At 33.3% G+C, this 230,686-nt stretch carries 198 protein-coding genes and 1 riboswitch (2 of these 199 only partly in view); of the genes, 112 read left to right on the top strand and 86 right to left on the bottom strand.

Annotated elements, in window-relative coordinates:
• The 13 genes from ABW637_RS08600 to ABW637_RS08540 all read left to right on the top strand — a co-directional run.
• Positions 1 to 1,648: the 3' portion of a polysaccharide lyase 6 family protein gene (locus ABW637_RS08600; RefSeq protein WP_367584249.1), read on the top strand. The gene continues 608 nt to the left of window position 1, outside the view; only the last 1,648 of its 2,256 coding nucleotides appear in the window; its start codon lies off the left edge, out of view; its stop codon occupies positions 1,646 to 1,648.
• Between the two features lie 2 nt (positions 1,649 to 1,650).
• Positions 1,651 to 3,924: a heparinase II/III domain-containing protein gene (locus ABW637_RS08595; protein ID WP_367584248.1), complete on the top strand. Its 2,274-nt coding sequence runs from the start codon at positions 1,651 to 1,653 to the stop codon at positions 3,922 to 3,924.
• 23 nt (positions 3,925 to 3,947) lie between these two features.
• Complete coding sequence (locus ABW637_RS08590) at positions 3,948 to 4,295, top strand: cupin domain-containing protein (protein ID WP_367584247.1); 348 nt, start codon at positions 3,948 to 3,950, stop codon at positions 4,293 to 4,295.
• A 477-nt stretch (positions 4,296 to 4,772) separates the two neighbouring features.
• Entirely contained in the window at positions 4,773 to 7,976 is a 3,204-nt protein-coding gene (locus ABW637_RS08585) for a carboxypeptidase-like regulatory domain-containing protein (RefSeq protein WP_367584246.1), read from the top strand.
• 12 nt (positions 7,977 to 7,988) lie between these two features.
• Positions 7,989 to 9,431 (top strand): RagB/SusD family nutrient uptake outer membrane protein, encoded by a 1,443-nt coding sequence (locus tag ABW637_RS08580; protein ID WP_367584245.1) that lies wholly within the window; start codon positions 7,989 to 7,991, stop codon positions 9,429 to 9,431.
• A 51-nt stretch (positions 9,432 to 9,482) separates the two neighbouring features.
• Positions 9,483 to 10,520, top strand: coding sequence for a PKD domain-containing protein (locus ABW637_RS08575; protein ID WP_367584244.1), 1,038 nt, complete (start codon positions 9,483 to 9,485; stop codon positions 10,518 to 10,520).
• 8 nt (positions 10,521 to 10,528) lie between these two features.
• Positions 10,529 to 11,428, top strand: coding sequence for a polysaccharide lyase family 7 protein (locus ABW637_RS08570; protein WP_367584243.1), 900 nt, complete (start codon positions 10,529 to 10,531; stop codon positions 11,426 to 11,428).
• An 87-nt stretch (positions 11,429 to 11,515) separates the two neighbouring features.
• Entirely contained in the window at positions 11,516 to 12,403 is an 888-nt protein-coding gene (locus ABW637_RS08565; protein ID WP_367584242.1) for a polysaccharide lyase family 7 protein, read from the top strand.
• 252 nt (positions 12,404 to 12,655) lie between these two features.
• Complete coding sequence (locus ABW637_RS08560; RefSeq protein WP_367584241.1) at positions 12,656 to 13,363, top strand: FadR/GntR family transcriptional regulator; 708 nt, start codon at positions 12,656 to 12,658, stop codon at positions 13,361 to 13,363.
• Positions 13,364 to 13,601: 238 nt separating this feature from the next.
• Positions 13,602 to 14,870, top strand: a complete 1,269-nt coding sequence (locus ABW637_RS08555) for an MFS transporter (protein WP_367584240.1) — start codon at positions 13,602 to 13,604, stop codon at positions 14,868 to 14,870.
• 20 nt (positions 14,871 to 14,890) lie between these two features.
• Positions 14,891 to 15,652, top strand: coding sequence for an SDR family NAD(P)-dependent oxidoreductase (locus ABW637_RS08550; RefSeq protein ID WP_367584239.1), 762 nt, complete (start codon positions 14,891 to 14,893; stop codon positions 15,650 to 15,652).
• 138 nt (positions 15,653 to 15,790) lie between these two features.
• The gene (locus tag ABW637_RS08545; protein ID WP_367584238.1) at positions 15,791 to 16,795 is read left to right on the top strand and encodes a sugar kinase; all 1,005 of its coding nucleotides are present in this window, start codon (positions 15,791 to 15,793) and stop codon (positions 16,793 to 16,795) included.
• A complete protein-coding gene (locus ABW637_RS08540; RefSeq protein ID WP_367584237.1) occupies positions 16,796 to 17,473 on the top strand; it encodes a bifunctional 4-hydroxy-2-oxoglutarate aldolase/2-dehydro-3-deoxy-phosphogluconate aldolase in 678 nt (225 codons plus the stop codon).
• Between the two features lie 197 nt (positions 17,474 to 17,670).
• Here ABW637_RS08540 and ABW637_RS08535 read toward each other — a convergent pair whose 3' ends face one another.
• From ABW637_RS08535 to ABW637_RS08475, 13 genes are all read right to left on the bottom strand, one after another.
• Entirely contained in the window at positions 17,671 to 18,225 is a 555-nt protein-coding gene (locus tag ABW637_RS08535) for a hypothetical protein (RefSeq protein ID WP_367584236.1), read from the bottom strand.
• A 180-nt stretch (positions 18,226 to 18,405) separates the two neighbouring features.
• Positions 18,406 to 19,671, bottom strand: coding sequence for a threonine ammonia-lyase IlvA (gene ilvA, locus ABW637_RS08530; protein WP_367584234.1), 1,266 nt, complete (start codon positions 19,669 to 19,671; stop codon positions 18,406 to 18,408).
• A gap of 228 nt (positions 19,672 to 19,899) precedes the next feature.
• The gene (gene ilvC / locus ABW637_RS08525) at positions 19,900 to 21,375 is read right to left on the bottom strand and encodes a ketol-acid reductoisomerase (protein WP_367584232.1); all 1,476 of its coding nucleotides are present in this window, start codon (positions 21,373 to 21,375) and stop codon (positions 19,900 to 19,902) included.
• Between the two features lie 237 nt (positions 21,376 to 21,612).
• Positions 21,613 to 22,146: an acetolactate synthase small subunit gene (gene ilvN / locus ABW637_RS08520; protein ID WP_367584231.1), complete on the bottom strand. Its 534-nt coding sequence runs from the start codon at positions 22,144 to 22,146 to the stop codon at positions 21,613 to 21,615.
• Positions 22,147 to 22,152: 6 nt separating this feature from the next.
• A complete protein-coding gene (gene ilvB / locus ABW637_RS08515) occupies positions 22,153 to 23,886 on the bottom strand; it encodes a biosynthetic-type acetolactate synthase large subunit (RefSeq protein WP_367584230.1) in 1,734 nt (577 codons plus the stop codon).
• A 105-nt stretch (positions 23,887 to 23,991) separates the two neighbouring features.
• Positions 23,992 to 25,668 (bottom strand): dihydroxy-acid dehydratase, encoded by a 1,677-nt coding sequence (gene ilvD, locus ABW637_RS08510; protein ID WP_367584229.1) that lies wholly within the window; start codon positions 25,666 to 25,668, stop codon positions 23,992 to 23,994.
• Between the two features lie 580 nt (positions 25,669 to 26,248).
• Entirely contained in the window at positions 26,249 to 26,896 is a 648-nt protein-coding gene (locus ABW637_RS08505; protein ID WP_367584228.1) for a response regulator, read from the bottom strand.
• Between the two features lie 25 nt (positions 26,897 to 26,921).
• Positions 26,922 to 27,698, bottom strand: coding sequence for a sensor histidine kinase (locus ABW637_RS08500; protein ID WP_367584227.1), 777 nt, complete (start codon positions 27,696 to 27,698; stop codon positions 26,922 to 26,924).
• A 679-nt stretch (positions 27,699 to 28,377) separates the two neighbouring features.
• Positions 28,378 to 28,773, bottom strand: coding sequence for a hypothetical protein (locus tag ABW637_RS08495; RefSeq protein WP_367584226.1), 396 nt, complete (start codon positions 28,771 to 28,773; stop codon positions 28,378 to 28,380).
• A gap of 232 nt (positions 28,774 to 29,005) precedes the next feature.
• A complete protein-coding gene (locus ABW637_RS08490) occupies positions 29,006 to 29,866 on the bottom strand; it encodes a 5-oxoprolinase subunit C family protein (RefSeq protein ID WP_367584225.1) in 861 nt (286 codons plus the stop codon).
• Positions 29,863 to 30,588 (bottom strand): 5-oxoprolinase subunit PxpB, encoded by a 726-nt coding sequence (gene pxpB, locus ABW637_RS08485; RefSeq protein WP_367584224.1) that lies wholly within the window; start codon positions 30,586 to 30,588, stop codon positions 29,863 to 29,865. Before pxpB ends, ABW637_RS08490 begins: the two co-directional genes overlap by 4 nt.
• A 9-nt stretch (positions 30,589 to 30,597) precedes the next feature.
• Positions 30,598 to 31,326: a 5-oxoprolinase subunit PxpA gene (gene pxpA, locus ABW637_RS08480; protein ID WP_367584223.1), complete on the bottom strand. Its 729-nt coding sequence runs from the start codon at positions 31,324 to 31,326 to the stop codon at positions 30,598 to 30,600.
• Positions 31,327 to 31,344: 18 nt separating this feature from the next.
• Positions 31,345 to 32,565 carry an Nramp family divalent metal transporter gene (locus ABW637_RS08475; protein ID WP_367584222.1) on the bottom strand — a complete coding sequence of 407 codons (1,221 nt, stop codon included), beginning with the start codon at positions 32,563 to 32,565 and terminating at the stop codon, positions 31,345 to 31,347.
• A gap of 85 nt (positions 32,566 to 32,650) precedes the next feature.
• Between ABW637_RS08475 and ABW637_RS08470 the strand changes: the two genes are divergently transcribed.
• The 4 genes from ABW637_RS08470 to ABW637_RS08455 all read left to right on the top strand — a co-directional run bounded on the left by ABW637_RS08470 (position 32,651) and on the right by ABW637_RS08455 (position 37,560).
• The gene (locus ABW637_RS08470; protein ID WP_367584465.1) at positions 32,651 to 32,857 is read left to right on the top strand and encodes a helix-turn-helix domain-containing protein; all 207 of its coding nucleotides are present in this window, start codon (positions 32,651 to 32,653) and stop codon (positions 32,855 to 32,857) included.
• A gap of 366 nt (positions 32,858 to 33,223) precedes the next feature.
• The gene (locus ABW637_RS08465) at positions 33,224 to 33,415 is read left to right on the top strand and encodes a hypothetical protein (protein WP_367584221.1); all 192 of its coding nucleotides are present in this window, start codon (positions 33,224 to 33,226) and stop codon (positions 33,413 to 33,415) included.
• A 119-nt stretch (positions 33,416 to 33,534) separates the two neighbouring features.
• Complete coding sequence (locus tag ABW637_RS08460; protein WP_367584220.1) at positions 33,535 to 34,692, top strand: lanthionine synthetase LanC family protein; 1,158 nt, start codon at positions 33,535 to 33,537, stop codon at positions 34,690 to 34,692.
• A gap of 3 nt (positions 34,693 to 34,695) precedes the next feature.
• Positions 34,696 to 37,560, top strand: coding sequence for a lantibiotic dehydratase (locus ABW637_RS08455; protein WP_367584219.1), 2,865 nt, complete (start codon positions 34,696 to 34,698; stop codon positions 37,558 to 37,560).
• 220 nt (positions 37,561 to 37,780) lie between these two features.
• On the opposite strand, the gene ABW637_RS08450 is transcribed toward ABW637_RS08455, so the two are convergent.
• Both ABW637_RS08450 and ABW637_RS08445 read right to left on the bottom strand, forming a co-directional pair.
• The gene (locus tag ABW637_RS08450) at positions 37,781 to 39,319 is read right to left on the bottom strand and encodes a YifB family Mg chelatase-like AAA ATPase (protein ID WP_367584218.1); all 1,539 of its coding nucleotides are present in this window, start codon (positions 39,317 to 39,319) and stop codon (positions 37,781 to 37,783) included.
• A 217-nt stretch (positions 39,320 to 39,536) separates the two neighbouring features.
• The gene (locus tag ABW637_RS08445; protein ID WP_367584217.1) at positions 39,537 to 40,871 is read right to left on the bottom strand and encodes an aspartate kinase; all 1,335 of its coding nucleotides are present in this window, start codon (positions 40,869 to 40,871) and stop codon (positions 39,537 to 39,539) included.
• A 112-nt stretch (positions 40,872 to 40,983) separates the two neighbouring features.
• Here ABW637_RS08445 and ABW637_RS08440 point away from each other — a divergent pair, with 112 nt between their 5' ends.
• Positions 40,984 to 41,628: a hypothetical protein gene (locus ABW637_RS08440; RefSeq protein ID WP_367584216.1), complete on the top strand. Its 645-nt coding sequence runs from the start codon at positions 40,984 to 40,986 to the stop codon at positions 41,626 to 41,628.
• A gap of 55 nt (positions 41,629 to 41,683) precedes the next feature.
• On the opposite strand, the gene ABW637_RS08435 is transcribed toward ABW637_RS08440, so the two are convergent.
• The 3 genes from ABW637_RS08435 to ABW637_RS08425 all read right to left on the bottom strand — a co-directional run bounded on the left by ABW637_RS08435 (position 41,684) and on the right by ABW637_RS08425 (position 44,873).
• A complete protein-coding gene (locus ABW637_RS08435) occupies positions 41,684 to 43,759 on the bottom strand; it encodes a M13 family metallopeptidase (protein ID WP_367584215.1) in 2,076 nt (691 codons plus the stop codon).
• 206 nt (positions 43,760 to 43,965) lie between these two features.
• Positions 43,966 to 44,421, bottom strand: a complete 456-nt coding sequence (locus tag ABW637_RS08430; protein WP_367584214.1) for an RES family NAD+ phosphorylase — start codon at positions 44,419 to 44,421, stop codon at positions 43,966 to 43,968.
• Positions 44,421 to 44,873, bottom strand: coding sequence for an Xre family toxin-antitoxin system antitoxin (locus tag ABW637_RS08425; RefSeq protein WP_367584213.1), 453 nt, complete (start codon positions 44,871 to 44,873; stop codon positions 44,421 to 44,423). Before ABW637_RS08425 ends, ABW637_RS08430 begins: the two co-directional genes overlap by 1 nt.
• A gap of 567 nt (positions 44,874 to 45,440) precedes the next feature.
• Between ABW637_RS08425 and ABW637_RS08420 the strand changes: the two genes are divergently transcribed.
• From ABW637_RS08420 to ABW637_RS08405, 4 genes are all read left to right on the top strand, one after another.
• Positions 45,441 to 45,974 (top strand): hypothetical protein, encoded by a 534-nt coding sequence (locus tag ABW637_RS08420; protein WP_367584212.1) that lies wholly within the window; start codon positions 45,441 to 45,443, stop codon positions 45,972 to 45,974.
• A gap of 223 nt (positions 45,975 to 46,197) precedes the next feature.
• Positions 46,198 to 47,601 carry an ATP-binding protein gene (locus ABW637_RS08415; RefSeq protein ID WP_367584211.1) on the top strand — a complete coding sequence of 468 codons (1,404 nt, stop codon included), beginning with the start codon at positions 46,198 to 46,200 and terminating at the stop codon, positions 47,599 to 47,601.
• A 116-nt stretch (positions 47,602 to 47,717) separates the two neighbouring features.
• Entirely contained in the window at positions 47,718 to 49,007 is a 1,290-nt protein-coding gene (locus ABW637_RS08410) for a carboxypeptidase-like regulatory domain-containing protein (RefSeq protein WP_367584210.1), read from the top strand.
• A 194-nt stretch (positions 49,008 to 49,201) separates the two neighbouring features.
• A complete protein-coding gene (locus tag ABW637_RS08405; protein WP_367584209.1) occupies positions 49,202 to 50,656 on the top strand; it encodes a S41 family peptidase in 1,455 nt (484 codons plus the stop codon).
• A 35-nt stretch (positions 50,657 to 50,691) separates the two neighbouring features.
• Here ABW637_RS08405 and ABW637_RS08400 read toward each other — a convergent pair whose 3' ends face one another.
• The gene (locus ABW637_RS08400; RefSeq protein ID WP_367584208.1) at positions 50,692 to 50,880 is read right to left on the bottom strand and encodes a hypothetical protein; all 189 of its coding nucleotides are present in this window, start codon (positions 50,878 to 50,880) and stop codon (positions 50,692 to 50,694) included.
• 151 nt (positions 50,881 to 51,031) lie between these two features.
• On the opposite strand from ABW637_RS08400, the gene ABW637_RS08395 reads away from it, so the two are divergent.
• The gene (locus ABW637_RS08395) at positions 51,032 to 51,544 is read left to right on the top strand and encodes a lipocalin family protein (protein ID WP_367584207.1); all 513 of its coding nucleotides are present in this window, start codon (positions 51,032 to 51,034) and stop codon (positions 51,542 to 51,544) included.
• A 9-nt stretch (positions 51,545 to 51,553) separates the two neighbouring features.
• Here the strand turns inward: ABW637_RS08395 and ABW637_RS08390 are convergent, their stop codons facing one another.
• The 7 genes from ABW637_RS08390 to ABW637_RS08360 form a co-directional block, all read right to left on the bottom strand.
• The gene (locus ABW637_RS08390) at positions 51,554 to 52,135 is read right to left on the bottom strand and encodes a TetR/AcrR family transcriptional regulator (protein ID WP_367584205.1); all 582 of its coding nucleotides are present in this window, start codon (positions 52,133 to 52,135) and stop codon (positions 51,554 to 51,556) included.
• Positions 52,136 to 52,284: 149 nt separating this feature from the next.
• Complete coding sequence (locus tag ABW637_RS08385; RefSeq protein WP_367584204.1) at positions 52,285 to 52,746, bottom strand: antibiotic biosynthesis monooxygenase family protein; 462 nt, start codon at positions 52,744 to 52,746, stop codon at positions 52,285 to 52,287.
• Positions 52,747 to 52,957: 211 nt separating this feature from the next.
• Positions 52,958 to 53,281 (bottom strand): hypothetical protein, encoded by a 324-nt coding sequence (locus ABW637_RS08380; protein WP_367584203.1) that lies wholly within the window; start codon positions 53,279 to 53,281, stop codon positions 52,958 to 52,960.
• A 107-nt stretch (positions 53,282 to 53,388) separates the two neighbouring features.
• The gene (locus ABW637_RS08375; protein ID WP_367584202.1) at positions 53,389 to 54,831 is read right to left on the bottom strand and encodes a rubredoxin; all 1,443 of its coding nucleotides are present in this window, start codon (positions 54,829 to 54,831) and stop codon (positions 53,389 to 53,391) included.
• A gap of 2 nt (positions 54,832 to 54,833) precedes the next feature.
• Complete coding sequence (locus ABW637_RS08370; protein WP_367584201.1) at positions 54,834 to 58,355, bottom strand: molybdopterin-dependent oxidoreductase; 3,522 nt, start codon at positions 58,353 to 58,355, stop codon at positions 54,834 to 54,836.
• Positions 58,356 to 58,918: 563 nt separating this feature from the next.
• Positions 58,919 to 60,340, bottom strand: a complete 1,422-nt coding sequence (locus tag ABW637_RS08365) for an MFS transporter (RefSeq protein ID WP_367584200.1) — start codon at positions 60,338 to 60,340, stop codon at positions 58,919 to 58,921.
• Positions 60,341 to 60,543: 203 nt separating this feature from the next.
• A complete protein-coding gene (locus ABW637_RS08360) occupies positions 60,544 to 61,221 on the bottom strand; it encodes a response regulator transcription factor (RefSeq protein WP_367584199.1) in 678 nt (225 codons plus the stop codon).
• Between the two features lie 208 nt (positions 61,222 to 61,429).
• Here ABW637_RS08360 and ABW637_RS08355 point away from each other — a divergent pair, with 208 nt between their 5' ends.
• The 6 genes from ABW637_RS08355 (at position 61,430) to ABW637_RS08330 (ending at position 68,475) form a co-directional block, all read left to right on the top strand.
• Positions 61,430 to 62,749 carry an alginate export family protein gene (locus tag ABW637_RS08355; RefSeq protein WP_367584197.1) on the top strand — a complete coding sequence of 440 codons (1,320 nt, stop codon included), beginning with the start codon at positions 61,430 to 61,432 and terminating at the stop codon, positions 62,747 to 62,749.
• 163 nt (positions 62,750 to 62,912) lie between these two features.
• Positions 62,913 to 65,429, top strand: coding sequence for a nitrite reductase large subunit NirB (nirB, locus tag ABW637_RS08350; protein ID WP_367584196.1), 2,517 nt, complete (start codon positions 62,913 to 62,915; stop codon positions 65,427 to 65,429).
• A 79-nt stretch (positions 65,430 to 65,508) separates the two neighbouring features.
• Positions 65,509 to 65,886 (top strand): nitrite reductase small subunit NirD, encoded by a 378-nt coding sequence (nirD, locus tag ABW637_RS08345; RefSeq protein WP_367584195.1) that lies wholly within the window; start codon positions 65,509 to 65,511, stop codon positions 65,884 to 65,886.
• A 241-nt stretch (positions 65,887 to 66,127) separates the two neighbouring features.
• Positions 66,128 to 66,304, top strand: a complete 177-nt coding sequence (locus ABW637_RS08340; RefSeq protein WP_367584194.1) for a hypothetical protein — start codon at positions 66,128 to 66,130, stop codon at positions 66,302 to 66,304.
• A gap of 224 nt (positions 66,305 to 66,528) precedes the next feature.
• Positions 66,529 to 67,116 (top strand): DUF4202 domain-containing protein, encoded by a 588-nt coding sequence (locus tag ABW637_RS08335; RefSeq protein WP_367584193.1) that lies wholly within the window; start codon positions 66,529 to 66,531, stop codon positions 67,114 to 67,116.
• 24 nt (positions 67,117 to 67,140) lie between these two features.
• A complete protein-coding gene (locus ABW637_RS08330) occupies positions 67,141 to 68,475 on the top strand; it encodes a sensor histidine kinase (RefSeq protein WP_367584192.1) in 1,335 nt (444 codons plus the stop codon).
• 3 nt (positions 68,476 to 68,478) lie between these two features.
• On the opposite strand, the gene ABW637_RS08325 is transcribed toward ABW637_RS08330, so the two are convergent.
• The 9 genes from ABW637_RS08325 to ABW637_RS08285 form a co-directional block, all read right to left on the bottom strand.
• Complete coding sequence (locus ABW637_RS08325; RefSeq protein ID WP_367584191.1) at positions 68,479 to 69,351, bottom strand: BadF/BadG/BcrA/BcrD ATPase family protein; 873 nt, start codon at positions 69,349 to 69,351, stop codon at positions 68,479 to 68,481.
• A 162-nt stretch (positions 69,352 to 69,513) separates the two neighbouring features.
• Complete coding sequence (gene gap / locus ABW637_RS08320; protein WP_367584190.1) at positions 69,514 to 70,515, bottom strand: type I glyceraldehyde-3-phosphate dehydrogenase; 1,002 nt, start codon at positions 70,513 to 70,515, stop codon at positions 69,514 to 69,516.
• Between the two features lie 50 nt (positions 70,516 to 70,565).
• Positions 70,566 to 71,552 (bottom strand): 6-phosphofructokinase, encoded by a 987-nt coding sequence (gene pfkA / locus ABW637_RS08315; protein WP_367584189.1) that lies wholly within the window; start codon positions 71,550 to 71,552, stop codon positions 70,566 to 70,568.
• 251 nt (positions 71,553 to 71,803) lie between these two features.
• On the bottom strand, positions 71,804 to 73,183 hold the full coding sequence (locus ABW637_RS08310) for an alpha-amylase family glycosyl hydrolase (RefSeq protein WP_367584188.1): 1,380 nt from the start codon (positions 73,181 to 73,183) through the stop codon (positions 71,804 to 71,806).
• Between the two features lie 27 nt (positions 73,184 to 73,210).
• Positions 73,211 to 75,067, bottom strand: coding sequence for a glycoside hydrolase family 13 protein (locus ABW637_RS08305; protein WP_367584186.1), 1,857 nt, complete (start codon positions 75,065 to 75,067; stop codon positions 73,211 to 73,213).
• Between the two features lie 106 nt (positions 75,068 to 75,173).
• The gene (gene mdxK, locus ABW637_RS08300; protein WP_367584185.1) at positions 75,174 to 77,480 is read right to left on the bottom strand and encodes a maltose phosphorylase MdxK; all 2,307 of its coding nucleotides are present in this window, start codon (positions 77,478 to 77,480) and stop codon (positions 75,174 to 75,176) included.
• A 6-nt stretch (positions 77,481 to 77,486) separates the two neighbouring features.
• Complete coding sequence (gene pgmB, locus ABW637_RS08295) at positions 77,487 to 78,149, bottom strand: beta-phosphoglucomutase (protein WP_445012717.1); 663 nt, start codon at positions 78,147 to 78,149, stop codon at positions 77,487 to 77,489.
• The gene (locus ABW637_RS08290; protein WP_367584184.1) at positions 78,149 to 79,531 is read right to left on the bottom strand and encodes an MFS transporter; all 1,383 of its coding nucleotides are present in this window, start codon (positions 79,529 to 79,531) and stop codon (positions 78,149 to 78,151) included. The genes pgmB and ABW637_RS08290 overlap by 1 nt, the downstream gene beginning before the upstream one ends.
• Before the next feature lie 121 nt (positions 79,532 to 79,652).
• Positions 79,653 to 80,684: a LacI family DNA-binding transcriptional regulator gene (locus ABW637_RS08285; RefSeq protein WP_367584183.1), complete on the bottom strand. Its 1,032-nt coding sequence runs from the start codon at positions 80,682 to 80,684 to the stop codon at positions 79,653 to 79,655.
• A 363-nt stretch (positions 80,685 to 81,047) separates the two neighbouring features.
• On the opposite strand from ABW637_RS08285, the gene ABW637_RS08280 reads away from it, so the two are divergent.
• From ABW637_RS08280 to ABW637_RS08235, 10 genes are all read left to right on the top strand, one after another.
• Entirely contained in the window at positions 81,048 to 83,975 is a 2,928-nt protein-coding gene (locus ABW637_RS08280) for a SusC/RagA family TonB-linked outer membrane protein (protein ID WP_367584182.1), read from the top strand.
• An 11-nt stretch (positions 83,976 to 83,986) separates the two neighbouring features.
• Positions 83,987 to 85,651: a RagB/SusD family nutrient uptake outer membrane protein gene (locus tag ABW637_RS08275; protein ID WP_367584181.1), complete on the top strand. Its 1,665-nt coding sequence runs from the start codon at positions 83,987 to 83,989 to the stop codon at positions 85,649 to 85,651.
• Between the two features lie 30 nt (positions 85,652 to 85,681).
• Positions 85,682 to 86,857: a SusE domain-containing protein gene (locus ABW637_RS08270; RefSeq protein ID WP_367584180.1), complete on the top strand. Its 1,176-nt coding sequence runs from the start codon at positions 85,682 to 85,684 to the stop codon at positions 86,855 to 86,857.
• A gap of 26 nt (positions 86,858 to 86,883) precedes the next feature.
• Complete coding sequence (locus ABW637_RS08265; protein ID WP_367584179.1) at positions 86,884 to 88,338, top strand: alpha-amylase; 1,455 nt, start codon at positions 86,884 to 86,886, stop codon at positions 88,336 to 88,338.
• A 452-nt stretch (positions 88,339 to 88,790) separates the two neighbouring features.
• Positions 88,791 to 88,982, top strand: coding sequence for a hypothetical protein (locus ABW637_RS08260; RefSeq protein ID WP_367584178.1), 192 nt, complete (start codon positions 88,791 to 88,793; stop codon positions 88,980 to 88,982).
• 78 nt (positions 88,983 to 89,060) lie between these two features.
• Positions 89,061 to 90,341 (top strand): DUF6734 family protein, encoded by a 1,281-nt coding sequence (locus tag ABW637_RS08255; RefSeq protein WP_367584177.1) that lies wholly within the window; start codon positions 89,061 to 89,063, stop codon positions 90,339 to 90,341.
• Positions 90,342 to 90,351: 10 nt separating this feature from the next.
• A complete protein-coding gene (locus ABW637_RS08250; protein WP_367584176.1) occupies positions 90,352 to 91,932 on the top strand; it encodes a vitamin K epoxide reductase family protein in 1,581 nt (526 codons plus the stop codon).
• A gap of 45 nt (positions 91,933 to 91,977) precedes the next feature.
• Positions 91,978 to 94,182 carry a peptidase domain-containing ABC transporter gene (locus tag ABW637_RS08245; protein WP_367584175.1) on the top strand — a complete coding sequence of 735 codons (2,205 nt, stop codon included), beginning with the start codon at positions 91,978 to 91,980 and terminating at the stop codon, positions 94,180 to 94,182.
• Positions 94,183 to 94,232: 50 nt separating this feature from the next.
• Positions 94,233 to 94,574: a four helix bundle protein gene (locus tag ABW637_RS08240; protein ID WP_367584463.1), complete on the top strand. Its 342-nt coding sequence runs from the start codon at positions 94,233 to 94,235 to the stop codon at positions 94,572 to 94,574.
• Between the two features lie 34 nt (positions 94,575 to 94,608).
• On the top strand, positions 94,609 to 95,901 hold the full coding sequence (locus ABW637_RS08235; RefSeq protein ID WP_367584174.1) for an HlyD family secretion protein: 1,293 nt from the start codon (positions 94,609 to 94,611) through the stop codon (positions 95,899 to 95,901).
• A 47-nt stretch (positions 95,902 to 95,948) separates the two neighbouring features.
• On the opposite strand, the gene ABW637_RS08230 is transcribed toward ABW637_RS08235, so the two are convergent.
• The 8 genes from ABW637_RS08230 to tilS form a co-directional block, all read right to left on the bottom strand.
• Positions 95,949 to 97,925, bottom strand: a complete 1,977-nt coding sequence (locus tag ABW637_RS08230; protein WP_367584173.1) for an ATP-binding protein — start codon at positions 97,923 to 97,925, stop codon at positions 95,949 to 95,951.
• A gap of 205 nt (positions 97,926 to 98,130) precedes the next feature.
• Positions 98,131 to 100,005 carry a DUF885 domain-containing protein gene (locus ABW637_RS08225; RefSeq protein WP_367584172.1) on the bottom strand — a complete coding sequence of 625 codons (1,875 nt, stop codon included), beginning with the start codon at positions 100,003 to 100,005 and terminating at the stop codon, positions 98,131 to 98,133.
• A 31-nt stretch (positions 100,006 to 100,036) separates the two neighbouring features.
• Positions 100,037 to 101,887: a CocE/NonD family hydrolase gene (locus tag ABW637_RS08220; RefSeq protein WP_367584171.1), complete on the bottom strand. Its 1,851-nt coding sequence runs from the start codon at positions 101,885 to 101,887 to the stop codon at positions 100,037 to 100,039.
• A gap of 144 nt (positions 101,888 to 102,031) precedes the next feature.
• Complete coding sequence (locus ABW637_RS08215) at positions 102,032 to 102,811, bottom strand: SDR family NAD(P)-dependent oxidoreductase (RefSeq protein WP_367584170.1); 780 nt, start codon at positions 102,809 to 102,811, stop codon at positions 102,032 to 102,034.
• A 48-nt stretch (positions 102,812 to 102,859) separates the two neighbouring features.
• Positions 102,860 to 103,435: a TetR/AcrR family transcriptional regulator gene (locus tag ABW637_RS08210; protein ID WP_367584169.1), complete on the bottom strand. Its 576-nt coding sequence runs from the start codon at positions 103,433 to 103,435 to the stop codon at positions 102,860 to 102,862.
• A 147-nt stretch (positions 103,436 to 103,582) separates the two neighbouring features.
• A complete protein-coding gene (locus tag ABW637_RS08205) occupies positions 103,583 to 104,164 on the bottom strand; it encodes a lamin tail domain-containing protein (RefSeq protein WP_367584168.1) in 582 nt (193 codons plus the stop codon).
• Positions 104,165 to 104,449: 285 nt separating this feature from the next.
• The gene (locus tag ABW637_RS08200) at positions 104,450 to 106,429 is read right to left on the bottom strand and encodes a protein-disulfide reductase DsbD family protein (RefSeq protein ID WP_367584167.1); all 1,980 of its coding nucleotides are present in this window, start codon (positions 106,427 to 106,429) and stop codon (positions 104,450 to 104,452) included.
• Complete coding sequence (gene tilS / locus ABW637_RS08195) at positions 106,429 to 107,742, bottom strand: tRNA lysidine(34) synthetase TilS (protein ID WP_367584166.1); 1,314 nt, start codon at positions 107,740 to 107,742, stop codon at positions 106,429 to 106,431. Before tilS ends, ABW637_RS08200 begins: the two co-directional genes overlap by 1 nt.
• A gap of 160 nt (positions 107,743 to 107,902) precedes the next feature.
• On the opposite strand from tilS, the gene ABW637_RS08190 reads away from it, so the two are divergent.
• Entirely contained in the window at positions 107,903 to 108,604 is a 702-nt protein-coding gene (locus ABW637_RS08190) for a hypothetical protein (RefSeq protein ID WP_367584165.1), read from the top strand.
• A 70-nt stretch (positions 108,605 to 108,674) separates the two neighbouring features.
• Here ABW637_RS08190 and pabB read toward each other — a convergent pair whose 3' ends face one another.
• Both pabB and ABW637_RS08180 read right to left on the bottom strand, forming a co-directional pair.
• On the bottom strand, positions 108,675 to 109,997 hold the full coding sequence (pabB, locus tag ABW637_RS08185) for an aminodeoxychorismate synthase component I (protein ID WP_367584164.1): 1,323 nt from the start codon (positions 109,995 to 109,997) through the stop codon (positions 108,675 to 108,677).
• 4 nt (positions 109,998 to 110,001) lie between these two features.
• Positions 110,002 to 110,538, bottom strand: coding sequence for an NADPH-dependent FMN reductase (locus ABW637_RS08180; RefSeq protein ID WP_367584163.1), 537 nt, complete (start codon positions 110,536 to 110,538; stop codon positions 110,002 to 110,004).
• 85 nt (positions 110,539 to 110,623) lie between these two features.
• Here ABW637_RS08180 and ABW637_RS08175 point away from each other — a divergent pair, with 85 nt between their 5' ends.
• The 15 genes from ABW637_RS08175 to ABW637_RS08105 all read left to right on the top strand — a co-directional run bounded on the left by ABW637_RS08175 (position 110,624) and on the right by ABW637_RS08105 (position 124,214).
• Positions 110,624 to 111,979 carry a DEAD/DEAH box helicase gene (locus tag ABW637_RS08175; protein WP_367584162.1) on the top strand — a complete coding sequence of 452 codons (1,356 nt, stop codon included), beginning with the start codon at positions 110,624 to 110,626 and terminating at the stop codon, positions 111,977 to 111,979.
• 2 nt (positions 111,980 to 111,981) lie between these two features.
• Positions 111,982 to 112,479 (top strand): YybH family protein, encoded by a 498-nt coding sequence (locus ABW637_RS08170; protein ID WP_367584161.1) that lies wholly within the window; start codon positions 111,982 to 111,984, stop codon positions 112,477 to 112,479.
• 5 nt (positions 112,480 to 112,484) lie between these two features.
• Entirely contained in the window at positions 112,485 to 113,246 is a 762-nt protein-coding gene (locus tag ABW637_RS08165; protein WP_367584160.1) for an NYN domain-containing protein, read from the top strand.
• A 33-nt stretch (positions 113,247 to 113,279) separates the two neighbouring features.
• A complete protein-coding gene (locus ABW637_RS08160) occupies positions 113,280 to 113,846 on the top strand; it encodes a metal-dependent hydrolase (RefSeq protein WP_367584159.1) in 567 nt (188 codons plus the stop codon).
• On the top strand, positions 113,827 to 114,579 hold the full coding sequence (gene bla, locus ABW637_RS08155) for a subclass B1 metallo-beta-lactamase (protein WP_367584158.1): 753 nt from the start codon (positions 113,827 to 113,829) through the stop codon (positions 114,577 to 114,579). Before ABW637_RS08160 ends, bla begins: the two co-directional genes overlap by 20 nt.
• A 2-nt stretch (positions 114,580 to 114,581) precedes the next feature.
• The gene (locus tag ABW637_RS08150; RefSeq protein WP_367584157.1) at positions 114,582 to 116,357 is read left to right on the top strand and encodes an ABC transporter ATP-binding protein; all 1,776 of its coding nucleotides are present in this window, start codon (positions 114,582 to 114,584) and stop codon (positions 116,355 to 116,357) included.
• Positions 116,358 to 116,577: 220 nt separating this feature from the next.
• The gene (locus tag ABW637_RS08145; RefSeq protein WP_367584156.1) at positions 116,578 to 116,997 is read left to right on the top strand and encodes a hypothetical protein; all 420 of its coding nucleotides are present in this window, start codon (positions 116,578 to 116,580) and stop codon (positions 116,995 to 116,997) included.
• Positions 116,998 to 117,196: 199 nt separating this feature from the next.
• Positions 117,197 to 117,679, top strand: coding sequence for a hypothetical protein (locus ABW637_RS08140; RefSeq protein WP_367584155.1), 483 nt, complete (start codon positions 117,197 to 117,199; stop codon positions 117,677 to 117,679).
• Between the two features lie 189 nt (positions 117,680 to 117,868).
• A complete protein-coding gene (locus tag ABW637_RS08135; protein WP_367584154.1) occupies positions 117,869 to 118,567 on the top strand; it encodes a hypothetical protein in 699 nt (232 codons plus the stop codon).
• A 314-nt stretch (positions 118,568 to 118,881) separates the two neighbouring features.
• Positions 118,882 to 119,445, top strand: coding sequence for a Crp/Fnr family transcriptional regulator (locus ABW637_RS08130; RefSeq protein ID WP_367584153.1), 564 nt, complete (start codon positions 118,882 to 118,884; stop codon positions 119,443 to 119,445).
• A gap of 171 nt (positions 119,446 to 119,616) precedes the next feature.
• Positions 119,617 to 120,006, top strand: a complete 390-nt coding sequence (locus ABW637_RS08125; RefSeq protein WP_367584462.1) for a RidA family protein — start codon at positions 119,617 to 119,619, stop codon at positions 120,004 to 120,006.
• Between the two features lie 256 nt (positions 120,007 to 120,262).
• Entirely contained in the window at positions 120,263 to 120,865 is a 603-nt protein-coding gene (locus ABW637_RS08120; RefSeq protein ID WP_367584152.1) for a class I SAM-dependent methyltransferase, read from the top strand.
• A gap of 291 nt (positions 120,866 to 121,156) precedes the next feature.
• Positions 121,157 to 122,146 carry an alpha/beta fold hydrolase gene (locus ABW637_RS08115; protein WP_367584151.1) on the top strand — a complete coding sequence of 330 codons (990 nt, stop codon included), beginning with the start codon at positions 121,157 to 121,159 and terminating at the stop codon, positions 122,144 to 122,146.
• A gap of 176 nt (positions 122,147 to 122,322) precedes the next feature.
• Positions 122,323 to 122,697, top strand: coding sequence for a DUF2200 domain-containing protein (locus ABW637_RS08110; RefSeq protein WP_367584150.1), 375 nt, complete (start codon positions 122,323 to 122,325; stop codon positions 122,695 to 122,697).
• Positions 122,698 to 122,840: 143 nt separating this feature from the next.
• Positions 122,841 to 124,214: a DUF3179 domain-containing protein gene (locus ABW637_RS08105; RefSeq protein WP_367584149.1), complete on the top strand. Its 1,374-nt coding sequence runs from the start codon at positions 122,841 to 122,843 to the stop codon at positions 124,212 to 124,214.
• An 87-nt stretch (positions 124,215 to 124,301) separates the two neighbouring features.
• On the opposite strand, the gene metE is transcribed toward ABW637_RS08105, so the two are convergent.
• On the bottom strand, positions 124,302 to 126,620 hold the full coding sequence (gene metE, locus ABW637_RS08100; RefSeq protein ID WP_367584148.1) for a 5-methyltetrahydropteroyltriglutamate--homocysteine S-methyltransferase: 2,319 nt from the start codon (positions 126,618 to 126,620) through the stop codon (positions 124,302 to 124,304).
• 175 nt (positions 126,621 to 126,795) lie between these two features.
• A riboswitch (cobalamin riboswitch) is annotated at positions 126,796 to 126,988 on the bottom strand.
• Between the two features lie 254 nt (positions 126,989 to 127,242).
• On the opposite strand from metE, the gene ABW637_RS08095 reads away from it, so the two are divergent.
• Complete coding sequence (locus ABW637_RS08095) at positions 127,243 to 127,482, top strand: CDGSH iron-sulfur domain-containing protein (RefSeq protein WP_367584147.1); 240 nt, start codon at positions 127,243 to 127,245, stop codon at positions 127,480 to 127,482.
• Between the two features lie 62 nt (positions 127,483 to 127,544).
• On the opposite strand, the gene lpdA is transcribed toward ABW637_RS08095, so the two are convergent.
• Positions 127,545 to 128,951, bottom strand: a complete 1,407-nt coding sequence (lpdA, locus tag ABW637_RS08090) for a dihydrolipoyl dehydrogenase (RefSeq protein ID WP_367584146.1) — start codon at positions 128,949 to 128,951, stop codon at positions 127,545 to 127,547.
• A gap of 368 nt (positions 128,952 to 129,319) precedes the next feature.
• Between lpdA and ABW637_RS08085 the strand changes: the two genes are divergently transcribed.
• The 5 genes from ABW637_RS08085 to ABW637_RS08065 are packed head-to-tail and all read left to right on the top strand — an operon-like array spanning position 129,320 to position 133,145.
• Positions 129,320 to 130,867 carry a hypothetical protein gene (locus ABW637_RS08085; RefSeq protein WP_367584145.1) on the top strand — a complete coding sequence of 516 codons (1,548 nt, stop codon included), beginning with the start codon at positions 129,320 to 129,322 and terminating at the stop codon, positions 130,865 to 130,867.
• A gap of 20 nt (positions 130,868 to 130,887) precedes the next feature.
• Positions 130,888 to 131,427: a GNAT family N-acetyltransferase gene (locus tag ABW637_RS08080; RefSeq protein ID WP_367584144.1), complete on the top strand. Its 540-nt coding sequence runs from the start codon at positions 130,888 to 130,890 to the stop codon at positions 131,425 to 131,427.
• A gap of 49 nt (positions 131,428 to 131,476) precedes the next feature.
• Complete coding sequence (locus tag ABW637_RS08075) at positions 131,477 to 131,965, top strand: hypothetical protein (RefSeq protein ID WP_367584143.1); 489 nt, start codon at positions 131,477 to 131,479, stop codon at positions 131,963 to 131,965.
• 57 nt (positions 131,966 to 132,022) lie between these two features.
• Positions 132,023 to 132,553 (top strand): signal peptidase II, encoded by a 531-nt coding sequence (lspA, locus tag ABW637_RS08070; RefSeq protein WP_367584142.1) that lies wholly within the window; start codon positions 132,023 to 132,025, stop codon positions 132,551 to 132,553.
• A complete protein-coding gene (locus ABW637_RS08065; protein ID WP_367584141.1) occupies positions 132,540 to 133,145 on the top strand; it encodes a carboxymuconolactone decarboxylase family protein in 606 nt (201 codons plus the stop codon). Before lspA ends, ABW637_RS08065 begins: the two co-directional genes overlap by 14 nt.
• 68 nt (positions 133,146 to 133,213) lie before the next feature.
• Here ABW637_RS08065 and glyA read toward each other — a convergent pair whose 3' ends face one another.
• Positions 133,214 to 134,488 (bottom strand): serine hydroxymethyltransferase, encoded by a 1,275-nt coding sequence (gene glyA, locus ABW637_RS08060; RefSeq protein WP_367584140.1) that lies wholly within the window; start codon positions 134,486 to 134,488, stop codon positions 133,214 to 133,216.
• 542 nt (positions 134,489 to 135,030) lie between these two features.
• Here glyA and fahA point away from each other — a divergent pair.
• Both fahA and ABW637_RS08050 read left to right on the top strand, forming a co-directional pair.
• On the top strand, positions 135,031 to 136,311 hold the full coding sequence (fahA, locus tag ABW637_RS08055; protein WP_367584139.1) for a fumarylacetoacetase: 1,281 nt from the start codon (positions 135,031 to 135,033) through the stop codon (positions 136,309 to 136,311).
• Between the two features lie 108 nt (positions 136,312 to 136,419).
• A complete protein-coding gene (locus tag ABW637_RS08050; protein ID WP_367584138.1) occupies positions 136,420 to 137,607 on the top strand; it encodes a hypothetical protein in 1,188 nt (395 codons plus the stop codon).
• 427 nt (positions 137,608 to 138,034) lie between these two features.
• Here ABW637_RS08050 and ABW637_RS08045 read toward each other — a convergent pair whose 3' ends face one another.
• A complete protein-coding gene (locus ABW637_RS08045; RefSeq protein ID WP_367584137.1) occupies positions 138,035 to 138,613 on the bottom strand; it encodes an RNA polymerase sigma factor in 579 nt (192 codons plus the stop codon).
• A 121-nt stretch (positions 138,614 to 138,734) separates the two neighbouring features.
• On the opposite strand from ABW637_RS08045, the gene ABW637_RS08040 reads away from it, so the two are divergent.
• The 3 genes from ABW637_RS08040 to ABW637_RS08030 all read left to right on the top strand — a co-directional run bounded on the left by ABW637_RS08040 (position 138,735) and on the right by ABW637_RS08030 (position 144,405).
• The gene (locus tag ABW637_RS08040) at positions 138,735 to 139,895 is read left to right on the top strand and encodes a FecR family protein (protein ID WP_367584136.1); all 1,161 of its coding nucleotides are present in this window, start codon (positions 138,735 to 138,737) and stop codon (positions 139,893 to 139,895) included.
• Positions 139,896 to 140,080: 185 nt separating this feature from the next.
• Positions 140,081 to 142,963 carry a TonB-dependent receptor domain-containing protein gene (locus tag ABW637_RS08035; RefSeq protein ID WP_367584135.1) on the top strand — a complete coding sequence of 961 codons (2,883 nt, stop codon included), beginning with the start codon at positions 140,081 to 140,083 and terminating at the stop codon, positions 142,961 to 142,963.
• Positions 142,964 to 143,130: 167 nt separating this feature from the next.
• Positions 143,131 to 144,405, top strand: a complete 1,275-nt coding sequence (locus ABW637_RS08030; protein ID WP_367584134.1) for an Nramp family divalent metal transporter — start codon at positions 143,131 to 143,133, stop codon at positions 144,403 to 144,405.
• Positions 144,406 to 144,447: 42 nt separating this feature from the next.
• On the opposite strand, the gene ytxJ is transcribed toward ABW637_RS08030, so the two are convergent.
• A complete protein-coding gene (gene ytxJ, locus ABW637_RS08025; RefSeq protein WP_367584133.1) occupies positions 144,448 to 144,843 on the bottom strand; it encodes a bacillithiol system redox-active protein YtxJ in 396 nt (131 codons plus the stop codon).
• Between the two features lie 202 nt (positions 144,844 to 145,045).
• Between ytxJ and clpB the strand changes: the two genes are divergently transcribed.
• From clpB to ABW637_RS08005, 4 genes are all read left to right on the top strand, one after another.
• Positions 145,046 to 147,646: an ATP-dependent chaperone ClpB gene (gene clpB, locus ABW637_RS08020; protein WP_367584132.1), complete on the top strand. Its 2,601-nt coding sequence runs from the start codon at positions 145,046 to 145,048 to the stop codon at positions 147,644 to 147,646.
• A gap of 126 nt (positions 147,647 to 147,772) precedes the next feature.
• The gene (locus tag ABW637_RS08015; protein ID WP_367584131.1) at positions 147,773 to 148,369 is read left to right on the top strand and encodes a TetR/AcrR family transcriptional regulator; all 597 of its coding nucleotides are present in this window, start codon (positions 147,773 to 147,775) and stop codon (positions 148,367 to 148,369) included.
• Between the two features lie 51 nt (positions 148,370 to 148,420).
• Positions 148,421 to 148,903 carry an acyl-CoA thioesterase gene (locus ABW637_RS08010; RefSeq protein WP_367584130.1) on the top strand — a complete coding sequence of 161 codons (483 nt, stop codon included), beginning with the start codon at positions 148,421 to 148,423 and terminating at the stop codon, positions 148,901 to 148,903.
• A gap of 251 nt (positions 148,904 to 149,154) precedes the next feature.
• Positions 149,155 to 149,661, top strand: coding sequence for a SixA phosphatase family protein (locus ABW637_RS08005; protein WP_367584129.1), 507 nt, complete (start codon positions 149,155 to 149,157; stop codon positions 149,659 to 149,661).
• Here the strand turns inward: ABW637_RS08005 and ABW637_RS08000 are convergent.
• The gene (locus ABW637_RS08000) at positions 149,658 to 150,410 is read right to left on the bottom strand and encodes a DUF6503 family protein (RefSeq protein ID WP_367584128.1); all 753 of its coding nucleotides are present in this window, start codon (positions 150,408 to 150,410) and stop codon (positions 149,658 to 149,660) included. The genes ABW637_RS08005 and ABW637_RS08000 overlap by 4 nt on opposite strands.
• 213 nt (positions 150,411 to 150,623) lie before the next feature.
• Between ABW637_RS08000 and ABW637_RS07995 the strand changes: the two genes are divergently transcribed.
• From ABW637_RS07995 to ABW637_RS07945, 11 genes are all read left to right on the top strand, one after another.
• On the top strand, positions 150,624 to 150,980 hold the full coding sequence (locus ABW637_RS07995) for a DUF3887 domain-containing protein (protein WP_367584127.1): 357 nt from the start codon (positions 150,624 to 150,626) through the stop codon (positions 150,978 to 150,980).
• An 87-nt stretch (positions 150,981 to 151,067) separates the two neighbouring features.
• Positions 151,068 to 151,526 carry an SsrA-binding protein SmpB gene (smpB, locus tag ABW637_RS07990; RefSeq protein WP_367584126.1) on the top strand — a complete coding sequence of 153 codons (459 nt, stop codon included), beginning with the start codon at positions 151,068 to 151,070 and terminating at the stop codon, positions 151,524 to 151,526.
• A gap of 415 nt (positions 151,527 to 151,941) precedes the next feature.
• On the top strand, positions 151,942 to 153,204 hold the full coding sequence (locus ABW637_RS07985) for an MBOAT family O-acyltransferase (RefSeq protein ID WP_367584125.1): 1,263 nt from the start codon (positions 151,942 to 151,944) through the stop codon (positions 153,202 to 153,204).
• 108 nt (positions 153,205 to 153,312) lie between these two features.
• Positions 153,313 to 154,263: an alginate O-acetyltransferase AlgX-related protein gene (locus ABW637_RS07980; protein WP_367584124.1), complete on the top strand. Its 951-nt coding sequence runs from the start codon at positions 153,313 to 153,315 to the stop codon at positions 154,261 to 154,263.
• Entirely contained in the window at positions 154,220 to 155,050 is an 831-nt protein-coding gene (locus tag ABW637_RS07975) for an FkbM family methyltransferase (RefSeq protein ID WP_367584123.1), read from the top strand. Before ABW637_RS07980 ends, ABW637_RS07975 begins: the two co-directional genes overlap by 44 nt.
• Positions 155,051 to 155,290: 240 nt before the next feature.
• Positions 155,291 to 155,866: a hypothetical protein gene (locus ABW637_RS07970; RefSeq protein WP_367584122.1), complete on the top strand. Its 576-nt coding sequence runs from the start codon at positions 155,291 to 155,293 to the stop codon at positions 155,864 to 155,866.
• Positions 155,867 to 156,115: 249 nt separating this feature from the next.
• Entirely contained in the window at positions 156,116 to 157,192 is a 1,077-nt protein-coding gene (locus tag ABW637_RS07965; protein WP_367584121.1) for an alginate O-acetyltransferase AlgX-related protein, read from the top strand.
• A gap of 36 nt (positions 157,193 to 157,228) precedes the next feature.
• Positions 157,229 to 158,275 carry a glycosyltransferase family 2 protein gene (locus ABW637_RS07960; RefSeq protein WP_367584120.1) on the top strand — a complete coding sequence of 349 codons (1,047 nt, stop codon included), beginning with the start codon at positions 157,229 to 157,231 and terminating at the stop codon, positions 158,273 to 158,275.
• Between the two features lie 4 nt (positions 158,276 to 158,279).
• A complete protein-coding gene (locus ABW637_RS07955) occupies positions 158,280 to 159,197 on the top strand; it encodes a glycosyltransferase family 2 protein (protein WP_367584119.1) in 918 nt (305 codons plus the stop codon).
• A gap of 333 nt (positions 159,198 to 159,530) precedes the next feature.
• The gene (locus tag ABW637_RS07950) at positions 159,531 to 160,511 is read left to right on the top strand and encodes a WaaS/CpsH family glycosyltransferase (protein WP_367584118.1); all 981 of its coding nucleotides are present in this window, start codon (positions 159,531 to 159,533) and stop codon (positions 160,509 to 160,511) included.
• A gap of 2 nt (positions 160,512 to 160,513) precedes the next feature.
• On the top strand, positions 160,514 to 161,299 hold the full coding sequence (locus ABW637_RS07945) for a glycosyltransferase family 2 protein (protein ID WP_367584117.1): 786 nt from the start codon (positions 160,514 to 160,516) through the stop codon (positions 161,297 to 161,299).
• Here the strand turns inward: ABW637_RS07945 and ABW637_RS07940 are convergent.
• Positions 161,294 to 163,117: an ABC transporter ATP-binding protein gene (locus ABW637_RS07940; protein ID WP_367584115.1), complete on the bottom strand. Its 1,824-nt coding sequence runs from the start codon at positions 163,115 to 163,117 to the stop codon at positions 161,294 to 161,296. The two genes, ABW637_RS07945 and ABW637_RS07940, sit on opposite strands and share 6 nt — an antisense overlap.
• Positions 163,118 to 163,366: 249 nt before the next feature.
• The gene (locus ABW637_RS07935; RefSeq protein WP_367584114.1) at positions 163,367 to 164,008 is read right to left on the bottom strand and encodes a protein-L-isoaspartate(D-aspartate) O-methyltransferase; all 642 of its coding nucleotides are present in this window, start codon (positions 164,006 to 164,008) and stop codon (positions 163,367 to 163,369) included.
• 153 nt (positions 164,009 to 164,161) lie between these two features.
• Between ABW637_RS07935 and ABW637_RS07930 the strand changes: the two genes are divergently transcribed.
• The 8 genes from ABW637_RS07930 to miaA all read left to right on the top strand — a co-directional run bounded on the left by ABW637_RS07930 (position 164,162) and on the right by miaA (position 173,326).
• A complete protein-coding gene (locus ABW637_RS07930; protein ID WP_367584113.1) occupies positions 164,162 to 165,127 on the top strand; it encodes a Gfo/Idh/MocA family protein in 966 nt (321 codons plus the stop codon).
• Between the two features lie 26 nt (positions 165,128 to 165,153).
• A complete protein-coding gene (locus ABW637_RS07925; protein ID WP_367584112.1) occupies positions 165,154 to 166,041 on the top strand; it encodes a 3-hydroxybutyryl-CoA dehydrogenase in 888 nt (295 codons plus the stop codon).
• Between the two features lie 56 nt (positions 166,042 to 166,097).
• The gene (locus ABW637_RS07920) at positions 166,098 to 167,336 is read left to right on the top strand and encodes a DUF1015 domain-containing protein (RefSeq protein WP_367584111.1); all 1,239 of its coding nucleotides are present in this window, start codon (positions 166,098 to 166,100) and stop codon (positions 167,334 to 167,336) included.
• A 75-nt stretch (positions 167,337 to 167,411) separates the two neighbouring features.
• Positions 167,412 to 168,068, top strand: a complete 657-nt coding sequence (locus ABW637_RS07915) for a YggS family pyridoxal phosphate-dependent enzyme (protein ID WP_367584110.1) — start codon at positions 167,412 to 167,414, stop codon at positions 168,066 to 168,068.
• Between the two features lie 153 nt (positions 168,069 to 168,221).
• The gene (locus tag ABW637_RS07910) at positions 168,222 to 169,595 is read left to right on the top strand and encodes an exonuclease domain-containing protein (protein WP_367584109.1); all 1,374 of its coding nucleotides are present in this window, start codon (positions 168,222 to 168,224) and stop codon (positions 169,593 to 169,595) included.
• Entirely contained in the window at positions 169,588 to 171,570 is a 1,983-nt protein-coding gene (locus ABW637_RS07905; protein ID WP_367584108.1) for a DUF3858 domain-containing protein, read from the top strand. The genes ABW637_RS07910 and ABW637_RS07905 overlap by 8 nt, the downstream gene beginning before the upstream one ends.
• A 24-nt stretch (positions 171,571 to 171,594) precedes the next feature.
• Positions 171,595 to 172,428 (top strand): ion transporter, encoded by an 834-nt coding sequence (locus ABW637_RS07900; protein ID WP_367584107.1) that lies wholly within the window; start codon positions 171,595 to 171,597, stop codon positions 172,426 to 172,428.
• Positions 172,421 to 173,326, top strand: coding sequence for a tRNA (adenosine(37)-N6)-dimethylallyltransferase MiaA (gene miaA / locus ABW637_RS07895; protein ID WP_367584106.1), 906 nt, complete (start codon positions 172,421 to 172,423; stop codon positions 173,324 to 173,326). The genes ABW637_RS07900 and miaA overlap by 8 nt, the downstream gene beginning before the upstream one ends.
• Before the next feature lie 46 nt (positions 173,327 to 173,372).
• Here the strand turns inward: miaA and ABW637_RS07890 are convergent, their stop codons facing one another.
• From ABW637_RS07890 to ABW637_RS07775, 24 genes are all read right to left on the bottom strand, one after another.
• Positions 173,373 to 174,086 (bottom strand): response regulator transcription factor, encoded by a 714-nt coding sequence (locus ABW637_RS07890; protein WP_367584105.1) that lies wholly within the window; start codon positions 174,084 to 174,086, stop codon positions 173,373 to 173,375.
• A gap of 3 nt (positions 174,087 to 174,089) precedes the next feature.
• Entirely contained in the window at positions 174,090 to 175,655 is a 1,566-nt protein-coding gene (locus tag ABW637_RS07885) for a sensor histidine kinase (RefSeq protein ID WP_445012716.1), read from the bottom strand.
• An 84-nt stretch (positions 175,656 to 175,739) separates the two neighbouring features.
• On the bottom strand, positions 175,740 to 176,318 hold the full coding sequence (gene coaE / locus ABW637_RS07880) for a dephospho-CoA kinase (RefSeq protein WP_367584103.1): 579 nt from the start codon (positions 176,316 to 176,318) through the stop codon (positions 175,740 to 175,742).
• 5 nt (positions 176,319 to 176,323) lie between these two features.
• Positions 176,324 to 177,283, bottom strand: a complete 960-nt coding sequence (locus ABW637_RS07875; protein ID WP_367584102.1) for a YbbR-like domain-containing protein — start codon at positions 177,281 to 177,283, stop codon at positions 176,324 to 176,326.
• 5 nt (positions 177,284 to 177,288) lie between these two features.
• Positions 177,289 to 178,323, bottom strand: a complete 1,035-nt coding sequence (locus ABW637_RS07870; RefSeq protein ID WP_367584101.1) for a glycosyltransferase family 2 protein — start codon at positions 178,321 to 178,323, stop codon at positions 177,289 to 177,291.
• Between the two features lie 54 nt (positions 178,324 to 178,377).
• Positions 178,378 to 179,196 carry an enoyl-ACP reductase FabI gene (locus ABW637_RS07865; RefSeq protein ID WP_367584100.1) on the bottom strand — a complete coding sequence of 273 codons (819 nt, stop codon included), beginning with the start codon at positions 179,194 to 179,196 and terminating at the stop codon, positions 178,378 to 178,380.
• An 86-nt stretch (positions 179,197 to 179,282) separates the two neighbouring features.
• Positions 179,283 to 180,938: a DNA repair protein RecN gene (recN, locus tag ABW637_RS07860; RefSeq protein WP_367584099.1), complete on the bottom strand. Its 1,656-nt coding sequence runs from the start codon at positions 180,936 to 180,938 to the stop codon at positions 179,283 to 179,285.
• An 81-nt stretch (positions 180,939 to 181,019) separates the two neighbouring features.
• Positions 181,020 to 181,907, bottom strand: a complete 888-nt coding sequence (gene porD / locus ABW637_RS07855; protein WP_367584098.1) for a type IX secretion system protein PorD — start codon at positions 181,905 to 181,907, stop codon at positions 181,020 to 181,022.
• Entirely contained in the window at positions 181,900 to 183,111 is a 1,212-nt protein-coding gene (gene coaBC, locus ABW637_RS07850; protein ID WP_367584097.1) for a bifunctional phosphopantothenoylcysteine decarboxylase/phosphopantothenate--cysteine ligase CoaBC, read from the bottom strand. Before coaBC ends, porD begins: the two co-directional genes overlap by 8 nt.
• A gap of 4 nt (positions 183,112 to 183,115) precedes the next feature.
• Complete coding sequence (locus ABW637_RS07845; protein WP_210198875.1) at positions 183,116 to 183,448, bottom strand: DNA-directed RNA polymerase subunit omega; 333 nt, start codon at positions 183,446 to 183,448, stop codon at positions 183,116 to 183,118.
• 3 nt (positions 183,449 to 183,451) lie between these two features.
• The gene (locus ABW637_RS07840) at positions 183,452 to 184,255 is read right to left on the bottom strand and encodes an outer membrane protein assembly factor BamD (RefSeq protein ID WP_367584096.1); all 804 of its coding nucleotides are present in this window, start codon (positions 184,253 to 184,255) and stop codon (positions 183,452 to 183,454) included.
• Positions 184,256 to 184,469: 214 nt separating this feature from the next.
• Entirely contained in the window at positions 184,470 to 185,402 is a 933-nt protein-coding gene (locus tag ABW637_RS07835; RefSeq protein WP_367584095.1) for an ion channel, read from the bottom strand.
• A 15-nt stretch (positions 185,403 to 185,417) separates the two neighbouring features.
• Positions 185,418 to 186,290, bottom strand: coding sequence for a 4-hydroxy-tetrahydrodipicolinate synthase (gene dapA, locus ABW637_RS07830; protein WP_367584094.1), 873 nt, complete (start codon positions 186,288 to 186,290; stop codon positions 185,418 to 185,420).
• Between the two features lies 1 nt (position 186,291).
• The gene (locus tag ABW637_RS07825; protein ID WP_367584093.1) at positions 186,292 to 186,813 is read right to left on the bottom strand and encodes a DUF6913 domain-containing protein; all 522 of its coding nucleotides are present in this window, start codon (positions 186,811 to 186,813) and stop codon (positions 186,292 to 186,294) included.
• 64 nt (positions 186,814 to 186,877) lie between these two features.
• On the bottom strand, positions 186,878 to 189,631 hold the full coding sequence (locus ABW637_RS07820) for a DEAD/DEAH box helicase (protein WP_367584092.1): 2,754 nt from the start codon (positions 189,629 to 189,631) through the stop codon (positions 186,878 to 186,880).
• A gap of 311 nt (positions 189,632 to 189,942) precedes the next feature.
• Positions 189,943 to 190,518 (bottom strand): hypothetical protein, encoded by a 576-nt coding sequence (locus ABW637_RS07815; RefSeq protein WP_367584091.1) that lies wholly within the window; start codon positions 190,516 to 190,518, stop codon positions 189,943 to 189,945.
• Between the two features lie 194 nt (positions 190,519 to 190,712).
• Positions 190,713 to 191,240: a hypothetical protein gene (locus ABW637_RS07810; RefSeq protein ID WP_367584090.1), complete on the bottom strand. Its 528-nt coding sequence runs from the start codon at positions 191,238 to 191,240 to the stop codon at positions 190,713 to 190,715.
• 245 nt (positions 191,241 to 191,485) lie between these two features.
• Complete coding sequence (locus tag ABW637_RS07805) at positions 191,486 to 192,181, bottom strand: hypothetical protein (protein ID WP_367584089.1); 696 nt, start codon at positions 192,179 to 192,181, stop codon at positions 191,486 to 191,488.
• Positions 192,182 to 192,195: 14 nt separating this feature from the next.
• Positions 192,196 to 192,891: a hypothetical protein gene (locus tag ABW637_RS07800; protein WP_367584088.1), complete on the bottom strand. Its 696-nt coding sequence runs from the start codon at positions 192,889 to 192,891 to the stop codon at positions 192,196 to 192,198.
• Positions 192,892 to 193,020: 129 nt separating this feature from the next.
• Positions 193,021 to 193,707: a lysoplasmalogenase family protein gene (locus ABW637_RS07795; protein WP_367584087.1), complete on the bottom strand. Its 687-nt coding sequence runs from the start codon at positions 193,705 to 193,707 to the stop codon at positions 193,021 to 193,023.
• Complete coding sequence (gene ligA, locus ABW637_RS07790) at positions 193,704 to 195,698, bottom strand: NAD-dependent DNA ligase LigA (protein ID WP_367584086.1); 1,995 nt, start codon at positions 195,696 to 195,698, stop codon at positions 193,704 to 193,706. Before ligA ends, ABW637_RS07795 begins: the two co-directional genes overlap by 4 nt.
• Before the next feature lie 145 nt (positions 195,699 to 195,843).
• Positions 195,844 to 196,434, bottom strand: coding sequence for an LOG family protein (locus ABW637_RS07785; RefSeq protein ID WP_367584085.1), 591 nt, complete (start codon positions 196,432 to 196,434; stop codon positions 195,844 to 195,846).
• A gap of 10 nt (positions 196,435 to 196,444) precedes the next feature.
• Entirely contained in the window at positions 196,445 to 197,296 is an 852-nt protein-coding gene (prmC, locus tag ABW637_RS07780) for a peptide chain release factor N(5)-glutamine methyltransferase (RefSeq protein WP_367584084.1), read from the bottom strand.
• A gap of 18 nt (positions 197,297 to 197,314) precedes the next feature.
• The gene (locus ABW637_RS07775) at positions 197,315 to 197,800 is read right to left on the bottom strand and encodes a GNAT family N-acetyltransferase (protein ID WP_367584083.1); all 486 of its coding nucleotides are present in this window, start codon (positions 197,798 to 197,800) and stop codon (positions 197,315 to 197,317) included.
• A 128-nt stretch (positions 197,801 to 197,928) separates the two neighbouring features.
• Here ABW637_RS07775 and ABW637_RS07770 point away from each other — a divergent pair, with 128 nt between their 5' ends.
• Genes ABW637_RS07770 through ABW637_RS07750 form a run of 5 tightly spaced genes read left to right on the top strand, consistent with a single transcriptional unit; the run spans position 197,929 to position 201,527 of the window.
• Positions 197,929 to 198,390, top strand: a complete 462-nt coding sequence (locus ABW637_RS07770) for a hypothetical protein (RefSeq protein ID WP_367584082.1) — start codon at positions 197,929 to 197,931, stop codon at positions 198,388 to 198,390.
• A 1-nt stretch (position 198,391) separates the two neighbouring features.
• On the top strand, positions 198,392 to 199,435 hold the full coding sequence (gene ribD, locus ABW637_RS07765; RefSeq protein WP_367584081.1) for a bifunctional diaminohydroxyphosphoribosylaminopyrimidine deaminase/5-amino-6-(5-phosphoribosylamino)uracil reductase RibD: 1,044 nt from the start codon (positions 198,392 to 198,394) through the stop codon (positions 199,433 to 199,435).
• Entirely contained in the window at positions 199,428 to 200,036 is a 609-nt protein-coding gene (locus ABW637_RS07760; RefSeq protein WP_367584080.1) for an HAD family hydrolase, read from the top strand. Before ribD ends, ABW637_RS07760 begins: the two co-directional genes overlap by 8 nt.
• Positions 200,033 to 200,902, top strand: a complete 870-nt coding sequence (locus tag ABW637_RS07755) for an EamA family transporter (RefSeq protein ID WP_367584079.1) — start codon at positions 200,033 to 200,035, stop codon at positions 200,900 to 200,902. Before ABW637_RS07760 ends, ABW637_RS07755 begins: the two co-directional genes overlap by 4 nt.
• A gap of 10 nt (positions 200,903 to 200,912) precedes the next feature.
• Positions 200,913 to 201,527 carry an IMPACT family protein gene (locus tag ABW637_RS07750; protein WP_367584078.1) on the top strand — a complete coding sequence of 205 codons (615 nt, stop codon included), beginning with the start codon at positions 200,913 to 200,915 and terminating at the stop codon, positions 201,525 to 201,527.
• Here the strand turns inward: ABW637_RS07750 and ABW637_RS07745 are convergent.
• Positions 201,524 to 201,928 carry an acyl-CoA thioesterase gene (locus ABW637_RS07745; RefSeq protein WP_367584077.1) on the bottom strand — a complete coding sequence of 135 codons (405 nt, stop codon included), beginning with the start codon at positions 201,926 to 201,928 and terminating at the stop codon, positions 201,524 to 201,526. The two genes, ABW637_RS07750 and ABW637_RS07745, sit on opposite strands and share 4 nt — an antisense overlap.
• A gap of 194 nt (positions 201,929 to 202,122) precedes the next feature.
• On the opposite strand from ABW637_RS07745, the gene dnaA reads away from it, so the two are divergent.
• The 3 genes from dnaA to ABW637_RS07730 all read left to right on the top strand — a co-directional run bounded on the left by dnaA (position 202,123) and on the right by ABW637_RS07730 (position 204,879).
• Positions 202,123 to 203,550 (top strand): chromosomal replication initiator protein DnaA, encoded by a 1,428-nt coding sequence (dnaA, locus tag ABW637_RS07740; protein ID WP_367584076.1) that lies wholly within the window; start codon positions 202,123 to 202,125, stop codon positions 203,548 to 203,550.
• Between the two features lie 11 nt (positions 203,551 to 203,561).
• Positions 203,562 to 204,026 carry a low molecular weight protein-tyrosine-phosphatase gene (locus ABW637_RS07735; protein WP_367584075.1) on the top strand — a complete coding sequence of 155 codons (465 nt, stop codon included), beginning with the start codon at positions 203,562 to 203,564 and terminating at the stop codon, positions 204,024 to 204,026.
• A 118-nt stretch (positions 204,027 to 204,144) separates the two neighbouring features.
• Complete coding sequence (locus ABW637_RS07730) at positions 204,145 to 204,879, top strand: SAM-dependent methyltransferase (protein WP_367584074.1); 735 nt, start codon at positions 204,145 to 204,147, stop codon at positions 204,877 to 204,879.
• Positions 204,880 to 204,883: 4 nt separating this feature from the next.
• Here the strand turns inward: ABW637_RS07730 and ABW637_RS07725 are convergent, their stop codons facing one another.
• The 4 genes from ABW637_RS07725 to dapF all read right to left on the bottom strand — a co-directional run bounded on the left by ABW637_RS07725 (position 204,884) and on the right by dapF (position 208,219).
• On the bottom strand, positions 204,884 to 205,528 hold the full coding sequence (locus tag ABW637_RS07725; RefSeq protein WP_367584073.1) for a peptidoglycan-binding protein LysM: 645 nt from the start codon (positions 205,526 to 205,528) through the stop codon (positions 204,884 to 204,886).
• A gap of 351 nt (positions 205,529 to 205,879) precedes the next feature.
• Positions 205,880 to 206,923: an endolytic transglycosylase MltG gene (mltG, locus tag ABW637_RS07720; protein ID WP_367584072.1), complete on the bottom strand. Its 1,044-nt coding sequence runs from the start codon at positions 206,921 to 206,923 to the stop codon at positions 205,880 to 205,882.
• Positions 206,913 to 207,440: a GNAT family N-acetyltransferase gene (locus ABW637_RS07715; RefSeq protein ID WP_367584071.1), complete on the bottom strand. Its 528-nt coding sequence runs from the start codon at positions 207,438 to 207,440 to the stop codon at positions 206,913 to 206,915. Before ABW637_RS07715 ends, mltG begins: the two co-directional genes overlap by 11 nt.
• Positions 207,434 to 208,219 (bottom strand): diaminopimelate epimerase, encoded by a 786-nt coding sequence (dapF, locus tag ABW637_RS07710; RefSeq protein WP_367584070.1) that lies wholly within the window; start codon positions 208,217 to 208,219, stop codon positions 207,434 to 207,436. Before dapF ends, ABW637_RS07715 begins: the two co-directional genes overlap by 7 nt.
• 167 nt (positions 208,220 to 208,386) lie before the next feature.
• Here dapF and ABW637_RS07705 point away from each other — a divergent pair, with 167 nt between their 5' ends.
• The 14 genes from ABW637_RS07705 to ABW637_RS07640 all read left to right on the top strand — a co-directional run bounded on the left by ABW637_RS07705 (position 208,387) and on the right by ABW637_RS07640 (position 224,580).
• Positions 208,387 to 209,802, top strand: a complete 1,416-nt coding sequence (locus ABW637_RS07705; RefSeq protein WP_367584069.1) for a trypsin-like peptidase domain-containing protein — start codon at positions 208,387 to 208,389, stop codon at positions 209,800 to 209,802.
• Positions 209,803 to 209,943: 141 nt separating this feature from the next.
• Complete coding sequence (locus ABW637_RS07700; RefSeq protein WP_367584068.1) at positions 209,944 to 211,392, top strand: glyceraldehyde-3-phosphate dehydrogenase; 1,449 nt, start codon at positions 209,944 to 209,946, stop codon at positions 211,390 to 211,392.
• A gap of 351 nt (positions 211,393 to 211,743) precedes the next feature.
• Positions 211,744 to 212,361 carry a tRNA (guanine-N1)-methyltransferase gene (locus ABW637_RS07695; RefSeq protein WP_367584067.1) on the top strand — a complete coding sequence of 206 codons (618 nt, stop codon included), beginning with the start codon at positions 211,744 to 211,746 and terminating at the stop codon, positions 212,359 to 212,361.
• A 70-nt stretch (positions 212,362 to 212,431) separates the two neighbouring features.
• Positions 212,432 to 213,109, top strand: coding sequence for a tRNA (guanosine(37)-N1)-methyltransferase TrmD (gene trmD / locus ABW637_RS07690; protein WP_367584066.1), 678 nt, complete (start codon positions 212,432 to 212,434; stop codon positions 213,107 to 213,109).
• Between the two features lie 133 nt (positions 213,110 to 213,242).
• Positions 213,243 to 213,593 (top strand): 50S ribosomal protein L19, encoded by a 351-nt coding sequence (rplS, locus tag ABW637_RS07685; protein ID WP_367584461.1) that lies wholly within the window; start codon positions 213,243 to 213,245, stop codon positions 213,591 to 213,593.
• A gap of 984 nt (positions 213,594 to 214,577) precedes the next feature.
• A complete protein-coding gene (locus tag ABW637_RS07680) occupies positions 214,578 to 216,803 on the top strand; it encodes an NADP-dependent isocitrate dehydrogenase (RefSeq protein ID WP_367584065.1) in 2,226 nt (741 codons plus the stop codon).
• A 186-nt stretch (positions 216,804 to 216,989) separates the two neighbouring features.
• On the top strand, positions 216,990 to 217,529 hold the full coding sequence (locus tag ABW637_RS07675) for an RNA polymerase sigma factor (RefSeq protein ID WP_367584064.1): 540 nt from the start codon (positions 216,990 to 216,992) through the stop codon (positions 217,527 to 217,529).
• Positions 217,530 to 217,533: 4 nt separating this feature from the next.
• Positions 217,534 to 218,073, top strand: a complete 540-nt coding sequence (locus tag ABW637_RS07670; RefSeq protein WP_367584063.1) for a hypothetical protein — start codon at positions 217,534 to 217,536, stop codon at positions 218,071 to 218,073.
• A complete protein-coding gene (locus tag ABW637_RS07665; protein ID WP_367584062.1) occupies positions 218,054 to 219,145 on the top strand; it encodes a DUF4097 family beta strand repeat-containing protein in 1,092 nt (363 codons plus the stop codon). Before ABW637_RS07670 ends, ABW637_RS07665 begins: the two co-directional genes overlap by 20 nt.
• Positions 219,146 to 219,198: 53 nt before the next feature.
• Entirely contained in the window at positions 219,199 to 219,891 is a 693-nt protein-coding gene (locus ABW637_RS07660; RefSeq protein WP_367584061.1) for a hypothetical protein, read from the top strand.
• 390 nt (positions 219,892 to 220,281) lie between these two features.
• Entirely contained in the window at positions 220,282 to 222,660 is a 2,379-nt protein-coding gene (locus ABW637_RS07655) for a TonB-dependent receptor (protein WP_367584060.1), read from the top strand.
• Positions 222,661 to 222,665: 5 nt separating this feature from the next.
• Positions 222,666 to 223,484 carry a DUF4249 family protein gene (locus tag ABW637_RS07650; RefSeq protein ID WP_367584059.1) on the top strand — a complete coding sequence of 273 codons (819 nt, stop codon included), beginning with the start codon at positions 222,666 to 222,668 and terminating at the stop codon, positions 223,482 to 223,484.
• Positions 223,485 to 223,544: 60 nt separating this feature from the next.
• Complete coding sequence (murQ, locus tag ABW637_RS07645; RefSeq protein ID WP_367584058.1) at positions 223,545 to 224,360, top strand: N-acetylmuramic acid 6-phosphate etherase; 816 nt, start codon at positions 223,545 to 223,547, stop codon at positions 224,358 to 224,360.
• Positions 224,347 to 224,580 carry a DUF6095 family protein gene (locus ABW637_RS07640; protein WP_367584057.1) on the top strand — a complete coding sequence of 78 codons (234 nt, stop codon included), beginning with the start codon at positions 224,347 to 224,349 and terminating at the stop codon, positions 224,578 to 224,580. Before murQ ends, ABW637_RS07640 begins: the two co-directional genes overlap by 14 nt.
• Before the next feature lie 24 nt (positions 224,581 to 224,604).
• On the opposite strand, the gene ABW637_RS07635 is transcribed toward ABW637_RS07640, so the two are convergent.
• A complete protein-coding gene (locus ABW637_RS07635; protein ID WP_367584056.1) occupies positions 224,605 to 225,114 on the bottom strand; it encodes a DinB family protein in 510 nt (169 codons plus the stop codon).
• 290 nt (positions 225,115 to 225,404) lie between these two features.
• On the opposite strand from ABW637_RS07635, the gene ABW637_RS07630 reads away from it, so the two are divergent.
• Positions 225,405 to 226,217, top strand: coding sequence for a hypothetical protein (locus tag ABW637_RS07630; RefSeq protein WP_367584055.1), 813 nt, complete (start codon positions 225,405 to 225,407; stop codon positions 226,215 to 226,217).
• A 138-nt stretch (positions 226,218 to 226,355) separates the two neighbouring features.
• Here the strand turns inward: ABW637_RS07630 and ABW637_RS07625 are convergent, their stop codons facing one another.
• The 3 genes in view from ABW637_RS07625 to ABW637_RS07615 are tightly spaced (at most 26 nt apart) and all read right to left on the bottom strand, a layout consistent with a single transcriptional unit that may run on beyond the window.
• Positions 226,356 to 229,379 carry a DNA polymerase III subunit alpha gene (locus ABW637_RS07625; protein WP_367584054.1) on the bottom strand — a complete coding sequence of 1,008 codons (3,024 nt, stop codon included), beginning with the start codon at positions 229,377 to 229,379 and terminating at the stop codon, positions 226,356 to 226,358.
• Between the two features lie 26 nt (positions 229,380 to 229,405).
• Positions 229,406 to 230,626, bottom strand: a complete 1,221-nt coding sequence (dinB, locus tag ABW637_RS07620; RefSeq protein ID WP_367584053.1) for a DNA polymerase IV — start codon at positions 230,624 to 230,626, stop codon at positions 229,406 to 229,408.
• A gap of 11 nt (positions 230,627 to 230,637) precedes the next feature.
• Positions 230,638 to 230,686, bottom strand: partial view of an exonuclease domain-containing protein gene (locus tag ABW637_RS07615; protein WP_367584052.1) — the final stretch only. The gene runs 1,331 nt beyond the window's last position; the window shows 49 of its 1,380 coding nt (coding positions 1,332-1,380); its start codon lies off the right edge, out of view — the gene reads right to left on this strand; its stop codon occupies positions 230,638 to 230,640.

Here is a 230,686-nt window from a genome sequence, read left to right as displayed (position 1 = left end):
CTACTTTGATCGTTGTGGAGGAGAATTAGAAATTATTTCGAATAAATCGTGCCAAAACACATTTCGTAACAATGTATTTTACGAATGTAGAGGTACACTAACCATGCGTCATGGTAATGAAACTAATGTAAACAACAATATATTTATTGGTAATGGGGTCCCCAGCACTGGTGGTATTCGTGTTATTAATGGAAAACAGACTGTAGAAAACAATTATGCTATAGGACTTACCGGATACCGTTTTGGAGGTGCGTTAGTCGTAATGAACGGAGTTCCTAACTCACCTCTTAATCGTTATTTCCAAGTATCAGATGCAAAAATTAAGAATAATACGTTTATTAACTGTGATTATATACAATTGTGTGCAGGAAGCGATGCCGAAAGAAGTGCAACTCCGATAAACTCTGTGATGCAAAACAATGTTTTTTACAATGAATACAATGATAATTCATTTACAGTATATGATGATATTAATGGAATACATTTCAGTAACAATATTATAAGCCCAAATACAAAGCCCATTGCTGACAAAGGTTTTGTTACTAAAAAACTAAATTTCAAAAAAGAAGCAAATGGGTTATTAACTACAAATGAGGCAATACACGCTGGCGCTTTTATTAAAGGTGAAATTCCTACTAAAGAATCAACAGGTGCTTTTTGGTATGCAAAGAAAGATAAAGCCATTGCATTTAACTCTGGTAAAACAATACAGATAGCTCCTGGAATCAATACTTTGTTCAATGCTATAAAAAATTCGGCTCCTGGTGATATTATAGAGTTAACATCTCCCCATGGATATTTGGTAACTAAAAGTATAAACATCAACCACCCAGTAACTATTAGATCTTTTGCAGAAAAATCTACAATTACTTTCGAAAAGAAATCTCTTTTTGATATTCAAAACGGTGGTAGCTTACAACTAAGCGGATTAATTTTTGATGGAAAAGAAGCACCTGATTATTCTGGAAATGCAGTGATTAGAACGAGTAAATATTCTATGAATAAAAATTATAAATTACTAATAGATAATTGTGATTTTGTAAACTTAGATATTAACCACTCTTACGATGTGATCAAGGTATTCAAAAATACAATGGCCGATATGATTCGAATAGAAAATTCGACCTTTAAAAATATATCTGGTAATGTACTTGCATTAGATAAAGAAATTGGAGAGAATGGAATCTTTAATGCAGAATTTGTAATCTTAAAAAACAATACCTTTTCGGATATTGAGGGAGCAATACTAAATTTAGTGAGAGATGGTCGTGATGAAAGCACATTTGGGCCGTTCTTAACTTTTGACCATAATGTTGTAGACCATGTGGGTTACGGAAAAAGAAACAAGAATAAAAAAGCTATTACTTTGATAGGTGTTCAAAACGCCGTAATTAAGAATAGTATTTTTAACAATAGTAAGGGTATCCAAATGCATCTTGTCGTAGGTGGACCTATAGCCAAAATACATAATAACAACTTCTTCGAGTCAGAAAAAATAACTGTTACCGGAGACCAAAAATATGAAATAGACCGCCTTTGGTCTTTTGACCCTAAATTCAAGAATACCAATACATATCAGCTTACCGAAGATTCTCCTTTGCACAAAAAAGGAGATGATAATCTAAACTTAGGAGTAATCAATAAATAATTATGTTCATCAAGGTAAGGTTAACGTTTATCAACGTATTGAAACAAGTACTCATTGTATCAATACTAACTCTTTGTTCAAAAGGTTTTACACAGGGTCATCCCAATCTAATTTTAACCAAAAAAGGAGTTGATAATATTCGAAAACAATTAGGAAAGATACCCGTTTTTGATAACACTCTGGCAGAAACGAAAAAAGAAATTGATTCAGAAATTGCCAGCGGAATTCATGTACCCATACCAAAGGATATGGCCGGAGGTTATACACACGATCGGCATAAAAAGAATGGGGTAATACTACAGAAATCGGGAGTACTTTATCAACTTTTGGAAGAAGAAAAATATGCAGATTATGTCCATGATGTTTTAAAGGCCTATGCAGAAATGTACCCAAAACTTCCTATGCACCCTCAAACCAGATCTTATGCCCGAGGGAAGATATTTTGGCAATGCTTAAATGATGCAAATTGGCTGGTATATGTAAGTCAGGCTTACGATTGTATTTATGAATATTTATCCAAAAAAGATCGAGATTATTTAGAAAAAAATCTATTCCTTCCTTATGCACATTTCCTTTCAGAAGAAAGCCCTCAATTTTTTAATCGTATTCACAATCATAGTACATGGGGTAATGTAGCGGTAGGTATGATTGGACTGGTTATGAAGAATGAAGAATTAATCAATCGAGCACTATACGGATTAAAAAATGACAATATCAACCCTACTCTAAAAGATAATGATGGGGGCTTTATTAAACCAAAAGGCCAAAAAGCTGGATTCTTTGCTAATCTTGATGAACCTTTTTCGCCAGATGGATATTATACCGAAGGGCCATATTATCAACGATATGCGATGTATCCTTTTATGGTGTTTGCGGAAGCATTACAGAATGTAAAACCAGAGCTAAAAATATTTGAATACAAAGACGGTGTGTTAATTAAGGCTGTGTATGCTTTATTAAACCTAACAGATTCAAATGGGGAGTTTTTCCCTCTTAATGATGGCCAGAAAGGAATGTCATACTACTCTGGAGAATTAATTTCTGCAGTAAATATTGCCTATCATTTTGGTGGAAATGATACATCTCTACTAAGTATTACCAAACAGCAGGACAAAGTACAATTAGACGATACGGGATTAGCAGTTGCTTTAGGTTTACAACACAATAAAGCAACTCCGTTTATAAAAAAATCAATTGAACTAAAAGATGGTTCTGATGGTTCTAAAGGTGCTGTGGGCATCTTACGTTCTAAAGATTCGGGTTTATGTTTAGTAATGAAATACGCTGCGCAAGGTTTAAGTCATGGGCATTATGATAAACTATCTTTTTCTTATTACAATAATTGCACTGAAATATTGCAAGATTATGGCCTAGCGAGGTTTGTAAATATTGAACAAAAAAATGGAGGTGGTTATCTTAAAGAAAATAAGACATGGGCTAAACAAAGTATTGCTCATAACACCATCATTCAGGATGAAGGTTCTCACTTCAACGGTGATTTTAAAACCGGAAGTAATCATCATTCAGAAAAATACCTCTTTAACACTTCAAATACTAAATTTCAAATAGTAAGTGCAAAAGAAAACAACGCTTATCCCAATACAAAACTTCATAGAACGATGATTATGCTTGAAGATGAGGATTTCCAAAATCCAATATTAATTGATGTTATGCAATTTAACTCTGACACCATACACCAATTTGATCTTCCATTTTATTATCACGGACAAATAATAAGTACTAATTTCGAGTACGATAGTCCCAACACCCTTTCTACGCTTGGAAACAAAAACGGATATCAACATTTGTGGTTAGAAGGTAAAGGTGTATTACAAAATAATAGGACTGTGCAGGCAACATGGCTATTAAGTAACACTTTTTATACATTATCTACACACGCTAGAACTAATGATGAATTTCTATTTGCTCGTATTGGAGCAAATGATCCCAATTTTAATCTTCGAAGAGATCCTTCTTTTATATTACGAAAGCCCAGGGCCAAAAATGAAGCATTTATAAGTGTAATCGAAACACATGGATCTTATGATGCGGTGACAGAAATTGCCAACAATACACAGAGCAGCATCAAAGAAATAAAAAGATTATCTACTAAAGACAATACTTATATTGCTTGGTCAATCACAACCAAAAAAAACAAAGTACATACGTTTATTTTATATACCACAAATGCAGATAACAAAATTGGGCATAAAATAAATTTGGAAGGAAAGATATATAAGTGGTCTGGCCCCTACTCGTATACCAAAGAAAATTAATTTTTATTTTTAATAATTATCACATGAAAAGTTTTGGATCAAGTAAAGAGTTTATAATCGGTAAGGAAATCGAATGGGAAACCGTTGGCGATGGAGTTAAACGCCAAATTATGGGGTATGATGACAAGGTTATGTTAGTTAATGTAAAATTTGACAAGGGCGGTATTGGCATCATGCATCAACACTACCATTCTCAAGTAACCTATGTGATTAGCGGTGAGTTTGATGTTACCATCGGTGAAGATACAAAAACATTAAAAGGAGGAGATTCTTTTTATATTCCTCCAAATGTAATGCATGGCGCTATTTGTAAGGAATCTGGTTTTTTGATCGATGTGTTTAGCCCTATTCGGGAAGATTTTATGGAGTAACATCTAGTACATTTTGCTTTTCAAACGCAAAAAACTGAAGATCTTTTAATGTTCAACCCCTAAAAACTAAGGGTGTTCAAAATTTTAACATTTAAAATTAGAATTATTTTTTTATTAACATTAAAATAACATATATTTGGTAAACCAATTTGGTTATCCAATTTGGTTTACCAAAAAAACACATTAATTACTTCTAACAAAAAATTAAACTCAGTCATTATGAAACAAACTAATTACTAGAAAACAAAAAAAGGACAGGTGCACGCCTATCCTTTTTAAAAAATTACTTCTTTCATAGGGAAGTAATACTTAAACAAGCATGCACTTTACAAATCACATGCTAAGCAAAAATACGAAAATTTGTTAAAACCGTATAGTTATGTGATTAATAAAGAATGGGGAATAAAGAAAAAATATTCTTCATGAAGACACCTTTTAGGGGGTCAAACAAAATTGTAGGAACATAACACAATCAAAATGAATTTTAAAGTTAAACTAATTTTTATTGTCCTTATCTTATTTCAAATTCCTTTGCTGGCACAGGACGGCTCTTATACAGTAACAGGAACAATCGTAGATGCAAGAGACAAAACACCACTTCCGGGTGTAAACATACTTGTTAAAGGTACTTCTAATGGTACCTCAAGCGACTTTGATGGTAATTATTCTATAAAAACTAAGCAAGGAGATATTCTTGAGTTTTTATATGTAGGATTTAAAACACAAACTGTAATCATAACTAATCAAACCGCCATAGACATTGTATTAGAAGAAGACGCTGCAGAACTTGAACAAGTTGTGGTCATTGGATATGGTACACAATCCAAAAAAAACCTAACTGGATCTGTTGCAAAAGTATCTGGAGAATTAATTCAAAACAGAGCGGTTGCTCGTCTTGATGATGCAATTGTAGGTAAAGTTGCCGGAATCCGAATCCAAGCCACAAATCCAGAAGCTGGTGGGGCACCAAAAATTACAGTTCGAGGTCCTGGGTCTATTTCGGGCGACTCAAGTCCTTTAATAGTAGTTGACGGTGTAGCACTGGGTACTGATCCTGATTTATTAGGTAGTATTGATTCTAACAACATTCAGTCTATCGAGGTATTAAAAGATGCTTCATCAGTTGCTATTTTTGGATCTCGAGGGGCTAATGGAGTTATTATAGTATCCCTGAAAGAAGGTAAAAGCGGTGATACAAAATTTGCTTACAACACCTATACAGGGTTCAAGTTTGCGCCAAAAAATGATCAGTACACCTCATCTGTAGCCCGTTGGCAACAATATATTAATGGGGTTCAATCTGGCCTGGATCCAAACTCTACCGAGGGGCAAAGATTTCAAGAAAATTTGGATAAAGGCAATGCAACATTAACAGTTGCCAGCATAATTGCTGCAGCAAATGGTGGAGAAACGGACTGGCAAGACATCATGATAGATGGTGGGACTATTCAAAGTCACTCTTTCTCTGCTACAGGAGGTACGCCTAAAACCAAATTCAATGCCTCACTGGGTTATGTTCATGATGAAGGTATATTACTCACCGATGATTTTAAAAGGTATAATGCCAGAGTTAAGATCAACTCAAAATCCAAAAACAATAAAATCAGGTTTGGGTTAAACCTAAACGGGCAAAATACTCTACAAAGAAGGTTTCCTGTGGGTATTGAAACCGCCCTTAGACAATCTCCATGGGTACCAACCAGGTTAAACGATGCTACTTTGGGCCTAGTGAATACAGCAGATAGCCGTGGGGCAGTTATTTTTTCTGACGCCATAGCTGGCGACTATGCGCTTGAGAGAATGTTTGATCATGTTTATACACAAGATGGTGGAGGTATACTTAGAGATGCTTTAGGAAATCCTGTTCTAGATTTTACGAGAACAAGTGGAGGAATTAGCCTAAGTACTACAGGTGATGCCAATGCACTAGCAAAAGTATTAGAAAGAAAAAGAACGAAAGGAGAAACCAAAATCCTCGGAAGTTCTTTCTTAGAATTTAAATTAGCTGAAGGACTTAAGTTTAAACAAACAATTTATGGTGATTTTAGATTCACCAGAGATTACGATAAAAGAGGTATTCTTCATCACCAAAATAGATCTGGACGTACTCAAAGAGATGAAAGAGTAAGAACTGTAACTCACTATGGTGTAGAATCCTTAGTAACGTATAAAAAAGACTTGGGAGGCCACACTATTGACGCCGTAGGTGGTTTTTCTTTTGATGATTTTGACTTTACAGAGCAATCTACACGAGGTTTAGGGTTTACCGATGATATTACGGATAATATTCCGGCAGCAAATGTAGGTGAGCAAGGAAGTTTTACTCGTTTGGGGAACGAAAAACTAATCTCTTATTTTGGACGTGTTAATTATGATTTTGATGACAAATATCTACTTTCGATTAGTGCAAGAACTGATGGGAGTTCAAGATTTGGAGAAAATACAAAATTTGGATTTTTCCCTGCTGCTTCAGTAGGATGGAGAATCTCTGGCGAACGTTTCCTTCAGGACAGTAATATAATTACAGATCTTAAAATAAGAGCTAGTTATGGGGTTTCAGGGTCTAATGCCATAGATCGTAATATTTTTAGTTCTTTATACAGATCATTAAGCACCCTGTCTCCTGTTGTTTTTGATGGACAACCAGGATTAAAACCTACCGTTATCGCCAATCCGGATCTTGGATGGGAACGACTAATTGAATTTAATCCAGGAATTGATTTAGAAATAGCAAACGGTGCATTTGGCCTGTCTGCTGATTACTATACGAGATCTAGTGATGATCTTATTCTATTTTTACCAATACCATCTGTTACAGGAGCAAGAGGTTTTTTACAAAACTCTGGAGAAGTTAAAAATGAAGGAATAGAAATTGAAGCACGTTCTAATATTATTTCAGGACAAAACTTTAAATGGAATGTTTCTGCTCAATTCACAAAAAACACTAATGAATTGGTAGATTTTGGCAAAAATGATGGATTAATTTCCTCTATTGAAGATGATAAAAGAGCTACTCAATTTATCGCAAACGAAGGACAACCCATCACTTCTTTTTATGGTTTTGTAATGGACAGAGAAGTTCCTTTTCAATACCTTAACAATCCCTTCTACCCTATCAATGCACAATCTCAAGATGTATACGTAAAAGATTTAAATGGTGATGGTATTATTGATGATGAGGATAGAACCGAATTAGGAAATCCTTATCCCGACTTTGAATGGGGATTCTCTAGTAACTTCAATTTTTACGGTGTAGATTTAAGTTTCTCATTACAAGGTTCTCATGGAGCCGAAGTTCGTGTTTCGGATTTAGAATATCAAAGAAACGAATTTAGCTCAAATCAGGATGTTACCAGTGATGTACCTGATAGAGAATTTTTAAGAAAACGAATCTTTACAGACGATCATATTCAAGATGCTTCTTTTATAGCATTACGAAATATAGGAATCGGTTATACATTACCCACGGATATAACTAAAAAAATGAATATCGATAAATTAAGAGTATACCTAAACGGTGAAAATTTAATTTATATAACAGCCGATGACTATTTTGGATTTAATCCTGAAGGTGCAAATTATAATACCAGAGGAGCAAATTTAGCGACAACCTTTGGATATCAAAGAGGGGCACCGCCAATTCCTAGAGTAGTTTCTATGGGTCTTAATCTTCAATTTTAAACATACAAAGGCATGAAAACTAATTTTTTAAAAATATTATATACAACAGCCGTTGTTTCTTTGATGCTAACTAGCTGTTCTGTTGATGAACTAACCATAAGCAATCCAAACGAACCTGATAAAGCTCCAACTCTTAATGATCCTTCTGGTTTTGTTTCGATTCTAAATGGAATGTATGATGGATACCAAAAAATTCCGGCAGGTGAGTTTCTTATTACCGAACTTAGATCAGATAATGGCGTATCTGCAAATGGAGATGGAGATTTTGGAGACATCGAGTCTTTTAGTATGACCGCAGACCTGGGAGAAGCAGCCAATTACTGGACCAACAATTATAAAGTAATATTATCGGCAAACATTATTCTTGATAATCAAGATAGAATCCAAAATAGCAATAAAGACCAAATTATCGGAGAAGCCTATTTTATGAGGGGTTTATCCCATTTTAATTTAGCAAGAGCGTTTGGAGACGTACCTTTTGTAGATAGAGAAATTACTCCAGAGGATTTTGAAGAATATCCAAGACTACCCTTAAGTGAGGTATATCAAAAAATAGTGAGTGACTTCAATAATGCAATTTCCAATTTAGAAAGTTTTAGTGCAAAAGCAAATAGAGGAACCGCCGGAGCAGCAAAATCATTGCTTGCTAAAGTATACTTAAGCGCTCCTACTCCTAACTATGCACAGGCAAAAATAGTACTAGACGAACTTGTTGACGAAAATAACCCTTACGGATATCAACTCTTAGATTCGTTTGAAAGTGTCTTTGCCTTTGACAATGAGTTAAATGAAGAAATCATATTTGCGGTTTCTTATGAATCATTAAGTACTCCACCCATAACTTCTGATGCCAGAGATAATAGTGATGCACAAGTGCAAGGAGACTCTCAGCGATTCAGTATTGATATGACGGCTGCTGGTCGTGCGCAAGGAGTTAACCTGGCTACACCAGAGCTTCAGGCATTAATTACAGCAGCAAACGAACCAATACGATTTCCTGTAAGTTTCTTAAGTTCTACTGTTGGTAGCAACAGAGTTGAAAACAATAAATTTCAACCTGATGCCGATCAAAATTCGGGTAGAGATTGGATAGTACTACGTTATTCTGATGTTTTACTAATGCATGCCGAAGCAATTATGGGAGAATTTTTAGAAACCTCTGATGCAGATGCAATAGCTTCTTATAACCGAGTACGAGAAAGAGCTGGAGTAGCGCCTATTGCAGGTGGGGATGTTCTTACAAAAGAAGATTTATTAAACGAAAGAAGAGTCGAACTAGCTTTTGAAAATCATAGGTTATACGATCTAATACGATTTAATCAAGCCGTGCCAATACTTACTCAGTTTTCTAATGATAATGGATATAATTTTTCTGCGAATGACCTCTTGCTACCTATTCCGCAAAGAGAGCGAGATGTAACAGATAACTTCTATCCACAAAACCCAGGCTATTAACACTATATTCTTTCCTGAATTTCAGGAAGTAAATAATTAAAATATTTAAAAATGAAGACAAAGCTGAAATATCTAAAAACATATACTTGGTTATTTATAACGGGTATAGCAGTCTTGATATCTTGTCAGGATGATGACCTTCCAGAAGTTGGAGACTTACCTGATTTAACCCCTCCTTCTGCAAACTTTGTAGCGATTCAAAAAGAAGGAACAAATTTAGAAGAAGACTTTAAAGTTTATTTTATAACAAATCAGTCTGTAAGCTCTACTGATTATCAATGGGAAATCCCTGAGAATGTCATATTATTAGATCTGGATACAGAAGATGACATTACTCCTACACTTGCTTCAGAAAACATCAATCTAGAATTTCCTGGAGAAGGTACATTTGAGGTGACCTTAACATCATCAGACAAATTGGGAAAGACGAGCACAATTACTAAAAGTATTGAAGTAATTGAGCCCCCAAAACCAGATGTTCCTGACCCTGTTTTGGTTAACGCTGATTTTGACAAACTTCCAAAATCTTCAGGTTCTGATTGTACGTGCTCTGGTTGGATTAACAAGAGTATTGGTGACCAAGGAGAATCTAGTTCTGGTAATGGAGGTTCTGATAACGTTGTTAAATTTGATAATAACGAGCCAGATCATCTATATCAAGAGTTTGAAGTTGTGCCAGATTCAGATTATACAGTAGAAATAGTTACATCTTTTAAAAGTCCCGCAGGTGGTTCATTTCCTAGTATGCTCGAATTAAGAGTTCTAGCAGGTTCTGGTTATACAGGTGGTTACACTCCCACGTATTATACAGATACTGTAGACTTTCCCCAGGATGGTTTTGGGTATTCTTCAATTTCACAGGTTGAAGAGGCTGCAAATAACCTTTTAATTCAGACACAAGCTAACCCTAATGATGATGGTTATATTACGTATACATATTCATTTAATTCAGGTGCTAATAACAGTGTTGCTCTTTTTATAAGAGGAATTGGAGGCCCAGCTACTGGTGGTGGCGGTGGAGACTTCGGATATAACAGTGGAGATGAAGAAATACGAGCTGATTCTGTAACGATTACAGCTACTAATTAATCTGTAAAATGAAAAACATTCAAAAAAATATATTACCATTTTTAGTAATAATATTTCTATCTGTCAGCACTACTTGTCAATCCCAGACAAGCAGTGTTGCAGATTCGAATGTTAAAAAAGAATGGGAGAAAAGGAAAGAAGAAAATCAATCGCCCAAAATAGATTTAAGCCATTGGAAAGTAACATTACCTATTGGTAGTCCAAAGCCAATTAATGTTAGTCCACCTGAAATTTTGGATTATGCAAACAACCCTACATTACAAAAGTATATGTATGATGATCCAGAAGATGGAGCCTTAGTATTTTATGCAACACCAGGAGCAACAACCACAAACACTAAATACTCTAGATGTGAACTTAGAGAGCAAATGGTACCTGGTAAGAATAATGTCAATTGGACGTTTAAAGAAGGGGGACGCATGAAAGCCACTATTGCAATTGATGAAATTTCAAAAAACGAAAAAGGCAAATATGATAAGGTGATAGTGCTACAAATCCATGGGAGATTATCTAATGAACAACGTGATTTAATTGGTAAAAGCGATAATGATGCCCCTCCAATTATGAAAGTATATTGGAATAACGGTAGAATACGATTAAAGTCAAAGTTTCTTAAAGATCAATATGTCTCGGATAAAGAAATCTTAAAAAAATCCACTTGGAAAGATGATGAAGGATACAATTTTCCCAAAAAAGTTGGTTTTGAAAAATTCACTATAGAGATAATCGCCTCAGAAGGTAAAATGAAGGTAATTCTAAATGATAAACAAGCAAAAGTATACAAAGGAATCGATATGAAGAGATGGGGAATCTTTGAAAATTATTTTAAAGCCGGTAATTATTTAGCTTCAAAAAATAAAAAAGCATTTGCTAAAGTAAAATTTTATGATTTAACCGTTAGTCACTAAGCTATGATGTCTTCAAAAAACATAATCACATATATACAAACTACTTTAATGAACAAGTTTAGCTGTATACTAGTAATAGTATCAACCATGCTTTTTTTACTATGTACAAGCTGTCAAAGTGATAATGAGAAGCAAAATAATAGTTTAGAAGAAGAAATAAACAGTACCGACCAAGACGATGATATTACTAACGACGAAAACCCAAACACACAAAATTATACATTACCAAATATTGACCTGAGTCATTGGAAAGTCACATTACCAATCGGAAACCCAACTGAGGTTAAACCTCCAGAAATTTTAAACTATGCTACAAACGAAGTAGTAAAACCCTTTATGTACAATGACTCTACAGCTGGTGCTTTAGTTTTTTACACCTATCCAGGTTCATCTACGGCAAATTCGTCATATTCAAGAACAGAACTTAGAGAACAAATGGATCCGGGAAGCAATACAACCAACTGGACCTTTAAACAAGGTGGAACCATGAAGGGGACTTTGGCTATGAACGAGATCACAAAAGATGATAATGGTAAATATCATAGAACCATTATCATGCAAATTCATGGAAGACTTACTGATCAACAAAGAGATTTGATTGGACAAAGGGACAATAACGCACCACCTATTTTAAAAATATACTGGGCTCATGGTAAAGTAAGAGTGAAAACAAAAGTACTGAAGGATATACATGCAAGTGACACAGAGCTATTAAGAACCGATGCCTGGGGAGATGATGAAGGATATACGTTTCCTGACTATGTTGGTTTTGAAAAATTCACACTAGAAGTTAAAGCCTCAGAAGGAAAGATGGAAATCATTTTAAATGATGAAACTTCGGTGGTATATGACGATATCAATATTCAAAAATGGGGTGTTTTTGAAAACTATTTCAAAGCTGGTAATTATTTAGTTACACGCGATGAAGGTGCCTTTGCAAAAGTTAAATATTTCGAGCTAGAAATACATCATTGATTTAAAATATAATATATAATTATTTGAACTATAAATTAAGGATAATATGAACAAAATGAATAAGATAGAATTGAGTTAGCCTTGTTATCGAGTTTGTTATCTCGACCCAAAGAGGTAACAAACTCTATTGATAATCAATAGACTAAGCCAAGTAAAATTATAAATACCTATATCCTTTTATTGTTACAAATAATTTTTTAATTTTGGAAAACCAATCTGGTTAACCAATTTATTTAACATACACTAATGACTATGAAATTAGAAATACTAACAAAGAATGAAAACCGCGAAATTCAGAAAAAAATTATTTCTCAAATACGGGATTTAATCAATTATAAAAATTTAGAACCAGGTGATAAGTTACCTTCAGAAAGAACTTTATCAGAAAAATTTGAAGTTAGTAGAGGAAACATTAGAGAGGCCATTCAGAAATTAGAGTTTTACGGACTTTTACAGTCCATCCCCCAAAGTGGCACTTTTGTAGCGAACATTGGAGTTATTGCGATGAATGGTATGATTGAAGACATTTTACGTCTGGAGGAACCTGAATTTAAATCTTTAGTTGAAACCAGAATATTACTAGAATTAAAAACAGCCCGGTTAGCTGCTTTACGAAGAACCGATGATGATTTAAAACTTATTAAAGAAGCTCTTGACGCATATGCAGATAAAGTTATCAAAGGTGAAGATGCAGTGCAAGAAGATTTGTTATTTCATTTGGCAATTGCCAAAGCAAGTGGTAATAGTACTATGAATACATTCATGCTTATTATTACCCCCGGAATCATTACCAATTTTGAAAAATACCATGTATGTGACACTAACCAGGCATTTTTGGGAATCCAAGAGCATACAGATATCTATGAAGCCATTAAAACCCAAAACCCGAAGCTAGCTAAGCAAAAAATGAAAGCTCACTTCAAAATGTTATATCAATACTGTTACAACCAAAAAGATTAAATAAAAGCATAGAAAATAAAATTGCACGTTTTTATTTTCTTATTAAAAATATATAGAGGGATTCATACTTAGACCATTTCACAAAAAAGTATTTAGATAGTTAAGATATATTTAGATCTATCTAGAACTTCAGTGACTTCTCAGTAAACTGAAATAATACCAGGCCTGCCTTACATCTTTATAGAAGGTAAAGCTCTTGAATACTTTTCAGAGAATTCTCTTTAACTAAACAAAAAATATGAAAGTTAAAGGATTAAGATGGTGGATCATAGGGCTTGTATGCCTTGCAACAATAATTAATTATATTGATAGATCTGCTCTGGGTATCATGTGGCCAGAAATGAAAAAAGATTTAGGGCTAACAGAAGAAGATTATGCCTGGATTATCAACATTTTTACTATCACTTATGCAGCCGGTAAATTTATCTCTGGTTGGGTATATGATAAGGTAGGTACCAAGATTGGGTTTGTACTATCTATCTTTTTCTGGTCGTTAGCGTCTTTACTTCATTTCTTTGCCAAAGGGCTGGCTTCCTTGGGGCTCTATAGGGGTATATTAGGAGTTTCGGAAGCTGGAAACTGGCCTGGGGCTGTAAAAAATAATGCAGAATGGTTTCCCATAAAAGAAAGAGCAGTTGCACAAGGAATATTTAATGCTGGTGCCGCTATTGGTTCAATAGTTGCCGCCCCAACGATTGCAGAGTTATTTGAAGGATATGGATGGAGATGGACTTTTATCATCATTGGTGTGATTGGGTTTTTATGGATCATTCCATGGTTAATTTTCAATAAAAAACAACCCAAAGAGCATCCATGGATAACTAATGAAGAAAAAGAATATATCTTATCTGATCAAGAACAAAACAATGAAGACAATAATCAAGAGAAAGCTTTGCCGCTCTTAAAAATACTGAAATTTAAAGAAGCTTGGGGAATATTAGCCGCTCGATTCTTTATTGAACCTATCTGGTGGTTATTTGTATTCTGGATGCCCATTTATCTTAATAAAGAATATGGATTCAACGTAAAAGAGATTGGTCTTTATGCCTGGTTCCCTTATGTAGGAGCTGCTATAGGCAGTATTGCAGGAGGTTGGTATGTGCAGAGATTAATGAAATCGCATAGTCTAGACAAAGCCAGAAAAAGAGTTATCGCTCTTGGAGGAGCCATTATTTTTATATCTATTATAGGTGCTATCCTGTTCGCAGACACGCCTATCAAGTTCGTATCTTTTGTATTTATCGTGCTCTTTGGGTTTCAATTCTCTATTAGCAATATACAAACCTTATCTAGTGACCTCTTAAAAAGTAAATCGGTAGGAGCCCTAGCTGGACTTGCCGGTACTATTGGGGCTATTTCGGTAGCAATAATGAACTTTATTATCCCTAAAATAACAACCGTTTCCTATACTCCGGCATTTATCATTCTGGCAGTATTGGCACCGCTATCGGTACTATCGATTTTTGTACTGATTAAAGAAATAAAACCATTAAAAGAAAAAAATTAACCTAATAATTATTTAAAAAAATGAATTTAAAAGAAAAAGTTGCCATAGTAACCGGGGCTACCGGTGGTATTGGTTTCGAAGTTGCAAAAAGATTAGGCAACGATGGATATACAGTAATTTTAAACGGTATAGAAGATGATAAAGGAGCTCAAAGAGTAGAAGAGCTTACCGCTCAAGGAATAACTGCCGAATACTATGGATTTGACGTTACAAACGAAGATGCTGTAACTTCAAACATAAATACAATTGGAGAAAAGTACGGTAAAATTGATGTACTGGTAAATAATGCCGGTGGTTTAGGTGGAAGATCCCGATTTGAAGGAATGACAACAGAATTTTACAGATCTGTAATGGCATTAAACCTTGACTCCACTTTTTTTGCTTCAAGAGCCGCTATTCCATTCCTTAAAAAAGGAGAAAACGCTTCTATCATTAACTACACATCAAATGCAGGGTGGACTGCAGGGGGGCCTGGAGCAGGAATTTACGGAACCTCTAAAGCAGCAGTGAATGCAATAACCAGAGCATTAGCAAAAGACCTAGCGGAGTATGGAATTAGAGTAAATGCGGTATCTCCTGGTACTATTGACACTCCATTCCACGCGCAAATTAAATCAACAAAGCCAGAAGTTTTTGCTTCCTGGAAAAATAATATCTTATTAGGAAGACTAGGTCAACCAGAAGATGTAGCGTCTGTTGTTTCTTTCTTAGCTAGTGATAATGCCGCTTTTATAACGGCCGAAACTATTCAAATTGGTGGAGGACAAGCCTTAGGAATTTGAAAATAAAGCATTATATGAATTTAAATAATTGCTAATTTAGCTAGTGATTAATCATCTTTATTTATAGGGAATAATGTTAAAATAAATGGAAGTTTAACCAAAAGGTATACTTCTAAACACAATAAATCAAAGTTGAAAATGAATAAAGTAGTAACCTTTGGAGAAGTTTTAATGCGTATAGCTCCTCTTGGAAATAAAAAATTAAAGCAATCCAATCAACTAGAATATTACTTTGGTGGAACAGAAGCCAATGTGGCTATTTCATTATCTCAATTTGGCACTAAAACCCAGCATGTTAGTGCAGTGTCTAAAGATTTTATTGGTGATGCTGCCAAAAGTTATCTCAAAAAGTTTGGGGTCGATACAGAAGCAATTATTGATACAGACCATCCTTTGGGGGTATACTTTCTGGAGGTCGGTGCAGTCATGAGATCAAGCGTTATATCTTACAATAGATCTCATTCTGCATTTAGTAATATCGATCCCAAAGAAATAGACTGGCATACAATTCTTGAAGATTGCACATGGTTTCATTGGACGGGTATTACTCCTGCCCTATCCTATAACGCCTATCAAGCACTTAAAGAAGGGCTAATAATTGCCAAAGAGAAAGGAATAACAATATCGACAGATCCAGCATATAGAAGCAATTTATGGAATTACGAAAAAAATGCTATCGATATCCTAAATGAGTTGATCCATATGTCGAACATTTTTATTGGCGGGCCAAATGAAATTAATGAACTGTTAAGCACTACCTTTGCACATACTAAAGAAGGATTTGTAGCGGGTAGTAAATTATTAATCAATGAGTATCCGAGCATAGAAAAAATATTTGATAAAACAAGAATATCTATTAATGCAAACTGGCATAAAATAAAAGCCCGAATGTGGAACGGAAAAGAGTTTTTAGAAACTAATGAATTAGAAATTACTCATGTAATTGATAGAATTGGCACTGGTGATGCCTACGCAGCTGGATTAATTCATGGACTATTACACTATGACGACCTAATGGCTTTAGAATTTGCTAATGCAGCTTGCGGATTAAAGCATACGATAGAAGGAGATGCTAATTTAGTTACTGAAGATGAGGTATTGCACATTATTAGGGGTAACGTAACAGGAAGAATAAGCAGGTAAATGGCACAGTATACAAGAATAGAAGTCGCACAGATAATGAAAGATACGGGGATCGTACCTCTCTTCTATCATCGAGATATCGACATAGTAAAAAAGGTAATCACAGCTTGTTATAATGGAGGAGCAAGGATATTTGAATTCACAAATAGAGGAGATTATGCTCAGGACATCTTTTCAGAGCTTTCAAAATGGGTCATTGATGCCCTTCCGGGGATGATTCTTGGTATTGGATCCATTGTAGACTCTGGGACTGCTTCATTATTCATTCAAAAAGGAGCAAACTTTATTGTTTCTCCTATTTTAAACGCAGATATAGCAAAAGTTTGTAATAGGCGAAAAATATCTTGGTTACCTGGGTGCGCTACTCTTACTGAAATTAATTATGCAGAAGAATTAGGCGCAGAGATTGTGAAAATATTTCCTGCTGCACCCATTGGCGGTCCAGATTTTATCAAAAGTATCTTAGCACCATGCCCCTGGTCTAGTATCATGCCAAGTGGTGGAGTTACTCCAGAAAAAGAAAACCTTACGAACTGGTTTAATGCAGGAGCCTATTGTGTAGGCATGGGATCAAAACTTATCGTTAAAGATAGTAATGATGATTTTGACTATAAAAAGATTGAGAAATTAACCAGGAAATCAATTCAAATAGTACATGAATTAAGAAAAGAAGATTGATCTCATGTTTTGTGTTTTTGTTATGTAGTGAACCAAAACTGAAATTAGATTACTCTTGGCAGTCTGTTTTCACAATTGTCAGAAAGACCCTTGCAAAATGCTGTAAGGGTTTCTTTTATATATGAAATTCAATGTAGAAAAATAAATAAGACCATCCTATTGGATGGTCTTATTAAAATATATCAATAATGGTTTAATTACTTTCCTCCAAAAGTAAATAAAAGACCAAGGTTTATTCCGAAATCGCTTACGGAGGTATCACCCACTTTACCTGCACTTAAATAGGAAAAATTCATATTAAGAACACCATATTTAAAACCTAGTGCTGGACGAATAGCAAAATTAGATGTGCTTGCCCCTACTTCAACATTAGTCCCAGCAGATACTGATTCTAATTCTATTGCACCAACAGATGTTATACCTAATCCAAGACTACCGTATGGTCTAAATCCTTCTTTTGTAAAATAGTAACGACCATTTACCATATAACTTCCTAAGGCAATAGCTCCATAAGATATTCCTCCTTCTCCATTAGCACCAATTAAAAAATCTCCTTGGTAAAGGAAAGATACATCGATATCTTCTGTAACACCATAACCAAGTTCAAAATGTCCAGAAACACCACCATCAGTAAAATCAGCGATATCTCCAGTAGGCATTGCATAACCAAGACCAAAACCAAGTTTAACCTGTGCATTTGTAGCTGTAAATCCTAATAAAGCTACAGCTGTAAAAAGTAATAATTTTTTCATAATAGATTTAAGTTTTTATCGTTTAAAGGAGCGAATATATCGATAAAAAACATTAATTAACAATTTTTTAAGATAAATTGTTAATTTAAAAACCATAATCCACTGACATATAGACAATTATAAATAATAACATCTAATTCGAAAAAATAAAGGCTTCAATACCCTACTTATTGTTTCAAATCATACCAGGAACTGAAATAGATCAGGTTTATCGTTTAGGTAATCCCCGAAGAAATTAAGTTCTTTCATTCTTGTGATAAGCGGCTCAAGATCATTCTTGTTTTTTAACTCAATCCCAACCACAGCAGGACCATTTTCTCTGCTTGACTTTTTAGAATATTCGAAATGTGTAATGTCATCATTTGGCCCTAATACTTCACCTACAAACTGTTTTAATGCACCAGCACGTTGAGGAAATCGTACAATAAAGTAATGCTTCAGGTCTGCATACAACAATGCTCTTTCTTTGATCTCTGCAGTACGGGTAATATCATTATTGCTACCACTTACAATGCAAACCACATTTTTACCCTTGATTTTATCTTTATAAAATTCTAAAGCTGCTAGCGTAAGGGCACCCGCTGGTTCGACTACTATTGCATCTCTATTGTATAAATCTAATATGGTTTGACATACCATCCCTTCGGGGACTGTAAACATATCGGATAGATATTCCTTGCAAATTTCAAAATTTAGATCACCCACCTTTTGTACAGCGGCACCATCAATAAACTTATCAATTTCAGGAATCTTTGTATTCTTATTGTTTTGAATAGATGTTAACATCGAAGGAGCTCCATCTGGTTCTACTCCAATAATTTTAGTTTTAGGAGACAATGCTTTTAACGCTCCACATAATCCAGAAGCTAATCCGCCTCCACCTATTGCTACAAAAACATAGTCGATTGGTACATCTGTTTGCTTAAATATTTCAAGCCCTATGGTTCCTTGACCTTCTATAGTTTTGGGGTCTTCAAAAGGATGTACAAAAGTTTTTTCTTCTAACTCACAGGCCTTCATCGCAGCCTTTGAGGAGTCATCAAAAGTATCTCCTTCAAGAACTATTTTTACATACTCTCCTCCAAACATTTTTGTTTGTGCAACTTTTTGTTTCGGAGTAACCGATGGCATATAAATTGTTCCTTCAATTTTTAAATGATGACAAGCAAAAGCAACTCCTTGCGCGTGATTCCCTGCACTAGCACAAACCACACCTTTATTTAATGCTTCTTTAGTGAGCGAGCTTATTTTATTAAAAGCACCTCTTATTTTATAGGATCGTACACGTTGAAGGTCCTCTCGTTTTAATAAAACATTAGCATCGTATCTCCTTGAGTACCGAATACTATTCATCAAAGGAGTAACCATTGCAACTTCCTTAATCACTGAAGCCGCTTTTTGGATATCCTCTAAATCAGGAAAATAGGTAGTAGTCGTTGTACTCATAATTTTTACTTTATTTTTTGTCAGCCTGGATCCATCAAAGATTACACAATACACATCTCAAAAAACTTTAACAGACCCGGCTAGACAAATACATTATTTGAAGCGTCATTTCGAGTGATTTTTCGTAATAAAATGAAGAAAAATTGCATCGAAAAAAGCTTCAACTATTCAAAATCTTATTCTCGATACACTTCTCCTCATGTCGAAGTACTCGAATCGACGATTTTTTTACACTATAGGCTTCATTGCAGTCATCGAAGCTCTTAATCTAGCTCCAATAACTTCGATAGGGTGATTTCTTAATGCAGCATTCACTTCAATCAATTTTGCATTATCTACACCGTTGTTTTTGCCTTGATCATATGATGTACCAATTACATTGGTATCGATATTCTTCATAAAATCAGTTAATAATGGTTTACAAGCATGATCAAACAAATAACAACCATACTCTGCAGTATCAGAAATTACACGATTCATCTCAAATAACTTCTTACGTGCAATGGTATTTGCAATTAATGGAGTTTCATGCAAAGACTCATAATATGCAGACTCTTCAATAATTCCAGAATCAGTCATTGCTTCAAAAGCCAATTCTACCCCAGCTCTTACTAAAGCTACCATGAGTACTCCATGATCATAAAATTCTTGCTCAGAAATCTCAACATTTCCTGCCGGTGTTTTCTCAAAAGCAGTTTCACCAGTGGCGGCTCTCCAGGATAATAAATTCTTATCGTCATTTGCCCAGTCTTCCATCATTGTTTTCGAAAAATGTCCGCCAATAATATCATCCATATGTTTCTGAAATAAAGGGCGCATGATATCTTTTAATTCTTCAGATAATTCGAATGCTTTTAACTTTGATGGGTTTGATAATCGGTCCATCATATTAGTGATGCCTCCATATTTCAATCCTTCGGTGATCGTTTCCCAACCATACTGAATTAATTTAGAAGCATATCCCGCATCAATTCCTTTCTCTATCATTTTATCAAAACACAAAATAGATCCTGTTTGCAACAACCCACAAAGAATTGTTTGTTCGCCCATCAAATCCGATTTTACTTCGGCAACAAATGAAGATTCTAATACTCCTGCTCTATTACCTCCGGTTGCTACCGCATATGCCTTGGCTTGATCCAAACCATGGCCTTGTGGATCATTTTCTGGATGAACAGCAATTAATGTTGGTACACCAAATCCTCTTTTATACTCTTCTCTTACCTCGGATCCCGGGCATTTTGGTGCCACCATAATTACGGTAAGATCTTCTCTAACCTGCATTCCTTCTTCTACAATATTAAACCCATGAGAATAAGATAAGGTAGCTCCTTTTTTCATCAGTGGCATCACTGTGGTAACCACTTGCGTATGTTGCTTATCTGGTGTAAGATTAATTACAACATCTGCATTAGGAATCAATTCTTCATAAGTTCCTACGTTGAATCCGTTATCACTAGCATTTTTAAACGATTGTCTTTTTTCCTTAATCGCTGCTTCTCTAAGTGCATAAGAGATATCCAATCCCGAATCTCTCATATTTAATCCTTGGTTAAGGCCTTGTGCACCGCATCCAACAATAACAATTTTTTTTCCTTTTAAGATATCAACTCCTGCCGAAAATTCTTCAGCATCCATAAACCTACATTTTCCTAATTGCGTTAATTGATCTCTTAATGATAGCGTATTAAAATAATTTGCCATTTCCTTCTTAATTAGTTGTTTTTTCCTGTTACGGAATATTGATTTTAATTTTGATTTACAGTTGTTTATTTTTTTAGTGTATCCCTTCGACTGCACTTCGATAAACTCAGTGCGAGAACTCAGGGTCGGGCTATACGCTTTATCTTTTTTATTTTTCTTACCCTTCGACAGCACTTCGATAAACTCAGCGTAGCAGCTCAGGGTGCGAAAAATAAAAAAGGATGTCGCTGCTATCCCTTACACAGCTTCTTCAGTAAAATTTTCCAGTATTTTAGAAATATGCATTTTATCTTTAGTCACTGCAATTCTTCCAGACCTCACAAATTGCATCAATCCATAAGGTTCTAACTTATGATATAATGCTTCTACTTCTCTTCTTCTTCCAGTTTTTTCGATGACAAAAAATTCTGGAGTGACGGTAACAATATTCGAATTACTATTCTTAATTACATTTTGGATTTGTCGTTCTTCGAATAACAATTTTGAGTCCACTTTAAACAAAGCCGTTTCCTGATAAATAGTTTCTTCTTCTGTATGATAAAAAGCTTTTATTACTTCTATTTGCTTTTCGATCTGTCCGACAAGTTTTTTAACCTGTTCTTCAGTTAACTTTGCAACTATAGTAAACCGAAACACATCTTTAATCTCAGATTGCGAAGCTGTCATGCTATCCAAATTGATATGACGTTTCATAAAGATGGCCGATATCCTATTAAGTAGTCCTATATTATTTTCGGTATATACCGATATTGTATAATTTTCTTTCTTCATATCTATCTATTCTAACCTTATATCCGAAACCGATGCTCCTGTAGGTATCATCGGAAAAACATTATTTTCTTTTTCTACGCATACTTCTAAAAAGTACGGTTCTTTTGAAGCAATCATTTCTTTGATAGCGTCCTGTAAGTTTTCTCTTTTCGTTACTCTTTTAGCCTCAATGTGATATCCTTTTGCAATAGTTACAAAATCAGGATTTACCATTTCTGTAGAAGCATATCGTTTATCAAAGAATAGTTGTTGCCATTGACGTACCATTCCTAAAAAATCATTGTTTAGGACCACTATTTTTACCGGCACTCTGGTTTGAAAAATTGTACCTAATTCTTGTATGGTCATTTGATAACCACCATCTCCTATAATAGCTACAACTTCTCTTTCTGGAGCTCCCATTTTTGCACCAATTGCTGCAGGTAACGCAAACCCCATCGTTCCTAAACCACCAGAGGTAACATTACTTTTGGTTTTAGTAAACTCGGCATAACGACAAGCGATCATTTGATGTTGCCCTACATCAGACACAATTACGGCATCTCCTTTGGTTTCTTCATTGATCCCTCTAAGTACTTCACCCATAGAAAGGCCATCTTTAGACGGGTGTAGTTCTTCTTTGATTACCTTATCATACTCAATGGTATCATAATCTTTAAACTCTTGTACCCAAGAATCATACGTATTAGGTTGTATCAAAGGAAGCACTTGCGCCAATGTATTTTTAACATTACCCATAACTGCTACATCAGCCTTTACATTTTTATTTACCTCTGCCGGATCAATTTCGAAATGAATTATTTTGGCTTGTTTGGCATAAGTTTCCAGGTTTCCGGTTACACGATCATCAAAACGCATTCCTATGGCTAATAACAAATCACATTCGTTGGTTAGCTTATTTGGCCCATAATTACCATGCATACCCACCATACCTACATTTAAAGGGTGAGCGGTTGGCAATGCAGATAATCCCAAGATGGTCCAAGCCGATGGAATTCCGGATTTTTCTATAAAATTTTTCAATTCTTCTTCGGCCTCACCTAAGATAACCCCTTGGCCAAAAACAATCATAGGTTTCTTAGCTTCATTAATCAACTTCGAAGCTTCTTCTATACTTTTAGGATCTGTTTTGGGAACTGGTTTATAACTTCGTACACCTTTACACTTTTCGTAAGCAAAATCTAATTCTCCAAATTGCGCGTCTTTAGTAATATCAACAAGAACTGGACCTGGCCGTCCTGATTTAGCAATATAAAATGCTTTAGCCAAAATTGCAGGTATATCTTCGGCTTTGGTTACTTGATGATTCCACTTAGTAATGGGGGTTGAGATTCCAATAATATCAGTTTCCTGAAAAGCATCAGAACCTAACAAATGAGACCCTACCTGACCTGTTATGCATACCATAGGTGTAGAATCAATCTGAGCATCGGCTATACCCGTAACAAAATTGGTGGCCCCTGGGCCCGAAGTTGCTATGGCAACACCAACCTTACCGCTAGTTCTGGCATAGCCTTGCGCTGCATGTGTAGCGCCCTGTTCGTGTCTGGTCAAAACATGATGCAACTGATCTTGATACTTGTATAATTCATCGTAAACGGGCATTATCGCTCCGCCTGGATATCCATAAATCAAATCTACTCCTTCTGCCAAAAGACATCGTATAACAGCTTCTGCACCAGTCATTTTTTCGGTCTCCACTTTAGTTTCTTTTTTTATGGTTTGCGTTTGTGTTTCCATACGCGATTTTTATTTTAAGACTAGCCTCTTAGAGACTAGACTATTCTTACTTTCTTAAGTTCCCGTTTTCACGAGATGATACTTCAATTAAATACTACAAGAGTATTAGAATTCATCGGTTACACATCCCTGTGATGCCGATGAAACCGTATTTGCATATTTATACAATACCCCCTTGCTAAACTTTAACTCAGGTTGTACCCATGCTTTTTTTCTTTTATCAATTTCGGCTTGGTCAACAGCTACAGTAATCGAATTAGTTTCGGCATCAATGGTAATGATATCACCATCTTCTACCAACCCTATCATACCTCCCTCTTGTGCTTCTGGAGTAATATGGCCCACTACAAATCCATGGGTACCTCCAGAAAATCTTCCATCGGTAATTAATGCTACATCTTTACCAAGACCAGCTCCCATAATTGCAGCAGTAGGTTTTAGCATTTCTGGCATTCCTGGGCCACCTTTGGGTCCTTCGTACCTAATGACGACTACATCACCTTTTTCAACTTTACCATCTCGGATACCATCATTTGCATCATATTCTCCATTAAATACTTTTGCTTTTCCTTGAAAACGTAACCCTTCTTTACCTGTTATCTTGGCCACACATCCATCTTCTGCAAGATTTCCAAACATAATTCTAAGATGTCCGGTTTTCTTTATAGGATTCTCCAAAGGTTTGATAACATCCTGGCCTTCGGTTAAATCAGGAACATCCAGTAAATTTTCTGCTAATGTTTTTCCGGTAACGGTTAAACAATCTCCGTGAAGCAACCCTTTCTTTAATAGATATTTAAGCACTGCAGGAATCCCTCCTACTTCATGAACATCTTCCATAAGGTATTTTCCGCTCGGTTTTAAATCGGCCAAAAACGGGGTCTCATCACTAATTCTCTGAAAATCTGCTAAGGTAAATTCTACATCGGCAGCTCGAGCTATGGCCAAAAAGTGTAACACTGCATTCGTGGATCCGCCAAGTATCGTAACCAAGCGAATTGCATTTTCGAGCGATTTTTTAGTTACAATATCTTTTGGTTTAATATCTTTTTCTAATAATAAACGCATAGCGCGACCAGCGGCAACACTCTCTTCTTCTTTATTTTTGCTTATTGCGGGATTTGATGAATTATAAGGCAATGACATGCCTAATGCCTCTATTGCCGAAGCCATTGTATTTGCGGTATACATTCCTCCGCAAGCACCAGCTCCAGGACAGGCTTTTTCTATGACACTTTTATATTCTGTTTGACTTATAGTCCCGGCAACTTTTTCTCCCCAAGCTTCAAAAGCCGAAACTACATCTAGTTTTTTACCCTCGTGACAGCCTGAAGCTATTGTTCCCCCATAGACTAGTATCGCAGGGCGGTTTAACCTAAGCATTGCCATTAATGCACCTGGCATATTTTTATCACATCCTACTACAGTTACCATACCATCATATGACATGGCCTGCACAACAGTTTCCATAGAATCAGCAATCACATCTCTCGAAGGAAGTGAAAAACGCATTCCGGGAGTTCCCATAGAAATCCCATCACTTACACCGATGGTATTAAATATTAATCCAACCACATCTTCTTCTATGGTACCTTTTTTTACCAATTTAGCCAGATCATTTAGGTGCATATTGCAAGGATTTCCTTCATATCCAGTACTTGCAATACCCACTAATGGCTTTTTAAAATCGTCATCGGTTAAACCAATAGCATGAAGCATCGCCTGAGCTGCTGGTTGTGTGTCATCTTGAGTGACTTGTTTACTATACTTATTGATACTCATTCTTCTTTTTGTGATTTTTTTGAGAATTATTTAAAATTTTAACTAAAAAAATAAGATATACATACCTTAATAAATAAACCACAGTATAAAATTATTTCGTTGTGGCTAAACCATTGCATATTATTCAATACCCTTACAACATCCAATAGCTACAATACATGTATTAATCATTGATAATCAAGTAATTAGATATAAAATATTTACAATCACTATTTGTTAATTTTTATTAAACATCTATTTTAATTCATAAAAAAACTCCCTTCAAAAATTGAAGGGAGTCCTATCGTTTTTTTCAAAAACAAAATCCCTTCATGGTGAGTGAATCACCACGATGATAATGACAATACTAATTATGTATTTTGATATATTCATTTTAAAATTTTTATCCATAAAAAAATCCCTTTACAATAAAGGGATTCATTATATATTTAATACTATAAACATCCCTTATCAAGGTGAAATAATCACCTGAATAGTAATGACATTTACAATATTGATGTTGTTTGTTTTCATATATGATGATAAATATAGATATTTTTTATATAAAAATAACCTTTGCAGTACTATAAAATAAAATCATCTATATTTTGAATAGATTATTCTTGATACAATAGATCACTAACCCAACCCTGGTTTTAACTTCTAGCTTTCTAAAAACGGCTTCTCTATAATTTTCTATCGTTTTTGGACTTAACCCCATCTCTGCGGCAATATCTCTATAGGTAAGTTCTGAACATGCATATTTTAAAAACCCTCTTTCTTTATCGGTTAATCTTTCCTGAAGATCTATAACAGGCTCAAATCCTTCTGATTGTTTTAATGCACTTTCAACTCTTCCTGAATAATAAAAACCTTGTTCGATTACCATTTTCATGGCAAACTCAAAATTCTCTGGGTGGATATCTTTTAGCAAATACCCTTTTGCGCCAGCTCTAAGCATTTTGATAATTGTTTCTTCATCATCTTCCATTGTTAAGGCCAGTACTTTTTGATCAGGTCGATTTTTTTTAAGCCATAACATGGTTTGCACCCCATCCATTACGGGCATTTTTACATCTAAAAGAATAAGATCAGGGATTTTTCTTTTGTGAAGATAATATTGCGTGAGTTCTTTACCGTTTTTAAGAATTGCCAAAACCTCATACTCTTCAAGCTTAGAAATCAAACTCTCTAGAGATTGCGCAAACAGAAGATGGTCATCAACAATTACTATAGTCTTTTTTTTCATGTTTAGTACGCTTTTTATTCAATCCTTATTCCTTTGTAGGATACGATAATAAAAGTGACACTCCTTTCCCGGGTGCCGATCTATAATCAAAACTTGCCTTTACCAAGGCCGCCCGACTCTTCATATTTAACAATCCAGAACTAGCCTGAACAGATTTCATATCAAAGCCTATTCCGTCCTCCTCGATCTTAATCATTAAACTTTTTGAAGTATACTCTAATGCTACTTTTAGATTAGAAGCCTCTGCATATTTTATAGTATTAGAAAAAAACTCCTGAATGATACGATACAAAATAATCTCATCTTTTGGATCAATATGAAACTCTTCTCCGGTTACTGTAAGTTCTGTTTTGAGAAAGCGAAGTTTTTCGAATCGATCCAGTTCTACATGTATAGATTTTTCCAATCCTATATTATGGATTACTTCATTATTTAATGTTTTGGATAAGTTACGTATTTCTTGAAGACTATCTCCTACTAATTTACGCACATCTTGCAGAGAATCTGCCGACTTAGCATCTATGGCTGTCCCCATAATATTAATTTGCATGACTGCCGTAGATAATAACTGACCAATATTATCATGAAGCTCCCAGCTTACATTTTTTAAGGCTTGTTCCTGGATTTCTATACGAGATTTAAAAATCTCATCCTCAAAACGTTGTTCTGCTTTAAATTTATCGAGAAGGAGTTTATTTTTTCTACGCTGGAAAGCCACAAAGAAAATGATACCGAAAACTATAAAAAATAGAATAATTACGGTAAAATATATTATAAGTAAGATTTGTTCTTTTTCGAGCATACTATAAAACCAATAGCGTAACAAGTATACATAAAAATATTAGTCAAGGTAAGAGTAATTAAATAAACCTTAACAAAAAGTGGATTATCTTCTTCAATAAAATATATACTATAAATTACTAACGGTGCAACACAAAGATGAAACACCAAAGCCCCAATCGCTACATAAAAAGAAAATGAGCTCCTAAAATTTATTATTTCATCATCATATAAAACTTCATAAAAGTAATAAAGTACCGCTAATAAAAGAAGTATTGTTCCGAAAACAAATGAATATGCCGAAAAAGTGGTAAAAAAGACATTTGTTAGTAACAAATTTAAAACTGCGCTAATTAAATAAAAAATTGACGCAGATTTAAAGAACAACCTCATTTTTAATGATTTCATATTATGCAAAAAAAACAAAGTATAAAAAAGGAAGTTAATTATTAGATAAGGATTATAAATCCAAAAATTCTTTTCAAATTTAGTACCAATTAAAAAAGACAAATAACCATACTTATAAAGAGAAGTATAATGTCCCAAGAATTCAACAAAAAAAACAAAACAAAGAAAAAAAACAAAATACCGAGAAAAGTCATCTCGGCATTTTTTAAATTTTAATATTCCAGTTAGAGCTGCCAAAAACTCAACTAAAAATATCGTCTCCTTGAAATATAATATACTAATCGAATCCAATTCTAATATTCATTTGGTGGATGTCCTCCTTGTCCTATATTCATTGGTCTTATTTCATAATTATTGGAAGCAGTATCTCCTCCTTTACCCAAACCTCCTGCGGGTGCTCCTGTTGGCGCAATAAACATTGTAGCATACCCTCTATTCATCTTACACTTTTCTTTGGGATACGCTCCAAAATACATCCTAACTCCCGGATTATCAATTCCCTGTTTTTTGGATTGTTTTTTTACATATTTAAGATATTCTTGTAGTTCTTCTACACTCCACCAAAATTCTCTGGTATCCTGAAATCCAATACATTTATCTATCTCTGGGGTTCGAGTATCGCACCATCCTTTTTGTAATTCTTTTGCTTCGTCTACTGTAATACAGTTTTTAGGTACTTTTTTTGCCATTACCTTACTTTTTTAGGGTTAGTAATTGCTAATATATCTAAAAAACAACCTCTTAAGCAAACATCTTAGCCCTTTTTCAGAATGTACGAACACATCAAACCCTGCTAATACAATATATATTAGCCTTTTATGAAAATAATCTCAGAACAAGAAAAATACAAGTAGGGGATTTTCCCCCTAATGCAAACAGGGGGTTTTACCCCCTTTATTTTACGCTTATTAAGATTTTAGTCTACTTCTCTTCAAGCAGCTTAAATTGAATCTTTTCTCCGACCCTTTTCTGTGCCATGGTATTTATTGATGTTTGGTTTAATTGCAAAACTCTAGGATACCCGCCTGTAGTTTGGCAGTCTCTCATTAATACAATCAAACCGCCCGATGGTGTGAGCTGGATGGTACCTGGTAATACTGGAGAGGTTAGCATAGAAGGTAAATCATTAGGCAGTTTTTCTACTAATTGCATTGCCATTCTGCTAACAGTATTAGAAATGGTAAAATCAATGCTTAACAACATTGATTTTTGTTCTTGGGATAGCAAAGCATATTCAGGTCCTGTATATACTTCTACTATATTAGAATTATCTAACCACAAAGGTTTAGAAATATTAGAAAACTGATCATTATGCATCTCATTTATCATGTATGGTAATTCATCTCCCTTTTTCAATACAGACTCTTTAGTAATTGGGGCATAGAACGATCTACTTTTTAGCACAACGGGCGTTAAAAACCCACCTTCTATTCCCAAATAGGTATACATACCCGTCTTATCGTATTTAAACTCAAGCACATCATTTTTACACACTTTAATTCTTCGATACATATCTTTCTTTCTACCATTTAAAGAAATATGCATAGCTGCTCCTGTAATTACAATCACAGTATCCTCGGAAAACTCTACAACTAAATCCTGAAAAGCAAACTCAATACATGCATCATTCTCTTCATTATCCAATAATAAATTGGCCATTGCAAATGAAAGCTGATCCATTGCACCACTTTTTGGAACGCCATATTTCGAAAATCCGAATCGCCCTTTATCTTGAACGGTTGCAAAGAAACCAGGTTTCACTATAGTAACTTTTCCCATCATACAACAACAGGATCTAGTTGATATTTATTTTGAATAATCTTTGAACGTATAGCGTTATATTCGAGATTATCAATAGGCTTAAACTTTATCAAATCACCAGGCTCAAAAAAACAAGGTTTTTTTAAAGTAGGGTCAAAAAAATCCAAGGGACATATCCCGATTACATGCCACCCTCCTGGACTATCTGAAGGATATATTCCGGTTTGATTTCCACCAATAGCAACAGCCCCTTTTTTTACTGTTAAGGAAGGGGTTGCTTTTCTTGATAGATGTAACTTTTTAGGCAGACCACCCAAATACAAAAACCCAGGTAGAAAGCCTATAAAATAAATTGTGTATATTGGTGTAGAATGTAAAGATATTACCTCATCAATTGTAAGCGATTTCTTTGAGGAAAACGATTTTAAATCTGGTGCCAATGCAGTAGAATAACACACAGGGATTTCCCAGAGTCTCTTTTTTGCATTTGTACATTCAAAATTGGTAGAATAATGAGATTTTAAGATCGAAATCTCGCTATAGACATTCTCTATAGTGTACTTATAACAAACTAACAATGAGCTATATGCGGAGATTACCTCAACAATTAGTTCATTAGTACTCTTTTCTAGGAAATTTTTGTATGAAAGAAGATCATTTAGTACTTCTTCACTAATCTCGGGTGGCCATTCTATTAAAATAGCACTTTCAGAATACCTCTTATATTGCAGTTCAAACTTCATGAATTTTATTTAAAAAACAAAATTTAAATCAGAAAATCTTTTATGCAGGTATTCCAAAATTTCGACTGATTTTGGATTATCTCCATGTACACATACTGTGTCAAAAAAGACAGGCTTCTCCTCTCCTTTTGTTGTTTTGATTTTCCCCTGAGAAACCATTCTAAGCACATGATCAAAAACCTCTTCCGGATTCGTAATAATAGCATCATTTTCTGCCCGTGATACCAAAGTCAAATCATTATTATAATTACGATCCGCAAAGGCTTCATATTTTACATCAAGAACTCCGGCACATTGATGAGCTAACTCTGAATCTTTTGACGTAACTACAAACAACCTTCTGTCGACATTTTTTACTGCATCAATAATTGCAGAAGCCACTATTTTATTTTTCAAAGCATCATTATAAAGTGCTCCATGTGGTTTTACATGATATAGTTTTGTTCCTGCTTCTTCTGCATATGACTTCACTTTTAGAATCTGACGAGTCACAGTTTCGACTAAATCATCATATGGGATTCTCATACTAAGCCTTCCAAAATTTTCTCTATCAGGATATGAAGGATGGGCACCGATTTTCACATTGTATTTAACTGCTAATGCTATTGTTTTTTGAATCACCTCATCACTCCCTGCATGTGCTCCACATGAAATATTGCACCAAGATACATAAGGCATGATTTTTTCATCAAAACCAGATTCCTCACCAACATCGGCATTAAGAATTATTCTTTTCATATTCTTATAAAAAACATACTACAAGCTAGCGATAACTTTCCAAATACTTCTGAATCCCAGAAAAATTGCGATGATTAGAATCAAAATTCCCATTACATTTTGTTTCCAACTATTGGTATATTTTCCTAAAAGTACTTTTCTATTCATTACCCATAACAAAAACCCTGCTATTATTGGCAATAAAAGTCCATTAGCAAATTGAGCAAACTGTATAATTTCTATGGATTTTATTCCTAAGGAAGAAAATAACACTCCCAAAAAGAGAATAAACATCCAAACCGACCTAAACTTTCTACTTTTTAATCCGCCTTTCCAACCCAAACACCCTTTAACCACATAGGCAGCAGCCAAAGGAGCTGTAATAGCCGAAGTTACTCCGGCTGCAAAAAGCCCCAGAGAAAGCACATATTTTGCTGCAGATCCAAAAACTGGCTCCAAACCTTTTGCAAGGTCTGCTGCATTCTGCACTTCGGTATTTTGTATTGCAGCTCCAGAAATAATAATTGCCATAGACATGATACCACCAACTATAATTGCGACAATTGTATCCTTTCTCGCCAGAGGTAAGTCTGATGGGGTTTTCCACTTTTCTTTTACCAAAGAAGCATGTAAAAACAAGTTATACGGCACCACTGTGGTACCTATTAAACCAATAATGGTAATGAGCTTTTCTGAAGAAAAATCCGGCACAAATCCTTTAAAAACTGAAGAAAGATTAGGCTTAGTAACCATCGCTGCAATTACAAAAGCTAAACTCATCCCTAGTACTAATACAATCAAACTACGCTCGAGTACTTTATAATTCCCAATATACAAAAGAATAAAAGCCAGCACCCCAATAACGAAGCTTGCATAATTAAACGCATAGCCTCCTATGTTAATAATTGGGCTTCCTAAGATAGTTGACAACCCCAATACTCCCCCACTAATGTTTCCGGCTTCATAGGCCGCATTACCAATAAAAATTGCAGATATGATAATCCCTATGAGCACCCATCTTACTATCTTATTATCAAATTGAGATTTTAAGACTTCGCTTAGTCCGTTCTGGGTTATAATCCCCAATCTCGCAGCCATTTCCTGTAAAACGATACATGCAATAATCGACAATGCTAATGCCCACAATAGTGTGTATCCAAATTTGACTCCGGCCAAAGTACACACTGTTACGGTCCCTGGACCAATAAATGCTGCGGTGACCAAGGTACCAGGACCAATATTAGCAAGCCATTTTTTCATAAATATGTATTGAATATTCTTAAAAATATTGATTTTCCGAGGTATGGTGATTCAATTGTTAATAAGAACCGAAAATAGTTTATAAATTCTGAAAGGAATTTTATCAAAGTACTACCCTAACCACCAATTACGCATAGAGGAAGCTAAAATAAAACTTACCAATATTTCATATAATAATTATACTATTTATACTATTGCTTTAGAATGTGACTTTAAATCTAAATCTAATTTTTATACTATATTTAAAAAACATACTTCTCAAACTCCCAATCAATTCAAAAAAAGCATCTAAATGAGTTCTGGATCTTTAACAAGTTGAAGATCCAGAACTTTCTAAAAATTATATTATATAATATTGTACAATTAGGGAAACAGCCTAATGAAAGCTGTGAAATGCAATATTTTTAAAAATTACATCTCAAATAAATTTAAGGGTAAAAAATTAAATAATTTAAATTTCATCAAAGCATTAGGTTGTGTAACAGGTTCTAACCATGGTTAAACTTTAAAAATTTGATATCAAATTTTTAAAGTTACAGCAGAATGTTTTTGGTTTAAATACTTGTAAAAATAATAGGATATAACATTCTAGATTAAAGTTAAGGAGGCATCTGAAAATCCTATAAAACAGAGTAAGAACAATTAAAATAAGTTTAAAATGAAAAAATTGGAATTAAAAAATTTGAAAATTAAAGCGTTATCTTCAGGTGCTAAGACTAAAATTCTTGGAGGAAGTACAATGAGTAATAGTGCAGATTGTAATGCAGATTCGTCATTGAATTATATTCCTCAAGACCCAGGAGGCATGTGCCCAGTTGGAGGTTCAGATGACCCTACGGTAATACGATAACCTAACTAGTAATTAGATATAGACTTTATCAATAAGAAATTAAAGTCTATATCTAAATAATCATACAAATAACAATAATGAGCAAGAGGGGTTTTTATGCGAATTAATTACAATATTATTTGGAAAGATCTGAAATTTTAAAGATTGAAAATCGAGTTTGGAATTCGGTTAAAAATGAAAATAGCATAGGGCTTTTAAAAGGCCTTTCAGGCATTGCATTATTTTATTCTAAACTATTCGAAGTATATGAAGACGAAAAATATGTCACTCGGTTATTGGAAGTAGTTGAACGTATTGATGAATTGGTTTCTAAAAATACGCCATCATATACTTTTTACTCTGGTTTAGCCGGTTATGGATGGATGCTACTAAATTTAAAAAAAAATATAGTTGCTGTTAGTGAAACATATTTTGAAACCCTCGACAGCATATTAGAAGAAGCCTTACTTTCTTTTTCTAATAAAAATAATTATGATTTTCTTCATGGCGCAACAGGAGTTGCAATGTACTTTATTGAGCGGTTAAAAGCAGAAAAAAATAATGCAAATGTACTGACCATACTAACTCATTTTTCTAAAGATTTTTTAGATAAACTTATTCACGATTTGGATAAAGTCATTGTATCTATAGAAAATGAAGGAAAAAAGAAAGTTATTTATTTTGGTCTGGCGCATGGCATAAGTAGTTTTATTAATTTTCTTTTTTATTTAAGTAAGTACATTCAATCATTAGAGCCTGAAATAAAACAAGCACTTATTAAACTAATAAACTTCTTAAAATCTAAAAAGTCATTTAATACGATTTCTCAACAATACTATCCTAACTATATTGATAACCATGGTACTGTTAGTGTTTCTAGACTAGGTTGGTGTCAAGGAGATTTAGGTATTGGTCTTTCTTTATACAATGCCGGTATACTTTTAAACGACAACACTATAAAAAAAGAGGCGATAGAATTGATTACTTCTACAGAAAAAGTCTCTTTAAAAGCTTCTGCAGTATATGATTGTGTATTGTGTCATGGAAGCGCAGGTTTAGTTGTACAATATTATTTGGCTCAAAAAAAGGGTGCTTTAGATACTAAAGAAATTCAAAAAAGGTGGTATCGCGAATTAGAAAAACAAACAGGTAATTTCACCACATTTAAAACTTATGTATACCCCGATTTTATTGAGAATTCTAATATTCTTACAGGAGTTACAGGAATCGTACTTATGCTATTAACCTTAGATGGTAAGATCGAAAGCGACTGGTTAAGATCTTTAAACCTACACTAAATAATGAAATTTTTCAATACAACTGTTTCAAGAACCGCCTCTTTTTCGGTTGAATCTTTTGATAGACACAAAAATGATATTATTTCCTTTTTTGAAAAAAACACACTATTTCAATTATCCATATCAATTGCGTCTCAAGATTTATATAAAGATTTAAAAAAAAATAAAAAGGATAAGGTAAAGACAGCATTAGAAAATTACTTCAAACGCGCTCATTTTAATGCCGTTCCTTTTGGCACTTTTAGCAAAGTAGGCACCTTACAATGGGGTGTGTCGAATAAAATACATAAATCTAATATTGCTTTTATAACAATAACTGCAGATAACTCTGTTTTCACAAAAGAATTGTCGAAAGCCTTACAAACACATTGGATGAAGTATTTGTATTATACGAATCCTACAATCCATTTTTTATCACAAAATAGATTGAGCTACTATAAAACTAATGTTACTTCTGATGGAAATTTTAAAACAGAATATGCTGAGTTAGATTTTGATGAGAATATAGAGTGGGTAATTAATCAATTTAAAAAAGGAGCTAAAATTCAAGAAATCACAAATCTATTAGAGAACGATGGTTTCGAAATAAGTGAAATAAACAACTATTTAACTACAATTATTGAGGCAGGGCTTATTATAAATTCGTGCTTGTTTCCTCCTCGAAACACTTCCAAATTATTAACCATCGATACTTTAGAATCTCTACTCGTAAAAGAAAAGATTCATACTATTAATTCTAAAAAATTAATGAATTCTCTTGTGAATCGTTTAACCGAAGAACAAGATAAATTAGGTAAAGAAAATGCACACAAAAACCTATATATGGTTACTGGGTATGACCAAATGGAAGGACATATTCACAATAGTACTAAAGAAAAAATAAAGGATTATATCAATTTTACTCTAGCTTTTAATCATCATCATAAACCAATTACTGAAAAATTATTAGAATTTGGAAGAGAATTTTATCATCATTTTAATGATGATTTTGTGCCTCTAAGTAAAGTTTTTAACCCTAAATGCGGTCTACAATACAATTCTAAAAACAAGGGTGTATCTAGTGCCTTGCCTAAACCTATTTTTAAAAAAATAATCACATCTAACAACCAACCCATTTACATGGATATGCCTGATGTTAAGGTAGATCATTTGCTTAAGAAATTGGACCCAACCTTTAGCGTAATATATGAGTTGTTAAAATGTAAAAAAACAGGCAAAGAAATCATATATTTTAAATCTGCAGGAGGAGGGTCTGCCCTAAAAATGTTAGGGCGTTTTACTAATGTGACCGAAGCGCTTTGTAAGGAGATCGCGTCCTACGAAGAAAGCCGCTATAGCGAACAAATTGTAGCAGAGATTAACATGCTAATAAAACCCAGGTTATTGAATGTTTTTGCCGAAAAAAGATACTACAAACATGTAATTCCATTAAATACGGTTTTTGATGAAGATGCGTCTCCCATATATCTTGAGGATTTGTATTTAAAATTTGATGGATATCGATTTATATTAATTTCAAAGGAAAAACAAAAAGAGGTAATTCCTTCCCTCACCTCTGCTGTGAATTATCACCTAAGTAATTCAGATCTATACCGGTTTCTTTGCGATCTGCAATATCAGAATAGAGAATTGACTCCTGTAAATTTTAATATGAATTCTTATGATAGTGTTGGCGTGCCCTATATTCCTAGAATTTATCTCAAAGATGATATCCTTCTACGTCCAGCACAACTTTTATTAGTGAATAACAATTTGAATCTAGGAGACTTTAAAGTCTATGTATCTAAATTGATGGAATTGTATTCTTTTCCGAATAAAATTTGTGTTTCTGATAAAAAAGGTACAATAACCCTGGATTTTGAAAATGAAGAAACCTTTTTGATACTTCATAAAAAAATACTAAAACTAAATTCATTTTATATTTCAGAATCTCTATATAGTTCGTTTACCCCTCAAATAAAACAAGATTCAGAACATTTTGCGCATGAGTTATATAGCAGCATAAAGAATATTGATTTTGAGCCTCCTCAACCCCTATCCAATATTACAATTAACGTTAACGAAGAACATCAAAATACACCAATTCTTTCAGAATGGTTATACCTAGAATTGTACTGTAATACGTATGGCGAAAATGAAATAATAAATGCCATTATGGAATTCCTTCCTAGTACAATAGAACTCTTCTTTTTTGTACGTTATAATTACCCGAAAAATCATCTTAGAGTTCGTTTTAAAACACAATCTATAGAAGCAAAATCTATACTATTAACAAAAATAGAAGACTTAAAACGAAACAATTTGGTTTTAGAATATCTTATAAAGCCATACCATCAAGAATTAGGGCGATATGGTGGGGAAAAATTAATGATGCTATCAGAAAAAATATTCCATTTGGATAGCTTAGATACTTTTAATCAAATTATCAAACATGATACTTTAGATCAAGAGTCAATATTTTTGCAGGCAATTTTTAAAATAAAATATTATTTTGATTTTTTTAGTCTAACATTAGATGAAATGATATTGCAGTGTGAGTTAAGCGTTGCGGCATTATCCAAAGAGTTTCCTTTAGATAAAGTATTACGAAAATCTTTTAATAAACGTAGTAAAAACATATTGGTAAAAATAAATGAAAAACAGTATCATGGATTTCTAGAAATCCCCTCTCTTAAATCTGAAATTACTTTACATCTTCAAAAAAGAACTTATAAAAAAAAACAATATATTTCTGATGTTATTCATATGAGTATGAATCGTTTATTTAATGATAAACCAAGATTCAACGAGTTTCAATCTTATTATTTAACACTTAACTATTTAAAAAAATTGAAATTTACAGAAAAGACTATCAACACAAATGATTAAACGTTTCCCTTTTTATAAACAATTAGATTCTAAAGTTTGTGAGGCAACATGCTTAAAAATAATTGCAAAGTATCACAAAAAACTCATTACTTCCTATAATAAAGAAATAGATTTTAAACAGGAAATGTGAGGTGTTCCCGAAATTATTACTGAAGATTTACGTTTAATTGAACGTTTCTCTTATCAGCTTAAAGAACTAATAAAACGTTAATTAACACATCTACCCCAACCACCCATCACGATCCAGGCTTCTGTATTGAATGGCTTCAGAGATGTGATCGCCTTTGATGTTATCCACCCCTTCGAGATCGGCGATAGTTCGAGAGACTTTTAGGATTCGGTCATAAGCTCTGGCCGAAAGGTTTAGTCTTTCCATAGCTGTTTTTAGTAATTCTTTTGAAGCATTATCCAACTCACAAAATTCTCGTATTTGTTTCACCCCCATTTGCGCGTTATAGTGAATACTTAACATATCTGCATATCTTTTGGTTTGAATATCTCTTGCTTTGATGACACGTTTTCGTATATCGATACTGGATTCACCGTTGCTTTCTTCACTAAGCTTATCAAAAGGTACCGGAGTGACTTCAATATGAATATCAATTCTATCCAGCAAGGGACCAGAGATTTTACTGAGGTACCGTTGCATTTCGGCTGGTGACGACGTTACTGGGGCATCGGGATCATTAAAATATCCTCCGGGGCTTGGATTCATACTTGCCACTAACATAAAGCTAGAAGGGTACGTAACTGTAAATTTGGCCCTGGATATTGTCACTTCCCTATCTTCGAGAGGTTGACGCATCACTTCTAAAACTTCTCTTTTAAATTCAGGAAGCTCATCTAAAAACAAAACCCCATTATGCGACAAGGAGATTTCTCCCGGTTGAGGATAGCTACCTCCACCGACTAAAGCCACATTTGATATGGTGTGATGAGGACTACGAAAAGGCCGTTGAGCCATTAATCCAATATTATCTTTAACTCTACCTACAACACTATGTATTTTAGTTGTTTCTAAGGCCTCTTGCAAAGACATAGGAGGTAGTATACTTGGCAATCTTTTACTAAGCATTGTTTTTCCACTTCCTGGAGGACCCACTAAAATTATATTATGCCCTCCTGCTGCTGCGATTTCCATACAACGCTTTATGCTTTCTTGCCCTTTTACATCTGCAAAATCAAACTCAGGGTTATCCAGGGCAGCAAAAAATTCTTCCCTCGTATCGACAATGGTTCGCTCTAAGGAACCTTTATCATCAAAGTAATCAATTACCTCTTTAATATTTTCTACTCCATATACCTCAAGATTATCAACAATTGCGGCCTCTTTTGCGTTTTGTTTGGGAAGAATAAACCCTTTAAAACCTTCTTCTCTTGCTTTAATAGCTATGGGTAACGCTCCTTTGATAGGTTGAAGATTACCATCTAGAGAAAGTTCTCCCATAATTAGATATTCAGAAATGTGATCTCCTTTGATTTGCGAACTGGCAGAAAGAATGCCTAAGGCTAAAGTAAGATCGTAAGCAGAGCCCTCTTTTCGTAAATCGGCTGGCGCCATATTGATGGTTATCTTCTTACCCGGAAGTTTGTATCCATTATTTTGCAAAGCGGCGGCTATGCGGTAACTACTTTCGCGTATTGCATTATCTGGTAATCCAACTAAATGGTACCCTATACCTTTTGCTATATTAACTTCTACAGTAATTGTAGTAGCTTCGACACCAAAAACAGCACTACCAAATACTTTAATGAGCATACTCTATATTTTTGCTTAGATGCAAAAATAGCACTCCTTAGTTTTAAAAAATGAAACTCAATTTTTATATACCTGGTGAAAATTTATAAAATTAAAGCCTGAAAATCAATATTGACTTTCAGGCTTTAATAAAAGTAAGGTACACACTTTCAGAATATAATATGCAGATATTACGTGTTTCTTACCTTACTTCATTTACAAATTATACGATAAACAATTATACAACTGCTTCTTCTTGGGTTTGAAATAATTTTTCATTTAAAAACCTCAATGTTGGTATTTTATCTTTGGTATCCACCAGAATTGAAATATTATTATTACTTCCGCCATAAGAAACCATTCTTACAGGTATATAATTTAATATTTCGAACAGTTTATATGAGTTCCTGTCATTAATTACAGATTCTCCTACTATACAGATAATACTGTGATCTTGTTCTATAGTAATTTCTGCATAGCCTTCTAATTCTCTAACAATATGATCTAGATTACTGGTATCATCTATGGTGAGTGATATAGCAATTTCTGATGTTGTAATCATATCAATAGAAGTTTGAAAATTATCAAAAACTTCAAAAATTCTTCTTAGATATCCATGAGCCATTAACATCCTGTTGGATTTGATTTTAATTGCTGTAATCCCGTCCTTGGCGGAAATTGCTTTAAGGCCCTTTTTATGAATTCTATTAGAAATTACTGTACCCTGAGCTTCTGGATCAAATGTGTTTTTTAACAACACAGGGATATCTTTATCAACTACTGGTGATACCGTTTGAGGGTGAAGAATTTTAGCTCCAAAATAAGCTAACTCTGCAGCCTCATTATAGGTAAGATGTGATATTGGATATGTTTGCTCCACATACCTCGGATCATTGTTATGCAATCCATCGATATCTGTCCAAATTTGAACTTCTGAAGCATGCAAAGCTGCTCCGATAATGGTAGCAGTATAATCGCTCCCACCCCTTTTTAAGGTAGTTATTTGTCCTTCTTTATTTTTACAGACAAAGCCTTGTGTAATGTAAAGTGATGACTCAATATTTTTATCAAGAACTTTGTTTATTTTTTTACCAACCTTTTCTATATTAGGATTCTCTATAGAATCTACATACATAAATTCTTTAGCATCTAAGAGTACATTATGTACACCTGTAGCACTTAAAAACCCAGAAAAAATATAGGTCAGAAGTGTTTCTCCGTAAGTAATTATTTTAGAGTTAATTTCTTCGGAATATTGTTGACTAGATATCTCGAACATTTCTGTAATCATGATCGACAAGCCGTCTTTAAGCTTGTTTCTGACTTCAAGATCTTCGATTAACACATCTATTACGTCGGCATGTTTATTTTCAAGTCGATGTAAATTTCTGGTAATAGCGTCTGTATCACCAAATCTTATATTCTCTAGTAATCGAACTAATTGATCTGTTACCCCTGACATTGCAGAGCAAACAACAATTTTTTCTTCCTGATCTGCTGTCAAAATTGCTTTAACTCTATTCAAATTTTCAACTGACCCTACAGAGGTTCCACCAAACTTTAAAATTTTCATCAATTCTAGTTTATTATTTCATTTAACGATGCATAGTTAATTAATAACAAGTGAAGAATAAATATTTTAAAATAAAAAGCATAAATTTGTACAGAATGTTAAATATATAACAATGAAAACAATCACAGATTGCGTGCATAATATCCTAAGACACCAACCCTTTCTTGAAGATGCTCTATCGAGAGACATTATCAATTTTAGCTCTTTAGCTATTGATTTATTGCCTCAAGTAGAAAGAGTAATGAGAAAACCTGTAAAACCAGGCTCTATTGTTATGGCGTTACGGCGTTACAATCCAAAACGTATTAAAAACATTGATAATCTAAGGAGTCTAGGAGATATTGTGGTAAGATCTGGTATCACCGAATATACATTTTTAAACTCTAGTACCATATTGACTAGTCAAAGTAACCTTTTAGATAGTGTAAAGCATGAAACTAAAGCATATTTTACATACTCAAGTAATTTTCAAGAAAGCAATATACTGGTAAGCTCTTCACTTAAAAATACTGTAGAAAAACATTTTAAGGATGAAACCTGTATTTCTGTTGCAGACAACCTATCCTCTATGTCTATTGCCTTACCCGAAGATAATTCTAAAGTAATAGGGCTATACTTTTATATTTTTAGATTATTAGCTTATGAAGGAATTCCGGTTTTTGAAGTAATTTCTACCTCAAACTATTTTACGTTGTTTCTTGAAAAGGAATATGTAAACAAAGCCTTTCTTTTGATGAACGAGATAAAAGAAGATTAGACATAAAATAAAAACCCGCTGTACAGCGGGTTTTTTGTTGTAATCTATTAAAAAATTACCAGATACGTACTCTTTTGTCTGGTGCTAAATACATTTTATCTCCTTCTTTAATATCAAATGCATCATAGAAAGCATCAATATTTAATAATGGTTGAACAGCTCTGGTTGCTCCAGGAGAATGTGGATCTGTTTTGATTCGAGTTCTTAAAGCATCATCTCTCATAAGTGTACGCCACACAGTAGCCCAAGACATAAAGAAACGTTGCTCTGCAGTAAATCCATCGATATCATCTGGTCGTCCATTTTCTGCTAAAAACTTTTGAAGTCCATCATAAGCTCCAAGTACTCCTCCTAAATCTCCAATGTTTTCACCTAATGTAAATTTACCATTAATGTATAGACTATCTAATACCTCTATAGCGCTATACTGTTCTGCAAGTGCATCACCTCTTTCTGTAAAAGCTTTAAGATCATCTTCTGTCCACCAATTCTTAAGGTTTCCATCGGCATCAAAACGCGCTCCAGAATCATCAAAAGCATGAGATATTTCGTGACCTATTACTGCGCCAATTCCTCCATAATTAACAGCTTCGTCAGCAGTATAGTTATAAAATGGTGGCTGTAAAATAGCCGCCGGAAATACAATCTCATTATTAAGAGGGTTAAAATATGCATTTACTGTCTGTGGAGACATTCCCCATTTAGTTTTATCAACAGGCTCCCCAATCTCATCATAATTCTTATCTCTAGCCCATTTATCAATAGCTGCCATATTTTCGAAATATGTCTTGTCTGCAGATACTTCCATTTTCGAATAGTCTTCCCATTTATCTGGATATCCTATTTTAACAGTAAACTTATTGAGTTTTTCAATAGCACGGGTTTTAGTCGAATCACTCATCCAATCCAATTTCTGGATACGTTCCTTATAAGCTTCAATAACGTTAGTTATCATCTTTTCTGCCTTCGCTTTGGCCTCTGGCGGAAATTTCTCATCAACATATAATTGACCTAATGCTTCCCCAACAGTTCCATTTACTGTAGCAAGAGCACGTTCATCAGCAGGGCGTTGTTCTTTTTGACCACTAAGATATTTGTTATAAAATTCCCAATTTGCAATTTCAATATCTGTAGTCAATCTACCTGTAGCACTATTAAAAGTATCCCATCTAACTAACGTTTTTAAGTCTTCAATTGGCGTACTTTTCAAAAAATTATCCAATGCCTTTGTATACCGTAATTGAGTAACTATGATCGTATCAAATTTTTTAGTAATCCCTAAATCTGTAACCATTTTAGTAAGGTCAATTGAAGAAAGCATAGCATCGGCTTCTGTAATTGTTCTAGGATTATTATAATTACGAACGTCTCTTCTTTCGACTTTGTTTAATCTTGGCTCTGCAAGCTTAGTTTCTAATTCAAGAATTTTGTTAGCCGCATTAGTAGCATCAGATTCAGAATCCCCCAACATTTGCAACATTTTTGCAATATGCTTTTTGTATTCTTCACGAATCTCTTTAGATTTTTCATCTTGATCTAAATAATAATCACGCTCTGGTAATCCTAATTCACCTCCTACCAGGTATACTGCATTCATAGAACTGTTATTCAAGTCTGCCTGAACACCAATACCCGCAAATGGCGAAGAAACCGAAGGGTTTTTTGCTAACACTGTTTGCAAATCGTTTAGATTTTTAATTGATGTGATATCATCAAGAGCAGGTTGTAACGGTTTTAAACCCGCTTCGTTTCTAGCAACGGTATCTAACTTGGTATCAAAAATAGCTAATGCCTTGGCTTGATCGGTATCTGCACTATATTTTCCGCTTTCTTTTGCTTTTGCTAAAATGTCTAAAACATCTTTATCGGTAGATTTACGTAATACTCCAAATCCACCCCAACTTGTACGGTCGTCTGGGATTTTTGTGTTTTTCATCCAATTACCATTAACGTAATTGTAAAAATCTTCTTTCGGACTAACACTAGTATCCATATTTTCCAGAACTATTCCTGGGATTTTTTCTACTACAGCAGTAGTATCAGTATCACTTTTTTTTGTTTCATTTTTACAACTCACAAAAGCAAGTGTGAATGCAGCCAAAAAATATACATTCTTCAATTTTATACTCATTTTATTATTATATTAAGATTATTTATAAAGAATATGACGTAAAAATAAATATTCTGTTACGCATATTAAGCCGTAATATATATAAAATGGATACTGTTGATAGTAAGAAGCCGTTTTTTTTAACTAAAAAATAAGATTTAAAATTTTAAAGGCTTAAAAATAAAGAAGTTTTATATTGTGCTATATCTCTGTTATTCAAGAATAGGTTATTTAATAAGTCTTTTGTCAAAACTAAAAGGTTCGATGTTAATCAACTTTACCTTATTAAATTTAGGATGTAATGGATTGATCAAAAGATTTTGTTCATTCGGAATAATGATACTAGGTACTTTTATCCCAACATATTTCTCATCATTTATCCATTGCATTACAAAACTTTGAATCTCTATAGGTGCTGGAGTTTCTTTCCAATTTTTGGGAAGCTGATTTATATTTATTTCCGTTACTAAATTACTTGGTATTTCTATAGATGCCATAGCCATATCATCTGGAAAATAAGCGGCGGGTAAATGTGCTAAAACTTCTAAAGCAGAAAGTGCTTCCGATGTACTCGTATACAATACGGCTACTCCTTTAGGATTCCACCTACCTCCTACTGTTTTTGCCCCAATCCCTGTAAGATCTTTAATATATTTCTGTTTTGCTATCCTGTATACTTGCATTATGCAAAAATTCCATGCTCTATTCGTACCAGTTCTTCGTTAAGCAATTGAAAACCAAAGGTAGTATCTAAAAGTTCTTTAGGTTTTTTCATAGCAAGAGCAACACTAGGATGTTCCATCCAATTTTTAAAACGATTTAGATCTCCAAAAATGTTTTCCCCTTTAGCATAAAGCTTCGCTAATTGTAATGCCTTAGCACTGGCTTCGGTGCTCATTTTTTTATTCAAATCATAACGTTGAATAGTGCGTTCGGACACATGTAGTACATGTGCTAATTCTTTAAGGTCAAAACCAATTGTTTTTGCAAGATGTAATAATGCTTTTTTGTCTATCCCGTTTCTAGACAATTCAATAAAGTCGTACATATTACGTAAAGGAATATCGATATTTAGATATCGAAGCAACCCTTTATTCTCAAAACTATCAAAATCTAACGGAGATACTGCTCCCATACTTTTATGTTTTGCGACAAAAATACAAAAAATAATGACAACTGTCACTATCTGCACATAAAATTAAATCTAACTTAACACTTACGACATTTAATTTAATCCAAAAAGGTAAAAACCCATCTATTCTAGACACTATTAAATCAAAGTAAAAATCTAATTATTTATTTTTTGTCGGAACAATAACGAAACAAAATGGAGTAATGTTGTATACATATTACATAGTATTTTAAGTTTAGCTAAAACGAATACCATAAACAGCACCTATTAAGACACATTTTAATGTATTATAGGACTAAAAATCAAACAAATACCTAAAATTTATAATTTATTTGTTAAAAAAAACAAAAAATATAACTCACTGAACATCTTGTAATTACTAGGGTTTTCGGGTTTTTTCGAATTTCGAAGCTATAAAAAATCAATATTCTACCTTAATTTTTTACGTTTTTAGTATAAAATATTGTATATTGTCGTTGATTTTGTGTTTTACAACGATAAAAATCTAAATAATGTAGTATAAAACCTACATTTTTAAAATTTGAGGTTTAACCCTAAAAACCAAACTATATGAAAACATTTTTACCCCTATTAGCTTTGTTTTTAACCAGCATAACTTTTGCAAACACAAAAATCGACATTTCATACAAGTTAATGTCGGTTACAGAGAATACTGTAGTTAATGGTTTAGATGAAAATACCGAAGAAGGTGTTATATTTATTACAGAGAGTCTACATATTGAGGCTGGAGCTCGTATAAAAGTGAGAAACGCATGTTTAATTATCTTAGGTGACTTAACAGGTAACGGAATTATAGATATTGATGATTCTGCAACAGTTACTCTTGAAGGTGAAGAACAAGGTAGAATCACTTTTATTAATAATTTTTTGGCAGATGATACTTGTCAACAAAGTAAAGATCAAAAGACCTTTAGACATATAATCGAAGTACCCCAAGGTCTAAAGTACAGCCTTTATAACATGTCTGGAAGATTATTAGACAAAGGAGAAATCGATGATTACATCCATTATCTTGTAGATCCAAAGACATATTTAATAAAAATAGAAGGTTATAAAATAACAAAATACGTTTTCAAAGGCTAACCCCATAATCATTAAAAGTAAGGTTTAAAATCCACGACAATTAATCTTAAGTCGTGGATTTTTTATATGAATACAATAATTAACGTTCTTTAATTTCGTATAAACATTTGGGCTGGTGTATCAAAACAACTATATTTATACATTGATAGTCCTCTGTTAATTACCCCTATCCCCTATTTTTTGAATTACTAACTACTATAGTAAGTAAACAAAATCAATTAATATGACACAAAGATCGTGGTTGAAATCTGAAGTGGTAAAATACACTGTTTATGGTGTGTTATTTGGGTTACTATTTCCAATACTTGCCATATGCATTGATATTACAAAACTAGGCCTCGAGTTTACCTGGCAATCTGTGTTTTTTGTGCATAAAAAATATCCTATTCATTATATCATAGATACTGCTCCCTTGTTTTTAGGTCTATTCGCAATGTTTGGTGGTAAAAACTTAGATACCTTAAAAGAAAAGAATAAGCAACTACTAAAAGCTTCAAAATTCAAACAGGATTTTCTTGCAAACATGAGTCATGAAATTAGAACACCAATGGTTGGGGTTATAGGCATGATCGATCTACTTTATAAAACCACAAATCTGGATGATCTACAAAAAGAGTATGTAAATATCATCCATAGATCTTCGCTCAATTTATTAGATATTCTAAATCAAATTTTAGATCTCTCAAAAATAGAAGCTGGAAAGTTCGAGTTATCCCCTCAAAACATTAATTTAAAAGAATCAATTCATCAAAATATTGATCTTTTTATTGCCATAGCAAAAGCTAAAGAAATTAATTTTACCCTAGACTATTCAAAAGAATTACCCGAAATCATTTTAGTAGATAATAATAGACTTACACAAATCATTTCAAACCTTATTGGTAATGCTGTTAAATTTACAGATAAAGGAAGTATTAAAATCAATGCCTCTTTATTATCCCAAAAGAACGATGATTTAATGGTTAAAATAGAAATAATCGACTCTGGAGTTGGTATTAACAAAATCGATCAGGAAAATTTATTTAGTCGTTTTAGTCAATTTCATGAGGCATCTATTATTGCAGGAGAAGGAAGCGGTTTAGGATTAATTATTTGTGAAAAACTAGCACATCTAATGCATGGTGAAATTGGTGTAAAAAGTGAACTTGGAGAAGGTAGTAATTTTTGGTTTACATTTAAGGCCAAAGCCTCAAGAGCTCCTGTCACCAAAGAAGATAAAAATATAATTGGTTCAAGTAACCAAAAGTATAACTTACACGTCCTTTTAGTAGAAGACTCAGACACTAACATTTTAGTATCCAAACAAATATTAAAATACCTTGGATGTACTGTTGATATCGCAAAAGATGGTAGAACCGCATTAAAAATGTTCAAAGAAGATGTATACGATCTTATTTTAATGGATATCAATCTACCAGAATTAAACGGGGTACAAACAAGTAATTTAATACGAAAAAACCATAACAAAATTCCTCCCATCATAGCTATAACATCTAACGCCTTACCTGGCGATGCAGAGCGATTTATAGCTAAAGGCCTTGATGATTATATCACCAAGCCATTTACTACAGAAATTTTAAATATTAAGCTTAAAAATTGGTTTGGAGATCATCATAAGTATCATTGATTCAGAATAACCAAAAACGCGCCATTTTCATAAATACAGATAAAATAATTAGATAAAATTCATTACCTTGTATGATAAGCTCTTTGATGAGAATTTAAACTAAAAAAACTCGAGCGATGAACAAAAAAAGTATTTTATTCTGCAAAAAACACCTGACCTCATTATTGTTTGTCTTTTTCATTATTGGATATTCAATAAATATACATGCTGTTACCTATCTACAAGATGCAAATTATAATGAATATAAAGGGACCGTAGTAGCTAACGAAACCAACCAAAAACTTATATCTGCATCAATAACTGTTGATAACACCAATATCTCTACAGTTACCAATGATGAAGGAGAATTTTTACTCAAAGTTCCGAAAGATATGACCGATGGTAAAATCACTATTTCTCACTTAGGATATAGAGATAAAACTATAAATCTTTCACAATTTGGTGGAAATGAACTAAAAATAAAACTTGACCTATCGGTCACCGAGCTCTCTGAAATTAATATTGATCCCAGAGATCCAGAAGCTCTAATTCGTGCGGTAATGAAGAAAAAAGGAAGTAATTACCTTAACGACAATACTATTATGACTGCCTTTTACCGAGAAACTATAAAAAAACGTAGAAGTTATGTCTCTCTTTCGGAAGCCGTAGTAGATGTATATAAAAATCCGTATGTCTCGGCAAAAACAGACGTTATTAAGCTGTTTAGAGCTAGAAAAAGTGCCGATTACAAGAAATTAGACACCTTAACTGTAAAACTACAAGGAGGCCCTTCGAGCACATTATATATCGATGTAATGAAAAATCCTGAGATTCTTTTCACAGATAACATGATTCAGACCTATGAGTTTAGTTTCGACAAGTCCACTAAAATTAATGATCGATATATTTATGTTTTAAAATTCAAACAACGTCCTAATATAGAAGAACCCATGTATTTCGGGAAACTCTATATTGATGCCGAAACACTGGCTATGACCAAGGCTGTCTATAGTCTAAACATGGAAAACAAAGAAGAAGTTAGTAAAATGTTTGTACGAAAAAAACCAAGAAATGCAAAAGTACAACCAACAGAAGCTACTTACAATATTGATTACCGACAAAGTAATGGTAAATGGCACTATGGCTACGGAAGAATAGATCTTGCCATCAAAATCAATTGGAAAAAGAAGTTATTTAATTCGGTATACAAACTAAATGTTGAAATGGCAATCACAGATTGGAAAAAGAACATTGAAAACGAGACTCTTAAACCAAAAGACCGATTAAAATCATCTGTAGTTATTAGCGATGCAGCATCAGGATTTTCTGATCCTAAGTTCTGGGGAGAATACAATGTTATCGAACCCGAAAAATCTATTGAATCTGCTATCAAAAAAATACAGAAACAATTACGAAAACTAAATTAACAATATAAAAACGAAATATCCTGATACCAGAGAACACGCATATGCGTGTTCTTTTTTATTTATCATCTACCTAAGTAGTATTCGTGTTTCTATTTTATTATTTTTACTTTAAGGAAAGCAAAATATTGCAACATCATCCTATACATATAAGTTAATTATTATAGAAATACTACTTTTTTTTTCAGAATTACAGAATGCAGAGAATACTATTTATTGTACTTATTGGGATAAACATCCATACGTTATTAGCACAAAAACCTATAGATTCTCTTGGTATCAAAGAAGATTTTAAAATTTTTGAGAGTATCTTAAAAAAAGGGCATCCAAGCCTTTATGAATATATCAATCAAGATTCTTTAGATTATCTTTTTAAAACTACAAAAGAATCACTTTCTAACGATTCTACAGATATTGATTTATATAAAAAGATGCTTCAAATTACGAGCACAATTAAAGACGGCCATCTTTTGCTTTTTGCTCCCAATAGCATTAAAAGTGATCAATATTATTTCCCTTTAATTCTAAAAATTATAAATACCAATTTATACACAGATACCGATGATTTTGGAATTCCGGTAGGTTCAAAAATAAAATTAATCAATGGAAAAAAAGTATCCAAAATTCTCGAACGATTAAAAAAATATGCCGCTAGTGATGGAAACAATCTTACAGGAAAATATAGGAATATAGAACTAAAGTTTGGATTGTACTTCGCATATGAATATGGTATAGAAAAACAATTTATTGTAGAATACACAACACCCGCTGGAGAGGACAAAAAAACGACCGTTATAGCCGAATCTTTCGTCAAAGTAAAACTAAGAAACACCAAACGTAACTCATACTTTGCCCAATATCATAAACAAAAAAATGGTTTCGACTTCTTCAATAAATTTATTGGTAATAAAGATCCATTCGTTTATTATAAAAATGAATTAAATACGGCTATACTGGTTGTAAATTCTTTTGGAGGAGATATTGGAATTTTTAAATCGAATCTAACAAGAATTTTCAAAGAAATTAATAAGAAAAAAGTCCGACATCTTATCATAGATGTACGAAATAACGATGGAGGCTTTAGACCAAATGCTATACATTTATTCTCGTTTCTTACTAAGAATGTGTTTAAGCAAATTACCAGCGAATATGTTATTTCCCTTTCTGTTCCTGAACGAGAATATGCAACAAGGACATTTTTAAATGAAAAACAATTCTTGAAGGAAAAATTCGAAAATCATCCTATATATGATGGTTGGAAACTTACTTTTGATGATATGGAAACTATCATGGTGCCAGACAAAAACAGATTTAAGGGTAAGGTCTATGTTTTAGCTGGTGGCGCAACGTTTTCTGCAGGATCTACTTTTACTTTGAATGTAAAAAATGATCCCGATATGACCTTAATAGGAGAAGAAACGGGAGGCGGATATTATTTTCTTAATGGAGAGTTTCCTGTGTATTACGAATTCCCGAACTCCAAAATTAGCATGGTCATGTCGATGGAGAAAATAAGCAATTATGTAAAAGATAAAACTATTCCTAAAGGATCAGGTGTACCTCCCGACAAGCATATTAAACTTTCAATAGAGGATTTAATCAAAGGTAAAGATCCTCAACTTGATTATATTTTTAGATTGATTGGAGGTTAAAACAAATCACTCTTCCCTCCTTTTTTTAAAAAAAATTATTGAATATAGGTATTTACACTTGTAGTGAGTTTACAAGAACTATGTAGCATCTGTTTAAAACGCAAGGCAATATTTTCATCATTAAATTTCATAGCTTCACTTATACTATTAGATAACACAAGTTCTCCAATTAGGTATTCTACAAAATAATTTTCATCGTCTGTCAAAAGCACGTATTCTGTCATATTATAAATAATTAACAAGGCTAAAATAAATTTTAAATAGATTCTTATTCAAAATAGACCGAATACTTTTACACATAAGTATTAACAATTACGATCTATTTGGGTTTGGAGGTATGATTTTTGATACTCTTATCTTGACCAACAAACCATTATGAAAACACTTTTCAAAATTCTATTTATAGTTCTAATAGTCATAGGAACAGTATCGTGTTCAAACACTCAAAAAGAACCCTATAAATTGCCCGAAAACGCTATAAAACTATTGTCTGGAGAGTTAGGAAAAAACTGGAAAATAGCCTGGCGCTATAATGATGGTATTCGTATGAATATGCGTGGTTGTTTCCTTTCATACCGAATTACATATCGGCCAGATATGACTATAAAAGATAATAGTGAGGATCATGAAAACTGTGGGCCTTCACTTTCGGGAAACTGGGAAATTATTACCAATAAAAAAGGAAAATCATATATAAAGTGGGTTAGTGATCAACTGCCCCAAGTAATGAATATCAAAAAAAAGTATAAGTTTTTTAAAATACTTAAAATAACAGAAGACACATTACAGCTACAATATAGACATAAACAATTTTCATCAGAAAGCATCTTTATAGACACCTTTGTAACAGAGCAAATTAAAATAAAAGACAGGGATTTTCACTGGTAATCAATTGTACTAATCAAGAATGGACAAAGCCAGATTCACCGTGCTTTTTAATTCTTCTCTTGATGATCCAGCTTTAAGCATAACTTTTAATCCATTATTAAATATAAACAAAAAAGAAGCTATTGCTCTTATATCTTTATTTTCATCAATTTCACCTCGAGTTACGCCTAACTTTAAATGATCATAGAATAATTCTTCAAAAACTTGCTTGTTTTCTTTTATGATTTCGAAAATAATTTCATCTTCAGATGCTAATTCTGTTGTTGAATTAACGACAAAACAACCTTTTCTTTCTTTATCTTCAATACCATCATCAACAGCCAATAGAAACAATTCAAGAAATCCTTTTTTGACAGAAGAATGCGAGTATAAAAAAGTTTTGAGCATTGTCCTAGAAGTTTTTCTATACAAACTAAATGCTTTTAAAAACAATTTCTTTTTATCACCATAGGTATCATATATACTAGCCCTATTAATTCCTAGTTCATTTACTAAATCTTGCATAGAAGTAGCATAAAAACCCTGCTTCCAAAATAATTTCATTGCTTTTTCAAGAACTTCTTCTTCATCAAATAGTTTTACACGTGGCATACAATATAGTATTTCAAAACCGATTGAAGCTTTAGAAGTTCAATCGGTTTTATATTAGAACAATCGTTCCAAAATTAGTTAAAAAAAATAGTTTTTCAAATCAAAAGCCTAATAATTTTGCTCATAAGAATTTAAGAACCTGTAATAAATTATTGCTTTTTTGATGGTAAATTAACTGAAATCACTTGGTAAGGATGATAATCTGGTGTTGCATTGCTAAAAACCTCTAGCATATTTGGTGCTTTTCCCGCTTCAATAAGTTGTACCGCTTGCTGAAGTGAGGCAGCATCTTTCCATTGAGCGTATACAACAACATGCTCACTATCCAGGCTTTTGTGAATGTTTGCAGATACAAAACCAGGTTGATATCTCATTGTTTCGGTCATACCTTTTTGTAGTAGTTGAACGATCTCTTCTTGCTGACCTTCTTTAGGTGTTATTACGTTGATTACTGTAAAAACATCAGTATTAGCCCTGATCAGAGCTTCATTTTTTGGAACAATAGTTTTATTTGACTTTATGCCAAAGCTGAATACAACAAATAAGAAGATTAAACTAACCAGTGGAAGTACTAAGATTTTGTTGTAATGGTTTTTGATTAAATTTTTCATTTTATTTTGTCTTTATGTTTATACTTATTTGAGCACAAATTTACTATAACAGAATGATCGTTCCAAATAATTAACAAAATATTATAAATTACAATAAAAAAACGATCACATTAATTACTGTGATCGAAAAACTTAAAACTAACTATATATGTTTATTTATGTCAACTACATCTATTATTCTCTAAGTACAAATAACTAATTTTTGTTAGCTCTAATTTGCTTCCACTTTTCGCAACAGACCTATTTCTATATATTCAGAAATCTGATCAGATTTTCCAATTTTATCAGTTTTTATAGGTATCCAGCCGTCTATCTTTATTCTATCATTAGGATTACTTCTAAAAAACATTTCATATTCGTAGTCCATCGATCCATTTTTAGACAAGATAGCATTAGGGCTATTTTTTACTTTATCTGCTATTCTTTTCTGAACAATTTCTATTTTTGATGACAAATCTAAGGTTTCTGTGTCCCTATGCACCTCTACGTCTAAGAACTCTGCTATTGACGCCATAATTAACTCTTCAATATTCATAAGCATAAAATTTGGTTACTAATACTATTTAAAATTTTGAGCATGAAACAAACTCTATTATAATTTAATACCAATAAAAACAACTACCTTTTTTACGATTCTAAACTCTAAACAACTTCAATAATAATTTTCTCAAAATCATTTTTAGAAGCATCGCAAAGAGCACAGGAATAATCATCTGGCAGTTCAACGAAATCTATTCCTTCGGGAATATTATTCACAACATCTCCTACAGAAGCATCGTAGATGGTATGGCAATCCCGACATTGATAAACTTCTATCTCGAGCGTTTCTTTTTCTACCAAACCTCCAACGGTTTGATCATCCTCTTCTGTTCCTAAGTTTAGAAAATAGGTTTTTGTAAGTTCAAGCAATAATCCAGGCAAGTCCATTTGATCAATATCCTGCGCATATACAATATACTGTCGTGTATTTGGATTAAAGTTTTTTGCATACAATACATTGTATGTTGGTCTCACCACAAAATCTCGAATAACTTCTGGTGTTTTATTTTCCTCTATTACCACAGAGGTGAAATATCTTTTTTTTCTTCGATTTGTTGTAATCCCAAATGTCAAACCATAAGTACTTATATCGTTTTGATCAAAGTTCATGACCAAAAACTTTTTAAGATCTAATGTCTTTTTATTATTAACTGGCAAGTGCCAATTTAGTTCTAAGGCAGAATGACGAACATTTATCCCAAATTGTCCAAGTAGTTTCTCTAAGGCCAATTTACTTTCTCTTGGGATTCCTTTAAGTATAAAAGATTTCCATGGAGTCAAACATATCTTACCAATTCTATGCTCGATACAAAATTCACAAAGTACTTTTAAAAACTTCAAGTCATATTGATTATTCCGCCAATATAATCCTAACCAATATTGATTCACTCCCATTTTATTCATCCCTTCATAGTATGGAAAAGGATTAAAGTCAACCTTAAGTGGTTTCTCTATTACTCTATTATTGGTGTCCAAACTTTCATTCAGGAATTGAAAAAGCTCTTCTACGTTATTCAATTCTTGATATACTTCCTCAATGGCCTTTGCTATTTTTGCAATATCCCAGGTATAAATAAGCACAGGATAATACATTTCTTCCCAATCCGGTAACTTCAAAAACAGATACCAATAATCTTCATGAGGAGACGCTATAAAATTTAAGTCTCCAGAAAACAATGGAACTATTTGTTGTTTAGGATCGGTTATATTAATTTTTAATTCTGGTGTATAGCTAAACTCTTCTAGAATATACAAATAGGTTGTTCCTCGTAGCCATACAGTAGCATTAAAAATATCAATAGAAACATAGGAGCTACTAATATTTTGCTGTTTTTCTGAAGCAAAGAACGAGGAATCAAAGGAATTATGAGAAGTAATCATGTTTCCTTTATTGTTATTTAACGGGAAAATAATGTCTTGTCTAGAACCAAAATAAAATGTATCTAACCCTAAATCTTGAGCATAATCAATAATATGCTGTAATTCTATAGGAGATAAAACACCACCTTTAACATCTACTCTCTGCAAATCGTGTTCTCTTTTCATGATTACGCTAATTGTATAACATTATTAAGTACTTCTTTTACTTCGGGTTTACAGCTTCCACAACCTAAGCCCGCCCCTGTGGCAGTACAAAGCTCTGAGAAGTCTTCACATCCTGATTTGATAACCTGTTCCAGGTTTCCTTCTCCTACCTGACTACAAGAGCAGATAAGTTTTCCCAAAACTGGTTCTCCCGGTTGAGAGGATCGTAGCAGTTCTTCGCGTTTTTCTGATAGTTCAATTTTATCTTCAATTAAGCGTTTAAAATCTGCAAACTCCTTTTTATCTCCCATCAAAATTGCACCCACCAATCTATCGTCTTTTACTATGCATTTTTTATAAAAACGCTTTCTAACATCCATAAAAATGACTTCTTCAAAAGAGAGATCATTCTTTGGAACATCTATGTTACCAACACTACAAAGATCCAGGTTTTCAAATTTGAGAATATTCATAAAAACCGAACCACGATATATCGCACTGAAATCACCTAGTAAATACTTTGCTACTATATCTGCTTGTTGCTCTGCGGCTGCGGTTATGCCATATAGATTCCCTTCGAATTCCGCAATCTCTCCTATTGCAAAAATATTTGAATCACTAGACTGTAAGTATTGATTCACCATGATTCCCCTACGACAATCCACTCCCATCTTTTTTGCCAGATCAATATTCGGAATTGTACCAATAGAATACACCACCGCATTACAATTAAAAGATTTTCCAGATTTTAGATTGACCACTAAATCTCCTGCATCCTGGTTAAAAACCGTATCTACTTCATTGTCAAAATGAATTTGCATACCTTTTTCTCGAACATCCTCTGCTAATAAACGACTAGCTACAATATCAAGTTGTCGTTCCATCAGGCGGTTTCCTCGTTGTACAATAGTAATTTTTACCTCTTTTTTACGAAGTGCAGCAGCTAATTCAAGACCTAACAACCCACCTCCTACTATAGTTACATGTTGTTCATTTTCGGGTAAACCTGTTTGATTAAGATAGGTCTTCAACTTATCTGCATCCCCTCGATCACGCATTGTAAATCTCCCGGATAGATGAATAGGAACTTCTTTTGGCACAAAAGCACGGCTACCTGTGGCCATCAAAATCACATCATAGGTATGTTTTTCGCCTTTGCTATCCACAATATACTTTTCTTCTCGGTTAATCTCTTCGATGGGATTACTTGTTGAAAGCGTTACGTTAAGAGACTCCATACTCCCTTCTCGCATCTTCTGTAATTGTGCCCATGTTAACTCTTCACTTACATACTCTGGCAATAAAACTCTATTATAAAATGGATAAGGTTCCTTAGAAAACACTACGATTTCATCCTCTGTATTATATTCGCGATATGTTTGAATAAAGCGATATGCAGCGGTTCCCGCACCAATAATGCATATTTTCTGCTTGGATTTTTTGTATTTAGATACCTGAACAGCAGAAAACTTGAAATCTGGTTCTTTAGAAATTGGGTCGATTATACTCGTAGTGAGATTATTTGCTCTACCGTAATCATTACCTAAAACTTTACCCCAATGCATAGGAAGAAAAACAACTCCTTTAGTGATCGTATCGCTTACTTTTATTTTGACCTGAACTTTACCTCGTTTACTTTCTACAATTGCAATATCACCATCTCTTAACTTTCGTAAGAAAGCATCCACTTGATTCATTTCTAAATACGGATCAGGAACATGGGTAAGAAGTCTATTTACTTTTCCTGTCTTTGTCCTGGTATGCCATTGATCCCTTACTCGACCCGTAGTCAAAATTAATGGGTGTTTCTCGGTAAGTAATTCAGAAGTTGGCTTAGTAAACCTAGGAACTACAAATTTTGCATTTCTAGTATCGGTATAGAATTTTTTATCTTCGAAAAGACGGGGTGTCCCTAAGTGATTATTATCGGGCACAGGCCACTGAAAACTACCTTCGGTTTTAAGGCGTGCATAACTAAGTCCAGAAATATCAATATTAGTTCCTTTGGTAAGGGTACAGTGTTCTTTATAGACCTCTTCTACAGAGTTATAATCAAACCCTCTATATCCCATTTTTCTGGCAAAATTCCAGAGAATTTCTGCATCTGGTAGTGCTTCTCCCGGTGGATCTACTACTTTATTTAGATACGTTATACGACGTTCACTATTAGTCATAGTACCTTCTTTTTCTGCCCAACCTGCGGCCGGAAGTACTAAATCAGCATATTCTGTTGTTTCTGATCGATGTGATATATCTTGAACAATGACAAACTTTGCATTTTTTAGGGCTTTTTCAACCTTATTAGCATTGGGCAGACTCACTAGAGGGTTAGTACATATAATCCAAACTGCCTTTAGTTTTCCACTTTCTAAAGCATCAAACATTTCGGTCGCTGTAAGTCCAGGCTTTGGAGATATTTCTTTTCCTCCCCAATAATTAGCTACTTCTCTTCTATGCTCTGCATTGCCTAAATCTTTATGCACGGCCAATAAGTTAGCCATACCACCGACTTCTCGTCCTCCCATAGCATTTGGTTGACCTGTTAATGAAAATGGCCCTGATCCCGGTTTTCCGATATGACCAGTTAGCAAAGACAAATTTAGAAGAGCATTGTTTTTATTAACCCCTATAGAACTTTGATTAAGTCCCATCGCCCATAATGTAATAAACCCCTTAGCATCTGATATATATGAAGCTGCTTTCTTAATTCCGGCAACTGTAATGCCACAAATTTTAGCCGCTTCTGTAAGAGACGTAGATTGTACAGATTCTTTTAGCACTCCAAAATTATCGGTATGATTGGCAATAAAATTTTTATCAATCTTTTTTCTGTCGATAAGTCTTTTGGCTATTGCATTATACAAAACAACATCGGTCCCAGGCAAAATTTGTAAATGTAAATCGGCTATGTCACAAGATTGTGTCCTTCTGGGATCTACAACTATAATTTTGGTATTAGGGTTCTTTTCTTTATGTGCTTCGATCCTTCTATACAAAATAGGATGACACCACGCAGGATTAGCTCCAGCAATCATAAAACAATCTGCAAGTTCTATATCTTCATATGCAATAGGAACACTATCTTCTCCTAAGGCTTGTTTATAACCCACCACAGCAGAACTCATACATAATCTAGAATTTGTATCAATATTATTGGTTCCAATAAATCCTTTAGCCAATTTATTTACCAAGTAATACTCTTCGGTTAGGCATTGTCCTGAAACATAAAAACCGACGCTATCTGCTCCATACTTTTTAATCATAGTATTAAAAACAGCCGTAGCTCTATCAAACGCTTGATCCCAAGAAACCCTTTGGCGTTCATGTCCTTTACTCCAACGCATTTCTGGATATAAGATTCGATCACTCTTATCCTGAACTACATGATGAAGATTCATCCCCTTAGAACACAACATCCCCTTATTGACAGGATGATCGGGATCTCCTTTTACCGTAATCACACCCTTTGCATCCTTATTGGCTATAATTCCGCAGCCTACGCCACAGTATGAACACGTTGTTTTATATGATTTGAATGCAGACATAATTTGCTTAAATACTTTTTTCTTTATTCAAAACTAAGTATAAATACGTACTCATCATAACTTCAAAACCGTTTTCTATTCGAGAATCAGAAGAATTATTAATTCAACAAAATATAGCTGATTAAAAAATGATAATGAGATTATAAAAAGGGTTATTTTATCATATTCAACATAAAAAAAGCCGGTTACAAACGAGTTATAACCGGCAACACAAGAAACGCTTAAAGCTACTTAATTCTTTAAGGTTTCAACACTAAATTGTTATGTTTTTATATATCAAAATTCTATATGTATTAAAAATACGATGTAAGATATCTCACAAACCTTTTTCTAAACGTATGGGAAAGTTATTTAGTCTATGAAAATACTATTTATTGAAAAAATAATAAAGAAAACATAGTACTCTACACGCACTCAAATAGTAAGCCCCAAATGTTTATATTAAAATATTTCTTTCTCTAAACAAGGTAAAGAAATAAAGCTGTTTTAACAAAGAATGTTTTATGTTTTTATAATACCTCAAATGATATTGAAACAACTTTTCTAAAGTAAACACCCCAATCTTAACTATAAGCAGGAATGTTTTTCATTTCCTTAGCTACCGCTTTTTCATCCTCGGTAGAGAACTTAATGGCTAACGATACTACAGCAGTAAAAACCACAAAAACTCCTATTATAAAATACCCGCTCGAAACTGCCTCTGAAGAAGCTAAAGCCTGAGCTGCTTCGACGGCCTCTTGTCCCAAATTTTTATTAGCAGCAATGGCAGTTTTCTCAGCTATTGCTGATTTTGATTTTAATACCAAAGCAGCCACAAAAGCTCCCACATTTCCTCCTGCACCTACAATACCCGAAATAGATCCTATAGCTTTATTATTAATAAAGGGAACCACAGAAAAAGTAGCTCCTTCAGCCATTTGAACTGTAAGGCTAAAACCTACTAAAAATACAATTCCCATAGTTAATCCGGTCATGCCCGAAAATAATGACAGCATAAGCCCTTCAACACCTAATATTATGGCTAAAAATATAACTCGTCCTCTTAATCCTTTTAATTTCCCAAATTTATCGCCAAAAAAACCTCCTAAAGTTCTGGCAAAAATATTCATCAAAGCGAATGACAATACCAGATTACCAGCCGTAACCCGTTCTAACTGAAATGTATTCTGAAGATAATCATCCATGGTACCATATACTGTAAGCTCCATACCAAAACATGCGGCATATACAACAAAAAGTATCCAAACTCTATAGTCTTTTATAGCATTCGAAAAACTAACCTCATCTTTTTTAGACTGAGGTAATTCTCCTTTAGCCTTCAGTTCTGCAAAATTTCCGTTTGGAGTATCTTGTGTAAAAAAGAAATATACTATCCCCATCAAAAAACACACAATCCCGGCGATGATCATACTATATCGCCATGCATCTGTTTCTGCTACACCAAAACTCACAACTGCAGCAGCAATCAAGGGCATCCCTAAACGATTGGCTCCACCTCCTAGATTTCCCCAACCTGCCGATGTTGCATTAGCGGTACCCACAATATTAGGAGCAAACATAATAGATGTATGAAATTGAGTAATTACAAATGAAGCACCAATAAAACCAATAAATAATCTACAAATAATAAATTGTAATGGTGTTTGAACAAATCCAAGTAAAATAACTGGGATAGCTCCAAGAATCAACAACCATGTGTAACAAATACGAGGACCATATTTATCACATAGTTTGCCAATCAATAATCTAGCGAATACTGTTCCGGATACGGCCACAATGATAGAATTCCATTTTTGATCGGGTGTTAATCCTAAATCCTTCACCACATCCGGCATAAAGGGTACAATACCAAACCATGCAAAAAAACATAAAAAGAAAGCAACAGAAGTAATCCAAAATGTTCTAATGGGTAAACTTCTGAAATTTAGCAGTTTTAAACTAGTAGACTTACCATAAGTATTCATAATTCTTAGTTTTAGATTCATAATATTCTATTTGCATTGAATGCAAATTTCTGAATCAAAACTAAGTATAAATACTTAATTTACTTAATTCAAAAAACAAAAAATACGTAATCCATGTAAAAATTACATACTTAAAAAATTTACGCTTTAAAAATTAAATATTTAAATAAAAATGAGGGGAGAAATTATAAATTTTATAACAAAAAAAGATTCATTTCTTTTTTTTAATCGATCATTCCGAACTGCTTCGCTTTATTATTCAGTTCCAATACATTTTTAACATCCATCTTTTTCATTAGATTGAATCGATGCACCTCTGTAGTACGCTTACTTATATTAAGCTCTGTTGCAATATCTTTATTGGTCATTCCAGAAATTGCCAGGTGAAGTATTTGATTTTCTCTTTTTGTTAAATCAAAGGGGTTTTTAGCCATTGTTTTAGTTTTGGCAATAGAAGTTACATCGTTAGAAAATGTATCTTCCTCTGATCGTATTTTTCTAACCAAAATAGATGACACATCCCCGCTAAAGTACTTTTCACCTCTACTCACCATAGAAAGCGCCTTCAAAAACTCTTCTTTGCTTGCTCCTTTAAGTAGATATCCATCTGCACCGGCATTAATGGATTGTAAAATATATTCATCAGAATCGTGCATAGACAACATTACAGTCTTGGTTGATAAACCCAGTTTCTTTATTTCTTGCACCATTTCGATACCAGACATCTCTGGCATACGGATATCACATATAGCAATATCCGGCTTCAAATCTTGAATCGACTTTATTGCCTCTATTCCATTTGACGCTTCTCCAATTACACTATAATCTTTTTCGTCCTCAAGGATTGCACGAATACCATCCCTAACCATAAAATGGTCGTCTACCAATACTATTTTAATCATTAGTTAACCTTAATATTTAGAATATTCTAAACTTAGAATATCAGTACTTTCAAATATATGAATATTTCAAAAACAGCTAAGTAAATTTAAACAAATGAAAATTATCAATACGTATTTTTATGTAAAAATTATATTAAAACTAAGTATTAATACTTAGTTTTGTTCAAAATACATTAAAGTACATGATAGTTAATTTTAAAATATCCAAATGAAAAACAAATTACAACTTACTTTACTACTAATAGTAATTGTGTTTATAGGGAAAGCACAAGAAATAAGTATTGATGCCGATATTAGACCTCGATTAGAATATTCAAATGGTTTTGGCAATCTTATTCCCGATGGTCTAGACGCGGGATTATTTGTACAACAACGATCTCGATTAAAATTTGGGTTTAAGCAAGAAAAATTCTCAGCATATCTAAGTGTTCAGGATGTAAGCGTTTGGGGAGATACTCCACAGATTGCAGCGGCAGATAACAACAATAGTTTTTCTCTAGCTCAAGCCTGGATTGATTTCAAATTTGGGAGTGGTTGGTCTACAAAATTAGGAAGGCAAGCTCTTTCATATGATGATCAGAGAATTTTTGGAGGTTTGGATTGGGCAATGCAAGGACGATTTCATGATGCTGCTTTACTTCAATATAAAAAGGAAGGTTTTAAACTAGATATTGGGTTGGCTTTTAATCAAAATGGAATAAGTAGACAAACCACTTTATTTGATCCTAACAATGGAGGAAATGCAAGAGCAGTTTTTGATTATAAAGGAATGGTGTATGCTTGGTTACATAAAGACTGGGAGAGGTTTTCTGCAAGTTTTCTTGTTACTAATAACTCCTATCAAAACCTAGACCCCGTAGATGGCCAAACTCCTGTGGATGGTAACATAAATAGACAAACTTTCGGAACTCATTTGGTTGCTAAACCTACAAAAGGACTTTCTATAGCCGCTAATCTATATGGACAAACAGGAGAATTCACAGAAAATATTGATTTATCTGCATACAATGCAATGCTAGAGGTAACATACAAACCGGGAAAAACACTATTTGGACTTGGTTTTGAAACTTTAAGTGGTGATGACGATGGTGGTACCGATGGAGAAATTACATCGTTCTTCCCAATTTTTGGAACCAACCACAAATTTAATGGATATATGGATTATTTCTATGTAGGTAATCATGCTAATACTATTGGATTAAATGATATTTATGCAAAAACAGTGATCAAGACTGGAGAAAAATCAAGTTTACTTATCAAAGCGCATTACTTCTCTGGAGCAGAAAGCTTGGCTGATAATGTAGATGACTATTTGGGTACCGAAGTTGATCTAGTATTTACTCAGAAACTACTCCCTTTCGCTACTCTAAAAATTGGATACTCACATATGTTTGCATCAGACTCGATGGAAATCCTAAAAGGTGTAACAAATCCTGCAAGCACTCAAAATTGGGGTTGGGCTATGTTAGTTGTGAAACCAAACTTCTTAAAGTGGAGCCCAAAACCAGCCGTACCTCTAACAGAATAATATTATCAACTTTATAAGTAATATAGAATACCCTGCAAAAATGATTTTGCAGGGTATTCTATATATTTTTTTGAAATCCTCAATTTACCATATTGATAATTACGTAATTCTTACTATTTAAATACGTATTAATACTTAATTTTGGATCATAAATACGTAATTTATGAAAAAGGTAATCGTAATTGGTAATGGGATGGTGGGTTATAAGTTTTGTGAAAAATTTGTCAACTCAGAAAAGTTTGGTGAATATAAACTTACTGTTTTCGGAGAAGAGCCCAGAAGAGCTTATGACAGAGTTCACTTAAGCGAATTTTATGCAGGAAAAACTGCCGAAGATTTAAGTATGTCTTCTGCCACTTGGTATGAAGAAAACAATATTGATCTTCATACCTCCGAAATGATTACCGAAATTAACAGAGAAGAAAAAACAGTTGCAAACCATCGCGGAATAAAATATTCTTATGATTATTTGGTCCTGGCTACAGGATCATCTGCGTTTGTCCCTCCTATACCCGGTGTAGAAAAAGAAGGGGTGTTTGTCTACAGAACTATTGAGGACCTTGAAGCTATTGAAGGGTACGCAAAAAAACTAAAATCTGAAGGAAAAACACAGGCTGCCGTATTAGGTGGCGGATTATTGGGATTAGAAGCCGCTAATGCAGTTAAAGAATTAGGATTAGAAGCTCATGTGGTAGAATTTGCTCCTCGATTAATGCCCAGACAACTTGATCAAGGCGGCAGCAATATGTTACAAGCCAAAATTGAAAGTTTAGGGCTAAGCGTGCATGTAAGTAAGCAAACTGATTTTATTCAAGGTGAAAGCGCAATTGAAGGTTTACAATATACCGATGGTGCAGAATTAAAAGTCGATATGCTAGTGATTTCGGCGGGTATTCGTCCTCGAGACGAAGTTGCAAAAGAATGCGGCCTCGAAGCAGGCTTACGGGGTGGTATAATTGTAGATAACAGAATGAAAACATCAGACGATCATATCTACGCCATCGGTGAAGTAGCATTATACAATAACATGATCTATGGATTGGTGGCTCCTGGATATGACATGGCAGAAATAGCAATGTCCCAAATTACAGGAGATATCGATAACACTATGATAGATCATATTGATATGTCCACCCAATTAAAATTGATTGGAACAGAAGTAGCTAGTTTTGGAGATGCACTTGATGATGGTGATGATGTGGATGCTATTATTTATGAAAATAAAAGAAGTGGAGTTTACAAGCGAATCAATGTATCCAAAGACGGAACAAAATTACTAGGTGGTATTCTAGTAGGTGATTCTTCAGACTACAATGCTTTATTTCAGATGTATAATACCGCAATGAAACTACCAGAAAACCCAGAAGATTTAATTTTAGGGAATCGCGGTAGTGAGGCTGGATCTCTCTTAGGCGACGTCATGGATCTTCCAGACGACGCACAAATCTGCTCTTGTGAAAGTGTGAGTAAAGGAGCTATTTGCGGTTCAATACAAGATGGTACTTGTGATACTCTTGGAGATGTTATTACCTGCACTAAAGCAGGAACAGGATGTGGAGGGTGTAAACCTATGGTAAAAGACCTTGTAGATGCTACCTTAAAATCTTTAGGAAAAGAAGTAAAAGATACCATCTGTGAACACTTTGAATTCAACAGACAAGAACTATATGACATTATCAAGTTAAAAGAATATCGAAAATATGATGACGTATTAGATAATCATGGTAAAGGAGATGGTTGCGAAGTCTGTAAGCCTTTGGTAGCCTCTATCATGGCAAGTATTTATGCCGATACCGCAAACGAAGAAGCTCCGATACAGGATTCTAACGATAGATTTTTGGCTAATATTCAACGTAACGGAACCTACTCTGTTGTGCCTAGAATTCCCGGTGGTGAAATTACTCCCGAAAAATTAATCGTTTTAGGAGAAGTGGGTAAAAAATATGATTTATACACTAAAATAACCGGTGGACAACGTGTAGATTTTTTTGGGGCTCGATTAGATCAGCTACCAAAAATATGGAAAGATTTAATTGATCATGGTTTTGAGAGTGGTCACGCCTATGGTAAATCTCTGCGTACGGTAAAAAGTTGTGTGGGTTCAACCTGGTGTCGCTACGGAATGGATGAAAGTGTAAGCTTTGCCATAGCACTAGAAGAACGCTATAAAGGTCTTCGATCTCCTCATAAGTTAAAAGGAGGTGTTTCGGGATGTATTAGAGAATGTGCCGAAGCACGTTGTAAAGACTTTGGAGTTATTGCTGTAGAAGGCGGCTGGAATCTTTATGTATGCGGTAACGGTGGTGCCAACCCTAAGCATGCAGAATTGCTAGCAGAACAAATTGATAACGAAACCGTGATCAAATATCTTGATAGATTCTTGATGTTCTATATCCGTACTGCGGCTCCCTTGCAAAGAACCGCTAAGTGGTTAGATACGTTAGAAGGTGGTATTGAGTACCTAAAAGAAGTCGTAATTAATGACAAACTTAGTCTAGCCGATGAGTTAGAAACAGAGATGTATACACTTGTAGATACATTTCAATGTGAATGGACACAAGCCATAGAGGATGAAGAGATCATGAAACGATTTAATCATTTTGTAAATAGCGAGGAGCCTGATGATAACTTGGTTTTTGTTCCGTTGAGAGATCAAAAGATGCCAGAACACTGGAAATAGAAGTTTAAAATTTACTGTTTTAGGTTCTAAAAAAATAAAAACCTGGAATCAGAAATTTGAAACCACAAACTAAAAAATTATGGAAGAAATTTTAGAAATATACAAAACCACTACTATAGAAGATGTAACAGTATGGTTTAAAGCAGCCAAAGTAAGTGATTTCCCGAAAAATGGAGGGGCTTGCGTTAAATACAAAGGAAAGCAAATTGCTGTTTTTAATTTTGAAAGAAAAAATACCTGGTATGCATGTCAAAATGTTTGTCCGCATAAAATGGAGATGGTGCTAAGCAGAGGTATGATTGGAGATCAAAGTGGGATTCCTAAAGTAGCATGCCCAATGCATAAAAAAACATTCTCATTAGAGAATGGAGAAAACCTTAATGGCGATTTAGAAGCTATAGCCACTTACCCAGTAAAAATTGAGGATGATATCGTTTATGTAGGGTTTTCTGAATAACAGAAAATTAAACTATATCTTTCATATAAACCTCACAGGTCTATATGAAAGACAAATCCCGAAAGGCTTTAAAAAAACAAACAAGCTTCTTCTAGTATTAGTAAAATATAACAATACTATTTACTATCTTTTCAGGTTAACTATTAGTCACAATAGTAATAAAAATTATATGAAAGAAATTATAAATAAATACTGCGGTTAAAGTTATTTTTTTATTTTTATCTTTAGAAATAATATAACAATGAAAAAAGAAAACAAAAAAAAAATAAGCTTAGAAAAAATTACAATAACTAAAATTGATAATTCCTCTAAACTTAAAATTAAAGGAGGTAGTCTTCCTACTTATACAACACAACCTGAGCCTCAATTTACAGAGCAGTATTGTCCTACTTTTGATAATGATTGTGAAGCTCATTGATTAAAAATCTTTATTCTACGACGGTTTTTAACGTCGTCCTGTAAGAATAATAAAATACAAAACAAACCCAATTACGCTATAATACAGCTGGGTTTTTATTTAATATTCTGATAGATGGATTTTTGTTCGTCTTTGGACAAGCTGTTTAAAAGGCATAGATTTCCTTTACGCGTGAGGTTTAGTGAAAAAGACTTAACTTTGGTCATACCAAATAAAATACTTTTATGCCAACCGACAAATTATCTGAAGCGTATACACTATTCGATAAAGCTAATGCCAAAGATCCTAATAAAGAAGAGCTAAATGGAGTTCTTATTCCCAAAGAGCTACTATACAGTCAACGAATGACACAAACTTTAGAGCAGTTCGATCCTGAAGCATCTGATGTATTAAAATTAGCTGCACGATCTCAGCATATCTGTCGTTGGGAAATACCACGTTCTAGCTACGAGATGGACAGGGTTGGATATCTGAAATGGAGGGAAGATTTGAAAAAGTTTCATGCCCAAAAAACCTCAGAAATCCTTACTATTTTAGGTTATGATCAGGAAACCATAGACAGAGTTTCGTTTTTACTTCAAAAGAAAAAACTAAAAAAAGATGAGGAAACACAAGCTCTAGAAGATGTAATTTGCCTTGTTTTTCTCAACTTTTATTATGAAGATTTTTTAGCCAAACATACTGATGAAAAGATCATCGATATCCTACAAAAAACCTGGCGCAAAATGTCTGAAAAAGGGCATCAAGCTGCGCTAAAGCTCTCATATTCAAAAAAAGCATTAGATTTAGTTCAGAAAGCATTAAGCGAATAAGCTTTAGGACTACAAAAGAAATTTTTGGAACACACAAAAAACATAAGACTATTAGTTTATATTGGTATTGCCGTACTTTTTGGCATTATACTATTGGGATACTTTTCAATAATCTCCCCAAGTATTTTATATACATCATTAGGAATGATTCTTGTTTTCCTTGGTGTTTTGTTTGGTGTCCTAATTACGAAACTTAATAAATTCATGATCAGGCTTCAAGAGTCTGAAAAAAAAGCTACACATACTCTTCTGCAATTAGAAAAATTACAGATTTTAAAAGATCAGAATATCCAAGAGCTCTCTGCATTGAGTTATGCAATGAATCAAAATATTCTGTATGCAAGAACAAAAGAGAATGGAGATATAATTACTTTAGGTGAGCGTTTTGCTAAATTGTTAGATGTAGAAAACAATTATGAGAGAAAAAACCTTACTGATCTGATGGATTTAGGTGAGGTTCAAAAAAACAGGTTATTGGGTCTTATTTCTCAAAACAAAGGGGGTATTTTTAATGAAGAGTTTCAATTTCAAACAACGACTAAAGAAAAAATATGGTTAGATATATCAATACTTACCGTATTTAAAGAATCCGGGGATTCTGAACGGCTTGTCTTATGTTCTAATATATCAAAGCGAAAAGAAGCTCAAAATGAAATTGAACGATTAAACGCTTCTAGATACAAAGAAAAAGAAGAAGTGCAAAAGTCTAATGCCAGCCAAATAGTAGAAGCACAAGAAGAGGAAAGGAAACGAATTGCCAAAGAAATTCATGATAGTATTGGGCAAATGCTTACGGCGCTCAAATTTAATATAGAATCTATTAACTTAGACAATATTGACAAAGCATCTCAAAAAATTGAAGGCTTGAAGCAATTGTCAAAAGATCTAATTCAAGGAATCAGAATTGCAACCTTTAATCTTACCCCTCCTGAACTCAAAGATTATGGCATTAGTACTGCTCTTCAGAAAATGGCAAAAGAGCTTTCTAAATTGACCAATAAGAACATTATTTTTGAGAACAAATCAAATTTCGATCAACGATTTGATTCATTAGTAGAAACCAATTTATATCGCGTTACGCAAGAAGCGGTAAACAATGCAATTAAGTATGCCCAATCTGATTATATCATGATTGCAATTAATCACTCGGATTTGTTACTAAGTATTACCATTGATGATAACGGAAAAGGGTTTAATCTTGAAGATATCCCATCCAAACCTAGTAATAATGCAGAAGGTGGAATGGGTTTGTTTTTTATGAAAGAGCGGATGAATTATATAAATGGTAGATTATTTATCAATTCTTCTGTAGATCAAGGAACAAGAGTAACATTAAACTATACGACCCCAGAACATTAAGCTCTAGACATTATTTGGTTTTTTTTTTAACACTTCGTTACGGTAGTAATCGATAATACCATCAATTGGTCTTCTTACAATATTACCTACAGTCAAATTATAAGGCCAAACGGCCGCTCTAATAATATCTTCACTAAAGTGTGCAATGGATCCAATAAAGTGTATTGGTACATTTTGTGCTTCGGGGAAACACAACACGCGGTTTTCTACAAATTCCTGGATACCTTCTGTTACGATTTTATAAAAATACCCATTTCGTTCACTGGTAAATATAAACTCAGCAAATGACGCTAAATACGTGTTAGGGTTATCCTTTTTATATAAATTCTCTTTAATAGCATCCGAAGAAAGATCAAAACGCTTTTCAAACTCTGAAGCTACTTCGGGAGGCATTCTTTTATAATAGTAATCTCGTATTAATCTTTTTCCGAAATAATTCCCACTTGCTTCATCCATTAGGATATAGCCCAAAGAGTCTACTACCATATGAATATCATCACCATCGTAGTAACAGCTATTTGAGCCTGTACCTAAAATACAGACAATTCCTGGTTCTGTTGTGGCAGCATATACAGCAGCTACCATATCTTCTTTAACTACAACCTCGGCAGCATTTACAAAGAAATCTTCAAAGATTTTTTTCAACATTGCTGTTGGTTTTTTGGTACCACATCCAGCTCCGTAGAAGTTGACAGCATCAATTTTCTCTCGATAAGAAGTAAGTTCTTTATTATCCCTAATTCTTTCTTCAAGCAAAGATTTTTCGAATACAGCAGGGTTTAGACCTTCTGTACGGGTTTTAAAAACGATTTCTCCTGATTCATCAAGAAGAATCCAATCACATTTAGTAGAACCACCGTCAGCTATTAAAATCATTTGAAAATTTGTTTATTATTTGCAAAGAGAAAAAATACTATTCAAAAATTAAATACACTGTCATTCTGAGCGTAGTCGAGAGATATTTATCTCGAACTACAAATACATTTCGACTCCGCTCAATATGAAAGTTTGGTATACTTCTAAAAGTATACTGTTTTCTTATAAATTCCCTACATAAGTTGACAAATCAACTAACTTAGAAGAATATCCATATTCATTATCGTACCAAGATACCAACTTAAAGAAACCATCATTAAGTGCAATACTTGCTCCGGCATCAAATGTAGATGTATGTGCCTCTCCGACAAAATCTTGAGACACCACAGCTTCTTCGGTATAGGCTAAAACGCCTTTTAATTCATTTTCTGAAGCTTTTTTAAGTGCTGATTTAACCTCATCAAAAGATGCAGATTTCTTAGTTTTTACCGTAAGGTCCACTACAGAAACATCTGCGGTAGGAACTCTGAAAGCCATTCCGGTAAGTTTTCCATTTAATTCAGGGATTACTTTACCAACAGCTTTAGCTGCCCCCGTTGATGATGGTATAATATTATTTAAAGCAGAACGACCACCTCTAAAATCTTTTTTAGACGGAGCATCTACAACGGCTTGTGTAGCTGTTGCGGCATGTACCGTTGTCATTAATCCTTCTTCTATACCAAAGTTATCATCGATTACTTTTGCTAAGGGCGCTAAACAATTCGTTGTACAAGAAGCATTAGAAACAATAGTGTCTGAATCTTTAACATTTTTATGATTTACTCCCATTACAAACATTGGAGCATCTGCAGATGGAGCTGAGATCACTACTTTCTTTGCACCTGCAACTAAATGTGCATTTGCCTTATCTAAGGTAGTAAATATCCCTGTACAATCCATTACAACATCTACACCAGCAGCATCCCATTTCAATTCTTCAGGGTTACGTTCTGCAGTAATTCGGATTTCTTTTCCGTTTACGAAAAGGTTTCCATTCTTTACTTCTATTGTTCCGTCATATTTTCCGTGTACAGAATCATATTCTAATAAATAAGCTAAGTGTTCTACGTCTAGTAAATCATTGATCGCTACAATCTCTACATTATCACGTTTAGAAGCGATTCTAAAGGCAATTCTTCCAATTCTACCGAAACCGTTAATTCCAATTTTTAACGTACTCATATCTAAATAATTTAGTTGTTTAATTTAAAATGTGGTTATATAAATAAAAATTAAACCGAAGTGATATCGGCTACTTTTATCAGCATATCATGCTTATGTAATCTTTTGTCTAATGCGGTTTTAAGCGGAACGATAGTGACTGTTTTATGAACAATCCCAATCATAACTTCACTTTTACCTTCTAATAATGTTTCTACTGCTCCTACTCCTAGTTTGCTTGCCAATACCCGATCATAACAACTTGGTGCACCACCACGTTGAATATGTCCTAATACAGATACTCTTACTTCATAATCATCAAGATGCTCTTCAACATGTTCTCCAAGTTCAAAAATATTTTTACCCGATTTATCTCCTTCAGCAACGACAATAATACTAGAGGTTTTACCTGTCTTTTTACTTTTTCGCAGCGAATCTATCAACCTATCTACTCCCATATTTTCTTCGGGAATCAAAATTTCTTCGGCACCTGCTCCTATTCCTGCATTTAGTGCTATATCACCTGCATCACGGCCCATTACTTCTATCAAAAACAAGCGATTATGAGAACTTGCCGTATCTCTAATCTTATCAATTGCTTCGACTACGGTATTCAAAGCGGTATCATATCCAATAGTGTAATCTGTACCATTAATGTCATTATCTATAGTACCTGGAATTCCTACTACAGGAAAATTAAACTCTTCCGATAATTTTAAGGCTCCGGTAAAGCTTCCATCACCTCCTATGACCACAAGAGCATCTATATTATTTTTAATAAGGTTAGCATGCGCTTTTTGTCTTCCTTCTACGGTTCTAAATTCTTTAGAACGTGCAGACTTAAGAAATGTCCCTCCTTTATTAATGATATTACGAACCGAACGTGCGTTAAGTTCTTCAATTTCATCGTTTATAAGACCTTCGTATCCTTTATAAACACCAAAGCAACGTACTTGATAATAACTACATGCACGAACTACTGCACGAATTGCAGCATTCATTCCTGGAGCATCTCCTCCAGAAGTAAGTACGGCTATATTTTTAACTTTCTCCATCATTGAAACCAAATCTATCGTTATTGGTATTAATAACCTAATTTGCTAAAAAACTAAAACGTTTTCGGTTAATAAATTCAGTATTTACTGACAAAAAAAGCATTATTTTAACATATTTTCATTGACCACGTTAAGAATAGATCAATATCATAAAATCGTCTTTTTTAAGGTTTTGTACCGTTAAAATTTGAATAAAAAACAAAAACGACCTGCCTAAGCAAGTCGTTTTCATAAATAAACATATCTATTTTTGACTATTCTTGAATCAATATTTGATATTGCCAAGGGGTTAGTTCGTATTCTTGACCTTGTTTTCTTTCTACTACTTCTCCAGTAAGGTAATCCTTGTACTTTCCATCGTACTCAGCATTAAATTTCACAGGATTCTTTGTCATATTAGCAACAAACAATATGCTATTACCTTCTTTTTCTCTTTTAAAAGCTAACACCTTTTTGTCTTCTGAAGTTGTAACACGAGTATACGAAGCTGCATTTTTTCCTCCGTGTAATGCTGGATTATTGTTCTTAAGTTTTCCTAACTTTTCATATAATGGGAAAAATTTTCCTTTCTGTTTGATTATGGTATCTTTCTCGAAGAATAGCAAGCGTTTATCCATATCATACTCCTGACCAGAATAGATTAATGGCATTCCGGGAGCCATATATGAAAGTGCTGCGAACATTGCGGCAGCATCACCCATTCTTTCTTGCACGGTACCATTCCAAGAATTTTCATCATGATTAGATGTGAAATTCATCAAAATATCATCCTTTGCATACATAGTGTCTATCTGAGCCATTCTTTTATCCCATTCTTTAGCATCGGCTTTCCCTTTAGCGATATCATTCATCTTGTGATGTGTATCCCATCCATATCCCATATCAAAGGCATTCTCTAATAATTCTGGTTCCCAACCTTCGGCCAACATAAATATTGGTTTTATCTTTTTTAACTCTGCAACTGTTGCATCCCAAAAATCAAGAGGTACCATTCCTGCCACATCACATCGAAACCCATCTATTCCTTCTTCTTTTAACCAATACATCATATCATTTTTCATCTGCTCCCGCATGGCCGTATTGTCATAATTAAGGTCTGCAACATCGGTCCAATCTGTATCAACGGTATGGGTAATATTTCCTTCTTTGTCTTTAGTATAATATTCTGGATGTTCTTTTAACCAAACGTGATCCCATCCTGTATGATTTGCAACCCAATCCAAAATTACATAAATGTCATTGTCATGTGCTGTTTTTACCAACTCCCTAAAATCTTCTATAGATCCAAATTCTGGATTTACTTTGGTATAATCGGATATAGCATAATAACTTCCTAAAGATCCTTTACTTTTGGTTGTAGAAATAGGATATATTGGCATAATCCAAAGTATTTTCACTCCAAGTTCCTTTAGTTTAGGAATGTCTTTGGTAAATGCGTTAAAAGATCCTTCCTCAGAATATTGACGAATATTAGCTTCATAAATAACGGCGTTTTCCATGATCGCATCGCTTACGGGTGCAAGCGTTTCTTTAACTTCTTCTTGAGTAACTTCGGCTACTGGCTCTTCTTTTTTAGTCTTTCCGCAGGAAAATAAAATCCCAGCGGTTATAAGGCTCACTACTATCTTTTTCATATTATTAAATTATCTATGGTTATTAGCTTATTTTAGTTCAAGTATCATTGATGTTTTTGCCTGTATGGCAAAAGGTTCGGTAATATCAATATTAGAATCGGTAATAATATCTGTTCCTGTTTTGAAATCTTTTATACCTTCTTTAAAACGGGTGATATCTATTTTCTGGTCTTTGGTATTGTTATTCATAAGTACCATTACACTTTTCTCTTTATTATATCTAAAGTATACATAGACGTTATCAAAAGGGATGAATTGCAATAGTTTCCCAGTATGTATAACCTCTGCAGTTTTTCTCCAATTCAATACTTTTTTAGTGAAAGAGTGAAACGCTTTTTGATCTTTGGTTCTACCGTTTTCTGTATCTGCAGCCAAAAATGCATTTTGCTTATCACCAGACCATCCTCCTGGAAAATCTCTACGAATATCGCCATCACCTTTTTTATCTCGATTACCTAACATTCCTATCTCATCTCCATAATATATTTGCGGGATTCCACGGGTAGTGAATATCAAGGTCATTGCCATTTTATATGCATTGAGATCTCCCTGGTATATCTCATTAATGCGATTGGTATCATGATTTCCGGCAAACAATAGAATATTATTGATATCTGGATATAAGAAATCATTAGTGAAATTCTCATAAGCCTTAATCATCCCTTTATCCCAGGCATTCTCATCTTCATTAAAAATCACCATTAGTGCATCATGAAGCGTAAAATCCATTACCGATGGTAAGTGAGAATTAAAATTATCAATGGCTCCTATTTTACTATCTTTTTGCCAATAGGCCATTTGTGCCTGATCATGCATCCAAACCTCACCGACAATATTAAAACTAGGGTACTCATCCATTATAGCTTTTGTCCATTTAGCTATACCTTCTTTATCATTATAAGAATAGGTATCTACTCTAAATCCATCTAAATCTGCATATTCTATCCACCAGATTGCATTTTGAGTGATATAATTAAGAAGCAAGGGATTACTTTGGTTCATGTCTGGCATGGTTGTATCGAACCATCCATCCATACAACCTTTACTATCTACTTTCGAAGCATTGGTATCAAATTGAGTAGTCATACGATAATTACTTCTTCTAAACCCTTCTGGCCATTGATGTATCCAATCTTTGGTAGGTAAATCTTTAATCATCCAATGTTTTGATCCCCAATGATTAGTTACATAATCCATAATAAGTTTCATATCTAATTTATGCATTTCTGAACCGAGACGTTTATAATCTTCATTGGTACCATATCTTGGATCTATCTTATAAAAATCACTTTGCGCATAGGTATGATATGAGTATACTGGCTCATTATCTTCTAATAAGGGTGTGCTCCATAATGCAGTTACTCCCAGGTCTTTTAGATAATCAAGGTGATCGATAACTCCTTGTATATCGCCACCATGACGACCTCCTGGGTTTGATCGATCTGCTTTTTCTGCGGTATCTGGATGCGAATCGTTTTTTGGATCTCCGTTTGCAAATCGGTCCGGCATGATTAGATACATCACATCACTGCTATCAAAACCTTTACGTTGTGCAGAATTTTCTCTTCTAGCTTTAAATTCATAGGACTGAGAAAACGCAACTTTATCTTTCTCCTTGAAATCTATCGAAATAACTCCTTCTTTAACCTCTTTGGTATCTATTGTTACGAACAGATAATTTGGGTTTTCAGTTTTTTTTACTTCATCAATAGTTACTCCTTCGATCTGCACATTGTATTTAGAAATATCTTTTCCATAGCACATTAATTGCAGCTTTTCACTTTGCATTCCGCTCCACCAGAATGGAGGTTCTATTTTTTCTACCTGTGCTTGCACCAATGCTACCAGACACCAAGAAAACAGAACAATTAGTTTAGTCTTCATTTTATGAGTTTTTGATTAAATAAATGTTTTGTGTATTCTTCTTATAGACATAAATACCCCAAAAACAGGGTCTTTGGGGTATTATATTGTTATCAATACTATTTGATTAAACTGTGATTAAGCTATCAGGGGATATTTTAAATTCCTTCCCATCTACATAAATCACTAATTCCTGATCTCCTTCTAGATTAAAAGAGGTTCCTTCTTGCGAAACATTCACTTTAAGAATTTGATTTCTAAAGTTTACATTAAAGGTATAACCTTTCCATTCTTTAGGAATCTTAGGTGTAAATGACAATCGGTCATTCTTAATTCTAAGTCCTCCGAACCCTTCAACAATACTCATCCAGGTACCGGCCATACTAGTTATATGTAATCCTTCTTCTACTTCTTTATTATAATCATCAAGATCTAACCTTGACGTTCTTAAATAGAAGGTATAAGCTTGGTCCATTCTATCAAGAGTTGCTGCTTGAATACTATGTACACAAGGTGAAAGAGATGATTCATGCACCGTAAATGGCTCATAAAAATCAAAGTGACGCTCTAACTCTTCTTTAGTAAATTGATCTTCAAACATATACATCCCCTGAAGAGTATCTGCTTGTTTAATATAAGGTGAGCGTAATATTCTATCCCAGCTCCACTTTTGGTTAATAGGTCGTTGTGTTTTATCAAGATTAGCTACGGTGATTAGCTCTTTATCCAAGAACCCATCCTGTTGCAAGTATACCTGATGTTTTTCTGAATACGGGAAATACATTTTCTCTGCCACCTTTGCCATTGCATCAATTTCCTCTTGATTCAGATTAACTTTATCAATAATCCTATCGTGGTCTTTGCTGTATTCTGCTTTTACTTTATTGATATTCTCTATACAATACTCGATACACCATTTTGCCAAATAATTAGTATACCAATTATTATTGATGTTGTTTTCATATTCATTAGGCCCTGTAACACCAAGAATTACATATTTATCTTTATCTGTAGAAAAAGTAGCTCTTTGGTGCCAAAAACGAGCAATTGCGATCATTACCTCTAATCCTTTTTCAGGCACATAGCTATAATCACCAGTATATCTAACATAATTATAGATGGCAAATGTCATTGCGCCATTACGGTGTATTTCTTCAAAAGTAATTTCCCACTCATTATGACATTCTTCACCATTCATGGTAACCATTGGGTATAATGCTGCGCCATTGGTAAATCCAAGTTTTTCAGCATTTTCTATAGCTTTTTCTAAATGGTGATAACGATACGTCAATAAATTACGTGCTACTAGCTGATCTTTGGTTGCCATGTAGAATGGGATACAATACGCCTCGGTATCCCAATAGGTACTTCCTCCGTATTTTTCTCCTGTAAATCCTTTTGGACCAATATTAAGTCTTGCATCTTTCCCAAGGTAGGTTTGATTTAATTGAAAGATATTAAAACGTATACCTTGTTGCGCTTTGACATCACCTTCAATAACAATATCGGCCATCTCCCATATTTTGGACCAAGCTTTCTTTTGCAAATCTAGCAAAGCATCAAAACCAGATTCTGAAGCTTGTTTAAGCACTGTGGCACTTGCAGAAGCTAAATCTTCTTTTTTATGATTAAGGCATACTGTGTATCCTCCAAATTTAACTAAACTAGCCGTTTTTCCTTTAGGAACTTCGACTGAATAATTCAACTTAACAAATGTTCCGTTGATATCTACTTTGGGATAAATATCTTTTAAATCGTCTTCAACAAAAACTTGATTTAACATACCTGTACAGGTATGAAACTCGGTTTTCATTGTTTTGGCTAATATAAATGCAGAGCTACCTTTGTGAGATAAATCGTAGGTATCCCAGAATTTATCATCCCAATTAGTATCTTCATTTGTGATTCCCGAATCTAGATAAGGTGAAAATGTAATTTCTACATCCTCATTTATAGGTGTTACCTCATATCTAATTGCACCTACTTCATCAAGGTCTAAACTTAAAAAACGCGTAGATTTTACAGATACTTCTATATTATTTTGTAAAACAGCGTTAAAAGAACGTTGATACCAACCTTCTTTCATGTTTAGTTCTCTTCTGAAATTAGTGACTGATTTACATCTATAAAGATCTAATTTTTCTCCACTAACTTCCACATTAATTCCTATCCAGTTTGGTGCATTAAGTACCTTAGCAAAATACTCTGGGTACCCATTTTTCCACCAACCAACTCTAGTTTTATCGGGATAATAAACTCCCGCAATATAACTTCCTTGAAAAGTTGGGCCTGAAAATTCTTCTTCAAAATTGGCCCTTTGTCCCATGGCTCCATTTCCTATACTAAATAGGCTTTCTGAGGATTTAACTCTTTCAACATCAAACCCTTCTTCAATAATTGACCAGTTATCTGGTTTTATATAATCCTGATTCATCGTCTGTCATACTTTTTTGGCCGAAACCAAATTATTTATAAACTCTTCTCTTATTTCTGTAAAATCATTAAAAATGTAATCTGCTTCATGTAACACTTCAGCGTCACCGATCCCTATACTTATCATATTAGCGTTATTGGCAGCTTGAACTCCTGCTACAGAGTCTTCGAACACTATGCAGTTCTCTGGTGAAACGCCTAATTCTTGAGCTCCAATCAAAAATACTTCTGGATCTGGTTTTGCTTTAGATACATTGGTCCCATCTACTATAGCATGAAACTTAGCGGTTAGTTGTACTTTATCAAGAATCACTCTTGCATTTTTACTTGCAGAACCTAGCGCTATGGCTTGATCGTTTGATATCAAATAATCCAATACTCTAGGCACATCAGGTAGAATTTCTGAAGTATCCATCTTTGAGATATACACGAGGTATTCCTCATTTTTTTTAGACATTAATTTGGTAAACTCTTCTTCTGAAAGGGTTTTATTACCCCATTCTAATATTTTTTCTAAAGATCGTACTCGGCTAACTCCTTTTAGTTGTTCATTCTGTTCTTCAGAAAAAGAAATACCTAAACTATTGGCAAGGTTTTGCCAGGCTAAAAAATGATACTTTGCAGTATCTACAATCACACCATCCAGATCAAATATAAATGCTTTCTTCATTATTCCGCTACTTCTTTCGGGTTATAGGTAATCGCATCTCTGTTAGTAATCAACAAGTTACAAAAACCAGCTATTATTAAACTTATACCGGCAACAATCATTGCATTAATGGTTTGGTCACCAATCAATTTATAGGCAAAATTAATACCTCCTACTGCTGCAATGATTTGGGGAATTACAATAAACATATTGAATATACCCATAATCACTCCCATCTTCTTAGGATCTACAGAGCTAGAAAGCATTGCATATGGCATAGATAATATACTACCCCAAGCAAAACCTACTAAAGTGAATGAAAAAATCAACCACTCTGGAGACGGAATAAAGTACATCGATATAAAACCTATTCCTCCTAAAACTAACGACCCAAGATGAACTAATTTTCTATTTATTCTTTTTCTTGAAGTATAAAATGTTAGTATTAGAGCAAAAGCCATTGACGACAACCCATAAACCCCCATATATCTACCTACATCATTAGAAGATTTTTGAAATGCAGTGCTTGCTTCTTTAAAAGCTGCCGCAGATTCTGGAATATCCATATTGTACGCAGATTCTATTGGTACTGGTGTTTTAAACACATGTTCTGTTAGTGCTGGATTTGCTAAACTCCACATCGTAAAAAATGCAAACCAACTAAAAAACTGTATTAACCCCAGTTTCTTCATTGTAAGAGGCATGCTTCCTATATTATTTAAAATATCAGGAATAAATTGATTTTTCTTCTTCTTTTCCCTTTCAAATTCTTCCATATCCTCAGGAGGATATTCGGTCGTTTTAAAAACTGTATAAAGAATACTTGCTAGAAAAACAAGACCTCCAATTGCAAAAGCAACCTTTACCGACATAGGCACAACTCCCGTTGGTGCTTCATCGCTTACTCCCATTTGTGACACCGCCCAGGGTAAATTACTAGCTACCCATGTTCCTATTCCTATTATTAATGTTTGTGTTACGAATCCATAAGACCGTTGAGATTCTGGAAGCTTGTCTGCGACCAAAGCTCTAAAAGGCTCCATAGAAATATTAATAGAAGCGTCTAAAATCCATAAAAAACCGGCAGCAACCCAAAGTGCAGGAGAATGTGGCACTAAAAACAGAGCGATAGAGCTCAACACAGCACCTATTAAAAAGTAAGGTCTACGACGACCCCACCTTGGACTCCAAGTTCGATCGCTTAGATACCCGATTATAGGCTGTACTAGTAACCCTGTTAAAGGAGCAGCAATCCATAATAAAGGTATTGCATCTTTTTCGGCACCTAAGGTTTGGAAAATTCTAGACATAAATCCGCCTTGCAAAGCAAAACCGAATTGAATCCCTAAGAAACCGAAACTCATGTTCCAAATTTCCCAGAAACTTAACTTACGCTTGTTCATTAAAAGTGAATATTTAATTATTACACTGATAAGCGCATGACTTATCAAAACTTATTTAGTAGAAAGTGAAAATATAAGTTTTGACGAAGGCCAAAGATATTATAATTTTTCAATTAAAAGATCACTCTTTGTTTTTTTTTGTTGATTCCCTTTGAATTAAGCTAGTATCAATAATTACAGTTCTATACTCTTCTGTAGCCGCTTCATCTCCTTCTAACTTATCTATTAAAAGTTTAGCTGCCCTAACCCCCATATCTTCTCCATGTTGACTAATAGTGGTTAAACTTGGTATAAAATGTTTAGACAGAATCCCGTCGGTAAAGCCAATAATAGAAATATCATCTGGAATTTTTTTACCCTGTTGGTTTAAAACCTTTGCCGCAGTAACCGCAAATAATTCATTTACAGCAAAAACAGCATCAATATCTTTATCAACAAGAAAATCAGCAATTTCTGACTCACAATTATCGATATCTTCTATTTTAAGAATCAGTTCTTCTCTTTCAGGAACATCATATGCTCGTAGTGCTCTTAGATACCCATTGGTACGTAATTTACCCACACTTATATAATCTACCGTAGTAAGAATAGCTATCTTCTTGCAGCCTACAGACAACAAATGATTTGTAGCCATTTGAGCACCTTTGCCATCATCAATAATTACTTTATCACAAACAACTTCGTCTATAATCCTGTCAAAAAGGACTACAGGCATTCCTTGACTCATCGTTTCTTCTATATGATGATAATCCTTTTTAAGCTGGGTTTCTTTAGCTACAGATAAAATAAACCCATCTGCACTACCACTGGCAAGCATCTCCATATTAATAACTTCTTTATCAAAAGAATTATTCGAAGAACATATAATTACATTATACCCTTTTTCGTTGGCTACCTTTTCTACCCCACCAATCACCGTAGTAAAAAAATGATGTACGATCTCAGGAATGATAACACCAATGGTCTTTGTTTTCCTGTTTTTAAGACTTAAAGCTATATTATTAGGTTTATAATTATACAACTTAGCGAAAGCCTTAACTTTTTGACGAGTATCCAAACTTATCTCTACACTATCTTTTAATGCTTTAGACACCGTAGAAATGGAAACATCCAATTCTTTAGCTATTTGTTTTAATGTAACTTTTTGTCTCATCGATTTTTTATGTTCTATATATTGGTTTATTTATTAATTTAAATATCGTCATTCTAAATGGTAAAATCAATACACATTATTCCGTTCTCATATAAATTTACAGAGAGGTGTTAACGCAATTTATTTTAACATAGTATTTAGTTCTATTTTTTTGATCAAAAGCCAAAATTCGCTGCGAAAATATGTCATATGGTCATAATTACACTTAAAATTTTAACAAAATTTTAAAAGTTTTCCACACGCAAACGTTTTCGTAAGGTTATGGTTAAACCTTACCTAAAAATTAACACAAAATTTACATACTTTGGTTGCAGGAAAGTGAAAATATAAGATTTAAAACAATCAAAAACTAATTTAATTTTTATGAAAACATTTACAAAAAGCGCATTGTTTTTATTGTGGTTGATACCAATGAGCTTTTTTGCACAGTCGACTGTTAATGGAACAGTTACTGATGCAGGAAGTGGTCAACCCATTCCTGGTGTAAATATCATTGTAAAGGGAACTACAAATGGAACATCATCTGATTTTGATGGTAATTATTCCCTTAACAATGTTAACGATGGAGATATTGTAGAATTCTCATACGTTGGTTTTATGACACAGGAAGTAGCATACACTGGACAAGCCACAGTGAACATATCGTTAGAAGAAGATGCTGCAGAACTTGAACAAGTAGTACTTATTGGTTATGGTACTTCAAGGAAAAAGGATCTTACAGGATCTGTTGCCCTTGTAACATCAGAAGATTTTAATACCGGTAACAATATTACTGCAGAGAATTTATTTAATGGTAGAGTAGCCGGTGTTAATATTAACACCAATGGTGGTCCGGCAGGAAATTCTGAAATTAGAATTAGAGGAGGTGCCTCACTAAATGCATCAAACGATCCATTAATTGTTGTTGATGGTCTACCCCTAAATGATCCAGGTGATTTGTCTAACGGATCTAGATCGATTCTTTCGACTATTAACCCAAATGATATTGAGTCATTCTCTATTCTTAAGGATGCATCATCTGCCGCTATTTATGGTAATCGAGGTGCAAATGGTGTAATTATTATTACAACTAAGAAAGGAAAAAAGAATTTACAAATCAATTTAGATTCTAAAACCAGTATAAATACTGCTAATGAAACTGTTGATGTATTTTCTGCAAACCAATATCGTGAATTTATTGCCGAAAATTTTCCGGATAGAGTTGATGAATTAGGTTCTGCTAATACAGATTGGCAAGATGAGATCTACAGAACTGCTTTTTCTACAGATCATAACTTATCTGCAAGTGGTTCAATTCTGGGAATTCTTCCTACAAGGGTAGCACTTGGACGATCTGATCAAGAAGGTCTTAGAAAAACATCTAAGTTTGAAAGAACAACATCATCTCTTGCTTTGAACCCTAGATTATTTAATAATCACTTAAAAATAGACATTAATGCCAATCTTAACTTCGAGAAAAACAGATTTGCTCCAAATGTAGAGGGTGCTGCGATTACTTTTGACCCTACTCAACCAGTTTTTGACGCTAGTTCTCCTTATGGAGGTTACTTTGAATATATAAACTCGGGTACTGGTTTTGCGCAAGGAAATGTACAGAGAAACCCAGTAGCTGAACTAGAGCAAACTCGCGAAATTGCAAACGTTAGAAGGTATTTTGGTAACGTAAAACTAGATTATCAATTACACTTCTTTCCTGATCTACGTGCTGTAGTTAACTTAGGTTTAGATGATAGTGAAACTGATCGTTTTAGAGATGTATCTACAGAAAGTGCAATTGGTTTCAATTCTACACAAGGAGAGTTTGTTGGTTCTAAATCAGATACTGATTTACTTGTTAAAAACCGACTTCTAGATGCTTATTTGACATATAATAAAACTATTGGAGCTTTGAATATCGAAGCTACAGGAGGATATTCTTATCAAAAATTCGAATTAGATAGGTTTGAAACAGGAAATCAACGTGACCCTAGTAACGTGGCCGAAAGAACAATTGATCCCGATGAAGTATTGATAGCATATTTTGCACGTACAAACTTGAAACTTAGCGATAAATATTTCTTATCGGCTTCTATACGTAGAGATGGTACTTCAAGATTTGGTGAAGATAACAGATGGGGATATTTCCCATCGGCATCATTGGGTTGGCAGATCAGCGATGAGAACTTCCTTAAAAACTCATCTGTATTAAGTGATTTAAAACTTCGTTTAGGATATGGTATTACAGGTCAACAAGATATCGACCAGGCATACGCCTATTTAGAAAGATATAGAGGTAGTAGTCCATTTACGCAATACATCCTAGATGGTGAAGTAATAAATATTGTACAGCCTCAATTTAGAAACGAAAACATTGAATGGGAAAAGATAACAGAATATAATATTGGATTAGACTACGGTTTCTGGAATAACAGAATTAGTGGAGCGGTTGATGTATTTAGAAAAGAATCCAATGATCTACTTTCTCAAGCACCGATACCAGATGCTGCAAACTTTTCTAATCAAGGTTTCCAAAATATTGGTAAATTTATAACACAAGGTGTTGAATTTTCTATTAGTACCGATATCATTAAAAAACAAGATTTTAATTGGAATGTAAGTTATAATGCAACTTTTATTGATAGAGAAATAGAAAGCTTAGCCTTTGGTCAAGATATATTGACTACTGATATTGGTGGTGGTACAGGTAATACTATCCAAATCCAAAGACAAGGAGAGGCACCATTCTCTTTCTTTACATTCGCTCAAATATATGATAGTGCAGGAAGACCAATAGAAGGTGCTTATGCCGATTTAAATGGAGACGGTGTACTAAATAATAATGATAGATATGTTTCTGGTAAAGGAACACCAGATTATATAATGGGACTTCAGACTAGTTTAAATTACAAAAACTTTGATTTTAGTTTTAATATGAGAGCTAATATAGGTGGTGAGATATACAATAACGTAGCGTCATCAAATGCACAATTAGGTAACGTTGTTAGAACGGTATTTAGCAATACACCGGTTTCTGTATTAGATACTAACTTCCAGAGTACTTCTGATGTAATATTATCAGATTTTTATGTGGAAGATGCTTCATTCTTAAGAATGGATAACATCACAATGGGATATACATTACGAGATATCATGAAAGGTGTTTCTAGCCTTAGAATATGGGCTGGTGTACAAAATGCCTTTGTTATTACCGATTATACTGGATTGGATCCGGAGATTCAAAATAACGGAGTAGATAATACAATATTTCCTAGAGGACGTACTCTTTTATTAGGAATAAACTATAAATATTAAAAAAACAAGAAATGAAACTATATAAGATTTTTTTATACGCATTTCTATCAATAGGTATCTTCACCTCTTGTGAAGGAGACTTAGATATCGAATTAGAAGACGATGATGATTTACTCGCTAGTGATGTATTTAACACACGAGATGATTATAGAAGCGCTCTAGGAGGTGTATATGCTAACTTCTCATTGATCGGACTTGATGTTACTGCAGACGGAAGACCCGAATCTGCCAACCTTGAAGGGATTGATGACGGAACCAGCCAATACATAAGAGGGCTATTCTCTATGCAAAATGTTTCTACTGATGAAACGATCTGGACCTATGAAAATGACCCAGGTATTGCCGACCTTCAGAGAAACAGGTGGGATGCAAATAATGTATTTCTGCTTAGCTTTTTTGCTAGAGCTACTTTTCAAGTTTCTTTGGCCAACGAATTTTTGCGTCAAACAACAGATGGTAAACTAGACGAAAGAGGAGTTTCTGGAGATCTTAGAAATGAGATTCAGATCTTTAGAGCAGAAGCTAAAGTACTAAGAGCATTAGCTTACTATCATTTACTAGATTCATACAGAAGAGCTCCTTTTGCAACAGAGAACGATGCAGTAGGATTTACAAGGTTATCAGAAATTAAAGGCGAAGACTTATTCAATTACATAGAAGAAGAGCTTCTTGCTGTAGATGCACAGCTATTAGATGTAAACCCTGGTCAAAACTATGGGCGCGCGGATAAAGGAGTAGCTAAGATGATCCTTGCCAAACTATACCTAAATGCAGAAGTATATTTAGGAGATGGTAACAATCGATATGTAGACTGTCTAAGAGTTTGTGAAGAAATCATTAATAGCGGATATTCATTAAATCCTGTTTATCTAAACAACTTTAATGCAGATAATGATGTTAATGGTGCTCAAAACGAAATTATTTTCCCAATCATTGGTGATGGTAACTCGGTACGAAACTTTGGTGGTGCATCACTAATTATACAAGGAGAGCATAATGCTGCAGGATTTGAGCCTACACCAGAATCTCTTGGGGTAGAAGGATTTACAACACTGTACAGAGCAAGAAGACAATTTTCTGAAGTATTTGTTAACGATCCTATTTTTAATAATGATGCAAGAAATACCCTGATTACACAAGATGTGAGTACAGATCCTACTGTTGCTACTGTTGATAGACCAATCGAAATTGGAGAAGACTTTACAGATTTCTCTAACGGATATTTAGTAACTAAGTTTTCGAATATTAAATCAACCGGTGAACCAGGATCAAATGTTACTTTCGCCGATACCGATTTCCCATTATTCAGATTAGCCGATGTATACCTAATGTATGCCGAAGCGCACCTAAGAGGTGGTGGTGGTTCATTAACTGCTGCTACAGGATTCGTAAATGAACTTAGAGAAAGAGCTTTTGGAGATACTTCTGGAAACATCACTGAAGGTGCTCTAAACCTAGACTTCATAATAGATGAAAGATCTAGAGAATTATATTGGGAAGCTCACAGAAGACAGGATCTAATACGATTTGGTCGTTATACTGGCGGAACGTATAACTGGAGATATAAAGGAGGTACACCAAATGGGTCTTCTATTTCAGATAACTTTGAGCTATTTCCTGTTCCAGAACAGAGTAGAGCCGCTAACCCCAATTTAGGACAAAACCCAGGATTCTAATAAACTATGAAAAATTTAATATATACAGTCATGAAAAAGATATCAATTTTAATGTTTGCATTTGTAGCAGCGTTATGCTTCAATGCATGTGTAGAGGATGAAGAACCAACATTCGTTATCCAAGAAGAACAAACAGAAGGACCTCAGATTACTTCAGCTAATGCTATAGTAACTCTTGATGAAGCAAGAAAGGATGAAACAGTATTTACTATGCATTGGAATGATGCTGCGTATAATATTAATACTCCTATTACGTATAACATCGAAGCAGGTCTGGGAGGAACAAGCTTCGAAACCACTTTAGAAGAAGGAGCGGTAATCGCTACAACTAATGACCGTTTCTATAGCTGGACTATAGGTGAGCTTAATAACCTAGCGATAGAATTAGGTGTAGAGCCTCTTACTGAAGGTGCTATTGATCTTCGCGTGGTTTCTACTATAGGTACAGATAGCGGATCAAGAATTATATCAAACGTTACTTCTATTACCTTAACTCCATATCCAACAATCTTACCTGTAAAAAACCTTTTCTTAGTAGGTAATTCTGTAGATACAAATAAAGATGGAGTTGCTAATAATGATGATTGGGATAATGGTTCTGCTGCTGCTGCAACCAATACTTATATTTTTAGAGATCCTGACAATGAAAACGTTTTCCATTTTAGAGGATATTTCAGTATTGATAACGGAAACGAATTTAAATTATTAGAGACTCAAGGTGCTTGGCAGCCACAATGGGGATTAGATGGTGGTGGATTTACAAGTAGCGATATCCTTGGTGGTGATCCAGGTGCGTTTACAGTAGCTGCTTCTGGTTATTATGACTTAATGGTGAATATTGACCCTGCAGGATTAACATACACTTTTACTCCTTTTACTATTACTACAGAGCCTACCTATGGTACTATTGGTATTATTGGTGCATCAAGAACTGGTGACGATAGTGGATGGAATGCTCCTGATACAGATATGAATCAGTCTCCATTTAACCCTCATATTTGGTACTTAGAAGGTGTTGATTTATTTGACGGACCTTTAAAATTCAGACATAGTGATGACTGGCCTGGTAACTGGGGTGGTGCTACACCTCTTACAGGTGTTGGTATTACTGATGGTGACCCTCCTGCAATTGAGGTTACCGCTGGTAAATATGACATATGGTTTAATGACCTTGATGGACGTTATTTATTAGTTCCTGTAGAATAAACGATTAATAAACTTAAAAAGTTGAAATGAAAAAATTCAAAAATATATCAACCAAAACCATTCTCCTTTTAGGGGGGGTGGTTCTTGGATTGGTCGGTTGTAATGAGGACGATGAAACCGTTGGTACTGGTATTGACGATCCTATTGTCAATAGCCGTACTTTAAAAATGGATCTTACTCCGTTTACAAAAGAGGATGCAGGAGTATTTATGCAAGCCTTTTATTGGGACGTAGAACCTATTGGTGATTGGTACAATGTAGTCAATGAAAAGATTGAAGATTATGCCGCTTCAGGAATAAATAGAATATGGTTACCCGCACCAGGTAAAGGTGCTTCGGGTAGTTTCTCTATGGGATATGACCCAATGGATTATTTCGACGTAGGAGAATTTAGTCAAAGAGGTGATAGCGTTGAAACTCGTTTTGGTTCTAGAGAAGAACTGGAGAGTTTAATACAAAAATCTCATGCTAACGGTATTGAAGTTATTGCTGATATTGTAATGGGACACAACTCTGGAGGAGGACTACAAGATAACCCTCTTCGACCTGGAGATACTGAAGTATTTAGCTTATTTAATGAAGCGAATGGTAATGCATCTGGTAAATTTAACCGTTCTTATGAGCATTTCCACCCTAATGATATTCATGCTAATGACGAACAAGCTTTATTCTTTGAAAAAACCGATCTATGCCATGACCAACCTTATGTTCAGGATTGGCTTTGGAAAAGAGATGACTCTGTAGCAGAGTTTTATAAATCTTTAGGTTTTGATGGATGGCGTTTTGATTACGTAAAAAGTTTTGCCGCAAAATGGGTAACAGAATGGAATAATAAAGTAGGTGGATTCTCTGTAGGAGAAAACTTTGATGGTAATCAAGATGTTTTAAAAGACTGGGTTGATGCTTCTGGCTCGCCAGCTTTTGACTTTGCTTGTTTCTATAGACTAGATGAGACTCTTGATAGAGCTCAAGATCTTACTGCTTTAGGAGAAGCAGATAACATGCTAAGAAAGTTAGACCCTAGTATGGCCGTTACCTTTGTTGCTAATCATGATACAGAAAAAGATGAAAATGAAGACAACAGAATTAGTTATGCAAATAAATTACTAGCATACTCTTATATTCTTACTCATGATGGATATCCTACTATTTTCTATTTAGATTATGAGGCATACAAAGGACAGCTTAAAACACTGATCGAGATCTATAACACATTAGCAGTAGGTGATATTGAAATCATCGAAGCTAGTAAAGATGAATACATCATGAAAAGAAGCGGTAGTGGAGATAATCCAGGACTAATCTTATACATGAATATTAGTAGACAAACCAAAACACGTACTGTAAAAACAAACTGGGCAAACAGAACCTTAGTTGATTATACAGATAACACAAGAGCTACTCCAACTGCTGACGGTGAAGGTAACGCTGTTTTACAAGCACCTGCAGGAGGTTATGCCATCTGGTCTGTTACTAAATAATGATATTCACACATTTTGAGTTAGCCAAAATGATTAAAGAGTGCTTATTGTAAGCACTCTTTTTTTTGTTATATACTTCCCCTACACCACACTCTATACATTAAAGCTTGTTTATTCTCTCGTATTATTTAAGGTACTGCTGTTGCTATTAAATCAAAATAGAACTTAACAAAGATGCTTCACCACAAAGAAAAACTAGGGTATAAAAAAAGTAAAAACCACACTCTACAAGATCATCAAATTATTAATTAAAATTATGTAAATACCATAACCTCATTAAGCCAAAAACATAGATTTTGGCATTAATTTTCTTAAAAATCCTGTAAAACACAAATCTTTATCAACACTATAACGTTAGAGTTATTTTTGGTTTTTTGTCTCGATCATTATTTATATAGATTAGAGTATTATTAATCATTTAAAGACAAATCATTATGAAAAAATCAGAGATTTTGAAAAAAATCAAATGTGAAATTTTGAACAAGGCTGAAGCTAAAGAAATTACCGGTGGATATACTGGTTATGGAGCCTGCCCTTATCCTAAATGTCCATCTGACAGAACTTATCCTCCATTTGGAGTATGGGGTGGTAGTTGTGGTGTTTTATACTGGGACAACCAAAGTGTTAATTTTTGTAGAGCATAATTTCACTCAACAAAAAGAATCTAATTATGTATTAGAGGATGTTGTTTCTAACATCCTCTTTTTTTAAGCTTATATGTAATGAAAATAATTCAAAGTTTTTGGACCAAACCAGCATATCACAATTCAGACGACACTAATGCTCGATTTAACGGTGGTTGGCCGAATCAAAAAAATGCCTTTTACAGCTTTGCACTAAGTGCATTGACTATAGATAAATTTTATTCTCAGAATGAACTATATACAGATCAAAGAGGAAAAGAATTATTCCATGATTTATTAGAGCTCCCTTACTCCAAAATCCATACGAAATTAGATAGTTTAAATGATTATAATCCTAAACTATGGGCATTAGGTAAGTTAGTCGCTTGCGCAGATCAGAAAGAGCCATTTATTCATCTTGATAATGATATATTCATTTGGGATAAGGTTTCATATGAAATAGATAACTATGATATTATCGCACAAAATGTAGAAGAAGATTTCCCTAACTACAGTAAAGCATTTGGATATATGCTCACAAATTTCGAATCAATCCCTCAGGAACTAATCCATTCTTTTTATAAAAACGGAAAAATATTAGCTCATAATGCCGGTTTTATTGGAGGGAAAAACTTTGATTTTTTTCAAGAACTGAAAAATAAAGCATTCAATCTAATCGAAACGAATACACATCATTTAAAAAATCTTGATATAGGAATATTCAATACTATATTTGAGCAACAATTAGGTCATGCCTTAACTGAAAACAAAAATCTTAAAGTTCAATATTTATTCGAAGAAGTTGCTCCCAATTTTGCAGAAATAATAGACTTTAGTTCGGTACCTGTTTCATCTAAATATATACACTGTATTGGTTATGCAAAAAAATCAGTTTTTGCATGTGAACAAATAGAAGCCCGATTAAGCTACCATTTCCCCGAATATTACAAGCATCTAAACAAGAAACTACAAAAACATTTTGGAAATCAATACTTTACTACACAAATTTCAGAAAAGAGATTAAAATACATCCATGATTTTTACTCTTTTGTTGATCGAACATCTATCGATGAGCTTTGGAATACCAAATTTAAAATCAATGAAAACTGTGTTATTGATTTTGAATCAGACCCCATAACTGTAGCGTATACAATCCCTCATGACCAACAACTGCACAAAAAAGAATTAGAAGGCTGGGACGCTATTCTTTTATATTTTTTAGAACCTGTATCTATGAAAGAATTATATGATGAATTATCTCAGGATAAAGCACTAATGAAACAATTTCAGGGGGATTTGTCAAAATTTAAAAATAAAATTATGTCCTTTGTACTTGAAAAAACGTTACTTATAGAAATTTTACATCCTGTAACGCTATAATATATTTTTTATGAAAGATTCTGTTGTTTACCTTCTGTACAAGCTACTGAGAAAAAATAAAATTACTGTAGATGAAGAAGAAGTTAAATTTCAATTATTAAGCCACCCCACCTACCCTAGTTTACACGCTATTACTGGTGTTTTAGATCATTTTAATATAGAAAACATCGCGGTACAGGCTCCTGTTAATAACGAAACATTATCTCAATTAGAATCTCATTTTCTCGCACAAATTAAAAATGATACCGGTGAGCATTTTGTTCTTTTTACAAGGAAAAAGGATAAAATACACCTCGTTTTTAGTAGAGAATATACACAAATACTTTCTGAAGAAGAATTCCTTAAGATCTGGACCGGGGTTATTTTAGCTATCGATTCCAGTGAAGCAGAAATACATTTTAATGCTAAAAATAATAACAAGAGAATTGTAGGAATTATACTTGCATGTCTATCATTTATTATTTCTTTTATCGTATTGAAACCAATTTTTACAGAATTTTTACATACTCTTTTATCAGGTATAGGAATAGTGTTTAGTATACTCATTATTCTAAAGGAATTAGGACTGCAGTCTAATACCCTTGATCGTTTTTGCTCCTTAGGGCAAAATAAAGTTAGTTGTGATGCGGTGCTAAACTCTAAGGGAGCCTCGATATTTGGAACAGTAAAATTAAGTGATATTGGAATCGTGTATTTCATAAGTCTATTTTTTTCTAGCTTTCTATTTCTAGTCAGCAATCACAACTTTGATCTTATTTATATCATAAGTTTGTTAACCATTCCTTTTACATTGTATTCTATTATTTATCAGCTCTACGTTGTAAAAAGCTGGTGTACTCTCTGTTTGTGTGTGGTTGCTCTTTTATGGCTTCAAGTGGTTCCTATCTATGTTTACGGTTTCGATATAAAGAATGTATCCTATGATCTTTCTGCACTGCTTCTATTATTATTTAGTTTTTCATTTGTATCTGTATTATGGTCATATGTCCTTCCGTTACTAAAGAAAGAGATAGCGCTAAAAAATTTAAAAATTGAACATCATAAATTTAAACGAAACTACTCTGTATTTAATATATTATTATCAAAGTCCGACACATTACCTGTTGGCATTATTGATCAAAATGAAATTGTATTAGGTAGTAAAACAGAGAATCCCGCGTTAAAGATTACAATAATAACCAATCCTTCCTGTAGTCATTGTAAAGAAGTACATGCGCTAGTTGAGCAACTATTGCAGCTATACAAGGACCAAATACAAATTATTATTAGGTTTAATGTACCCGCTTCTTCTCGTGATATTGACAGTACTAAAATTACTGCTCGACTTATTGAGTTATTCGATACCGAAGGCCAAGAAAAATGTTTGAGTGCCATGCATGATGCCTATATGAATTTAGAACCAGAAAAATGGATCCAAAAATGGGGACTTTGTGATACCGAAAGTCCTTTTGATGTATTAAAAAAACAAAACAATTGGTGCATTGAGCATAACAAAAACTTTACTCCCGAAATCTTAATTGAAGGGAAATCATACCCAAAAGAATATAATAGAAAAGAATTACTTTTCTTTGTAGAAGATCTTATAGGATAGGAAGATCAATTTTTAGCACAAAATCAAATTAATTAAAAATAGTTAATGCCTAAATTTCCCTTTTATCATCAAGCTGAAGCCAAAGATTGTGGACCTACATGTATTAAGATTATTGCAAAACATTACGGAAAACTTCTTAATACTGCAAAACTCAGAACATTAAGTGAAACAACTCGTGAGGGGAGCTCCCTTTTGGGTTTGAGTGATGCAGTAGAACAAATCGGTTTTAGATCTCTTGGGGTTAAAATTTCATTAAAAAAATTAGAAGAAGTACCACTACCCTGTATAGTACACTGGAACAAAGTACACTATGTAGTAGTATATAAAGTGAAGACAACCCGAAAAGGTCATGTTACCATTTATGTTTCAGATCCTGCACATGGTTTAATAACATATACGAAGGATGAATTTATAAAAGCATGGATTGGCAATAATGCGAATGAAAATACCGAAGAAGGTGTTGCATTATTAGTAGAACCCACCCCTAAATTTTATAATGACGATCTGGATGAACAAGAAGAAAAGTTTGGTTTTAAATTCATATCTAAATATGTTTTTAAATACAAAACATTTATCATACAGCTTATACTAGGTCTTCTGGCAGGTAGTATACTACAGCTTATCACCCCATTCTTAACTCAAAGTATAGTTGATATCGGTATAAAAAACCAGGATTTAAATTTTGTGTACCTTGTTTTAATTGCCATGCTTTCTTTATTTATTGGTAGAACAGTAATTGATGTTTTAAGAAGTTGGATTCTTTTACATCTAAGTACCAGAATAAATATTTCACTAATTTCTGATTTCTTTATTAAACTCATGAATTTGCCGATCTCATATTTTGATGTAAAGATGACAGGAGATTTATTACAAAGAATTAATGATCACAAACGTATTGAGCAAATATTAACCATGTCTTCTTTGAGCGTTCTGTTCTCAATGGTTAATCTAGTGGTATTTAGTATTGTTTTGATATACTATAGCATTCCTATTTTTGGTGTTTTTGCTGTAGGTAGTACCCTGTATTTTATCTGGATACTAATATTCTTTAAAAAACGTAAAAAACTTGATTATAAGCGCTTTTCTCAAATCAGTGAGGAGCAAAGTAAAGTTATTGAGTTGGTGAATGGTATGCAGGAAATAAAACTTCATAATGCAGAAAAGAGAAAACGATGGAACTGGGAGTTTGTTCAAGCAAAATTATTTAGAATCTCTATAGAAAACCTAGCACTCGAACAATATCAAAATGTAGGTTCTTCATTTATAAATGAACTCAAAAATATTTTTATCACAGTGCTTTCTGCAAAGCTTGTTATAGACGGTGATATCACACTAGGTATGATGCTGGCAATTACAGCTATTGTTGGCCAATTAAATGCTCCTATTTCTCAACTAATTAACTTTCTTAGAGAGCTTCAGGATGCCCAAATATCTCTAGAACGTTTAGGAGAGATCCATAATAAAGAAGATGAAGAACAACCAGGAGATGAAAAAATAAGAGAGATCTCTGAAAACTCAAGTTTTGAAATCAAAGATTTAAGTTTCAGATACGTAGGCTCTGATAAACCTGTATTAGAAAATTTGAACCTTACGATTCCTGCCAATAAGATTACGGCAGTTGTAGGAGTAAGTGGTAGTGGAAAAACGACCTTAATGAAACTCTTGCTCAAGTTTTATGAGCCAGATGAAGGTCAGATTTATATAGGCTCTCATGATCTCCAAAATGTATCTCAAAAAGCCTGGAGAGATCATTTTGGTGTAGTAATGCAAGAAGGTTATATTTTTAATGATACCATTGCAAATAATATTGCTGTAGGAGAAGATTATGTAGATAAGAAAAAATTAGCTCATGCCGTAGATGTAGCCAATATTAAAGAGTTTATCGAATCTCTTCCTTTGTCCTACAACACTAAAATCGGAATGGAAGGTGTAGGTTTGAGTACAGGTCAAAAACAAAGATTATTTATAGCTCGTGCAGTGTACAAAAACCCTAAGTTTTTATTCTTTGATGAGGCTACTTCAGCACTTGATGCTAATAATGAAAAGGTAATTATGGAAAAACTAGATACCTTTTTTAAAGATAAAACGGTTATGGTTATAGCGCATAGATTAAGTACTGTTAAAAATGCACATCAGATCGTAGTTTTAGACAAAGGAGAAATTGTAGAAATAGGAAACCACGAAGCTTTGATCAAAAAGAAAGGAAACTATTATAACTTAGTAAAAAATCAGCTTGAATTAGGAAAATAAAGCTCAATCATAAATTACGAATTAAGAGTTACTAATTAAATAAAGAAAATATTGTTCAGACTAAAAGTTATGATTTTGCTTTATTATGTATTAAATTATTTCAGAAACTGACAAAAGAACAAAATGAATATATTCCATCTAAACAAATTCTCAAAAGTGGAACTTCGATAGGAGCTAATATAGAAGAGGCAATTGGTGGTCAAAGTACCAGAGATTTTTTAGCAAAAGTATCCATTGCCTATAAAGAAGCTAGAGAAACACATTATTGGCTAAGACTACTCAGAGATAGTAAATACTTATCCAATAATGAAAGTCATATTTTAATTGAAAAATGTGACGAATTGTTAAAAATTATTGGTTCAATTCAAAAAACAACAAAATCTAAAATTTGATAATTCTTAATTTATAATTCTCAATTAAAATATTATGCCGGATACTATAGACGATATACAGTTACGTAGTGAAGAAGTACAAGAGATACTTACTCGTATTCCAAATTGGATGATTAGATGGGGGAATCTATTGATCCTAATCTTAGTAGTATTACTACTATTTCTTTCATGGTTGATCAAATATCCAGATGTAATCCCTGCTGAAGCCATAATCACAACACAAATTCCGCCGCAAAAGGAATATGCCAAAGTGAGTGGAAAGATAGAATCTATACTTGTAGAAGACGGTCAAATTGTACCCGAAAACAGTCCTTTAGCCATTTTACAGAGCTCTGCAAATTATAAAGATATATTTTTGCTTAAATCTGTAGTTGATACCATTAAAATAAATAATAAATCCTTTACTTTTCCTATAGATGAGTTACCGGTTTTATTTCTTGGTGATATCGAAACCAATTTTGCTCTATTTGAAAACAGTTATTCTGAATATATTCTTAATAAAGAGCTTCAACCATTTTCTAATGAAGCTTTAGCCAATCAAATATCATTATCAGAATTATATAGAAGACAAGAAAGTCTCAAAGCTCAGAAAAAGCTAAGTAAAACCGAATTAGATTTTAAACGAAAAGAATTACAACGGCAAAAAAACCTATTTGAAAAAGGTGTAATCTCTACCCAGGAATATGAAAGTAAAGAATTAGATTATCTTCAGGTGAAGCGTAATTATGAGAGTAATGATGTACAATTATCTCAAATAAAAGAAAATATTAGTAATGCTACCAAAACATCCAAGGGTACAGAGATTAACAAAAGAAAAGAAGAAATAAACCTATTTAAAAAAGTATTGCAATCCTTTGATCAATTAAAAAAGAGCATCAAGGATTGGGAGTTACAATATGTACTTAAATCTGATATAGAAGGCAGGGTATCATTCCTTAATTTCTGGACTAAAAATCAGACAGTAACCCAAGGTGATCTCGTATTTATTGTAATTCCATCTGAGGATTCATCTTATCTAGCAAAGATAAAGGCACCTTCACAAAACTCAGGAAAGATAAAAATAGGACAAGTAGCCAATATCAGATTAGAAAATTTCCCTGATGATGAATTTGGAACTCTAAAAGGCAAAGTAAAACATATCTCTCTTTTACCAGATAAAAATGGATTGTATTTGATTGATGTTGAATTACCAGAAAAGTTAATCACTACCTATGATAAAGAAATCCCCTTTAAACAAGAGATGAGAGGGGTGGTAGAAATTGTTACTGAAGATCTTAGACTTATCGAACGTTTCTTTTATCAATTTAGAACCTTGGTAGACAAATAGTATACGCTTTATTAAGTATTGCGTTTCGATTCATATTAAAAAAACTATTATGCTGCTTTAGGAAGTGAAATACAGAAAACACTGCCCGAACCAAGAGCACTTTTTACTTCAATCTTACCTTGATTAAGTTCGATAAGCTCCTTGCATATTTTAAGACCAAGACCTGTTCCTGTTTCATTTTGAGTGCCTGTTGTAGTATACGTATCTTCGGCAAATAATTTATGAATATGATTAGGGTCAATACCAATACCCGTATCTTTAAAACAAATTTCATAAAGTCCATCTTTCTCTTCAGAAAGTAATGCTATAGAATCGCCAGAATTACAAAATTTAATCGCATTTGCAATTAAGTTTTGAGCAACAATAGCAAACATATCCCTATCGGCATAAATCATAGTAGGATTTAATTTATTGATAAGTTTAATATTTTTTTGCTGTGCTTTCTGCTCAAAGAAGGTGAATTTATCACAAATAACTTCTGAAATATCAAAAGAGGTTGGGTTCGCATTTAACTCTTTCAACTGAGACTTTGACCAATTTAGTAAATTATGCAAAAGTATAGAAGTCTGGTGTGTTCCACTGGCAAGTAATGGAACAATTTCTTTGAATTCCTTTTCTGATATAGAATTTTCTTTAAGTAAATTAAGACTCCCTTCTAAACCATTGATTTCATTCTTTAAATCGTGAGCGATTATAGAAAATAATTTATTTTTCACTTTATTAGAGTTATCCAGCATAGCTATAAGTCTCTTTCGCTCATTTCGAGTTCTGATTATTAATATTAAGAACGTAAGAATCACTAAACCTACTGCAAGGGCTATATAGGCAATTAAACGAAATTTAAACAATTTAGCCTTTGTATCACGTTCTCTTTTCTCCTGCTCCTCAATTAATTTTAGTTGTTTTAATTCTGCTTCATATTGTGTTTTGGTCTTTTCAACCTTCTTAGCTGTAATATCAGACATTCTTTTATCTAGAAGCTTTTGATATTTTTTTTGCCAATGTATAGCACCTAACAGATTACCTCTTGCAGAGTCTAATTTGAATGAAAATTGATAATTTTTTAACACCAATGGTATGGCATTAGCCTTAATAAAATCCTCTCTGGCAATCTTTAACAATTCTTCTGCCTTACTATATTCTCTTTCTTTTAATGCAATTATACCGAGTTGTTGTTTTGCGTTAATTACCAAAAGTTTAAAATTAGTTTGACTTGCTACACATAAAGTAGTATCATAATATTTTTTTGCAGTTTTATAATTTTCGTTGTACATCGCAACTTTAGCCATAATGCTATACGACTGAGCTGTATGTCTTATATCCTTTTCCGCTTTATTAATTTTCAATGCTTCAGGTAATAAACTCTTAGCTTTTGAGAGATTCCCATTTTCGGTGTATAATAATGCCAAATTATTCATGACCAGTCCTTGGCCTTTTAATTTTAATTGTTTTCTAAGCGTAATAGATTTTAAGTAATATTCTTCAGAAGAAGGTATATTTTTGAGTTCTTTATATATTATTGCCAGATTATTATAAATACCAGATAAACCAACACTATCTTTTAGTTGTTCTCTATACAATTTAGCCTCAAGAAGATAATCGGCTCCTTTTTCAAAATTACCCCTGCTTTGTTCAATAATAAATCGTTCATTACATACCATAGCCAACCCCTCAAGGTAATTGATGTCTTTAAAATAATTTGTTGCTTTTTCGAAATTCTTATTAGAGACTATATTTCTATTGTGCTTATTACTTATAACACCTTTTTCTCTAAAGACTAAACCCAGACCCTTTTTGTATCCAATAGCATTACCAATACCAAGAAGTTCATCGGATAGCGTTTGTGCCCCATCTAATTGTTCTTCTGCAATGAGTACTCGTAAATCACTGATTGCATTATCAAATGCCGATGAATCTTTTAATGTTCTTATCTCTGAAAGATCTATTCCCGACGCCCGATTTTGTGAAAAAATCGAAAAACTCATCAGAAACAGAGTTAAATAGGTTAAGGTTGTGTTGCTCATTTTGTTTATTTTGGGGTTAAACATGATAAAAAGCATATTTAATCTGCAAAATACACAAATTTATGTATTTTATTCTATTTTGTAAGTTTATTCTTTCATTTATTTTATGGTTTTACCGTAAAATCACATAGGTTTAAAAAAAAAGATAAGCCTTTCTTGCAAGAAAGGCTTATGATTATATAGATAGTATTCTTATCGTTTTTAATTAAGAATGATCTTCATTTTTTACCTGAGTATTACTGTCATTCTTTTTTATAGCAATCCAATCTTGTACCAACTCTTCTAAGATATTAAGGGGTACAGCTCCATTGGTCAATACAACATCATGAAACTCTCTAATGTCAAATTGATCGCCGAGTTTTTTTCTTGCGTCTTCTCTTAATTCTAGAATTTTATTCATCCCAACTTTATATGCTGTTGCCTGACTAGGCATTACAATATGGCGTTCTACCATTTTTACGGCATCACTTTCTGCATTGGGAGTATTATCGGTATAATATTTAATTCCCTCTTCTCTACTCCATTTTTTTGCATGAATCCCTGTATCAACAACTAATCTGCAGGCTCTCCAAAGTTCCATTGCCAATCTTCCAAAGTCAGAATATGGATCACTATACATTCCTATTTCTTTAGGCAAAAACTCATTATATAACCCCCATCCTTCTATATAGGCTGTATATCTTCCATATTTTCTAAACTTTGGAATATCCTGTAGTTCCTGTGCTATTGAAATCTGCATATGATGTCCGGGGATCCCTTCATGATATGCCAATGCTTCCATTTGATATATTGGCATTGCTTCCATATCATACAAGTTGGCATAGTAAGTCCCTGGTCTGGATCCATCAGGAGTTCCCATTTGATAAAAGGCCTTTCCTGCACTTTTTTCTCTAAAAGGCTCTACTGCCTTTACAACAATATCTGCTTTTGGTTTCGTTATAAATAGCTCATCCAATCTTGATTTCATGGTGCTAATCAACCCTACAGCTTGCTCCATATATGCTTTCTTTCCTTCCTCATCATTTGCAAAATAGAATTTTTCATCTTCTTTCAGATACTTAAAGAAATCCTGTAACGTGCCTTCATATTTTACTTGTTTCATAATATCACGCATTTCGCTATGGATACGTGCAACTTCTTTCAAACCAAGTTCATGGATTTGGTCTGCAGTCATGTCTGTAGTAGTTGTACGTTTAAGAGCGTTATTATAAAACGCGCTTCCTTTAGGGAATTTCCAACATCCATCTTCTGTAGTAGCTCTTTGTTGCTGGCTTTCAAGCAAAACAATAAGATTTTCGAATGCAGGTTTTACTCCTTCTAAAAGTGCTTTCTCTGCTTTGGCGACTAATTCATTATTTTCTTCATCAGAGAGTTGAAGTTTTTTTACTTTTCCTTTAAAATCTGCCAACAGCGTACTTTCATTATTAGATTTATCAAAAGGCTGTCCTATTATGATATTTCTGCTATCATCTAAAACTTTGGCAAAAACAAACTTAGGGGGAAGAATCCCGTTTTTTTCCCGAATCTTCATATTTTCAACGATCTGGGCAAACAATTCTTTCATGCCGTTTAATCTTGAAATATAGGCTTCTGCATCACTCTTATCCCCTATTCTATGCATATTTATCATGAAAGCAGGAATTTCTGCTTGCTGTCCGTGCATTTGATTTACAGGGTAGTTATAAAATCGATACTGAAAATCATCAATTGAATTTTCTAGGCTCTGCTTCATCAATTTATAACTAAGTAATGTAGCTTCATTTAATTTAGATACATCTACAGAGTCTTTAAGATACATAAGACGCTCCTTATCGCGTTCAATATCTTCTGCTACTTTTTTTGACGATACATCATCCCATTTACCGTAATCGGTTTTAATACCTAAATACGTTTGTGTCATGGGTGATTTTGCAATATATTCCTGAAATTGCACTTCGAACCAAGTATTTAAGTTCTTAGAGTGCTCTTGGATTACTTCGGCAGAAACTGCATTGTTTTCTTCTGATTCTTTAGCATCTTGCTTACAACTCCATAACGTCAAAAGAGAAGAAAGAAGTAGTATACTAATTTTTATTTTCATCTTCTTATTAATTTATTAAAGGTTAGTTATTTTATTTCAATATTGTAACTTCAATCCTAGAATCATGATATACCTTATGTGTCTGTTTGGTAAAATCAGAGGCTGTCGCTTTAAAAATATTAGACACATACGTTTGCGGATTTAAATCTATCAGAGGAAACCATGTACTCTGCACCTGAATCTGAATTTTATGCCCTTTCTTAAATGTATGGTGTACATCTTGTAATTTTATATTTACATCAGTTTTTGTGTTGGGTACGAAGGGTTCTGGTTTACTAAAACTGTTTCTATATTTTCCTCTCATTACTTCGCTACGCACCAACATATGATAATTAGACATCTTTAGGTATTTCTGGGTTTCCTCGGTATCTTTAATATCACTAGAGTAAACATCTACCAGTTTTATAACCCAATCTGCATCTGTTCCGGTTGTAGCCACTTTTAATTTTGCTAGCACTTCTCCTGATAAGGTTATATCTTCTGAAAGTACCGGGGTTTCGAATACCAATACATCTGGACGCCGTGCTGCAAATCTTTGATCATCTGTCATGTATTTTCTTGGGGTAAATACCATTTTAATATCCTCTGAGTACGGAACAGGCTTCTTAGGATCACTAATAAATTCAGAAGAGCCCTCTCCTGTTTCATTAGATAACTGATCGTTTTCAGAAAGGTAAAAGGTTTTCTTTTCGATATTCTTGGGTGGCCAGCTTTCATACGAATTCCATTCTTTTTTGCCGGTATCAAAAATCTGAATCTCGGGTAGACCCGTTTTTTCATTTGCTTCACCCTTTAAAAAATGATTAAAGAACTTAGTCTCTATATTCTTTTGATAGTTTAAAGAAAGGTCGTCACCAAAATATACATTACCTATAGCTTGTCTTTTCTTTGTTCTTGCCCAATCGCCATGGCTCCATGGACCAAAAACCATAATATTATAATTCTCACTTCGGTTTTCTATCTTCTCATACGTTTCAAAAGGGCCATACAAATCTTCGGCATCAAAAAGTCCTCCTACAACCATTACTGCGGGTTTAATATCTTTTAAATGTTGAATAATCCCTCTTTTTTGCCAAAATTCATCATAATCTGGATGTTCTTTTAATTGTGTCCAGAATACATTGTCTTCTTTATAGTATTTATCCAAATTACTAAGAGGTCCTGCATCTAGAAAAAACTGGTATTGATCTTCGCTTTTAAGATCAGGAAACGTATACCATGATTCTGGAGTTGGTTTTGTCTTTTCATAACCAAAAACAGCCGTGGCTCTCCAGTAACTCAACAAATAAGCTCCATTATGATGAAAATCATCAAAGTAAAAATCTCCAATACAGGCTTGTGGAGATACAGCTTTTAGGGCCGGATGCGAATCTAGCAAAGAATATGTAGCATAAAAGCCTGGATATGAAATCCCCCAAACTCCAACTTTTTTATTGGTATTGTCTACATTTTTAACCAGCCAATCAATAGTATCATAGGTGTCACTGGCTTCATCAAATTGTTTTCCTTTTTTATTAGGAATGTATGCTCGCATATTATCATAAACACCTTCGCTCATCCAACGACCACGTACATCCTGATACACAATAATATTACCTTCTTTCATTAAAAACTCATTCGGTCCAATTTTAGATCGAAACTGATCTTTACCATAAGGTTTTGAACTATAAGGTGTACGTTGCATAAGGATTGGATACTTCTTTGATGTATCCTTTGGGGAATAAATAGTGGTATGTAGTTTAATCCCATCTCGCATCACAATATCAACTTCTTGTTTGTTGTAATGGTCTTTTACACTATAGGAATCAGGGTTTTGAGTATATCCAAAAAGAAAACATAAGAGAAAAAGTCCTCTTATCACTATAAATTTAACGAATTGCATTGATTTGAATTTAGTTTATGGCTGAAGATAAAAAATTGACAGTGCGAGCAGGATAGTTTTAAGGAGACTTTAACAGCACTGCAAAAAAACCCTATGAAATATTCAATACTTCATAGGGTTATACTCCCAAAAAAAATAGAATCATCAAGCTTTATCTTGAACGTTTCTTGTTACTGCGGTTACCATTTTTCTAGGCATAAACCGTACCGAGTTTGCCAGTACTCTATTCATAAATCCATGAATAGCTACCGTTTTTCCTTTCATCATGGCTTTATAACCATAATCTGCTACTGTTTTAGATGAAGGAAGTTTTTTACCTTTTACAAGTTTACTTTCTTCCATTTGTGCAACAGATTGAAATCCACTTTCTGTTGCTCCCGGGCACAGTGCAGTAACTGTGATATTTTGACCTTTAAGTTCATTGGCTATCGCTTCTGAAAAGTGTAAAACATACGCCTTTGTAGCATAATAAATCGCCATAGTGGGTCCTGGTTGAAAAGCAGCAGTTGACGCAACGTTCATGATTTTACCACTGTTTCGCTTTACCATTTCTTTTACATACAGTTTGGTAAACTGTGTTAATGTGGTAATATTAAGCTCAATCATTTTGTGTTCTTTATTCCAGTCAGTTTCGTAGAACATTCCAAAATCTCCAAAACCTGCGTTATTAATTAAAAAATCTACCTGAATACCTTTTTGATTGGTTTCATCAAAAACTTCTTGAGCTGCATTTGGGGCAGAAAGATCTTTTGTAATGATCATGGCACTTACTCCATGCTGTTTTTCTAATTCTGATTTAAGTTCTTCTAACTTGATTTGGTTTCTTGCTATCAAAACCAGATTATCTCCTTTGGAAGCATGTACTCTTGCTAGTTCTAATCCTATACCATTTGATGCTCCAGTTATTAGCGCTGTCTTCTTCATTTTTAAAATTATTATAGTGAATATTTATTCGTTTAAAAGTTAAAAAAATTATTTCCTAATACTATTCCATGCCATAATGAAGCAAGTATTCATACCATCTTTTTGAAGTTGGATATGTCCTTTTACTACCATTTTTACTATTTCGTGAATAGCACCTTGTAATTGTGCCTTAATAATTTCGACATCTACATCCTTAATAAATCCTTGCTTTTGACCATCCATTAAAAACTGATCAAGCGATTCGAAATATGTATCTGCTTTTGTAATATTAACATCAGAAATATAGCCGCTATAAATAAACTGCTCTACAAAAAGCATTTTATCGGGATGTTTTAAGCAATAAGAAAAATAGCCATACCACATTGCTTTAAAGGTTTCATAAAATGTATCTTTAATGTATTTAGAGTTTATTATGGCTTCGGATATTTCTTTTTTGGTCACGACATACACATCATTGATTAGCTCTTCTTTACTAGAATAGTATACATATAAAGTACCTGTAGCTATTTTTGATTTCTTAGCTACTTCTGCCATTTTAAGCCCAGAAAAACCAGTTTTAGTCACTAACTCAATAGTGGCTTTATGAATAGCATTTACTTTATTTTTATCCTTGAGCTTAGGCATTTCCTAATTTAAATTCGAAACAAAGGTAAACGAATTTTTATTCATTCAAAAATAAATGAATAAAAATTCGTTATAAAAACAAACTCCTTTTATACTATATACGATTAACCGTTGTGTATTTTGAGAAATAATCTAAAACAGTGTTACCTAAAGATTAGGCGGGATTACATTTGGGTTTCCAAAACTTGTACTTGTAGTCTCAGACCAGTTTGAGGCTGTATTACCATTCCCGTCAAAGGAAATACTGGCTGTTGTAGTGGTAACCGCTTCGACAAAATCACCAGCTGTCCATATACCCGCAGCTACTGCTACATTTTCTCTTGCACTACCACCAGCTGCCCATTGCACAAAATCTACAATGGCATCAGAACTTGTAAATGAATCTGTAGAATAGAGTCCTAATCCTTCACTATCTCTCAACTGGGACCAGTTAATCACCAAAAACTCTCCTGCCCCCAATTCAATACTACCACTAACCGGAGTTGTGCTTCCTATATTAAGATATCTTCCGGGTCCTAAACATAACCAGTATGAAGCCAAATTAATAGACGCATCTCCATTATTCAATAATTCTATTAAATTATCATCTCCATAATTAACTTCATTAATCACTACATTTCCCACTCCATCAGGAACTCCCGTATTAGGTAGTGGAGTACTATCGTCATCGCTATTACACGAAGTAAAAATCAATGTCCCTAATACAAAATAAAGTGCTATATTTTTCATATTAAATAAGTTTATTACGTTTATACTTTACGGTTAATTACTGGTAGCATATCTATATTCTAAAATAGTAAATATACATATCTACTATTTCTACAGCACACTGTAACCTACACCTAAGTGAATTAGAATTTTTCATTATTAAAAATAATCTTACTCCTGTGTTAGCTCTAGTAGGCCAAAGCCTTTTGGAAATTATATCAAACTAGTATCTACCGCTATATTACAGTCGATATTTTATCCAATCCTTACAGCGAAGGTGGATAAAAGCGTTATACGCGAAAAAACTTAGGGGTTAAAGTTCTTAATCCCCTTTTTCAACCACTTTAAATACTCATTCGTATCGGGTGTATATGCTGTTGTATGATTTAATAAATTCATTTCTGAATCTAGTAAAACATAGTATGGCTGAGAATTATTCTTAAAATTTAAGGTTTGAAAAGTTGCCCATTTATCCCCTACGGTTTTAATGTTTTTTACGCCACCATCAGGCTTTAAAAATTTAAATTGATCATTATCGTCCAATAGTTTTCTATCATCAACATAGAGTGAGATAAGTATGTATTCTTCCTTCAGAATATCTGTAATTTCCTGATAACTCCATACTTGTTCTTCCATTTTACGACAATTAACGCAAGCCCAGCCCGTAAAATCGATCATAATCGGTTTATTTTGTTGTTTTGCCATTTTTATACCTTCTTCAAAATCGGTATAGGCATTTAATCCTAATGGGCCATGCGTTTCTTTTTCGTATACACTATAAAATAATGGTGGAGGAAAACCACTTAATAATTTTAGGTTAGCATATGCTGTATTGGTTAATCCTGGTATTAAATACAATACAAAAGCTAATGTTAAAACTCCTAAAGTTTTTCTTCCAATACTCAATTTTTTAATTGGGCTATCATGTGGAAAGCGTAACTTCCCGAAAAGGTATAGTGTCATTGCTATTCCTATAACAATCCATATCCCTATAAATATTTCTCGCTTTAGAATACCCCAATGTTCTACAAGATCGGCGTTGGATAAAAATTTAAACGCAAGTGCCAGTTCTATAAACCCTAAAACCACTTTTACTGCATTTAGCCATCCGCCACTTTTAGGTAGGGAATTGAGCCAATTTGGAAATAATGCAAACAAACCAAATGGTAGTGCCAGAGCCAATCCAAAACCTCCCATACCAAAACTTAATTGCATTGCTCCTCCATCAGAACTTAATGATCCGCCTAACAATGATCCTAAGATGGGGCCAGTACAAGAAAATGATACTAAAGCTAACGTTAGTGCCATAAAAAATACTCCTACTATTCCTCCAATACTATTTGCTTTACTATCGAGGCTATTACTCCAGGATGCTGGTAAAGTGATCTCGAAATACCCGAAAAATGAAATCGCAAAGACAATAAAAACTATAAAAAAGATAATATTTAGTGTGACGTTAGTAGAAATATTATTGAGAATCTCTGGATCTAAAGAATCTAAGAGATGAAAAGGAAGACTAAGTAACAAGTATATTGCAAATATGAAAACACCATAAAGAACGGCATTAAATGTTCCTTTTTTTCGGTCTTTTGCTCCTTTGGTAAAAAACGACACCGTAAGAGGTATCATCGGAAAAACACAAGGTGTTAATAAAGCAATTAACCCTCCTAAAAAACCTAAAATAAATATGTTCAAGTAACTTTTCTTTTCTACTTCTTCTAATAAGAATTTTTCTTTACCTTTTATATTAATATGTAAAGCTTCAGACTTACTTCGGTCTTCGGCAGTAATGGTAGATACATCCCCTTTATTTTCTATGGCTTCACCAGCAAGGTTTAGATCAAACTCTATTACTTCTGGAGCAAGGCACTTTTCATCATCACAAACCGAAAAGAATACTTCGGCCTTTACGGCTGCAAGATTTTTATTAACTAGCTTTATTTTTTGAGAAAAAGTCGCTTCTTTTTCGAAATACTTGACATCCATTTCAAATATGTTGTCATATTTCTCAATACCTTTTGGTTCTGTGGTTTCTCCGACTAAAGTATAGGTTTCCGCACCGTTATTAAAAGTAAATTCTGTAGGTGTAGGTGCTATTTCATCTGTTTCTGCTTCGTTTTGAGAGTATAAATGCCAACCTTTATCTAAAGTGGCTTTAAAATATAATATATAGCTATCTTCAGATTCTTTTTCGACATTGGCTTTCCATTTAATAGGATCCAAAGTTTGCGAAAAAAGTGGTGTTGAAAATAAAAATGTGGTCAGCAATAATAGGAAGTACCTCATCAGGTTATTGTAATTTTTAATATTTGTTTAGTTTGGGGTATTATCTTAAATCGGTTATCTGCTCTGTAGTTTATTATCCAAACGATTTCTTTTCCAGAACACAACAACCATACTCTTTCTTTGGCAAGTAAAGATAGTTTTTCATCTTTAAAATATTTACTCAATTTCTTTTTGCCTCTCATTCCCAATGGATAAAAATAGTCGCCTTCTTTCCATTTTCTTACAGTTAGGGGATACTTTAACTTTTCTTTATCAACAAAAATTGTTTTCAGATCTACATCAGTCATTTCGTTAACAATTTTAAATTTTAGCGTTCCCGAAGGAATCATAATCATGTTTTCTTCTTCGGGAATTTTATAACTTCTATCCGAGATTCCTTCAATAATCGGGCTTAGCAACAAATAATCTCTATCTTTTACCAATCTATAGGTTTCAGAATAAATTTGTTTCCCTGATTGTGCGGTAACTACCTTTTCGATATCATCCCATGCTTTAAACCCATAATCCTTTAGTAAAAAGTATAAACATGTTCTTGGGTTTCCAAATTCGCGTAGTCTATTTATAGGTATTTTAATGATATCACCTTCTGTAAACTCAAATAATCCTTTTTTGATTAGAAGCATCTGCCCTTTGATAAAGTCACTACTTTGTTTAATATACTCTAAAGTAACTCCAAAATTTTGCAAAAATTGAGGATTTACTGATTTCAAACCAGGTATAACATCATGCCTTAATTTATTTCTTACATATTTTACACTATTGTTACTACTATCCTCTCGCCATGTTATTTTACTTTCTTTAGCAAACTCTACAATTTGATCTCTAGAAAATGGTAATAACGGTCGAACAAATATTTCATTAATTTCAGGAATTCCTGCTAGTCCTTCGATACCTGTTCCCCTTGAAAGATTGATCAAAAATGTTTCTAAATTATCATCGGCATGATGCGCTGTAAGAATATAATCGTATTGATGCTTGTTGGCTATTTCTCTAAACCAATTATACCGAAGTTCTCTTGCGGCCATCTGAATAGAAAGTTTGTGATCATTAGCATACTTCTCTGTATCAAAACGCTTTACAAAAAAAGGAGCCTTAAGCTGGTCGGCAAAATCGTTTACAAATTGCTCATCATCATCGCTTTCTGATCCTCTGAGGTTAAAATTACAATGTGCAATACCAAATTCTAAATGTAACAAACGACAAAGACGAGTGAGCACAACGCTATCCAACCCTCCACTACAAGCAATTAATAATTTGTTTCCAAAAAGAAATGAAAGGTCATTATTGATATGGTTCTTGAACTCTTGTAGCAAAAGATTTTGACTTATACTTTTTTATTTTTCAAATATACGATTTTGAATTGCTATCACAATTCGTTTAAAAAATTGATTTATGTGTTGATTTTCAAGTTTTTAACACCAAAATTAGTTTGTTTTCGTTATTTTTAGAAAACAACTCTTAAATCATTCACTAATGAATAGCACGCAAGAACTACAGAAATTTTATGGGGCTGATGATCAAAGAGAGTTCAGTAAGAAACTATTATCCATTGTACCCCACTTACATCCTTACGTTAAACACAGATTATACATTGCCGAAAGTGTCGGTATTCTACCTCAAAACATGTATTGTTCTAATGGGATTATTGATGATGCAATTTTAAAATTATATTCTGATGACATAGATGTTGAAGTTGACACATTATCACTAGAACTTCAGCTTTTTAAAATCGCAGATGATCTTATTGATGAACTCTACAATAATGAAGGTTGGCATCAAAGAAACATAAGCACCAGTCATTTTTTGAAAATAGAACTCGAAAAACTTGAAGAAAACTATACCGTAGAAGGAGACAATGAGCTTGTTATGAATGAGGATCTCAACGATATATGCTACCATCAAAATTCTGAGGATAAACAAAATTTCATCTATGATGACTTGGATTCTGAAATTCTTAAAATTATTGATTCAGAACCTTCCTCAGATTTTAGAAAACAAAAATTATTAGGTAAGTTTTATAGTTGGTTACCCATGGAAACCTCTAAAATTATTGATCTTTTTGTTTTTGGAAGGTTAAATTTTGAAGAAATAGCAACCATAAAAGATATGACAGCTAATGAAGTTAAAGAGACTATTATAGATGTCAGAAAAAGTTTTAGACGAAACCTAATATAGTTGTGAGTTCATTAGAAGTGAGTATGTGAGGCCTACTCACCTCCTCAAAAAGTCGTCACTTTCTAAAAGACTAAAGCCCTTCGAGCACTTCTCGCATAGCTTTTGCTTTTAGCAAGCATTCCTCGTATTCTTTATCTGGATCGGATTTGGCCGTGATAGCGCCCCCGACGGTGTATGAAATATATTCATTTTCTTTATTATAAAGAATGCTTCGAATCACTACATTGAAGTCAAAATCTCCATTTGGCGTAAAATATCCCATGGCACCACTATAAACACCACGCTTAGATTCTTCAAGTTTTTCTATGATTTGCATTGCTGAAATCTTAGGTGCTCCGGTCATACTTCCCATAGGAAACGTCGATTTGATTACATCTACAGGAGAGACCTCTGTGTCAACCTCAGAAATTATAGTGGATATCATCTGGTGAACTTGCTTAAAAGAATATACTTTACACAATTCTTCTACCTCAACCGACCCCTTTATAGCCGTTCTTGACAAATCATTTCTCACCAAATCCACAATCATTACATTTTCTGAGCGCTCTTTAGGATCATTTTTAAGGTCTTCGATAAGTTTTTGATCATCTTTTTCATTGAGAGACCTTTTGGCCGTTCCTTTAATAGGCTGAGAAATAATTTTAAGGCCTTCTTTTCGTATATATCGCTCAGGGGATGCAGACAATACATATTGATGATTCATTTTAAAAAAAGTAGCAAAAGGTGGTTTTGAGATATCATTAAGATGATGATAGGTCTGCAAAGGGTCTATACAACTTCCTTTTGCAAAAAACTCCTGACAAAAATTGGCTTCATATATATCTCCCCGATGAATATGTTCTAGCATCTTATTTATCTTCTCTTTGTATACATCTTTCGTTATTCGAAGGCTAATTTTCACTTTACCACATGGCTGTTCATCATTATCTTCAGAAGCAGAAGAGATTCCGGCATTCACTGGGGTGGCCAAGATGTTATCAAAATCCTCTTTCATCTCATCATCAACCATTCTTAGGTAATGCATTTCTAGTGTATTCTCCTTAATCAGAAAAAGTCTTTTTGGCTGAAAAAAATAAAGATCAGGAAAATGAAGCTCATCTATATTTTTAGAAACAAGATGCTCTACATCATTTTTCAGATCATAAGAAAGATATCCAAAAATCCAATCTGCAGTTTGCTCCTGGTACTCTTTTAAAGCATCAAAACCATTTTGATAATCTGTTTTTACAGAGGTAAAAGCATCAACTGCGAGTACAGCATCATAACTAGAATAGTGCTGTGAATAATGATTAGAATCTAACCAAACGACATCTTCAAACTGTTGCGCCCAAAGCAATATTTTAGTTTTAAATTCTAAAGGGTTTTCTAAAGTATATTTTTTAATACTTCGCACTTGCTTATTTGATTTGATGTGCAAAAGTACTGAGAACTTCATTTAATCCCAATAACAATGTCTCTTCTGTAATCGCATTAGATTCTGTAGAAAAATTATCATAAAATGATGGAAAACTAAAACTTTCTATGATTTCGGCACCAAATCTAGGGAACACATTTTTGGCATATTCTAATGAGCCAATTCCTCCTCTTTTCCCCGGAGAAGTGCTCATAAGCAATATTTTCTTTCCTTCTAAAAAATTACGATCCAAACGAGACAACCAATCTATTATATTTTTAAAAAAGGCGCTCCAACTCCCATTATGCTCATTCACCGAAATGAGTAAGGCATCTACTTCAGAAATTTCTTGTTTTAAGCCCATAGTCATCCCGGGAAATCCTTTTTTTTCCTCATCCTCACTATACATTGGCATTGGGTAATTAACTAAATTAATAACTTTCACTTCGTGATCTTTTATTTCTGAAGCTACAAATTCTACCAATTTATGATTGATAGAAGTACTACTATTTGAACCGGAAAAGGCAAGAATTTTTTTCATTACAATGATCTTAAGAAACCAAAAGTAACTAAAATGAAAACAGTCACAAAATAAGGCTACCTTTGCATGATAAAAAATAAATTAATTGACTTTTCGAGATTTAAATTTAAGTACACAACTCCTTAATGCCCTTGATGATTTGGAGTTCGAAATTCCTACTCCAATCCAGGAGCAGGCTTTCTCTGTGGTAATGTCTGGCAAAGACGTCGTAGGTATAGCACAAACAGGTACGGGTAAAACCTATGCCTATATGTTGCCGATTTTAAGAATGCTAAAGTATTCTGTTCAACAAAATCCAAGAGTTTTAGTATTGGTTCCTACACGAGAATTAGTGGTACAGGTAGTTGACGAAATCGAAAAACTATCGACCTATATTAATATGCGAATCACTGGTGTATATGGTGGTACCAATATTAACACACAAAAACAAGCCGTTTCTGAAGGCTTAGATATTATTGTAGCTACACCGGGACGTTTGTACGACCTTGCAGTGAGTAGAGTTTTACAATTAAAATCTATTCAAAAAGTAGTTATAGATGAAGTCGATGTAATGCTGGATTTAGGGTTTAGACATCAATTAATGAATATTTTTGATATTCTTCCGCGACAGCGACAAAATATTATGTTCTCGGCTACAATGACCGATGACGTAGATCAAATGATTTCAGAAACATTTGTCAAACCTCAAAAAATATCGGTTGCAAAAAGTGGAACACCACTAGAAAACATACAGCAATTTGGCTATAAAGTTCCGAACTTTTATACAAAAGTTAATTTGTTAGAACACTTACTTTCAGACAAAGAAACCTATCATAAAACATTGATTTTTGTTGGTTTTAAGAAAATTGCCGATCGATTGTTCGAGCAGTTAGAACAAAAATATGCCGATGAAATATGTATTATACATTCTAATAAAACACAAAACTACCGACTACGTAGCATAGAACAATTTAGAAAAGGTGAAAACCGAATACTTATTGCCACCGATGTCATGGCCAGAGGGCTCGATATAGAAAATGTAAGCCAGGTAATTAACCTTGACACTCCAGAATACCCAGAAAATTATATGCATCGTATTGGTAGAACAGGACGTGCAGAAAAGCAAGGGGTTTCGTTTGTTCTTACTACCCAGAAAGAACAAGAACACCTGGATGCTATCGAGAATTTAATGGAAATGAACATCGAACAACTTGAATTGCCAGAAGGAGTCGAAATTTCGGATCAACTCACCCCAGAAGAGCAACCTAAAGTTAAAGAAATCAACAATCCGCATAAACGACCTAATGATGAAGTTGGAGCTGCGTTTCATGAAAAGAAAGAAAAAAACAGAAAAGTAAACCAAGGAGGTTCGTATCAGCGTGAAATCAAAAAGAAATACAAAAAACCGAAGACAAAAGGTGATAAAACCTATAATTTGAAGAACAAGAAAAAAAGAAGATAAGCATGAAAACTCTATCAGTTATAATCTTATTTTTTATACTATCGGGATGTAAACAACATACTGAAGTTACCGAAGATACATTACTGATTAAAGATAATAATAAAGATGCAATACATACCATTCATGACAATTATGTTAATGGATGGAAAAACATGAATGAAGAACAAATCATGTCTCTTTTTGAAAATAATGCAAGGATACAACCTAACTCGTTAAAACCTATTGAAGGCAAAGAGAAAATCAGAAGTTTTTGGTTTCCTAAAGATAGCTCTATTACGACTATTAATGCTTTTGAAACAGAACTACTCAATCTGGATATTAAAGATTCTTTAGCAATAACAACGCACACTACCTTATTGGACTGGTCTTACCAAAAAGATACAATACAATTCGGAATGACCCAGAAAGGTATTAATACTACAGTATATAGAAAACAAAAAGATGCGTCCTGGAAAATATGGAGAAAAATGTGGACTGATATTTATAGTAAAAGAAAATAATTTTTATGGATCTAAATCTTGCAGTACTCATCGACGGTGATAATATCCCTTCTACCTACATTAAAGAAATGATGGAAGAAATTGCTAAATATGGTAATCCCACCATCAAAAGAATTTATGGCGACTGGACCAAACCAGACCTCACCAAGTGGAAGAAAATACTTCTTGAAAATGCAATTACACCTATCCAGCAATATGGGTATACAAAAGGTAAAAACGCCACAGATTCTGCAATGATTATTGATGCAATGGATATTCTATATTCTGAAAAAGTTAATGGTTTTTGCCTGGTGTCTAGTGATAGTGATTTTACTCGTTTGGCAACAAGACTACGTGAAGCCGGAATGAAAGTTTTTGGGATAGGCGAAAAGAAAACACCAAACCCTTTTATTGTGGCTTGCGATAAATTCATTTATCTCGAAATACTGAAGCATGAGGCCGAAGAAAACGAATCTATAGATAGTAAACCTACTGCTAAGAGTAACGTTGATACAATAACTCCAAAAGATATTAGACTAATTTCGAATACAATATCAGATTTGGCAGATGATGACGGTTGGGCTTTTTTAGGAGATGTTGGAAGTCTTTTACAAAAAAAGCAACCCAATTTTGACTCTAGAAATTATGGATTTCAAAAACTAACTCCGTTGATCAAATCCATCAAAAACTTTGAAATAGAACAACGAGAAGCTTCAAAAGGACGTTCTAAGTTAATTTATGTCAGAAATAAAAAACAGCAAAAATCGAGAGCTACCAAAAGAACGTAAATTTTATTTACCAATATTTAAACCTTTCATATTGTGGCTTCAATCTTCGCACACGGACTTACCGCATTTGCCTTAGGAAAAACGTTTTCCAAAGAAATAACCACATCTAAATTCTGGCTATTAGGAATCTTGTGTGCCATTATACCCGATGTAGATGTGATTGGTTTTAAATTTGGTATCGCCTACGAAGATTTTTGGGGACATCGAGGGTTTTCACATTCCCTTGTATTTGCGTTACTCCTAGGGGTCTTGGTCACTTTTGTTTTTTACAATAAACAATTCTTTTATAAGACAGGGCTCTCTTTAATTCTTTATTTTACGATCTGTACAGCTTCGCATGGTATATTAGATGCCATGACCTCGGGAGGATTGGGCATTGCATTTTTTTCTCCTTTTGATGATACACGATATTTCTTTCCATGGAGACCCATACAGGTTTCGCCCATCGGCTTCAGTAAATTTTTTGGTATTTGGGGCATTAAAGTATTGTTAAGTGAATTGATCTGGATCGGAATTCCGGCTGGGATGTATATCTTAGCAATGCAATACCTAAAAAAGAAAAAAACCTCCTCTATACCAAATGATAGAAACATCGATTAAACTATTCTTAGTATTGATTTTATGTCTAAGCTTTGCTTCTTGTAACAAAAACAAGTTATCAGAAACTATTTATATCTCTGAAGATTTACAACTCACAAAAATTAATGATCATAGCTACATTCATATTTCATCTATTACCTTAGAGAGTGGGGCAATCTACCCATGCAACGGATTTATTTATCTACATAATAATGAAGCTTATGTTTTTGATACTCCAGCTAATGATCTTGCAACGGCTGAATTAATTGATTGGCTTCAAAATGACCAGAAAGTTACCATAAAAGGTGTAGTATTCAATCATTTCCATAGAGATTGCAATGAAGGTGCAGATGTTTTTAAGAAGCACGGTGTCCCTTCAATGGCGAGCAAAAAGACGGCTAAATTGATGCGAGAGAAAAAATATCTAGAGCCTAACCTACTATTTGAGGATAATCTTGAATTAACTTTAGGAAACAAATCTATACAAAATACCTTCTTTGGAGAAGCACATACATCGGATAATATCATATCATATTTTCCGGATGAAAAAATAATATTTGGTGGATGTATGATTAAAAGTCTTGATGCTAAGAAAGGTAACCTAGCCGATGCAAACATCAATGAATGGTCAAATACGATTGCCAAAATCAAAAAAGCCTACCCAGAAGTAAAGGTTGTTATTCCGGGACATGGTAAACATGGTGATCAAAGTTTGCTTGATTATACCATTTCTCTATTTAAAGTCAAACATTAAAAATGAAAGAATTAAAAGACAAAAGTACTATTAAAAAGAAGCCAAAAGTTACCATAACAAAGGCGTTTAAAACGATCATTTGGCCAAGACGTAACCTCGTTTTTATTGGGTTGGTGTTGATTATTTTTAATAGAATAGCCGGACTTATACTTCCCTGGAAAAGTAAAACCTTACTAGATGAAGTAATCCCAAGTAAAGATATGGGGCAGTTGTATGAATTATTAATCATTGTGGGTGGAGCCATACTAATCCAGGCCACTACTTCTTTCTTACTCACCAGAATTTTGAGTGTACAGGCCCAATATCTGATTTCAGAACTTAGGGCCCAAGTACAGAAAAAAGTGCTTTCGCTACCGATCAGTTTTTTCGACAACACCAAATCGGGAGCTTTGGTCTCTAGAATAATGAGTGATGTAGAAGGCGTAAGAAACTTAATCGGTACAGGCCTTGTACAAATGGTCGGAGGAACATTTACGGCCATTGTCTCATTAGCAATATTAATCTACATTAATCCATGGATGACCCTATTTGTTTTAGTTCCTGTAAGCTTATTTGGTCTGGTTGCTTTAAAGGCTTTTAAGTATATTCGACCAATTTTTAGAGTTAGAGGTGAAATCAATGCCGAAGTAAAAGGTAGATTAACCGAAACCCTTGCCGGTGTTCGAGTAATTAAAGGGTTTGGAGCAGAAGAGCAAGAAAATAAGATTTTCGAGAAAGGTGTAGATCGCTTATTTCAAAATGTAAAAAAGAGCCTTACTGCCACCGCTTTAATGACTAGTTCTTCTACATTTTTATTAGCTGGGATAGCCTCTACCGGTATTATGGGTATTGGTGGGTATTATATGATGCAAGATATAGATCCTATGACCACCGGAGATTTCTTGTTTTTTACTATGGTTTTAGCTTTTATGATTGCTCCTATTGTGCAAATGAGTAATATCGGAAGCCAATTAACTGAAGCCTTAGCTGGTTTGGATCGTACCGAAGAATTGATGAATATGGATCCCGAAGAAGACTTGGCTAACAGAACGATACACCTTAATGGTGTTACGGGAGATATTGTTTTTGACAATGTTTCTTTTTCTTACGATAAAGGAAAAGAAGTACTGCATGATATCAGTTTTAAAGCTTTGTCAGGAACCGTTACTGCTTTAGTGGGAAGCTCGGGATCGGGTAAATCCACCATTGCGGGCTTGGCTGCCACCTTTCTAAATCCAGAATCGGGGCAAATTACCATTGACCAACAAGATTTGTCTAAAGTAAACCTAAGTAGTTACCGAAAAAACCTGGGCGTGGTACTACAGGATGAGTTTTTATTTGAAGGCACTATTCGCGACAATATTTTATTTCCCCGTCCTAATGCTACAGAAGAGCAAGTACAACAAGCGGTAAAAGCGGCATATGTAAATGAATTTACAGATCGTTTTGACGATGGATTAGATACACTAATTGGCGAACGCGGGGTTAAATTATCGGGTGGGCAACGACAGCGAATTGCCATTGCCAGAGCGATACTTGCCGATCCAAAAATTATCATTTTAGACGAAGCTACATCCAGCCTGGATACCGAAAGTGAAGCTTTGATCCAAAAGAGTCTTGGGGAATTGATGAAAGGAAGAACAACTTTTGTCATCGCACACCGATTAAGCACTATAAAAAAAGCCGATCAGATTCTGGTTATCGAATCAGGAAATATTGCCGAACGTGGTACTCACGAGGAACTTATTGCGGCAGAGGGTAGATATTTTGACCTATACACTTATCAGGCAAGGATTTAAGATTTGGATTTTTTGAATTTTATGGCTTTGTTAACCCGTTGCAAAACGGAATCCAGGTGTTAATTTTGGTGCTCCTTGTGGTGCAACTCTTTTTAGACCATTTTCATTAATACCGAACAAAATTACCTAGCTTTCTTATAGAATAGTATTACATTTATAAATAAAATAATAGCAATTGCTATTATAACATTGTTGTACACAATTAGAAATACTAAATCGAATGATCGAGATAGACGCTGACAAAATTGGTAAAAAATATTATTCTCAAGGAAAAGAAAGCGATATTACAAATCTACAATTGACCGATGATGGATTAACAATTTCAGTCTCTTCATGGATAAGTCCAGAAAACCTAATCGAAATTGAATATAGATTTAACGAATACAGAGGTTTTCGATATTTAGACGAAGTCGATTTGTTCGCATACTGGGGATACATAGAATTCGGAGGAGGTTATCATCTTTATGAAATAACAAATGGAGGTTGGAAATCTGGAGAAGTAAAAGAAAAAGGAGTCCTAGATTCGTCATTGGTAATAGAGGGGTTAAAGGAATATTTTATAGCAACAACCAACGGCTGTTTAACGATATTAGCTTTTAAAACACCTGAAATAAGGGAAATTGAATTTAACGAAGAATAAAAACTGTGTACAACACGATATATGAAATCAGAGCAATGTTTAGTACTAGATCGAAAGGTCACTTCCTTTTTGCAATGGCGCTAAATTTTTATAAATTGAATGAGAAATAAAAATGTGTAGATAAATCAATTGGTTCAGGTATACTTGCCTTGCTCCGATTCATATATTTGGCGTTGTATGCTATATCTGAACTTAAAGAATGGAGAAAGAAGTAATAATTAAATTAATAAATAAAGCCAACACTCTTACTCCTGAAAAACTGGAAAAAAATCTAAATCCTATTGAGGGATTTCCTGACGTTCCGGATTGGCATAAATATGAAAGTGATATATGGGCTATAGGAGAGGAAATTAGACAAATACTTTATTCTAAAAAGATATTAAGAAAGGACAAAGAAATAAACGACTTGATTATAGAATTTTGTCTTAATAAAAACTCAAAGAGAGGAAGACAATCATTTGTTCTTTTACTAGGTTATAAACACTTATCTGAATACGCTCCTAAATTGATTCAAATGATTAATGATAAATCTATAAACGGACAAATAATATATACTTTATATAAAATGCAAACAAAAGGTTATGAAAAAGAAATTGAACCTTTTACGAAAGATAAAATTACGTGGATTAGAAAGATCGCTATAAAATATGTTGAAAAATACGGGACACAACATCATATATGAAATCAGAGCAAAGTTCAGTGATAGATCGAAAAATCCTTTCTTTTTTGCAATGGCGCTGGATTTTTATAAATTAAACCTGCCTACCTGGCGGATGGCAGGCGGGGCAAGAAATAAAAATGCGCAGATAGATCGATTGGTTCAGGCTTACTTGCCTTGCTCCTATTCATATATTTGGCGTTAGCAATAATTATGAATAAATCTATAATCACATTTCTATTTTTACTTTTTTGTTATTACTCCTATTCTCAAGTTGACAAAATTACTGCCATTATACCTAATTGTGGTATAGACTCGGAATGGAAAGAATTAAAATCAAATTTAATTGAAGAATATTGGGGTGTTTATGAGAAAAAAAATTATCATAATTGGGATAATTTTTTAATCAAGAAATATAATAATTCAGAATCTTCTGTTCCAAAATTTTTAATAAGTGGGTTGAATTTAAAAGACAGCATTTTTACAACTGGAAAATGGATAAATCGAATGCTATACCCTGGAGAATCAATTTCATTTTCAATATATAATTTGAAAGATGAAGAGAAAAACAAAAATTACTTTATTTACGCAAGAGGAAATTTAATTGAAATGGAAAAAGGGGAGTTTCCATATTTTAAGAAAATTGAAAATTATGAACTTATTGTCGATTCATATTCCGACAAAATTCGTCAATCAATACAAAAAATGGATCTTTTTTCTTTTCCCTCTGGAGGTTTTGAAGGAGGTGTATTTATCCATTGGATTGGTGATTTAAATGGAGATACATTAATTGACTTGTTAGTTGGAATCTCTGAACATTATGCAGGATCAACGCTTTCAATATTTTTATCTGATAATACATCTAAAGATTTATTTAGAGAATATAAAGTTGGTGGATGCTCGTGGGACTAAAACTATCGCTAACATCATATATTAAATCAGAGCAAAGTTTAATACCAAAACGAAAGGTCATTACCTTTTTGCGGTAGAGCTAAATTTTTATACATTAAACCTGCCTACCTGGCGGATGGCAGGCGGGCAAGAAATAAAAATGCGCAGATAGATCGATTGCTTCTGGCTTGTTTGCCTTGCTCCGATTCATATATTTAGCGCAAGCAATAGTAACTCGTCCTAAATAAACGCTATATAATCCTAAACAATTATTTACAAAAATGACAGAGTAGGCATACGTTACAGCAAATTTTTCAAGTTATAAGTCTTATTTGATGAAAGAAAAACTTAAAAAACATATTAAAGAAGTAATATTTATTACGGATGATGAGTTCTCATTTGTTTTATCACATTTCTCATTTGAAAAATATAAAAAAAATGATTTTCTTATTCAACAAGGAGAACATGTAAAACATTGCTATTTTGTTATTTCTGGACTTTTAAAATTAGTTTATGATGACAAAAATGGAAAACAACACATTATATCATTTGCAATGGAGGACTGGTGGGAAAGTGATTTTTTATCATATTTTACGCAAACTAAAGCTAAAATGTCACTACAATGTATTGAAGCCACTAATGTATTTTGTCTTACACTTAAAAATTACCAAAAACTATCTACTAGCTTGCACAAAATGGAGAGTTTCTTTCTCAAGAAATCTATCTCAGGTCACATTGCTTCACAAAACAGAATATTATCTTTTCTAACCTCAAATGCAAAGGAAAGATACGAGCATCTGCTCAAAACATATCCATCATTATTTCAACGAGTTCCCAAAACTCTTTTAGCGTCTTACCTGGGTGTTTCGCGTGAGACACTTAGTCGACTTTCTTCTTAGTCTTTTTTACTTTTTTATAATTGTGATGTTTGTCACGCGGAAACAATGATATTGTTCAAATCTTTGCAACGAACATATAAATCCACAATTATGAATTGTAAAGGAAAAATTTTAGCAATCTTACTATTAACTACTATGTCGACATTGGCACAAAATAAAAATGAGAAACAAATGGAAAAACGAATAGTTAACCCTTGGAAATGGCAGAATGAAAGAAGTTATGTGCAAGCTGTTGAAGTAACAAAAACAGAGGGAACACTATATGTTTCTGGTCAGACAGCAATTGATGCTGAAGGAAAATCCAGTACAGGTGATATGAAAACCCAATTAATACAGGCTATACAAAACTTGGAAAAAGTTATAGAGGAAGCAGGATATGAATGTAAAAATATCGTAAGATTAAATGTTTATACAACTTCATCTGAAGAGCTTTTCACCTGTTTTGATGTTTTTCAAGACTGGGTGGCTAAACATAACATAAAACAAGCAAGCACTCTATTGGAAGTAAAAGGCCTTTTTGAAACATTAAAAATAGAATTAGAAGCTACTGTAGTAAAATAATAGTCCTTCGTTGGGTATTTAAAAAAAAGATAAAAGCAAAATATTTATATTTGACTTAGTACCAACCTGCCTGTCGACAGGCAGGTCCGAAACGTATAACCATACACCTGCCCTACGTTTCTTTGATGAAATGAATATAAGAGATAAACAGGTATCAATAAGGTTACGTCAAAATATGGTGTATACTACGTTCCTTTAACTTTGTAAACTATCTGCTTTAACGAACTTATAAAATAATAACGATTACGATTGAAAAATGATTGAATTTTGGGAAGAAAACTTTGCTGACAAACAAGAAATGTGGGGTTTTGAACCAGCAAAATCCGCTGTATTGACAAAAGACATTTTTGTAAATAAGTCTATAACAAATATTCTCATTCCTGGCATTGGTTATGGACGAAATGCACAAATTTTCAAGGAAAACGGAATTGATGTAACAGGAATTGAAATATCAAAAACCGCTATCGAGTTAGCAAGAAAACATTATGGAACTGATATGACCATTTATCATGGTTCTGTAACTGACATGCCTTTTGACAACAAAAAATATGACGGAATTTTTTGCTATGCCTTAATTCACTTATTGGACAATAACGAAAGAGCGAAACTAATTCAAGACTGCTACAATCAACTAACTAAAAACGGTTATTTGGTTTTTACGGCAATAACAAAAGAAGCACCAAATTACGGCAAAGGAAAACTAATTAGTAAAGACTGTTATGAATTTCATGAAGGCGCAAAAATATTTTATTATGACAAGGAAGCTGTACAAGCTGAATTTGGTAAAGTAGGGCTTTTTGAAATTATTAGTGTAAATGAAAACCAGCCTATGTTTTTAATTAAATGCAGAAAAGACTAAACAAAATTCTGCTCACAACAAGATATATGAAATCAGAGCAATTTAGTGCTAGACCAAAAGGTTATTTCCTGTTTGCAATGGTTTTAGATACCCAGTCATGCAGAGCACGAGCTTTTATAAATTAAACCTGCCTACCGGGCGGATGGCAGGCGGGCAAGAAATAAAAATGCGCAAATAAATCAATTGGTTCAGGTATACTTGCCTTGCTCCGATTCATAAATTTAACATTGGCAATAATTTTCACTGTAACAAACTTTATAGAATTTCATCTTTAAAATAAAACTTCATAAGATGAATTTTAAATGCGCGATCAAACAAATTAGCACAACGATTTTTATAATGATCGTTATAACAACTTTTAAACAAGCTCACGCGCAAAAAGAATCCTACGAAAAAATAATAGACCAATGGTTTCTATCTACCGGTGACTGGGACAAAGATCCACAAATTTATGTAAGAGAAATCGGTACAGGAGCTAAGCCAGTAATCATGCTTCATGGAGGTTGGGGTGCAGAACACAGTGGACTAACAAAGGCCATTACAGGACTTCAAAATGAATTTAGATTTATCTTTTACGAACAGAGAGGCTCGTTAAGATCACCATTTCCTGATTCGTTAATTTCATTTAATAAGCACATTAACGACTTAGAACTACTCAGAAAGGAACTAAATCTAGAAAAAATGATAATAGTCGGACATTCAATGGGAGCCGTTTTAGCTTCAGCGTATGCTTCAAAATATCCTAACCACATTAAAAAACTAGTGCTGCTCAGCCCAGCTCATTTGAAAGAGCCATTTCCAGAAGAGGACAAAGAGATTCAACATCAACAGTTCATCGCAAATAAAAAATTTCAAAATAGAATTGAAATAAGTCAAGAGCTTGAAAAACATAACCTAAATAGAGCTGATTCTCTACTAAACTCAAGAGAAAGAACAGTAAAATCTAGAATTAACTTTGGAAAATTAATGTTATACGATATATCAAAATGGTCTAAATTAGATAATGGAAAGGCTTTATATAAAGGTAAAGTTTACGGTTTAACTGCTAAGACTTATCCAAAAAACGGATGGGATTACTTTTCTAAATTCAAAAAGCATACATATGCCATAAGTATTATTATTGGAGATCATGACTGGTTGGATTTTGGAAATGGGCTCTATGGAAAATGGGTCAAAGAAGTACCAAGAATCAAAATGACTAGTATAAGAAATGCAGGACATATGCCATGGATCGATCAACCCAAAGAAATGACCAAGGCATTGAGAATGAATTTGAATTAATAAACCATTACCAACAATATATATACTTAATTGCTACGGAATTTTCCTACCAAAAATTCACTTATATTAATTATCTTTAGTACTATCAAAAAGTACTCGTATACTTTCTCTGAAGTAATCATACGCAAAACCTTAGAGAAAAAAAATAAGTGAGGAATAAGAGAAATTAAAGTAGTATGAAAACAACACCCGAGCACGATGCTCGAATGGCAAAAATGACATTTGCATCGGTATATCCTCATTATATTACAAAAGTTGAGGGTAAAGGCAGGACAAAGAAAGAACTACACCAAGTAATACAATGGTTAACGGGTTTTGACGACAAAAAACTACAAGACCTTATTGACGAAAAAGTGACTTTTAAAACGTTCTTTGTAGATGCAAAATTGAACCCAAATGCTCCTCTCATTAAAGGAGTGATTTGTGGCTATCGAATAGAAGAAATTGAAACTCCTTTAACCAAGCAAGTAAGGTATTTAGACAAGTTAGTAGACGAATTGGCAAAAGGTAAAAAGATAGAGAAAATTTTACGAGAACCGAAAATTGGTTAGAGGATAACTCGAATTTTATTCCTCAAAATTAAATAAACTACGAACAACACATTGTACAAAACATAGCTCGTATTCGACAACAAATTTAATTGATCTTGTAGAGATTATCTTTTTAATTCGACTTATTATAAAAAGCGCGTCGGATGATACGATTTGTATTGGTATTGGTTATTCTCATAAATACTGGTTTTTCGTTTAGCCAGGATACAGTAAATAATGACCCGGCAAAAAAGGATTATGAGTATTTTCTGGATTTTTTCACCTCTAGAGATACCCAGGTTCATAAAGGCGCACTAAAGTATATTGAACACCATTGGTCTGAACATTTCGAAATACTTGCTATAGAATCATTGTATTTTCTTCGAAGCCCTTCTACTTCTCTCAAACTTCTTAGTATTCTTCAAAAGAAAACTAAAAAATGGTACCCACGAGACTTTGATTTATGGTATGACTATATCTGGAATAAAGAACCTTCATATCGCCCTTCTTATTATAGATTTAAAGCCATCTTGCATAAAGCTATTGACGCTCGTTTCGATACTTATTTTTTGGATCGCGAGCATCAATCTACTATTCGATTAGATGAAGTGCGTTGGGGTGGTGTTGCTCAGGACGGTATTCCGCCATTGCGTAATCCTAAAATGATAACAGCTAATCAAGCTACGTATTTAGATGATAATGATGTCGTTTTTGGTATTTCGGTAAACGGTGATACTCGCGCCTACCCTAAACGAATTCTTGCCTGGCATGAAATGTTTACCGATCAAGTCGGAAATATACCTGTTGCTGGGGTATATTGCACCCTATGCGGAACTGTAATTTTGTACAAAACAGAAAAAGATGGCATACAATACAATTTAGGCACAAGTGGTTTTTTATATCGATCAAACAAATTAATGTATGATCAAAAAACACAATCTTTATGGAATACGCTATGGGGAAAACCAGTTATTGGCCCCCTTGTAGGAAAGGGAATTGAATTAGAATACCTTAGTGTAGTCACCACTACCTGGGGAGCATGGAAAAAACGACACCCAGAAACTACCGTTTTATCTAAAAAAACAGGGCATCATAGGGATTATAGCGAGGGTGTGGCATATCGAGATTATTTTTCGACAGATGAATTAATGTTTACCATCCCAAAAAAGGATAACAGGTTAGCCAATAAACAAGAAATCCTCTCTGTACGACTTCCTTCTGAAACCAATGAAAACATAGCAATTTCTTCCAAATTTCTAAAAAGAAATTCTGTTTATCAAGGTGCAATTGCAAATAAAAACTTTACTGTATTTACTGATAAAAGCGGTGCACATCGTGTATATTTTACCAATGATATTGAATTTGCGTCCTATAATAAAGAATCTATGGCTACTGATACCAATGGAAATATTTGGAAGTTACACGAAAGTAAGATAGAAAACACCATAACAAAGAACACACTCAAACGTCTACCTACCCATAATGCATTTTGGTTTGGTTATAAAGCTGCTTTTCCTGAAGTAAAATTGATTAAATAACGTAAGTAAAAAAACAAGTATCAAAATGACCCCTATTGCTAGAGGTCATTTTTAGTCTAAACATAATATTTAGGTTGGTTATTATAGTTAGACTGTTTGTGGCACTTGAGCTCTTAGCTGTTTTGCAGCTTGTACCATGGCAATAAGAGCTTTTTTTGTTTCCTCCCATCCACGGGTCTTTAATCCACAATCAGGATTAACCCATAATTGTTCTTCAGGGATAAATTGTTGGGCTTTATACATTAGTTTTACGATTTCCTCCTTATTTGGAATTCTAGGTGCATGAATATCATATACTCCCGGACCAATATCATTCGGATATTTAAAATCTGCAAAGGCATCTAATAATTCCATTTGCGATCTAGAACACTCAATTGTAATTACATCGGCATCCATATTGGCGATATGATCAATAATATCATTAAACTCAGAATAGCACATATGAGTATGTATCTGTGTTTGATCTTGTACAGCGCTTGCAGAGATTCTAAAAGCCTTAATTGCCCATTCTAGATATTCTTGCCATTCATTTTTTAATAATGGTAACCCTTCTCTTATTGCGGGTTCATCTATTTGAATAATTCTAATCCCCGCATGCTCAAGATCTTTGACTTCATCACGTATCGCTAATGCAATTTCGAGGCAAGTTTTAGCCCTGGGTTGGTCGTCTCTCACAAAAGACCATTGTAATATCGTTACCGGGCCGGTAAGCATTCCTTTAACTGGTTTAGAGGTTAATGATTGAGCATATGAAGACCATTTTACAGTCATTGCAGCCGGACGATCAACATTACCATAAATAATTGGTGGTTTCACACATCGCGAACCATAGCTTTGTACCCATCCGTATTTTGTAAAAGCAAAGCCCTTAAGTTTTTCTCCAAAATATTCAACCATATCATTTCGTTCAAACTCACCGTGTACTAAGACATCTAATCCTAAATCTTCCTGTATTTTAATGGTCTGCTTAATTTCTTCTCTTAAGTAACCCGTATATTCTTCAAAAGAAATCTCTCCTTTCTTAAATTTTGATCTCCAACTACGGATTGTTTTTGTTTGCGGAAAAGATCCAATAGTAGTCGTCGGAAATAAAGGTAAGTTCAAAGAAGCTTTTTGTTTTTCTTTTCTTGCAGCAAAATTAGAGTTTCTATTAGCATCTTGATCTGTTACATTTTTTACACGTTCATTAACCAAAGCACTATGAATCAAACCCGAAGTTTGTCTACTATAAATACATGCAGTATTATTATCTAATTTAATTAAGATACTTTCGTCTTCTGGAGAAAAAGTAAGTTGCTTTAGCATAGTCACTTCCTTTAGTTTCTGTTTTGCAAAAGACAACCATTGTTTTACTTCGGGCACTAAACTATCGCTATCTGGCTCTAAATCAAGATCACAAGGTGAGTGTAATAGCGAACAAGAAGGGGCAATTAGAATATTTTCTTCTCCTCTACTCCTTACAGCCTCAAAAATTACTTCTAACGATTTTCTGAAGTCATTTTTCCAAACATTTCTTCCATCAACAATCCCTAATGATAGCTGAACTGTATCTGGGAGTTCTCTTAAAACAGCATCAAACTGTTTTAAATTCCTTACCAAATCAATATGTAAAATATCAAAGGTTAATGAATTTGATATAAGGTCAAGGTTTTGTATGACACCTTCAAAATAGGTAGCAATCATAAACTTAACTTCGGGAAACCTGGTCTTTAGCTTTTTATATACAAGTTGATATGCTAATTTCACTTCTTCGTCAATATCCAGTGCTAAAAAAGGTTCATCGAATTGTATACATGTTACACCAAGGTCATATAACTTTTCTAGAACCTCAATATAGACAGCCAATATATTATGTATTAGTTCTATTCTTTTAAAACCTGATTCTTTTTCTTTTCCTAATAATAAATACGATACGGGGCCAATCAAAACCGGTTTGGTGATAACACCTAACTGTTTAGCCTCATAAAACTCATCAATAACTTTAGTGGATGATACTTTAAATTCTTGATCCTTATAAAATTCGGGAACTATATAATGGTAATTAGTATCAAACCACTTTGTCATTTCCATGGCAGTGATATCTAAATCATCTTTTTGATACCCTCTGGCCATCGCAAAATATAAGTCTAAGGAAGAAACTTTTTTAGAAACCAAATCATTAAATCGTTTGGGTATTGCCCCTACCAACATAGACATATCCAACACCTGATCATAAAATGAAAAATCATTTGACGGAATCAAATCGATACCTTCATTTTTTTGCAACAACCAATTTTCTTGTCGAATGTTCTTTCCGACCTGTAACAGGTTTTTCTGTGTAGTTTTTCCAGACCAATACTGTTCTGAAGCCTTTTTAAGTTCTCTTTTACTACCAATACGCGGGTAGCCCAGATTGTGTGTAAGCATAGTTTTACAATTTTAAAAATTAATACTAATTCTTAAAATCCTTTATATAAACTCAATATGCTTTTCGATGTAAAACAAAAATTAAAATAATGCCATAAGAAGATATTTCATTTTAAAACTATTTTTTAAAATGAAATTAGGCACCAACTTAACTCCAGCTTCAAACCGCGAAAGCATAGTCAATTCAATATTAGGCAGGTCTCCTGGCTTATAACATTTTTATCTTCCTTCCCATTTTAAAGCAATAAAACAGTGGATTTATGTTGATAAAAACTATATGGTTACTTACAGTTGCGCGACAGCTCATGATTTACACACGATTCCCTATTAATTCACAATGAAGCAAAACCTATATTGGTTGATGAAAAATTTTATGTAAAGAACTTTATTTCTTATAAAAATACTTCAAATAATCTAATACATCTATGAAAACCATGACAAAAACTATATTATTGAATATTTACCTCATAGATAAAACAATCCCTATTAATTCTTTAACCGAACGACTTTAATTAAATGATTTCGAAAAAGCTTTCAGTAATTTCTGAAATCAGAGGTTCACTTAATTTAAAACCAATCTTAACTTCAGATTTAATAATTTTAAAGTGATAAAATCAAAACTATGGAAAATAATATAAGAGGAGGTGATGCGCCTATTGCTTGTGACCTAAAAGCTGGCAAAAACTATGCTTGGTGCAGTTGCGGACATAGTAGTGACCAACCATTTTGCAACGGGAATCATAAAAAAGAAGGAGGAACAAATCCTATGATATTTAGTGTAGAAGAAGCTAGAGAAGCGTACTTATGTACTTGCAAACAAACAGGTAACCCTCCGTACTGCGACGGGTCTCATAAAAATTAAATAAAAAAATCCTGTTCTATGAGTAAAACAGGATTTTTCGTCTAATTTTTGTTTTTAGCGTATTACACGTGTAATGCTCTATTCTCTGTAGCAGCAAGTGCTGCTTCCTTTATTGCTTCAGTAAAGGTTGGGTGCGCGTGAGACATACGCGAAATATCTTCTGCAGAAGCTCTAAACTCCATCGCTGTAACAGCTTCGGCAATTAGATCTGCACATCGAGCTCCAATCATATGCACTCCAAGTACCTCATCAGTAGCTTCATCTGCAAGTATTTTTACAAAACCATCTAAATCTGCGCTAGCTCTTGATCTACCCAATGCTCTAAACGGAAATTGTCCTGATTTATACTTTATACCTGCCTCTTTCAATTCTTCTTCTGTTTTACCAACGGCAGCAACTTCTGGCCATGTATACACAACACCAGGGATCAAATTATAATCAATATGCGGTTTTTGTCCGGCTAACGTTTCTGCTACAAACACACCTTCTTCCTCGGCTTTGTGAGCTAACATCGCTCCTTGTATTACATCACCAATAGCGTAGATATTAGTTGCACTGGTTTGCAAATGATCATTTACCTCAACTTGCCCTCTATCATTAAGTTTAACTCCAGCGGCTTCGGCATTTAATCCATCGGTATACGGTCTACGGCCAACAGACACCAAGCAATAATCTCCTTTAAACTCTACCGGATTCCCCTTTTTATCATCTGCCGTTATAGTCACTTCTTTTGCTGTAATTTTTACATTGGTAACCTTATGCGAAGTATAAAATTTAACTCCTTGCTTTTTCATTACTTTTTGAAGTTCTCTGGATAGGGCTTTATCCATTCCCGGGATAATTCTATCCATAAATTCTACCACAGAAACATCAGCTCCTAAACGACGATATACTTGTCCCAATTCAAGACCAATAACTCCTCCACCAATAATAACCATATGTTTTGGCACCTCTTTTAACTTCAATGCCTCGGTAGAAGTAATTACTCTCTTTTTATCCAGCTTGATAAAAGGCAAGGTAGATGGCTTAGAACCTGTAGCAATAATTATATTTTTTGCTTCAATGGTTTCTACTTTACCGTCTGCCTTAGCAATATTAATATGAGTAGCATCCTTAAAAGAACCTAAGCCTTCAAAAACGTCTATATTATTTTTTTTCATCAAAAAATCAACACCTCCTGTAGTCTGATCTACAACTGCTTGCTTTCGAGCAATCATTTTTTCGAGATTGATTTTTACATCACCAGGTATTTCTATACCATGATCTGCAAAATGCTTTGTAGCATGCTCATAGTGATGAGAAGAATCTAATAATGCTTTGCTAGGAATACACCCTACATTAAGACAGGTTCCACCAAGTGTAGAATATTTTTCGATTATTGCGGTTTTCATACCTAGTTGTGCGCATCGAATAGCGGCCACATATCCACCAGGCCCAGAGCCAATCACGGCTACATCATATGTACTCATAATAGATTATTATGTTGTCGTATTATACTTTCAATAAATAGTAAAAAGATCCCGCTCTAAAGCGGGATTAGTTCAATAAACTATTTTGAACATATGCCAAACACAATTCTTCAAAATAGAATTTCACTAAGAAAAGCAAATGTACAAATGTTTTACTTCTTACCGAAGTACTGATCTTGTCATTTTTTCAATACAAAGCAATATTAGCTTGACTGAAAAGTTATACATTTAATTAATGTGTGAATAAGAAAATGCTTTACTAAAAAAATGAAATCACACATTAATATTAAAAAACAAAAATCTTTGCTACTTTGCAGTTTGATATTTTGTTCCTTTTTATCATAACATAAAGACCATCCATCACTAATATGCGTTATTTATTTTCTCTTTTTTTACTTCTGGTTATTATTCTATGGAGCTCATGCCGTAAAGATTTTGAATCCGGCCCTAGTACAGGAAATCTTCAATTTTCTACGGATACTTTGTTTCTAGATACTGTATTTACAAATATAGGTTCTAGTACTTATAGCTTTAAAGTGTATAATCGAACTGGTGATGATTTTACCATCCCTTCTATTATATTAGAACGAGGAGAAAATTCGAATTACAGGCTTAATGTCGATGGGATTCCCGGAAAATCTTTCGAGAACATACAGGTTCTCGCAAAGGATAGTATTTTTGTTTTTGTAGAAACGACTACTGATATCTCAAATCAGACTACAGATACCGAGTTTTTATATACCGATCGTATATTGTTTGACCAAGGAGGCAATCAACAAGACGTTGATTTGGTTACTTTGGTAAAAGATGCGGTATTTATTAAACCTAATAGAGATTGTATGGTGATCAATGGTGAAGAAGTATGTACTATAGAGGGTGTTACGGTTGGAGATGCTACAATATCTGCTCATGTTTTATCAGACGAAGAATTGATTTTTACCAACGAAAAACCCTATGTTATTTATGGTTATGCGGTGATCCCAAATGATAAAACTCTTACTATAGAAGCCGGAGCAAGAGTACATTTTCATGCAAATTCTGGTATAATTGCTGCCGATAATGCAACTTTACTCGTAAATGGTGATATTAGCACGGATCCTGAACGTATGGAAAACGAAGTTATTTTTGAAGGAGACCGCCTCGAACCTATTTTTAGTGATGTCCCCGGACAATGGGGAACCATATGGTTTACCCCAGGAAGTACAGGTCATATCATCAATCATGCTACCATAAAAAATGCTACAGTAGGTGTTTTTATGAATTCAAATAATGGGGGGGCTACTCCAGCACTTAGCATCACCAATACAAAGATTTTTAATAGTTCTAATGTAGGACTTTTGGCTCGTGCTGCCAATGTAGAGGGTGAAAACCTGGTGATTAATAATGCCGGGCAAGTATCCCTTAATTGCTCATTAGGAGGTGTCTACAACTTTAACCACTGTACTTTTGCAAATTATTCTAGTATAGGACCCGATTTTAGAGAACTACCAACAGTATTGATAGACAACAACTTACAAGTTAGTGAAACCGAAATCATCATTGCTGATCTGGTAGAAGCAAATTTTACGAATTGTATTATCTATGGTGACCAGGATATTGAACTTATACTTAGCAAATTAGATGGCACCGCTTTTAATTATTCTTTTAAAAATTGCCTGATTCGATTTAATGACTTTGATGATAGTTTTACAGATAATCCCTTGTATAATTTTACTAATACCGATTTGTTTGAAAATATCATCTTAAATGAAGATCCTGCTTTTAAAGCACCATTTGAAAATATGCTTACTATCGATGATAATTCTCCGGCAAATGGTCGTGCAGCTATCTCTACATCGGGAGTTGATATTTTAGGAGTGCCTAGAAGTGCATCAGCCCCAGATATTGGAGCCTATGAGAGTGCCGCTTTTGAATAAGGCATTTAAATCGAAATCTAATGAAAAACTACATCTTCACCTCTAAAAGACTTGGTTTTAGAAACTGGACATTTAATGATACCGAGGCATTATTCGAAATCAATAATGATGACGATGTGATGGAGTTTTTTCCTTTTAAACCCTCTAAACAAAATACTCTGGATTTTATACATAGAATGCAAGAAATGCAAAAACAAAAAGGGTTCTGTTATTTTGCTGTTGACATTCTTGAAAGCAATGAATTTATTGGATTTATTGGTCTATGCGAACAAACCTATTTAGACGAACTAGAAAATTTTGTAGATGTTGGTTGTCGTCTTAAAAAAAGTAGTTGGGGCAAAGGATATGCTACCGAAGGAACACTAGCTTGTCTTGATTTTGGTTTTAATAAAGTGGGATTGAAAAAAATCTATTCTGTTGCTCCCGAAATTAATAAAAAATCGGAGCATGTAATGAAAAAAGTAGGGATGCAACGAATTAAAACCTTTGAACATCCTAAGTTGAATGATTACAAAGATTTATTATCTTGTGTTTTATATGAAAAACTAAGAACTTCCTGATAAAATGGTCAATTTTAAAAGTATATCAACTCTACTGATTGCAATATTTTTGATAATATATACAGTTACTGCACAAGACGAGTCCGTCCATGCAAAAATTAATGCTGATATGTATGAGAACTTTTCTAAAGCATATGAAACTTTGGATTTTAACTTGTTTGCTTCTATACATAGCAAAAACATGATTAGAATTTCTGGAGATGGTGGACAAATTAAATACGCCCAAAAATACTTAAAAGGATATCAAAAAAGATGGGCTGATCCAAAAAGAAAACCTGCACCTATTGATTTTAGGCTTTTTGAAAGGGTGTACTCAGATTCTTTAGTTTCGGACCGAGGAATTTATAGAGTATCCTATACAGATGATAAAAATCAGTCAAAATTTTCTTATGGCCAGTTTCATGTGGTTCTAAAACTAGAAAACAATACTTGGAAAATATTTTTAGATTATGATTCTAATGAGAATAAAAGTGTAAATAAAGAACGATATGATGCTGCTTTTCTTCTTTCAGAGTATAAAAAATACTGGAAACACTAGAATAATTGATAGTTTCTATTATTTTTGAAAAATTCATCCCCCTATTTGTAAATACTAATGGAAGTTTCAAAGAAAATAAGAATTATATTCATTCTATCCTTGGTCTTTTTAAACATAAGTTGTGACCAGATTTCTAAAAGCGTAATTCGAAAAACCATCGCTCCTAATGAACGTATAGAGGTTCTTAAAGATAGTTTCGTACTTACCAAAGTAGAAAACACAGGTGCTGCTTATAGTTTAGGTTCTAATCTTACCCCAATAGTAAAGATATTTCTATTACAAATCTTACCTGTACTTATTTTATTAATATTACTACGACTAATACTCATTAAAATAAATTACTCAAAAACAACAATTATAGGACTCACTTTTATTGTTGGTGGTGGAATTGGAAATCTTTTTGATCGCATTGTTTATGGTTCGGTTACAGATTTTTTGATTTTGGATCTGGGAATTATAAGAACTGAAATATTTAATATGGCCGATGTTTCTATTATGTTTGGATCTATTCTAGTGCTTCTAAGTGCTTTTTTTAGTAAAGACGAAACTTTTTTTAGACAAAAACTTCAAGAAGATGAGCTGGATTAAAGAAATATCATATAACGATGCTACCGGGCAACTCAAAAAAATATATGACCGCATAAAAGGCCCTAATAATACTATCGACAACGTATTATCTATTCATAGTTTACGACCACATACACTTGTGGGACACATGGGATTGTACAAAAACGTGTTACACAACTCAAATAATACCTTGCCCAAATGGTATCTAGAGACTTTGGGAGTTTATGTTAGCCACCTTAATCAATGTAGTTACTGTGTAGATCATCATGCCGCCGGATTAAAACGGTTAATCAATGATGATTCCAGATTTCAAGAAATTTTATCTTGTCTAATTACGGATCAGATAGAGCTTCATTTTAAATATCAATACCTGGCCGGTTTAAAGTATACAAAGCAATTAACGTTATCACATCACACTATAAAAGATGCAGATATCCATGCGCTTAGAGAACAAAAACTATCTGATGGCGAAATACTAGAAATCAATCAAGTAGTAAGTTATTTTAACTATGTAAATAGAACAGTAGTAGGCTTGGGTGTAAATACTGATGGTGATATCATCGGGCTTTCGCCTAATGAAAGTGATGATCCCGAGAATTGGAGCCATTCATAAAACATTATTTTGACTAGTCCTAAATAATCTGTATCGATTATTTAGGACTAGTCAAGTCTTTGCAGAAATTATCCTACAAACAGTGGTTTATCAGCCATCATAGCATTAACATCATCTGCAATTGCATGCAGTGCTTCTTCATTTTCTACGTTGTTAATTACCTTATCAATTAGCTCTACAATAGCCAACATATCATTTTCTCTTAATCCTCTGGTCGTTACAGCTGCAACTCCAATACGAATTCCTGAAGTAACAAAAGGTGATTTATCATCAAATGGGACCATGTTTTTATTTACAGTAATCTCAGCCACTCCCAATGCTTCTTCAGCTTGCTTACCGGTCACATTCTTATTTCTTAGGTCGATTAGCATCATGTGATTATCGGTACCTCCAGAGATCACCTCATACCCTTTTTGTACAAATGCCTCGGCCATAACCGCGGCATTTTTCTTTACCTGTACGATATAATGTAAAAACTCATCGGTTAATGCTTCTCCAAACGCAATAGCTTTAGCTGCAATAATATGTTCTAATGGGCCTCCTTGATTTCCGGGAAATACTGCACTGTCTAATAAAGAAGACATCATACGTTTCTTACCACTTTTCAAGGTAATACCAAAAGGGTTTTCAAAATCTTTACCCATAATGATCAGTCCTCCTCTTGGACCACGTAGTGTTTTATGTGTGGTGGTGGTTACTACGTGACAATGCGGAATAGGATCTGAAATTACTCCTTTAGCAATTAATCCTGCCGGGTGAGCAATATCTGCAAAGAGAATTGCCCCTACACTATCAGCAATTTCTCTAAATCTTTTATAATCTATCTCTCTAGAGTATGCAGATGCTCCAGCAATAATTAATTGCGGTTTTTCTGCAGTAGCAATTTCCTGAATTTTATCATAGTTTAATCTTCCTGTCTCCTTCTCTACTCCATAAAAAACAGGTTTATATAATTTACCAGAGAAATTTACAGGTGATCCATGGGTTAAATGTCCTCCGTGAGAAAGATCAAACCCTAATATCTTATCACCAGGTTTAAGGCAAGCATGGTATACTGCTGTATTAGCCTGAGAACCTGAATGGGGCTGCACATTTGCATATTCTGCTCCGAATAATTCTTTGGCACGGTCAATAGCAATTTGTTCAACGACATCTACTACAGCACATCCACCATAATATCGCTTACCAGGATATCCTTCGGCGTATTTATTCGTTAATACTGATCCAGCTGCCTCCATTACTTGTTCACTCACAAAGTTTTCTGAAGCAATAAGTTCTAACCCGTTAATTTGACGTTCTTTTTCGTCTTGGATTAAATCAAAAATTTGTTCGTCGCGTTGCATGTTTTTTTAGTTTGTTAATAAAGGAGCAAAAGTAGGAAATACATTCCTTAATTCAGCTTAAACAAACCCTAATAAATATAAACAACTTGTTCACAGTTTAGGTTTTGGGTTTTAGGTTTCAGATTTCAGGTTTAAGCTTGAATATAAAACCTACCTGTACATAGAGCACAAGGGTTTTTGTACACCGTACATTGTCTTTTACTTTTTATTAATCCTTAATCGAAAACACACTTAAAAACTAATAGCTTTTAACTAAAAATAAATACTATTTCTTTTTCGCAATACTAAAGTGTTGCAATAAAATTGTAGGGTTTTCACTCGAACCTGTAACCCACCAATTTTTTATTATAAAATTCAACCATTATAATACCCTTTACTCTTTATTTTATTACATAAAAACCTCAAACCCGAAACTTAAAACTTGAAACTTTGTAAATCTTATCATTATTTTAAATATTTTTCACATAATTAGAAACTTTTAACCGCCCGAAAATTATATATTTGATTATAAGAATTACCAACAACATATTAAAAAAACGACAATGCCCATAACTGCAAATTATCCAGATAGAAAAACGTGGATCGAAACTCGTTCAAATACAGATTTCCCAATACAAAATATTCCGTTCGGAGTATTTCTAACCAGAGATGACATCATCACTATTGGAACCCGTATTGGAGATACTGCTATTGATCTTGGAGCGCTTCATCAATTAGGTTATTTTGAAGGAATCCCGTTAACAGATGATATCTTCTTGCAAGATTCTCTAAATGATTTTATTTCTGATGGAAAAAAGACATGGAGGTTGGTACGTAATAGAATTGCTGATATTTTTGATGTTGAAAATGATGCCTTAAAAAACAATGAAGAACATCGTAAAATTGTTCTTTTTACTCTGGATGAGATAGAAATGCAGCTCCCTGTAAATGTTGGTGATTATACAGATTTTTATAGTAGCATAGAACATGCGACTAATGTGGGTACCATGTTTAGAGGCAAAGAAAATGCTTTAATGCCTAACTGGTTGCACATGCCTGTTGGATACCATGGCCGCAGTAGCTCTATTATCCCTTCGGATATTCCTATTCACCGCCCGCAGGGTCAAAAATTAACTAATGGCGCAACAGAACCTATTTTTGGACCATCAAGATTAGTTGATTTTGAGCTTGAGATGGCTTTTATTACCACTGATGCCAATCAACTGGGAGAACCTATCCCTATTGAAGAAGCCGAAGATTATATATTTGGTTTGGTATTATTTAATGATTGGAGTGCTCGCGATATACAAAAATGGGAATATGTACCTCTTGGTCCTTTTTTAGGCAAAAATTTCGCCTCTTCGATATCCCCCTGGATTGTTACTCTAGATGCCTTAGAACCATTTAGAACAGATGGGCCAAAACCATTAAAAAAGCAACTTCCATATCTTCAATACAAGGGTAAAAAGAGTTTTGATATACATTTAGAAGTTGCTATACAACCTGAAAAGGAAAAAGAAACCGTCGTATCTAAAAGCAATTTTAAGCATATGTACTGGAATATGGCTCAACAATTAACACATCATACCATTAATGGCTGCCCTGTTAACTCGGGTGATATGATGGGTAGTGGTACTCTTTCGGGGCCTACAGAAGATTCTTACGGATCTATGCTAGAATTAAGTTGGAGAGGAGAAAAACCGGTTCAATTAAAATCTGGTGGTAGTCGCAAATTTATTGAAGATAACGATACCGTGATTATGAGAGGGTTCTGTGAAAAAGACAAAGTAAGAATTGGTTTTGGAGAAGTATCCACCAAATTATTACCTGTATTTAAAAAATAAAACTATTGCAAACTACTATAAAACCTCGAAAAATTAGATTTCGAGGTTTTTTTTATTACTTTGTGGCATCAAAATTGATTTTATGACCCAAATCAAAATGGTATAGACATGAAAAAACTACTACATTTATTACTTATACTAGTGTTCACTTTTTCCTGTAGCGGTGTTAAGAAAACTCAAACAGCGCTTAATACGGGTAATTATGATCAGGCAATTAATATCGCTTTAAACAAGCTTAAAACTAATAAAGGGAAAAAAGGAAAACAGCCGTATATCCTTATGCTCGAAGAAGCCTATGCTAAAGTTGTAGAACGAGATATAAACGCTGTTAAGTACCTTGAAAAAGAAGGAAACCCTGCTAATCTTGAGCAAACTTATAACACCTATGTATCTTTAAAAAACAGACAAGAACGTATAAAACCCCTGTTACCTCTTTATCATGTCGAGCAAGGTCGTAATGCTAATTTTAGAATGGACAATTATGATCAAAAAATTATATCCACAAAAGATAAGCTTTCCAGATATCTATACGATACGGCCAAAAAACGACTAGCCTCTGCTAATAGAAAAACAGACTACAGACAGGTGTATGACAACTTAGTGTATTTAGATAAGATTACACCTAATTACAAAGATACCCGGGCTCTAATTGAAGAAGCTCATTTAAAAGGCACTGATTTCGTAAGGGTAACTATGAAAAACAGAACTGATGTTATTATCCCTAGACGATTAGAAGCCGATTTACTAAACTTTGGCACTTATGGGCTTGATGACCTATGGACTGTGTATCATAGCAAACCACAACGTACAATACAATATGACTATGCAATGGAAGTTACATTGAGGGAAATAAACATTTCTCCAGAACGTGTAAAAGAACGCCAGTTAGAAAGAGAAAAGCAAGTCAAAGATGGATGGGAATATCTACTAGATGAAAACGATGAGATTGTTATTAATGAAGAAGGTAATAAAGTAAAAGTAGATAAAATGGTGACTGTAGTCTGCGAATATTATGAATTTACCCAGTTTAAAGCCGCAAATGTTGTGGGTAATGTTCAATATAAAAATTTAAGAACAAAGCAGCTTTTAGAATCATTTCCTATAGCCAGCGAATATGTTTTTGAACATATCTATGCAAATTATAATGGAGATAAACGAGCTTTGGATGACGATTTAATTCGCTTTTTAGGGTTGCAAGCGGTACAATTCCCTACTAATGAGCAAATGGTTTATGATTCTGGTGAAGATTTAAAGAATAAACTTAAAAGCATAATTACCAGTTATCGTTTTAAATAAGATAAAGCTTTCAAAGCTTTTGAATACAAAAAGTAGTTTTCAATTCTGTAGCAAGAAATTATATTGATATAATGATTGATCAAGGTGCTGTACATAATACAGGTGCGGTTTTATAAAAATATCAGAAAGGAAAACTACTTTTTAAAAAAGGTGATATTGCTCATTATTACCACCAGGTACATTCTGGCCAGATGAAGATGAATAATTTTCATAATATTAGGTAAAGGGGATATTTAGTTTTGTAAAAAGTTCTGGAGAACCTCCTTTATTTAGGTAAACTCAATTTTTATATCCAATTCTAACTCAACAAAAAAAGTAAACTACCTCTGGGCAAGCCCGCGAGGCATGGGTTGGAAAATAATTTTGATTTCGAGGCAAGCCTCGGAGCATTTAAATCTCGATTATCGAGTAAATCATCAAATAGAAGTTATTTATTGTTTGCAAATACAAGAAACAAGATAGTTTTGTATTTGTCTCCAAGTTTTTCACGAAGCAAGGAAAAAGATTTAGTAATTTGAGCTTCTACCGTTTTTATAGAAACATTCAAAAATTCAGATATTTCAGCATTTGTTAGACCTTCCTTTTTACTTAACATAAATACCCTTTTGCATTTGGGGGGAAGATTTTCGATTTCTTGATTTACAATTTCAATCATAATCTCCAAAACAGATTCATTGCTACCTTCAGCTACCTCATATAGTGACTCAATATACTTGTATTGAAGTAACATCGTTGACTTATTTTTTTGATAGGTATTTAAAAACTCATTATAAATCGATTTAAATAAAAAACTTTTAATCGAACAATCGCTATTTAACTTCTTTCGAAATCGCCAGGTTTTTACAAACACATTTTGCACTATATCTTGTGCAACAACAGGGTTTCCAATTAAAGACAATGCATAAGCATGTAACCTCCGATGGTATTTCTCCAATAAAAATATATAAGCTTTTTCCTCTCCTTTTTTAAGAGCTTTTATTAAAGCATAATCATTTTTAAATTCCACATAAAAACTTTTAATAATTCAGTTTAATTCTAAAAAACATAAGAATTTTTCAAAAAAACAACTAAAAAGTAAGGGTATTTGTATTCCGCTTTGTATTACTAGTATAAAGTTAATAAATATTATGATTTCTCCTCAGATAGAAAAACTTCTTATAAAATTCTTCCATAAAACTATCTCTAGTGATGAGATGGAGATATTAGATGACTGGATCAAAAAGCCTAATAATCAATCTATCTTTAAAGACTATGCCAAGACTCATTATGCAATTACACTGGGTATACATGACCCTAATTTAGATGAAATAAAAGAAAATCTACTGACTAAAATTAGAAAAGAAAAGAGCTTGTTCTATAACAGTCGATTAAGAGTTTTGTACAAATATGCGGCCGTAGCCATACTATTTTTAGGAATAGGCTATCTACTTCAACAAGGTATTTTAAATAATAATGAAACATTATTAATTCCAGAGGAAAAAACAATTACCTTAAAAATGGAAAATGGAGATATACAAGTAATTTCTGAACATGGAGATATTAAAGTCACTGATGTTTCTGGGACTATAGTTATGCAGCAAGAAGGAACGCGATTAGTGTATAATAATGAGGTAACTGTAGAAAAACTGAAATATAACACTTTGACTATCCCCTATGGAAAACGTTTTGATATTGTTTTGTCTGATGGAACTCATGTCTTCCTAAACTCGGGAAGTTCTATTAAATATCCAATACAATTTATTCCGGGAAACCCTCGTAAAGTATTTCTTGAAGGAGAAGCCTTTTTTGATGTTTCTAGAGATGAAAAACATCCATTTTTAATAGAAGCTCAGGGACTTGATGTAAAAGTACTGGGTACCAAATTTAATGTATCAACATATCCTAATGATATTGAAACAGAAATTGTATTAGTAGAAGGATCGGTTAGCTTGAATTCTTCAGAAAATAAATCCAAAGGCAAACAGGATGTTATTCTAAAACCTGGATCCAAAGGAACATTTGATAATTTTAAGCATACCATTTCTACTCAAAATGTAAATACTTCAATATATACTTCTTGGATCAAAGGCACTATTGTTTTTAGAAATACACCATTTGATGATATCATCAAAAAACTTGAGCGTCAATACAATATCACTATCATCAATAACAATAAAGACTTAGGAAAAGAAACTTTTAATGCAAGTTTTGAAATCGATAGAGAAACAATTAATGAGGTCTTACATTATTTCAACAAAGCTCATCAGATCAACTACCAAATTATAAATAATAAAGTAATCATAGAATAATTGTAACTAGATAAATATGAAAAAAATGGAATAAAAACAAACCGGATGATTCGTACTAATCTCTTTTTATAAGATTTTAGTCATGCTAACTCAGTAAAAAAAATCGGAAAATGCTGCCACACTTTCCGATTGGATAAAGTGATCTAACACCAATGTGTAAACCACAAATTAAACATTTTAAAATTATGAAAAAATTATTAAAATCCGAGAGTAATTCTCTAGGAAAGTTAAGGCTTACTTTAAAAATGAAAATATCATTATTTTTAATTTTTCTCGCAATATTCACCATGCAGGCAAATAATAGTTATTCGCAGAATACAAAATTGTCACTGGATATGAAAAATGTGACTGTAATGCAAGTAATTGATGAAATCGAATCTCAAACCGAATTTAAATTTGTTTTTAATACAAAAGCTGTCGATTTAGATCGTAGAGTAACTTTAAAAGTTAATAAGAAAAAAGTTAAAGAAATCCTGAATACACTTTTTTCTAATTCTCAGACCACCTTCGAGATAGATAACCGTAAAATTTTACTCAAAAAAACACTACATAAAACTCATTCAACAAAAAAAGATAAAATAGATAATAAAAAAGAGCAAGAGTTAGAAATTAAAGGACAAGTATTAGACAACCGCAATACTCCTTTACAAGGGGCTAGCATTATACAAAAAGGAACAACGAATGGTGTTATAACAGACTTTGAAGGAAATTTTTCTATCACTGTATCAAGTATTAATACCGTTTTGGTAATTTCTTACCTGGGATTTGAATCTAAAGAAATAAATATTGTTTCGTCTTCTGAAGAATTAAAAATTATTTTAAAAGAAGAAGGATTTTCTTTGGATGACATCGTGGTTACAGCGAGAAAAAGAGTAGAAAACGTTCAAGATACCCCAATTTCTATTACGGCGGTTCAAGGAGTAGTTTTAGAAGAAATGGGAGTTACCAACATATCTGGAGTTGGAGATATTGCCCCAAATCTTACCTTTAGTACAACTGGTACAGTATCTGGATCAAGTTCTGCTGCTGTGGTGTATATTAGGGGGATTGGTCAGAATGATTATGTACCCGTTGCAGACCCCGGGGTTGGTATTTATGTAGATGAAGTATACTTAGGTCGAACCGTTGGCGCAGTACTAGATTTAGCAGATTTAAAAAGCGTAGAAGTCATTAGAGGTCCTCAAGGAACACTTTTTGGAAGAAACTCTATAGGGGGCGCTATATCTCTTATATCAAATGATCCGGGAGAAGAATTAAAAGGAAAAGTTAGTCTTACGGGGGGTAGTTATTCAAGAAATGATGCCACATTTAGAATAAGCGGACCTTTATCTGAAAGTCTTGGTTTTACATTTAATGTAATACGAAGAAATAGAGAAGGGTATGTTGAAAGGGTATTTGTAGAAGATTCATATTTAGGTGATGACAATTCACATGGTGCAAGACTTAAATTAGACTATCAAAAACCAACCAGTAAATTCTCTGCAAAATTCATCATCGATTTTGCCACCGAAAGAGAAGAATCTGCTGCAGAACAGAATTTATTCTTTCATGATGATAGATTATTACCTGAATTATGGAATACTAATGCTGCTGCCTCCCCTACCTCTACAGCATCAGGCTATATACCAGGAGATACTTCTGCAGGAACTGATATCTATGATGAAAGATGGAATTTTGGGCCATTCAAGACCGGTGAGACTTCACTTTCTCAAAATGATATTGACACCTGGGGCTCATCGCTTAACTTAAAATACAAAACAGGAGAGAATTCGGATGCGAAATTAATTCTAGCCTATAGAAATTTAGATGCCGAATTTGCAAGACAAACAGATGGATCTCCACTAAACATTTTTGAAAACAGGGACATCTATAAGCAAGATCAGTTTAGTGCAGATATACGTTTTAGCCAGTCAAACGATAAACTTGATTTTGTAACAGGGTTGTTTTATTTTATAGAAGATGTTGACAATTCTCTTTCTTTTACAGGCGCTTTACAAAATGTCGCTTATCCAGTATTTTTAGGTGGTTTGGTAGAAAACAGTAATTATGCGATTTACGGAGAAGCCACCTACAAGATAACGGATAAGTTATCAATAACCGGAGGATTACGATATACTAACGAAACAAAGAAAGCGAGACCAGATGCTTTTAGAGATCCTAGTGTTAATCTAGGAGATGCTCCCAACGTTCCTGATGGAATACGGGATGCAGATACAAACCCAAGGCGTTTACTCGATAAAATCTGGCAAGAAAACACCTTTGATCAAGTAACCTGGAGATTTAACACAGCATATAAAGTTTCTGAAGCATTAAACATATATGGTACTGTTTCGACTGGGTTTAAATCTGGTGGATTTGAATGGAGAGTTACCAATACTTCTTTTTATGATGACCCCTCTAATGATTTTGATGGCGACGGTGATGGTGATTTACCACAATTTGCCCCAGAAACAGTTACATCTTATGAACTGGGAGCAAAAGTGAAAGTAAAAAAACTTAGATTCAATACAGCATTCTTCTATACAGATTATAAAGACCTACAAATTGCCGCTAATCCACCGGGATCTATAGCGACTTTTCAAACCAATGCCGGGGATGCCGAAATTAAAGGGTTAGAAACTGAAATTATTTGGCTTCCCTCCTCTTCAATTCTCGTTAATCTCGGATACGGATATACCGATGCAGAATATAAAGATCTTATCGAAGGTGTTACAGTTACAGAAGATGATAATTTTATTTTGACTCCAGAACATACATTAACCTTTGGAGGATCCTATAAAATCCCCGTATCCTTTGGTAGTTTTACCCCAAGAATAGACGGCCACTATAAATCAAGAGTTGATTTTGAAGCTCAAAATAGTGATTTTGTTTTCGATGATGGTCATACTGCATTAAATGCTTCTCTAAAGTTTAATGCCAAAAAACATTGGGAATTCATCATTGGGGTAGAAAATTTAACAGACGAATTATATTTAATTGGAGGTGACGCAAACACCGCTATAGGTTACGAAAACGGAATATATGCGAGACCTAGAAATTATTACGCCACTTTATCCTATTCATTTTAACCCAGTTTATCCATATCGTTAAATTAAGAGTTTAGTAGTCAATTGTCGAGTTGAGCGCAGTCAAGAACTCATCATCGTTACCAATAAATAGGTTTCGACTGCACTCAACTTGATATTAAACTTCCTTAACCTTAACAACATCACCTGGTTTATACATTAAATAATTTATGAATTGGAACAAAATTAAGAAAGCTCTTGGACCTGGTATTTTATTTGCAAGCACTGCCATAGGTGTTTCTCATTTGGTTCAAAGTACTCGAGCCGGAGCCAATTATGGCTTTACCCTTCTATTTATTGTCGTAATTACCAATATTTTAAAGTTTCCCTTCTTTGAATATGGAGCTAGATATGCCAACGCAACGGGAGAAACACTCATAGACGGATATAAGAGATTAGGGAAATTTGCATTGTGGATGTACTTTATAGTTACCATAGCCTCTATGTTTTTTGTTTCTGCTGCGGTAGGTCTTGTAACGGCAGGTTTTATGGATAACCTTTTTGGGTTATCAGGGCTCTGGCCTGCATTCAAATCATTTCCTGTGGTATTAGTTTTTTTGGTATGTTTTAGTGTACTGGCTTTTGGAAAATTTAATATGTTAGATAGTATCATTAAAGTTATAGGACTGTTATTATTCATATCCACTATAGCCGTATTTGTACTAACCCTGATTAATGGTCAAGCAGCTCGAATTGAATCTTTTGTTGCTCCAGATCTTTTTGATGATACAGGGATTTTATTTTTAATTGCACTAATGGGATGGATGCCAACGGCATTAGATCTATCAACCTGGATCAGTTTATGGACAGTAGAAAAAATAAAATCGACTAAATATCATCCAACATTAAAAGAAACATTGTTCGATTTTAATCTAGGATATTGGATATCTGCATTTTTAGCAATTTGCTTTTTGATTATTGGGGCTTACCTTGTTTTCGGAACCGGCAAAACATTACCCAGGGACAGTGTAGGGTTTGCTAGCAACATAATTGGATTATATACTACTACTATTGGTAATTGGAGTTATTTGATTATAGCAATTTCCTCTTTTTCTATTATGTTGGGAACAAGCTTAGGGGTGTTTGATGGATATGCACGAACGCTTCAACGTACTACAAAACTATTATTTTCCTCAAATAGTAGGAATGATAAAAAACAAAATTACAGACAGATATATCTTGGCTCCTTATTTATCTTAGCTATTGGTTCGCTTTCAATTTCAGTTTTCTTTAGAGGACAATTTAAAGGTCTAATTGATTTAGCCACTACCATATCTTTCTTGATCGCTCCTTTGGTTGCAATTGCTAATTTTAAATTAGTAAGTAAAATATATATAAATAAGGAATCAACCCCAAAACCATTTATGAAATTGATTAGTTATCTTGGTATTCTATTTCTAACAGGCTTTGCACTATTTTATCTCTACATTCAATTTTTGAAATAAAGGCTTCTTAAAAATATTTAAAACAAAACCTTCTAGTGTGCACTAAACAAACTGATGTAACACCTGGGGGGTAACTGCACTATGTGAAGAGTGATGCACTGTTTCTCCGTTACGAATCACAATAAATTGTGGAGATTCATGAAACACCTGAAACCTGGCTGCTACCTCAGAAGAAATATCTCTATAATTTAATAAATCAAGGTAATACAAATCGACTTCATTCTCTGTAAGATCAAAACTACCTTCAAAATTACGAATCACCATTCTACTAATTCCACATCGTGTAGAATGCTTAAAAATAGCTTGAGTTTTTGTCTTTGAAGCTTTTTCTATTTCGTTTAATTGTTCTATTGATTTTAGCTCTTGCCATGGCAAAGCTTGTTTTTCTTCTTTAGGTTCTTTTTCTTCAGAACCAAATATTTTACCAAATATTCCCATTGTACTTCCTTAACTAAATTTATTACAAACTTAAGTAATTGATTTATATAATTGATTATTATTAATTTTTGTCGTTATGATTTCCGTAACTTTACAATAAGCCAAAAAGTCAGCAAAACTAGCTAACAACAAGACATTTTGACGCTTTTCTGAAAGAGGAATATTATTTGATTTTCTTCAATCAAACTCAAAATATAAACAAATGAATTTTAATAATTTCACTATAAAATCACAAGAAGCCATCCAGCAAGCGCAACAACTTGCTCAAGGATATGGTCATCAGCAAATTGAAAATGAGCATATTTTCAAAGCTATTTTTACTGTAGACGAAAATGTACTTCCGTTTTTACTCAAAAAACTAAATGTAAATCTTACGCTGTTACAACAAGTTTTAGATAGTACTTTAGAGAGTTTTCCAAAAGTTACAGGAGGAGAATTACAGTTATCCAGAGAAGCAGGAACATCGTTAAATGAAGCTAGTATCATCGCCAAAAAAATGAATGACGAATATGTTTCTATTGAACATTTAGTAATTGCCATTTTTAAATCTAAAAGTAAAATCGCTCAAATTCTAAAAGATCAGGGAGTAACCGAAAAACATCTTACAGAAGCTATAAAAGAAATCAGAAAGGGAGAACGTGTCACTTCTCAAAGCGCCGAAGAAACATACCAGGCACTAAGCAAATATGCCAAAAATCTTAACGAAATGGCAGAAAACGGCAAGCTTGATCCGGTGATTGGACGTGATGAAGAAATACGTAGAGTATTACAAATTCTCTCGCGAAGAACAAAAAACAATCCAATGTTGGTAGGCGAGCCTGGTGTTGGTAAAACTGCCATTGCAGAAGGGCTGGCACATCGTATTATCGCCGGAGATATTCCGGAAAATTTACAAAACAAGCAAATTTTCTCATTAGACATGGGAGCCTTGATCGCAGGAGCTAAGTTTAAGGGCGAATTCGAAGAGCGCCTTAAATCTGTAGTAAAAGAAGTTACTACAAGTGATGGAGATATTGTATTGTTTATAGACGAAATTCATACCCTGGTGGGTGCCGGTGGTGGCCAAGGAGCTATGGATGCGGCAAATATATTAAAACCAGCTTTGGCACGTGGAGAACTTCGGGCCATTGGAGCTACCACTTTAGATGAATATCAAAAATACTTTGAAAAAGATAAAGCACTCGAGAGAAGGTTTCAGAAAGTAACCATTGATGAACCCGATACAGAAAGCGCCATTTCTATTCTACGCGGAATTAAAGAAAAATACGAAACACACCATAAAGTACGTATTAAAGATGAAGCCATTATTGCTGCCGTAGAGTTATCACAACGATATATCACCAATAGATTTTTACCCGATAAGGCTATTGATTTAATGGATGAAGCTGCTTCAAAACTTCGAATGGAAATCAATTCTAAACCCGAAGAACTTGATGTCTTAGATAGAAAGATAATGCAACTCGAAATAGAGATTGAAGCCATAAAACGTGAAAATGATGAAACCAAGTTAAAAGCATTGAATGCGGATCTTGCAAACATCAAAGAAGAACGCAATGAGATTTTTACCAAATGGCAAAGTGAAAAGGAAGTTGTAGACGCTATACAAAATACCAAAACCAACATTGAAGAATATAAACTTGAAGCTGAACGCGCAGAACGTAATGGAGACTACGGAAAAGTTGCCGAAATACGCTATGGAAAAATAAAAGAAGCGCAAGAAAAATTAGACACCTTGCAAAAGCAATTAGACGAACAACAAAGCGCTTCTTCTCTAATTAAAGAAGAAGTAACTAATGATGATATTGCAGAGGTTGTAGCAAAATGGACCGGAATACCAGTAACCAAAATGTTACAAAGTGAGCGCGAAAAACTTTTGGTTCTTGAAAAGGAGCTCCAAAAACGAGTAGTTGGTCAAGCAGAAGCTATTGAAGCTGTTAGTGATGCCGTAAGACGCAGTCGTGCAGGGCTACAGGATCAGAAAAAACCTATTGGATCTTTCTTATTCTTGGGTACTACCGGTGTAGGTAAAACAGAATTAGCTAAAGCTCTTGCAGAGTATCTATTTGATGACGAAAGTGCTATGACCCGTATAGATATGAGTGAATACCAGGAGCGGCATGCCGTGAGCAGATTAGTTGGAGCGCCTCCTGGATATGTAGGATATGACGAAGGAGGACAATTAACCGAAGCGGTAAGAAGAAAACCTTATTCGGTAGTCTTGTTAGACGAAATAGAAAAAGCACATCCGGATACTTTTAATGTACTACTGCAAGTATTAGACGAAGGTCGATTAACCGATAATAAAGGAAGAACTGCTGATTTTAGAAACACAATTATTATCATGACCAGTAATATGGGTAGCCATATCATTCAGGATAAACTCGAGGCTATAAAAGATATGGATACCGCCATGGAAACTGCCAAAATCGAAGTTTTAGGTTTGTTAAAACAATCTGTACGTCCAGAGTTTTTAAACAGAATTGATGATATCGTTATGTTCTATCCGCTAACGCAAGCTGATATTAAAGAAATTGTAAAACTTCAATTAAAAAATGTATCGAACATGCTCGCAGAGCAAAACATCACTTTAGAAGCGACTAATGAGGCCATTATTTATCTTTCTAAGAAAGGTTTTCAACCAGAGTTTGGTGCCAGGCCTGTAAAACGTACTATACAAAAAGAAGTATTAAACAAGTTATCTAAAGAAATTCTAGCGGGTAAAGTATCAACAGAAGATATAATCCTTCTTGATGAGTTTGATGACAATTTAGTATTTAGAAATCAAGCTGATCTGGTACAATAAACCAATTATATACTTAAAAAACACCAAAAACAGAAAGCACATTATTGGATTGTTTTCTGTTTTTTTATACTAAAAATATACCATTTGGTATATTTTTAGTATCTTTGAATAGATTTACTTTAAAAAATGCTTACAAAAGCCGAACAGACAACAGAGTTTATAATTCAGATCGTAGCCCCTATCTTTAATAAAAATGGGTATGCCGCTACTAGTCTTAGTGATATAACCAGAGCTACAGGACTTACTAAAGGTGCAATCTATGGGAATTTCAAAAACAAAGAAGAACTGGCCATTGCAGCATTTAATACTACGGTAAAAAATATGCTTCGTCGTATTACAGATCATCAATCTTTGAGTGAATCTCCTTTAGAAAAACTGTTTCTGATTACTGATTTTTATAGAAATTACTATAACTACAGCCAGGAACTTGGAGGCTGCCCTGTTCTTAATATGGGAGTAGACGCTAAGCACCAAAACCCTTCTTTATTTCAGCATGTAAAATACACCATAAATAAGATACAAAGTAATGTTGCTAAAATCATTGAAGCTGGGAAACTAAAAGGAGAAATACATCCGGAAATTGATACTGCACTGTATGCAAAACGACTATACACTATGATAATAGGAGCGATTTTTATGACACACACTATAGAAGACAACAGCTACCTATTAGAAACTATGGATCAATTGGACACTATGATCCACAAAGAACTTAAACAATAATTATTTTTTTAACTCAAAATATACCGATTGGTATATATTTAATACAAGAACATGGAATTACCAAAAATATTAGAAAGCAAGGCAAAAATAAGGTTTCAGGATTGTGACCCTTTTAACCATCTTAATAATGCAGCATATATCAATTACATGATTAACGCCAGAGAAGATCAAATTGAGAAACACTACAGTCTTGATATTTTCGACCTTGCAAAAACCAAAGGCATTAGTTGGGTGGTAGGCACAAATCAAATTGCTTATTTAAAACCTGCATTATTAATGGAGGACGTGATTATTGATTCTCAATTAATACATAGCACAGAGAACCAGTTACATGTAGAAATCAGGATGTGGAATCATAATAAAACAGAACTTAAAGCAGTGATGTGGAGCACTTTTGTACATTTCAATTTGTTACAACAAAAGCGATGGAATCACGACGAAAAACTCATGGCGTTATTTCAAAACATAACGTTACAAGTAGAGGCAAAAAGCTTTGAAGAAAGAATTATGCATATAAAACCGCAAAAAGTGTAACATTTTTATTTTTTAAAAGTCTTATAAAGACGACAACCACTTAAAACCATGCCATTATGAAATCTTCTGGCGACTTAGGCTCTTCACATAAAAAGAAAAGCTCCTATATTTATATAGGATTTTTTATCATTGCCATTCTGTCTATGATTATCGTGATATGGCAAATGGGCATGTTAGAGTAGAATAACTTTACTTTAACCCAAGTATTTGCTCATCCTTAATAATGGATTCAAAATTTACCCTACTTTATTATGAAGAAACTTTCAATTTTATTCCTTCTTGTTTTCACACTAGTAGGTTGTGCACAATCTCCATCAGAAGAACCAACAACCACTTATTTTTTTATAAGGCATGCAGAAAAAGACCTTAGCGACCCTAGCAATAAAAACCCTAAACTTACACAAGAAGGCAAAACGAGAGCTCAAGAATGGGCAAAAACATTAGCCGAAACAAAAGTAGATCTAGTATTTTCTACCAACTATAGCAGAACCCTTCAAACTGCAGAACCTATAGCAAAAAGTCAAGGAATAGAAACTCTATTATATGACCCCAGAAATTTAAATGATTCAAATTTTCAGCAGAAAACAAAAGGAAAAACCTGTGTAATTGTAGGCCACAGCAATACTACACCTTCATTTGTAAACAAAATTATTGGTAAGGAAAAATACTCTTCTATAGACGAAAAAGACTATAGCAAACTATATATCATTAACATTACGGGTAACACAATTACAGATACAGTACTTACTATTAACTAGCAACAATCTCTTTCTATATAGACAAATACGTCTTCGAGTTCAATTTTTGATAGTAGTTTTAATTTTTTCTCCTCAAATAATGTATCTAAAATTAGTAAGGGAGTACTTAGGTCAGAAGTTTTATAGTTATTATAATCAACAAAACGAATTCCATTAACTATCCTCGGGTTATACGCCTCTCTAAAGCGGATTCCGCCACCATCAACTGCATATTTATATGCAAGATAATCTATGGTAAAATTTTCTTTATGAATCCAATATAAAAACTCATCCTCATAATCAGTTCCTCCACCTTCTTTAGCAAAAGACACTTTAATTTTATAATAATCTACACCTTTGACAACGGCCTCGCCAATCAATTCTTTATGGACAGCGGGAGCATTAAGACCGTAGGGTAAACTAGCAAAATAATGTACAGAATTTACCCCATCACTAATTCTAGTAATTAAAGAATCAGCAACATTCACCGGGCAATTTTCTATAGTACGTTTTAGACCCGAATTACTCACGACATCCCGAATTAAACCTTTAGGACCATCTATTATTCTTTCTAATTCGTACACTCCTTCATTTCGCTTACTTCGGTACCGTTTTCCTCTAAATGTAAAATGAATGATTGCATTATTATACCTTGCTCCTCCAGCTTTTACAATAGTCTTATCAACCACTTCTTGTCCAGAAAGTTGAATATTTATTGCTGCAAAAGAGCAAAAAATGAGTATTGGTATTAAAAATAAATATCGCTGCATAGAACTAAATTAACTTTTATCCCTTTAAAAATTGTAACTATTTTGTTAAACTAGAACTCATACAAACTACAGTATTTATTTATAATCCCCAGTAATAAACTATACAACAATAACTTATCTAAACCGCCTACTTGTTTTTGTTGTTAACTTTTTTTTAAAATTTCAAAAAAGATAATTATTTTGCATATCCTAAATCCAATTAAAGCGACCGCTATGAGATATCTATTTCTACTATTAATTTGTTGTACAACATCATCGGTGCTAGCCCAAAATAGTGAGATGTATGAGAAAGTTACTCTAGCTTTTCAGAAAAATTTTAATACACAAAATGTAGATTTAATTTTTGATATGTATACTCCAGAAATGCAAGAAGCCATGAACAAAGAAGGAGTGACACGTTTTGTTAATGGATGTTATGAACAATTTGGAAATCTAAAATCTCTTACTTTTATTGAGACAAGCGAAAATGTAAATAGCTACAAAGCAGAATTTGACAAAATAACCCTGGTCATGGAACTACAACTTAGTGAAGATGGCAAAATCTCTACAATTCAGTTTCAGGAACCTTAGACACTTTTTAAATAGTATAATACAAAGCTTTCTTTCGGGAAAGCTTTGTATTTTTGTAGGCATTTACAAAAGCTTTCGAACAAACACATGAATCAAAATAAAATAAACATACTTAACCGTAAGGCTAAATTCGAATATGAATTTCTTGACAAATATACCGCAGGGATAAAACTTGCAGGTACCGAAATAAAGGCAATTCGTGAAGGAAAAGCTGGTATTGCAGAAAGTTTTTGTGAATTTAATAATGGAGAACTTTTTGTAATCAACATGCATATAGAAGAGTACTCTCATGCAACATATTTTAATCACAGTCCCAAAAGCGAACGAAAACTACTTCTTAACAAAAAAGAACTAAAAAAGCTTGAGAAAGAAGTAAAAAACAGTGGACTGACTATCATACCTACCCGATTGTTTATTAATGACCGTGGTTTAGCTAAACTAGATATAGCGCTTGCCAAAGGTAAAAAGCTTTATGATAAACGAGAAACTATAAAAGATAGAGATAATAAAAGAACATTGGATAGAATAAAAAAGGATTTTAAGTAGTACGTCTTTTTCAAAAAAAACACCTCATAATTTAATTTCTTTGACCTCATCCTTTTACTATACTTTTTAGTCTAATTATGATTTTCTTTAATGTAATAGAGCTCAAATCTCAGATTTAGATTTAGATTATAAAAATTTAGTAATCAGTACATTATTAATCAAAAAACAGCTTTGATTTCGCTTTTCGTTTCATCGTATTTATCAAAATTAAATGTTAAGTTACTGGATAATAAATCCTATATTTGCATTTTTTTAATGATTATACATGGTATTTAGTAGCGCCTATTTTTTACTTCTTTTTTTTCCATTAACAATTCTATTGTACTTTGTGGTTCCCAAAAAGTACAGAAACCTAGTATTACTTGTTGCTAGTGTTTATTTTTATACATACGGTGAAAAGTTTTTAGTACTGGTCATGTTATTTTCTACCGTAGTTGATTACAAATGCGGTATCTTAATTGAAGAAGGGAAACGCAAGCTTGGATTAAGAATCTCAATACTTACCAACCTTATTACCCTTGGTGTTTTTAAGTATTTTAATTTTGCTATTGATAATTTATACACGCTACTTGAAGCATTAAATGTAAGTACAGAAAGTCTACATAATATCCCCGAAATTGTATTGCCTTTAGGAATTAGTTTTTATGTTTTTCAAACAATGTCTTATACTATTGACGTATATAGAGGCAATGTAAAAGCGGATAGAAGTTTATTAGAGTTCGCTACTTACGTAACGATGTTCCCTCAATTAGTAGCAGGTCCTATTGTTCGATATAAAGACATTCAAAGAGAGATTGCCGATAGAGAGATAACGCTTTATGGTTTTGCCAAAGGTTTAGAACGTTTTACTATTGGTTTAGCTAAAAAGATGATTATTGCAAATACTTTTGCAAGTACAGTAGATATTATTTTTACAGAAAGTGGAGGAGGTTTTTCAACGCCTTATGCATGGTTTGGTGTTATTGCATATAGTTTCCAAATTTATTATGATTTCTCTGGATATTCGGATATGGCCATTGGTCTTGGAAGAATGTTTGGGTTTAACTTTTTAGAAAACTTCAATTACCCCTATATTTCAAAGAGTATTCAAGAGTTTTGGAGGAGATGGCATATATCCCTTTCTACCTGGTTTAGAGATTACCTTTATATACCTTTAGGCGGTAACAGAAAAGGTAAACACAGAACTTACTTAAACCTATTTATAGTATTTTTAGTTACTGGTTTATGGCATGGAGCCGAATGGACTTTTGTGATATGGGGTCTATATCATGGTATATTTATCATCATTGAAAAACTTGGTTTTGATAAAATCCTAGAAAAAACCTGGAAACCTATTCAACATTTCTATGCGTTATTTATTGTTAATGTAGGATGGGCACTCTTTAGAGCTGATAACTTTGGCTCGTCTATGGACTATCTCAAAACTATGTTTGTTTATACAGAAGGTAATCAAACCGTAAACGATTTTATTGCCTATTTTAGTAACACTAATGAACTGGTATTTACAACGGTATTAGCACTTATTTTTGCGACTCCAATTTACCCCTATCTAGAAGCGAAGTTCAAAAACCCTAATTTCTTGATTTTTAGATATTTTAGCGTAATCATGATGTTGCTATTATGTATCATTTATATTGCTGCAGGATCCTACAACCCATTTATCTATTTTAGATTTTAGGCTATGCAGAAAATAATAATCAAAATATTCATAATACTTAGTTTATCGATAGTTTCGATACCCTTTGTCTTTACTATTTTAAAGATCAAGGTCAAACCTGTTAATGCAATGGAAAAAGAAATCAGCTTAAACTTTAAGCGAAACTTTCCGTTAAAAGCAGACTTGTTCAAAGTATACTCTTATATCAAGGCAGATATTTTTGATGCTGATCCAATTCCTAAAAAAGTAATCGATATTAAAAACGGTTGGAAATTTTTAGGTAATGCGTATAGTAATGCCCTATCAGAATCAAAAGGTATGATAGTTTTCAGCAAAAAGGAACTAGATTCTTTAAAAGGAATACTCTCTTACAGAAACGATTGGCTAAAAAAAAGAAACATTAAATTCTATCTTGCCATAGCTCCAAACAAACATAGTGTTTATGGAGATATGATTCCTATTCGAAAAAATGATAGAAATAACAAACTCGAACAGATAGATTCACTTTGTAAAACCATAGGTGTACGTTTTATTAATCTTGGTACCGATTTCCCAAAAGACGAAAACATACGATTATATCATAAAACCGATTCTCATTGGAATGATTATGCTGGTTTTTATGCGTTTGGATCGATTATGAAGGAAATCACTAAAGATTTTAATACTACCAATTTTAATCTCTACACCATAGATGATATGATTATTGAAACTACCAATGATCCTATCGGGGATTTAAATGAAATGTTACAATTAGAAAAAAACGAAGCATTTATTCATTTTAATTTTAAAAACCCAGAAAAGGTATATCAGCTTGATAAAACCTTGACGATACGCAAAGGTTATCACAAAGATCCCTCTTTTTACGAATTACGATATCGTAATGACATTAATGATCTAAAAATAATGACGATGAATGATTCATTTTTTGGTTATTTTAGACAATACATAGTAAACAATTTTGGAAACTCTCTTTTAATTTGGGATTATAAATTCGACGAAAATCTGATTGAATCAGAAAAACCGGATATTTTGCTACATGAAATTGCTGAAAGAGACGTTGACTTTCTTCTGGCCAAATAAATATTTTGACGAAGGCATGAAAACTAAAATGTTAAGAAAAATAGCAGGTATTAGTAACTTAAAACGTAATTTCTCGTTTTTTGACTCCATCAAAATATCCCGAGCGTTAAAAAAAGAAAAGGAGAACATTAAATTATCCAATAACGCGCATATACATCTTCGAAAAAACACAAAAGATCATGAAACTTTTGATGAAGTTTTCATCGATAACATATACAATTTACCCTTACCTATACAACCAAAAACCATAATTGATGCAGGTGCAAATATTGGCTTAGCTTCTCTTTTCTTTAAAATGAAGTACCCTAATGCTGCTATCGCATTAATCGAAATCGATAACGGTAATCTTGAGATGATTCGTAAAAACCTGAAGGGTCAGACTAACATAACTATTATAAATAAAGGGCTGTATAACAAGAACTCATACTTTAAAGTATTTGACCCGTTTAATGCTACAAATAGTTTTGTCATAAAAGAATCTACCAAAGATGATTATGATATCGAATCCATAACCATTGATCAAATTATTAGCGATCATCATTGGGATGAAATAGACATTCTAAAAATCGATATCGAAGGAGCAGAAAAAAAACTGTTTGAATCTAATTATCAGTATTGGCTCCCCAAGGTTAATGTATTAATGATCGAAACACATGACAGAATGATTCCTAAATGCTCTATCACTGTTATGAAAGCACTGGATGAATTCGATTTCGGATTGTACACCACCACAGACGGAGGAACTTTAGTGTATTACAATCATAAATTCTTAGGAAAAAACGCATAACTCAAAAGAAAAAAAACGAATTTATCTTTACATCACCTTTATTATCCAACAACTCTTTGCTGAATAGGGTTCTCTAAAGTACTTAGAAATCATACCATAACATCTTTTTTTTCAAAAACATATTGCACCTACACCTAATTTTATTGCAACATCATTATATAGAAACTGGTCTTATATATGTTAAAATTAATAATCACACGTAAATCACCCATGTTGGGTAAATGCTTAACAAAATTAAACATGAAACAGACCAAATTATTTTTACTACTAATTATTTCGACCGCAATTCTTTCTTGCTCATCAGATGATAATGACAGACCTGACTATACCGGAACATGGAAATTTAACAGAGGCTTTGTAAGTAGTTTTTCTGAGAACAATACAGACGTATCTTCTGCTCATATAGATGTTACCAGTGAAGATTGTTCTATACAAGAAATTGTGATCAATGCAGATGGTACCGCCACTATCACATCATCATCACAGCTGGATATATCTGTACAATTTGCAGAAGGTACAACCAACGAGCTTGAGCTGCAATTACAATGTTCTCCAACAACAGAATCATCAAAGACCTATTCTTGGGTAGCTGGCCCCTATTCTGATGGGACCAATATATCAATAGAGGTACCTGGTTATGATACTATTACTTTTGTAGATGAAGATGGAATAATTCAATTAAACGGTAATCTTTACCCAGGAGGTATATTAAGTATGGGATCAAATGGAATTAATTCGAGAACATATACAACCGAGATAAATGGACAAACACTAGAAATCAAAGAAGAAAGGTATTTCAATTATAAAAAACAGTAGAGTATACCAAAAAAATCTTCAGCGTTTTGAACCTTAAAGAGAATAAGAAAAGATCGTCTAATTAGACGATCTTTTTCTTTTATTAATTAATTCCATACTCCAAACGAATATAATAATTAAGAGATGTTTCATTTAATCAGTACATTTGCACGTGGTTTAAAAGCGAACTCAATCTCTTAGGATAAACGTGTTTTAAGATCATTAACCAAACCAGCAATAGAAGTAAAACGCCACAATAAGACCTTTTGTATGCAAAAGAAAATAGTTAAAATATTTACCATTGTATTCTTGGCCACAATTTCAATCCCATTTGTTTTTGTAATTCTTCAGATTAAAGTCACTCCTGTAAATAAACAGGAAAAGAAAATAAGTTTAAATTTTAAAAGAAATTTCCCATTACGGTCAGATCTATTTAAAGTGTACTCACATGGAAAAAATAATATTTTCGGCTCAGAACCTATTCCTAATGGCGTTGTTGATGGAAAAAATGGCTGGAAATTTTTAGGAAATAAATTTAGCAATGCATTATCAGAGTCTAAAGGATTAGTAGTGTTTAATCAAAAGGAATTATCTAAAATTTCTAAAAATCTATTAGAAAAAAAGGAATGGTTAGATACACAAAATATAAAATTCTATTTTTCTATTGCTCCAAATAAGCATAGTATTTATGGAGATATGATCCCTATAAAAAAGAGTAATCGAAAAACAAAGTTTGAGCAATTAGATTCTATATGCAAAAGCCTCGATATTAAATTTATAGATTTAGGATCTAACTTTCCAAAAAATGATAGTTTACGCTTGTATCACAAAACAGACTCCCATTGGAATCATTATGGAGCGTTCTACGCATACAACTCTACATTAGAAGCAATTATGCCTGATTTTAAAGGTGTAGATTTCAATTATCGAACCATGAAAGATATGGAAGTTGAAAAATTTTGGGCACACATCGGAGATTTAAACAGAGCCCTTTTTCTAGAGCAAAATGAAGAATTTATTAATGTTAAGCCCAAAAAACCATTTAGTTTTACGGCTCAAGAAAAAATACTTACCGTACCATCTAATTATCATTTTGGATCACACTTCTATGAAGAGCGTTACAAGAGTACTGCAAATGAATTAAAAATTTTAGTATTAAGAGATTCTTTTTTTGGTGCTTATTTTGAGTCGATTGCTGATAGTTTTGGTGAATCTGTTTTTATATGGAGGCATAATTTTAATAAAGAGCTAATCGAATCAGAAAAGCCAGATATCTTATGTTATGAGCTGGTGGAAAGAAATATTGATATTTTGCTAACAGAAAATTTTAATCATTCGCCTGATTAAAGTTTTTCAAACAATTAATCCCCCTAGTATTTACAGATGGACATCGTAGCGCAAGAAAAATTACCATTAGTATCAATATGCATTCCTACATATAATGGAAGCAAACATATACGCGAGACATTAGACAGTGCCCTTAGCCAAACATATCAAAATATAGAAATCATTATTACCGATGATCATTCATCAGATGATACTGTTCAAATTTGTGAATCATACGCGAAGAAAGATAAGCGTATAAAAGTCTATCAAAATAATAAGAATTTAGGATTGGTAGGCAACTGGTGTGAATCATTAGAAAAGGCTTCCTCTAAATGGGTTAAGTTTCTATTTCAAGACGACTTATTAGAAGAAAATTGTGTTAAAAGAATGATTACCTGCGCTATAAAACATAGTGTAGATTTTGTAATTTGTAATAGAGAATACTTTTTTGAAGAAGGATTTAATCCTAAAATCAAACTATTTTATTCAGAAAGACTTCCAAAAACAGAAAAAATATTTAAAGAAGAGCGAGTATATTCTCCAAAGGAGACTGCTAAATTAATTGCTCCAAATATTTTTAATAATTGTATTGGTGAGCCTCCAACATTTTTGTTTAACAAAGAAAAGTATTCTAGAGACGACTTCCCTGACAACTACTTTCAGCTAATAGATTACATCTTTATTCTAAATAAAATTCTTACTCATGATTTTGTTTTTATAAGCGATAAATTAGTGAAATTTAGAGTGCATACTTCTTCAGAGTCCATGAAGAATAGTGAGATCAATACAGAAGACAAAAAAGAGTTTTATAAGTTTTTATACATACAATACTATGAAAAAATTCAGATCTGTAATGAAATTTTAAGCAACCCTATTTTTAGTGAAGTAAAAAAGCATATTCCTAAAAATGATGTGGTGGTCATTAAAAACTTTTACACTGTATCTTCATACAAAAGGCATGGTTTTAAAAATGTGTTTCCTTTTTATAAAGAATCAAAACTTAACGATTTTATTTTAGATAAATTTTCTTCAGCCTATAGCTACGCCTCCTACAAGATATTTAAGATTCGAAACAAAAAAACCAAATCGAAATATAAAATATAACCGTATGGAATTAGTATCGGTAGTTATTGGCACTTACAATGGGGCAACGTATATCTCAGAACAATTAGAAAGTATACTTCACCAGACATATACCCCTTTAGAAATTATTGTTGTGGATGATGCCTCTAGTGATGCAACATTGGATATTCTTAATACATATAGTGAGAAACATAGTAATATTACGGTTCATCCATTTGACACGAATGTTGGATACATTAAAAATTTCGAAAGAGGTATAGCATTGGCTAAAGGCAATTATATTGCATTATCAGATCAGGATGATTGGTGGATGCCCACTAAAATTGAAAAATTAATGAGTCATATGCATCATTATGATTTAGTATATTGTGACTCAATTTTTGTTGATGAAAACCTAAATGAACTAGGAAGTAGCTTTTCTGAGACTAAAAATTTAATCAGCATCAACACTCCTATAAATCTACTAATAGACAATTGTGTTTCTGGTCATGCTTCACTTTTTAAAAAATCACTTTACGATAAAGCGATCCCTTTTCCAGATTTCATACCACATGATTGGTGGTTGGCTTACGTTGCCTCGACAGAGAATAACGTTTATTATTTGGATGAACCTCTTGTAAAATACAGACACCATCAAAATAACATTATCGCCTCGAGCAAAAAGGATAAGAAAACGAAAAAAAATAAAAGGTCTAAACGTTTAAAGCGTATCGAAAAAAGGAAGAGAATAACTAGCTTTTATGACAAATGTCCTGATTCTCTAGAAGAAGAAAAAAAAATTATCCTATCACTAAAGACATCGTATAACAGTTTTTCGTTAGTTAATAATTTTAGAAGAGTAAGGTTGTTCTATGTAAACAGAAAAGAAATGCTAAAAACAATTAAAAAGACCGCTCCTGATAAAATTATATACATAGTCACTATGTTTTTTAGAATAAAATGATATTTAAATAACATTTTTTCTCTCTAATTTACAGTAACATAACACTCTTTAGTATTGAAGCTAAACCCTTGATTTTTATTTTTTTAAATTTGAATTTTAACAAACAAAACAATACCTTTGAGAACCCTAAATTTACGTTAAAATTGAAAAAATCATTACCTATATTGTTGTATATCACCACTATAATTTCATGTGGTCAACACTTTAATAAGGTTATGGTATCTTCTTTTTTAAACATTATTTTAAAAACCTTTAACAATTTCATCTGCCTATACCCAATATACATAAACAATAAAAGTTTAGATATTAGATTAGAAATAAAATATTGATATTGTGAATATAACTATTATCAGTTTAGATAAATGGGGCTATAATAAATATATAGCAAAAGAGCTTCAGAGTCGAGGTATCAAGGCTAGGCATCTGGATTTTTATAAGCTAAAATATAGATACCCCACTTTTTTTCACAAGCTTCTTAATTTTATTACTAAGAATTTATTCAATTTCAATTTTAAAAGACAACATTTAAATAAAGTATTACTTAAGTTATTAGCTAATCAAGAAAAACAGGATATCATATTGATCATAAAAGGAGATGACCTATCATTATCCACTATAAAAAAAATACGTAAGAATACAGATCAATTAATTACTTTCTTTAATGATAGTATTGATCGATATCCCCGAATGAAAAAGATATACCCTTATTTCGATAAAGTATATTCATTTGATTCTAAAGATGTTGCCGAATACAAATTTAGTTTTATCACCAATTATATTTATTTCGATATTAAGACATTCGACAACGATAATGTAGAGTACAACATATTTAATATAGGTTCATTGGATAAAAGGTCGAAAGTTTTACCTCAATTCGTAGCCTATTTTAAAAAGCATAATATCGATTATAAATTAATAGCCTACGACAAAGGTGATAATGAAGAACTCATCGAAACTTATGATATAGAAATCACAAAAAAAACCTATCCGTTAAAAACTATTTTTTCGGATTTTGTTACCAAAAGTAACATTCTTTTAGATCTGCAGAGGCCTAAACAAAAAGGGCTCTCTTTTAGGATTTTTGAAGCCATAGGATTACAAAAAAAAATTATTACTACGAATAAGGATATTGCGAATTACGATTTTTACAACCCTAATAATATTGCAATTGTAGATAGTAATGATATTAATATTCCAGAAACTTTTTTCTCAACCCCGTATGAAGAGGTAAAACCCGAAATCGTTAATAAATATCATATCTCATCATGGGTCAATAAAGTTTTTAATCTTACCGATAATTATAAGACTGCTTAGTAATGAGAGTTACGCTGTTGATTACAACATACAATTGGCCTGAAGCCTTGGAATTAGTATTATTAAGTGTTGTATCTCAAAGTGTTTTACCTCATGAGATTATGATTGCAGATGATGGTTCTACAGAGGATACAAAACATTTAATCTCAAAATTTAAAAACGAGCTACCGGTTCCTCTAAAGCACATATGGCATGAAGATGTAGGGTTTACCAAAACAATAATCCTCAACAAAGCATTGCAACAGATTACTTCAGACTATATCATACAAATAGATGGTGATGTAATTTTGCATAAGCATTTTATAAAAGATCACATTAGGTTATCAGAAGAGAACACCTATTTATTCGGAAGTCGGATTTCACTTAAAGAAGAATACTCTAGAAAAGTTTTAGCTAATAAAACCATTAAGTTTCACTGGATCAACAATGGATTATTAAGAAAAAGCAGAGCAATATACATGCCTTTTTTTAGTAAATTTTTGAGTAAAAAAAGTGATAAAAACTCTGGAAAACTAAGAGGTTGCAATATGTCTTATTGGAAAAAAGATGCCATAGAAATCAATGGGTATAATCAAGATCTTATTGGTTGGGGATATGAAGATTTTAATTTTGCACAACGATTATTGAATTCTGGGGTGACTTCTAAACGAATCAAACATGTAGCTATACAGTTTCATATTTATCATAAAGAATCACCAAGAGGAAACACAGAGGTAGGTGACAAGATCCAAATAGAAACCCAAAAAAATAAAATCACAAAGTGTAAAAATGGACTCGTGCAATTATAGTGATTGCATCCCTACTAGTTTTTTATACATTCCGTTTTTAGCTAGTAATTCTGAATGTGTCCCCTGCTCCACTATTTCTCCTTTTTGCATAACAACAATAGCATCTGCTTTCTGAATCGTAGATAATCTATGAGCAATTACAATCGATGTTCTGTTTCTCATCATATTCTCGAGAGCATCCTGAACCAATCGCTCACTTTCTGTATCTAATGCAGAGGTCGCTTCATCTAATATCATGATTGGTGGATTTTTAAGTACGGCCCTAGCGATACTTAATCGTTGTTTTTGTCCTCCAGAGAGTTTTCCTCCAGAATCACCAATATTAGTATGTATACCATCCGGCAAGTCTTTAACAAACTCCCATGCGTTCGCAATCTTTAATGCATCAATAACTTCTTCATCAGTAGCATTTTGTTTTCCGAGTAGGACGTTATTTTTTACCGTATCGTTAAATAAAATCGAATCTTGAGTCACTAACCCCATTAAACTGCGTAATGAGTTTTTAGTAAGATCTTTAATATTTTGATCATCTATGGTAATCGCTCCTTTATTTACGTCATAAAATCGAGTAACCAAATTTGCAATAGTAGATTTTCCACTTCCAGATTGCCCAACTAGCGCCACTGTTTTTCCTTTTTTAATGTTTAGAGAAAAATCCTTTAACACATAATCATCCTGATACTTAAACGAAATATTTTCAAAAGAAACTTGATCATCAAAATTGTCCTTTACAATGGCATTTTGTTTATCCTCTAACGGAGAAATAGTATTTAAAACCTCTAAAACTCTGTCTGCAGCAGCATTTCCGGCTTTTACTTTATAGCTTGCTTTACTAATGGCTTTTGCAGGAGTTAATATTTGATATGACAAAGCCATATACCCAATAAAAGCTCCTCCTGATAAAGAATGATCTACTAATACCATGCTTCCGCCATACCATAATAAAGCAGCAATGGTAACAATACCTAAAAACTCACTGGTGGGAGATGCCAAATTCTGTCTATGACCTAAACTATTAGAGAAACGAAAAAATCTATTGGTGGAATCTTGAAATTTCTTATTAAAATAAGATTCAGAGTTAAATCCTTTTATGACCCTTAATCCGCTTAATGTTTCTTCTAGAGTAGATAGAAACAACCCCTGTTCTTCTTGAACCTTTTGTGAATGTTTTTTCAACCTTTTACCTATAAGCGAAATAATAAAACCAGCAACAGGAATAAATAAGAATACAAATAATGTAAGCTTTGCACTTATAATAAACATGGTTATTATAGCAAAAACAATAGTTAATGGCTCCCTGACGATAAGTTCTAAAACCGATAATAATGATACCTGTACCTCACCAACATCACCAGAGATTCTAGCAATAATATCCCCTTTCCTTTTTTCTGAATAATATGAGATTGGTAAGTTAATGACCTTGTCATATATGTTATCTCTTAAATCCTTTAAAACGCCATTTCTAAGATAGGTAACAAAAAAAACTGCCAGATAGCTAAACAAATTTTTAAGCAGAAACAAGCTAATAATCAAAACGATCATATACATCAAAGCTTGCTGCGGACCATCATTAGCCGACACAGAGGTAACAAAATAGTTTAATGAATCTTCTAAATAAGGTTTGATTTTACCGATTCCTTCATACGTAGGTTTTATAGTAACCTTTTTACTTTCGCCAAATAATACATTAATCATTGGCATTAAAGAGACCATGGATAAGGTACTAAAAAGTGCATAAAAAATATTACACACAATATTTAAAACAGCATATTTCTTATAAGGTAAAATAAACCGTGATAACTTCTTTAAATAATTCATTAATTCAAATTCGTTTATAAAAAACCTCTTGTGCTTTGACATTCACTTTAAGGCAACATTTCATGTAATACAATATTCCGCACAAAAATAGAACTTTATTTTGGGTTCTATCTAGTAGAGCCGATTGCAATTTCAATACCACATCGTATTTGACACACTAAGATTCAGATTTTACTGTATTAATGTCAGTATTTTTAATTATAAATAAATTTTGGAAAGAAACTAAACCTTAGTTACTATTATTGACAATCAATTCTTATTTTCTAACAAAGGCACAAATCTAAACTCGCCAAACTCACGTTTTTCGAATTCTTTTTCACTTTTTCGAACGAATAAGGTCATAATCTGCGGATCATTACCTACTGGTATTACTAAGCGCCCACCGATTTGTAGTTGACTCAATAACGGTTTCGGAACATAAGGTGCTCCTGCAGTTACAATTATAGAATCATATAAAGCGTGTTCTACCAATCCTTTATAGCCATCTCCAAAAGACAAATGCTTCGGTCTATATCCCAACTTAGATAAAAACAATTTTGTTTTTTTAAATAATTCCTTTTGGCGCTCAATACTATATACTTTGGCTCCTAATTCACACAATACCGCGGTTTGATATCCGGATCCGGTACCAATCTCTAGTACTTTATCTCCTCTTTTAACTTGTAACAATTCACTCTGAAAAGCTACTGTATAGGGTTGCGAAATGGTTTGATCAGCAGCAATTGGGAATGCTTTATCCTGATATGCATGGTCCTCAAAACCAGAATCCATAAACAGGTGTCTAGGTATTTTATCAATAGCTGCTAAAACAGCTTTGTCTTTAATTCCTTTTTGAATCAAAACAGCAACCAGTTGTTTTCTTTTTCCGGCATGTCTAAGGGTATCTTTCACTATATTTTGAATGGTTGTTTAGCTGGCTAAAATTACGTAAAGATTTTAAAGATTAATAACCAATTTAGCTTTTAGAATTAAAATTTTGCTTTTTAGATATAATTAGGATTTAAAATTTATAAATAATACTATTTTTGTGTAAAATCTTGAATTATGCTCAAAGCCGGAGTACTCGGTGCGGGACACCTTGGTAAAATCCATTTACGTCTTCTGGAACAATCTGAAAATTATGAACTTGTAGGATTCTATGATGCAAGCTCAGCGCAAGCTAAGGCCATTGTAGAAGAATTTGGCTATACCCTTTTCGATTCTATGGATGAATTGATCAATGCTGTAGATGTTGTCGACATTGTGACACCAACCTTTGCTCATTTTGAAGTAGCAAAGCTAGCCATAGAAGCAGGAAAACATGTTTTTATAGAAAAACCTATTACCAATACTGTTGCAGAAGCTGAACAATTAATTGAGTTAGCCAAAGCAAACAATGTAAAAGGGCAAGTAGGTCATGTAGAACGTTTTAATCCTGCGTATACTGCGGTAGCCGATAAGATAGACAATCCAATGTTTATTGAGGCGCATAGATTAGCCGAGTTTAATCCAAGAGGAACAGATGTTCCTGTTGTACTAGATCTTATGATCCATGATATCGATGCTATTCTAAGTGTAGTACATTCTGAAGTAAAACATATTAGTGCAAGTGGTGTTTCTGTAATAAGTGAAACGCCAGATATTGCGAATGCCAGGATCGAATTTGAAAATGGATGTGTCGCTAATCTTACGGCAAGCCGAATTTCATTAAAAAACATGAGAAAGTCTCGATTTTTTCAGCGCGACGCCTATATCTCGGTAGATTTCTTTGAGAAAAAATGTGAGGTCGTTAAAATGAAAGATGCTCCGAAACAACCGGATGATTTTGCTATGATCTTGCAAAATGCCGAAGGAGTAAAAAAACAAATCTATTTTGATAACCCAGATGTTCCATCTAATAATGCAATTTTGGATGAATTAGACACCTTTGCCAAGGCTATACATAATAATACGACTCCGATTGTATCTCTCGAGCAAGGAAAAAAAGCTTTAGAGGTAGCATTAAAGGTTATCGACTGTTTTAAACACTAAAAAATACACACACTTAAATACACAAAATGAAAAATATAGCAGTTATTGGCTCAGGAACTATGGGAAATGGTATTGCTCATACTTTTGCTCAAAAAGGGTTTAAAGTACAGCTTATCGATATTTCTCAACCAGCACTAGATAAAGGTATAGCTACAATTACTAAGAATCTGGATAGAATGGTCGCTAAAGAAAAAATCTCTGAAGCCGACAAAGAAGCAACTCTGGCTAACATATCAACATTTACTAACATCAAAGAAGGGGTAGAATATGCTGGCCTCGTAGTTGAAGCTGCAACCGAAAATGTAGATCTTAAATTAAAAATCTTTAAAGAGCTTAGTGAGGCGTGCTCAGAAGATACAATTCTGGCGAGCAACACGTCTTCGATATCAATAACTCAGATAGCTGCTGTAACAGATAGACCCGAAATGGTAATTGGTATGCATTTTATGAATCCGGTACCTATCATGAAACTAGTAGAGATCATAAGAGGGTATAATACTTCTGATGAAGTAACCAATACGATCATGGAAATGTCTAAAACTCTAGGCAAAGTACCTGTAGAAGTAAATGATTATCCTGGATTTGTGGCCAACAGAATCTTGATGCCAATGATCAACGAATCTATCGAAACCTTATATAATGGTGTAGCTGGTGTTACTGAGATTGATACCGTAATGAAATTGGGTATGGCACACCCTATGGGGCCATTACAATTAGCCGATTTTATTGGCCTTGATGTATGTCTTTCAATTCTTAACGTAATGTATGAAGGCTTCAAAAATCCAAAATATGCACCTTGCCCACTATTAGTAAATATGGTTATGGCTGGTAAATTAGGTGTAAAAAGCGGTGAAGGATTTTATGACTATTCAGAAAGCAGAAAAGCAGAAAAGGTCTCGAAACAATTCGTTTAGTATTAGTAAGCAGGTTCAATTCTTGAAACCTTAAAATCAAAACATTAAACTAATATATGGCCAAAATTAATCCATTTAGAGCTGTTCGCCCAACAAGAGATAAAGTAAGCCTGGTAGCTTCTAGATCATACCAGAGTTACACGCCTAATGAACGTGATTCAAGGATGGATTATAACCCCTACTCTTTCCTGCATATCGTAAATCCGGGATACAAATATCAGAAAGAAATATCAGGAGAAGAACGTTATAAATTGGTTCGAAATAGATACTTGGAGTTTAAAGAGGACGAAATCTTTATACAAGATGAAACACCATGCTATTATGTTTACAAAATTGTCAATCGTGAGCACGAATCTTTTAGCGGAATCATTGCCGCAGCTAGTGCCGAAGATTATGAAAACGATATCATAAAAAAACACGAAGACACACTACAACATCGCGAAAACACTTTTAAAGAATACCTAAAAACAGTTGGATTTAATGCCGAACCCGTATTACTTACCTATCCAGATAATGATGCCATAGCGGCTATAATTACGAAAACTACGCAGAATAGAGCAGAATACGAATTCACCTCAACATATCGTGACACCCACTATCTCTGGAAAGTAGATGATAAAGAGTCAATCCAAGCTATACAAATAGCTTTTTCGTCGATAAAAACCATATACATTGCAGATGGGCATCATCGTTCTGCTTCCTCATATCTTTTGGCAAAAGATCTAAAAGAGAGTAACCCAAAGCACCTGGGAAACGAGGCTTATGGCTTTTTTATGAGCTATTTGATTCCTGAATCTGATTTGAGAATTTATGAATTTAATAGATTAGTAAAAGATCTCAATGGGCTATCTAAAGAAGAGTTTTTAATACAATTAGACGAATGGTTTAGAATCGAAAATAGAGGTATTGAAGTTTATAAACCTTCAAAACCTCATCATTTTAGTATGTACTTAGATGGAGAATTCTACTCTTTATATCTTAGAAAAACAATCTATGAATTTACCGATGCCTTAGAAGAGCTAGATGCACAGATTCTTTATAAAACAGTGTTAAAACCAATTCTGGGTATTCACGACTTGCGTACGGATACTAGAATTGAGTATTCACATGGTAAAAACGATATCATTTCTGTAAAAAATAAAGTGGATAACGATGAGTATAAAGTTGGTTTTGGTTTATTTCCTGCATCTGTTGAGCAAATGAAAAAAATTGCAGATCAAGGATTAACTATGCCTCCCAAAAGCACATATATAGAACCAAAGTTGCGAAGTGGTGTAACCATATATGAATTTTAACTAAAAAATCATTTTTTTTGGTTCTCTCATCTGTCAGAAAGATGAAAAACCTTTTTTTGAATATCTTTGCAAACTATGAATGATATTGAAAGAAACCTTCAAGACATACAAATATCAATCCCAAAAGATGTTACGCTTGTAGCGGTATCAAAAACCAAACCTGTTAATGAATTGATGAAAGCTTATGAAGCCGGTCAACGTGTGTTTGGTGAAAACAAAATACAGGAGATGGTCGAAAAATGGGAAACCATGCCAAAAGATATTAGTTGGCATATGATTGGGCATGTGCAAACCAATAAAGTAAAATATATGGCCCAATTTGTAGATCTTATTCATGCCGTAGATAGTATAAAATTGCTTAAAGAGATCAACAAACAAGCAAAAAAACACAATAGAACTATAAACTGTTTGCTTCAGATTAAAATTGCCGAAGAAGAAAGTAAATTTGGTCTTAAAGAAGAAGATGCTCTAGCATTACTGGATTCTCAAGAAATAAAGAATTTAACTAATGTACACATTCAAGGGTTAATGGGTATGGCTACCTTTACTAACGACGAGAATCAAATAAAATCAGAATTCGAAAAAATCAAGACTTTCTTTGATCAGAATACATCCAAATATCCGGCACTAAAAATTCTTTCAATAGGAATGAGTGGAGATTATAAGATTGCTATGGATTGCGGAAGCACAATGGTTAGAATAGGAAGTTCTATCTTTGGAGCAAGAAACTAAGAACAGTTAATGGGTCTTAGGAGCTAGAGAATAGAATGAAATATAAATATTTAACTGCTATATTTGAGATGAACTCTTATGGTTCTTAATTGACAAACGAATAAATTATATAATATACACTAACTACTACCGACGACCCACTACAGACAAATTATGTATGCAATTTTAGATATAGAAACTACCGGAGGAAAATACAATGAAGAAGGAATTACCGAAATTGCTATTTATAAATTTGACGGACATGAAGTAGTAGATCAATTTATTAGTTTAGTTAATCCAGAAAGACCTATACAACCTTTTGTAGCTAATTTAACGGGAATAAACAATCAAATGCTACGTAGTGCTCCAAAATTTTATGAAGTAGCCAAAAGGATTGTAGAAATAACTTCTGACTGTGTTGTTGTTGCACATAACGCTAGTTTTGATTATCGAATTTTAAGAACTGAATTCTCTAGATTAGGATTTGAGTATGAGCGACAATCCTTATGTACTGTTGAACTTTCAAAAAGATTAATCCCCGATCAAGACTCGTATAGTTTAGGAAAACTAGTTCGCAGTTTAGGAATTCCGTTATCAGATAGACATAGAGCTAATGGTGATGCCAAGGCCACAGTAAAACTTTTTAAACTCTTACTAACAAAAGATTTAGAAAAAAAAATAATTACAGATGCCGTTCGTATCGATACCAAAAAACAGGTAGATGACAAACTCCTTAAGTTAATAGAACAAGCACCAATTGCTACTGGAGTTTACTATATGCATCGTGAGGATGGTACTATTATTTATATTGGCAAAAGTAAGAATATTAAAAAACGACTGAATCAACATTTTACTAACGATAACAGAAAATCGAGAAGAATTCAAGAAGAAGTAGTTAATGTATCCTACGAAATTACGGGAAGTGAACTTGTCGCATTATTAAAAGAAAGCGAAGAAATAAAACGAAATAAACCCAAATACAACAGAGCTCTTCGAAGAACAAAATTTGATCAGGCTTTATATAAGTTTATTGATGACAATGGTTTTGTAAACCTAAAAGTATCAAAAGCCGATCATCGAAAAACAATTATTACTACCTTTTCTAACCGGCAACAAGCAAAATCTTTTATGCACAGGTGGGCAGAAGAATACAATCTTTGTCATAAACTAATGGGTTTAGACACAAGTAAAGGCAATTGTTTTAACTATACCATAAAACAATGTTTTGGAGCCTGTGTTTTTTCTGAAAACCCAGAAGAATATAATCCCAGAGTGCAGCTATTACTACATGATAATTCTTTCGATAGCCAGGATATGATGATAATAGATCGTGGTAGAGATATCGATGAACAAAGTGTCATCCTCATTGAAGAAGGGAGATTTATAGGTATAGGATATTTTAACCTAAATCATCAAGTAAACAACATTGATATTTTACGCTCTATTATCACCCCAATGGAGCATAATAGAGATGCGCAGCATATTATACAAAGTTATACCCGGGGACATAAAAAGTTAAAGATTATCAAACTATCAAAAAATGATTAAAAACATACTTGCATTTACCCTTTTAACCATCTCGTTTTACTCATACTCCCAACAAACATATAACAGTGCAAGTATGGTGGTTAGTAACGCCGATTTGAAAAACAACACGTATAAAAAAGATACTACTGCCAATGCTTTTTTTATTTATGAAAAGGGATATAGTAGAATTGAGAATGGCGGGGAATATAATTTGCTTACTGATTATGAAGCTAAAGTAAAAATACTCAACAAGCAAGGTTTTGACAAGTCGACAGTAGAAGTAATGCTATATCGCAATAAATCTGGAAAAAAAACATTCAGAAAGCTCATTGCCTATACACATAATCTAGAAAATGGTAAAATTGTAAAAACCAAAATAGACGAACAGAACATCTACAAAGAAAAATATAACGAAAATTATACCTTGGTTAAATTTACATTTCCTAAAGTAAAACCTGGATCTGTACTAACCTATAAATATCAGATAGAATCGCCTTTTATTTATAACTTTAAAGATTGGGAATTTCAGGCCGATATTCCAAAGATCCACAGTGAGTTTATAGCAGATCTACCCGGAAACTATGTCTATAATGCCAAGATAGTAGGCACTATAAAACTAGAATCTAGAGAAGAAAAGTTAATAAAAAGATGTATCGAAGTACCTCGAGGTGGGAGTGCAGATTGCATGCATACGGTTTATATCATGAAAAATATCCCTGCCTTTAAGGAAGAAAAATACATGACAGCCAAAGAGAATTACTTTTCTAGAATCGACTATGAGCTAAAGGAGGTTAAAAGATTTGATGGAACCAAGCAAAAATATACCGAAACATGGGAAAATGTAAATAGAGAGCTTAAAAAAGAACCAACCATTGGACTACAGTTAAAAAAAGTAAACAACACCAAAGACATTTTACCAGATTCAATAAACGCAATGGCAACAAGCCTTTCAAAAGCCAAAGCTATCTACACATATGTAACGCAGAACTATAAATGGAATGGCAAATATGAACTTTTCAAGATAGATAACGAGGATAGCGAAATTAAAAAAGTCATTCAAAACAAAACAGGAAATGTATCAGGCATCAATATTCTATTTCACAATATATTAAAGCAGCAAGGATTTACGGTAAACCCTGTTTTGCTTTCTACAAGAAAGAATGGGTATCCTACAAAATTGTATCCTGTAATTTCTGATTTTAATTATATAATTACACAATTAACGATAGATAAAGACACTTACCTTTTAGATGCCACCGAAACTATGTTGGCGTTTGGCGAAGTGCCTTTTAGATGCTTAAACCAATATGGTAGATTACTTGATTTTGATAACGGAAGTTCGTGGATTAATATCAAACCTAGACTTCGTTCATCGTATTTCTTCAAAGAATCTGTTATACTTAATTCTGAATTAAAGTTAAGCGGTAGAGCAAATCATACTTTCTCTGGATATCATGCTTATCTCAAAAGAAAAACACTGGGACATATGGATGTTGATGATCATTTTGATCAACTCAAAAAGCTGAACCCCGAAATCAGCATTACCAATGCTTCTGTAAATAACCCTAAGGATTTAGAAAAAGTATATGAGGAGGAATTCAATTTTACAAGAAATACAGAGCAAATTGATAATGTTATTTTGATTAAACCTTTTTTGAAGTCTTTTTTTAAAGAGAATCCTTTTAAGTTAAATGAAAGAACTTATCCTGTTGACTTTGGTTACAAGGATTCATACAACTATTATGTTGCTATTGAATTACCTGAAAACTATGAATTTATAGACCTTCCAAAAAATTCGAAATATACCATTCCTAATAAATTAGGAAGCGTAATTACTAATTTTAAGGTTAATGGATCACAGTTGGTTGTTAGCCATAGAATAGTATTTAATTCCCCATATTATCCACCAGAATACTATTCGACATTAAAAGAATTCTTTAATCTAATTGTAGAGATAGAAAACAATACACTTATAACAATTAAAAAAGTAATTTAGTATTTTTAATAAAAAACACATCGCTTGAGCAAAAAAACATCACATAAAACCTGGAAAGACAAATTACACGAAATTATTTATGAGGCAGACACTCCTGCTGGTAAATCATTTGATGTTATTATTCTTAGCATGATCCTTGCCAGTATTATTTTGGTAATGCTAGAAAGTGTTTCTTATCTTAATGATAAATATGCCTCATTATTTAATCTTTTAGAATGGATTATTACCATAGTATTTACAATTGAATATTTCTTGAGAATTATAGCCATTAATAAGCCAAAAAAATACATTTTTAGTTTTTTCGGAATTATTGATTTACTCTCAACTATTCCTAAATATTTATCTATATTATTTGTTGGTACTCATGCACTTGTAGCCCTAAGAGCACTACGTCTATTACGAATTTTTAGAATTTTAAAATTAGTTCGATTTGTAGGAGCTTCTAATAATTTAGTGAAGGCATTAAGAGCCAGTAGAGCCAAGATTTCTGTGTTTTTATTTGCCGTTTTAATAGCATCTATAATTTTGGGAACCGTAATGTACCTTATAGAGGGATCAGAACATGGTTTCAACAGCATCCCAAAAAGTGTATATTGGTGTATTGTTACTCTAACTACCGTTGGATATGGAGACATATCACCCGAAACCCCTTTAGGGCAATTAATTGCCTCTATAATCATGATCATAGGGTATGGAATTATTGCTGTTCCTACGGGTATTGTTAGTGCAGAGTATGCGCAACAATCCAAAGAAAAACTACCTCTCAATACCCAACACTGTGGTAATTGCAACGTCGATAATCATTTAGATGGGGCAAAATTCTGTCATAACTGTGGAGAAGATTTACATAATGAATAAGAATCTCATTGTAATCACAGGTCCTACCGCAATTGGCAAAACTAGTTTAAGTATTGAACTTGCAAAACACTTTAATTGCGAAATTATTTCTGCAGATAGCAGGCAATTTTATAAGGAGATGAGTATTGGTACTGCAGCTCCGTCACCCTATGAATTAGAACAAGCGAAACATCATTTCATACAACATAAAAGCATTCATGAAGTATACACTGTAGGAGACTTTGAAAAAGAGGCTTTAAATACAATGCAAGAATTGTTTACTCACAATGATTATGTAATTATGGTGGGTGGTTCTGGTCTTTATATTGATGCCGTGACCAAGGGACTAGACACTTTTCCAGAAATAGACATTGAAGTTAGAAAAAAGTTACAAGAAGAGTATCAAAACAATGGTATTGAAAGTTTGCAGCAACAGTTAAAGGTACTGGACCTTACTTATTATGAAAAGGTTGACATACAAAATACACATAGAGTTATGCGGGCACTAGAAGTTTGTATTAGCAGTGGTTCGCCCTACTCATCTTTTCTTACCAAAACAAAGAAAGTAAGACCATTTAATACTATTAAAATAGGAATTACAGCCGATAGACAAGTTATTTATGATAGAATAAACCAACGAGTCGATATAATGGTTGAAAACGGGTTGATTGACGAAGTTAAAAGTCTTCATAAGCACAGACATTTAAATGCATTAAATACTGTGGGGTATAAAGAGATATTTAATTATTTGGATAGTGAGTGGGATTTAGATTTCGCTATTTCTGAAATCAAAAAAAATACACGCCGTTTTGCAAAAAGACAACTTACCTGGTTTAGAAAGGATTCTGAAATCGAATGGTTTAATTTTAAAGTAGATCTTAATTCGGTTTTTCTACACATCAAAAAAAAATCACTATAACAATGTTGTCATAGTGATTCTTTAAATTTGTTACCGTTATTGTTTACTAAGATTCTTCGCCTCGAACTACAAGCCTGAAACCTTCTCCATGAATATTAAGGATTTCAACATTTTCGTCTTTCTTAAGGTATTTTCTCAATTTAGCGATATACACATCCATACTACGAGAAGTAAAATAATTATCATCTCTCCATATTTTTGTCAAAGCTAATTCTCTAGGCATCAAATCATTAAGATGCAATGCTAGTAAACGTAATAATTCATTCTCTTTTGGAGAAAGTTTGATCGGATCTTCGTCATTATATGTTAAAAATCGAAGTTTAGAATTAAGGTGAAAACCACCTATTTTAAATTCAAACTGTTTACTATCTGCAACAGATTCTGTATTCTTACGCTGCATTATAGCCTGTATTTTCATCAACAAGACCTCACTATCAAAAGGTTTATTAAGGTAATCATCTGCTCCTACCTTATACCCTTTTAGTACATCTTCTTTCATTGCCTTTGCAGTTAAGAAGATAATAGGTATTTCTTCATTTTTATCCCTAATTTCTTTTGCCAGAGTAAATCCGTCTTTGTAAGGCATCATTACATCGAGAATACACATATCATAATCATCTTTTTTGAATTTCTCGAAGCCTTCCATACCATTTTTAGCATGCACAACATCATAATCATTCATTACTAGATAATCCTTTAATACTGTTCCAAAGTTTGGATCATCCTCTACAAGCAAAATCTTTTTGTTTTCTGTTTCCATATTTTAAGATATTAACGGTAATTTAATTATAAATGTGGAGCCTTTTCCCCTTTCACTCTCCACCCAAATTTGACCATGGTGGTCATCAATAATTCTTTTTACGTATGTAAGTCCTAATCCATGTCCTTTAACATTATGCAAATCTCCCGTATGCTCTCTAAAGAATTTTTCAAAAATCTTCTTTTGAGCAACTTTGCTCATGCCTATTCCTTGGTCACGAATCTTAAGAACGATACTATTCTTTACATTTTCGGTATATATATCAATTTTTGGTGCTTGATCTGAATATTTTATTGCATTATCAAGAATGTTCACCACTACATTGGTCATATGACTATCATTTGCCAATACAGAAGATTTAAGAGCTCCTAAATGAGTTTTTATATATCCTTCTCTATTTTCAATGATCAACGAAACATGAGTAACTGCATCTTCGATTATATCATGTAACTCTTTTCTTTCTTTCTTTATATTCAGTTCATTTTTCTCTAATTGAGATATTCTAAGTACATTTTCTACCTGGGCATGCATTCGTTTATTTTCTTCACGTATCATATTCATATAACGCTGTACTTTTTCAGGATCTCCTTTTATTTTTGGATTTTTAATAGAATCCAATGCCAAATTAATTGTTGCTATTGGAGTCTTAAGCTCATGAGTCATATTATTAATAAAATCCGTTTTAATCTGTGATATTTGTCGTTGCTGCATTAATTGTGACAGTGCACTAGAATATGCAACTACAATAATCAATGTAAATATTATTGATAATATGGCCATCCCTTTAATAGTAGAAAGGACATACTGTTTTTTTCCTGTAAAATTAACAAGCAACTGATACTCGCTTATACCTTCATCATCTACAAAAAGCGGTATTGCATATGTGGCAGGATGATCTAAACTAAAATCATCAGAACGCACTCTTGTTGCCAAAGCATTGCTATATATTGCAAACTCAAAACCTACTTTTATATCTCTTTCTTCAAGTTCTTTTGCTAGTAAATACTCAATCTCTTTCTTTTTAACTCTTCGATGAATGGGTATAAAACTGGCAATCTCTCCTATTACTATCTCATAATCTTTCCTCTGAAGGTCTGTTAGACCTCTTATTCTTTCTAATTTTGACTTAGAACTTTGTTTCGTATCATCATTTTGACTATCCTGAACTGCTATTTCAACATTACGATTTAATATGTTCTTTAATTTTACTGTATCAATATTAAAATTTATAAAAGATGAGAATAATTTATAATCTTCTTCTAAAATACCATTAGTATAAGCAAATGATCTTGTAGTATTGTCAATACTAATGTTTAAGAGCTGTCGTATTGTTTTATTATCAGGTTCTTCTATACTGTCCAGGATTTCTCGAAAAGGAAAAAACATTTCCTCAAATTCTCGATACTGTATCCTATTGGATACCGATATCAGAATTTGTTTAGCATTAAAAGAAAATTGTTCTTCATTATTCTCAACTGTGTTGTTAATCCAATATCCCTGAACGAAAATAATCCCAATTAATGATAAACTCATAAGGATTATCAGTAATACGAATAATCGTTTATTCATAGATCAAAAGTAAGACTTTAACATTTAGCTACTTTACGGTTTAACCAAATGTTAACAAAATGAAAGATTAATACCAGAACAGCCTCAGGAAGATATTTTTTTATGAATTTCATATACTTGGTTTTCAGTTTCCTCTAAATCAATATTATTTATAACAAAATCAGCTAGTATAATTTTCTGAGCATCATCCCATTGATTATTCATTCTCGAGAGTATTTGTTTTCTTGTAGTTTGATCCCGATTTAGTACTCTTTTGATTCGCTCCTCTATAGGAGCAGAAACCAGTATCGTATAATCACATTGTTTATGTCCATCATTTTCAAAAAGAATTGCCACCTCTTTTATAACGTAATCTGCATCTTGATCCCTTTTCCAGGTATCAAAATGATGGGCAACGGCGGGATGAACAATAGCATTTAATTTTTCTAGTTTCGATGTATCGTTAAAAACTATAGCTGCAATGTACTCTCTGTTTAATCGATCATCGATATAGGAATCTGCACCTAATAGCGCTACAATTTTTTGTTTTACGGCATCATCATTGTTCATTAACTTCTTAGCCTCATCATCTGCTATATAGACAGGAATCCCAATATTTTTAAACATTGTTGCTACCGTAGATTTCCCACTACCTATTCCTCCTGTTAATCCAACTACTTTCATAAAGGCTATTTTAAAACAACAAACTGAACTTGTTTTTCCTGTAAACGAACATCGTGTATAGACTTTGGTATATTGGTAAGCTCTAATGTCATAAACGAACTCTCTTCAGAAGCTTTGGCATAATCAGCTGTTACCATAAAATCTCTAGGACTAATCTCATTATACGTATCCAACCCAACTCTATATACAACCGTAATTTCTTTAGGAAAGATTTTAATCTCTACCCCTTCAGGAACATTATTTACTGTAATTGGAATTTTTTGATTTCCTTCTGTAAATTTACTCACCAAAATATCGGCTTTTATCTTTTGAGGCATAACCAGAACAGAGGCCGGTAATTTTTCGGTATTTATATTCAGCTCTGATGTATAATCTACGTTAAGCCCCTCGATTATCAAGTCTTCTGTATGTATAAATTGTATGGTATCAATAATCTTTGAAGGACCGCTTACCAAGGCCGAATCAGGAGAAATCACCAACCCTTTATCGCTTCCGTACCCAACGGTATATTTAATATCTTGCAGGGTCTTCACAGGGACCTTTTTTTCTAAATTAACATCTAGTTTTAACCGCAGTGTATCTTTATGTATTGATAACACTCTTCCTTTGAAATCTAATTTCTTCTTTAATATTGAAGATTCTTTATTTACATAAAAAAAATATTCATCATCATTGCCAGAAACTGCATCATCTACGTTTAATTGTAAGACAGGCTTTTTCCAATTATGGCTCATCAATCTAAAACCATTACCATTGAGTGTCATTCTTACTAATTGATCACTTTCGCCATTAAAAATCTTATCTTTCGGAAGATTGGTATACCGTACTGCAACCTCAACTTCTTGAGTGTAGTTTTTAGAAAACTGTATAAGCAACCAAAGAATTGAAGTAAATATCAGAAAAAATAAAAAGATCTTTACGTTGTTTCTCTTTAAAGAAAAGCTATTTTTTTTTCTACGTGGCATATGTATTACTTTGAAAAAAACAAGGTCTTAAATTGTTTTTCGGGTACTTTTTTTAATAGATGAATATAATAATAAGATTTTAAGAATCCTTTACCATACCCATAAAATTGTATCAGAACTGCCAGAATAGACTGCACTCCTATTGAAATATTCCTGAATGTTATGGTTGCTCCCAGAAATATAAGTAAAAAGTAAATCCCTAAAAAAGCAATAAAATACCATAATCCAAAAACCACTGATATGACCGAAAACACGATATAAAGTAGAAATAAAGTTGGAAACCAGTATGTTATTTTTGCGGTTTCGGGATGCCATTGATTTAAAATAGGTCTTACCAGTCCAAATTTATTAACTTGAGTATAGAACTTTTTCCAGGAAATTCTTCTTTTATGAAACACTTTGGCATCGGGAATCAACGCTGTATTATACCCTAATTTCCATAACCTTATAGTAAGATCCGGATCTTCTCCCGGATGTATATTACCAAATCCTTCTGAAGCCAGAAAAGCTTCTTTAGACAGCCCCATATTAAAACTACGTGGCTGAAATTTACCTAAGGTATTTTTTCTCCCCCTAATTCCGCCCGTTGTTAGATAAGATGTCATGCTATAACTAATAGCTTTCTGAAGGTTAGTAAAGTTTTTATGCGCATCATCTGGGCCGCCGTAACAATGCACAAAATTTTTAGATAAAAAATCATCAACCTTAGAAAGATAATTTTTTGGCAATATCACATCACTATCAAGAATGATGAAAAAATCACCTTTTGCCTTACGCATCCCGTAATTACGAGAATCACCTGGGCCTGTATTTAGTTTTTGATAGTAACTAATAGACAATTCATCTTTGTACTCTTTAACAACATGTTCTGATGTATCAGATGAACCATCTTCTATGATTACAATCTCATATGGCTTAGCATAATCCATAGCCATCATACTCTCTAACAGCTCATCTATCTCGTTTGGCCTATTGTATACAGGCACAATAAAAGAAAAATACATTTCCATATCATAAAGATAATCAACAAAAAATCCCATAACCAATTAAGTATGGGATTTCATGAGATATTATATTAGTTTTTAAAATGATGTTTACTCTTCATCCATAAACTTATCCATTACCAATTGACTTACTCCCATATTAGAGAAACCACCATCATGATATAAGTTTTGAAGTGTTACTTTCTTTGTAAAGTCAGAAAACATAGTTACCGTATAATCAGCACATTCATCTGCCGTTGCGTTACCAAGCGGAGACATTTTATCTGCATACTCTATAAACCCATCAAAACCTTTAACTCCTTTTCCTGCAGTGGTTGGTGTTGGAGACTGCGAAATCGTGTTTACACGTACTTTCTTATCTCTTCCGAAGAAATACCCAAAACTACGTGCTATAGATTCTAAATAGGCTTTATTATCTGCCATATCATTATAATCAGGAAATACTCGTTGCGCTGCCATATAGGTTAAGCCTACGATACTCCCCCATTCATTCATGGCTCCTTTTTTATACAAGGTTTGCATTGTTTTATGAAAAGAAAGTGCAGAAACATCCCATCCTTTTTCGCTAAAGCTATAATTAAGGTCTGTATAATGACGCCCTTTTCTAACGTTTACCGACATTCCTATAGAGTGCAGGACAAAATCGATTTTACCTCCTAGAATCTCCATTGATTTTTCTACAAGATTTTCTAAATCTTCTAAAGAAGTAGCATCTGCAGGTATAACCTGAGAGTTAGTTTTTTCGGCAAGGGTATTAATAGCTCCCATACGCATGGCAACCGGAGCATTTGTAAGCACAAAACTTCCTCCTTCTTCAAAAACGCGCTCGGCTGTTTTCCAGGCAATTGAACTTTCATCAAGTGCGCCAAAAATAATTCCTCTTTTACCTTTTAATAAATTGTGTGACATTTTAATTATAAATTAAAGATGATTATACAAGCCGTAAAGATAACAAAACGACCTAAACAGCAACACATCAAAATACATTTTAGTGTTTAATTATATAATAAAGACTTAGCATGTGTTAAAGCCGAATCCGAAATGCTCTTACCTCCTATCATTTCTGCTATTTCTCGTACTCGTTCCTCTTTACTCAATAATTTAAGTTGTGTGACTGTAGTGTTATCTATATCTTCTTTATAAACCTTGTATTGACTTTGACCGTTGGCAGCAATTTGCGGTAAATGAGTAATACTAAATACTTGCAAGTTTTTACTCATATCCATCATTAAATCTGCCATTTTATGAGCTACTTCTCCCGATACTCCCGTATCTATCTCATCAAAAATAATAGTTGGCAATTGTGCATATCTTGAAAGAATAGCTTTTATAGCTATCATAATTCTTGACAATTCTCCGCCTGATGCCACCTTTTTTAACTCCCCAAAAGAACCTCCTTTGTTCGCAGAAAATAAAAATTCCAAGTTTTCTTTTCCGTTAGAAAAATATTTTTCTTGTACATCCAAAGAAGCACTAAATGAAGCATTAGGCATCCCAAGGGATTTAAGTATATCTTCTAATTCTTCTATCAATTTAGGAAGCGCTTTTTTTCTCTTATCATGAATCTTTACAGCTACCTTATCCAATTGAGACTTAATCGTTACAATTTCTTTGTTAAGTACTTCGATATCTTCGGTTAGTGATTCTGTTTTAGACACCTTTTCCCGAAATGATTCTGTGATAACGATAAGTTCTTCTACATTGGCAACAGAGTGCTTAACCTGTAAGTTATGTATAAGTTCTATTCGTTTACTAAGTTCTTCTAATTGCTGAGGATCGGCCTCTAGTTTTTCTAGTTCATGCTGCAATGACAGATGCACGTCATCTAATTCTATGTATATACTTTGAATTCGATCTGAGAGTTCTTTAAGAGCACTCGAATACGACTCTATTTTAGTAAGATTAGCTTTAACTGTATTTAATTGATCAGAAATTCCAATTTCTTCGGAAGACACAATCCCCAGAGACCCTGAAAGTCTCTCCTGAATTTCTTCAATATTATTAAGCTTCTCATATCGCTCTTCTAATTCTTGTAATTCTTTGGGTCTCAACTTAGCCTCTTCTAACTCTTTTAACAAAAAAGCGTTATAGTCGTATTCTTTATTAAATTCTTCCTGATTCGTGATTAAGCCTTGTACCTCTTTTTCTTTTTCTTTAAGTAATCGAAGGCCTCGTTTATAGGATTCGATTTCGCGATGTGTATCTGCTAATGCATCAAGGATTTTAAATTGAAAATCATTTGTGGTTACTTCTAATGTTTGGTGTTGACTATGGATATCTATCAATTTAACACCAAGCGAAGCTAATGATTGTAACGTTACAGGAGTATCATTTACAAAAGCTCTCGACTTACCCGATGGCAAAATCTCTCTTCTGATAATGGTTTCGTTTTCATAATCAAGCCCTTCTTCTTCAAAAAGAGCAATAAGGTCATATTGAGATATTTCGAAAACCCCTTCGACAACGCATTTTTGAGAACTATCTTTTACACTACTAAGATCTGCTCTTTTACCAAGCAACAACCCCAAAGCTCCTAACAATAAGGATTTACCAGCTCCCGTTTCTCCGGTTATCGTTATTAAACCAGCATCAAACGATACTTGTAGTTGTTCTATTAAGGCGAAGTTTTTTATTGAAAGACCTCTAAGCAAAGGATAGGAAATTTTATTGTTTAAAAGGTAAAGATACTATAGTTTTAAAAAGATTTTATCTGTTTTCAAAAAAAGAGTTTTCTAAAACTTTATATTTTTCCAATTTTCTGTATAGGTTGGTGCAATTTTATTGAGTATCTGCACAGTCTCGGCAATACTAACAGAGGGGCCTCCAGAAAGAACACTTGATATTTCATCTGCTTTAGCATCAAAAAACACTCTCATTAAATAAGAATTTGGCCTTCTATTATGCATCTCCTGAAGAGAATTCATTGCTTTGGTAATGGTTTCTTTTCCTTGTTTTAAATTATTATGCATCACATCTAACCCCTCTCTATGATAAGTATACATTGCGGATCTATACCCATCAAAAGTACCAGAAAGTAAATCATCATTTAGTCTAAATCTACTTTGGGTGCCGTCTTGTGCATTCCAACCTAATGTATTACTTCCTTGAGCATTACCTACAATATTTTTTGCTTCTTCAAAATATTTACCACCACCATTTAATTCAAACGAATCGGCATCTACCCCAAGAATTGTATATAAATAAAATGCAATTACAGAAATGAGATTGGACTCATAACTATTAGGATTATAATTTAAGGGTTGAAATTCTAAGTAGTTAAAATTAAATTGTTTATCATTAACATTAAAGATTGTAGTCGCATAATTAGACCCAAATACAGGACGTGAAGCTTGCACCTGCACTGTTGCTGAAAAATCATCATTATCATACGTAGCTATAGTAATAAAAAAACTACAATCTATTCGTTCTTCGGTACGGTAATCTACGTTAGTCCATTTTGTATTATTAACAAACTCAGTTAGGGAACGCTCTAAGGTCTTAAAGACTTGCAGATTGGGATTCCCTGTTTGTTCTGCGTTAATTGCTACCTGAGCATTAAACTCCTGGGCGTTAAGATTAAAACCGAATATAAGTACTATAACTAGTAAGAATCTATACATTTCTTAGCGTATTAATTTCGTTGAATATATCTTGAGCAACTGCTGCTTTCGTTTTTAGTTCAAACGCTTTAATCTCAAATTTATGATTAATCAAACTTACTTTATTTGTCTTTCCTTTGAAACCTGCTCCTTTGTCATTAAGAGAATTAAGAACTATTAAATCTAAATTTTTATTTTTTAGTTTATTTTTAGCATTTTCTTCTTCATTATCCGTTTCTAAAGCAAAGCCCACCAAAAATTGATTTTTCTTTTCGGCTCCCATCCATTTAAGAATATCTTGTGTTCTCTCTAAATCTATCGAAAACGCAGTGTCCGCTTTTTTAATTTTTTGATCAGACACATGTTTAGGTCTATAATCGGCCACTGCAGCTGATGCAATTGCAATATCGCAATTATTATAATTAGAAACTACTGCATCATACATGTCTTTTGCACTAATGACATTGATAACATTAACAAAACTATGATCGACTTTAAGTGATGATGGCCCTAAAATTAAATCTACTTGTGCTCCTAGATTTGCAGCTGCACATGCTAGCTCGATCCCCATTCTACCACTAGAATGATTTCCAATAAATCTAACTGGGTCAATTGCTTCGTAGGTAGGACCAGCGGTAATCAATACTCTTTGTCCTTTTAACGGAAGCTTACTTACAATGTCTCTTTCTAAGAAATCAACAATACCCTCTGGTTCTGCCATACGACCTTGCCCTACTAAACCACTTGCTAGTTCTCCTGATTCAGCCGGAATCATGATATTACCAAATTCTTGTAATTTCTTAAAAGTCTCGTGTGTAGAAGGATGTTTATACATATCCAGATCCATAGCCGGAGCAAAATATACTGGGCATTTAGCAGATAGATACGTAGCAAGCAACAAATTATCACTATTACCTGTTGCCATTTTAGATAATGTATTGGCTGTAGCCGGGGCTATAATCATAAAATCTGCCCACAATCCCAGGTCTACATGATTATTCCATACTGCATTTTCATCTTCTTGATCATAAAAAGAAGAATGTACAGGGTTTTTGGATAATGTAGATAATGTAAGCGGCGTTATAAAATCTTTGGCTGCAGGTGTCATTACTACTTTTACTTCGGCACCAGCTTTAATGAACAAACGCACTAAACCTGCTACTTTGTATGCAGCAATACCAGCGGTGACACCTATTAAAATTTTTTTACCGCTTAAAACAGACATAAACTTATAAAGATTCTGTGTCTGTTTTTGTATTTCTATGATAGATCTTATCTTCTAACCATTCTTGTACCGCTAAAGCATGTGGTTTTGGCAATCTCTCATAAAATTTAGAAACTTCTATTTGTTCTTTGTTTTCAAAGATTTCTTCTAAACTATCATTGTAAGTCGCAAACTCATCTAATTTCTCAAGAAGTTCCTTTTTAATATCTGTATTAATCTGAGTTGCCCTTTTAGATATTATAGAAATCGCTTCGTAGATATTATCTGTTGGCTGATCAATACGGTTTTTATCGATTGTAGTAGTATTTACCGGAGCATTACTTTTTTTCAAATCCATCTTCTACTTTATTTTCTGTTTATAGTTTTCTAATCGTAGCTTTATATCTTCTGCTATTTTTTCCGCTTTTTCTGTATACTCTCCCGATTTATAATATTTTTTATAATTATTATAATATCCTTGAGTAATTTCAAGACGGTCTTTCACCAAATCCTCATAACTACCAATAGCTAAAAGATATTCGGATTCTAACTTGTAATATAACACTTTTTCTCTGAAAGGCGATCCAGGATAGTCTACCAGATAATTATCAAAAGCCGAAATAGCCACTTTATAATTTTGTCTGTGATGGTATTTCTTAGCTATCTCGTATGCCTTTCTTTCTTTTTTCTCTCTAAGCTCTGCAACTAAAGTATTTGCTTCTGCTAATCTTTCACTTTCTGAAAATGTATTGATAAACGATTGCAACTTTTCTATAGCCGTAGTTGTCTCGGTTTGATCTAAGCTATATCTAGGTGATAGTTGATAATAACTTTTTGCACTCTTAAATGCAGCCTCTTCTTTTTTATCACTATTAGGATACGATTTCACAAATCTCTCAAACTGATATCCTGACAAATAATAATCTTCTAATTGGTAATACGTATCAGAATAATAGTACATTATTCTTTCTGCTTGCGGTTTTCCTCTATATTGAGGAACGATTTGTTCAAAAATCCTCAACGCTTTTTTATACTTACCTTCTTTATATAACCCTTCGGCCATTTTATACTTAGGAGAAAGATCATCATTCCTAAGTACTTTTTGGTACTCACTACACGATCCAAAGGTTAACACAAAAATAAGTAAATACAATAATCTCTTCATAGCTTAAAAAACATCGTGCAAAAATATGTATTTCTGCGGTATTACAAAAACTTTAGCCCATCAATTCGTCAGTCTTTATTTATCAGTATTTAATCAGTGGAAAAATACTTTAAAAAATACTTTTAAATACTATCGACTTTAGGACACTTTAATAACTATATAATTGAAAGGTTGTTGCAGAATATATCGTATATAAATTCAAAAAAAAGAGATTTTACGACTTATCTGACTCATTAGTATATGTTTTATCTAATTTATTGTGGTCAAGAATAGTATACCCATGATCATCATAATAGAATGCAGGCATGAAACTATGGTCTTCTTTGATGTTTTTTAACACATATGAATGAACTTGGTGGACTTCCTGATTAAAAGATTCATCATAATAACTTACCAGTATTAACAGTTCTCCATTTAGTTGCAATAACCTTTCTCTATCAAATTCTTGTAATGGACTTGATTCGTCTATTGCATGAACAATAGTCCATGTCGTTGGGAGATACGTAATCGAATTACGTTCTAATTTAAGGTTATAAAAACTATTAACATACTTTTTATTCTCATCTTGCTGAGACAAAGCTAGCGTAGCTTCTATTTTGGGGTGAATCATCACGTTTGCAGTCTTGCTCATTAATCTAAACATAATAGAATCTACTTCATTATGCTTCTTAAGAATCATACTACTGCTAAATCTAATATTTGCTCTAGGTCTAGAAAATCGTCCGTACAACAACCCTGTGATAAAAGAAAAACTAAGCAATCCTATCAAGGCTTCGAATGAGGATATTACCCCAAACAATAGTCCTTTAGGCGCCATCGCCCCATAACCTACTGTGGTGATTGTTTGTGCTGAAAAAAAGAATGCATTAAGAAAGTCTTTAAAAATACTTCCGGTAGGTTCTGCTATATTAGATATACCCAATATGGTATACATGATTGCAAATAAAACATTGATTAAAATATACCCCAGTACAACCCATAAAAAGAATTTCCACCAACTGATACTTATTAGGTATTCATAGCTTTCTGACAAAGAACCAGATCTATTAATATGCTTAATGCTAAAAGAGCCATCTGGATTAATAAAACGCTTAGCGTGTCTATTCGACGATCTTCCTATTCCTGGATCTTTAATTTTTTTAGCCATGAAGTTTGAAAACTATTAATTTTCAATAAACGTTCTAATTTTTTTTGCCAAATCTTGGGAAACAGGTATTAATGGCAAACGAAGATTATCTTCACAAACACCTTTTATCTTTAAAATATGCTTTATCCCTGCAGGATTTCCTTCTTCAAAAGCATAATCTATAATAGGTAAAAGTGTATATAGTATACTAAATGCTTTCTCGGTTTCACCAGACAATCCTAATCTAATCATCTCTGAAAATTCTTGAGGAAAACCTTGACCTATAACACTAATCACTCCGTCTCCTCCAGCAGCAACTGCTGGTAACGCTAATGTATCATCTCCCGAAATAACCAGAAACTCTTTAGGCTTGTCTTTAATAATTTTTAATACCTGAGTAACATCTCCAACAGCTTCTTTTATTCCAACTATTTTATCTAATTGCGCTAGACGTAATGTTGTATTTGCAGTCATATTAGTCCCTGTTCTTGAAGGAACATTATACAACAAAATAGGTATTGGAGTATGATCGTTTATTGTTTTATAATGCTGATAAATACCTTCTTGATTGGGTTTATTATACATCGGAACTACAGAAAGTATTGCATCAAAATGCGACAAATCGGTTTCCTCTATTTCTTTAAGAATTGCAGCTGTGTTATTTCCACCAATCCCAATAACCAAGGGTAATCTTTTGTCGTTTACATTTACGATATGTGCTACTAATTTTTTCTTCTCCTCTTTAGAAAGTGTAACCGATTCGGCCGTAGTACCTAATACTACAAGATATTCTACGTTACCTTCAATACAATAATTCACAAGTGATGTAACGCCTTGATAATCTATAGAACCATCTTTACTAAATGGAGTCGCTAATGCCACACCTGTTCCTCTAAGAAAACCACTCATACTAAATAATCTGTAAAATTTTTAAATATTTCTTAAGTTCTGAGATAAAGAGACTGGTATCATTTGTTGTAGACCCAATAATCAAATCATTTATTCGATTATCTACCTCTGCGAAACCAATTTTTAGTTTTGCTTTAGAAGCAACTGCAACATAGTTCAACTCGAGCTTATCTTCCTCATAAAAGTTAATCAACACATCATAATCTTTACGTATGAAATCTTGTAAAACCCCATTCTTTATTGAACCATTAACCGCAAAGCTTTTATCATTATAAAAGGCAGCATCCTTATCATCTTCTATATCTTTATCTTCTTTATACCCTACTATCTTTAAATTTCCAGGTGTAACTCCTAATTCATTTGCTAACTTTACTATAGACGACTTATTGATTGAATAAGACGCATCAACAAGCACCGCAAGGGTTTTAAGAGTAGAAATATTTGGAGAAGAAGAATCTCTTTTCTTCAAATGAGTTTCTATACTTTTCTTTATTGCATTTCTTTTAAGACCCTTTAAAATCATTTATAAAAAAGATTAAGAAGCCACAAATGTAGCTATTTTACAATTTAAAATCACCTTGACAGCTTCAAGAATAAACAGAAATATTAGATCCTCCAAGATTACTTATCCTGGCGACTAATCTTTCTTTTATGTTTTCATCAAAATACCAAGTCACATAGCTCAAAGGAATCACCTGGATTCCAACACGATACAAAACTTTATATCGTTCTATAGAAAAAGAAGCTTTAAAATCACCCGGATAACCTATTAGATCAATTCCCAGATATTTCCCATTTTTCTCTATTAGAATATCTACTATTAACCCTGATAGCTGATATCCTACATAATAATTAACATCTAATTTACTTACATCCAAAAACTCACATATTTCTTTCACAAACAAATCCAATTGATTTTCTTGTGTCACCATAGCACTTCTATCACTTGTTGATTTTTCTATGTACCCACGAAGCAACGAATCAAATTTTAATTCTCCTACCGTGGCAGACAAAAATACTTCTTGCAAGTTTCTAGCTCTTGTAATCATAACATTAAAAACATCTGCCCTGTTGAGATAATTTAACGCACTATGATGTGAATCATTATCTACTGCTAATGAAATAATAATTACATCCCGTTCATCACCTTGAAAAGAATACGGAGTACCCAACCTCATATTATGTTTGTGCAGCTGATTTAAAGAGATTTCTTTTCTTAGTATTTTACCCAGATAGGTTACTTGATCTCTAAATGGTGAAATTACTCCAATAGTAGTAGCTTGCTTTTTTTGTACACCATCCTCACTTTTAATAAGGTTTTTTACATATTCAACAACAGATAAGGCTTCAGCTTCATTTACTCCTTTACTATTTCTTTCGCCTTCAATCTTATGAATAAAAACAGACTTTTGATTTTTATACTTCGGAAGATCATTCATCACTAATAATGAATTATCATAAAATGATTCATTACTATAACGAATAATATCTGGCAAGGATCTATAATGTTCATTAAGGAGACTCAATTGTCCTGATGATTCTATATTTTCTAGAACAAAATCAAGAAGACTCTTTTTTCTATAATTAAACATCTCATCCCATAAAATATTGTGCTTTCTGGCGAGTGCAAGCATTTGCTGTTTAGACAAAAAACTTACATGCCTTAATTGTTTAGGATCACCGGTGATCACAAGTTTTTTTGCTCTTTGCATTAGAGGCAACACTCCAGCCATATCACATTGAGTGGCTTCATCAATGATTAAAAGGTCAAACATTTCTTTCTTTAAAGGAAGGACCTCGGCAGCTTTATCAATTTTTACCAGCCAAATCGGAAGGGCGTCAAGAACAATATCAAAGTTTATCGATTCTAATGCATCTGCTTTCATTGATACATCTTCATTCCTAAGAGAGTTTACCAGCTTTTGAAGTTCTTTCCAGTTAAAATCTACCCTATCTTTTATTTTACCTAATACCTGCCCCATTAATTTTTTATTAGCCTCTTTAATACTTTTATTAAGGGAAGACATGTATTCGTCAATCAATATCCATTCTTGTTGTTGCCATTGTTTAAAAAGTTTTAACCACTGAAGTTTTATGCTTCTTACTATTCCTGGTTTTTTAAGAATAGTAAATGTTAGCTCAGCACTTCTTGTATCGATTTCCGAAAATTCTAATTCTATTTCTCGTAATCTTTTATTTAGATCATCCAGGTGTGCAAAATCTTTATCAATTTCACTTCTAAAAGGCAAATTATCAAACCGATACAAAAACTTCTCTAGACTTGCTATTAATGACATCTTATATCGTGCTCCACCTGCTTTCATTCTATACCTGCCAACAGAAAAAGATTCTAATTTATCCGATATCACTTGTAATGCTTCATCGGTTCGTGTGGCGACAAGCACACTTTTCCCTTGACTTAAATAATCTATTGCAATAGCTGCAACAGTATATGACTTACCTGTTCCCGGAGGACCAACAACTACAGACTTATTCATTTCGTTAGCCGCTTTAATACTTTTCTCTTGCGCCGCATTAAGAATAAATGGCTTAATTGATGGAGTATATTTTTCTCTCTCTGCAGAAGTATAATTACCAAGATATGACTTAATAGCCAATGAGAAATCCAAGGTATTCGATAGTTGCTCTAATTCATTAACCACATTCTGAATGTTATTAGCTTTACTAGACACCATTACTCCCGCAGTCGGAAGCAATTTAAAACAGTCAAAATTTTTATCGGTTGTAGCATTAAATTGTTTTCTTACCGCCGATGGTTTAAGTAATTTAGGAAATAATGGAATTTCTTCAGAAAAAGAAATATTAGAAATGTGTTTTTCAAATAAACGTTGCATTCGAGCAATAAATGGGTAATCTATTACTTCTTCATCTAACAAAACCGTAAATTCTTCCTGAAACTTTTCAAAAGAAAAATTAAAATCCAGTGTTCTAAGAAAACCATAATTTACCTGCCTGTCTTCTATATGCAAATTTATGAAGTATTCTCCATCAAGCTGTTGCTCTATTCTTGAAGGGTAAAAAAATATTGGAGCACATACTTTTAGTGTTTTTTTATTAAATAATTTTCTTTTTCCGACTAAAAAAAGAGAACAATAAAACAGTTGCTTATCCCTCTTATACAGCTGAAGATTTTTTGACAAGACCTCCCCTTCCTTACTTGGAAGGTATTGATGTTTATATTTACCATTAATCAATTCTTCTTCTAGATTTTGAAGAATTTGGTTTTCAAACTTAGAAGAAAAGAAATTCTCTATACTAAACTCTCTATTATCTGCCTTATAACAGTCTGTTAAGTATTTAACTAGCGATGAAATTTCCAATATTTTTCTCTTTATACCTTTTATTAATTACTAAATATAAAATAAAGTTAACCCGCTGTGCATTTAGGAAAATCATTACAAAAAAAGCGTCAATTCGAGTATTTTGCGTAATGAAATGAAGACAAAATGTATCGAGAATAGCTTTTTTTAACCAATAATCCTATTCTCGATAGCTCTGCTGAGCCAGTCGAAGCACTCGAATTGACGGAGTTTGGTTAAAAAATATCTAAATGCACAATGGGTAAAGTTAATGCGAATATAAAGTATAAATAATTTAGACATAGCATTCAATTATCTTATCGAATTAAATCCTATAAATACTTCCCTTTTGAAACTTTGGTATCTATGAGTTTTGTTTCTACAAAAAACCTTGTAAAAAAATAGAGGCTCAATATTTCTGCAATATTAATAAGAACAGTAAATACTTTAGAATAATAGTACAATTCATTGATACCAAGAAGAGCATTCACAAACAATGCACAACAAGCAGATATAAAGACATATATTGATTTCTCATATCTATTAGAAACATAAATAAAAAAGCTAACCACAAAGAACAGAAGCATACTTAACAAAACCACAACGACGCCAATCAATGAACTGTTAATGGCTGGCAAAGCTATTTCTGAAATAGACAGTATTAGATATATGATTAAAACTATACCTATTATCGATTGAGGTGAAATTAATGCATGTAATCTGATATCGTCTTTTTTTATAAACCTTTTTAACAAAAACACACTTAACAGGTAATATATAGTAATAAGAAATGCTATGACATCATAATATTTTACAAAATCGATATACACAAAAATATTAGTTACCGTAATTGCAATCATACTCAAAGGAAATAAAACATTAACCTTTTCAACCGACTGCAAATACATAGCTATAAGAGGTATAACTATAAAAGGTTTAATATATAGAAGTAGTTTTTTATCAAAAAAAACCGCCACGCAAATAACGGTCAAAAAAATAAGGAAGAAAGACAAGTATGGTATGGTATTTTTTTTCAAGAAACTTTAAAAATTATGATATAAGATTGGCAAAATACAAATCCACAAATAAAACGTATTTATTATTAAAAATACTCCTCCTCACTTAGCTCCATATCCCTGTTCTTGGTTTCAATAAAAAAGCTGGTGAAAAAATAGAGGCCCGCAATTTCTGCAATATTAATAAGAATCGTAAATACCCTTGTATAATAATACAATTCATTTATGGCTAATAGTGCATCCACAAATAACGTACAACATGCTGCAATAAATAAATAAATTGACTTCTCGTATCTATCAGATATATAGATAAAGAAACTAATAGCAACAAACAAAAGAGCACTTATAACTATAATAGCTACCGACCCCGGTGAATCGCCAACTTTTGGTACAGCCATGTCAATTATAGAATATATTAAATAACCAATCAAAATCATACTTACAATTACAGGTAACGACACCAACCTGTCGAGCTTAATATCATCCTTAACAATGTAGTCTCTTAATAAAAAAATACATAGCACATAGAATGATGAAATCAGTATAGCGATACTATCGTAATATCTTATAAAATCGATATAATTAAAAATATCAGTAATTGAAATCACAATCATACTCAAAGGAAATAAAAGATTGATCTTTTTAACATGTACTAAATACATTATGATAAGAGACACAGGAATAATTGGCTTACTATATATCAACAACTTTTTGTCTAAAAAAATAGCTATATAAACCACTATTGCAAAAGCGCAAAAGAAAAATAAATATGTAATGTTTATTTTTTTCAAGAAATTCTAATAATTATCTAGTAGCTATTAACAAAATACACATCGCCAATACAAAACATATTGGGCTTCTAAAAATAATCCTCTTCATTTGCCACCAACTTATGTTGTTCCATAAAAAATTTTATTAAAAAAAACTGACCTAAAATCTGCAAAAGAGTGGTGATCACGAAAAATATTTCTACAGAAACATATAGTCTATTTAAAGCTGCAACAATATTAACAATTAGAAAACAAGATGCAGCTACCATTAAAGAATAACTAACCACTGTTTTACTATTTAAATAAATATAGTAACAAACTCCTATAAATAAAGCAAAGAAAAAAATAAGCATTACAAGAACTAAAACATGATTATTAACTCTAGGCAAAATCAATTGGGCAACCGAGAATAAAACATAAGCAATTAAAACCATTGATATTACCAACTGCAGTGTAAAAACCTTTTTTAAGCTAATCTTAATCAACTGCAAACTTTTCCATAGGATAACAATATTGAGGGCATAATACCCGGAAAGTAAAATATTTAAAATCTCAAAATTCCCTAAATAGTCTCGTAAGAATAGTATTTCACACACTAAACCTAACAACAAGCTAATTAAAACTAAATAGTTCCTATGCTCTGCATTAGCGATATAAAGTAAACTAAGAGCTATAATTACAGGAGGTTTAAAATAGATAATTAAACTATTATCAAAAATAGAAGCCAACAAGGTTAACAGACCTGCGAAGTAAAATAACCAGTATGTAAACTTTCTTATTCTCACATATGTATTTTTAATTAAAAACCTTCAAATTCTTCTGATTTAAGGGTTAGAGATTTTGTGATCATATAATTGACTAAAAAAACAACAGCTAAGGGTTCACATATTAGCATCAACACCTTTAATTCTTGAGATTGCAAATAAAATTTATCCAACAATAACATGAAGTCACTAAACGCAAAATTTAGCATCGACAAAAAAAACCAAAGCGATTTTTCTGACCGTATATTTATATAGTGCATTGCCCCTACTATTAGCAAAATATACAATAATAATAAATTAAGAAAACCTAATAGATACAGCTCTCCCATTTGATTTTTTATAGATACATATGCCATAAAAAAGATCACTGTATACAAAGAACTACCTAGTACTAATGTAAATACATCTCTACTATTATATTTAAATGATTTATGATTATAATATAAAAAATAAAAAAGCAAGAAATAAGCTATGATATGTCCTATCATCTGAAAACCAATTACTTTATTAATAGTAAAAAAAACGATTAACTCTTCGGCTAAAAGAGTTAATAGAACTATAACGTGAAAAAATCTTACTCTTTTTGTGCTTACAAAGTAGAGCATAGTAATGAGTACAGAGAGAATCATATTGGAATATAAGTACACTATATAATTTCCAAATACAAAACCAAGTACTTGTGATATGATCAAAAAGGAAATAACAAGTTTTAGTAATTTCTCTCCATTCATTATTTTTTTATACTCAAGGATTAATCTTCATTAATTCTGAGTAATACCCGTAAGCAGATAGTGTGATTTTCTCAACACAATATAGGGAATTTAAAACAATTAAAAGTTCTTAACCAACTTTCAATCAAACTATATGCTTTTCATTTTCAAGGAAATGGGGTTAGCAATTTTGAATTGCACAAGAAAAAAAACGGCTAATAATTGGTAAATCGAATTTATGATTTCGAATTCGATAGAGGGTATATAAAACCTATTGAGAGCGAAACAGGTATCACTAACCACAAAATTCAAAACCGCAATTAGAAACCATAACGATTTTGCCGATCTTATATTTACATATTGAAAAACTGCCCCGGTTAAAAGTAAATATAATATTACTAAATAACTTACTCCATATGGTTTTATACCTCCCATTGCTTCATGGGTCACTGCATAAATTTCATAGGCTATATAAGTCCATGTTATAAAAAACACAGCTACATAAACTATATCGGTAACCCCATAATCAATAGGTCTATGATTTTTATATAAGTAATAAAACAGGATTAAATAACATGTGGTATAGCTTAAAAGCACATACATAAAACTATTATCAACATCTGTCAATAAAAAAATATCCCCTAGAAAACATAGCAATAATATGATTAGAAATATACCATCTGGTTTTTTCACATTAAACCAATACAACATAAAGAACAAAGGTACGGTCATAGGCTTTACATAAAGCTCTAAGACGGGTAATTGTGCAGCGGTACTTATAACACATAACCCACCTGTAATCAATAATAGTACTTTAATAAGTGTCCTTATTTTCATGTGATTTTATCAAGAAAATCGTCTTCGCTAATAATAGGAATCTCTAACTTACTTGCCTTTTCTAATTTACTCGGCCCCATGTTCGCCCCAGCGACAACAAAAGAGGTTTTGGACGATATCGAACTAGAGACTTTACCCCCGTTGTCTTCTATCATTTTTTTTAATTCATTTCGTGATATTTTTTCAAACACCCCAGAGACCACAAATGTTTGCCCGTTTAGCGTATCGGTTTGACTAGCAAGTTTATCTGCAGAGATTTCTAGCTGAACCCCGTATTGTTTCAACCTATTTACTAAAGTTTTATTTTCTTCAGAATCAAAGAATTCTCTGACACTTTGCGCTATTTTAATCCCAATTTCGTCTACATTTACCAATTCTTCTTCGGTTGCAATAACAATAGTATCGATAGTTTTGTAATGTTTTGCGAGTTTTTTGGCAACGGTTTCACCTACATATCGAATCCCTAAGGCAAACAATACTCTTTCGAAAGAGATTTCTTTTGATTTTTCGATTCCTGCAATAAGGTTTTCTGCACTTTTCTCTGCCATTCTCTCTAAAGGAACTACTTGTTCTTTTTTTAATTCATAAAGGTCTGCATAATTTACAATCAATCCTTCATTAACCAGCAACGCTACTGTCTCTCCTCCCAGTCCTTCAATATCCATTGCTTTGCGAGAAATATAATGTTGTATTCTACCAATAATCTGTGGAGGACAACCCTCATAGTTTGGACAATAATGCTGAGCCTCTCCTTCCTTACGCATTAGCACTGTATGACACTCTGGGCATTGACTAATGTATTGAGTAGACACCGAATCGGGCTCTCTTTTTTGAAAATCTACGCCCACAATTTTAGGAATAATTTCTCCTCCCTTTTCTACAAAAACAGTATCCTTTTCACGTATATCCAATTTTGCAATCTGATCAGCATTGTGTAACGAAGCTCTTTTTACTGTGGTACCCGCAAGCAATACTGGTTCGAGATTAGCTACCGGAGTAATGGCACCAGTTCTACCCACCTGGTATGTAATTTCACGAAGTACGGTGGTTACTTGTTCTGCCTTAAATTTATAAGCCATAGCCCATCTTGGGGCTTTAGCTGTAAAACCTAGCTCTTCTTGTTGTTGAATGTTATTCACTTTAATCACTACTCCATCGGTCTCATATGGTAGATCATGCCGATGCTCATCCCAATATGCCACAAAATCTAATACTTCGGTAATGGTATTTACCTTTTTAGATTCAATGGGCACCTTAAACCCCCATTCTCTAGCTTTTTCTAAGCTCTCGAGTTGAGTTGCAATCTTTAATCTATCTCCGGTGATATTGTACAACAAACAATCCAGAGGGCGTTTTGCTACTTCGCTACTATCTTGTAACTTTAAACTACCAGAGGCTGTATTTCTAGGGTTCATATAAGGGTCTTCTCCTGCCGCAATTCGTTCTTGATTCATCTTAGCAAACCCCTCATAAGGTAAAACAATCTCTCCTCGTATGTCAAACTTTGGAGGAAAATCACCCTTTAGTTTTAAAGGAACAGATTTAATAGTTTTTATATTGGTCGTTACATTATCTCCCTGAATACCATCTCCCCTGGTAACAGCTCTAACCAGCTCTCCTTTTTCATAGGTTAAACTAATTGATGCTCCGTCGTACTTAAGTTCACAAGTATAATTGACCTCACCGTCGACCATTTTTTTGATACGTTTTTCCCAATCAAGCAGATCTTCTCTCGAATATGAATTATCTAAAGAATACATTCTATGGTCATGAACCACAGTTTCAAAATTTTTGGTTATCTGCCCCCCAACCCTAAGTGTTGGTGAATTAGGATCATAAAACTCGGGGTGTTTTTCCTCTAAAGCTTGAAGCTCTTTGAGCATTATATCAAATTCATAATCACTTATCACCGGTGTATCCAACACATAATAATTATAATTATGTAGCCTTAGATCTTCTCGTAATTGATTGATTTTTTGTTCTGTAGTCATGTATTAAAATCGAGTTTTCAATAATTTACACAAGTTGATTTTCCTCCCTTCCTTAACTTTACATCGAAACCTTCTTCTTTTGAAGAAGAGAGACTAAAAATTATTGTATAAATCGTAATTCTAACTTCGTAATTCGTAAATTAATTTATGTTCTGTCAGGTTTTAACCATTTAGGTACTTGCACAGGTTTAAAAGTTTTCATTTTTTCTAATAAACGGTCTATATCATCATCAACAAGAAGTAATTCATAATTTTCCATTTTTAAGAACCCTCTTCTTACCATGTTTTCTAACAACCCTAAAAGGTGATCATAAAACCCACCAATATTTAAAAGGCCGATTGGTTTTTGATGCAACCCCAGTTGTGACCAAGTTATGATTTCGAAAAGCTCTTCTAAGGTACCAAACCCTCCTGGCAATGTAATAAATCCATCACTAATCTCATGCATTTTCATTTTTCTTTCATGCATATTATTCGTAGTAATCAATTCACTTAACCCTTGGTGAACAACTTCTTTCAATTTAAGAAATTCTGGAATTACACCAATCACTTTTCCTTTATGAGCCATCGCACCTTTAGCAACTTGTCCCATTATTCCAATTTTGGCAGCCCCATATACCAAGGTGATGTTTTTTTGCGCAAGCTTCTCTCCTAACAGAAGTGCTTCAGAGATTACTTTGATATCATTACCTTCACTACTTCCACAAAACACACAAATTGAATCTAAATTACTCATATCTTATAGTTTAGTTTATACGTGCACGTATCATTCGATTATTCTCATTCAGATCTTTGCGCAATATAACCGAAGTAAAACCCGAAGTCTCAATCATGTATTGGGTTTCTGAACCCAAATATTGATTAATCTCAAAATACAATGACCCTTCAGAATTTAAACTTTTTTTTGCCAATTCAGTGATCTTTTTATAAAAAACAAGAGGATTATCATCTTCAACAAATAATGCTTGAGACGGCTCATTATTAAGAACATTCGGTTTCATCTCTCTTTTTTCTAACTCTCTAACATACGGGGGGTTCGATACAATAACATCAAAACTCTGAGGCAAATCATCAATTTTTAAAATATCAGCATGAATACATGTTACTTTTACTTGATTTTTCTCTGCATTACGCTTTGCAACCTGAAGTGCTTTTTCTGAAATATCAATTGCATACACTTGTGCTTCAGGTAAGTTTTTGGCCAATGTAACAGCGATGCAGCCACTACCTGTACCGATATCTAAAATACGAATTTGTTTTTTTGCATTGCTTTGATCATTTATAATCCAATCTACTAATTCTTCGGTTTCTGGTCTTGGAATTAAAACATGCGGGGTAACTTTAAAATCCAACCCAAAAAAATTAGTCTGACCAATAATATACTGTATGGGTTCCTGTTTTTCTAATCTTTTTATAGCATCTCTAAAACCCGTAATCTCAATTTCTGAAAGTGTTTTCTCTAAGTTTATCGCTACCTCTACTCTGCGCATCCCCAAAAAACTTTCCGAAAGCAAATAAAAAAACGACAACACCTCTTCTGTATCGTAGATTCCTGATAGAGAATTTAAAAAATTAGTCCTTAGATCTTTTATATTCAATTTGAAGTCTGTTTTCTATTATAGATCTTTTATCATCCAAGCTTGGCAGCTAAAATGCCCCGTATCCCCCACAGGACCGTCTAAATCTGTAAAACCTACTTTTTTGTACAATTTTCTTGCTGCTTTCATATAAGGCATGGTTTCTAAGTAACACTTAGTAAAACCTTGCTCTTTGGCAAAGTCAAGGCAGGTGTTTATCATTTTATACCCTAATCCTTTCCCTCTGGCAATAGGTAAAAAATACATTTTCTGAAGTTCGCAGGTATCTGGGCTTCCATTCTCTAAAGGCGCAATTCCTGCGCCACCAATAATACCCCCCTCTTCTTCTACAACAAAATAAGACCGATTACTAGTATTGTATGTTTCGTACATGATATCAAGAGCCTCATCTTCAAACACTGTTCCTACTTTAGGAATTCCCATTTCGGTTAAAACCTCTCTAATTATCTGAGCAATCGTTTGATTATCTTCAGGCTTTATCTTCCTTATTTTTATTACCCCCATTATATTTTTAAATACTACTTTTGCCTTATCAATTATTTCAGATAAGAATATTCTTATGAACTCCTTTTGGATACAAGATCGCCTCTAGTAAGGATACTGAAATATACGTCAAATCTAATCAGGAATCAATGAAGAAGTTTTTATTATTATTAACAATATTAATGCTTATTACCAGCTGTTCTATTTCTAAAAAACCAGAGTTTAAGTACGTTGGTAATCTTAAGGTTAAAAACATTGGTCTACGCAATATAACACTTAAAGCAGATGCGGTTTTTAACAACCCAAACAATCTAAAGGGCAAACTCTCTATAGATGATATTCATGTTTTTGTTGATAACATAGATGTTGGTACCATTTCTTCTGAGGAGTTTGATGTTCCTGCCCAAAGTGAATTTGCAATTCCTCTAGAAGGCACCTTTTCTTTGTCTAAAATTTACGAGAAAAATAAAACCAGCATCCTGGGAAGTGTCCTTAAGGTAATCCAAACCGATTCTCTTAACATACAATATAAAGGAAGTATTAGATATCACTTAGGCAGCTTTTCTTATCCATACAAGATTGATAAAGAGCAAAAAATATCTTTACAGTAAATTGGCAATACACGAGAAATACATAAAAAGATGCATCCAACTAGCTAAAAATGGCCTGGGAACCACGTATCCAAACCCATTAGTTGGTAGTGTTATCGTTTATGATGATAGAATTATTGGCGAAGGTTGGCACTATCAAGCCGGAGAGCCTCATGCCGAAGTACATGCTATAAGATCGGTTAAAGATCATTCTCTATTAAAAGATGCAACCATTTATGTAAGCCTTGAGCCTTGTAGTCACTATGGAAAAACACCTCCTTGCAGTGATTTGATTATTGAGAAAGGGATTAAAAAAGTAATTATAGGCACCATAGACCCATTTTCTAAAGTATCTGGCACCGGAGTTCAGAAATTAATGAATGCTGGCTGCGATGTTATTGTTGGTGTTTTAGAAAAAGAATGTACAGCGCTAAACAAAAGGTTTTTTACTTTTCATAAAAAAAAGCGCCCCTACATTATTCTTAAATGGGCTCAAACCCTAGATCATTTTATCGCTCCCGAAACAAGAAACGATAGAGCACCAATTTGGATTACTAATTCAAACTCCAGACAATGGGTTCATAAATGGCGCGCAGAGGAGCAAGCCATTCTTGTAGGCAATCAAACCATTATCAAAGACAACCCTAAACTCACCACCAGAGACTGGCCCGGTAGCAATCCTATTAGAATTGCAATTGACACATCGGGTAAAATACCTACCGATTCTGCCATAGTAGACAAGACCGTTTCTACTATAATAATTACTCGCGAAGAATTTAGAAAAGAGAACAGCAAAAACCTTACGTATGAGGTGATTAATGCAAGGGAAGAGATTTTACACGAACTTTGTACTATTCTTCATAAACACGAAATTCAATCTATCATTATAGAAGGAGGCACACACACGATACAATCATTTATTGATGAAAATCTTTGGGACGAAGCAAGGGTTTTTGAAGGAAACACTACATTTGACAACGGCATCAAAGCTCCTATACTAAAAGGAAATTTATTTTCTGAAGAAAAAATCATAGATGACACCCTAAGAATTTATCAAAATGATTAAAACGATAATTTTTGATTTTGGAGATGTCTTTATCAACTTAGATAAAACAGCCACAATTAGAGAGCTCTCTACCCTGGGTGATATTCGATCTCTCCAAGAAATGCAGGAGATTAATAATTTATATGAGGTTGGAAAAATTTCTACTTCAGAGTTTATCACTTTGTTTCAGGAATTATTTCCAAAAGCTACTAAAACACAAATTATCAATGCGTGGAATTCTATTTTACTTGATTTTCCAAAGCATCGGTTAGAGTTTATTCAAAACTTAGCTTCAGAACAAAACTACAAACTAATCCTACTTAGCAACACTAACGAGTTACATATTAACTGGGTTAAAGAAAATATCACATTTTATAAGCAATTTAAATCCTGTTTTGATACTTTTTACCTTTCGCATGAAATTCATTTAAGAAAACCTACACCTGATATTTTTGAATTCGTTCTACAAGAACATAAAATTCAGCCATCAGAAACCATATTTATTGATGACACCAAAGAAAATACAGATGCTGCAGCTACATTGGGGATCCACACCTGGAACAACAACCCTAAGACAGAAGATATCACAAACTTATTTACCATAAAATCTGATTTATTTTGATTTATTTAATTCTTAGCATTGTAGCCTCAAGCTTAATTTTGGTAATCTTTAAGCTATTTTCTAAATATAATATAGACACACTACAAGCTATCGTAATTAATTATGTAGTGGCCTCAATCTCTGGGATTATTGCTTACTCTGCTCCAATAGACATCGTTTCTGTATCAAAAGAAAGCTGGTTCTATGGTGCTATGGCTTTAGGTGTAATTTTTATATTAGTATTCAACTTAATAGCCATCACTACTCAAAAAAATGGCTTGTCTGTAGTTGCTGTAGCTACTAAAATGAGCTTAGCTATTCCTATTATTTTTGGAATCATAGTATACCACGAAAGTACTGGTGCACTAAAACTAATTGGGATCCTTATTGCTTTAGTCGCTGTATACATGACTTCGATGAAAAATGCCGAAGGAATTTCTATAAACAAAGACAATCTAATTTTCCCGCTATTGGTTTTTATCGGAAGTGGAATTATAGACACAAGTCTTAAGTTTTTTGAAACCAACTATGTAGCAGAAAATGATGTTCCGGTGTTCTCGGCTTCTATTTTTGGATTTGCAGCAATCATCGGGATTCTAATATTGTTGTTTAAAGCAATAAAAGGCACTCTTAAACTATCTTTAAAGAATATTATTGCCGGAATCGGATTGGGAGTACCTAATTACTTCTCAATTTACTTTTTAATAAAAGCTCTACGATACGACAAGATGGACAGCTCTACAGTGTTCACAATAAACAATGTAGCTATACTTTTGGTCTCGACAATTGCAGGTATTATACTTTTTAAAGAACGATTAATACTTAAAAACTGGATAGGTCTAATGCTAGCCATTATCAGCATTATTCTTGTAGCTTTTTCTATATAAACTAAATTGATTGGAAACAAAAGACACATACAAAACAATTAACTCCCCGGGAAACGAAGCGCTATTTAAGGATAGAAACAGTAAGTTTTTCGGATACACATTCCCAGTATCTACCGAGGAGCAGGTGAAGCAATATATTGAAGACCTGAAAAAACAACATCACTCTGCAAGACATTGGTGCTATGCCTGGCAAATAGGGACAGAAAACATCAGATATCGCGTTAATGATGATGGCGAACCTTCAAATTCTGCAGGTCAACCTATTTACGGACAAATCCAATCTTTTGATGTCACTAACATATTAATCATTGTAGTACGCTACTTTGGGGGTGTAAAATTAGGAGTTGGAGGCTTAATTAACGCTTACAGAACCGCTGCACAATTAGCCTTAGAAAATTCAAAAATCATAGAAAAAACAATTAACATCAACTTTATCGTTTCTTTTGAATATAAGGATATGAATAAAGTGATGCGTATTATTAAAGAAAATACTATAAAAATTACAAAACAAGAGCTCGAATTGAATTGTAAATTATATATTTCAGTCAGAAAAAAAAATGCCGATAAAATAAAAGAGGTTTTTTCCCCGTTGTATGAAATAGAAATTAAAAGATCAGAAGATTAGTGACTTTTAATTTTTTCAATTAAGTAAGAGGGACATGGAATAGGTTTTCTTGTTTTACTATCGACAAAAACCAGTGTTGCAGAAGCTGTTGTTAGTGATTCACGATTTTCATTAAAAATTTCAAAATCAAAAATAATTCGTGCTGTAGGAATTTTCCTTAATGAAGTTTTAACAGTCAATTCATCATCGAAGAAAGCAGATTTAGTAAATTTAAAGTCTAAAGTAAACACAGGAAGCATAATGCCATTTTCTTCCATTGATTTATAAGAAATACCCAATCGGGATAACCAATCAATTCGCGCTAATTCTAAATACTGCGCGTAGTTGCCATGGTGAACAACTCCCATTTGATCCGTTTCTGAATATCGTACTTTTAAAATAGTTTCTGAGGTGATTGGCATAAAATAGAATATTATAAATTATAAACGTTATTAAAAGTAGTACTATCAAATTATGCAAAAAAAATAATTAAAATTCAACCCCCTAATCGTTTTTTTTTTACATTTTTTGTTCACATATTTGTCATGCAAAAACAGTAAGGAGTTTTTCAACAATTCTTTTTAGTAACTTAACCAAAGTAAACCTAACTACAGGAATGAATGTAACCGCGCAATCAGTTTGGGATAATTGTCTATCTTTTATAGAAGACAACATCACTCCACAAGCTTTTAAAACTTGGTTTGAACCAATTAAAGCTGTAAAACTTACAGATGGCGCTTTAAGTATTCAAGTTCCCAGTAAATTTTTCTATGAGTGGCTAGAAGAGCATTATGTAAACCTACTCAAAGTTTCTTTAACTCGTGAGTTAGGAGAAAGTGCAAAACTGGTTTATGTTATTAAGATGGAAAACACATATGGCAATAAAAAACCATTTACCGAAAAAATTCCAAGCTCTAATCGTACTGCAGTTAACTCCCAAGAAGTTGATGTGCCTATAAAAAGCAAAAATCCAGAGCTTAAAAATCCGTTTGTCATCCCCGGAATACGGAATGTTAAAATAGAATCTCAACTTAATCCAAGTTATAATTTTGAAAATTTCTTAGAAGGAGACTCTAACAGATTAGCTCGATCTGCTGGTATGGCTGTTGCCAATAAACCTGGAGGAACATCATTTAACCCTTTACTTATTTTTGGTGGTGTTGGTTTAGGAAAAACACACTTAGCACATGCTATAGGTGTTAACATTAAGGACAATTATCCAGAAAAAACTGTTCTTTATATTTCCGCAGAAAAATTCACACAACAATATATAGAATCTGTAAAAAAGAATAATAGAAATGATTTTATTCATTTTTATCAAATCATAGATGTACTCATTGTAGATGACATTCAATTGTTATCTGGCAAAGCCGGTACACAAGATGTATTCTTCCACATATTCAATCATTTACATCAAAACGGAAAACAAGTAATTCTTACTAGTGACAAAGCACCTGTAGACATGCAGGACATTGAACAAAGATTACTTTCTCGATTTAAATGGGGATTATCTGCAGAGCTACATCAACCAGACTTTGAAACAAGAGTCTCTATTATCAAGAACAAACTATACCGTGATGGTGTAGAAATGCCAGAAGAAATTGTTGAGTTTCTAGCAAACAATATAAAAACTAATATTCGCGAACTAGAAGGAGCAATTATTTCCCTGATTGCACATTCTTCTTTCAACAAAAAAGACATTACTATTGACCTTGCAAAAGCTATAGTTGATAATTATGTAAAAAATACTAAACGAGAGGTTTCTATAGATTACATTCAAAAGGTAGTAAGCGATTATTTCCAAATGGATGTAGAAACCCTTCAATCCAAAACACGAAAGCGACATATCGTACAAGCCAGACAGCTTGCCATGTTCTTTGCTAAGAAACTTACGAAAGCATCACTAGCGAGTATTGGTACCCAAATAGGCAAAAGGGATCACGCCACTGTTCTGCATGCATGTAAAACAGTAGACAACCTATCTTCTACCGACAAGCAATTTAGAAAATACGTTGAAGACTTAGGAAAGAAACTTACCTTATAATTTCACTTACAATGGAAATCAAAATCTTAATGGTATGCCTTGGTAATATCTGTAGATCTCCATTAGCCGAAGGGATTCTAAAATCAAAACTTGATCCAAACAAATATATCGTAGAATCATGCGGAACAAGCAATTATCACATTGGCAGTAAACCTGACGCGCGTTCAATCGATATTGCAAAAAAGCATAACATTGACATAAAAGATCAAAGAGCAGCACAATTTAACATAAATAACTTCAAAACTTATGATTTTATTTATGTTATGGACAACTCAAACTATCAAGACATCATTAAACTTACAAACAATGATGAGGACAAAAATAAAGTAATTCTTATCCTGGAAGAACTCTATCCCAATAAAAACCTTGACGTTCCTGATCCATATTATGATAATGAGCAAGGTTTTGAAAATGTATACAAAATGCTCAATAAAGCATGTGATAATATCGTTATAAGGCTAGAGCAGCTTAGTTAACTTTTTCAGAAATAAAGTTTTTGTATATTTAAATTTCAATATAAAAACACACAACCCGATAAAACACCTAAAATCAATCAAAAAGAACTATACCCAAAACTAGTTATAAAACAAACCTATGGAACTTAAACCCCTAGAAGCCAAAGGAAAGCTGTACTTAATCCCAACACGATTAGGTGACGATGTACCCTTAGAAGTTCTACCTATATCAATCAAAAAGGTATTAGAACAGGTAAACCATTACATTGTAGAAAACGAAAAACCGGCAAGAAGATTTATAAAAAAGGTGAGCCCTAGTAAATCTCAGCGCTCTTTGATAATACATACAGTAAACAAATATACTGACACTTCAGAAATCCCAGGATACTTAGCCCCCTGTCTTAATGGAGAATCTATTGGATTATTGTCAGATGCCGGATGTCCGGGGATAGCAGATCCTGGTGCAGAAGTAGTACGTATAGCCCACGAAAAAGAAATACAAGTTATCCCACTTGTTGGACCATCATCTATTTTACTAGCAATGATGAGCAGCGGAATGAATGGTCAAAATTTTAGCTTTAATGGCTACCTACCAATCGATAAAAATGAAAGAAAATCCACGATTAAGCACTTAGAAAAAACTTCTTTGGAAAAAAATCAAGCTCAAATATTTATTGAGACACCGTATCGAAATGATAAAATGCATGCCGACCTTAAATCCATATTAAACGACAACACTAGATTATGCATTGCCTGTGACATCACCTTAACTACAGAGTATATCGTTACTAAAACTATTGCAGAATGGAAAAAAGAAAATGAAATTGACCTACACAAAAGACCAACCATATACATAATCCAAAGAGATTACTAAAAAATCACTGTGCAACTTTTGCTTTTCGATTTGGCACTACAAAAGAAGTGTCGTACCCTCCAAATCGTTTCATATAGTAACGAATAGTTGTTCCATACGCATCAGCAAAACCATCAACTCCTCCGGTGCGCAAATATCTTTTAACAGCATTTGGACCACCAAGATGTGCCGCAGCAAGAATCCCGGATTCTGTTACCTCAACCCCATTCATTGTCTTACCAGCAAACCACTTTATATCTCTTCGTAAAACCCATTTGTTTCTAGAAAGATAGGCGTAAAAAGCTTTTTCTTGAAGTTTTGGGTTATTTAGAAATTCCTTTCTACTTATACCTCTAACCCCAATTAAATCCAAAGTACTTTTACCGAACTGATATTTACCCATATACCCAAATTGGTTCACTACACCATAATCTCCTCGAGATTCTTTAAACGCAACAGCTTCTTTAAACCCTAAATAAGATTTACCAAGCTCAGGAGAAACAAATGTATTGTTATCCTCTATTTCGTTAAAGTTAGGTGCAATGTAATATAGATCAAGCCCTGCAGTACTATAAGCGCTAAAATCTGATTTTTTTGTTGTCGTAAAACTCAACAAAAGTATCCCCCCAATTGTAAGTATTATAGATAAACTTATTATCCTTTTTATCATATAAAAATTTTCTAAGTAGCCATTAAAAAAATGGTCCCCTCTACTTAAATTTTTGCCGTGCAAATATACAATGTTTTTTAAAACTATAAAGAACAAAGTGTTAAAAAAATTATTTCACTGATTATCAGTTAATTACGTAAAATATGAAGTGCAAAAAAGGTTAAAAAACTTAAAAATTCACTTAAAAACGACACTTAAACGTCAAATCAAGTGATTTTGTCGAACAAAATTATTCAGGATCTTTGATTAGTAATTAACAGAAAAATTAGGATTTTGTTAATAAATTAGAGCCTGTTTATCGAAAGAAATGTAATTCGTCGAGTTTTTTACTCGAATATTTAGGAGGTAATTTTACCGCCTAATTCCTTGTTTATTCACCCAGTCTATATACTGTTTTTTGTTTCGATTATGTTGCCTTAGAGTTTTAGCAAATTTATGATATCCCATGTTTTCTACGTTAGCTACAAAAAAGTAATATTCATGCTTTTCATAATTAAGCACAGCATCAATTGACGAAATATCAGGCATAGTTATAGGACCTGGAGGTAACTCTTTATATTTATACGTATTGTATGGGCTATCTAACTCTAAATCCTTATACAAAACCCTTTTGATAACGGTATCCCAATCATTGCGATGATTCTTAATAGCATAAATGATTGTAGGGTCGGCATCTAATTTCCAATCATTATTATACCTATTCATGTATACTCCAGCCACTCTAGGTCGTTCATCAACCTTGGCTGTTTCTTTTTGAACTATTGACGCGATTGTAATCACTTGACTTTGGGTCAACCCTATTTCTTTTGCTTTCAACATTCGCTTATCATTCCAAAATCGAGTATACTCTTTTAGCATCCTATCCCTAAATTGAACAGCAGAAGTATTCCAAAAAAACTCATACTTATTAGGGACATACATAGACAAGGCATTCTCTAAAGAAAGACTATTTTTACTCAAAAAAGCCTCTTCTTTAAACGCTTCCAATAAAGAAACACTATCTGCTTCAATCTGAACAGCAATCCTACCCGCTAAGTTTTCTAATCTTTCTTGATTATTAAAACTAAGTTGAATTGGTCTATTTTTACTTCGCAGAATATTTACAATATCATTATTATTCAGATCCTTATTCAAAATATATCGACCTGCTTTTATTTTGTCTATATACCCTTTCCTTCTTGCTATTCTATCAAAACTATAGATATCTTTAACCACTGGACTCATTAATTCAATAAGTTCTGTATATGTTGCTCCGGTAGGGATATATACTGTAGTTGTTTCGGATTCGAAATTTGTATTTGGCGAAAATACAGCCTGATACACATAGTATGCAAAAATTCCTCCGGCTACCATGCCCATTAACACAATTGCTAATAATATTTTTTTAATGTACATATATTAGTTGATATAAAAATTCGTCTTTATAAGTGTTGTTTACCAAATTCCATTCTTTTTTCACTCCAATTTTAGTGAACCCTTGATTTTCGAATAACTTAATACTCGACACATTATCCTCAGAAATATTGGCATACAACTGATGCAAATGCAGATGAGTAGCCCCATAGTCTACTATGAGTTGTAAGGCTTCTTTTCCATAACCTTGTCCTCGATTTTCTTTCTCTGCAATTAGAACACCCACCCCTGCTCTATTATGAGTAGGATTAAAATCAAATAAATCGATAAGACCCAATGTAGCATGATCATTAGAACAGATAACCAATCGCAATTGCTTTACTTCATAGATATCCTGATGCGCATTTTCTAAATATTGTTTTATCAAAAATCTAGAATAAGGTGTTTGAGTAGAGCTCATCTCCCAAATTTGTTCGTCATTTTCTATAACATAGACAAAGTCAAGATCTTCGGGTTCTAGAGCTCTTAAATAAACATTTTTACCCTTTAAAGTTAACATGTAATCTCTCCTTTAAAAACCTGCTCTGCAGGACCAATTAGAAAAATATCTTCATACCCATTCTTAGTCTCTTTAAATGTAACCTTTAACGCTCCTCCTTCGGTATGGATATCGATTTCTTCTTTATCCGTAAATTTTGTAGCATGCATAGAAAGCGCTACAGCCGTAACACCTGTACCACAAGATAGTGTCTCATCCTCTACCCCTCTTTCATAGGTTCGCACTGCAAAAAGATTTCCATTTTGCTTTTCAACAAAATTAACATTGCTACCGGATTCAAAATAAGGCGCGCCATTTCTAATTTTTCGACCTTCATTTTCAACATCAAAATCAGACAAACCTTTAACCATGGTTACATGATGAGGAGAGCCGGTATCTAAAAATAAGTGAGAATCGAATTTTTCTATTTCAGAAACATTTTGCATTTGCAGATATACTAAGCCATTTTTAATCTCTGCATGATGCTTACCATCAATTGCTGTAAAAGTAGCTTTGTCTTCAATAATTCCTAAAAAAGCAGCAAAAGCAACTAAACATCTTCCGCCATTACCACACATAGAACTTTCGTTTCCATCTGCATTATAATACACCATCGTAAAATCATCTTCTTGATTTTGAGGTAGTTCAAGCAACATAAACCCATCTGCTCCTATGCCAAATTTTCTGTCACAAAGTCTTGCAACTAATTTGGTATTATTTTTGGTCACTAATGATTCTCTATTATCAACGATAATAAAATCATTACCCGTACCTTGATATTTATAAAAAGTAAGAGTCATTATTCTTTCATTATATAGCGCAAAGGTACAAAGAATGTTAACATTAATCCGTTGTTAATTGTGAGTTAAATGTCATAAAAAAAGTATACTATAGTTGTAATTTTAAGAGTTATCTATAGTCTATTAAGATAATAGTAATAAAAATTAAATAATTAAAGAGAACGCAGATGAAACGATTTTTGAGTTTATTGGTTGTAGCCATTCTAGCCGGAATATTAACACTCGGAGCATACAAGGCCTTTTTAGAACCAGAACCCACTGTAATTACAGAAACTGAAACTAAACCAAATCTAATTCCAACAACATATACTGTTGCTAATACTAATTTGAGCCCGTTAACAGCTGGGGCTGACTTTACGTTAGCTGCAGAAAAAACTGTAAATGCTGTAGTACATGTAAAACAATACGGAGTTAGCCGAACTCCAAGGAATCTAATGGAGTTTTTTAGAAATGGTGGTTCGGAAGAAAGAAGAATTCAAGGTGCAGGTTCTGGAGTAATTATTACTGAAGATGGGTATATTGTAACTAACAATCATGTTATTGATGGGGCCACAGACTTAGAAGTGACTTTAAACAACAACAAATCGTATAAAGCCAAAGTGGTAGGTACCGCTCCACAATCAGATATTGCTTTGATTAAGATTGAATCTGATCAAAAACTATCTTACATCCCTTTTGGAGATTCTAATGCTGCCAAAATTGGAGAATGGGTGCTAGCTGTTGGTAACCCCTTTAACCTAACCTCTACTGTTACAGCAGGTATTATTAGCGCTAAATCACGAGATCTTAACGAAGCAGATAACAATGCGCAATCCTTTATACAAACTGATGCCGCAATAAACCCAGGAAATAGTGGTGGTGCCTTGGTCAATGTTAATGGTGAATTAATCGGTATTAATACTGCTATTACTTCTCAAACCGGAAGTTATGTAGGGTACGCTTTTGCAGTACCATCTAATAATGCGCGTAAAATAGTTGAAGATATATTAGAGTTTGGAGATGTACAAAGAGGAATCATCGGTATAACCGGTGGCACCATCAACCCTAAAGCCATTGAAGAATTTGATATTTCTACTTCTCAAGGAGTTTTTGTTGCCTCTGTAGCCGAAGAAAGCGGTGCCAAAAAAGCGGGTATAAAAAAAGGTGATGTCATAAAAGAAATAGACGGATTGCCCATAAGAAAATTTGCAGACCTTACAGGATATGTAAATAGCAAGAGACCTAAAGATGTGATTAATATTAAAGTGTTAAGAAAAAATACAGAACTTGTTTTGCCTGTTACCCTTTCTAAATATGAAATTCAAAGTTACAATATAGATGATGTCGGAGTTGAAGTTGTTAACCCACCGAAAAATTATCTAAATAAATTTAATCTTGATCATGGCGTAGTCATAAGCAAAGCTTTAAGTTCAAGAATGAAAAGATATAACCTAGAGGGTCTTATTATAAGTGAAGTCGATGGCAAAAAAGTAAAAACCGTTCTTGAGGTAAAAAAAATAATAGAGAATAAATACAAAGATGAAGATATTACGATTAGCTTAGTGGATCGCAATGGAGAAAAAAGAGAATTTGTTTTTCAATAATTGAGCAAAAACCTAGATACAATCACACTTCCCATTGCTTTAAAAATGCAATGGGATTTTTTTATCGAAAAAGCTTTACGAAAACGTTTGAAATATATACTTTTGCACGAAATTTCAAGACTATAAAAACACAACAAAATTATGAGCTCTAACGAAGTTTATGAAAAAGAACTTGCTTTTCAGGCCGACAGACGTCGGGCTACAGTTGCTTTTATAAAAACCATAAGTGATTTATGGTACGACAATTCGATCGAATTAGTACTTTTCAGAAATCAACTTATTGATAAAAACGTAAGCGAAATTATCAATCTGCATGAATATGCAGGAGAATTTGTGCAAAAACCTATTTCAATTTTTGACTCTGCAGAAATTGCACAAGCCATTAAACTCATGGATTTACCTCCATCAAAGTTAGACATTGGTAAACTCACTTATGAATATCATGTATCGGGAGATGAATACGGATCTATCAATCGTTTTATTCAGGATAAATTAAAAGATGCCAAGAAGGTAAAACCTATCTCACCAAAAAACGTAGTACTCTATGGTTTCGGCCGTATTGGTCGTTTAGTCGCTCGAGAATTGATGACCATTACCGGAAAAGGAAATCAATTAAGGCTTAGAGCAATTGTAACCAGAGGAGGTGTAACCGAAGAAATTTTAGAAAAAAGAGCTTCTTTACTTAGAAATGACTCTGTACATGGGGATTTTGCAGGTACTGTAGAAACCGACATCGCCAATAACGCTCTTATTATAAACGGAACTACAGTAAAAATTATTGATGCAAACAACCCGGAAGATATAGATTATACAGCATATGGGATTAAAGACGCCTTGGTAATTGACAACACAGGTGTTTTTAGAGACAAGGAAGCATTAAGCAGGCATCTGGCTGCCAAAGGTATTGACAAAGTACTACTCACTGCACCAGGAAAAGGAGTTCCAAACATTGTACACGGGGTAAATCATAAAGAACATAACCCAGATAAAGTAGACATTTTTTCGGCTGCATCTTGTACGACTAACGCCATTACTCCGATTTTACAAGCCGTAGACGAAAGTTTTGGAGTTGTTAATGGTCACCTCGAAACAATACACGCATACACTAATGATCAAAATTTAGTGGACAATATGCACAAAAAATACAGAAGAGGTCGTGCAGCTGCTTTAAATATGGTAATTACAGAAACGGGAGCCGGGAAAGCTGTCTCAAAGGCACTACCTAGTTTTGAAGGAAAATTAACCTCAAATGCCATTAGAGTACCAGTTCCAAACGGATCCTTGGCAATTCTAAATCTAAACTTAGAAAAGAAAGTCTCTAAAGATAGTATCAATGCAATAATGAAAAAATATGCTTTAGAAGGAAATTTAGTAGAGCAAATAAAATACTCTTTGGACAACGAGCTAGTATCAAGTGATATTGTTGGTTCTTCTGCTCCATCAATATACGATAGCAATGCTACTATTGTTGACTCAAAGGGACATAATGCCATTTTATATGTATGGTATGATAACGAATATGGGTACAGTCATCAAGTGATAAGACTATCAAAATATATAGCCAAAGTAAGACGATTTACGTACTACTAAGACATTATCTCAATTCTAAAAGCCGTTATTAAATAACGGCTTTTTTTATTTCCAAAACTTAATATTCATGACTAGTACAAAAGTCATCATAAATCTCTATTTTATTGTACAACTACAGCTAGTTAAATATCAATCAATTAACACTTCAATTACTTTCTCTAAAATTCTTACAAAAAAAACTTTTTAATTACTTACAATATCGTACATTTATTATCGTTACAGAAGAAATTAATAGCAAGAGAAAGGCTTTACACGATTTTTAAACAGAAAAAGTTATTTATCTACCACCTAACTCTACTGGATACAGGTGAAATTTTTGGAATATAATCATAAAATAAAGAATAAAACCACATGAAATTACCGCATTATCTATTCGTTTTAACCGTATTACTATCTTTTTCTAAAGCGACGTATGCACAAGAGGAAAATGTGACTGTTGAGCAGGCTCTAAAACAAGATAAAATCGAAGATCAATTCGATATTGTGATAAAAAAATCGGGAAGATACCAAGAATATAAAGTTATAAAACAAGTTTGGGTAAATAAACTAAAAGCAAACACATTAGATTCTATAAAAACACTTGAATCAAAACTAAACGAAACCAATCTTCAAATAACTAAACAAAAATCTACCATAACGGGATTAGAAGAATCATTAGCTAAAACAAACGAAGATCTTACTGCAGTTACCAATGAAAAAGATAGCATGAGCTTTTTTGGTGCATCGGTAACCAAATCTAGTTATATGACTATTATGTGGTTAATTGTTGCTGGGTTATTACTATTCCTAGGTTTTTTCATTTTTAAATTTAAAAACAGTAATACGATAACGCTTCAAGCTAAAAAAACACTAGCAGAAACTGAAGCTGAATTTGAAGATCATAGACGCAGGGCTCTAGAGCGAGAACAAAAAGTAATGCGTAAACTACAAGATGAAATCAATAAGCAACGTAAGGCCGGAGCGAAGTAAACTTAATTTTTAGATTTTTACTATATTCTTTCGCATCTTTGCACCCAACATTTAGTGAATTGTTAAGAAGATGCGCATAGATATTATTACCGTAGTACCAGACATTCTAAAAAGTCCTTTCGAAGCTTCAATAATGAAGCGATCTATAGATAAAGGCATAGTAGAAATCCATTTACATAATTTACGGGATTATACTACCGATAATTACAAACAAGTAGACGACTATCAATTTGGTGGTGGTGCAGGAATGGTAATGATGGTTGAACCCATAGATAAATGCATTACTAAATTAAAATCAGAAAGAGACTATGACGAAGTCATATATATGACTCCGGATGGCGAAACTCTAAACCAAGGGATCGCAAATCAATTATCCCTAAAAGGCAACTTAATTATTCTTTGTGGTCATTATAAAGGAGTGGATCAACGCGTTAGAGATCATTTTGTAACTAAAGAAATATCTGTAGGGGATTATGTATTATCTGGTGGCGAATTAGGAGCCTTGATATTATGTGATGCAATAATTCGTCTTATCCCTGGGGTATTAGGTAACGAGACCTCTGCCCTAACCGATTCTTTTCAAGATAATTTATTAGCTCCTCCTATATATACAAGACCCGCAGAATACAAAGGATGGAAGGTTCCAGAAGTATTAACTTCAGGAAATTTTCCAAAAATTGAAGCTTGGCGAGAAGAGCAAGCATACCAAATCACCAAAGAACGTAGGCCGGATTTATTAGATGATTAAGTTTCACATAACAAAACCTTTAAAAATAGTTGCAGATAAGTAAATTATACTTATTTTTGCACCCTGATTAAATCAACCTCTGGCGAAAATCGTGAATGTTGTTTTAATGAAACCCAAGAAACTATATCAAAAGATGGAAGATTTAGTAAAATTCGTACAAGACGAATTTGTTGCAAAAAAAGAGATGCCTGAATTCTCTGCAGGTGATACAATCACTGTTTATTACGAAATTAAAGAAGGAAACAAAACACGTACACAGTTCTTTAGAGGAGTTGTAATCCAAAGAAGAGGTGCTGGAGCTACCGAGACTTTTACTATTAGAAAAATGTCAGGTACTGTTGGTGTAGAACGTATTTTTCCGCTAAACCTACCTGCACTTCAAAAAATTGAAGTAAATAAAAGAGGTAAAGTTCGTAGAGCACGTATATTCTACTTTAGAGGACTTACTGGTAAGAAAGCACGTATTAAAGAAAGAAGAAACTAATCAACTTTCTTTTTCAAAAAACCAAAAAAAAGGCTGTCCATGGACAGCCTTTTTTTATGAACAAAAGTTAATAACCACAGTTCATAACCTTTTGATAACTAATACTATAACAAAAATTGACTACAATATCGATTTTTCTTATCTTTATAAAAGAAATTATATATCACAAGGATGACACAAGGATTCCTTACTATGTAATTCACACAATACGTTCTTTGAACATTAAAGACCATCTTACGATTTAAGATAAATATGAGACGAAAGTTATTTTTTTGAGTACATCGTTGAAATAACTTTAAGGGTTTACTTTGAAATCATTTCAAAATGAAATTCAAAAGAAAAAATTAAGTTTTGACACCTTCTTAATCCTAAATGGCATTTGACTATACGAGTGAAAATTAAAATAATTACAATCGTAATTTATAAACACAATCACTCATATTAGTCTTGTAAGTAGAAATCAATTTAACTAATCATGGTTTGATAACAGTTAAAATTCTACTTAAATTCCGGAAATATAAAAAGTGTTATAAATAACGAAAGTTTTTATTTAATAGCGGGTAAAACAGCTAACATAAAAAAAATATTTCCGATAAAGCCATATCAAAATATACGTATTCTTGATATGGCTTTTTAATTTTTAGGTATTTAGAAAATATTGAGCCCCATATTTTATATTTCACCCTACTTTCTTCTTAATTTTTTAAGAAATTACAATTCACCTCCTTTAACGCAAAACTAACAACACTCAGGTTGCATTTGCATGACTAGATTTGTATCTTCGCGCACGGAAATTCTCCGAATACTACTATTGTAAAAAACAATACACTAGAGGTATAATAAAAAAAGACCATTAGTATTGTTTGATAAAGAAAAATTAAACGACTAATATTTTCTTAAAACAATAGTACAACTATAAATAGGGTATCAAAAACAGTTAAGGTTAGTACGAATGAAGATACCTAGACAAAAACTTTAAAAATTATGGGAGTTAATACCTCAAAGATTGTTTACACTAAAACTGATGAAGCACCTGCTTTAGCAACCTATTCTTTTCTACCAATAGTTGAAAAATATACAAAAGCTGCAAATATTACCATCGAAACAAAAGATATATCACTTGCAGCCAGAATTCTTGCTACTTTTCCTGAAAAATTAAGTGACAAGCAAAAACAAGCAAATGCTCTTGGCGAACTAGGTGAGCTTGCTCAAAAACCTGAAGCCAACATCATAAAACTCCCTAATATAAGTGCTTCTGTACCGCAATTAAAAGCTGCTATTGCAGAATTGCAACTTCAAGGATTTGATTTACCTAACTATCCTGAGGAACCGGAGAACGAAACAGAAAAAGAGATCAAATCTAGATACGACAAAATAAAAGGTAGTGCCGTAAACCCGGTTCTTAGAGAAGGAAACTCTGATCGTAGAGCTCCTAAACCAGTAAAACAATACGCAAGAAAAAATCCACATTCTATGGGAGCTTGGAGCTCAGATTCTAAAACCCATGTAGCTACAATGTCTAGTGGAGATTTTCGTTCTAACGAAAAATCTGTTACTATTTCTAAAGCCGGAGATGTAAAAATTGAGTTTGTTGACCTAAACGGAAACGCGACTACATTAAAAGAAAAAACCGCCTTACTTGAAGGAGAAGTAATTGATGCTACTGTATTGAGCAAAAAAGCACTTCTAGCTTTTCTTGAAGAGCAAATAGAAGATGCAAAAGAAAAGGATGTATTGTTTTCATTACACATGAAGGCTACCATGATGAAGGTTTCTGACCCCATTATATTTGGTCATGCAGTAGAGGTATTCTTTAAAGATGTTTTTGAAAAACATGCGGCAATCATCGAAGAAATTGGCGTAGAAGTAAACAATGGTTTCGGAGATCTTATCAATAAACTCAAAAGAGTTCCTGATGCTAAAAGAGCTGAGATAAAAGCAGACATACAAGCTTGTTATCAAAAAAGACCAAAGTTAGCGATGGTTAATTCAGATCAGGGGATTACCAACTTACATGTACCAAGTGATATTATTATTGATGCTTCGATGCCTGCAATGATTCGTAACTCTGGACAAATGTGGGATGCCCAAGGCAATACTCAAGACACAAAAGCAGTAATCCCAGACAGTAGTTATGCTGGTATATACCAAGAAACTATAGATTTTTGTAAAAAACATGGTGCTTTTGACCCTACCACTATGGGAACTGTTCCTAATGTTGGGCTTATGGCCAAAAAAGCCGAAGAATATGGATCTCACGATAAAACTTTTGAAATCCAGGGAGAAGGTGTTGTTCGTGTTACCGATGCTACAGGAAATGTTTTAATAGAACATACTGTAGAAAAAGGTGATATCTGGAGAATGTGCCAAACCAAAGATGCTCCAGTCAAAGACTGGGTAAAACTTGCAGTAAGCAGAGCTAAAGCAACAGATACACCGGCAATTTTCTGGTTAGATAAAGAAAGGTCTCATGACGCAGAATTAATCAAGAAAGTAGAAAAATACTTACCAGAGCATGACACTACTGGTTTAGACATTAGAATTATGTCTCCTGTAGAAGCAACACGTTTCTCTTTAGAAAGAATCAAAGATGGTAAAGACACCATTTCTGTAACAGGAAATGTACTGCGTGACTATAATACAGATCTATTTCCTATCCTTGAACTAGGAACTAGCGCAAAAATGTTATCTATTGTTCCTTTAATGAACGGTGGTGGGCTTTTTGAAACAGGTGCCGGAGGATCTGCACCTAAACATGTTCAACAATTTAATAAAGAAGGACACTTAAGATGGGACTCTTTAGGTGAATTCTTGGCGTTAGCTGTATCTCTAGAACATTTAGGAGAAGTAAACAACAATTCTAAAGCATTGATTATTGCAGAAGCTTTAGATCAGGCAACCATAGAGTTTTTAGACAACAAGAAATCTCCTTCTCGTAAGGTAAACGAGCTTGATAACAGAGGAAGTCATTTTTATTTAGCACTATATTGGGCACAGGCACTTGCAGAACAAACTCAGGATGTAGCATTACAAAAAGAATTTGCTCTGATTGCTAAACAATTAGCAGATAATGAGGCGAAAATTATTGCTGAATTGATCGATGCTCAAGGAAGTGCAGTAGATATGGGTGGTTATTATTGGCCAAATACTGAAAAAGTAGCAAAGGCAATGCGCCCTAGTGAAACATTGAATGCTATAATCAACGCATAGAGAAATAACAAATACAATAAAAAAAGCCTGTAAAACATTTGTTTTACAGGCTTTTTTTATTGCAGACACTTTCCTCTAAATTAAAAGAATTAACTAAAATCTTCAACAAATGCAACCTTTCTAAATTCAAGTTGTCAATAATGGTAACTAGAAAAGAAAAGTATCTTTAAAGAAACTTAAACTCAATTGAAAACCAATATTCTTTACACACATAAAGACCTTGTAGAACAAAGCAAGTCTGGTGACAGGAATTCACAATATCGATTATATGAACTCTATGTAGATGCCATGTATAACGTAAGTATGCGAATTCTTAATGTAAAGGAAGATGCTGAAGATATTGTACAGGACAGTTTTGTAGATGCATTTAAAAACTTAACATCCTTTAGATACGAAAGCACTTTTGGTTCCTGGTTAAAAAGAATAGTAATTAATAAAAGTATAAATCATTTAAAATTAAAAAGAATAACTCTTGTGCCTCTGGACCATCATGAATATCATTTAAACGAAGAAATTAATGACCAAGTGATAGCATATGACATTAATAAAATAAAAACAGGCATTAAGAAATTACCCTTAGGATATCGACAGATCATTAACCTATACCTAATTGAAGGATATGATCACATAGAAATAGCGGAAATATTAGAAATTACTGTTTCTACTTCAAAATCACAATACCATAGAGCAAAGAAAAAACTAATTAAAATTATAAACACCCCATAATGGCATGGATGATTTAGAAAAATATATAAAAGAAAATAAACTTCTGTTTGATGAACATAAAGCTGACAGATCAAAAATGTGGGATAATATCGAGTCACGTATGGAAATTCCAAAATCAAATAGATTATGGAGATCACCTTTATTAAAAATAGCAGCAAGTATTTTGATTTTAATAAGTGGGGTATCCTTATACGAGCTTTCTAACATTTCTGATTTTAATCAAAATCAACAAACCAATACCGTACACAATGAATTGCATGATATTGACACGTACTACAAAGGCTTAGTCTCTCTTCAAGTACAGTTGGTGAAAAATAGCCAAAAATTACAACCCGAAGACAAAAAAGAATTCTTGTCGTTTATCGATGAGTTAGATAATGAATATGATGCTTTAAAATTAGAAATGACAAAAAATCTTAATAACGAGTACATTTTAGAAGCCATCATAAATAATTATAAGAAAAGGATAGAATTGATAGAGAACCTATTAAAACAGGTCAATAATTCAAAAAAAATGAATCGCAATGAAGACTATATATTATAAACCTATTTTATTGATACTAATACTACTGCTATCAAATTATAATGTGTGGGCACAAGAAAAAGTATCCAAAAATATAGAAAAAACATACCCTCTAACCAATACTGGAGAACTGCATTTAGATAATAAATATGGAAATATTGTCATAAATGGCTGGGAAGAAAAAACAATCCAGATTGTTGTTAACATAGAAGTAAGCAAAAAGAAGAAAGAAGACGCTACAGAGCTTTTAAAACGTATCAAATCTGTTATAAATAGTACAGAAGATTTCATTAATATCTCTTCAGTAATTGAAGAAAAAAGCAATAGTATGTTTTCTCGTCTTTTTGACAAGGCTAATCCTTTTGATTTTGATAGAGGTAATATTCAAATCAATTATGACATCCATTTACCTCATAATGCAGAGATAAATATTACGAATAAGTTTGGCGATATTATCATGAATGGATGGAATGGCAAATTAAAAGTTAACCAGCAACATGGTGACATTTGGATAAACAAAAACCTTGACAATGCCAATATAGAAATGAAGTTCGGTAAACTAAAAACAAAGTCTATCACCTACGGCACTATACGATTCAAAAATGGAGAAATCGACATAGAAGAATCTAAAGAACTTAAAATAACCAGTAGCGGTACCACTATTACTATCGAAAATGTAGCCTCTCTAGAAATACAGTCTAGTAAGGATAAAATAACTATACAACAAATAGGAAATATCCAAGGAGAACTTAAGTTTAGTAGCATGAATCTAAACAAGGTATCTGAAGACATTAACCTTACTATGGAGGTAACCGACTTTCGGGTTTCTAAACTTCAAAAACCGAATGCAAATGTTATTATCAATCAAGAATCCTCAGAACTTAATATAAATATTGCAGGAACCACTCTTGATTTTAATGCTTCTTTGGAACAAGGCTTATTAAGAATTCCTAAATCGTTCACCAATGTAAAAACCGATATGATTGATAAACGAAAAAGGATTAGAAATATTAGCGCTACTTATGGAACCAATAGATATTCGGGTAAATTTCAAATTACAGGAAAAAAAGGCATTATCGTCTTAACCGAATAACCATTAACAGCCATACTTAGTAAGTAATATCATAAAAAAATAACAAATCAATTATGAAACTTCAAAAAGCAACATTACTCTTTTTTCTAACTTTTATACTATATCAAAGTAATGCACAGGATTCAAAAGATAATAATTATATAGAATTTAATGATCGAAAAAACATTGTACATGGAGTTTATTTAGGAATTAGCGGGGGCTATGGACAAATTAAAGGTAAAAGCACATATATAACAGGCCTCAAATTAGCATATGTAGCCAACCGTAAATTTGAAATTGGACTTGTAATAAAAGGTCTATATTCTAATCAAAATTTATCAAGTATTTTTTTATCAGATGGCACTGAATTAGGTCCTGACTTAGCTGCTGTTTATGGAGGTTTCCATTTAGAACCTATATTTTTTAGTGAAGCCAAAGTAAACCTTTCTTTTCCTTTACTAATAGGCGCTGGTGCTGCTGGTGCTGGATATTTTGAATTAAATTTGACAGAAGAAGAAGAAGCAAAAGAAAGGAATTCTCTGTTCTCATCACTATATGTTGTAGAACCTGGAGTAAATGTTTTATATAATATTTCCAGATATGTTCAATTAGAAGCAGGAATAAAATATCGATTTTCTGGTAAAGCTGTACTAACTCCAAACGCATTTGTTCGTATCAACGGGTTCTCTACAAGTCTTGGTATAAAAATTGGTGTCTTTAATTTAGGTAGAAATCGTTACAAAAAAAATATATCAGATGACAAGTAAAAACAAAGAGAAATTACATGTTATGTATGTGTTTACTGAAAACAACAAAGTATACGTTAAAAAAAATAGGTTTTCGTTTTCATCAAATAATATAGCAGCAAAGCATGAAGAATGGCTTCCTATAAACTTTCAGTGGGAAGCGTCATAAACCTCATTATATAATAATATAACTCAAAATTAACTCTTGTCTAGTTGTTTTACTCATTTCATATTTTTTCCTTTACAATCGTACTTTCTATGATTTTCTTTTTTATAGATTATTTGAAAAGATTGGTGGGTAAATATTAATAGTTTGTATATAACTTTTCAATTAAAAACAACTTTACTGTAATTTTAAGCAGTAATCACATTCTTTTATTTTATTCAACATATAATTAAAACATATATCCTTTGAAAAAATACATCTTAATTAGTTTCTTACTCACACTTATCACACAATATTCTTTGTATAGTCAAGAAAAATTTACTCTTAGTGGAACTATATCCGAACAATCAAGCAACGAAACTCTTATTGGTGTTAACGTGATTTTTCCAGAAATTGGAAAAGGAGCAGTAACCAATGAATACGGGTTCTTCTCTATTACACTTCCACAAGGAACATATAAACTACAGGTGAGTTATGTAGGGTTTACCGATATCTTCCAAGACATCGATCTTAATGAGGATAAAAAACTAAATTTTCAATTATCTGAGTCATCCGAAATGTTGGATGAAGTGGTGATTACTGAAAAAGTCGACAAGCTAAATATAAAAACCCCGCAAATGAGTGTTAACAAGCTCTCTGCCGCAACTATTAAGCAAATACCGGTGGTTTTAGGAGAAGCAGATGTGATCAAATCTATTTTATTATTACCTGGGGTAACAAGTGCTGGAGAAGGCGCATCAGGATTTAATGTTCGAGGAGGAGCTGCTGATCAAAATCTTATTCTACTCGATGAAGCTACTATCTTTAATTCTTCTCATCTTTTCGGGTTTTTCTCTGTATTCAATCCAGATGCTATAAAAGATATTAAACTTTATAAAGGGGGAATACCTGCAAAATACGGAGGAAGGGTATCTTCTGTTCTGGATATATATCAAAAAGAAGGAAACAGTAAGGAATTTAAAATGAATGGAGGTCTGGGTGCTGTAGCCAGTAGACTACTTGCAGAAGGACCCATCGTAAAAGATCGAGGAGCTTTTTTAGTGGGTGGTAGAGCATCATACGCACATCTTTTCTTACCCCTATTTGACGTAGACAGCAAAGCATATTTCTATGATCTTAATACCAAATTAAACTATAAAATTAATGACAACAACAATCTGTTCTTATCAGGATACTTTGGGCGTGATGTGTTTTCTATCTCAGAAAGCTTTGAGAATACCTATGGAAATACTGTTTTAAATTTACGATGGAATCACTTGTTTTCAGACAAATTATTTTCTAACCTCTCATTGATATATTCAGATTATTTTTACGGTTTAGAATTAGACTTCGTTGGCTTTAAATGGAATTCGGGTATTAGAAATTTTAACGTCAAATATGATCTAAAACATTATATAAGTGATAGTTTTCAACTCAACTACGGAATTAACAATATCTATTTCAAGTTTAATCCAGGAGAGATAAAACCCAACAGCGCAGATTCTGGAATCAATAGAGAAAAACTTATCGATAAATATGCTAATGAATTTGGGGCCTATATAGATGCCGAGCACAAAATCTCTAACAAATTAACGCTTCAGTATGGACTTAGACTAAGTAATTTTATACGATTAGGGCAAGATCAACTGAATATTTATCAGGATGACAATCCCCTTCTGTTTAATCAGGAACTTCAAATCTACGAATCTGCAGAACCTATAGAAACAGAAAGTTTTAAGAGAAGCGATCAAATAGAAAATTTTACTAATCTAGAACCCAGGGCATCATTAGCATATGCTTTTAATGATGATACCTCGATAAAGGCCAGTTATAATAGAATGGCGCAATACCTTCACCTTTTATCAAACACCAACTCTCCTACCCCATTAGATGTGTGGACTCCAAGTGGTAAATACATAAAACCCCAAATACTCAATCAATATGCGGTAGGGTATTTCAAAAACATTAGTGATGGCCGATATTCTCTTGAAACAGAAGCTTTTTATAAGGATATTAAAAATCGTATTGACTATATAGACGGTGCCGATCTGATTGCAAACAATGCAATAGAACAAGATATTCTTAATGGAGAAGCTCGCGCTTATGGTTTAGAACTCTTATTGCGTAAAAATGAAGGGAAATTTAAAGGCTGGCTCGCTTATACCTTGTCAAAATCTGAACAAAGAACCCCAGGTAGAACACCCGAAGAACCAGGAATTAGTAATAACGAATGGTATAACACCCCATATGATAAAACTCATGATATATCATTTAACGGATCCTATGAGTTAAATGAAAAGTGGAAATTCGGAGCCAATTTTATATTCCAAACGGGGCAACCTACAAATTACCCAAGCGGACAATTTGAATATCAGGGCTTATCTGTACCCATATTTGATGGATCAAGAAATAGTGAGCGCTTACCGGCATATCACCGAATTGATGTTACAGCGACTTTAACGCCCAGAAAAAATAAAAACAGGAAATGGCAAGGAGAATGGGTTTTTAGTATTTATAACCTATATAGCCGTAGAAATGCTGCTTCGATTACGTTTACCAGAAACCCAGATACTTTTGTAAATGAAGCTATACGAACTGCAATATTCGGAATTATACCCGCTGTGACCTATAACTTTAAATTCTAGAAACGATGAAAAAATTATTTTTTATACTCCTATCAATATCCGTTTTTACAAGTTGCGAAGATGTAGTCGATGTAGATGTACCCAATGGAACACCGCAATTGGTGGTCGATGCTTCATTTGAATTATATACAAATGAAACCCCGGTTACCGTAGAAGGAGGAGTGCGACTAACTTTATCAGCTCCATTTTTTGATCAAGATGTTCCTACGATAAGCAATGCAGATGTTTTTATTACGAACAAAAATGATGATTCTGTTATTAATTTTATTGAATCCGGAGAAGCAGGATTCTACATTCCTGAAATAACAGATTTCCTTCCAGAATTTGATACGCCATATGAACTAACGGTAATTTATGAAAACGAAACATATATTGCCACAACACAACTTATACCCACTGTCCCTATCGACAATATAGAACAAGGTGATGCTACTCTTTTTGATGGAGATGAAACAGAAATAATAGTTTCTTTTACCGATACCGCAGATCGTGATGACTTCTATCTTTTCGATTTTGATTTTAGCTTGTTCCTTGCTAGTGAAGATCGATTTTATCAAGGTGAATCTTTTAACTTCTCTTATTTTTACGAAAATATGGTGGTCGGGCAGGATGTAACCATTAAGATATTAGGAGTTGATGAACGTTATTATAATTATGCCAGTCTTCTTATCGAACAAAGTGAACAAGATGGTGGAAATCCTTTTCTGGCGCCACCCGCAATATTAAGAGGTAATATTATTAATACCACGAATCAAGATAACATTGCCTTGGGATACTTTAATCTTTCTGAAGCGGATAGGTTCGAATTTACTATTCAACCATAATTTTTTTAGGAAAATAAAATAGTGGGTGATCCTAAAATCAAAAATGAGTATTTTTGAAGCATGTCATTTATAAAAACTACAGAACAATCCTCGAAGTATGATCATTTAGAAAAAATGAGCATCACAGAGTTACTCACACATATCAATAAAGAGGACAAAACAGTTCCTGATGCGGTAGAACAATCCATACCGCAAATTGAAGCTTTAATTTCTCAAATCGTACAAAAACTAAAAGAAGGCGGTAGACTTTTCTATATGGGAGCTGGCACTAGTGGTCGCTTAGGAGTGGTTGATGCCAGTGAATGCCCACCAACTTTTGGAGTATCTCATGACTTGGTCATAGGGTTAATTGCTGGCGGAGATGCAGCAATCCGAAAAGCCGTAGAGTTTGCCGAAGATAGTACTGATCAAGGATGGAAAGACCTTCAAGAATATCACATTTCTCAAAAAGATGTTGTAATTGGTATTGCTGCCTCGGGTACAACACCTTATGTTATTAGCGCTTTGCAGCATTGTAATGAGAATAAAATTATTACAGGTTGTATTACTTGTAACCAAGGAAGCCCCTTAGCAACAACAGCCCAATTTCCCATTGTGGTTACTGTAGGTCCAGAATTTGTCACCGGAAGTTCTCGTATGAAAGCCGGTACCGCTCAAAAACTAGTTTTAAACATGATTTCTACTTCGGTTATGATTCAACTTGGTAGGGTAAAAGGCAATAAAATGGTGGATATGCAACTTAGTAACAATAAGCTTGTAGATAGAGGTATACGAATGATTATAGACGAACTAAACATAAGTCGAGAACTAGCAGCTAAACTATTAGAACAATATGGTAGTGTTCGTAATGCAATAGACAATTATGGAGCCCAATAGAACCAATAAAGAACTACTCGGCAAAGGTGTACAACGTATGGCTATTGCACTTATTTTCATGTTTATAAGCCCAGTAATTATTCATTCTGCTTTTAAAAATCAAGATCATCCATTATATATACCCATTCTAATTTTAGGATTAATTGGTGCAGCATTCGCCATATTTATGGCTTTTAGAGGCATAAAAACAATTATGGATTCAATCTTTGGAAAGGGGTAAATACTGTAAATCGGGAAATATTCGTTATATCCCTTCTCTTTTATTTATTGGTGTTGTTGGATTATAACCAAAACCTGGAATTTTAATCTCCTTTCCCAAATAGTCAAGAATATACCCTATGGTAGCAAAGTGATGAACAGTATGGCTATTGGCATGAGCAAGAATACTTTCTAATGTATAACTTACTGTTACTTTACCCTGCCCCATATTATCTGTAACGTGAATCAAATAGTCTGTATTCACGTCTACATAAGAAAGTAAGGTTTCTTGTAATGTATAGATATGTAGTATTGCGGCTTCTTTATCGCTAGACAAAATTTCATCGCGTTTTCGGGCTGTTAAATCAATATCATTAGAATCTAATCCGCTAATAATACAATCAAAAAAATCGAGAGTATGTCTTATATGAGAACCAATACTCGAATAATAAGGTCCTAAAGAGGCATCACGATACGTTGTTGAATCTATTACTTTTAATAAAGCTATAGCATTATTAAGATTATGATTTATTGAAGATATAATTAATCGTTTCATAAAATATTAGGACGAAAGATACATAATTAACTTACATAATATAAGTATCGAATAATAAATTTTAAGTTTATGTATCCTCATTAAAATATTACATAAAAATTATCGTTTTAATAAAAATTCATGTGATAATAATAATTATTCTTACAAAACAGTAGGACATTTATTCCATAAAATTAAGGTTTCCCCGTAAAAATCAAGATAAAATGCGCTTTTTATCGATTAATGACATTTTTTTTAGGTGTTACATGAAAAAAATTGTATTATTGCTTCGTGATCAAAAGCCCCCTATAATGAAAAATATTGCACTTATCTTATTATTATCTTGTTTTATCTCACAGGTTAATGCCCAGAATGTTTATGATGATGCTTTAACAGCAGCTAGTTACGCTTATTCTCATAGTAAAAAAGCACATGGCGCAAATAATGTTTATCATACTCAAGAATATGCAGATAAAGCTATAGAGTCATTCCAAAAAGTAGAAGACTTAGCTAGTGAATGCGATTGTAAAATAGCTAATGAAACTGCATATCAAGCTAGAGTAGATATGCAAAGCTCATTAGAACAAGATACTTATGAGCGTAGTAGGTTTTTTGCTAAGCGTGCTAAGGAATTAGGTTCTCAGCTCCTAGAGCAATTAACACATTGCCAGGCTAATACCGGTGACATTGCTTATTCTGAAGAAGCTTCGATTGAAGAAGAAAACGAAATAGCTGAAGTTGAAAATGAGGTTTCTGAAAAGCAAAGAGAACTAGAAGAAAAACGTCGTCAATTAGCAATCGAACAAAAGGAGTTAGAGCAACAAATAGCTTTACAAAACAAGAAAAAGGCAGAATTTGAAGCAAAAAGAGCGGCAGAGTTAAAAGAACAGTCGTTAATGAAATCAAAAGCAGAAAGAGCACTACAAAAATTAGAGACTGCACTTCAGGAATTAAGTGTTGTACTTAATGAAGAATCAACATTCGAATCTCAAAGAGATTATGTTAGAAGTGATAATGAGTTAAAAAATGAGTCGCTTGATGATACTAAAAATTTCTATGTAAATAGAGCTAAAGAACTTACAAAAACAGCTATGCAGCAATTTGCTGGGTATACTGGAAACTAATAACAATTGAATTTTATTTTGTAGCCCCAAAATAAAATTTTTCGAAACGACATCTTTAATTAGGTGTCGTTTTTTTATTCCTAACTATGTACAAGAACACCAAATTAACCTACTTAAGAATTGCATTGTCAGATCATATCACCTTAGTAACCCAAAAGGTTTTCCTTGCTCTTCTGGGAGCTCTTTTCGGTTATATGTAACATCAAACCTTGGGTCAGATACATAGGGCATTCGTTCTTGTTTAAGAACTTCAAGACTTAAAAAGTCGAACTCTGAGACTACTTTACCGGTAATACGATAAATCCCTTTCCCTCTAAAGGGATATTTCTTAGCTACAGGCGGAAAATGTACCGTATCAATCCATTCTCCATTCTGGTCTAAAAATGTACCAAAAAACATACGGTCTCCTTTAGAGGTTCCTGTATTCTTAACGGTAATTAAATATCCATAAATCACAACAATTTTATTTATATATAAAGCTAAATCAATGCTTAATATACTACTAGTTGGAGGTGTTTCTAATAAAATAAAAGGATCATAAAGTGTAAAATTCAATAATTCTAATTGATCAAAAGCACTTTCTAAATCTGTAATTGTAAACGTAGGTAAGGTAAAATCTTTAGTATGTATCTTAAAAAGCTGCTGCTGAAACTCATTGACAACAATATGATTACATTTATAATGAGCCTCCCATAATAAGCTTCGTTTATCCTTGCCCAAGGATCTGAAGGCATCAATACGAATAAGTACATCTATCTGCTCAATAGAAAGTGGTACACGCTCCATAAAATCATCTAAAGAGCTAAACAATCCATGTACTCTGGCACTCATTATTTTTAGCATTGAGCGTTTTTCGAACCCTTGCAAATGTTGAAAACCTAAATAGATTTCTTTTCCTTTGATTATAGTATCTATCGAACTGGTATTAATGCAAGGTGCGTGGATGATCGCACCATGTATTCGTGCTTCGTGTATGTAGGTTTCTACTCGATAAAAACCACCACCATTATTAATAGTGGCCACCATATACTCTAAAGGGTAATAACATTTTAAAAATAAACTCTGGTATGATTCTACAGCATATGAAGCAGAGTGCCCTTTTGCAAAGGCATATCCGGCAAAACTCTCTATCTGTCGCCATACCTCAAAAATCACTTCATCTGCCTCTCCTCGTTTACGACAATTGGCAATAAATTTATCTCTTACTACTTGAAACTCATCTCGTGATCGGTATTTACCACTCATCCCTCTACGTAACACATCAGCTTCTCCTAAATCAAGCCCAGCATAGTGGTGAGCTACCTTAATCACATCCTCTTGGTATACCATCACCCCATAAGTATCTGGCATAATATCCCACAATACCGGATGAGCTTGTTTTCTACGTTCAGGATTTTTATGACGTAAGATGTATTCGCGCATCATTCCACTTTTTGCCACCCCCGGACGTATAATAGAACTGGCAGCTACCAGTGTTAAATAATCACGTACTCCCAATTTTTTTAATAACATTCGCATTGCCGGAGATTCTACATAAAAACAACCAATACATTCTGCTCTTTCGATCATTGCATTGATATTGGGGTCTTTAAAAAAAGGTTTCGCATTATGGATATTGGGTAAAATAACATCAGGGTGATTTTCTTTGATAATCGCAATAGCATCCTTTATTTTTCCTAGTCCTCGCTGTCCTAAAATATCAAACTTATACAATCCCACATCTTCGGCTATATGCATATCAAACTGAACAGTAGGGAATCCTTTGGGAGGTAGATGAGTAGCCGAAAAATAATGAATAGGGTTTTCAGAAATAAGGATTCCTGCCGCATGAATGCTTATATAATTTGGCCGACCATGAAGGCACTTTGCATACCGAAGTACTAATCTGGAGAGTTCATCAAGCTTGTTGGGGTCATATTTACCATCGCTAAGCTTATCAATTTCATGTTTAGGCAATCCGAATACTTTTCCTAATTCTCGTACAGCACCGCTATGTTTGAAAGTAACATACGCTCCCAATAAAGCTGCTTGGCCATTCTTACCAAAAGCTTCAAAAATAAAACGAGTAACATCTTCTCTATCCCAGCTAGAAAAATCAATATCAAAATCAGGGGGGCTGGCACGATATAGATTCATAAAACGTTCAAAATACAAATCCAACTCTATTGGATCTACATCGGTAATCTCTAATAAATATGCAACAATACTATTAGCTCCACTTCCACGTCCTACATGATAATAATCTTTAGATTTTGCATACTGAATGATTTTCCAGTTAATTAGAAAGAAGCTTACAAAATTTTGCTGTTTGATTAAAGTAAGTTCTTTTTCTAAACGTTTTCGTATCGCATCGGTCACCACTTCATAACGCTCAGGGAGCCCTGATTCACATAGATTAACAAGCTTTTTATAATCTGCATCAACATTTCCAAAAACAGTCTTTAAATTTTGATTTTCTCTGTTTTTTGAAAAATTAAACTCAATATTGCACCGAGCTAATAATTGTTGTGTATTCTTTATGATATGCGGGTAGTCTTCAAAAGCTTTTTTAATGCTTGCTATAGGATACATTTTATGTTCAGGAGCCCCTTGCTGAGATTCAGGTAATTTACTCAACAACATATTAGTATCAATAGCACGTAATAATCGATGTGTATTAAAATCACGCTTATCGCGGAAAGTAACCGAATGTAGCACTACCAACTTATCCGTATATTCACTCAGTCTTGAAAAGTGTAGCTTATTAATATCGGTAAGTCCAACACCTATAAATTCATTATCTAAAAAAGTAGTCTTATCCAAGGTTAGTAATTTTTCAAAAGGATAAATAACTATACTATCGCTAAAAGATGGAGCCTGATCAGGAAAGGTTTCTTCTGCATGTAAATGTTCTGAAAGAAATCGATTCAATTCTAAAAAACCATCATTATTTTGTGCCAGGCAAACATAACATTGCTGGGCATTATTACGAAAGTCAATTCCAACAATTGGTTTGACCCCATAAGAAGGTGCTTTTCTTATAAAATTTAAACACGCAGAAGTATTATTTATATCTGTAAGAGGAAAATGAGTACACTCATTATGTTGAGCCATTTCTAATAGCTCAATTTCTGATATCGTACCGTATCGCAAACTATAGTATGAATGATTGTTTAAATACATTTTTTTCTTTTGTATTGTAATACCATTTACTGAGTTCTATGCGCTAAAACAATAGGTGGCTCTCCATTGAAAGGATTTGTGAAATTTCCGACAGTACGTGATCCTTCACCCAATGTGGCTGCACGCATTATACTTCGATCTCCATATCGAATACGTATAGCATCCATAGCTTTATACAAGTTTACCGTCTTCTTTTCGTCATCAAATAAATTAATTTGATAGGTACCGGCAGTTAGGCCACTGTATCGAACCCCAACAAGCCGTATTAATAACCTTCTGCTAAATAGATTTTCAAAAAGACTTATCACTACAGGTATCAAATGATGATCAGCCGATGTGTATGGTATTTTAAGTTGTTTGGAATAGGTTTGAAAATCTGAATAACGAATCTTAACAGTTACACATGAGGTAAGCTTTCCTCCTCGTCGTAATTGAAAAGCCAGGTTCTCTGCCATTGAAATAATTGTAGTTTTCAGCATAGTAACATTGATTGTATCTTGGCCATATGTACGCTCGCTCGAAATAGATTTACGTTCGTGGTACTCTACTAAAGGTGTATGATCAATACCATTAGCACGTTGCCATATAACACGACCGTTTTTCCCAAAAACAGAAGTCATCATTTCTACAGGCATTTGCTGTACCGCATGCACATTTTTGATTCCCATATTACAAAAGGTACGATAGGTTTTCTCTCCTACCATTGGAATTTTCTTGATGGATAACGGAGCTAGAAATTCCTTTTCATAACCGGTATCGATTTTTAGTTGATTATTGGGTTTAGCCTCATTGGTAGCAACTTTAGAAACTGTTTTATTTACTGAAAGTCCAAAGGATATTGGTAGTCCTGCTTCATTAATAATTTTATTGCGCAATTCTGAAGCAAACTTGTAACACCCAAAAAAGCGATCCATCCCAGTAAGATCTGCATAAAATTCATCTACACTGGCTTTTTCTAAAATTGGCACTTCTCGTTGTAAAATTTCAGTCACTTGTTTTGAAAATTTAGTGTATGTACCTGCATTACCACGTATGTAGATAGCACTAGGACAAAGTTGCCTTGCCATTTTCATAGGCATTCCCGAATGAACACCATACCCTCTAGTTTCATAACTTGCAGCACTCACTACTCCACGATCTCCAGTTCCCCCTACAATCACAGGCTTATTGTTTAGTCTGCTATCCAAAAGACGCTCGCAGGACACAAAAAAAGTATCCAAATCGAAGTGTACAATTGTAGTATTCATAATTATTCCTTTTACATATATATAATATTATTTTCCCCGTATTTACGTAAGTAACTCTTG

Source organism: Aquimarina penaris (assembly GCF_040786285.1).
Lineage (GTDB): Bacteria > Bacteroidota > Bacteroidia > Flavobacteriales > Flavobacteriaceae > Aquimarina.
The sequence above is the reverse complement of the archived record's forward strand: the minus strand, read 5'-3'. Positions and strand labels throughout refer to the sequence as shown.

Excerpts from the sequence above, each read along its gene's own strand:
- ABW637_RS08595 (WP_367584248.1), top strand. The coding sequence starts at position 1,651 with ATGTTCATCAAGGTAAGGTTAACGTTTATCAACGTATTGAAACAAGTA.
- ABW637_RS08590 (WP_367584247.1), top strand. The coding sequence starts at position 3,948 with ATGAAAAGTTTTGGATCAAGTAAAGAGTTTATAATCGGTAAGGAAATC.
- ABW637_RS08585 (WP_367584246.1), top strand. The coding sequence starts at position 4,773 with ATGAATTTTAAAGTTAAACTAATTTTTATTGTCCTTATCTTATTTCAA.
- ABW637_RS08580 (WP_367584245.1), top strand. The coding sequence starts at position 7,989 with ATGAAAACTAATTTTTTAAAAATATTATATACAACAGCCGTTGTTTCT.
- ABW637_RS08575 (WP_367584244.1), top strand. The coding sequence starts at position 9,483 with ATGAAGACAAAGCTGAAATATCTAAAAACATATACTTGGTTATTTATA.
- ABW637_RS08570 (WP_367584243.1), top strand. The coding sequence starts at position 10,529 with ATGAAAAACATTCAAAAAAATATATTACCATTTTTAGTAATAATATTT.
- ABW637_RS08565 (WP_367584242.1), top strand. The coding sequence starts at position 11,516 with ATGCTTTTTTTACTATGTACAAGCTGTCAAAGTGATAATGAGAAGCAA.
- ABW637_RS08560 (WP_367584241.1), top strand. The coding sequence starts at position 12,656 with ATGAAATTAGAAATACTAACAAAGAATGAAAACCGCGAAATTCAGAAA.
- ABW637_RS08555 (WP_367584240.1), top strand. The coding sequence starts at position 13,602 with ATGAAAGTTAAAGGATTAAGATGGTGGATCATAGGGCTTGTATGCCTT.
- ABW637_RS08550 (WP_367584239.1), top strand. The coding sequence starts at position 14,891 with ATGAATTTAAAAGAAAAAGTTGCCATAGTAACCGGGGCTACCGGTGGT.
- ABW637_RS08545 (WP_367584238.1), top strand. The coding sequence starts at position 15,791 with ATGAATAAAGTAGTAACCTTTGGAGAAGTTTTAATGCGTATAGCTCCT.
- ABW637_RS08540 (WP_367584237.1), top strand. The coding sequence starts at position 16,796 with ATGGCACAGTATACAAGAATAGAAGTCGCACAGATAATGAAAGATACG.
- ABW637_RS08535 (WP_367584236.1), bottom strand. The coding sequence starts at position 18,225 with ATGAAAAAATTATTACTTTTTACAGCTGTAGCTTTATTAGGATTTACA.
- ilvA (WP_367584234.1), bottom strand. The coding sequence starts at position 19,671 with ATGAGTACAACGACTACTACCTATTTTCCTGATTTAGAGGATATCCAA.
- ilvC (WP_367584232.1), bottom strand. The coding sequence starts at position 21,375 with ATGGCAAATTATTTTAATACGCTATCATTAAGAGATCAATTAACGCAA.
- ilvN (WP_367584231.1), bottom strand. The coding sequence starts at position 22,146 with ATGAAGAAAGAAAATTATACAATATCGGTATATACCGAAAATAATATA.
- ilvB (WP_367584230.1), bottom strand. The coding sequence starts at position 23,886 with ATGGAAACACAAACGCAAACCATAAAAAAAGAAACTAAAGTGGAGACC.
- ilvD (WP_367584229.1), bottom strand. The coding sequence starts at position 25,668 with ATGAGTATCAATAAGTATAGTAAACAAGTCACTCAAGATGACACACAA.
- ABW637_RS08505 (WP_367584228.1), bottom strand. The coding sequence starts at position 26,896 with ATGAAAAAAAAGACTATAGTAATTGTTGATGACCATCTTCTGTTTGCG.
- ABW637_RS08500 (WP_367584227.1), bottom strand. The coding sequence starts at position 27,698 with ATGCTCGAAAAAGAACAAATCTTACTTATAATATATTTTACCGTAATT.
- ABW637_RS08495 (WP_367584226.1), bottom strand. The coding sequence starts at position 28,773 with ATGGCAAAAAAAGTACCTAAAAACTGTATTACAGTAGACGAAGCAAAA.
- ABW637_RS08490 (WP_367584225.1), bottom strand. The coding sequence starts at position 29,866 with ATGATGGGAAAAGTTACTATAGTGAAACCTGGTTTCTTTGCAACCGTT.
- pxpB (WP_367584224.1), bottom strand. The coding sequence starts at position 30,588 with ATGAAGTTTGAACTGCAATATAAGAGGTATTCTGAAAGTGCTATTTTA.
- pxpA (WP_367584223.1), bottom strand. The coding sequence starts at position 31,326 with ATGAAAAGAATAATTCTTAATGCCGATGTTGGTGAGGAATCTGGTTTT.
- ABW637_RS08475 (WP_367584222.1), bottom strand. The coding sequence starts at position 32,565 with ATGAAAAAATGGCTTGCTAATATTGGTCCTGGTACCTTGGTCACCGCA.
- ABW637_RS08465 (WP_367584221.1), top strand. The coding sequence starts at position 33,224 with ATGAAAAAATTGGAATTAAAAAATTTGAAAATTAAAGCGTTATCTTCA.
- ABW637_RS08455 (WP_367584219.1), top strand. The coding sequence starts at position 34,696 with ATGAAATTTTTCAATACAACTGTTTCAAGAACCGCCTCTTTTTCGGTT.
- ABW637_RS08450 (WP_367584218.1), bottom strand. The coding sequence starts at position 39,319 with ATGCTCATTAAAGTATTTGGTAGTGCTGTTTTTGGTGTCGAAGCTACT.
- ABW637_RS08445 (WP_367584217.1), bottom strand. The coding sequence starts at position 40,871 with ATGAAAATTTTAAAGTTTGGTGGAACCTCTGTAGGGTCAGTTGAAAAT.
- ABW637_RS08440 (WP_367584216.1), top strand. The coding sequence starts at position 40,984 with ATGAAAACAATCACAGATTGCGTGCATAATATCCTAAGACACCAACCC.
- ABW637_RS08435 (WP_367584215.1), bottom strand. The coding sequence starts at position 43,759 with ATGAGTATAAAATTGAAGAATGTATATTTTTTGGCTGCATTCACACTT.
- ABW637_RS08430 (WP_367584214.1), bottom strand. The coding sequence starts at position 44,421 with ATGCAAGTATACAGGATAGCAAAACAGAAATATATTAAAGATCTTACA.
- ABW637_RS08425 (WP_367584213.1), bottom strand. The coding sequence starts at position 44,873 with ATGGGAGCAGTATCTCCGTTAGATTTTGATAGTTTTGAGAATAAAGGG.
- ABW637_RS08420 (WP_367584212.1), top strand. The coding sequence starts at position 45,441 with ATGAAAACATTTTTACCCCTATTAGCTTTGTTTTTAACCAGCATAACT.
- ABW637_RS08415 (WP_367584211.1), top strand. The coding sequence starts at position 46,198 with ATGACACAAAGATCGTGGTTGAAATCTGAAGTGGTAAAATACACTGTT.
- ABW637_RS08410 (WP_367584210.1), top strand. The coding sequence starts at position 47,718 with ATGAACAAAAAAAGTATTTTATTCTGCAAAAAACACCTGACCTCATTA.
- ABW637_RS08405 (WP_367584209.1), top strand. The coding sequence starts at position 49,202 with ATGCAGAGAATACTATTTATTGTACTTATTGGGATAAACATCCATACG.
- ABW637_RS08400 (WP_367584208.1), bottom strand. The coding sequence starts at position 50,880 with ATGACAGAATACGTGCTTTTGACAGACGATGAAAATTATTTTGTAGAA.
- ABW637_RS08395 (WP_367584207.1), top strand. The coding sequence starts at position 51,032 with ATGAAAACACTTTTCAAAATTCTATTTATAGTTCTAATAGTCATAGGA.
- ABW637_RS08390 (WP_367584205.1), bottom strand. The coding sequence starts at position 52,135 with ATGCCACGTGTAAAACTATTTGATGAAGAAGAAGTTCTTGAAAAAGCA.
- ABW637_RS08385 (WP_367584204.1), bottom strand. The coding sequence starts at position 52,746 with ATGAAAAATTTAATCAAAAACCATTACAACAAAATCTTAGTACTTCCA.
- ABW637_RS08380 (WP_367584203.1), bottom strand. The coding sequence starts at position 53,281 with ATGAATATTGAAGAGTTAATTATGGCGTCAATAGCAGAGTTCTTAGAC.
- ABW637_RS08375 (WP_367584202.1), bottom strand. The coding sequence starts at position 54,831 with ATGAAAAGAGAACACGATTTGCAGAGAGTAGATGTTAAAGGTGGTGTT.
- ABW637_RS08370 (WP_367584201.1), bottom strand. The coding sequence starts at position 58,355 with ATGTCTGCATTCAAATCATATAAAACAACGTGTTCATACTGTGGCGTA.
- ABW637_RS08365 (WP_367584200.1), bottom strand. The coding sequence starts at position 60,340 with ATGAATCTAAAACTAAGAATTATGAATACTTATGGTAAGTCTACTAGT.
- ABW637_RS08360 (WP_367584199.1), bottom strand. The coding sequence starts at position 61,221 with ATGATTAAAATAGTATTGGTAGACGACCATTTTATGGTTAGGGATGGT.
- ABW637_RS08355 (WP_367584197.1), top strand. The coding sequence starts at position 61,430 with ATGAAAAACAAATTACAACTTACTTTACTACTAATAGTAATTGTGTTT.
- nirB (WP_367584196.1), top strand. The coding sequence starts at position 62,913 with ATGAAAAAGGTAATCGTAATTGGTAATGGGATGGTGGGTTATAAGTTT.
- nirD (WP_367584195.1), top strand. The coding sequence starts at position 65,509 with ATGGAAGAAATTTTAGAAATATACAAAACCACTACTATAGAAGATGTA.
- ABW637_RS08340 (WP_367584194.1), top strand. The coding sequence starts at position 66,128 with ATGAAAAAAGAAAACAAAAAAAAAATAAGCTTAGAAAAAATTACAATA.
- ABW637_RS08335 (WP_367584193.1), top strand. The coding sequence starts at position 66,529 with ATGCCAACCGACAAATTATCTGAAGCGTATACACTATTCGATAAAGCT.
- ABW637_RS08325 (WP_367584191.1), bottom strand. The coding sequence starts at position 69,351 with ATGATTTTAATAGCTGACGGTGGTTCTACTAAATGTGATTGGATTCTT.
- gap (WP_367584190.1), bottom strand. The coding sequence starts at position 70,515 with ATGAGTACGTTAAAAATTGGAATTAACGGTTTCGGTAGAATTGGAAGA.
- pfkA (WP_367584189.1), bottom strand. The coding sequence starts at position 71,552 with ATGATGGAGAAAGTTAAAAATATAGCCGTACTTACTTCTGGAGGAGAT.
- ABW637_RS08310 (WP_367584188.1), bottom strand. The coding sequence starts at position 73,183 with ATGAAAAAGATAGTAGTGAGCCTTATAACCGCTGGGATTTTATTTTCC.
- ABW637_RS08305 (WP_367584186.1), bottom strand. The coding sequence starts at position 75,067 with ATGAAGACTAAACTAATTGTTCTGTTTTCTTGGTGTCTGGTAGCATTG.
- mdxK (WP_367584185.1), bottom strand. The coding sequence starts at position 77,480 with ATGAATCAGGATTATATAAAACCAGATAACTGGTCAATTATTGAAGAA.
- pgmB (WP_445012717.1), bottom strand. The coding sequence starts at position 78,149 with ATGAAGAAAGCATTTATATTTGATCTGGATGGTGTGATTGTAGATACT.
- ABW637_RS08290 (WP_367584184.1), bottom strand. The coding sequence starts at position 79,531 with ATGAACAAGCGTAAGTTAAGTTTCTGGGAAATTTGGAACATGAGTTTC.
- ABW637_RS08285 (WP_367584183.1), bottom strand. The coding sequence starts at position 80,684 with ATGAGACAAAAAGTTACATTAAAACAAATAGCTAAAGAATTGGATGTT.
- ABW637_RS08280 (WP_367584182.1), top strand. The coding sequence starts at position 81,048 with ATGAAAACATTTACAAAAAGCGCATTGTTTTTATTGTGGTTGATACCA.
- ABW637_RS08275 (WP_367584181.1), top strand. The coding sequence starts at position 83,987 with ATGAAACTATATAAGATTTTTTTATACGCATTTCTATCAATAGGTATC.
- ABW637_RS08270 (WP_367584180.1), top strand. The coding sequence starts at position 85,682 with ATGAAAAAGATATCAATTTTAATGTTTGCATTTGTAGCAGCGTTATGC.
- ABW637_RS08265 (WP_367584179.1), top strand. The coding sequence starts at position 86,884 with ATGAAAAAATTCAAAAATATATCAACCAAAACCATTCTCCTTTTAGGG.
- ABW637_RS08255 (WP_367584177.1), top strand. The coding sequence starts at position 89,061 with ATGAAAATAATTCAAAGTTTTTGGACCAAACCAGCATATCACAATTCA.
- ABW637_RS08250 (WP_367584176.1), top strand. The coding sequence starts at position 90,352 with ATGAAAGATTCTGTTGTTTACCTTCTGTACAAGCTACTGAGAAAAAAT.
- ABW637_RS08245 (WP_367584175.1), top strand. The coding sequence starts at position 91,978 with ATGCCTAAATTTCCCTTTTATCATCAAGCTGAAGCCAAAGATTGTGGA.
- ABW637_RS08235 (WP_367584174.1), top strand. The coding sequence starts at position 94,609 with ATGCCGGATACTATAGACGATATACAGTTACGTAGTGAAGAAGTACAA.
- ABW637_RS08230 (WP_367584173.1), bottom strand. The coding sequence starts at position 97,925 with ATGAGCAACACAACCTTAACCTATTTAACTCTGTTTCTGATGAGTTTT.
- ABW637_RS08225 (WP_367584172.1), bottom strand. The coding sequence starts at position 100,005 with ATGAAAATAAAAATTAGTATACTACTTCTTTCTTCTCTTTTGACGTTA.
- ABW637_RS08220 (WP_367584171.1), bottom strand. The coding sequence starts at position 101,887 with ATGCAATTCGTTAAATTTATAGTGATAAGAGGACTTTTTCTCTTATGT.
- ABW637_RS08215 (WP_367584170.1), bottom strand. The coding sequence starts at position 102,811 with ATGAAGAAGACAGCGCTAATAACTGGAGCATCAAATGGTATAGGATTA.
- ABW637_RS08210 (WP_367584169.1), bottom strand. The coding sequence starts at position 103,435 with ATGCCTAAGCTCAAGGATAAAAATAAAGTAAATGCTATTCATAAAGCC.
- ABW637_RS08205 (WP_367584168.1), bottom strand. The coding sequence starts at position 104,164 with ATGAAAAATATAGCACTTTATTTTGTATTAGGGACATTGATTTTTACT.
- ABW637_RS08200 (WP_367584167.1), bottom strand. The coding sequence starts at position 106,429 with ATGAGGTACTTCCTATTATTGCTGACCACATTTTTATTTTCAACACCA.
- ABW637_RS08190 (WP_367584165.1), top strand. The coding sequence starts at position 107,903 with ATGAATAGCACGCAAGAACTACAGAAATTTTATGGGGCTGATGATCAA.
- ABW637_RS08180 (WP_367584163.1), bottom strand. The coding sequence starts at position 110,538 with ATGAAAAAAATTCTTGCCTTTTCCGGTTCAAATAGTAGTACTTCTATC.
- ABW637_RS08170 (WP_367584161.1), top strand. The coding sequence starts at position 111,982 with ATGAAAACTCTATCAGTTATAATCTTATTTTTTATACTATCGGGATGT.
- ABW637_RS08165 (WP_367584160.1), top strand. The coding sequence starts at position 112,485 with ATGGATCTAAATCTTGCAGTACTCATCGACGGTGATAATATCCCTTCT.
- bla (WP_367584158.1), top strand. The coding sequence starts at position 113,827 with ATGATAGAAACATCGATTAAACTATTCTTAGTATTGATTTTATGTCTA.
- ABW637_RS08150 (WP_367584157.1), top strand. The coding sequence starts at position 114,582 with ATGAAAGAATTAAAAGACAAAAGTACTATTAAAAAGAAGCCAAAAGTT.
- ABW637_RS08145 (WP_367584156.1), top strand. The coding sequence starts at position 116,578 with ATGATCGAGATAGACGCTGACAAAATTGGTAAAAAATATTATTCTCAA.
- ABW637_RS08140 (WP_367584155.1), top strand. The coding sequence starts at position 117,197 with ATGGAGAAAGAAGTAATAATTAAATTAATAAATAAAGCCAACACTCTT.
- ABW637_RS08135 (WP_367584154.1), top strand. The coding sequence starts at position 117,869 with ATGAATAAATCTATAATCACATTTCTATTTTTACTTTTTTGTTATTAC.
- ABW637_RS08130 (WP_367584153.1), top strand. The coding sequence starts at position 118,882 with ATGAAAGAAAAACTTAAAAAACATATTAAAGAAGTAATATTTATTACG.
- ABW637_RS08125 (WP_367584462.1), top strand. The coding sequence starts at position 119,617 with ATGGAAAAACGAATAGTTAACCCTTGGAAATGGCAGAATGAAAGAAGT.
- ABW637_RS08120 (WP_367584152.1), top strand. The coding sequence starts at position 120,263 with ATGATTGAATTTTGGGAAGAAAACTTTGCTGACAAACAAGAAATGTGG.
- ABW637_RS08115 (WP_367584151.1), top strand. The coding sequence starts at position 121,157 with ATGAATTTTAAATGCGCGATCAAACAAATTAGCACAACGATTTTTATA.
- ABW637_RS08110 (WP_367584150.1), top strand. The coding sequence starts at position 122,323 with ATGAAAACAACACCCGAGCACGATGCTCGAATGGCAAAAATGACATTT.
- ABW637_RS08105 (WP_367584149.1), top strand. The coding sequence starts at position 122,841 with ATGATACGATTTGTATTGGTATTGGTTATTCTCATAAATACTGGTTTT.
- metE (WP_367584148.1), bottom strand. The coding sequence starts at position 126,620 with ATGCTTACACACAATCTGGGCTACCCGCGTATTGGTAGTAAAAGAGAA.
- ABW637_RS08095 (WP_367584147.1), top strand. The coding sequence starts at position 127,243 with ATGGAAAATAATATAAGAGGAGGTGATGCGCCTATTGCTTGTGACCTA.
- lpdA (WP_367584146.1), bottom strand. The coding sequence starts at position 128,951 with ATGAGTACATATGATGTAGCCGTGATTGGCTCTGGGCCTGGTGGATAT.
- ABW637_RS08085 (WP_367584145.1), top strand. The coding sequence starts at position 129,320 with ATGCGTTATTTATTTTCTCTTTTTTTACTTCTGGTTATTATTCTATGG.
- ABW637_RS08080 (WP_367584144.1), top strand. The coding sequence starts at position 130,888 with ATGAAAAACTACATCTTCACCTCTAAAAGACTTGGTTTTAGAAACTGG.
- lspA (WP_367584142.1), top strand. The coding sequence starts at position 132,023 with ATGGAAGTTTCAAAGAAAATAAGAATTATATTCATTCTATCCTTGGTC.
- ABW637_RS08065 (WP_367584141.1), top strand. The coding sequence starts at position 132,540 with ATGAGCTGGATTAAAGAAATATCATATAACGATGCTACCGGGCAACTC.
- glyA (WP_367584140.1), bottom strand. The coding sequence starts at position 134,488 with ATGCAACGCGACGAACAAATTTTTGATTTAATCCAAGACGAAAAAGAA.
- fahA (WP_367584139.1), top strand. The coding sequence starts at position 135,031 with ATGCCCATAACTGCAAATTATCCAGATAGAAAAACGTGGATCGAAACT.
- ABW637_RS08050 (WP_367584138.1), top strand. The coding sequence starts at position 136,420 with ATGAAAAAACTACTACATTTATTACTTATACTAGTGTTCACTTTTTCC.
- ABW637_RS08040 (WP_367584136.1), top strand. The coding sequence starts at position 138,735 with ATGATTTCTCCTCAGATAGAAAAACTTCTTATAAAATTCTTCCATAAA.
- ABW637_RS08035 (WP_367584135.1), top strand. The coding sequence starts at position 140,081 with ATGAAAAAATTATTAAAATCCGAGAGTAATTCTCTAGGAAAGTTAAGG.
- ABW637_RS08030 (WP_367584134.1), top strand. The coding sequence starts at position 143,131 with ATGAATTGGAACAAAATTAAGAAAGCTCTTGGACCTGGTATTTTATTT.
- ytxJ (WP_367584133.1), bottom strand. The coding sequence starts at position 144,843 with ATGGGAATATTTGGTAAAATATTTGGTTCTGAAGAAAAAGAACCTAAA.
- clpB (WP_367584132.1), top strand. The coding sequence starts at position 145,046 with ATGAATTTTAATAATTTCACTATAAAATCACAAGAAGCCATCCAGCAA.
- ABW637_RS08015 (WP_367584131.1), top strand. The coding sequence starts at position 147,773 with ATGCTTACAAAAGCCGAACAGACAACAGAGTTTATAATTCAGATCGTA.
- ABW637_RS08010 (WP_367584130.1), top strand. The coding sequence starts at position 148,421 with ATGGAATTACCAAAAATATTAGAAAGCAAGGCAAAAATAAGGTTTCAG.
- ABW637_RS08005 (WP_367584129.1), top strand. The coding sequence starts at position 149,155 with ATGAAGAAACTTTCAATTTTATTCCTTCTTGTTTTCACACTAGTAGGT.
- ABW637_RS08000 (WP_367584128.1), bottom strand. The coding sequence starts at position 150,410 with ATGCAGCGATATTTATTTTTAATACCAATACTCATTTTTTGCTCTTTT.
- ABW637_RS07995 (WP_367584127.1), top strand. The coding sequence starts at position 150,624 with ATGAGATATCTATTTCTACTATTAATTTGTTGTACAACATCATCGGTG.
- smpB (WP_367584126.1), top strand. The coding sequence starts at position 151,068 with ATGAATCAAAATAAAATAAACATACTTAACCGTAAGGCTAAATTCGAA.
- ABW637_RS07985 (WP_367584125.1), top strand. The coding sequence starts at position 151,942 with ATGTTATTTTCTACCGTAGTTGATTACAAATGCGGTATCTTAATTGAA.
- ABW637_RS07980 (WP_367584124.1), top strand. The coding sequence starts at position 153,313 with ATGGAAAAAGAAATCAGCTTAAACTTTAAGCGAAACTTTCCGTTAAAA.
- ABW637_RS07975 (WP_367584123.1), top strand. The coding sequence starts at position 154,220 with ATGAAATTGCTGAAAGAGACGTTGACTTTCTTCTGGCCAAATAAATAT.
- ABW637_RS07970 (WP_367584122.1), top strand. The coding sequence starts at position 155,291 with ATGAAACAGACCAAATTATTTTTACTACTAATTATTTCGACCGCAATT.
- ABW637_RS07965 (WP_367584121.1), top strand. The coding sequence starts at position 156,116 with ATGCAAAAGAAAATAGTTAAAATATTTACCATTGTATTCTTGGCCACA.
- ABW637_RS07960 (WP_367584120.1), top strand. The coding sequence starts at position 157,229 with ATGGACATCGTAGCGCAAGAAAAATTACCATTAGTATCAATATGCATT.
- ABW637_RS07955 (WP_367584119.1), top strand. The coding sequence starts at position 158,280 with ATGGAATTAGTATCGGTAGTTATTGGCACTTACAATGGGGCAACGTAT.
- ABW637_RS07945 (WP_367584117.1), top strand. The coding sequence starts at position 160,514 with ATGAGAGTTACGCTGTTGATTACAACATACAATTGGCCTGAAGCCTTG.
- ABW637_RS07940 (WP_367584115.1), bottom strand. The coding sequence starts at position 163,117 with ATGAATTATTTAAAGAAGTTATCACGGTTTATTTTACCTTATAAGAAA.
- ABW637_RS07930 (WP_367584113.1), top strand. The coding sequence starts at position 164,162 with ATGCTCAAAGCCGGAGTACTCGGTGCGGGACACCTTGGTAAAATCCAT.
- ABW637_RS07925 (WP_367584112.1), top strand. The coding sequence starts at position 165,154 with ATGAAAAATATAGCAGTTATTGGCTCAGGAACTATGGGAAATGGTATT.
- ABW637_RS07920 (WP_367584111.1), top strand. The coding sequence starts at position 166,098 with ATGGCCAAAATTAATCCATTTAGAGCTGTTCGCCCAACAAGAGATAAA.
- ABW637_RS07915 (WP_367584110.1), top strand. The coding sequence starts at position 167,412 with ATGAATGATATTGAAAGAAACCTTCAAGACATACAAATATCAATCCCA.
- ABW637_RS07910 (WP_367584109.1), top strand. The coding sequence starts at position 168,222 with ATGTATGCAATTTTAGATATAGAAACTACCGGAGGAAAATACAATGAA.
- ABW637_RS07905 (WP_367584108.1), top strand. The coding sequence starts at position 169,588 with ATGATTAAAAACATACTTGCATTTACCCTTTTAACCATCTCGTTTTAC.
- miaA (WP_367584106.1), top strand. The coding sequence starts at position 172,421 with ATGAATAAGAATCTCATTGTAATCACAGGTCCTACCGCAATTGGCAAA.
- ABW637_RS07890 (WP_367584105.1), bottom strand. The coding sequence starts at position 174,086 with ATGGAAACAGAAAACAAAAAGATTTTGCTTGTAGAGGATGATCCAAAC.
- ABW637_RS07885 (WP_445012716.1), bottom strand. The coding sequence starts at position 175,655 with ATGAATAAACGATTATTCGTATTACTGATAATCCTTATGAGTTTATCA.
- coaE (WP_367584103.1), bottom strand. The coding sequence starts at position 176,318 with ATGAAAGTAGTTGGATTAACAGGAGGAATAGGTAGTGGGAAATCTACG.
- ABW637_RS07875 (WP_367584102.1), bottom strand. The coding sequence starts at position 177,283 with ATGCCACGTAGAAAAAAAAATAGCTTTTCTTTAAAGAGAAACAACGTA.
- ABW637_RS07870 (WP_367584101.1), bottom strand. The coding sequence starts at position 178,323 with ATGGGATTTTTTGTTGATTATCTTTATGATATGGAAATGTATTTTTCT.
- ABW637_RS07865 (WP_367584100.1), bottom strand. The coding sequence starts at position 179,196 with ATGTCACACAATTTATTAAAAGGTAAAAGAGGAATTATTTTTGGCGCA.
- porD (WP_367584098.1), bottom strand. The coding sequence starts at position 181,907 with ATGTATAGATTCTTACTAGTTATAGTACTTATATTCGGTTTTAATCTT.
- coaBC (WP_367584097.1), bottom strand. The coding sequence starts at position 183,111 with ATGTCTGTTTTAAGCGGTAAAAAAATTTTAATAGGTGTCACCGCTGGT.
- ABW637_RS07845 (WP_210198875.1), bottom strand. The coding sequence starts at position 183,448 with ATGGATTTGAAAAAAAGTAATGCTCCGGTAAATACTACTACAATCGAT.
- ABW637_RS07840 (WP_367584096.1), bottom strand. The coding sequence starts at position 184,255 with ATGAAGAGATTATTGTATTTACTTATTTTTGTGTTAACCTTTGGATCG.
- ABW637_RS07835 (WP_367584095.1), bottom strand. The coding sequence starts at position 185,402 with ATGGCTAAAAAAATTAAAGATCCAGGAATAGGAAGATCGTCGAATAGA.
- dapA (WP_367584094.1), bottom strand. The coding sequence starts at position 186,290 with ATGAGTGGTTTTCTTAGAGGAACAGGTGTGGCATTAGCGACTCCATTT.
- ABW637_RS07825 (WP_367584093.1), bottom strand. The coding sequence starts at position 186,813 with ATGATTTTAAAGGGTCTTAAAAGAAATGCAATAAAGAAAAGTATAGAA.
- ABW637_RS07815 (WP_367584091.1), bottom strand. The coding sequence starts at position 190,518 with ATGTATTTGCAGTCGGTTGAAAAGGTTAATGTTTTATTTCCTTTGAGT.
- ABW637_RS07810 (WP_367584090.1), bottom strand. The coding sequence starts at position 191,240 with ATGATTGTGATTTCAATTACTGATATTTTTAATTATATCGATTTTATA.
- ABW637_RS07800 (WP_367584088.1), bottom strand. The coding sequence starts at position 192,891 with ATGAATGGAGAGAAATTACTAAAACTTGTTATTTCCTTTTTGATCATA.
- ABW637_RS07795 (WP_367584087.1), bottom strand. The coding sequence starts at position 193,707 with ATGAAAATAAGGACACTTATTAAAGTACTATTATTGATTACAGGTGGG.
- ligA (WP_367584086.1), bottom strand. The coding sequence starts at position 195,698 with ATGACTACAGAACAAAAAATCAATCAATTACGAGAAGATCTAAGGCTA.
- ABW637_RS07785 (WP_367584085.1), bottom strand. The coding sequence starts at position 196,434 with ATGAGTAATTTAGATTCAATTTGTGTGTTTTGTGGAAGTAGTGAAGGT.
- ABW637_RS07775 (WP_367584083.1), bottom strand. The coding sequence starts at position 197,800 with ATGGGGGTAATAAAAATAAGGAAGATAAAGCCTGAAGATAATCAAACG.
- ABW637_RS07770 (WP_367584082.1), top strand. The coding sequence starts at position 197,929 with ATGAAGAAGTTTTTATTATTATTAACAATATTAATGCTTATTACCAGC.
- ABW637_RS07760 (WP_367584080.1), top strand. The coding sequence starts at position 199,428 with ATGATTAAAACGATAATTTTTGATTTTGGAGATGTCTTTATCAACTTA.
- ABW637_RS07745 (WP_367584077.1), bottom strand. The coding sequence starts at position 201,928 with ATGCCAATCACCTCAGAAACTATTTTAAAAGTACGATATTCAGAAACG.
- dnaA (WP_367584076.1), top strand. The coding sequence starts at position 202,123 with ATGAATGTAACCGCGCAATCAGTTTGGGATAATTGTCTATCTTTTATA.
- ABW637_RS07735 (WP_367584075.1), top strand. The coding sequence starts at position 203,562 with ATGGAAATCAAAATCTTAATGGTATGCCTTGGTAATATCTGTAGATCT.
- ABW637_RS07730 (WP_367584074.1), top strand. The coding sequence starts at position 204,145 with ATGGAACTTAAACCCCTAGAAGCCAAAGGAAAGCTGTACTTAATCCCA.
- ABW637_RS07725 (WP_367584073.1), bottom strand. The coding sequence starts at position 205,528 with ATGATAAAAAGGATAATAAGTTTATCTATAATACTTACAATTGGGGGG.
- mltG (WP_367584072.1), bottom strand. The coding sequence starts at position 206,923 with ATGTACATTAAAAAAATATTATTAGCAATTGTGTTAATGGGCATGGTA.
- ABW637_RS07715 (WP_367584071.1), bottom strand. The coding sequence starts at position 207,440 with ATGTTAACTTTAAAGGGTAAAAATGTTTATTTAAGAGCTCTAGAACCC.
- dapF (WP_367584070.1), bottom strand. The coding sequence starts at position 208,219 with ATGACTCTTACTTTTTATAAATATCAAGGTACGGGTAATGATTTTATT.
- ABW637_RS07705 (WP_367584069.1), top strand. The coding sequence starts at position 208,387 with ATGAAACGATTTTTGAGTTTATTGGTTGTAGCCATTCTAGCCGGAATA.
- ABW637_RS07700 (WP_367584068.1), top strand. The coding sequence starts at position 209,944 with ATGAGCTCTAACGAAGTTTATGAAAAAGAACTTGCTTTTCAGGCCGAC.
- ABW637_RS07695 (WP_367584067.1), top strand. The coding sequence starts at position 211,744 with ATGAAATTACCGCATTATCTATTCGTTTTAACCGTATTACTATCTTTT.
- trmD (WP_367584066.1), top strand. The coding sequence starts at position 212,432 with ATGCGCATAGATATTATTACCGTAGTACCAGACATTCTAAAAAGTCCT.
- rplS (WP_367584461.1), top strand. The coding sequence starts at position 213,243 with ATGGAAGATTTAGTAAAATTCGTACAAGACGAATTTGTTGCAAAAAAA.
- ABW637_RS07680 (WP_367584065.1), top strand. The coding sequence starts at position 214,578 with ATGGGAGTTAATACCTCAAAGATTGTTTACACTAAAACTGATGAAGCA.
- ABW637_RS07670 (WP_367584063.1), top strand. The coding sequence starts at position 217,534 with ATGGATGATTTAGAAAAATATATAAAAGAAAATAAACTTCTGTTTGAT.
- ABW637_RS07665 (WP_367584062.1), top strand. The coding sequence starts at position 218,054 with ATGAAGACTATATATTATAAACCTATTTTATTGATACTAATACTACTG.
- ABW637_RS07660 (WP_367584061.1), top strand. The coding sequence starts at position 219,199 with ATGAAACTTCAAAAAGCAACATTACTCTTTTTTCTAACTTTTATACTA.
- ABW637_RS07650 (WP_367584059.1), top strand. The coding sequence starts at position 222,666 with ATGAAAAAATTATTTTTTATACTCCTATCAATATCCGTTTTTACAAGT.
- murQ (WP_367584058.1), top strand. The coding sequence starts at position 223,545 with ATGTCATTTATAAAAACTACAGAACAATCCTCGAAGTATGATCATTTA.
- ABW637_RS07640 (WP_367584057.1), top strand. The coding sequence starts at position 224,347 with ATGGAGCCCAATAGAACCAATAAAGAACTACTCGGCAAAGGTGTACAA.
- ABW637_RS07635 (WP_367584056.1), bottom strand. The coding sequence starts at position 225,114 with ATGAAACGATTAATTATATCTTCAATAAATCATAATCTTAATAATGCT.
- ABW637_RS07630 (WP_367584055.1), top strand. The coding sequence starts at position 225,405 with ATGAAAAATATTGCACTTATCTTATTATTATCTTGTTTTATCTCACAG.
- ABW637_RS07625 (WP_367584054.1), bottom strand. The coding sequence starts at position 229,379 with ATGTATTTAAACAATCATTCATACTATAGTTTGCGATACGGTACGATA.
- dinB (WP_367584053.1), bottom strand. The coding sequence starts at position 230,626 with ATGAATACTACAATTGTACACTTCGATTTGGATACTTTTTTTGTGTCC.